189 protein-coding genes and 2 pseudogenes (2 of these 191 running past the window's edge) are annotated in these 230,686 nt (G+C 73.5%); 86 read left to right on the top strand and 105 right to left on the bottom strand.

Annotation, left to right across the window (positions count from 1 at the left end; translation table 11 throughout):
* From ABD126_RS09720 to ABD126_RS09695, 6 genes are all read right to left on the bottom strand, one after another.
* Positions 1 to 258, bottom strand: the 5' end (the start) of a protein-coding gene (locus ABD126_RS09720) for a hypothetical protein (RefSeq protein ID WP_343933383.1). Its footprint begins 282 nt before the window's first position; 258 of the gene's 540 nt are visible here — the first part of the coding sequence; the start codon lies at positions 256 to 258; the stop codon falls past the left edge of the window.
* Positions 259 to 273: 15 nt separating this feature from the next.
* A complete protein-coding gene (locus ABD126_RS09715; RefSeq protein ID WP_343933382.1) occupies positions 274 to 1,440 on the bottom strand; it encodes a sugar efflux transporter in 1,167 nt (388 codons plus the stop codon).
* Positions 1,441 to 1,511: 71 nt separating this feature from the next.
* Positions 1,512 to 3,092, bottom strand: a complete 1,581-nt coding sequence (locus tag ABD126_RS09710) for a methyltransferase (protein ID WP_343933380.1) — start codon at positions 3,090 to 3,092, stop codon at positions 1,512 to 1,514.
* 81 nt (positions 3,093 to 3,173) lie between these two features.
* Positions 3,174 to 4,553 (bottom strand): acyl-CoA reductase, encoded by a 1,380-nt coding sequence (locus ABD126_RS09705; RefSeq protein WP_343933379.1) that lies wholly within the window; start codon positions 4,551 to 4,553, stop codon positions 3,174 to 3,176.
* A gap of 1 nt (position 4,554) precedes the next feature.
* Positions 4,555 to 5,619 carry an acyl-CoA reductase gene (locus tag ABD126_RS09700; RefSeq protein WP_343933378.1) on the bottom strand — a complete coding sequence of 355 codons (1,065 nt, stop codon included), beginning with the start codon at positions 5,617 to 5,619 and terminating at the stop codon, positions 4,555 to 4,557.
* A gap of 199 nt (positions 5,620 to 5,818) precedes the next feature.
* Positions 5,819 to 6,580: a VOC family protein gene (locus tag ABD126_RS09695; RefSeq protein ID WP_343933377.1), complete on the bottom strand. Its 762-nt coding sequence runs from the start codon at positions 6,578 to 6,580 to the stop codon at positions 5,819 to 5,821.
* A gap of 529 nt (positions 6,581 to 7,109) precedes the next feature.
* Between ABD126_RS09695 and ABD126_RS09690 the strand changes: the two genes are divergently transcribed.
* Positions 7,110 to 9,386: a cyclic nucleotide-binding domain-containing protein gene (locus ABD126_RS09690; RefSeq protein ID WP_343933376.1), complete on the top strand. Its 2,277-nt coding sequence runs from the start codon at positions 7,110 to 7,112 to the stop codon at positions 9,384 to 9,386.
* A gap of 78 nt (positions 9,387 to 9,464) precedes the next feature.
* Positions 9,465 to 10,328, top strand: a complete 864-nt coding sequence (locus ABD126_RS09685) for a sigma-70 family RNA polymerase sigma factor (RefSeq protein WP_343933375.1) — start codon at positions 9,465 to 9,467, stop codon at positions 10,326 to 10,328.
* Here the strand turns inward: ABD126_RS09685 and ABD126_RS09680 are convergent.
* The 3 genes from ABD126_RS09680 to ABD126_RS09670 are packed head-to-tail and all read right to left on the bottom strand — an operon-like array spanning position 10,312 to position 12,163.
* Positions 10,312 to 11,577 (bottom strand): FAD-binding protein, encoded by a 1,266-nt coding sequence (locus ABD126_RS09680; protein WP_343933374.1) that lies wholly within the window; start codon positions 11,575 to 11,577, stop codon positions 10,312 to 10,314. The genes ABD126_RS09685 and ABD126_RS09680 overlap by 17 nt on opposite strands.
* Positions 11,574 to 12,020, bottom strand: a complete 447-nt coding sequence (locus ABD126_RS09675; RefSeq protein WP_343933373.1) for a DUF6098 family protein — start codon at positions 12,018 to 12,020, stop codon at positions 11,574 to 11,576. The genes ABD126_RS09680 and ABD126_RS09675 overlap by 4 nt, the downstream gene beginning before the upstream one ends.
* Positions 12,020 to 12,163, bottom strand: coding sequence for a hypothetical protein (locus tag ABD126_RS09670; RefSeq protein WP_343933372.1), 144 nt, complete (start codon positions 12,161 to 12,163; stop codon positions 12,020 to 12,022). Before ABD126_RS09670 ends, ABD126_RS09675 begins: the two co-directional genes overlap by 1 nt.
* Here ABD126_RS09670 and ABD126_RS09665 point away from each other — a divergent pair.
* Both ABD126_RS09665 and ABD126_RS09660 read left to right on the top strand, forming a co-directional pair.
* The gene (locus ABD126_RS09665; RefSeq protein ID WP_343933371.1) at positions 12,162 to 13,703 is read left to right on the top strand and encodes an FAD-dependent oxidoreductase; all 1,542 of its coding nucleotides are present in this window, start codon (positions 12,162 to 12,164) and stop codon (positions 13,701 to 13,703) included. The two genes, ABD126_RS09670 and ABD126_RS09665, sit on opposite strands and share 2 nt — an antisense overlap.
* Positions 13,704 to 13,774: 71 nt before the next feature.
* Positions 13,775 to 14,041, top strand: a complete 267-nt coding sequence (locus ABD126_RS09660) for a hypothetical protein (RefSeq protein ID WP_343933370.1) — start codon at positions 13,775 to 13,777, stop codon at positions 14,039 to 14,041.
* Here ABD126_RS09660 and ABD126_RS09655 read toward each other — a convergent pair whose 3' ends face one another.
* The 9 genes from ABD126_RS09655 to ABD126_RS09615 are packed head-to-tail and all read right to left on the bottom strand — an operon-like array spanning position 14,042 to position 24,185.
* Complete coding sequence (locus ABD126_RS09655) at positions 14,042 to 14,458, bottom strand: carboxymuconolactone decarboxylase family protein (protein ID WP_343933369.1); 417 nt, start codon at positions 14,456 to 14,458, stop codon at positions 14,042 to 14,044. It lies immediately after the preceding gene.
* Positions 14,455 to 15,951: a class I adenylate-forming enzyme family protein gene (locus ABD126_RS09650; protein WP_343933368.1), complete on the bottom strand. Its 1,497-nt coding sequence runs from the start codon at positions 15,949 to 15,951 to the stop codon at positions 14,455 to 14,457. Before ABD126_RS09650 ends, ABD126_RS09655 begins: the two co-directional genes overlap by 4 nt.
* The gene (locus ABD126_RS09645) at positions 15,948 to 17,399 is read right to left on the bottom strand and encodes a CoA transferase (protein WP_343933367.1); all 1,452 of its coding nucleotides are present in this window, start codon (positions 17,397 to 17,399) and stop codon (positions 15,948 to 15,950) included. The genes ABD126_RS09650 and ABD126_RS09645 overlap by 4 nt, the downstream gene beginning before the upstream one ends.
* Positions 17,396 to 18,181 carry a class I SAM-dependent methyltransferase gene (locus ABD126_RS09640; protein ID WP_343933366.1) on the bottom strand — a complete coding sequence of 262 codons (786 nt, stop codon included), beginning with the start codon at positions 18,179 to 18,181 and terminating at the stop codon, positions 17,396 to 17,398. The genes ABD126_RS09645 and ABD126_RS09640 overlap by 4 nt, the downstream gene beginning before the upstream one ends.
* Positions 18,172 to 19,710, bottom strand: a complete 1,539-nt coding sequence (locus ABD126_RS09635) for a class I adenylate-forming enzyme family protein (RefSeq protein WP_343933365.1) — start codon at positions 19,708 to 19,710, stop codon at positions 18,172 to 18,174. The genes ABD126_RS09640 and ABD126_RS09635 overlap by 10 nt, the downstream gene beginning before the upstream one ends.
* Positions 19,707 to 21,002: a protoporphyrinogen/coproporphyrinogen oxidase gene (locus ABD126_RS09630; RefSeq protein WP_343933364.1), complete on the bottom strand. Its 1,296-nt coding sequence runs from the start codon at positions 21,000 to 21,002 to the stop codon at positions 19,707 to 19,709. The genes ABD126_RS09635 and ABD126_RS09630 overlap by 4 nt, the downstream gene beginning before the upstream one ends.
* On the bottom strand, positions 20,999 to 21,916 hold the full coding sequence (locus tag ABD126_RS09625) for a UbiA family prenyltransferase (protein ID WP_343933363.1): 918 nt from the start codon (positions 21,914 to 21,916) through the stop codon (positions 20,999 to 21,001). The genes ABD126_RS09630 and ABD126_RS09625 overlap by 4 nt, the downstream gene beginning before the upstream one ends.
* Positions 21,913 to 23,028: a DegT/DnrJ/EryC1/StrS family aminotransferase gene (locus ABD126_RS09620; RefSeq protein ID WP_343933362.1), complete on the bottom strand. Its 1,116-nt coding sequence runs from the start codon at positions 23,026 to 23,028 to the stop codon at positions 21,913 to 21,915. The genes ABD126_RS09625 and ABD126_RS09620 overlap by 4 nt, the downstream gene beginning before the upstream one ends.
* Positions 23,025 to 24,185 carry a DegT/DnrJ/EryC1/StrS family aminotransferase gene (locus tag ABD126_RS09615; RefSeq protein ID WP_343933361.1) on the bottom strand — a complete coding sequence of 387 codons (1,161 nt, stop codon included), beginning with the start codon at positions 24,183 to 24,185 and terminating at the stop codon, positions 23,025 to 23,027. The genes ABD126_RS09620 and ABD126_RS09615 overlap by 4 nt, the downstream gene beginning before the upstream one ends.
* Before the next feature lie 181 nt (positions 24,186 to 24,366).
* Between ABD126_RS09615 and ABD126_RS09610 the strand changes: the two genes are divergently transcribed.
* The 6 genes from ABD126_RS09610 (at position 24,367) to ABD126_RS09585 (ending at position 30,017) form a co-directional block, all read left to right on the top strand.
* The gene (locus tag ABD126_RS09610; RefSeq protein ID WP_343933360.1) at positions 24,367 to 25,398 is read left to right on the top strand and encodes a Gfo/Idh/MocA family protein; all 1,032 of its coding nucleotides are present in this window, start codon (positions 24,367 to 24,369) and stop codon (positions 25,396 to 25,398) included.
* The gene (locus ABD126_RS09605; protein ID WP_343933359.1) at positions 25,388 to 26,263 is read left to right on the top strand and encodes a sugar phosphate isomerase/epimerase family protein; all 876 of its coding nucleotides are present in this window, start codon (positions 25,388 to 25,390) and stop codon (positions 26,261 to 26,263) included. The genes ABD126_RS09610 and ABD126_RS09605 overlap by 11 nt, the downstream gene beginning before the upstream one ends.
* The gene (locus ABD126_RS09600) at positions 26,260 to 27,492 is read left to right on the top strand and encodes a M20/M25/M40 family metallo-hydrolase (RefSeq protein ID WP_343933358.1); all 1,233 of its coding nucleotides are present in this window, start codon (positions 26,260 to 26,262) and stop codon (positions 27,490 to 27,492) included. The genes ABD126_RS09605 and ABD126_RS09600 overlap by 4 nt, the downstream gene beginning before the upstream one ends.
* Positions 27,489 to 28,640, top strand: a complete 1,152-nt coding sequence (locus ABD126_RS09595; RefSeq protein WP_343933357.1) for an Ldh family oxidoreductase — start codon at positions 27,489 to 27,491, stop codon at positions 28,638 to 28,640. Before ABD126_RS09600 ends, ABD126_RS09595 begins: the two co-directional genes overlap by 4 nt.
* Entirely contained in the window at positions 28,637 to 29,518 is an 882-nt protein-coding gene (locus tag ABD126_RS09590; RefSeq protein WP_343933356.1) for a Gfo/Idh/MocA family protein, read from the top strand. Before ABD126_RS09595 ends, ABD126_RS09590 begins: the two co-directional genes overlap by 4 nt.
* A 91-nt stretch (positions 29,519 to 29,609) precedes the next feature.
* Positions 29,610 to 30,017: a DUF6917 domain-containing protein gene (locus tag ABD126_RS09585; protein WP_343933626.1), complete on the top strand. Its 408-nt coding sequence runs from the start codon at positions 29,610 to 29,612 to the stop codon at positions 30,015 to 30,017.
* Between the two features lie 13 nt (positions 30,018 to 30,030).
* On the opposite strand, the gene ABD126_RS09580 is transcribed toward ABD126_RS09585, so the two are convergent.
* Positions 30,031 to 33,513: an ATP-binding protein gene (locus ABD126_RS09580; RefSeq protein WP_425542771.1), complete on the bottom strand. Its 3,483-nt coding sequence runs from the start codon at positions 33,511 to 33,513 to the stop codon at positions 30,031 to 30,033.
* A gap of 65 nt (positions 33,514 to 33,578) precedes the next feature.
* Here ABD126_RS09580 and ABD126_RS09575 point away from each other — a divergent pair, with 65 nt between their 5' ends.
* The gene (locus ABD126_RS09575; protein WP_343933355.1) at positions 33,579 to 34,442 is read left to right on the top strand and encodes an alpha/beta fold hydrolase; all 864 of its coding nucleotides are present in this window, start codon (positions 33,579 to 33,581) and stop codon (positions 34,440 to 34,442) included.
* A 58-nt stretch (positions 34,443 to 34,500) separates the two neighbouring features.
* Here ABD126_RS09575 and ABD126_RS09570 read toward each other — a convergent pair whose 3' ends face one another.
* The 5 genes from ABD126_RS09570 to ABD126_RS09550 all read right to left on the bottom strand — a co-directional run bounded on the left by ABD126_RS09570 (position 34,501) and on the right by ABD126_RS09550 (position 40,673).
* A complete protein-coding gene (locus tag ABD126_RS09570; RefSeq protein WP_343933354.1) occupies positions 34,501 to 35,034 on the bottom strand; it encodes an EF-hand domain-containing protein in 534 nt (177 codons plus the stop codon).
* Between the two features lie 78 nt (positions 35,035 to 35,112).
* Positions 35,113 to 36,360: a nucleotide sugar dehydrogenase gene (locus ABD126_RS09565; RefSeq protein ID WP_343933353.1), complete on the bottom strand. Its 1,248-nt coding sequence runs from the start codon at positions 36,358 to 36,360 to the stop codon at positions 35,113 to 35,115.
* A gap of 48 nt (positions 36,361 to 36,408) precedes the next feature.
* A complete protein-coding gene (locus tag ABD126_RS09560; protein ID WP_343933351.1) occupies positions 36,409 to 36,747 on the bottom strand; it encodes a hypothetical protein in 339 nt (112 codons plus the stop codon).
* 441 nt (positions 36,748 to 37,188) lie between these two features.
* A complete protein-coding gene (locus tag ABD126_RS09555; RefSeq protein ID WP_343933350.1) occupies positions 37,189 to 40,005 on the bottom strand; it encodes an AMP-binding protein in 2,817 nt (938 codons plus the stop codon).
* A complete protein-coding gene (locus ABD126_RS09550) occupies positions 40,002 to 40,673 on the bottom strand; it encodes a hypothetical protein (RefSeq protein ID WP_343933349.1) in 672 nt (223 codons plus the stop codon). Before ABD126_RS09550 ends, ABD126_RS09555 begins: the two co-directional genes overlap by 4 nt.
* A gap of 235 nt (positions 40,674 to 40,908) precedes the next feature.
* Between ABD126_RS09550 and ABD126_RS09545 the strand changes: the two genes are divergently transcribed.
* From ABD126_RS09545 to ABD126_RS09510, 8 genes are read left to right on the top strand one after another with little or no spacing between them, the layout of a single operon-like run.
* The gene (locus tag ABD126_RS09545; RefSeq protein WP_343933348.1) at positions 40,909 to 44,259 is read left to right on the top strand and encodes a non-ribosomal peptide synthetase; all 3,351 of its coding nucleotides are present in this window, start codon (positions 40,909 to 40,911) and stop codon (positions 44,257 to 44,259) included.
* A 9-nt stretch (positions 44,260 to 44,268) separates the two neighbouring features.
* A complete protein-coding gene (locus tag ABD126_RS09540) occupies positions 44,269 to 44,466 on the top strand; it encodes an MbtH family protein (RefSeq protein ID WP_343933347.1) in 198 nt (65 codons plus the stop codon).
* A 5-nt stretch (positions 44,467 to 44,471) separates the two neighbouring features.
* Positions 44,472 to 45,686, top strand: coding sequence for an MFS transporter (locus ABD126_RS09535; RefSeq protein WP_343933624.1), 1,215 nt, complete (start codon positions 44,472 to 44,474; stop codon positions 45,684 to 45,686).
* On the top strand, positions 45,683 to 48,481 hold the full coding sequence (locus tag ABD126_RS09530) for a type I polyketide synthase (protein WP_343933346.1): 2,799 nt from the start codon (positions 45,683 to 45,685) through the stop codon (positions 48,479 to 48,481). Before ABD126_RS09535 ends, ABD126_RS09530 begins: the two co-directional genes overlap by 4 nt.
* Positions 48,478 to 49,212 (top strand): thioesterase II family protein, encoded by a 735-nt coding sequence (locus ABD126_RS09525; protein ID WP_343933345.1) that lies wholly within the window; start codon positions 48,478 to 48,480, stop codon positions 49,210 to 49,212. The genes ABD126_RS09530 and ABD126_RS09525 overlap by 4 nt, the downstream gene beginning before the upstream one ends.
* On the top strand, positions 49,163 to 50,866 hold the full coding sequence (locus ABD126_RS09520) for an acyl-CoA dehydrogenase family protein (RefSeq protein ID WP_343933344.1): 1,704 nt from the start codon (positions 49,163 to 49,165) through the stop codon (positions 50,864 to 50,866). The genes ABD126_RS09525 and ABD126_RS09520 overlap by 50 nt, the downstream gene beginning before the upstream one ends.
* The gene (locus tag ABD126_RS09515; protein ID WP_343933343.1) at positions 50,863 to 52,536 is read left to right on the top strand and encodes an amino acid adenylation domain-containing protein; all 1,674 of its coding nucleotides are present in this window, start codon (positions 50,863 to 50,865) and stop codon (positions 52,534 to 52,536) included. The genes ABD126_RS09520 and ABD126_RS09515 overlap by 4 nt, the downstream gene beginning before the upstream one ends.
* A gap of 60 nt (positions 52,537 to 52,596) precedes the next feature.
* Complete coding sequence (locus ABD126_RS09510) at positions 52,597 to 53,457, top strand: NAD(P)-dependent oxidoreductase (protein WP_343933342.1); 861 nt, start codon at positions 52,597 to 52,599, stop codon at positions 53,455 to 53,457.
* Here ABD126_RS09510 and ABD126_RS09505 read toward each other — a convergent pair.
* Positions 53,350 to 54,363: an AraC family transcriptional regulator gene (locus ABD126_RS09505; protein ID WP_343933341.1), complete on the bottom strand. Its 1,014-nt coding sequence runs from the start codon at positions 54,361 to 54,363 to the stop codon at positions 53,350 to 53,352. The two genes, ABD126_RS09510 and ABD126_RS09505, sit on opposite strands and share 108 nt — an antisense overlap.
* Before the next feature lie 30 nt (positions 54,364 to 54,393).
* On the opposite strand from ABD126_RS09505, the gene ABD126_RS09500 reads away from it, so the two are divergent.
* Entirely contained in the window at positions 54,394 to 55,125 is a 732-nt protein-coding gene (locus ABD126_RS09500) for a class I SAM-dependent methyltransferase (RefSeq protein ID WP_343933340.1), read from the top strand.
* On the opposite strand, the gene ABD126_RS09495 is transcribed toward ABD126_RS09500, so the two are convergent.
* Together ABD126_RS09495 and ABD126_RS09490 are read right to left on the bottom strand one after the other, a co-directional pair.
* Positions 55,109 to 55,273, bottom strand: a complete 165-nt coding sequence (locus ABD126_RS09495) for a DUF397 domain-containing protein (protein WP_343933623.1) — start codon at positions 55,271 to 55,273, stop codon at positions 55,109 to 55,111. The genes ABD126_RS09500 and ABD126_RS09495 overlap by 17 nt on opposite strands.
* 205 nt (positions 55,274 to 55,478) lie before the next feature.
* Positions 55,479 to 56,333, bottom strand: coding sequence for a helix-turn-helix domain-containing protein (locus ABD126_RS09490; protein ID WP_343933339.1), 855 nt, complete (start codon positions 56,331 to 56,333; stop codon positions 55,479 to 55,481).
* A gap of 131 nt (positions 56,334 to 56,464) precedes the next feature.
* Here ABD126_RS09490 and ABD126_RS09485 point away from each other — a divergent pair, with 131 nt between their 5' ends.
* Positions 56,465 to 58,153, top strand: a complete 1,689-nt coding sequence (locus tag ABD126_RS09485) for a hypothetical protein (protein WP_343933338.1) — start codon at positions 56,465 to 56,467, stop codon at positions 58,151 to 58,153.
* Here ABD126_RS09485 and ABD126_RS09480 read toward each other — a convergent pair.
* Positions 58,090 to 60,243 carry an NB-ARC domain-containing protein gene (locus ABD126_RS09480; protein ID WP_343933337.1) on the bottom strand — a complete coding sequence of 718 codons (2,154 nt, stop codon included), beginning with the start codon at positions 60,241 to 60,243 and terminating at the stop codon, positions 58,090 to 58,092. The genes ABD126_RS09485 and ABD126_RS09480 overlap by 64 nt on opposite strands.
* 332 nt (positions 60,244 to 60,575) lie before the next feature.
* On the opposite strand from ABD126_RS09480, the gene ABD126_RS09475 reads away from it, so the two are divergent.
* Positions 60,576 to 61,334 carry an SGNH/GDSL hydrolase family protein gene (locus ABD126_RS09475; RefSeq protein WP_343933336.1) on the top strand — a complete coding sequence of 253 codons (759 nt, stop codon included), beginning with the start codon at positions 60,576 to 60,578 and terminating at the stop codon, positions 61,332 to 61,334.
* Here the strand turns inward: ABD126_RS09475 and ABD126_RS09470 are convergent.
* Entirely contained in the window at positions 61,312 to 62,931 is a 1,620-nt protein-coding gene (locus tag ABD126_RS09470; RefSeq protein WP_343933334.1) for an MFS transporter, read from the bottom strand. The two genes, ABD126_RS09475 and ABD126_RS09470, sit on opposite strands and share 23 nt — an antisense overlap.
* 67 nt (positions 62,932 to 62,998) lie before the next feature.
* Here ABD126_RS09470 and ABD126_RS09465 point away from each other — a divergent pair, with 67 nt between their 5' ends.
* Complete coding sequence (locus ABD126_RS09465) at positions 62,999 to 63,709, top strand: TetR/AcrR family transcriptional regulator (protein WP_343933333.1); 711 nt, start codon at positions 62,999 to 63,001, stop codon at positions 63,707 to 63,709.
* A gap of 176 nt (positions 63,710 to 63,885) precedes the next feature.
* A complete protein-coding gene (locus ABD126_RS09460; protein ID WP_343933332.1) occupies positions 63,886 to 74,379 on the top strand; it encodes a hypothetical protein in 10,494 nt (3,497 codons plus the stop codon).
* A 54-nt stretch (positions 74,380 to 74,433) separates the two neighbouring features.
* Here the strand turns inward: ABD126_RS09460 and ABD126_RS09455 are convergent, their stop codons facing one another.
* Positions 74,434 to 75,120, bottom strand: coding sequence for a hypothetical protein (locus ABD126_RS09455; RefSeq protein WP_343933331.1), 687 nt, complete (start codon positions 75,118 to 75,120; stop codon positions 74,434 to 74,436).
* A 260-nt stretch (positions 75,121 to 75,380) separates the two neighbouring features.
* On the opposite strand from ABD126_RS09455, the pseudogene ABD126_RS09450 reads away from it, so the two are divergent.
* The 3 genes and pseudogenes from ABD126_RS09450 to ABD126_RS09440 form a co-directional block, all read left to right on the top strand.
* Positions 75,381 to 75,497 (top strand): annotated as a pseudogene (locus tag ABD126_RS09450) (cellulose binding domain-containing protein); the annotation flags it as partial.
* Positions 75,498 to 75,538: 41 nt separating this feature from the next.
* Positions 75,539 to 76,732, top strand: a complete 1,194-nt coding sequence (locus tag ABD126_RS09445; protein WP_343933330.1) for a glycoside hydrolase family 3 N-terminal domain-containing protein — start codon at positions 75,539 to 75,541, stop codon at positions 76,730 to 76,732.
* 51 nt (positions 76,733 to 76,783) lie between these two features.
* On the top strand, positions 76,784 to 77,179 hold the full coding sequence (locus tag ABD126_RS09440; protein WP_343933329.1) for a sigma factor-like helix-turn-helix DNA-binding protein: 396 nt from the start codon (positions 76,784 to 76,786) through the stop codon (positions 77,177 to 77,179).
* Between the two features lie 97 nt (positions 77,180 to 77,276).
* On the opposite strand, the gene ABD126_RS09435 is transcribed toward ABD126_RS09440, so the two are convergent.
* Positions 77,277 to 78,983 (bottom strand): serine/threonine-protein kinase, encoded by a 1,707-nt coding sequence (locus tag ABD126_RS09435; RefSeq protein ID WP_343933328.1) that lies wholly within the window; start codon positions 78,981 to 78,983, stop codon positions 77,277 to 77,279.
* 104 nt (positions 78,984 to 79,087) lie between these two features.
* On the opposite strand from ABD126_RS09435, the gene ABD126_RS09430 reads away from it, so the two are divergent.
* Positions 79,088 to 79,828 carry a class I SAM-dependent methyltransferase gene (locus ABD126_RS09430; protein WP_343933327.1) on the top strand — a complete coding sequence of 247 codons (741 nt, stop codon included), beginning with the start codon at positions 79,088 to 79,090 and terminating at the stop codon, positions 79,826 to 79,828.
* Positions 79,829 to 79,834: 6 nt separating this feature from the next.
* Here ABD126_RS09430 and ABD126_RS09425 read toward each other — a convergent pair whose 3' ends face one another.
* From ABD126_RS09425 to ABD126_RS09415, 3 genes are all read right to left on the bottom strand, one after another.
* The gene (locus ABD126_RS09425; protein ID WP_343933326.1) at positions 79,835 to 81,646 is read right to left on the bottom strand and encodes a serine/threonine-protein kinase; all 1,812 of its coding nucleotides are present in this window, start codon (positions 81,644 to 81,646) and stop codon (positions 79,835 to 79,837) included.
* 34 nt (positions 81,647 to 81,680) lie between these two features.
* Complete coding sequence (locus ABD126_RS09420; RefSeq protein WP_343933325.1) at positions 81,681 to 82,037, bottom strand: STAS domain-containing protein; 357 nt, start codon at positions 82,035 to 82,037, stop codon at positions 81,681 to 81,683.
* 163 nt (positions 82,038 to 82,200) lie between these two features.
* Entirely contained in the window at positions 82,201 to 82,584 is a 384-nt protein-coding gene (locus tag ABD126_RS09415) for an STAS domain-containing protein (RefSeq protein ID WP_343933324.1), read from the bottom strand.
* A 175-nt stretch (positions 82,585 to 82,759) separates the two neighbouring features.
* Here ABD126_RS09415 and ABD126_RS09410 point away from each other — a divergent pair, with 175 nt between their 5' ends.
* Positions 82,760 to 82,957 carry a hypothetical protein gene (locus tag ABD126_RS09410; RefSeq protein ID WP_343933323.1) on the top strand — a complete coding sequence of 66 codons (198 nt, stop codon included), beginning with the start codon at positions 82,760 to 82,762 and terminating at the stop codon, positions 82,955 to 82,957.
* A 193-nt stretch (positions 82,958 to 83,150) separates the two neighbouring features.
* Positions 83,151 to 85,391, top strand: a complete 2,241-nt coding sequence (locus ABD126_RS09405) for a catalase (RefSeq protein WP_343933322.1) — start codon at positions 83,151 to 83,153, stop codon at positions 85,389 to 85,391.
* Here the strand turns inward: ABD126_RS09405 and ABD126_RS09400 are convergent.
* From ABD126_RS09400 to ABD126_RS09340, 13 genes are all read right to left on the bottom strand, one after another.
* The gene (locus tag ABD126_RS09400; protein ID WP_343933321.1) at positions 85,350 to 86,249 is read right to left on the bottom strand and encodes an isocitrate lyase/PEP mutase family protein; all 900 of its coding nucleotides are present in this window, start codon (positions 86,247 to 86,249) and stop codon (positions 85,350 to 85,352) included. The genes ABD126_RS09405 and ABD126_RS09400 overlap by 42 nt on opposite strands.
* A gap of 77 nt (positions 86,250 to 86,326) precedes the next feature.
* Complete coding sequence (locus ABD126_RS09395) at positions 86,327 to 87,574, bottom strand: RNA polymerase sigma factor (RefSeq protein ID WP_343933621.1); 1,248 nt, start codon at positions 87,572 to 87,574, stop codon at positions 86,327 to 86,329.
* A complete protein-coding gene (locus ABD126_RS09390; RefSeq protein ID WP_343933319.1) occupies positions 87,571 to 87,990 on the bottom strand; it encodes a YciI family protein in 420 nt (139 codons plus the stop codon). The genes ABD126_RS09395 and ABD126_RS09390 overlap by 4 nt, the downstream gene beginning before the upstream one ends.
* A gap of 216 nt (positions 87,991 to 88,206) precedes the next feature.
* On the bottom strand, positions 88,207 to 88,353 hold the full coding sequence (locus ABD126_RS09385; RefSeq protein WP_343933318.1) for a DUF1059 domain-containing protein: 147 nt from the start codon (positions 88,351 to 88,353) through the stop codon (positions 88,207 to 88,209).
* 193 nt (positions 88,354 to 88,546) lie between these two features.
* Positions 88,547 to 89,800, bottom strand: a complete 1,254-nt coding sequence (locus ABD126_RS09380; protein WP_343933317.1) for a hypothetical protein — start codon at positions 89,798 to 89,800, stop codon at positions 88,547 to 88,549.
* Positions 89,797 to 90,189 (bottom strand): alpha/beta hydrolase domain-containing protein, encoded by a 393-nt coding sequence (locus ABD126_RS09375; protein ID WP_343933316.1) that lies wholly within the window; start codon positions 90,187 to 90,189, stop codon positions 89,797 to 89,799. Before ABD126_RS09375 ends, ABD126_RS09380 begins: the two co-directional genes overlap by 4 nt.
* Before the next feature lie 110 nt (positions 90,190 to 90,299).
* Positions 90,300 to 90,821 (bottom strand): QsdR family transcriptional regulator, encoded by a 522-nt coding sequence (locus ABD126_RS09370; protein ID WP_343933315.1) that lies wholly within the window; start codon positions 90,819 to 90,821, stop codon positions 90,300 to 90,302.
* 32 nt (positions 90,822 to 90,853) lie between these two features.
* Positions 90,854 to 91,237, bottom strand: a complete 384-nt coding sequence (locus tag ABD126_RS09365; protein ID WP_343933314.1) for a DUF1330 domain-containing protein — start codon at positions 91,235 to 91,237, stop codon at positions 90,854 to 90,856.
* A gap of 94 nt (positions 91,238 to 91,331) precedes the next feature.
* Complete coding sequence (locus ABD126_RS09360) at positions 91,332 to 91,790, bottom strand: hypothetical protein (protein ID WP_343933313.1); 459 nt, start codon at positions 91,788 to 91,790, stop codon at positions 91,332 to 91,334.
* Between the two features lie 5 nt (positions 91,791 to 91,795).
* Complete coding sequence (locus tag ABD126_RS09355; RefSeq protein WP_343933312.1) at positions 91,796 to 94,180, bottom strand: molybdopterin oxidoreductase family protein; 2,385 nt, start codon at positions 94,178 to 94,180, stop codon at positions 91,796 to 91,798.
* A 55-nt stretch (positions 94,181 to 94,235) separates the two neighbouring features.
* The gene (locus ABD126_RS09350) at positions 94,236 to 94,991 is read right to left on the bottom strand and encodes an alpha/beta fold hydrolase (protein WP_343933311.1); all 756 of its coding nucleotides are present in this window, start codon (positions 94,989 to 94,991) and stop codon (positions 94,236 to 94,238) included.
* Positions 94,992 to 95,015: 24 nt separating this feature from the next.
* Positions 95,016 to 95,216, bottom strand: coding sequence for a DUF2795 domain-containing protein (locus ABD126_RS09345; RefSeq protein ID WP_343933310.1), 201 nt, complete (start codon positions 95,214 to 95,216; stop codon positions 95,016 to 95,018).
* A 161-nt stretch (positions 95,217 to 95,377) separates the two neighbouring features.
* Positions 95,378 to 95,761 carry a bacteriophage spanin2 family protein gene (locus tag ABD126_RS09340; RefSeq protein ID WP_343933309.1) on the bottom strand — a complete coding sequence of 128 codons (384 nt, stop codon included), beginning with the start codon at positions 95,759 to 95,761 and terminating at the stop codon, positions 95,378 to 95,380.
* A 209-nt stretch (positions 95,762 to 95,970) separates the two neighbouring features.
* Here ABD126_RS09340 and ABD126_RS09335 point away from each other — a divergent pair, with 209 nt between their 5' ends.
* Positions 95,971 to 97,275 carry a serine/threonine-protein kinase gene (locus tag ABD126_RS09335; RefSeq protein WP_343933308.1) on the top strand — a complete coding sequence of 435 codons (1,305 nt, stop codon included), beginning with the start codon at positions 95,971 to 95,973 and terminating at the stop codon, positions 97,273 to 97,275.
* Here ABD126_RS09335 and ABD126_RS09330 read toward each other — a convergent pair.
* The 6 genes and pseudogenes from ABD126_RS09330 to ABD126_RS09305 form a co-directional block, all read right to left on the bottom strand.
* Complete coding sequence (locus tag ABD126_RS09330; protein ID WP_343933307.1) at positions 97,272 to 101,603, bottom strand: cation-translocating P-type ATPase; 4,332 nt, start codon at positions 101,601 to 101,603, stop codon at positions 97,272 to 97,274. The genes ABD126_RS09335 and ABD126_RS09330 overlap by 4 nt on opposite strands.
* A 29-nt stretch (positions 101,604 to 101,632) precedes the next feature.
* A complete protein-coding gene (locus ABD126_RS09325; RefSeq protein WP_343933306.1) occupies positions 101,633 to 102,211 on the bottom strand; it encodes an acetoacetate decarboxylase family protein in 579 nt (192 codons plus the stop codon).
* 1 nt (position 102,212) lies between these two features.
* A complete protein-coding gene (locus tag ABD126_RS09320; RefSeq protein ID WP_343933305.1) occupies positions 102,213 to 102,563 on the bottom strand; it encodes a hypothetical protein in 351 nt (116 codons plus the stop codon).
* Positions 102,564 to 102,619: 56 nt separating this feature from the next.
* The gene (locus tag ABD126_RS09315; protein ID WP_343933303.1) at positions 102,620 to 103,270 is read right to left on the bottom strand and encodes a peptidylprolyl isomerase; all 651 of its coding nucleotides are present in this window, start codon (positions 103,268 to 103,270) and stop codon (positions 102,620 to 102,622) included.
* 239 nt (positions 103,271 to 103,509) lie between these two features.
* Positions 103,510 to 104,111: pseudogene (locus ABD126_RS09310) on the bottom strand (response regulator transcription factor).
* Entirely contained in the window at positions 104,108 to 105,232 is a 1,125-nt protein-coding gene (locus ABD126_RS09305) for a sensor histidine kinase (RefSeq protein WP_343933302.1), read from the bottom strand. Before ABD126_RS09305 ends, ABD126_RS09310 begins: the two are co-directional and overlap by 4 nt.
* Positions 105,233 to 105,340: 108 nt before the next feature.
* Between ABD126_RS09305 and ABD126_RS09300 the strand changes: the two genes are divergently transcribed.
* The 4 genes from ABD126_RS09300 (at position 105,341) to ABD126_RS09285 (ending at position 108,825) form a co-directional block, all read left to right on the top strand.
* Complete coding sequence (locus ABD126_RS09300) at positions 105,341 to 106,228, top strand: ABC transporter ATP-binding protein (RefSeq protein ID WP_343933301.1); 888 nt, start codon at positions 105,341 to 105,343, stop codon at positions 106,226 to 106,228.
* Positions 106,225 to 106,917, top strand: coding sequence for an ABC transporter permease (locus tag ABD126_RS09295; protein ID WP_343933300.1), 693 nt, complete (start codon positions 106,225 to 106,227; stop codon positions 106,915 to 106,917). The genes ABD126_RS09300 and ABD126_RS09295 overlap by 4 nt, the downstream gene beginning before the upstream one ends.
* Positions 106,918 to 107,019: 102 nt before the next feature.
* On the top strand, positions 107,020 to 108,171 hold the full coding sequence (locus tag ABD126_RS09290) for an alkaline phosphatase PhoX (RefSeq protein ID WP_343933299.1): 1,152 nt from the start codon (positions 107,020 to 107,022) through the stop codon (positions 108,169 to 108,171).
* 111 nt (positions 108,172 to 108,282) lie between these two features.
* Positions 108,283 to 108,825, top strand: coding sequence for a hypothetical protein (locus tag ABD126_RS09285; RefSeq protein ID WP_343933298.1), 543 nt, complete (start codon positions 108,283 to 108,285; stop codon positions 108,823 to 108,825).
* A 300-nt stretch (positions 108,826 to 109,125) separates the two neighbouring features.
* Here the strand turns inward: ABD126_RS09285 and ABD126_RS09280 are convergent, their stop codons facing one another.
* The 3 genes from ABD126_RS09280 to ABD126_RS09270 form a co-directional block, all read right to left on the bottom strand.
* Positions 109,126 to 110,523 (bottom strand): putative glycoside hydrolase, encoded by a 1,398-nt coding sequence (locus ABD126_RS09280; RefSeq protein ID WP_343933297.1) that lies wholly within the window; start codon positions 110,521 to 110,523, stop codon positions 109,126 to 109,128.
* Between the two features lie 263 nt (positions 110,524 to 110,786).
* A complete protein-coding gene (locus tag ABD126_RS09275; protein ID WP_343933296.1) occupies positions 110,787 to 111,497 on the bottom strand; it encodes a GNAT family N-acetyltransferase in 711 nt (236 codons plus the stop codon).
* The gene (locus tag ABD126_RS09270) at positions 111,494 to 111,658 is read right to left on the bottom strand and encodes a hypothetical protein (RefSeq protein ID WP_343933295.1); all 165 of its coding nucleotides are present in this window, start codon (positions 111,656 to 111,658) and stop codon (positions 111,494 to 111,496) included. The genes ABD126_RS09275 and ABD126_RS09270 overlap by 4 nt, the downstream gene beginning before the upstream one ends.
* A gap of 118 nt (positions 111,659 to 111,776) precedes the next feature.
* On the opposite strand from ABD126_RS09270, the gene ABD126_RS09265 reads away from it, so the two are divergent.
* The 3 genes from ABD126_RS09265 (at position 111,777) to ABD126_RS09255 (ending at position 114,657) form a co-directional block, all read left to right on the top strand.
* Positions 111,777 to 112,397: a phosphatase PAP2 family protein gene (locus tag ABD126_RS09265; RefSeq protein WP_343933620.1), complete on the top strand. Its 621-nt coding sequence runs from the start codon at positions 111,777 to 111,779 to the stop codon at positions 112,395 to 112,397.
* 8 nt (positions 112,398 to 112,405) lie between these two features.
* Positions 112,406 to 113,890, top strand: coding sequence for a sensor histidine kinase (locus ABD126_RS09260; RefSeq protein ID WP_343933294.1), 1,485 nt, complete (start codon positions 112,406 to 112,408; stop codon positions 113,888 to 113,890).
* A gap of 122 nt (positions 113,891 to 114,012) precedes the next feature.
* The gene (locus ABD126_RS09255; RefSeq protein ID WP_343933619.1) at positions 114,013 to 114,657 is read left to right on the top strand and encodes a response regulator; all 645 of its coding nucleotides are present in this window, start codon (positions 114,013 to 114,015) and stop codon (positions 114,655 to 114,657) included.
* Here ABD126_RS09255 and ABD126_RS09250 read toward each other — a convergent pair.
* Complete coding sequence (locus tag ABD126_RS09250; protein WP_343933293.1) at positions 114,647 to 115,603, bottom strand: glycosyltransferase; 957 nt, start codon at positions 115,601 to 115,603, stop codon at positions 114,647 to 114,649. The two genes, ABD126_RS09255 and ABD126_RS09250, sit on opposite strands and share 11 nt — an antisense overlap.
* Before the next feature lie 165 nt (positions 115,604 to 115,768).
* Between ABD126_RS09250 and ABD126_RS09245 the strand changes: the two genes are divergently transcribed.
* Positions 115,769 to 116,656 carry a DUF7916 family protein gene (locus ABD126_RS09245; RefSeq protein WP_343933292.1) on the top strand — a complete coding sequence of 296 codons (888 nt, stop codon included), beginning with the start codon at positions 115,769 to 115,771 and terminating at the stop codon, positions 116,654 to 116,656.
* Positions 116,657 to 116,659: 3 nt separating this feature from the next.
* Here the strand turns inward: ABD126_RS09245 and ABD126_RS09240 are convergent, their stop codons facing one another.
* A complete protein-coding gene (locus tag ABD126_RS09240; RefSeq protein WP_343933291.1) occupies positions 116,660 to 118,363 on the bottom strand; it encodes an AfsR/SARP family transcriptional regulator in 1,704 nt (567 codons plus the stop codon).
* A gap of 96 nt (positions 118,364 to 118,459) precedes the next feature.
* Between ABD126_RS09240 and ABD126_RS09235 the strand changes: the two genes are divergently transcribed.
* The 4 genes from ABD126_RS09235 to katG all read left to right on the top strand — a co-directional run bounded on the left by ABD126_RS09235 (position 118,460) and on the right by katG (position 122,005).
* Positions 118,460 to 118,708, top strand: a complete 249-nt coding sequence (locus tag ABD126_RS09235; RefSeq protein ID WP_343933290.1) for a DUF4242 domain-containing protein — start codon at positions 118,460 to 118,462, stop codon at positions 118,706 to 118,708.
* A gap of 5 nt (positions 118,709 to 118,713) precedes the next feature.
* The gene (locus ABD126_RS09230) at positions 118,714 to 119,070 is read left to right on the top strand and encodes a cupin domain-containing protein (protein WP_343933288.1); all 357 of its coding nucleotides are present in this window, start codon (positions 118,714 to 118,716) and stop codon (positions 119,068 to 119,070) included.
* Positions 119,071 to 119,321: 251 nt separating this feature from the next.
* On the top strand, positions 119,322 to 119,750 hold the full coding sequence (locus ABD126_RS09225; RefSeq protein WP_343933287.1) for a Fur family transcriptional regulator: 429 nt from the start codon (positions 119,322 to 119,324) through the stop codon (positions 119,748 to 119,750).
* A gap of 20 nt (positions 119,751 to 119,770) precedes the next feature.
* Positions 119,771 to 122,005, top strand: a complete 2,235-nt coding sequence (gene katG, locus ABD126_RS09220) for a catalase/peroxidase HPI (protein WP_343933286.1) — start codon at positions 119,771 to 119,773, stop codon at positions 122,003 to 122,005.
* Positions 122,006 to 122,053: 48 nt separating this feature from the next.
* On the opposite strand, the gene ABD126_RS09215 is transcribed toward katG, so the two are convergent.
* Positions 122,054 to 125,254 carry a GH92 family glycosyl hydrolase gene (locus ABD126_RS09215; RefSeq protein ID WP_343933285.1) on the bottom strand — a complete coding sequence of 1,067 codons (3,201 nt, stop codon included), beginning with the start codon at positions 125,252 to 125,254 and terminating at the stop codon, positions 122,054 to 122,056.
* Positions 125,255 to 125,466: 212 nt separating this feature from the next.
* Between ABD126_RS09215 and ABD126_RS09210 the strand changes: the two genes are divergently transcribed.
* The 4 genes from ABD126_RS09210 to ABD126_RS09195 are packed head-to-tail and all read left to right on the top strand — an operon-like array spanning position 125,467 to position 128,858.
* Positions 125,467 to 125,859: a GntR family transcriptional regulator gene (locus ABD126_RS09210; RefSeq protein WP_343933284.1), complete on the top strand. Its 393-nt coding sequence runs from the start codon at positions 125,467 to 125,469 to the stop codon at positions 125,857 to 125,859.
* Positions 125,856 to 126,737, top strand: a complete 882-nt coding sequence (locus ABD126_RS09205) for an ABC transporter ATP-binding protein (protein ID WP_343933283.1) — start codon at positions 125,856 to 125,858, stop codon at positions 126,735 to 126,737. The genes ABD126_RS09210 and ABD126_RS09205 overlap by 4 nt, the downstream gene beginning before the upstream one ends.
* Positions 126,734 to 127,717, top strand: coding sequence for an ABC-2 transporter permease (locus ABD126_RS09200; RefSeq protein WP_343933282.1), 984 nt, complete (start codon positions 126,734 to 126,736; stop codon positions 127,715 to 127,717). Before ABD126_RS09205 ends, ABD126_RS09200 begins: the two co-directional genes overlap by 4 nt.
* Before the next feature lie 22 nt (positions 127,718 to 127,739).
* Positions 127,740 to 128,858: an alpha/beta hydrolase family protein gene (locus tag ABD126_RS09195; protein ID WP_343933281.1), complete on the top strand. Its 1,119-nt coding sequence runs from the start codon at positions 127,740 to 127,742 to the stop codon at positions 128,856 to 128,858.
* A gap of 16 nt (positions 128,859 to 128,874) precedes the next feature.
* Here ABD126_RS09195 and ABD126_RS09190 read toward each other — a convergent pair whose 3' ends face one another.
* Both ABD126_RS09190 and ABD126_RS09185 read right to left on the bottom strand, forming a co-directional pair.
* The gene (locus tag ABD126_RS09190; RefSeq protein WP_343933280.1) at positions 128,875 to 129,654 is read right to left on the bottom strand and encodes an MOSC domain-containing protein; all 780 of its coding nucleotides are present in this window, start codon (positions 129,652 to 129,654) and stop codon (positions 128,875 to 128,877) included.
* Positions 129,655 to 129,764: 110 nt separating this feature from the next.
* Entirely contained in the window at positions 129,765 to 129,992 is a 228-nt protein-coding gene (locus ABD126_RS09185; protein WP_343933279.1) for a hypothetical protein, read from the bottom strand.
* A 103-nt stretch (positions 129,993 to 130,095) separates the two neighbouring features.
* On the opposite strand from ABD126_RS09185, the gene ABD126_RS09180 reads away from it, so the two are divergent.
* The 6 genes from ABD126_RS09180 (at position 130,096) to ABD126_RS09155 (ending at position 134,190) form a co-directional block, all read left to right on the top strand.
* Complete coding sequence (locus ABD126_RS09180) at positions 130,096 to 130,518, top strand: SAM-dependent methyltransferase (RefSeq protein ID WP_343933278.1); 423 nt, start codon at positions 130,096 to 130,098, stop codon at positions 130,516 to 130,518.
* A 33-nt stretch (positions 130,519 to 130,551) separates the two neighbouring features.
* Entirely contained in the window at positions 130,552 to 131,019 is a 468-nt protein-coding gene (locus ABD126_RS38785; protein WP_425542770.1) for a hypothetical protein, read from the top strand.
* A gap of 142 nt (positions 131,020 to 131,161) precedes the next feature.
* Positions 131,162 to 132,028, top strand: coding sequence for a hypothetical protein (locus tag ABD126_RS09170; RefSeq protein ID WP_343933276.1), 867 nt, complete (start codon positions 131,162 to 131,164; stop codon positions 132,026 to 132,028).
* On the top strand, positions 132,015 to 132,476 hold the full coding sequence (locus ABD126_RS09165) for a phage holin family protein (protein WP_343933275.1): 462 nt from the start codon (positions 132,015 to 132,017) through the stop codon (positions 132,474 to 132,476). The genes ABD126_RS09170 and ABD126_RS09165 overlap by 14 nt, the downstream gene beginning before the upstream one ends.
* The gene (locus ABD126_RS09160; RefSeq protein WP_343933274.1) at positions 132,452 to 133,063 is read left to right on the top strand and encodes a DUF3618 domain-containing protein; all 612 of its coding nucleotides are present in this window, start codon (positions 132,452 to 132,454) and stop codon (positions 133,061 to 133,063) included. Before ABD126_RS09165 ends, ABD126_RS09160 begins: the two co-directional genes overlap by 25 nt.
* 872 nt (positions 133,064 to 133,935) lie before the next feature.
* Complete coding sequence (locus ABD126_RS09155) at positions 133,936 to 134,190, top strand: hypothetical protein (RefSeq protein WP_343933273.1); 255 nt, start codon at positions 133,936 to 133,938, stop codon at positions 134,188 to 134,190.
* Positions 134,191 to 134,242: 52 nt separating this feature from the next.
* Here ABD126_RS09155 and ABD126_RS09150 read toward each other — a convergent pair whose 3' ends face one another.
* Together ABD126_RS09150 and ABD126_RS09145 are read right to left on the bottom strand one after the other, a co-directional pair.
* Complete coding sequence (locus tag ABD126_RS09150; protein ID WP_343933272.1) at positions 134,243 to 135,154, bottom strand: DNA glycosylase AlkZ-like family protein; 912 nt, start codon at positions 135,152 to 135,154, stop codon at positions 134,243 to 134,245.
* Positions 135,155 to 135,232: 78 nt separating this feature from the next.
* Positions 135,233 to 139,153: a CHAT domain-containing protein gene (locus ABD126_RS09145; protein WP_343933271.1), complete on the bottom strand. Its 3,921-nt coding sequence runs from the start codon at positions 139,151 to 139,153 to the stop codon at positions 135,233 to 135,235.
* A gap of 66 nt (positions 139,154 to 139,219) precedes the next feature.
* Here ABD126_RS09145 and ABD126_RS09140 point away from each other — a divergent pair, with 66 nt between their 5' ends.
* Entirely contained in the window at positions 139,220 to 139,561 is a 342-nt protein-coding gene (locus tag ABD126_RS09140) for a hypothetical protein (protein WP_343933270.1), read from the top strand.
* Positions 139,558 to 140,355: a hypothetical protein gene (locus tag ABD126_RS09135; RefSeq protein ID WP_343933269.1), complete on the top strand. Its 798-nt coding sequence runs from the start codon at positions 139,558 to 139,560 to the stop codon at positions 140,353 to 140,355. The genes ABD126_RS09140 and ABD126_RS09135 overlap by 4 nt, the downstream gene beginning before the upstream one ends.
* 1 nt (position 140,356) lies before the next feature.
* Here ABD126_RS09135 and ABD126_RS09130 read toward each other — a convergent pair whose 3' ends face one another.
* Positions 140,357 to 144,073 (bottom strand): nSTAND1 domain-containing NTPase, encoded by a 3,717-nt coding sequence (locus ABD126_RS09130; RefSeq protein ID WP_343933268.1) that lies wholly within the window; start codon positions 144,071 to 144,073, stop codon positions 140,357 to 140,359.
* A 338-nt stretch (positions 144,074 to 144,411) separates the two neighbouring features.
* Here ABD126_RS09130 and ABD126_RS09125 point away from each other — a divergent pair, with 338 nt between their 5' ends.
* On the top strand, positions 144,412 to 145,017 hold the full coding sequence (locus tag ABD126_RS09125) for a fascin domain-containing protein (RefSeq protein WP_343933267.1): 606 nt from the start codon (positions 144,412 to 144,414) through the stop codon (positions 145,015 to 145,017).
* A gap of 61 nt (positions 145,018 to 145,078) precedes the next feature.
* On the opposite strand, the gene ABD126_RS09120 is transcribed toward ABD126_RS09125, so the two are convergent.
* Positions 145,079 to 148,555 carry a S8 family serine peptidase gene (locus ABD126_RS09120; protein WP_343933266.1) on the bottom strand — a complete coding sequence of 1,159 codons (3,477 nt, stop codon included), beginning with the start codon at positions 148,553 to 148,555 and terminating at the stop codon, positions 145,079 to 145,081.
* A 133-nt stretch (positions 148,556 to 148,688) separates the two neighbouring features.
* On the opposite strand from ABD126_RS09120, the gene ABD126_RS09115 reads away from it, so the two are divergent.
* Together ABD126_RS09115 and ABD126_RS09110 are read left to right on the top strand one after the other, a co-directional pair.
* Positions 148,689 to 149,477: an endo alpha-1,4 polygalactosaminidase gene (locus ABD126_RS09115; protein ID WP_343933265.1), complete on the top strand. Its 789-nt coding sequence runs from the start codon at positions 148,689 to 148,691 to the stop codon at positions 149,475 to 149,477.
* 129 nt (positions 149,478 to 149,606) lie between these two features.
* Positions 149,607 to 152,567 carry a M36 family metallopeptidase gene (locus tag ABD126_RS09110; protein WP_343933264.1) on the top strand — a complete coding sequence of 987 codons (2,961 nt, stop codon included), beginning with the start codon at positions 149,607 to 149,609 and terminating at the stop codon, positions 152,565 to 152,567.
* Positions 152,568 to 152,682: 115 nt separating this feature from the next.
* Here ABD126_RS09110 and ABD126_RS09105 read toward each other — a convergent pair whose 3' ends face one another.
* Positions 152,683 to 153,156 carry a DinB family protein gene (locus ABD126_RS09105; protein ID WP_343933263.1) on the bottom strand — a complete coding sequence of 158 codons (474 nt, stop codon included), beginning with the start codon at positions 153,154 to 153,156 and terminating at the stop codon, positions 152,683 to 152,685.
* A 170-nt stretch (positions 153,157 to 153,326) separates the two neighbouring features.
* On the opposite strand from ABD126_RS09105, the gene ABD126_RS09100 reads away from it, so the two are divergent.
* Complete coding sequence (locus ABD126_RS09100) at positions 153,327 to 154,238, top strand: DUF3048 domain-containing protein (protein ID WP_343933261.1); 912 nt, start codon at positions 153,327 to 153,329, stop codon at positions 154,236 to 154,238.
* A 17-nt stretch (positions 154,239 to 154,255) separates the two neighbouring features.
* Here the strand turns inward: ABD126_RS09100 and ABD126_RS09095 are convergent, their stop codons facing one another.
* A complete protein-coding gene (locus tag ABD126_RS09095) occupies positions 154,256 to 154,483 on the bottom strand; it encodes a hypothetical protein (RefSeq protein WP_343933260.1) in 228 nt (75 codons plus the stop codon).
* A gap of 161 nt (positions 154,484 to 154,644) precedes the next feature.
* Positions 154,645 to 155,808 (bottom strand): lipase family protein, encoded by a 1,164-nt coding sequence (locus ABD126_RS09090; protein WP_343933259.1) that lies wholly within the window; start codon positions 155,806 to 155,808, stop codon positions 154,645 to 154,647.
* A gap of 100 nt (positions 155,809 to 155,908) precedes the next feature.
* On the opposite strand from ABD126_RS09090, the gene ABD126_RS09085 reads away from it, so the two are divergent.
* Both ABD126_RS09085 and ABD126_RS09080 read left to right on the top strand, forming a co-directional pair.
* Positions 155,909 to 156,439, top strand: a complete 531-nt coding sequence (locus ABD126_RS09085; RefSeq protein ID WP_343933258.1) for a TetR family transcriptional regulator — start codon at positions 155,909 to 155,911, stop codon at positions 156,437 to 156,439.
* Positions 156,440 to 156,467: 28 nt separating this feature from the next.
* Positions 156,468 to 156,935, top strand: a complete 468-nt coding sequence (locus tag ABD126_RS09080) for an MSMEG_6728 family protein (RefSeq protein WP_343933257.1) — start codon at positions 156,468 to 156,470, stop codon at positions 156,933 to 156,935.
* 4 nt (positions 156,936 to 156,939) lie between these two features.
* On the opposite strand, the gene ABD126_RS09075 is transcribed toward ABD126_RS09080, so the two are convergent.
* Positions 156,940 to 157,134 carry a CDGSH iron-sulfur domain-containing protein gene (locus ABD126_RS09075; RefSeq protein ID WP_343933256.1) on the bottom strand — a complete coding sequence of 65 codons (195 nt, stop codon included), beginning with the start codon at positions 157,132 to 157,134 and terminating at the stop codon, positions 156,940 to 156,942.
* A 95-nt stretch (positions 157,135 to 157,229) separates the two neighbouring features.
* Between ABD126_RS09075 and ABD126_RS09070 the strand changes: the two genes are divergently transcribed.
* The 5 genes from ABD126_RS09070 to ABD126_RS09050 all read left to right on the top strand — a co-directional run bounded on the left by ABD126_RS09070 (position 157,230) and on the right by ABD126_RS09050 (position 166,622).
* The gene (locus ABD126_RS09070) at positions 157,230 to 157,931 is read left to right on the top strand and encodes a substrate-binding periplasmic protein (RefSeq protein ID WP_343933255.1); all 702 of its coding nucleotides are present in this window, start codon (positions 157,230 to 157,232) and stop codon (positions 157,929 to 157,931) included.
* Positions 157,928 to 158,890 carry a cation diffusion facilitator family transporter gene (locus tag ABD126_RS09065; RefSeq protein WP_343933254.1) on the top strand — a complete coding sequence of 321 codons (963 nt, stop codon included), beginning with the start codon at positions 157,928 to 157,930 and terminating at the stop codon, positions 158,888 to 158,890. Before ABD126_RS09070 ends, ABD126_RS09065 begins: the two co-directional genes overlap by 4 nt.
* Positions 158,891 to 158,957: 67 nt before the next feature.
* Complete coding sequence (locus tag ABD126_RS09060; RefSeq protein ID WP_343933253.1) at positions 158,958 to 159,809, top strand: SDR family oxidoreductase; 852 nt, start codon at positions 158,958 to 158,960, stop codon at positions 159,807 to 159,809.
* A 161-nt stretch (positions 159,810 to 159,970) separates the two neighbouring features.
* On the top strand, positions 159,971 to 165,418 hold the full coding sequence (locus ABD126_RS09055) for an ATP-binding protein (protein ID WP_343933252.1): 5,448 nt from the start codon (positions 159,971 to 159,973) through the stop codon (positions 165,416 to 165,418).
* A 76-nt stretch (positions 165,419 to 165,494) separates the two neighbouring features.
* Positions 165,495 to 166,622 carry a hypothetical protein gene (locus ABD126_RS09050; RefSeq protein ID WP_343933251.1) on the top strand — a complete coding sequence of 376 codons (1,128 nt, stop codon included), beginning with the start codon at positions 165,495 to 165,497 and terminating at the stop codon, positions 166,620 to 166,622.
* Between the two features lie 19 nt (positions 166,623 to 166,641).
* On the opposite strand, the gene ABD126_RS09045 is transcribed toward ABD126_RS09050, so the two are convergent.
* Entirely contained in the window at positions 166,642 to 166,806 is a 165-nt protein-coding gene (locus ABD126_RS09045; RefSeq protein ID WP_343933250.1) for a hypothetical protein, read from the bottom strand.
* Positions 166,807 to 166,823: 17 nt separating this feature from the next.
* Between ABD126_RS09045 and ABD126_RS09040 the strand changes: the two genes are divergently transcribed.
* From ABD126_RS09040 to ABD126_RS09030, 3 genes are all read left to right on the top strand, one after another.
* Positions 166,824 to 167,447, top strand: a complete 624-nt coding sequence (locus tag ABD126_RS09040; protein ID WP_343933249.1) for a hypothetical protein — start codon at positions 166,824 to 166,826, stop codon at positions 167,445 to 167,447.
* A gap of 117 nt (positions 167,448 to 167,564) precedes the next feature.
* Positions 167,565 to 168,869 carry a YVTN family beta-propeller repeat protein gene (locus ABD126_RS09035; protein WP_343933248.1) on the top strand — a complete coding sequence of 435 codons (1,305 nt, stop codon included), beginning with the start codon at positions 167,565 to 167,567 and terminating at the stop codon, positions 168,867 to 168,869.
* Between the two features lie 36 nt (positions 168,870 to 168,905).
* Positions 168,906 to 169,727: a DUF4253 domain-containing protein gene (locus ABD126_RS09030; protein ID WP_343933247.1), complete on the top strand. Its 822-nt coding sequence runs from the start codon at positions 168,906 to 168,908 to the stop codon at positions 169,725 to 169,727.
* A 10-nt stretch (positions 169,728 to 169,737) separates the two neighbouring features.
* Here ABD126_RS09030 and ABD126_RS09025 read toward each other — a convergent pair whose 3' ends face one another.
* Together ABD126_RS09025 and ABD126_RS09020 are read right to left on the bottom strand one after the other, a co-directional pair.
* Complete coding sequence (locus ABD126_RS09025; RefSeq protein ID WP_343933246.1) at positions 169,738 to 170,205, bottom strand: hypothetical protein; 468 nt, start codon at positions 170,203 to 170,205, stop codon at positions 169,738 to 169,740.
* Between the two features lie 138 nt (positions 170,206 to 170,343).
* Positions 170,344 to 171,108: an NAD(P)-binding domain-containing protein gene (locus ABD126_RS09020; RefSeq protein WP_343933245.1), complete on the bottom strand. Its 765-nt coding sequence runs from the start codon at positions 171,106 to 171,108 to the stop codon at positions 170,344 to 170,346.
* A 119-nt stretch (positions 171,109 to 171,227) separates the two neighbouring features.
* Between ABD126_RS09020 and ABD126_RS09015 the strand changes: the two genes are divergently transcribed.
* Complete coding sequence (locus ABD126_RS09015; RefSeq protein WP_343933244.1) at positions 171,228 to 172,370, top strand: hypothetical protein; 1,143 nt, start codon at positions 171,228 to 171,230, stop codon at positions 172,368 to 172,370.
* Between the two features lies 1 nt (position 172,371).
* On the opposite strand, the gene ABD126_RS09010 is transcribed toward ABD126_RS09015, so the two are convergent.
* Positions 172,372 to 172,869, bottom strand: coding sequence for a CAP domain-containing protein (locus ABD126_RS09010; protein WP_343933243.1), 498 nt, complete (start codon positions 172,867 to 172,869; stop codon positions 172,372 to 172,374).
* 133 nt (positions 172,870 to 173,002) lie between these two features.
* Between ABD126_RS09010 and ABD126_RS09005 the strand changes: the two genes are divergently transcribed.
* Positions 173,003 to 173,446: a cupin domain-containing protein gene (locus tag ABD126_RS09005; protein WP_343933242.1), complete on the top strand. Its 444-nt coding sequence runs from the start codon at positions 173,003 to 173,005 to the stop codon at positions 173,444 to 173,446.
* Positions 173,447 to 173,475: 29 nt separating this feature from the next.
* On the top strand, positions 173,476 to 174,783 hold the full coding sequence (locus ABD126_RS09000) for an amidase family protein (RefSeq protein WP_343933241.1): 1,308 nt from the start codon (positions 173,476 to 173,478) through the stop codon (positions 174,781 to 174,783).
* A 60-nt stretch (positions 174,784 to 174,843) separates the two neighbouring features.
* On the opposite strand, the gene ABD126_RS08995 is transcribed toward ABD126_RS09000, so the two are convergent.
* From ABD126_RS08995 to ABD126_RS08915, 17 genes are all read right to left on the bottom strand, one after another.
* A complete protein-coding gene (locus ABD126_RS08995) occupies positions 174,844 to 175,590 on the bottom strand; it encodes a hypothetical protein (RefSeq protein ID WP_343933240.1) in 747 nt (248 codons plus the stop codon).
* Positions 175,587 to 176,192 carry an ATP-binding cassette domain-containing protein gene (locus ABD126_RS08990; protein ID WP_343933239.1) on the bottom strand — a complete coding sequence of 202 codons (606 nt, stop codon included), beginning with the start codon at positions 176,190 to 176,192 and terminating at the stop codon, positions 175,587 to 175,589. The genes ABD126_RS08995 and ABD126_RS08990 overlap by 4 nt, the downstream gene beginning before the upstream one ends.
* Before the next feature lie 136 nt (positions 176,193 to 176,328).
* Entirely contained in the window at positions 176,329 to 178,422 is a 2,094-nt protein-coding gene (locus tag ABD126_RS08985) for an Orn/Lys/Arg family decarboxylase (RefSeq protein ID WP_343933238.1), read from the bottom strand.
* Positions 178,377 to 178,601 (bottom strand): hypothetical protein, encoded by a 225-nt coding sequence (locus tag ABD126_RS08980; RefSeq protein ID WP_343933237.1) that lies wholly within the window; start codon positions 178,599 to 178,601, stop codon positions 178,377 to 178,379. Before ABD126_RS08980 ends, ABD126_RS08985 begins: the two co-directional genes overlap by 46 nt.
* Before the next feature lie 126 nt (positions 178,602 to 178,727).
* Complete coding sequence (locus ABD126_RS08975; protein ID WP_343933236.1) at positions 178,728 to 179,390, bottom strand: ABC transporter permease; 663 nt, start codon at positions 179,388 to 179,390, stop codon at positions 178,728 to 178,730.
* A complete protein-coding gene (locus tag ABD126_RS08970) occupies positions 179,384 to 180,076 on the bottom strand; it encodes an ABC transporter ATP-binding protein (protein WP_343933235.1) in 693 nt (230 codons plus the stop codon). The genes ABD126_RS08975 and ABD126_RS08970 overlap by 7 nt, the downstream gene beginning before the upstream one ends.
* Positions 180,077 to 180,127: 51 nt before the next feature.
* Positions 180,128 to 180,784: a response regulator gene (locus tag ABD126_RS08965; protein WP_343933234.1), complete on the bottom strand. Its 657-nt coding sequence runs from the start codon at positions 180,782 to 180,784 to the stop codon at positions 180,128 to 180,130.
* Positions 180,777 to 181,832, bottom strand: a complete 1,056-nt coding sequence (locus ABD126_RS08960) for a sensor histidine kinase (protein ID WP_343933233.1) — start codon at positions 181,830 to 181,832, stop codon at positions 180,777 to 180,779. The genes ABD126_RS08965 and ABD126_RS08960 overlap by 8 nt, the downstream gene beginning before the upstream one ends.
* A 9-nt stretch (positions 181,833 to 181,841) precedes the next feature.
* Positions 181,842 to 183,002, bottom strand: a complete 1,161-nt coding sequence (locus ABD126_RS08955; RefSeq protein WP_343933232.1) for a cytochrome P450 — start codon at positions 183,000 to 183,002, stop codon at positions 181,842 to 181,844.
* 88 nt (positions 183,003 to 183,090) lie between these two features.
* Complete coding sequence (locus tag ABD126_RS08950; RefSeq protein WP_343933231.1) at positions 183,091 to 185,673, bottom strand: amino acid adenylation domain-containing protein; 2,583 nt, start codon at positions 185,671 to 185,673, stop codon at positions 183,091 to 183,093.
* 29 nt (positions 185,674 to 185,702) lie between these two features.
* Positions 185,703 to 186,527, bottom strand: a complete 825-nt coding sequence (locus tag ABD126_RS08945; protein WP_343933230.1) for an SDR family oxidoreductase — start codon at positions 186,525 to 186,527, stop codon at positions 185,703 to 185,705.
* 12 nt (positions 186,528 to 186,539) lie between these two features.
* Positions 186,540 to 187,232, bottom strand: a complete 693-nt coding sequence (locus tag ABD126_RS08940) for a thioesterase II family protein (RefSeq protein WP_343933229.1) — start codon at positions 187,230 to 187,232, stop codon at positions 186,540 to 186,542.
* Between the two features lie 13 nt (positions 187,233 to 187,245).
* On the bottom strand, positions 187,246 to 187,947 hold the full coding sequence (locus tag ABD126_RS08935) for an SDR family oxidoreductase (protein ID WP_343933228.1): 702 nt from the start codon (positions 187,945 to 187,947) through the stop codon (positions 187,246 to 187,248).
* A 36-nt stretch (positions 187,948 to 187,983) separates the two neighbouring features.
* Positions 187,984 to 189,234: a cytochrome P450 family protein gene (locus ABD126_RS08930; RefSeq protein WP_343933227.1), complete on the bottom strand. Its 1,251-nt coding sequence runs from the start codon at positions 189,232 to 189,234 to the stop codon at positions 187,984 to 187,986.
* 20 nt (positions 189,235 to 189,254) lie between these two features.
* Complete coding sequence (locus ABD126_RS08925; RefSeq protein WP_343933226.1) at positions 189,255 to 190,574, bottom strand: MFS transporter; 1,320 nt, start codon at positions 190,572 to 190,574, stop codon at positions 189,255 to 189,257.
* Positions 190,564 to 194,205, bottom strand: a complete 3,642-nt coding sequence (locus ABD126_RS08920) for a type I polyketide synthase (RefSeq protein WP_343933225.1) — start codon at positions 194,203 to 194,205, stop codon at positions 190,564 to 190,566. Before ABD126_RS08920 ends, ABD126_RS08925 begins: the two co-directional genes overlap by 11 nt.
* A gap of 50 nt (positions 194,206 to 194,255) precedes the next feature.
* Positions 194,256 to 195,926 (bottom strand): condensation domain-containing protein, encoded by a 1,671-nt coding sequence (locus ABD126_RS08915; protein WP_343933224.1) that lies wholly within the window; start codon positions 195,924 to 195,926, stop codon positions 194,256 to 194,258.
* Between the two features lie 574 nt (positions 195,927 to 196,500).
* On the opposite strand from ABD126_RS08915, the gene ABD126_RS08910 reads away from it, so the two are divergent.
* Together ABD126_RS08910 and ABD126_RS08905 are read left to right on the top strand one after the other, a co-directional pair.
* Positions 196,501 to 197,742, top strand: coding sequence for a cytochrome P450 (locus ABD126_RS08910; protein WP_343933223.1), 1,242 nt, complete (start codon positions 196,501 to 196,503; stop codon positions 197,740 to 197,742).
* Positions 197,735 to 198,511, top strand: coding sequence for a thioesterase II family protein (locus ABD126_RS08905; protein ID WP_343933222.1), 777 nt, complete (start codon positions 197,735 to 197,737; stop codon positions 198,509 to 198,511). Before ABD126_RS08910 ends, ABD126_RS08905 begins: the two co-directional genes overlap by 8 nt.
* A 634-nt stretch (positions 198,512 to 199,145) precedes the next feature.
* On the opposite strand, the gene ABD126_RS08900 is transcribed toward ABD126_RS08905, so the two are convergent.
* The 3 genes from ABD126_RS08900 to ABD126_RS08890 form a co-directional block, all read right to left on the bottom strand.
* Entirely contained in the window at positions 199,146 to 199,670 is a 525-nt protein-coding gene (locus ABD126_RS08900; RefSeq protein WP_343933221.1) for a TolB-like translocation protein, read from the bottom strand.
* A 218-nt stretch (positions 199,671 to 199,888) separates the two neighbouring features.
* On the bottom strand, positions 199,889 to 201,088 hold the full coding sequence (locus tag ABD126_RS08895; protein WP_343933220.1) for an MFS transporter: 1,200 nt from the start codon (positions 201,086 to 201,088) through the stop codon (positions 199,889 to 199,891).
* Entirely contained in the window at positions 201,088 to 202,647 is a 1,560-nt protein-coding gene (locus tag ABD126_RS08890) for a discoidin domain-containing protein (RefSeq protein WP_343933219.1), read from the bottom strand. The genes ABD126_RS08895 and ABD126_RS08890 overlap by 1 nt, the downstream gene beginning before the upstream one ends.
* Positions 202,648 to 202,812: 165 nt before the next feature.
* Between ABD126_RS08890 and ABD126_RS08885 the strand changes: the two genes are divergently transcribed.
* Both ABD126_RS08885 and ABD126_RS08880 read left to right on the top strand, forming a co-directional pair.
* Complete coding sequence (locus tag ABD126_RS08885; RefSeq protein WP_343933218.1) at positions 202,813 to 204,186, top strand: neutral zinc metallopeptidase; 1,374 nt, start codon at positions 202,813 to 202,815, stop codon at positions 204,184 to 204,186.
* Between the two features lie 121 nt (positions 204,187 to 204,307).
* Entirely contained in the window at positions 204,308 to 205,747 is a 1,440-nt protein-coding gene (locus tag ABD126_RS08880) for a neutral zinc metallopeptidase (protein WP_343933217.1), read from the top strand.
* Positions 205,748 to 205,797: 50 nt separating this feature from the next.
* Here the strand turns inward: ABD126_RS08880 and ABD126_RS08875 are convergent, their stop codons facing one another.
* The 3 genes from ABD126_RS08875 to ABD126_RS08865 form a co-directional block, all read right to left on the bottom strand.
* Positions 205,798 to 206,760, bottom strand: a complete 963-nt coding sequence (locus ABD126_RS08875) for a tetratricopeptide repeat protein (protein WP_343933216.1) — start codon at positions 206,758 to 206,760, stop codon at positions 205,798 to 205,800.
* A 67-nt stretch (positions 206,761 to 206,827) separates the two neighbouring features.
* The gene (locus tag ABD126_RS08870; protein ID WP_343933215.1) at positions 206,828 to 207,688 is read right to left on the bottom strand and encodes an SCO6745 family protein; all 861 of its coding nucleotides are present in this window, start codon (positions 207,686 to 207,688) and stop codon (positions 206,828 to 206,830) included.
* A 25-nt stretch (positions 207,689 to 207,713) separates the two neighbouring features.
* Positions 207,714 to 208,016: an MTH1187 family thiamine-binding protein gene (locus tag ABD126_RS08865; RefSeq protein WP_343933214.1), complete on the bottom strand. Its 303-nt coding sequence runs from the start codon at positions 208,014 to 208,016 to the stop codon at positions 207,714 to 207,716.
* A 44-nt stretch (positions 208,017 to 208,060) separates the two neighbouring features.
* Here ABD126_RS08865 and ABD126_RS08860 point away from each other — a divergent pair, with 44 nt between their 5' ends.
* Both ABD126_RS08860 and ABD126_RS08855 read left to right on the top strand, forming a co-directional pair.
* A complete protein-coding gene (locus ABD126_RS08860; protein ID WP_343933213.1) occupies positions 208,061 to 208,564 on the top strand; it encodes a MarR family winged helix-turn-helix transcriptional regulator in 504 nt (167 codons plus the stop codon).
* A 70-nt stretch (positions 208,565 to 208,634) separates the two neighbouring features.
* Positions 208,635 to 209,663: a phosphotransferase gene (locus ABD126_RS08855; RefSeq protein WP_343933212.1), complete on the top strand. Its 1,029-nt coding sequence runs from the start codon at positions 208,635 to 208,637 to the stop codon at positions 209,661 to 209,663.
* Positions 209,664 to 209,688: 25 nt separating this feature from the next.
* Here the strand turns inward: ABD126_RS08855 and ABD126_RS08850 are convergent, their stop codons facing one another.
* The 4 genes from ABD126_RS08850 to ABD126_RS08835 form a co-directional block, all read right to left on the bottom strand.
* A complete protein-coding gene (locus ABD126_RS08850) occupies positions 209,689 to 210,006 on the bottom strand; it encodes a DUF3817 domain-containing protein (protein ID WP_343933211.1) in 318 nt (105 codons plus the stop codon).
* A 62-nt stretch (positions 210,007 to 210,068) separates the two neighbouring features.
* Positions 210,069 to 211,112 carry an ABC transporter permease gene (locus ABD126_RS08845; protein ID WP_343933210.1) on the bottom strand — a complete coding sequence of 348 codons (1,044 nt, stop codon included), beginning with the start codon at positions 211,110 to 211,112 and terminating at the stop codon, positions 210,069 to 210,071.
* Positions 211,109 to 212,020: an ABC transporter ATP-binding protein gene (locus ABD126_RS08840; protein WP_343933209.1), complete on the bottom strand. Its 912-nt coding sequence runs from the start codon at positions 212,018 to 212,020 to the stop codon at positions 211,109 to 211,111. The genes ABD126_RS08845 and ABD126_RS08840 overlap by 4 nt, the downstream gene beginning before the upstream one ends.
* Before the next feature lie 110 nt (positions 212,021 to 212,130).
* Positions 212,131 to 214,359, bottom strand: coding sequence for a GH92 family glycosyl hydrolase (locus ABD126_RS08835; RefSeq protein ID WP_425542768.1), 2,229 nt, complete (start codon positions 214,357 to 214,359; stop codon positions 212,131 to 212,133).
* A gap of 37 nt (positions 214,360 to 214,396) precedes the next feature.
* Here ABD126_RS08835 and pdxR point away from each other — a divergent pair, with 37 nt between their 5' ends.
* Positions 214,397 to 215,854, top strand: coding sequence for a MocR-like pyridoxine biosynthesis transcription factor PdxR (pdxR, locus tag ABD126_RS08830; protein WP_343933207.1), 1,458 nt, complete (start codon positions 214,397 to 214,399; stop codon positions 215,852 to 215,854).
* Here the strand turns inward: pdxR and ABD126_RS08825 are convergent.
* Both ABD126_RS08825 and ABD126_RS08820 read right to left on the bottom strand, forming a co-directional pair.
* Positions 215,837 to 216,877, bottom strand: a complete 1,041-nt coding sequence (locus tag ABD126_RS08825) for a monodechloroaminopyrrolnitrin synthase PrnB family protein (protein WP_343933206.1) — start codon at positions 216,875 to 216,877, stop codon at positions 215,837 to 215,839. The two genes, pdxR and ABD126_RS08825, sit on opposite strands and share 18 nt — an antisense overlap.
* Positions 216,878 to 216,945: 68 nt before the next feature.
* Positions 216,946 to 220,143, bottom strand: coding sequence for a GH92 family glycosyl hydrolase (locus ABD126_RS08820; protein ID WP_343933205.1), 3,198 nt, complete (start codon positions 220,141 to 220,143; stop codon positions 216,946 to 216,948).
* Positions 220,144 to 220,349: 206 nt separating this feature from the next.
* On the opposite strand from ABD126_RS08820, the gene ABD126_RS08815 reads away from it, so the two are divergent.
* From ABD126_RS08815 to ABD126_RS08795, 5 genes are all read left to right on the top strand, one after another.
* Positions 220,350 to 221,333 carry a LacI family DNA-binding transcriptional regulator gene (locus ABD126_RS08815; RefSeq protein ID WP_343933618.1) on the top strand — a complete coding sequence of 328 codons (984 nt, stop codon included), beginning with the start codon at positions 220,350 to 220,352 and terminating at the stop codon, positions 221,331 to 221,333.
* Complete coding sequence (locus ABD126_RS08810) at positions 221,330 to 222,325, top strand: class I mannose-6-phosphate isomerase (protein ID WP_343933204.1); 996 nt, start codon at positions 221,330 to 221,332, stop codon at positions 222,323 to 222,325. Before ABD126_RS08815 ends, ABD126_RS08810 begins: the two co-directional genes overlap by 4 nt.
* Before the next feature lie 533 nt (positions 222,326 to 222,858).
* Entirely contained in the window at positions 222,859 to 223,620 is a 762-nt protein-coding gene (locus ABD126_RS08805; RefSeq protein ID WP_343933203.1) for an ATP-binding cassette domain-containing protein, read from the top strand.
* Positions 223,617 to 224,612: an ABC transporter permease gene (locus ABD126_RS08800; protein WP_343933202.1), complete on the top strand. Its 996-nt coding sequence runs from the start codon at positions 223,617 to 223,619 to the stop codon at positions 224,610 to 224,612. Before ABD126_RS08805 ends, ABD126_RS08800 begins: the two co-directional genes overlap by 4 nt.
* 37 nt (positions 224,613 to 224,649) lie before the next feature.
* On the top strand, positions 224,650 to 225,618 hold the full coding sequence (locus ABD126_RS08795) for an ABC transporter substrate-binding protein (RefSeq protein WP_343933201.1): 969 nt from the start codon (positions 224,650 to 224,652) through the stop codon (positions 225,616 to 225,618).
* 42 nt (positions 225,619 to 225,660) lie between these two features.
* Here the strand turns inward: ABD126_RS08795 and ABD126_RS08790 are convergent, their stop codons facing one another.
* Complete coding sequence (locus ABD126_RS08790) at positions 225,661 to 226,665, bottom strand: hypothetical protein (protein ID WP_343933200.1); 1,005 nt, start codon at positions 226,663 to 226,665, stop codon at positions 225,661 to 225,663.
* A 131-nt stretch (positions 226,666 to 226,796) separates the two neighbouring features.
* On the opposite strand from ABD126_RS08790, the gene ABD126_RS08785 reads away from it, so the two are divergent.
* The gene (locus tag ABD126_RS08785; RefSeq protein ID WP_343933199.1) at positions 226,797 to 228,299 is read left to right on the top strand and encodes an alpha/beta hydrolase; all 1,503 of its coding nucleotides are present in this window, start codon (positions 226,797 to 226,799) and stop codon (positions 228,297 to 228,299) included.
* A gap of 50 nt (positions 228,300 to 228,349) precedes the next feature.
* Positions 228,350 to 228,991, top strand: coding sequence for a hypothetical protein (locus ABD126_RS08780; protein WP_343933198.1), 642 nt, complete (start codon positions 228,350 to 228,352; stop codon positions 228,989 to 228,991).
* Here the strand turns inward: ABD126_RS08780 and ABD126_RS08775 are convergent.
* Both ABD126_RS08775 and ABD126_RS08770 read right to left on the bottom strand, forming a co-directional pair.
* Positions 228,988 to 229,641 (bottom strand): response regulator, encoded by a 654-nt coding sequence (locus ABD126_RS08775; RefSeq protein ID WP_343933197.1) that lies wholly within the window; start codon positions 229,639 to 229,641, stop codon positions 228,988 to 228,990. The two genes, ABD126_RS08780 and ABD126_RS08775, sit on opposite strands and share 4 nt — an antisense overlap.
* Positions 229,642 to 229,650: 9 nt before the next feature.
* Positions 229,651 to 230,686 carry the 3' portion of a GAF domain-containing sensor histidine kinase gene (locus tag ABD126_RS08770; protein WP_343933196.1) on the bottom strand. The gene runs 530 nt beyond the window's last position, so only the last 1,036 of its 1,566 coding nucleotides appear in the window; its start codon lies beyond the right edge, outside the window; its stop codon occupies positions 229,651 to 229,653.

Genomic DNA, 230,686 nt, shown 5'->3' with positions numbered 1-230,686 from the left:
GCCCGTGTCGTCGCGGATCTGCACGGTCCGCACGTCCGGGTGGTTCGCCAGGGTCGCGCCCAACGACGCCACCGGGGCCATGTCCAGCTTCGGCACCACCACGGTGATGTCGATGTCCCGCCGCACCATCAGGCCGAGCGCCGAGCTGCCCACCCGCACGGGACGGCCCAGCGCGGACAGGGCCGGCACCAGCTCCAGCGCCGCGAGCACGTCCTCCGCCTCGGCCTGCAACTCGTCCTGCCTCGCCAACAGGTCCATCGAAATCCCCCGGATTCAGCGGTGGCGGGCCGCCACCAAGAAGGCCACGCCCAGCACGGACATCACCAACCCGATCGCGTAGGCGCTCCGGTAGCCGAACACCGCCGACAACGCCAACAGCGGACCGGACAGCATGCCGCTGACCTTCATCGTGTTGGTATACAGCGTCGTAGCGTAGCCGGGCCGGTCCGGTGCGATGTCCTGGAAGAAGGAGATGCCCACGCCCATCACCGCGGAGATCACCGCCGCGTGCAGCAGCTGCGCCGCCAGGACCTGCCACGTCGCCGTCGTCATCAGCATGACCGCGTAGTAGGCCAGCGCGACGGCGCCACCGGCCAGGACGATGCGTCGCAGGTCGACGCGCATGCCCAACGCGCCGAGACCGAGCATCAGCGGGATCTCCAACGCCGCGCACAGGCCGAGCACCAGCCCGGCGTCGGACGTCGAACCGCGCAGGACGTCGGCGATGAACAACGGCATCGCGACCACGCCCAGCTGCGACGCCCCCTGCAACAGGGTGAACGCCACGGCCGCGAACGCGATGTCCCGCCGCAACCCGCCCCCGCCGCCGGCCCCGCGGGTCGCCTCGTCCAGGCCCGGCTCGTCCAGCAGGAACGCCGTCACGCCCGCGCCCAGCAGGCAGATCACCGCCGCCACGCCGAACAGGCCGACGAACCCGCTGACGTCGATCAGCAACGCCGCCAGCGGCGGCCCGCCCACCCACGACACCGACATCATGGTGCGCAACGCGCTGATCGCCAACGGCGCACGGGTCGAGCCACTGCGTTCCAGCACCTGCCGGGCATACGCGAACAACTGCGGCATCAGCACCGACGCCACCGACAGCAGGGCGATCGACACCACCAGCAGCAGCCAGTAGTCGCGCACCACCGCGAACAACGCATATCCGGCAGCACCGGCCAGCGACGCGACGACCATGAGGTTGCGCCGCACCGCCCGCGCGTCCGACAGCCGCCCGATGAGCGTGCTGACCACCAGCGACGACATCGCCCCCGACAGCAGGAACGCCCCCGTCGCGAACGGGCTCGCACCCAGCTCCTTCACCAGGAACAACGACAGGAACGGGAACGCCAGCGCGTACCCGACGCCCGTCAGCAGGCTCACCGCCAGCAACGGGACGAACGGCCGACCAGGCTTGATGGGAGCGCTCACATGAGCCATGGCACCCATCATCGCCGCTCACCCGGACGCGGGCGAAACGGATTTCCGACCCGTGGGACGACTTGCGGAGATTACACGGCCGTGGCCGCCAGCACCGCCATGTCCAGCGGCAACGGCCGGATCTCGTCCAGCCGGAAACCGTTGGCCGCCAACAGGTTCCGGTACTCGATGGGCGTGCGCTCGCGGCCGTGGACGTTGTTGACCATCATGTGCACGTCCCACGCCAGCGGGAGTTCCTCCAGGTGGGTCTCGGGCACCGGCCGTTCGACCACCACCAGCCGCGCGCCGGGCGCGGCGGCGGCGCGGATGCCGCCCAGGATGGTCGCGCACCGCTCGTCGTCCCAGTCGTGCAGGATGCGCGACAGCAGGTACACCGCGCCGGCGGGCACCGGGTCCCGGAAGAAGTCGCCCGGCACCAGGGAAACCCGGTCCGCGCAGCCGAACCGGGACAGCACGGCCCGCGCCGGGTCCATGACGTGCGGCCGGTCGAACAGGACGCCGCGCAGGCCCGGCGCGCAGCCCAGCACGTACCCCAGCAGGTGGCCGTCACCGCCGGCGACGTCCACGACGACGCCCTCGGCGGGCAGGTCCAGCGCCGTGGGCACGATCTTGAGGAAGCTCGTCCCGGCCGCCATCGCGCTCTCGAACAGCCGCGCGTCGGCCGGGTGCGCGGCGAAGTGGTCGAACGGGTCGGCCCCGAACACGTGGGTGAACGCCGACTCGCCGGTGCGCACGGTGTGCTCCAGCGCCGAGAACGACCGGTAGAACAGCCCGCCGTACAGCCGCGCCAGGTCCCGCTGCGACCCCTCGACGTCACCGCGCAGCAACGCCCCGGTCTCGGTCAGCACCCACCCGTTCCGGTCCAGCGCGAACACGCCCAGCGCCGCCAGGTAGCGCAGCACGCGCCCGAGGTTGTCCTCCCGCGCGCCGCAGGCCGCCGCCAGGTCGGCGGTCGTGCGCGGCCCGTCGGCCAACAGGTCCGGCACGCCCAGTTCCGCCACCACGGCCAGCGACCGCGTCCGCCACGCGCCGCTCATCAGCCGCAGCAGGTCGCGCCGGGGCTGGTCGGGGCGGCCCAGGTGCCTGCGCAGCAACGATTCCCGGTGACCCGGCACGGTCAGCTCCATGCGCCGCGCGCCCCGCAGGTACAGCACGGTGACGTCCTCGTGCTTGTTGTACCCGCCCCCGTCGGGCGTGAGGCCGGCGTCGGCCAGGTGCTCGTAGACGCCGCGCAGCACCACGTCGTCGTCGGTGGCCGCGCGGAACGCCAGGTGCTCCTCGTCGCCGGGCACGTCCGGGAAGTCCCCGCGCAGCACGAAGACCTCGACCTCGCGCGGTCCCGCGCCGACGACGGCGTGCACGATCCGCACGTCGAGGTCCTCCCGGCCCAGCCGCTGCGCCAACCGGTCGCGCACCACCACGCTGGGCACCGGGTCGCGCGGGCGCACGCCCAGCCGCACCAGGTCCGCCGCGACGGCGTCCGCGTCCGGCGCGACGACCAGCAGCGCGCCGTGCGCGAAGTCCAGGTGGCGGACCAGGTCCAGGCCCGGTAAGACCGCGTCCAGCGCCTCCCGCGTGCCGGTGCGCCCGATGAAGGCGACGGTGTCGGCGACGCGGCGGGCGTCGCGTTCGCACAGACCCGAAAAGGACATGGCGGTACCCTTTCCCCCAGTCGTGAGCCGGTCCCCGTCGCCCAGCCGGGACGGGGACCCGCGGTCGAGCCTACGGCGGATTCAGCCCGCCGTGGCGACCGATTCCGGGTGCTTCTCCACGTCGCACCACCGCACCAGGCCGGCGATGCGCGGCTGCCCGTCGTGCCGCCATTCCAGCCCGGCGCGACTCATCTCGCCCGGCGCGGCGATCCGGCTGGCGCCGAGGCGGGCCAGGTCCTCGGCGGTGCGCCAGAACTCCTCCCCCACCGCGCCCAGACCGACGTTCTGCAGGTGTTTCGCGTACGGGCGCATCAGGTCCACGGCGGTGGCCACGTCCGGGACCGCGACGATCCGCGCGACCCGGTTGCCCGCGCCGCTGAGCGGCAGCAGGGTGTCGTCCAGCACGACCGTCCACTCCAGACCGTCCGCCGCCCACACCTCGCCGGTCGCCGAACTCGCCGCCCGCCACTCGGCGACGATCCGGCGGTGCTGCAACACGGTCGCGTCCTGGTCGCCGACCGTCCCGGGTGGACAGTCGGCGGCGGCGCGGCGCATTGCGTCGGCGACGTGCTCGGCCACCGCCCGCGCGTGCCGCCGATCCACCAGGTACACCTGGGGCGACAGGCAGGCGTGCTGGTCGAAGTCGCTGCAGTCGGCGGCGATCCGGCGCGCGACCTCGGCGGGGCCGTGCAGGCGGGAGTAGGCGTCGCTGACGATGCCGAAGGACAGCTTGTGGCCGTGCTCCTCGTAGACCTGGTGGGGCGCGACCCTGGCGCGGATGGCCGCGCACGCCTGGTCGCTGCCGTAGGCGACGACGGCGTCGGCCTGTGCCAGCGCGGCGGACAGCGTGGTGTCGTCGTCGCGGCTCCAGTAGGTGGCCAGGACGGCGTCGGCCAGCACGGGCTCGACCTCGTGCAGGGAGCGCAGGAACGCGGCGGTGAAGTTGGGCTCCTTGGCCGGGATCTTGGCGATCAGGGCGGACTTGACCAGCAGCGCCCGCACCAGCGACCGCGCGGGCAGGCCGGGGACGTTGCCGGAGAACACCGCGACCGTCACGCGCGGCCCGATCGCCCGCGTGCCGCCGCGGAAGCCGTCGAGGACCTCCGGGTCGCCGAGTTCGCGTTCCAGGGCGGCGAGCAGGGAGCCGGCGCGCAGGTTGCCCAGTTCGGCGTCCAGGGCGCGGTCGACGGTCTCCTCGGACATGCCGGTCACCCCGGCGGCGTCGGCGACCACCCGGCGGCGGTGCGGGAAGTCGCGTTCGGCCCACCGCTCGGCGACCGCGTCGACGGCCGCCACGATCCGCCGCACGGGCAGTTCGCGCAGCCGTTCGTGGGCGCGCCGCAGGCTCTCCCCGGCGACCGCCCAGTCCACCGGTCGCGAGCCGGGCCACTCGTCCTCGCCGGAGGACAGGGTGAAGGTCTCGGTTTCCCCCATGCCGTCGGGGATCCAGGACACCGCCACGTCAGCGCCCTCCGGTCAGCTCGTCCAGCGAGAGGGAGCAGCCCCGGCTGGTGCTGCCGGCGATGCGGCCGGCGATCGCGACGCCGTCGCGGTGGGCGATGCCCAGGTCGCCGGTGAGCAGGACGTGCGGCCGGTCGAGCAGGCAGAGGTCGGTGATCTCCAGCAGGCCCGGGCCTTCGGCGACGTGCTCGCGGGTGCGCGGGTCGCGGACGCGGGGGCCGCCGAAGTGCTGCCACGCCTTGGGCCGTTCCCCCAGCGGCCCCACCGGTTCGTCGGTGGCGTCGTAGTGCTGGTTGGCCAGCTCGGTCATGCCGAAGATGTTGCCGAACCGCTCGACGCCGAACACGCGGCGCACGGCGTCGCGCAGGTCGTCCACCCGCATCACGCGGGAGCGGCCCTTGAACCCGCCGCCGTCGAACATGCGCGAGCCGGGCGGTAACTCCCAGCGCCGGCCCTCGGCCTCCAGCCGGTCGCAGATGTTGACGTAGGCGAAGCTCGCGCCGACCATCACCACCGGCACATCGTCGGCGACGGCGCGGTCCAGCGCGCGGGCGAGCAGCTCGTAGTCCACACCGTCCGCGCCGATGACGGAGGCGCTGTAGTCCGGGTCGCCGCACTCCTCGCGGATGCGGGCCATGTCGAACGCGATCGCCATGTCCGGCGCGGCCCGCTCGCTGGGCGCGAACACCACCACGGCGGGCTTCACCGGGTCCGGGACGAGGCTGCGGCGGGCGTGGGCCCGCACGGCGATCCCCTTGAGCGCCAAGCCGAGTTCGGTGTAGCGGACGCGCCCGCGCACGGCGCCGGTGGTGCCGCTGGTGCGGAACTCGCGCACGGCGGGCTCGTCGGGGAACAGGTGCGGCCCGCCGTCCTTGTAGGCGTCGGCGGGGATGCCGACCCCGGTGCCGACCTGCTTCCAGTACCGCGCGACCTCCGGCGAGTTGGCCACCGCCAGCTCGACGAGCTGGTCGTGCAACGCCTCCGGGTCGCCCTGCCGGTCGGTCGCCAGCAGCGCCAGCCGTTCGAACAGCCGGTGGACGTGCGGGTCGTCGTGGGCAACGGTCATCGATGCGCCTCCAGGCTCGGTCATGGCACCCCGACGTGGAAAGTCGGGTGGAAGGTGTGACACATCCCCAGGTCGGGTGCTCCCTTGCACCCGCTGTGCCATCCCGGCCGGGCAGCGACTCGGGCACGCTAGCAACGTGAGCGGTCGTCCAACAAGGAACGTCGCCTGATCGCACTACCCCGGTTTCGGCGGGGATCGCTCACGCGGAACTGGTGATGACGGCGAACCGCGCGCCGAACGGGTCGGCCAGCCAGGCCGTCCGACCCACGCCCTCGTGATCCGTGGCGGGCATGACGACCGTGCCGCCTTCCGCCGCGGACTTCGCCACCGCGGCGTCGGTGTCGGCGACCTCGATGTAGGGCAGCCAGTGCGGGTGGTGTCCGGGTCGCAGCGGCGCGACGCCGCCGAAGGAGGCGTCCTCGTCGCCGCCGGCCGGGGTGAAGACGGTGTACCGGCCCTCGGCCACGGGCAGGTCGGTGGCGTCCCAGCCCAGGACCGCGCGGTAGAACGCGCGGGCGGTGTCCGGTTCGGGGCTGTGCAGCTCGGTCCAGGCCAGCGAGCCGGGTTCGGTGACCAGTTCCAGGCCGGGGTTCTCGCCGGGTTGGAACGCGGCGAACTCCGCGCCGGCGGGGTCGGTCAGCTGCACCAGCCGCCCGCCGCCGGGGACGTCGACCGGTTCCAGCCGGACCCGCCCGCCGGCTTCCCGGGCGGCGCGGGCGGTGCTGTCCACGTCGGGCGAGTGGAAGTAGATGGTCCAGGCCGAGGACGCGCCGTCGTCCAGCGTCCCGACCGCGCCGACGGTCTTGTTCCCGTGCAGGAACAGGGCGTACTCGCCACCGGGCGCGAAGCCGCGGGCCTCCCAGCCGAACACCGCGGTGTAGAAGGCGGCGGTGCGCTCGATGTCGGGGCTGCCGACGTCGAGCCAGTTGGGCGTGCCGGGCGTGGCGTTGGTGGTGAGCACGGTGCACCTGCCGGGGTGGTGTGGTGTCCGGGGCGGCACCACGCTAGCGCCGCCGGCGGGGACGGGCATCCGGAAGCACCCTTCCCGCGGCCGTCGCCGCCGGGGCACGCGGCGGCACCAGCGCCCGGATCGGAGTTGTGGTCACACGTCACCCACCACTACGCCAAGCGGGTGTTTTCACCGGTTGATCCCGCTCGGTGGGGTGAACACGCAGCGTTGTCGGAACATTCGACGCCGACCGGTTCCGCACGCGCGACCGGGAGCAATTGTGGGAGCGCTCCCAACGCATTCGGTGACAATTCCGCGCGAAGTGGAGTCGAGAATCGCCCACCTGGCAGAACCCGAGGTCTCCGCACTTTTGCGGCCCCTGTGGGTGGTCCGGCCATTCCTACCATAACGATGTCACCGGTCGGGCTAACGCGGCCCCGCACAACGCGATATTCGCGCTATGGGGAGTGATTCCACGCCGGCAGTACGAGTCGCACCCCATGCCCACTGGATGCAAACCACCAGCCACCTGGAGTGCCGGATGAACAGCCGAGTGGTCGAACTCGAATCCGTCCTGTCGCGCGCCACGCCCGACCGTCGCCAGGCCCAGCACCTGGCGGTCGAACTGGCCGACACCCTCGACGCCACCACCGCCAGGCGGCACCTCGACCGCCTGCTGCGCTGCGTGACCGCGTTGACCCGGATCGGTTCGGCCGAGGCGGGCGAGGAACTCCTGGACGCGATGCTCGACCTGGTCGAGCCGGGCAGCGACGAAGCCTCGAAGGTGCGCGACCAGCGCGCCTTGGTCGCGGTCGCGCGCCGGACCGACACCGCCGGACCCGCCGTCCCGATCCCCCACCCCGCTCACCCCCGAACCACCCCACCGACGCCGCACACGCCCAGCCCCCGCCGCCCCGACTCCCCCACCCACACCGCCACCGCGCCGCACACCACCACGCCGCACACCACCACGCCGCACACCACCACGCCGCACACCACCACGCCGCACGCCACCGCGCGCCCGACGGCACCGGCCCGGCTCAGCCACGAAACGACCGCCCGCCACCACGACCCGGCCGCCGGCGGCACCGCGCAGCCCTACCGCCGCGCCACGGACGGCCCGGCCCAGCCGCACGACCGCGCAGCCGCGCAGCCCTACCAGCGCACGCCCGCCACCGCCCAGCCGCACGACCGCGCAGCCGACGCCACCCCGCTGACGCGGGCCGCGCAGCCGCACGACCGCACGACAGGCGCCGCCTCGCCGGCGCGGGCCGCCCAGCCGCACCCCCGCACCACCAACGGCCGGCCGGTCGAGCGCGCCACGCACCCCTACGGCCACGCCGCCGCCCGCCAGCACCTCCCCCACGGCACCGCCGGCCTGGCGGCCATCGGCGTCGTGCCCTCCTCCGGCACCCCCGACCTCCTCGCCACCCCCGCCGGCGCGCTGCCCGTCCTGGAAGCGGAGCTGCGGCGGGCCACCGCCGCGTTCGGCGCGGACGACCAGCGCACGATCGCCGCGCTGGTGAACCTGATGTCCTCGCGCTTCCAGGACGCCCGCGACCGGGGCAGCGCGGACGAGGCCCAGACCGCCGTGGACGACCTGCGCGAAGCCTGCGACCGGGCGATCACCGCCCTGGGCCCGCACCACCCGAAGGCCCTGGTCGCCCGCTCCAACCTGGCCTCGGCCGAGTTCGAGCTGGCCCGCGTGCGCCGCGCCGCCGGGCAGACCCAGCTCGCCCTGCCCGCCCTGCGCGCCGCCGCGGACACCGCGTTCGCCCGGCTCGGCCCGGACGACCCGCACACCCTGGTCGCGCAGTCCAACCTGGCCGCCGCCGAGCTGGAGGTCGCCCGCGTCGAGGGCGCGCACACCCAGGCCCGCCGCGCGATGGACACGGTCCGCACCGCCGCCGCCCGGGTCGCGTCGGTGCACGGCGCGGACCACCCGGCGGCCCGGCTGATCGCCCACCAGCTGCGCGCCTGCGAGACCCACACGATGGACGTGGGCGCGAGCCTGGAGGACGTCCACGTCCCGGTGGACGAGGCCGCCCGCCTGCTCAGCCGCACCCGCCCCGCGATCCCGCTGACCCGCAGCCCCGTGCCGCACCGCGTGTCGGCCCCCTACGGGCCGGTCAACACCGACCCGCAGTGGCCCGCGGCCAGCCTGCTGGGCCGGCTGCGCGACCACACCCGCCAGGAGCTGCTCACCGTCGGCACGGTCGTGCGCTACGCGGGCGAGCGGGAGCTGATCGAGCAGGACGCCCGCGACAGCCACGCCTACCTGCTGCTGGACGGCATGGTGAAGGTGCAGGTCACCGACGAGGCCGGGGACACCGCCGTGCTCGCGGTCCGGGTCGCGGGCGACCTGGTCGGCGAGATGGCGGCGCTGGACCACAAGCCCCGCTCGGCGACCGTCGTGACCTGCGGGGACGTGGTGGCCAAGCTGATCACCAGCGCGGAGCTGACCGCGTTCATGCACCGCCACAACGACATGTTCGTGGAGCTGATCGGCGTCATCGACGACCAGCTGCGCTGGGCCAACCAGCGCCGCCGGGACTTCCTGTCGCACTCGGCCGCCGAACGGGTCGCGCGCGTGCTGGCCGAGCTGGTCGGCTCCTACGGCCGGGAGGAGCGCGGCGGCTGGACGCTGGGCATCCCGCTGACCAAGGTCGAACTGGCCTCGATCGCCGGGATGAAGCCGCGCACCGCGGAGAAGGCGTTCAGCGACCTGCGCAAGGCCGGGGTGGTGATCAGCCACTACCGCCGTGACGTGCTGGTTCCCGACCTGGACCACCTGCGCCGGTTCGCCCGGATGACGTGATCCGATCACCGCGGTCACATCCGGGCGGCGGCGTCCGTCAGGGTGGTGGCGGCACAACGTGATCGGAGGAAGTCGACCGTGGACGACACCACTTTCCTGGCGCAGCGCTTCGACGCCCATCGGGGGCGCCTGCGTGCGGTGGCCTACCGGGTGCTGGGTTCGGCGAGCGAGGCGGAGGACGCCGTCCAGGAGGCGTGGCTGCGGTTGCGGCGCTCGGACGCCGACGGGATCGCCAACCTCGGCGGCTGGCTGACCACGGTCGTGGGCCGGGTGTGCCTGGACATGCTGCGGTCGCGCTCGGCGCGGCGGGAGGACCCGCTGGACGAGTTCGTGCCCGAGGCGGTCACCGACGACGACCCCGAGCACGAGGCGGTGGTGGCCGACTCGGTCGGGATCGCGCTGCTGGTGGTGCTGGAGGCGCTGACGCCGGCCGAGCGGTTGGCGTTCGTGCTGCACGACCTGTTCGGGGTGGCGTTCGAGGAGATCGCGCCGATCGTCGGGCGCACCCCGGCCGCCGCGCGCCAGCTCGCGAGCCGGGCGCGGCGGCGGGTGCGGACGGGGTCGCCCGTGCCCGACGACCTGAGCCGGCAGCGGGAGGTGGTGGACGCGTTCATGGCCGCCGCGCGCGGCGGCGACTTCGACGCGCTGCTGGCCGTGCTGGACCCGGACGTGGTGCTGCGGGTCGACTTCGGCGCGCTCAAGCCGGAGCGGGCCGTGGTGCGCGGCGCGGCGGCGGTCGCGGGCCGGGCGCTGGCGTTCCGCTCGGCCTCGCGCGAGGGCCGGCAGGTGCTCATCGACGGCGGCCTGGGCGTGCTGTCGACGGAGCACGGCGTGCCGGTGTCGCTGCTGGGCATGACGGTGTCGGGCGGCCGGATCGTCGCGATCGACATCCTGGCCGACCCGGCTCGGGTGCGGGACCTGGACCTCAAAGAGCTGGACTGAGCCAGCCGTCCAGGGTCGCGTTGCGGAACTTGCCGGCCGGGTCGAGGGCGGCGCGCAGGCGGGCGAAGCGGGGCAGCCCGGGGTAGTCGCCGGGGCGGGTGGACAGCTTGCCCCAGTGCGCCCGGGGCCGCCAGGGCGCCAGCGCGTCCTCGATCCGGGCGAGTTCGGCGTGCACGGCGTCGTCCTGCCGCCAGGTGAAGTGGAACGCGGCACTGGCCCGGCCGGAGGTGGGGCTCAGCCACTGCTGGTCGGCGGCGATCGTGCGGATCTCGGAGGTGAGCAGGAGGTCGCCGAAGTCCAGCCGGGCCAGGGCGGCGAGCGCGGCGGCGGCGTGCTCGCGCGGCACGAAGTACTCCGACTGCAACTCGCGGCCGACGCTGGGGGTGAAGTCGGCGCGGAAGTGCGGCAGCCGCTCGTGCCACGGGCCGGGTTCGCCGAGCTGGGCGGTGCAGTGGTGGGCGGGCCGGCCCGGGACGGGGTGCAGCGGCGCGGTGGCGTCGTGGCCGCCGGTCCAGGCCAGGTCGGCGGGCGGGTCGCCGACGCGTCGCTTGACCCACACGCGGGCGGTGCCGTCCCAGGTGGTGAAGGCGCTGACGCTGTGGGCGGCGGCGAACACGTCGTCGAACCGCTCGACCAGCGCGGCCAGCGGCACGTCGGCCACGACCCGCTGCTCGACGTCGAACGTCGGCACCACGGCCAGTTCCAGCGCCACCACCACGCCGAGCGCGCCCAGCGACACCACCACGCCGTCGAAGTCCGTGTGGGATTGCCGCGACTCCGTCGCGGCGGGCGAGGCCGCCTGGAGGTCGGCTGCCTCGCCGCGCCGGTAGGTCACCAGGTCGCCGTCGGCGGTGACCAGGTCGAGCGACCGGACCAGGTCGGCGAGCGTGCCGACGGCGTCGCCGGAGCCGTGGGTGCCGGTGGCGACCGCGCCCGCGACGGTGACGTGCGGCAACGAGGGCAGGGCGGGCAGCGCGAACCCCTTGGCGTGCAGGCGTTCGGCGAGGCCGGCCAGCCGGGTCCCGGCGCTCACCCGGACCGTGTCCGGGCCCAGGTCGAACACCTCCGGCAGCGCGTCGAGCCGGATCAGGGTGCCGGTGGTGTCGGCGACCCGGCTGAACGAGTGGCCCGCGCCCAGCACGTGCGCCCGCTCGGCGGCGGCCACCGCCCGCCGGACGCCGTCGACGGAGGTCGGGGATTCGACGCGGTCCGCGGTGAAGGTGAAGCTGCCCGCCCAGTTCGTGGTCACCCGCGTGATTGTGCCGGGCCCTCCCGGTCCAGCGGACCCCACTCCCGGGCGTGGGCGGCGACCAGCTCCTCGCACTCGGCCAGTGCGTCGTCGCCGATCCACGCCAGCGGCTCGCGGCACTCCACCAGCGGCTCGTTGTCCGGGCCGCGCCCGGCCTCCTTGCCGATGAGCACCCACGGCCGCACGCCGGGGCCGCGCTTGTGCTGGAGGTGGCGGTAGTCGTGCAGGCGGCGGGCGACCCACAGCCGCAGCGACCGGTCGCCCCACCACGGTTCGACGGCCAGCGGGTTGGCCGACAGGCCGGGCAGGCGCACGCCGGTCAGCCCGTCGCGGCTGTGCCGGCCCTCGTCCGCGTCCGGGCCCTGCGACCAGCGCACGAAGAGGTGGTCGCCGTGTTCGGTGAGCAGGTCGACCACCTGGTCGAGGGTGGCCAGGGTGCGCATCACACGGGCTCCATGCCGCCGGCGTCGTCGCGCGGCACCGACTCGTCGGGCTCGGTGTTGGGTTGGTTGACCTGCTCGTCGGCGACGGTCGGCCGGGTGTGCTCCTCGGCGAAGTCGGGTTCCTCTGGCTCGGGTGTGGTCATGGCGGAGGGATATCCCGTCGCCGGCGGTTCGAACCCGTCGGGCGCGGGGTACGCGGTGACCATGGGCCATGACACGGTGACGGCGCGGCACTCCCTGTGGACGACGGACCAGGACGTTTTCCCTCGGGCGGGTGACGGCCACTTCGACGTGGTGGTGATCGGCGGCGGGATCACCGGGGTGACGACCGCGTTGCGGTTGAAAGAGGCGGGCGTGTCGGTGGCGGTGGTCGAGGCCGACCGCGTGGGCGGCGGGGTCAGCGGCAACAACACCGCCAAGGTGACCGCGCTTCAGTCCACCGTGTACTCGACGATCGCCGACAAGCACGGCCAGTCCGCCGCGGCCGACTACGCCGCCGCGAGCACCGCGGGGGTGGCGGAGGTGGCGCGCCTGGCGGTGGACTGCGACCTGCGGCGCGCCCCGGCCTACACGTTCGCGCTGAGCCCCGACGAGCTGTCCGCCGTGGACCACGAGGCGTTGACCGCGGCGCGCGCCGGGCTGCCGGTGGACCGGGACCGGGGCGAGGGCATGGGCGTGCCGTTCGAGGTGTTCGCGGCGGTGCGGCTGGACGACCAGCTCACGCTGCACCCGGTCAAGTACGTGACGGGGCTGGCGCGGCGGGTCCCGGGTGACGGGTCGGCCGTGTACGAGCACAGCCGGGTGACCCGGGTCAGTGAAGGTTCACCCTGCCGGGTGGTCACCGAGACGGGGACGCTGACCGCGGACCGGGTGGTGGTGGCGACGCACTACCCGTTCCTGGACCGGGGGCTGTACTTCTCGCGGTTGGAGCCGAACCGGTCCTACTGCGTGGCGGTGAAGCTGCGGTCGGGCGCGCCGCCGACCGGGTTGGCGATCAGCGCGGGCAGTCCTTCGTGGTCGTTGTCGGCGTACCAGGACCTGCTGATCGTGTGTGGACGTTCGCATGCGACCGGGGACTCGCCGGGTGACCCCTACGGCGAGTTGGAGGCGTTCGCGCGGCGGCACTGGGACGTCGGGTCGGTGACCCACCGGTGGTCGGCACAGGACCCGTCGGCGTTCGACAAGTTGCCGATGATCGGGTCGTACACGCCCGGGTCGTCGCGGCTCTACGTGGCCACGGGGTTCATGAAGTGGGGGCTGTCGACGGGGACGTTCGCGGCGATGATCCTGTCGGACCTGATGCTGGGGCGGGACAACCCGTGGGCGGAGCGGTTCTCGCCGCACCGGGTGTCGTTGAAGTCGCTGCCGTCGCTGGCGCGGATCAACGGGCGGGCGGCGGTGAGCTTCGTCGGCGACCGGCTGCGCACGTCGGACACCAGGTCGGCCCGGGACGTGCCGGTGGGGTCGGCGCGCGTCGTCGGTGACGCCGGGGTGTACCGGGACGAGTCGGGGGCGCTGCACGCGGTGTCGCTGACGTGCACGCACCTGGGGTGCCGGGTGCGGTTCAACGACGCCGAGCGGACGTGGGACTGCCCGTGCCACGGGTCGCGGTTCGGGGTGGACGGCGAGGTGCTGGAAGGGCCGGCGACCAAGCCGTTGTCCCGGCGTGAGGTGACCGACTGACGGCGTTCGGAACGCTTCGGGTGGGATCTTTGCGTCTCAGCCGCCGGGAGGTCCCGGACATGCTGAGGTGCGTGACGTTCGTCGGTGCCGTCGCCGCTGTGGTGGCGCCGTTCCTGTCGGGTGGGGCGGCCCGCTCCGACGTGGTCGACCCGACGGTGGTCGGGTTGGCGGTCGGGGTGGTCGCGATGGCCGTTCTGGCGCGGGTGCGGGCCGCTCGGGTGGTGGCGGTGTGCGGCGCGGTCGCGGTGGCCGGCGGGTGCGGGTGGTTGCTGGCGGTCGACCTGGGCGGCGCGTTCGGCGGCACGCCCGCGCCCGTGGTGGGTCTGACGGGGCGGTGATCAGGTCAGGCGGGTGCTGATCGCCAGGCGGTTGAAGGCGTTGGTCACCAGGCTGACCCAGATCAGGCTCTGGGCGCCGGGTTCGCCGTGGTCGCGGATGGCGGCGGTGAGGACCTCGTCGGGCACCCGGCCCTCGTGGACCAGGGTGACGGCCTCGGCCAGGGCGAGGGCGGAGCGTTCCGCCGGGGTGAACAGCGGGTGGGTGTGGTGGTCGGCGACCACGTCCGCGCGCCGCTCCCCCGCTTCCAGCGCCTGGCGGGTGTGCAGGCGGATGCAGTAGGTGCAGCCGTTGAGCTGGGAGCAGCGCAGCCGGACCAGTTCCAGCAGGCCCACCGGCAGGGGGCTGTCCGCGTCCACGGCCTTGGACAGGGCGACCAGGGCGTGGTAGCCGGGGCCGGCCAGGGGGTCGAGGGTCATGGGGTTCCTCCGTGGCGTTCGGCGGCCAGTCGGGTGAGGGTGCGCAGGCAGACCTTCCCGGTGTGCGCCACCGGGAACTCGGGCAGCACGAGCAGGTACTCGGGCAGTTTGTGCGGGGTGACGCCCTGGTGGCGCGCGAGGAACGACGTGAGCTGGGGCAGGTCGGGTGGCGGGTGGCCCGGGCGGGGGCGGACGCAGGCGCACAGGCGTTGCCCCAGGTCGGGGTCGGGGACGGGCACGCACGCCACCTCCGACAGCGCCGGGTGCGCGACCAGCGCCTGTTCGACCTCGGCGGGGCTGATGGTGTAGCCGCCGCGGATGACGACCCGGCGCAGCCGGCGCTCGACGTGCAGGGCGCCGGTCTCGTCGAACCGGCCCTGGTCGCCGGTGCGCACCCAGCCGCCGGGCAGGCGCGGGGACGGCGCGGCAACGTGGCACAGCGGGGTCATCGGGCCCAGGGCGCAGATCTCGCCGGCCACGACCCGGATGTCGGTCACGGCGGGGTCGGGGCGGCCCACGCCGCGCTCGGGTGTGGTGGTGTGGCAGTTGACGCCGTCGGAGGAGCCGTAGACGTTGACCACGTCCACGCCGAACGCCGAGCGGCACGCCTCCAGGGTCGGCAGCGGCAGGGCGTCTCCGCTGGACACCAACGCCTTCACCGACGAGGTGTCCACTGTGGACGCCCCGTCGGCCAGGCGGCGCAGCATCGCCGGGACGCCGAACACGTGGGTCGGGCGGTGGGCGGCGATCACGCGCAGCGCGGCGGCGGCGTCGAAGCGGCGTTGCAGCAGCAGGGTCCCGCCGAAGCGGCACAGCGTGATCGTGGCCCCGAACGACCCGAACGCGGAGGACAGCGGCACCAGCACGAGGTCCCGCCACACGCGGGTGTCGCCGTGCACGGCGCGCAGGTAGTTGCCGCGTCCGCCGGCGAAGGCGTTGTGCGAGTAGGCGACCATCTTCGGCTCGGCCTCGGAGCCGGAGGACACCAGGATGCGGGCCGGGGCCTCGGGGTCGACGGGTTCGGGGTCGCGTTCGGGGCCGCGCGCGGTGGGCGGGACGACGCGGCGCAGGTGGGTCAGGCCGGGCGGCACGGGGGCGTCGGTGATCAGCGCGGTGGCGCGGGCGCGGGCGAGCAGGCTCGTGGCGTCGGCCAGGCCGCCCGCGAACGGCAGCGCCACCGCGCCGATCGCGGCGACGGCGAGTTCGGCGATGACGGCGTCGCGGCCGTTGGGCACGCGGATGCCGATGACGTCGTGCGGCCCGAACGCGGGCAGCGCGCCGGCCAGGCCGCGGACCTCCGCGTCGAGGGTGGCGTAGTCCAGGCTGCCGCGTTCGTCCACGACGGCGGTGCGGCGCGGGTGGCGGCGGACGCGGTGGCGGAACAGGGTGTGCAGGTCGCGGTCGGGGCAGTGGCCGGCGGCGACCCACGCGCGGCGCAGGTCGGCGGGGACGAGGTCGGCCAGTTCCAGGCCGGTGGTGGAGCGCCAGGTCATCGGAGGAACTCCCACGGCGAGAGCGGCACCGGGCACGGGACGCGGTGCAGGGCGCGGGCGAAGCGGGGGTCGTGGGCGAGCGCGGCGAGGTCGGTGCACACCGGCACGGTCAGCGGCGCGGCGCACCGGCCGCGGGCGCGGGCGTTGAGCCGGGACGCGGCCGACAGCAGCGAGGACGCCACGGACCGGCCGCGCCCGGTGCGGTGGCGGCGCAGCAGCCCGGCGACGACGCCGTGCGCGGCGACCAGGCCGCCGAACACGTCGACCAGGGTCATCAGCGACGGTGGGACGCCGGCGTGGGCCTGGACGACGAAGTCGGTGCCCAGCGGCGGGTTCGGGCCCAGGGCGTCGCCCCAGCCGGAGGCGTGGGCGTAGACGATGCCGGGCCGGACGCGGGCGACGTCGGCGGGGCGCAGCGCCCACGCCGCGGCCTTGCCGGGGGCCCAGTTGTGCAGGAACACGTCGGCGCGGGCGAGCAGGTCGAGCAGGTCCAGGCGGCCGGCGACGGTGGCGAGGTCGATCTCGACGGTGGACTTGCCGTGGTTGAGCGCGAGGAACCGGGCGGAGGTGCCGCCGGCCAGCGGGGGCACGCCGCGCGCCGGGTCGCCGCCGGGCGGTTCGACGCGCACGACGGTCGCGCCGAGCAGCCGCAGGAGGTGCCCGGCCAGCGGGCCCTGCACCCGGCGGCAGGACTCGACCACCAGCACCCCGGACAGCGGCAGCTCACCGCCCGCCCGGTCGCCGCGCTGGGCGGGCAGCGCGAGGTCGGCCGGCGGCGTGCGGGGCGCGGCGGTGGGCAGCGCGAGGTCGGCCGCCGGGAGGGGTGCGGTGGGGCCGAGGGGGGTGAGGGTGAAGGGCGGGAGGTCGTCGATCGCGCGGCCCGAGACCCGGACCAGGGTCGTGCCGGTGGCGCGGGCGGTGTTCTCCAGCACGTCGATCGGGGTGCGGGCGGTCGCGGCGGTGAGGTCGGGCGGCAGCGGGCAGGTGGCGGTGGCGAAGCGCTCCTGGAACGGCCGCCACCCCTGCGCGACCGCCGGCGGGTGGGCGTCCAGGGCGGCCCAGAACCGCCGCCACACCTCCGCGTCCAGGGCTTCCAGCTCGAACGCGACGCCGTCGGCGGAGACGAACGGCGGCCCGCCGGGTTCGAACCGCCCGGTCCCGGCGGCGGCGAGGTACTGCGCCACCGCGAGCAGCGCCGCCTGGGCCACCGACGTGGTCGCCGCGCGCAGCGCCAGGCCGCGGGCGCGGGCCAGGGCCACCGCCGTCGCACCGGTGTCGGCGAGTTCGGCGGCGGTGATGGCGGCGTAGTCCAGGCCCAGCCGGGTGGGGCGGCCGAAGCGGCGGCCGTGGACGTGCATCAGGCCGCACGCCGCCTGCACGTCCAGTTCGCCGGCCAGGGGCAGGTCCACCGGCCCGGCCCAGGGGATGGTGTCCAGCGTGGTGGTCATGCCGGACGCCGTCCCCGCACGGAGTAGAACACGCTCGAACACGCCCGGAACCCGGGGTGGGCCAGCACGTCCCGCACGCGGCGCAGGTCGTCGTCGGTCAGGCCGGCGGCGACGAGCCGGTCCCGCAGCTGGTGGGTGAGCCCGACGAGCAGCCGCACGCCGGGCGAGTCCGGCCGCCACGGGTGGACCACCGGGACGGGATCGACCTCGACCAGCCCGGCGGCCACCATCGACGCCGCGACCCGCCGGCCCCACGCGCCGTCCGAGCCGGCCTCGGCGAACACGCGTTCCTTGGCGGCCAGGAACTTCTCGTACAGGCGGGCGGACTCGTCGTCGGGGGCGAGCAGGACGGGCCCGTAGGTCTTGTCGTACTCGTCGAGTTGCAGCCACCCGCCGGGCCGCAGGGCGCGGACCAGCTTGCGCAGCACCGCTTCCCGCTCGGGCAGGTGCTGGAGCACCAGCCGGGCGTGGACGAGGTCGAACTCGTCCTCGGGCAGCGGGTCGCGGACCACGTCGTGGCGGGTGACGGTGAGGCCGGGCGCGGGCGCGACGTGGTCGGGTTTGACGTCGGTGGCCAGCACGGACCCCGACCGCAGGGCGAGCCAGTGCGCGACGCTGCCGCCGCCCGCCCCGACCTCCAGGCACCGCCACCCCTTGCGCACGCCGGTCTGGGCGAGGCGGGCGAAGGTGGCCGGGTCGTGGGCGGCGGCCAGGCACCGGTGCTGCTCGGCCGCGTGCAGGCTGTGGTTGTCGAACACGTACCCGGTCGTGGTCACGTCCACCGTCCCGTCCCGTGGGTCTCGGCCGGCCCGAGCAGCCGGGTGAGCAGTTCCAGCCGCCGCACCTTGCCGGTGCCGGTGCGGGGCACGTCGTCCCACGCCAGGACGCGCGGGGCGGACAGCGGCGGCAGGTCGGCCACCGCGGACCACCAGCGGGCGGGGTCGAGCAGGCCGTCGGCGGTGACCAGGACGGGCAGCGGCGGCCGTCCGGTGCAGCCGAGGACGACGCATTCGAGCACCTCGGGCAGCCGGTCCTCCACGACGTCCTCGACCTCCAGGCAGCTCATGCCCGGCACGGTGTCCACCTCGCGGTCCAGCAGCAGGACCCGGCCCGAGCGGGTGCGCACGGCCAGGTCGCCGGTGTTCCACCAGCGGCCGGCGAGCTTGAGCTGCCACCGGTCCTGCTCGCCGACGTACCCGGCGCAGCGGGCGGCGGTGCGGGCCAGCACGAGCCCGGGGGCGCCGCGCGGCACGGGTTTGAGCGTCAGCGGGTCCACCACGCGCAGCCGGGTCTTCAGGGGCACCGGGCGGCCGAGGTCGCGGGCGGTGGGTTCGCGGCGGGCGGCGGCGCGGGTGAGGAAGCGGAAGGTCAGCGGCCCGGTCTCGGTCTGGCCCCAGCCCTGCATCCACAGCGGGCGTTTGTGGCGGGAGGCGTTGAGCATGGTGCGCATGACCGGCGGGTGCATGGCGTCGTAGGTGCTGATGAACAGCCGGACGCGGCGGAACGGGTTGTCGCGGGTGCGGGCCAGGGGCTGCCAGCGCACGTAGGCCGAGGGCAGCGCCTCGACCACGGTGGGCTGGTGGGCGCGGAGCAGGGCGGGGGCGGCGGCGGGGTCGCTGAGCAGGACGATCCCGCGCGGGCGCAGGCAGAACACGCTGCCGGTCCAGCAGAACGCGCGGCCGTGGGCGTAGGCGGATGCGTTGGCGACCACGTCGTCGCGGCGCAGGCCGACGACCGGGAACCGCAGCGACTCGAACCGCGCGAGCTTCTTGACCAGCGTGGTGGTGGTGTGGACGACGAGCTTGGGGACGCCGGTCGTGCCGGAGGTGTGGTTGACGATCAGCGGGTCGTCGTCGCGGCGGCGCCACGGCGGCGGGGCGGGCGCGCCGCGCACGTGGTCGAGGGTGAACGGCCCCTCCCCCAGCGACAGCACGCGCCGCGCGGCGTGCGGCGGCACCGCGCGGTCGGTCACCAGGACCGCCGGGTCCAGGCGTTTGAGCAGGATTTCCAGGGTGTCGTCGGGCAGGTGGCCGGAGAGCAGGGCGGGCAGCGCGCCGATGCGGATGGCCGCGCACGCCAGCAGGTCGTAGTCGTAGTGGTTGCGCTTGACCACCGCGACCCGGTCGCCGGGCCGCGCGCCGGCGGCGAACAGCCACCCGGCGGCTTCCCGGACCAGGGCGGCGAGTTGGCCGACGGTGAACGCGGTGCCCAGGTGCGGCGCGATGTCGAAGGGCCGGTCCAGGACGACGGAGGTGTGCGGGTGGCGGGCGGCGACCCGGTCGAACAGGGTGCCCATGTCGTGCGGCCTCATACGGGTTGCCTCCTGGGGGCGGCGGCCAGCACCCGGGCGGCGGCCCGCCGGCCGGACCGCACGGCGGCCTCGCTGCACGGCACCAGCCCGACCCAGTCGCCGGCGTAGTCCACGACCCCGCCCAGGCGCTCGGCGAACGCGGCGCGCAGCGCCAGCGCGGCGGGTGTGGCCTCGGGCAGGCCGTGGCGGAACCGGCTGACCACGGCGTCGCGCACCGCGCCGACCCCGGGCAGGAACCGCTCGGCGGCGGTGGTGAGCGCGGTGACGACCTCGTGGTCGGGGGCGTCGAGCAGGCTCCGGGTGGCGGCGGGGGCGGCCATGAGGCTGACCAGGCCGCGGCCGGCGGGCGCGCGGCCGGGGTGCTTGACGTGGTCGAGGATGATCGTGGACAGGGCGGCGCTCTCCACCGACGGCACCAGCAGCACGTAGTTGCCCGACCGGGGCCGGGTGTCGAGCATGAGGTGGGCTTTGAGCACCGGTGTGTAGGTGCAGGCGTCGAGGTAGGGCCGTTCGTGGTCGGGCGGGTTGGCGTGCAGGCGGCGCGCGACGGGCGCGGGCACGGCCAGCACGACGGCGCGGGCCCGGATCTCCTCCGCGCCGCGGACGACCCGCGCGCCGCCCGGTTCGGCGACGACCCCGTCCACGCGCACGCCGCACTCCACGTCGAGGTCGGCGGCCAGCGCGCGGGCGAAGGTGTCCATGCCGTCGCGGTAGGTGCGCCAGGAGCGGGTGGTGCCGCAGGAGGTGAGGATCGCGAGCAGGGGCGCGACGGCGGAGCGCTGGGGGTCCCAGCCGAAGAACCCGGACACCACCGGCTGGCACAGGTAGCGCAGCAGGTCGGGGTGGCGGGCGGCGGCGTAGGCGGCGACGGTGTCGTGCGGGCCGTGCTCGGGGTGGTCCAGGTCGTGCGGGTCGCCGAGCAGGCGGACCAGCGCGCGGCGGGCGGCGACGGGCAGGCCCGCGCCGGTGAGCAGGCCGCGCGGGTGGGCCAGGCCGGGGCGGGCGCGGCCGGCGCGCCACACGGCGAGGTGGCGGCGGATGCGGGGCGCGTCGCCGCGGCCCAGGCCGAGGCGGGCCAGCAGTTCCCAGGTGGCCGGGTAGCCGCGGGTGGGCAGCTGCTCGGCGCCGGTGTCGATGAGGAACCCGTCGCGGCGCAGGGTCGTCATGCGCCCGCCGACGTGGTCGGCGGCTTCCAGGACCCGCACGTCGCGGCCGGCGCGGCGCAGCTCGTGGGCGGCGGTGAGCCCGGCGATGCCGGCGCCCACCACGACGACGTCGGCGTCCGGCCTCACAGCAGGTTCACCACGATCAGCGCGACCACGGTGACGCGGTGGGTGCGGATGCCCAGGCGGCGGGCGCGCAGGATGTCGCCGTCGGCGAACCCGACGCGCAGTTGGTTGACCCGCATGAGGATCGTGGGCAGCAGCGCGAGCCCGAACCACCAGGGCGCGCCGAGCAACGGCGCGGCGAGGACGAGCGCGGTCTCCAGGGCGGACAGGGCGATGACGAACCGCATGTTGCCGCGCGGGGTGGTCAGGGCGGCGACGGTGGGCCGGCCGACGCGGCGGTCGCCCTCGACGTCGTTGGTGTTGGAGTAGACGCCGAACAGCAGCGGCCCCATGCCGAACAGCAGGGCCTGGACGACCACGTTGCCGTCGAGGGCGCCCGTGGCCAGGCCGTAGGGGGCGAGGACGACCGCGAAGCCGAGGCCGGCGAGGAAGAACTCCTGGAACCCGTGGTAGCTGAGCTTGACGCCCCACGAGTACTGCACGGAGAAGAAGTAGGTGACCGCGATGACGAGGACCGTCCACTGTGGCCGGTGGGGTGCGATGGCGACGGCGGCCAGCCAGAGCGCCGCGCCGACGACGCAGGTGATCCACGCGAACCGCACGACCTGGCGTTCGGTGAGGGTGCCGGCGACCAGCGGTTTGCGTTCGAGGCGGCGGCGCGGGTCGTCGGGGGCGTAGTTGGTGATGTCGCTGCCGTCGCGGAACCCGGTGAGGTCGTCGAGGGCGACCATCGCCGCCATGACGACGACCTCGCCGATCAGGAAGATCGCCATCGTGGCCAGCACGAGGCCGTCCAGGCGCAGGTCGGCGGGCAGCAGCGACCACACGACCAGGACGCCGAGGTAGTAGTCGAGGATGTCGAGCTTGGCCAGCCGGACGTACGCGCGGACGCGGCCGGGCGGGGCGAGCGTGGTCATCGGGCTCCTCGGGACAGTGCGAAGCGGCGCACCTCGTCGGCGATGTGCTCGACCTGGGCGTCGGTCAGGTGCGGGTACACGGGGATGGCCAGTTGCCGGCGGCAGGCGTGCCGCGCGCCCGGCCAGTCGCGGTCGGGCGCGTACGCCGCGAACGCGGGTTGCGCCGGCAGCGGGTCGCGGTAGTAGACGTGGGAGCCGATGCCGGCGGCGGCCAGGTGGTCGCGCAGGTCGTCGCGGTGCTCGGCGAGCAGCGAGTAGACGTAGAAGCACCGCCCGTCGCGGCCGGGTGGCGGGGGCAGGACGCCGGGCAGGCCGGTGAACCGCTCGGTGTAGTGGTCGCCGATGCGGGCGCGGCGCTCCAGGCGCCCCGGCAGGCCTTCCAGCCTGCGCAGCTGGAAGGCGGCCATCAGCTCGTCGAACCGGCTGTTGTGGCCGACGCGGTGGTGCAGGAACCGGGTCCGGCCGTCCTGGCCGTGGTTGCGCAGCATCCGCACCGCCCGGCCCAGCGCGGGGTCGCCGGTGACGACCATGCCGCCCTCGCCGGGCATGCCGAACGTCTTGACCTGCACGAACGAGAACACGCCCGCGTCGCCCCAGGTGCCCGCGGGCCGCCCGGCCAGCACCCCGCCCTGCGCGACGGCGCTGTCCTCCAGCAGCCGCACGCCGGCGTCGGTGGCGACGCGGCGCAGGGCGGGCATGTCGGCCATCACCGAGAACATGTGCGCGGGCATGATCACCTTGGTGCGGCCGGTGACCAGCTTCTCCACCTCGACGGGGTCCACGACCATCGTCCACGGGTCCACGTCGGCGAACACCGGGGTCGCGCCGCGCAGCACGGGCGTGGCGGCCAGCGGCGCGCACCCGTAGGCGGGGACGATGACCTCGTCGCCGGGGCCCACGTCCAGCGCGTGCAGCAGCAGGGTCAGCGCGGAGGTGCCGCTGCCGCAGGCGACGGCGTCGGCCACGCCGAGGGATTCGCGCATCGCGGATTCGAACTCGGCGGTGCGCGCGCCGAGGATGAACCGCTGTTCCGGCGCGGTCCCGACCTCGTGCACGAGGTCGAGCAACTCCTCGACGTCGAACAGGTCCGGCGGGAAGAACGGGATGCTCACGCGGTCCTCCCGCTCGGAAAATCGGCGATTTCCGCGCAAACGCGGTCCACGGCGGAGAACGGCAAATCCGGGTAGAGCGGCAATGCGAGGGTGTGCCGGCACGCGGCTTCGGCGTGCGGGAAATCGCCCGGCCGGTGGCCGAGTTCGGCGAAACACGGTTGCAGGTGCAAAGGCGTCGGGTAGTACACCTCGGTCGCCACCCCGCGCGAGGCCAGGTGCGCGGCCAGTTCGTCGCGCCGGTCGACCTCGATGACGTAGACGTAGAACACGCCCCGCACGCCGGGCCGGGCGACCGGCAGCTTGCGCACGCCCGGCACGCCGGCCAGCCGCTCGGCGTAGCGGTCGGCCAGCGCGGCGCGGCGGCGCACGTCGGTCTCCAGCCGGCCGAGCTTGGCCAGCAGCACGGCGGCCTGAAGGTCGTCCATCTTGGAGTTCTGGCCCGCCACGCCGGTGGTGGTGTTGATCGCGGGGAAGTCGCCGAGCGTGGGCCCGAAGCGGCCGTGGTGGCGCAGCGCGGCGACGGTGTCGGCGATGCCGGGGTCGTCGGTGAGCACCGCGCCGGCGTCGCCGATCGCGCCCAACGTCTTGGTGGGGAAGAAGGACAGCACTCCCCCGGCGCCCAGCAGTCCGGCGTGGACGCCGCCGTGGCGCATGCCGATCGCCTCGGCGCTGTCCTCCACGACGGTGAGGCCCAGCGACGCGAGCGCGGTCATGTCGGCGGGGTGGTGGAACAGGTGCACGGGCATGACGAACCGGGTGCGCGGCCCGGCGACGGCGGCCACCGAGGCGGCGCAGAGGCCGTAACCGTCGGGCTCGATGTCGGCGAACACCGGCCGCCCGCCGGCCAGCACGACCGAGGAGGCGGTGGCGATGAAGGAGAACGCGGGCACGACCACTTCGTCACCGGGGCGCAGGCCGCACGCGCGCAGCAGCAGGACCAGCGCGTCGGTGCCGCTGCCCACTCCCACGACGTGCTTCGCGCCGGTGTAGTCGGCCAGCGCGCGTTCCAGCTCGGCCACCTTGGCGCCGTGGGAATACTTGCCGTTGCGGGCGATGTCGACAATGTGCCGACGGGTTGTGGGCCACAGCCGGGAAAACGTGTCGGATTGGGTGAAGAAAGGGACGGTCAGCCCACTCACCTCCGCTGTCGCGAGCACGGTTCGGAGCGTATGGCAGGCGTGTGCGGGGACGTCCGCACACTGCCGAGTTCACTCTTCCTGGTCAACTCAGCTAACCCAGGTTGACAGCACGGCCGAGTTCGTACAACGTCGTTATGGATCAATTCGGACGCGGTTATTCGTGTGTCTTGTGTGGGGCTCTCGGAACACCAGGGGTGCAATGGTGCGGACACTCGTCGTGGGACTCGGCCGGGCGGGGGCCGAACTGCACCTGCCGGTGCTGGCGCGGGCGCGGGCGGGCGCCCGGCCGCTGTTCGGGGACGAGCCGGTGGTGGCGTGCGACCCGCGGCGGGCGCTGGGCGACCGGCCGGGCCTGGTGACCGCGGGCAGCGTCGGCGAGGCGGCGCGGCTGCTGGACCCGACCGACGCGGTGGCCCACGTCTGCACGCCGCCCAGCGTGCGCACCGGGGTGATCGGGCAGTTGGCCGAGCTGGGGTTCCGCAACCTGATCGTGGAGAAGCCGCTGGCCGCCGACACCGACGACCTGGCGCGCATCACGCGGCTGCGCCGCCGCCACGGGCTGCGGATCGCGGTGGTGGAGCCGTGGCTGACCAGTTCGCTGACCGTGCGGCTGCTGGAGCTGGTGCGCGGCGGCGGGCTGGGTGAGCTGCGGTCGGTGTCGATCGTGCAGAACAAGCCGCGGTTCCGGCGGTCGCTGACCCGGCCGAGCCACCAGACGGCGTTCGACGTGGAGCTGCCGCACGGGGTGGGGTTGGCGCTGCGGCTGGCGGGCAACGCGCGGGTCACCCACGCGGCCGGGTTCGACCTGGTCGTCGGCGACGTGGTGGTGGCCCGGATGGGCGGGGCGCGGGTCGGGCTGCGGCACAACAACGGCGCGCGCACGGAGGTCAGCTCCGACCTGACCTCGCCGGTGCGGGAGCGGCGGATCACCGTGGAGTTCGAGCGCGGCACGGCCGTGGGCCACTTCGCGGTCAGCGCCGACGACGACCACTCGCAGCTGACCGTCACCGTCAACGGGCACCGCAGGCACGAGGTGCTGCGCGACGACTCGCTCACCGAGTGGGTGGTCCGGGCCTACCAGCTCTTCCACGGCTCCGGCGACCAGCACGCGCGGGGCTTCGCGTTCGCCACCGACGTGGTGCAGCTGCTGTCGGTGGCCAAGAACATCTGCGCCGAGCCGGTCGTCCCGGCGGCCCGCGCCGAGCACCAGGTCCCCGCCCATGCGCGCTGAGCCCGTGCCCGCCGAGCCCGTGCCCGCCGAGCCCGTGCCCGCTGAGCCCGTGCCCCCAGGCCCGCCCGCCGAGGACGTCCTGGCCGGCATCACCGACGAAGCGGCGGCCGACCTCCCGGGCCAGCTCGCCGCGCTCGCCGAGCTGGGCTGGTCGGCGATCGAGCTGCGCACGATCGACCACCGGCCGGTCGCCGAGCTGTCGGACCGGGAGTTCGGCGAGGTCGCGAAGGCGCTGTCGGACAGCGGGGTGCGGGCGGTGTGCCTGGCGTCGCGGATCGGCGGGTTCACCCGGCCGATCACCGCGCCGTTCGAGGACGACCTGGCCGAGCTGGACACCCTGCTGGCCCGGTGCGACGCGCTGGGCACGCCGTTCATCCGGATCATGTCCTACCCCAACGACGGGCTGGGCGAGCGCCGGTGGCGCGACCGGGTGATCACGCGGGTCGCGACGCTGGTCGAGCTGGCCGAGGCGGCGGGCGTGGTGCTGGTGCACGAGAACTGCGCGGGGTGGGCGGGCGGCGGTGCCGACCGGGCGCTGGAGCTGCTGGCCGAGGCGCCGGGGCTGCGGCTGCTGTTCGACACCGGCAACGGCGTGCCGCACGGCTACGACGCGTACGCGCTGCTGGAGCGCATCGCGCCGCACGTGGTCCACGTGCACGTCAAAGACGCGGTCGGCGACCGGTTCGTGCCGCCGGGGCAGGGCGCCGCGCGGGTCGCCGACTGCGTCGCCCTCCTGCGCGCCCACGGCTACCGCGGAGCGTGGTCGCTGGAGCCGCACGTGTCGCTGCGGCCCGGGGTGTCCGGTGCGCCCGACGCGGCGGCGTTCGTGGCGGCGGGCCGGGCGGTGGAGGGCTTGCTGCGGTGATCGCGCCGGACCGGGACCTGCTGCTCGGGCTGCTGCGCACCCCCACGGCGGGTCCGCTGGAGACCACGGCCGAGGTGCGGCTGTGGGACGCGATGCGCGCCTTCGGGGCGGCGGCCGAGGAGATCGGCTTCGCCACCGTCCACTTCGGACCGGCGTCGCCCGCGGCGGTGGACCGGCCGGACGTGCCGGCGGTGGTGCGGGAGGCCGTCGCCGAGGACCCGGGGTTCCTGGAGCGCCAGCCCAGCCTGGTGCTGCGCTACGGCCGGGCCGAGCCGTCCGTCATGTTCAACGTGCATCTGGACACCGTGGCGCCGTTCGAGCCGGTGTCGTTCGACGGGACGCGGTTCCGGGGGCGGGGCGCGATCGACGCCAAGGGGCCGGCGGTCGCGCTGCTGGCGGGGCTGCGGGCGGCGGTGGCCGACCCGGCGGTGGGGCGCGACGTCAGCGTGCTGGTGCAGGCGGTGTCCGGCGAGGAGGGCGGCGCGATGGGGTCCTTCGGCACCCGACCGCTGGTGGAGGCGGGCTTCTACGGGCGGCTCAACGTGTTCTGCGAGCCGACCGGCCTGCGCTACCTGCCGCGCTGCACGGCGGCGATGACCGCGAGCGTGCGGGTGTCCGGCGAGGACGCGGTGGACGACCAGCCGCACGCCGGGCACAACGCGAGCGTGCTGCTGGGGTTCCTGGCCCAGCACCTGGCGGCGTCGCTGGTGCGGGTGCCAGACGGGCAGCTGTGCCTGGCGGGCCTGCACACCGGCCGCATGCACAACCGCGTCTACGGCAGCGGCGAACTGCTGCTCAACCTGTCCTACGGCAGCACGGAGTCGGCGCGGGTGATGACCACGGCGTTGGAGCGGTCGCTGGTGGAGGGGTTGGCGGAGTTCGGCCGCCGGTTCCGCACGGTGCCGCCGTTCCACCGCACCGCCGTGGACGCGGCGGCCATCACGCGGCTGGTGTGGCGCAAGCACGGCCTGCCCGCGCTGCCCGCCCGGGACGTGCCGCTGCTGGACGCGGTCGTGCCGCGCTGGCCCGCGCACGAGCCCGCGTTCACCTGTGACGCCATCTGGCTGGCCGACGTGCCGGACACCCGGACCGTGGTGCTCGGTCCGGGTTGTCTGCACGCCAACAACGCGCACGCGCGCGGCGAGTTCGCCGACGTGGAGGAGCTGGACCGGTTCTCCGCGGTGGTGCGGGAGGTCGTCGTGCGGTTCGCCCGGAACGGAGGAACATGACCGTCGTCGTGCCCTACCCGACCCTGCTCTCGACCGTGACCGGGGTGTTCGCCGACCGGGGGGTGCCGCCGGACCGGGCGCGGGTCGCCGCGCGGGCGCTGTGCCACGGCGACCTGACCGGGGTGAGTTCCCACGGCCTGGTCAACCTGACCCGGCTGTACCTGCCGCTGCTGTCCTCCGGCCGGGCGGACCCGGCCGCGGACATGGCGGTCACGGCGGACCTGGGCGCGTGCGTGCACGCCGACGCCCGGCGCGCGTTGGGCCTGTGGTCGGCGGCGCAGGCGGTGGACCTGGCGGCGGCGCGGGCGGCGCGGCACGGGGTCGGGCTGGTGTCGCTGCGCGGCGCCACGCACATCGGGTGCGCGGGCTTCCACGCGGCGCGGGCGGTGGAGCACGGGATGGTCGGGCTGGTGGCGTCCAACTGCGGCGGGCAGCGCATCGCTCCCCCGCCGGGCGGGCGGGAGCCGTTGCTGGGCACGAACCCGTTGGCGCTGGCGTGCCCGGCGGGCGAGCGTCACCCGTTCGTGCTGGACATGAGCACGACCGTGGTGCCGACCGGTCGGGTGCGGGCGGCGGCGCGGGAGGGTCGGGAGGTGCCGCCGGGGTGGCTGGCCGACGAGTCGGGCGGGGCGGTGACCGATCCGGCGGCGTTCGACCGGGGCGAGGCGAGGCTGCTGTGGCTGGGCGGGTCGCCGGAGACCGGTGCGTACAAGGGGTTCGGGCTGGGGCTGCTGGTGGAGGTGCTGTCGGCGCTGGTGCCGGGGGCCGCGCTGGGCCCGGTGGGCGGCGGTTCGGGCGGCGGCGGTTCGGGCGGCGGCGGCTCGGCGGCTTCGGCCGGCGGTGGTTCGGCGGCTTCGGGCGGCGGCGGGGCGGCGGCTTCGGCCGGTGGCGGGGCGGATGACGACATCGGGGTGCTGGCCCTGGTGATCGCGCCGGACCGGTTGCGCTCCGGGTTCGGCGTCGACGCCGACCGGCTGTTCTCCGCCGTGCTGGGCTGCGAGCCGGTCGACCCGCGCTCGCCGGTGGTCTACCCCGGTTGGTGGGAGGGCGAGCGGGCGCGGTGGCGGCGGGCGCACGGGGTGCCGTTGCCGGAGGAGCTGTACGACGAGTTGCGCGCGGTCGCACCGGCCCTGCGAGCGGCCGGGTGATCCGGGTCGGCGTCGTCGGGTTGGGGGTGATCTCCCGGTTCTACCTGGCGGCGATCGAGCGGTCGGCGGAGTTCGAGCTGGTGGCGGTGTGCGACGTGGACCGAGACGTGCTGGCCGGGCACGGCGTGCGCGACTACCTGCACCACCGGGCGATGCTCGCCGACGGCGACCTGGACGCCGTCGTGGTGACCGCGCCCAACGACACCCACGTCGCCATCGGCCGGGACGTGCTGGCCGCCGGCCTGCCGCTGTGCGTGGAGAAACCGCTGGCCACCCGCCTGTCCGACGGCGAGGACCTGGCGCGGCGGGGCGGTGTCCTGTTCACCGCCTTCCACCGCCGCTACAACCGCAACGTGCTGGCGTTGCGCGACGCCTTGGCGGGGGTGGCGGTGTCGTCGGTGGTGGTGCGGTACCTGGAGCGCATCGAGGACCACGTCGGCCGGGACCGCTGGTACCTGGACATGGCGCGCAGCGGCGGCGGGTGCGTCGCCGACAACGGTCCCAACGCGCTGGACCTGGCGCGGTTGTTCCTCGGGCCGTTGCGCCTGGTGGCGGCGAAGGTCGTGCGCGACGCGGACGGCGTGGACCGGCAGGCGCTGCTCCAGCTGGCCGGGAGCGGGCGGTGCTCGGCGACGGTCGAGCTGGACTGGTCCTACCCCGGCGAGGTGAAGGACGTCGAGGTGCGGTTGGCGGACGGGTCGGTGCGGCGGGCGGACATGCTCGCCGGCCACCCGGAGTTCAAGGGGTCGCTGTGGCACGAGTACGAGGGCGTGCTGGCCGACTTCGCCCGGGCGATCGCGCTGGGGCCGGCGTACCGGGACCCCGGCCTGGAAGTGCTGGCGCTGGTGGACGAGGTGTACCGGAGGGAAGGCGCGTGATGCTGGAGGACGGCGTGGTGGCGGAGGACGGCGTGGTGGCGGAGGTCGGCGTGGTGGCGGAGGACGGCGTGGTGGCGGAGGACGCGGCGTGATGCTGGAGGACGGGCCGAAGCGGGCGGTGGGCAGCCGGGTGGTGAAGGTGCTCGTGCACCGCCGGGACGACCGGGGCATGAGCCTGGAGCCGTTCGCGAGCCGGTGCGTGCGGCAGGGCGAGGTGCACGAGCTGGTGACCACCGACCAGACCGACACCACGCCCGGCGCGCGGATCGACCGGGTGGGGTTCCTGGGTTTCGTGGAGATCGGCAACGCGGGCGTGATCGACCGGGGCGACGAGGTGCGGGTGGACGGGCGGCTGGTGGGGACGGTCCTGGGCTTCGACGCCTGCCACCACCCGAACCACTACAACATCCTGATCAGCACCCCCGAGCCGCGCACCGGGCCGGAGGTGGGGATGGACCCGGAGCTGCCGGTGGTCTTCCACCCGACCGCCGTGCCGTGACGGTGGCTCGGGCTCACCCCGACGCGGTTCGGCCAGGACTCTCGCCGGTTCGGTCGGCGGGCTCCTCGGTTCGGTCGGCGGGCGCGGTTTGGTCGGCGGGCGCGGTCGGGTTGGCGGGCGCGGCGGCTTCGGCGGTTCGGACGGTGGTCTCGCTGGCTCGTCGTGCGGCAGCGTTGCTGGCCCGGGCGGCGGTCTTGGCGACTTGTTCAGCGGCTTCGGCGGCTCGTTCGGCGGCTTGTTCGGCGGTTTCGGCGGCGGCGGTCCAGTGTGGTGCTTCGGCCTTTCGGGCGAGGTCTCGGGCGCGGCGGTAGTGAGTGGCGGCTTCGTCCGGGTTGCCCACGGCCATCGCGAGGTCGCCCAGGTAGTGCGCCACCGGTCCGAGGGTGAGCATCCCGCTGCCCGCTCCCGCGAGTTCGTGCTCAGCCGGCCGGAGTTCGGCGTACAGGCGCGTCATGGTGTCGCGGTCAACCTCCCGGATCGCCTGCACCGCCCGCAGGCACGCCCGCGCCTCGTACAGCAGGTCGCGCGGCGGGTCCGTCACCTCCAGCTCCACCTCCTGTCCACTCTGGACCTTCCAGCACAGCTCGGCCAGCGGCAGGACGTCGACACCGGTCATACCGGTGCCGGCCAGGCGGCGGGCCAACGCCGGATACGGGTTCGGCCCACCCGCCACCGTGGCGCGCAGGGCCCGGTAGCCGTCGGTGAACACCCCGACCAGCGGCAGGCCGTGGTCCTCGGCCAGGCGGTCGGCTTCGGTGGCGTGGTGGTCGGCGGTCGCGAACTCGGCCAGGGCGCTGTTCGCCTGGACCAGGATGAGGTGGCCCAGCACGGCGAACGGCACCAGGTCGTGCCGGGTGGCGAGGTCGACAAGTTCGGCTCCGATCGCCGCCCGTTCCCGGGCCAGACCGGCGCGTTCGAAGCACTGGATGAACCGGGCGTTGAGGGCGAACGCCAGCGTGGCCGGGTCACCGGCCCGCCGCGCCAACCGTTCTGCCTCGCAAGCGGCTTGCCTCGCCCGCGCTCCCCCGGTGTTGCGCAGTTCGAGCGCGATCGTGGCGAGCAGCCGGCTGCGTTCGGCGTCGTCCCAGAAGTCGCCGACCTCCCGGGTGCCGCTGACCTCCCTGCTGTCCCCGACCTCCCGGCTGTCCCCGACCTCGCGGGCACCGCTGACCTCGCGGGCGCCGCTGACCTCTCGACTGTGGCCGTCCTCCCTGCTGTCTCCGCCCTCACGGGTGCCGGCGGCGAGTGTCGTCTCGGCGGCGTCGGCGATGCGGCGGGCCAGGGTCGGATCGTCGGGGGTCGTCCAGACGGTCGGGGTGTCGGAGGCGGTGATCACCCGCGCGGTGAGGCGAGGATTGTTCAACGATCCTACGATGTCCAGGGCGGCGGCGCGGTGGGCGCGGGACTCGACCAGGTTGCCGGTGACGGCCTCGGTGCGGGCCAGGCCCATCAGGACGTCCAGGCGGTCGTTGACGTCGGTGAGGCGGTCAAGGGCGGCGCGGAACAGGCGGGCGGCTTCGTGCGGGGTGAACCGGGCTTCGGCGGCGTGGGCCGCGGCGCGGGCGGCGTGACCCGCGCGAGCGCTGGTGTCGCCGGCGGCCAGCAGGTGGTGGGCCAGGGTCGCGGGGTCGTCGGGGTGCAGGTGGGCGACGGCGTCGGCGATCCGGGAGTGCAGGCGGGCGCGGCGGGCCCGGGACAGGTCCTGGTAGAGGGTGTCGCGGACGATCACGTGCGCGAACCGGTAGCGGCCCGGACCGTGCTCGACCAGGAAACCGCGCTCGGTGGCGGTTTCCACGGCGTCGAGCGCGTCGCCGAGCAGGTGGTCGAGGAGGTCGAGGTCGACGTCCGTGCCGATGACCGCCGCGTGCCGCAGGACCCGGCCCACCTGGTCGGGCAGTTGGGCGAGGCGGTGGCGGACGACGTCCCGGACGCCGGTGGGAACCGAGTCCGGGTCGGTGGCGAGCAGGCGGGCCAACTCTCGGACGAAGAACGGGTTGCCGCCGCTGCGCCGGTGGACGTCGTCGGCCCCGTCCTCGCGGCCGGTGGTGCGGCGGACCAGCTCGGCGACCGCGTCCCGGGGCAGTCCGCGCAGGTGGAGGCGGGTCGGGTCGAGGCGGGCGGCGCGGCCGAGGAAGGCGGTCAGCGTGGGGCCGGGGTCGGTGTCGCGGTAGGTGGCGACGACCAGGAGCCGCGCCGGGTGGGTGAGGACGGTCGTGAGCAGGTCGAGGGTCTCCTCGCCGGCCCAGTGGAGGTCGTCGAGGACCAGCAGGAGGGGCGCGGCGCGGGCGAGGTGGTCGAGGACCGCGCGGTGCCAGTGGAACCGGTCGGGGAACGCGGTCGGTCGGGGGCCGTCGAGGGTGTCGAGGAGGCGGGTCCAGGGCCAGGCGGCGGGGGTGTCGCGGGTGTCGGGGTTGGCGGCCTGGGCGGTGGTCCAGCCGGAACGCGCCAGGTGGTCGGCGAAGGACTCGACCAACGCGGTCTTCCCGACTCCCGCTTCCCCGGACACGAGCACGAGACGCGGACGATCGGCGACGGACTCGGCGGCGGCCTCCAGCGCGGCCGACTCACCGGCCCGCCCAACCAACTCGACCACGGCCGACGCAGGGGCGGACGCGGCGGGGGCGGCGGGTGTGGGTGGGGTGAGGGTGTGGTTCAGGATGTTCGACTCAAGGGTGCGCAGGGCGGGGCCGGGGTCGACGCCCAGTTCGGTCGCCAGCAGGTCGCGCGCTCGCCGCAGCACGTGCAGCGCGTCACCCTGCCGACCCGCGTGGTACTGCGCCAGCGCCAGCAGCCGCCACGACTCCTCCCGCCACGGGTGCCCCTCGACCTGCACCTCCAGGTCCGGCACGGCCTCCGCCGCCCGCCCCTCCCCCACCAGCGCCGCCGCCCGCCGCTCCACCGCGAGCAACCGCAACTCCGCCAACCGCCCCGCCTCGGCCCGCGCCCACGCGTGCTCGGCGAACTCCGCGTACGCCGGACCGCGCCACAACCCCAGTGCCGCGTCCCAATCCGCCACCGACACCGCGGGACCGACCGAACCCGCCGAACCCGAACCCGCCGACGACGACGAACCCGAACCGGCCGACGACGAACCAGAAACCAAGCCCGAACCCGAAACCGAAGGCAAGCCCGAACCCCGCGAAGACACGCCCGAACCAGAACCCACCAGCGCCTCGAAGCGCCAAGCGTCCACCTCGTCCGCCACCAGCGCATACCCCGGCGGCGCGGTCACCAGCACCCGCGCGGGCGCCCGGGGCGCGCGGTCCGGCTCCAGCACCCGCCGCAACGCCGACACGAACGTCTGCACCGCACCCACCGCCCCGGCCGGCGGCGACTCCCACAGGTCCGCCACCAACCGCTCCACCGGCACCACCCGCCCCCGGGCGACCAGCAACCGCGCCAACACCGCGCGGTGCCGCGGACCGGGCAACGCCAACGGCCCCCGCGGGCCGGACGCGACCAGCGGGCCCAGCACCCCGAACCGCACCGACCCCACCCCCGCCACCCTAGTGCTCAGTGGACGCTGACCCGTTGCTCAGCGCCCCCCGCCACCGTGGACCCATGCACATCAACGGCTTCACCCACCACCGCGTCCCCGTCGGCGACGGCGTCGAACTCAACGTCGCCACCGGCGGCACCGGCACCCCGGTCGTCCTCCTCCACGGCTTCCCGCAAACCCACCTCATGTGGCGCCACGTCGCCGCCGACCTGGCCGCCGACCACACCGTCATCGCCCCCGACCTGCGCGGCTACGGCGACAGCGACAAACCCGCCGACACCGGCCGCACCTACGCCAAGCGCACCATGGCCCAGGACGTCGTCAAGGTCGCCGCCGCCCTCGGCCACGACCGCTTCGCCCTCGTCGGCCACGACCGCGGCGCGCTGGTCGCCGTCCGCACCGGCCTCGACCACCCCGACCGGGTGACCCACCTCGCCGCCCTGGACGTCCTGCCCACCCTCGACATGTGGGACGTCCTGCACGGCACCACCGCCGCCATCGGGTTCCACCTGTTCCTCATGGCCCAGCCGCCCGGCCTGCCCGAACGGCTCATCGCCGCCGCCCCCGACGACTTCTTCGGCCACTTCCTCGACATCTGGACCCAGGACCCCACCGCCATCCCGCCCGACGTCCGCGCCGAATACCTGCGCAAGTCCCGCGACGCCGTGCCCTCGATCGTCGCCGACTACCGCGCCTCCGCCACGGTGGACGTCGAGGACGACACCGCCGACCGCGACACCCCGCTGCGCATGCCGGTCGCCGTCCGCCAACAGGACTGGGGCGCGCTGCTCGGCTTCGACGCCCGCGCCATCTGGGCCCGCCAGGCCACCCACCTCGACCACGACACCGTCCACTGCGGCCACTTCATGGCCGAAGAAGCCCCGGACCTCGTCGTCAAGACCATCCGCGACCTCCTCACCCGCTGAAGCGCACGCCGGAGCGGGGTCCCGCTCGCACCCGGGACCCCGCTCCGGCGACCCGACCTCAGCCGAGCAGCTCGGCCTCCAGCGTGCCGAAGTGGTAGGCCTTGACCGCCTGCACCAACTCCTCCACCGACAGGTGACCGCTGCCGTCGGCGTCGATCTGCTGGAAGGCCTCCCTGGCCCGCGACGGCTCCACCCCGACCGCCTTCAGCCACTTGCCGAACTCGGCCTCGCTGACCTCACCGTCGCCGTCGGTGTCGCACAGGTTCAGGATGGCCTGGATCATCGGCCGCACGACGCGCCCGAAGCCCGCGTCACCGCCCGCGAACACCTCGCGCTCGATCACCTGGAGGAACTGGTCCTGGTTCAGCGACCCGTTCGGCCCCACCCCGGCCTTCTCGGCCAGGTAGTCGAACGTGTACCGGAACGAGTCCACCACCGCGCGCCCGTTCGGCGACTGCGGGGACTCCCCGAACGCCGCGACGATGCGCTGCGCCTCGGACTCCAGGTCCGACCGCTCGATCATCCCGTTGCCGTCGACGTCCCACTTCTCGAACCGCTTCTCCAGCCGGGTGTTCCTGACAGCCGTGGTCATTCCCTGCACTCTCCTTCACTACACCAGTTGGCATGGCAGAGCCGCGTGACGGGTACGTCACCCCGGGCGCGGCGGGCATTACAGGCGCTGGACCTCCCCTCCGGGAACCCGTCCCGTGACGTCGAGGAGGAGCCGTGCGTTCCTGGCCAGCCGGCTCAGGTCGTAGCCGCCGTGCGGGACGAGCAGGACGGTCGCGTCGCTGTCGCGCAGAGCGGAGTCCAGGTCGGTCACCGGTGGCCCGAGCCGCGGCACGGGACCCGCGACCGGGTCGTGGTAGGAGATCCGGGCGCCCAACGCGGCCAACTCGTCCGCCACGCGGATCGACGCCGACTCCCGCGTGTCGGGCACGTCGGCCTTGTAGGCCACACCGAGCAGCAGGACCCGTGACCCCGCAACGGTCCTGCCGTCGTCGGCGAGCAGCCGCGCCACCCGCTGCGCCACGTAACCGGGCATCGCGGCGTCCACCCGCCGCGCCGCCTCGACCACACCCAACCGCGCCCCTTCGCGGCGGGCCTTGTCCAACAGGTACCGGGGATCGACGGGGATGCAGTGACCCCCGACACCGGACCCCGGCGTGAACGGGGCGAACCCGAACGGCTTCGTCGCCGCGCACCGCAGCACGTCCCACACGTCCACGCCCAACCGGTCGCAGAACACCGCGATCTCGTTGACCAGCGCGATGTTCACGTACCGGTAGGTGTTCTCCAACAACTTGGCCATCTCGGCCTCACGCGTGCCCTTGGCCACCACCACGGTGTCCACGAACCGCCCGTAGAACGCCGCGCAGTGCTTGGCGCACAACGGGGTGTGCCCGCTGACCACCTTCGGCGTGGTCCGCACGCCGTGCCGCCGGTTGCCCGGGTCGATCCGCTCCGGCGAGTACCCCAGCGGGAAGTCCTCCCCCGCCACCAGCCCGTGCCGCTCCAACACCGGCCGCACGACCTCGTCGGTGGTGCCCGGGAAACTGGTCGACTCCAGCACCACCAGCGTGCCGGGCCGCAGGTGGTCGGACACGGTGGCCGCGGCGGCCCGGACGGCCGACAGGTCGGGGCCGCCGTCCGGGCCGAGCCCGGTGGGCACGCAGATCACGACGGTGTCGGCGCGCGAGAGGACCGACGGATCGGCGGTCACGGTGAAACCGTTGGCGCGCATCGCCTTCAGCCGCGCGTGTGACACGTCCAGCACGTGCGACCGCCCGGCCCGGAGGGTGTCCACGACGGCCGGCGAGGTGTCGTAGCCGACGACCGACAGGCCGGCGGCGCTAGCGGCGGCGGCCAGCGGCAGCCCGACGTAGCCGACACCCACGACGACCAGATCCACGGACACGCGCACCCTTTCCACGACGAAGCGATGTGTTGTCACCACCCACCGGGCTCACGGCACCTTGAAGCTGGCCGCGGCCGGCGGCACGTGCCCTCCGTAGTTCTCCCGCAGGACCCAGATCGGCGGCGCCGGGAACGGTCCGCCGCAGTCGGGCACGCCGAAGACCTCCACCTGCTTGTTGGTGCGGTTGGTCATCACGTGCGCGCCCGGCGGGATCTCGTAACAGCCGCGCGGGTTCTCGAAGGCCACCAGCTCCTCGACCTCCGCGATGTAGACGACGACCTCCCCCACGGCGGCGTGCGCGGCGGGGCTGAGCGGGACGGTGAGCGCTGTCGCGGTGAGTGCGCCGAGCAGCGCGGCGGCGAAGCGTTTCATCAGCAGAACCTCCATCTCCCGGACCGTGTCCAAACGGGACGTTCATCGCTGCCCGCAAGCTAACAGTCACACTCAGCAAGATGGGGTGACGGAACGCAACACCACCCGCGCAGGTTGCGGGCTGGTGTGCATATTCATCCGGACGGCAACGGCGCGTGCCCGCGTCGGTGGGCCTGCGTGGTCGGACGTGCAGGGATTCATTAGGTCGAGCGATGCTCGCGAGCGGCGATCCCGCGTTGACGCGAGAAACGAACGCGCCGCGTGACCACGACGAGGAACCCGCAATTGGGCGGTTTAACGCGGTTGGGCGATGTCGCCTTGGCGGTGTTTGGGTGATGTCGCTCCCGGCGCGTTTCAAGCCCGTGACGCGAGAGGATGAAACTCAGTCATCACTGAAGTTATAGTGACTAAGAATCCCGGTTGTGCCGCACAGGAGGGGTGCGGCACAACCGGGCATCAGCCGGCGACCGCCCCCAGCACGGCCGCCGACACGGCGGACACCACGTCCATGCCCACCCGCTCCGGGTCGCGGCTCACCCGCACCCGCGCCCGTCCCCCCGCCGGCGCGACCAGCTCGACCTGCAACTCCGCCAACGGCGGCGACGGCTCGTCGTGCCACCGCACCGCGCACCCGGGCAGCTCCAGCACCGGCTCGGGCGAGTCCTGCACCGCCGCGATCACCTGGTAGCGCGGGTGCCGACCGGTCCGCACCGGCCCGTGCAGCCGGGCGACCTCGGCGAACGGCAGGTCGGCGTGCGCGAGCGCCCCGGCGACCGACTCCGCCGCCGACCGCTCCGGCCCCACGCGCACGCACACCGTGTCGATCAGGCACCCCACCGGCAGTTCCAACTCCTCCGTCGACCGCTGCGTCACCGGCACGCCGATCCCGAACTCCGCCTGCCCGGTGTGCGCGGCGACCGCCCGCGCCACGGCGTCCACGAGCACGGCGAGTCGGCTGGTCCCCCGCTCGCGCGCGAGCCGGTCCACCGCGGCGATGTCCACATCGTGCTCTACCGCGTACACCGAACCGCCGTCGCCGTCACGCAACCCGAGATCCGGCAGTCCGGCCAGCTCAGCGGTCCAAAAGGCACGTTGGGCCGCGAGATCCGCCGCCGCGCGCAACCCCGCCACGGCGGCGGACGTCCGCGCCGGCGTCGGGACGTCCACACCGAACTCCGGCACGACACCCCGCAGCCGCGCCGCGTAAGCCGTCGACAGGTCCTCCGCGAGCCGGTGCCGGGACCAGCCGTCGAACGCGATGTGGTGCGCCGTCACGCCGAACAGCCACGCCACGCCCGTCCACACCAGCACCGCCCGCCACGCCACGCCCGCCGCCAGGTCCAGCGGCGCGGCCAGGCGGGCGTCCAGCACCGCGCGGTCGCCGGTCGCGCGCTCCAGCCGCACCACCCGCTCCCCCGGCACGGCCAGCGGCTCGTCCTCGTCGGTGTACCGGGCGTGCAGGTAGCCGTGGCGCAGGTGGACGTCCCGCACCGCCGCCGCCAGCGCCGCCACGTCCAGGTCACCGGTCACCGTCCACACCAGCGGGCAGTGGTTGTGCGGGTCCGCGCCGCCGGAAACCTGGTGCCGCACCAGGAAGGAGTGCTGCATGGGCGTCAGGCGGGGACCGTGGTCGCGGGTCTGCTCGACCGCGGACGCCAGCCACGCGGCGAGGCCCGCCACGGTCGGGGTGGACCGCAGCCGGGAGACCGGCACGGACCGGCCGAACCGCGCGCCCAGCCTGGTGCACAGCCGCACCGCCGCCAGCGACGTGCCGCCCAGCTCGAAGAACGACCGGTCCCGGGCGTCCGACCCGACCAGCGCGGCGAACTCCGCCGCCACGGCGTCCTCCGCCGAACCACCGGCCGGCACGGACGCCGACGGTGTCCGGGGCAGCATGGCCACCAGCGCGCGCGTGTCCGCCTTCCCGTTGGGCGACAACGGGAAGGCCTCCACCCGCAGCACGTGGTCGGGCACCGAGTAGCCGGGCAGGTCGGCGCGCAGCCGCGCCACCACGTCCGCCTCCGCCGCCTCCCCCGCGTAGAACAGCGCCAGCGCCCGGCAGGCGCCGGTCTCCTCCCGCACCGGCACGGCCACGCACCGCCGCACCCCGGCCACCCCGCCGGCCACGTGCTCGACCCCGGCCGGCTCGATCCGGTGCCCGCGCACCTTCACCTGCCGGTCCTGGCGGCCGTGGAAGTGGAAGACGCCCGAGGCGTCCACGCTGCCCCGGTCCCCCGTCCGGTAGACGCGGACCGGCGTGCCGCCCAGCGTCAGCCACGTGAACTTCTCCGCCGTCGACGCGGGATCGCCCAGGTACTCCAGCGCCAACCCGTCGCCGGCGACGACCAGCTCCCCCACCTCGCCGGGCGCGCACTCGCGACCGCCTGCCACGACGTGCACCGACGTCCGGGTCACCGGCCGGCCCAGCGGGACCTCCCCCGCCACCGCCCCCACGTCGTGGGTCAGCACGAACACCGCGCTCTCCACCGGCCCGTACCCGTTGACCAGGCGCACCTCCGGCCGCGCCGCCCGGAACCGCCGCGCGTGCCACGCCGACAGCTTCTCCCCGCCGGTGATCACGGTCCGCAGCCCGGCGAAGGCGTCCACGTCCTCCTCGACCACCAGTTGGAACAGCGAGGTGGTCAGGAACAGGGTGTTGACGCCGTGCCGGGCGACCAGGTCCCGCAGCCCCGCCGGCAGCAGCGGCCGGTCCTCCACCAGGACGCACGTGCCGCCGGTCAGCAGGACGCCCCACAGCTCCAACGCGAAGGCGTCCCACGGCACCGCCGACACCTGCGGCATCACGGTGGTGTGGTCGAACGTCGCGAACGTGCAGTCCTGGAACAACCTGATCGTGGCTTCGTGCGGCGACACGACGGCCTTGGGCTCGCCCGTGCTGCCCGAGGTGAAGAACACCATCGCCGCGCTCTCGTCGACCAGCGGCGGCGGGTTGTCCCCGCGCCCCGGCACCCACAGCTGGCCGGGCAGCAGTTCCTCGATGCGCCGCAACCGCTCCCGCGGCCACGCCGGGTCCAGGGCCGCGTAGGCCGCGCCGCACTTGAGCACCGCCAGCAGGGTCGCCACCAGGCGGGGCGAGACCGGCAGCACGACCGGCACGACGTTGCCCTTGCCGACGCCGGCCGCGCTCAGCTCCAGCGCGATCTCGTCGGACCCGCGGTCCAGCTCGGCGTAGGTGACGCGGCCGGTGGCGTGCACCAGGGCGGTGGCGTCGGGCCGTTCGGCGGCGCGGGCCCGGAAGACCTCGTGGATCACGCCGTCCTCGCCCACTGCCCGGCGCCGGCCAGGCCGTGCGTGCGGACGTGCTCGATCAGCGCCATCCGCTTCCAGCCGGTGCGGCGGATCGCGGGTTCCGGGATCTCCAGCTTGCGCACCAGGTAGTCGATGTGGGCGTCCACCGCCCGCGCGCTCATCCGCAGCCGGGCCGCGATGTCGGCGGAGGTGGGCGCGACGGGTCCGCGCCGCTCGCACAGCGCGGCCAGCACGGCGGAGTAGCGGGCGTCCGGGTCCAGCTGCGGGACCTCCGGCCGGATCGCCGGACACCGCCGCACCACCGGCGGCGGCACCTCGGTGACGGCGGCGAACACGGTCACCGTCACGCGGCCGGGCCGGCGGGCGGGCGTCACGGTCGCCATGTCGAACCCGAACGGCACCCGCTCGCCGGGCCGCACGGCGCTCGCCTCGCCGGGGTCGTCCACGTCGGCGACGAACAGCGTCTCGGTGTCGGACAGGTTGGTGATCCACCAGACGCCGCCCTCCGCCTCGACCGCGCCCCGGAAGTCCGGCTCGCCGTCGATCGGCAGGTCCCACGCGCACTCGCCGCACGCACAGGTGCCGAACGTCCGCGTGCCGCCGCCGGGCACCTCGACCCGGCGCGGGCTGCGGCCCCGTTCGACCGGCCCCTGCACGGTTACTGCACTCACTGGTTCCCCCAGGGAAGTCACCCGATGAGCCGATGGACAACCACCGGCGGTTTCAGCCGGTCAACCATCGCGCCGCCGCGCGAATACCGGTATGGGCAGAACTACCCACGCTCCACCTCGCGCGATAGCCGATCCGGGCGCGCCGGGCAAGGCCGGCGCTCCGGGTCCGCCCGGGTTACCCGATCGGCCGCAGCGCCGCAGTCTTGGCCGCAGTCATCGCGGAAGGACCCATCGAGTGAGCGCGCAAACCCGGACCACGACGCCGCTGTCGGCCGCCCAGCGCGGCCTGTGGCTGCTGGACGCACTGCACCCCGGCAGCCCCCTCTACAACGTCTTCTGCTCGGTCCGCCTGACCGGGCCCCTGGACCTGCCCGCCCTGGAGCAGGCGGTCACCCGGGTCGTCGCCCGGCACGAGGCGCTGCGCACGACGTTCCCGTCCGACGGCGGCGAGCCGTTCGCGTCGGTTGCTCCCGCCGCGGACGTGCCGCTGCCGGTGGTGTCGCTGCCCGACCACGACGAGGCGTGCCGGTACGTGGACGAGTGGGCCGAGCGGCCGTTCGACCTGGCCCGGGGGCCGCTGTTCCGGGCGACCGTGGTGCGGATCGGGCCCGAGGACCACCTGCTGGGCGTGGCGACGCACCACATCGTGTCCGACGGGCAGTCGCTGCACGTGCTGTTCGACGAGCTGGCCGACCTGTACGCGGGCGTCGAGCCGCCGCCGGTGCCCGCCGGTTCGGGGCAGCGGTCCGAGGACCCCGAGCTGCTGGAGTGGTGGCGGACCTACCTCGCGGGCGCGCCGGACGTGCTCACCCTGCCGTCCGACCGGCCCCGGCCCGCTGTGCGCGGGACCGCCGGCGCGACCCACGTGTTCCCCGTGCCGGATGTGACGGCGTTCGCCGCGGCGCACCGCGCCAGCCCGTTCATGCTGCTCATGACCGCGTACGCGGCGCTGCTGGGCCGGTTGACCGGCGCGCCGGAGGTGCTGGTCGGCACGCCGGTCGCGGACCGGGCGCTGCCCGACGCGGACCGGTTGATCGGGATGTTCGTGGACACCGTGCCGGTGCGGGTGGACCTGTCCGGGGACCCGACGTTCGGGCAGCTGCTGGGCCGGGTGCGGGCGTCGGTGCTGGACGCGGTGACCCACCAGGGCGTCCCGTTCGACCGCCTGGTGGACCTGGTGCGCCCGGACCGCTCCCCCAGCCACACGCCGCTGGTGCAGACGATCTTCAGCGCCGACCCCGCGCCGCTCGCGCGGCCCCGGTTCCGCGGCCTGACCGCGGTCCTGCGCACGCCGCGGCCGTCGACGGCGAAGTTCGACCTGGACCTGACCGTGCAGGGCACGCCGGAGGGGTTGGTCGGCGTGCTGACCTACAGCACCGAGCTGTTCGACGCACCCACCGCGTCGCGGCTCGGCGAGCAGTTCACCCGACTGCTCACCGCGGGAGCCGCCGCACCCGACACCCCCGTGCGGCGGCTCCCCCTGCTCTCGGCGGACGAGCTGGGCCGTGTCCTGGGCGACTGGCACGAAACCGCCCCCGCGCGTGTTGGTGCGCCGGTGCACGAGCTGTTCCGGCGCTCGGCCGCGGCTTTCCCGTCCCGGCCGGCGCTGGAGGGCGAGGGCGTGGTCCTGACCTACGCCGACCTGGACGCCCGCTCGGACGCCCTCGCCGCGTCGTTGGACGTGCGGCCGGACGAGGTGGTCGGCCTCCTGATGCCGCGGGGGATCGACCTGATCACCTCGATGCTGGCGGTGCTGAAGTCCGGTGGCGCCTACCTGCCGCTGAGCCCGACCCACCCGAAGGGGTACGTGGAGCGGGTGCTGGCGGCGGCCGGTGTGTCCACTGTGGTCTGCGCGCCGGACCTGGCCCACCGCCTGCCCGCCGGGGTCGCGGCCGTGGTGCCCGAGGCGGCTGTCGTGGCGTCCGGGACGGCTGTCGTGGCGTCCGGGACGGCTGTCGTGGCGTCCGGGACGGCTGTGGTGCCGCCCGAGGCGGCTGCCGTAGCACCCGAAACGGCTGTCGTGGCACCCGAAACGGCTACCGCACCGCCCGAGGCGGCCACCATGCCGCCCGAAACGGCTGTCATGCCGCCCCAAACGGCTACCGCGCCGCCCGAAACGGCTGCCGCGCCGCCCGAAACGGCTGCCATGCCGCCCGCCGGCGGCCTCCGGCCCCCGTCTCCATCGTCCCACGGGGGTACGACAATCGGGTCCGAGCGCCCCCGGGGGTCATTCTCCCACGACGGCACGACACATCCGGACCACCTGGCCTACGTGCTCTACACCTCCGGCTCCACCGGCGAGCCCAAGGGCGTGGCGGTCACGCATCGGGCGTTGGCGAACATGGCGTTGACCATGGTCGACTACTACGGCCACACCGCCGACGAGCGCGTCCTCCAGTTCGCCAACGCCGGGTTCGACATCACCGCCGAAGAGCTCTACCCGACGTGGACGGTCGGCGGGTGCGTCGTCCTCGCGCCCGACCCCGCGCCCGGTCCGGAGCACCTCACCGACCTCATGCGGGACAACGGGATCACCTTCACGATCCTCACCTCCAGCAACTGGCGGCAGTGGGCGCACCGCGCCTGGGCCGACGGCCGCGACCCCGCGCCCACGCTGCGCAAGGTGTCCATCGGCGCGGAACCGGTCGACCCGGACACCCTCCGGCGCTGGCAGGACGAGGTCGGCGTGCCGCTGGTCAACTGCTACGGCCTCACCGAGACCACGGTCAACGCCACCGCCACCCCGCTGGACGACCGCACCGTCACCATCGGCCGCCCGCTCGACGGCGTCACCGCCCACGTGCTGGACGCGGACCTCGAACCGGTGCCGGTGGGCGTCCCCGGCCAGCTCTACCTGGGCGGCGACTGCCTCGCGCGCGGCTACCTCGGCCGCCCTGACCTGACCGCCGACCGGTTCGTGCCGCACCCGTTCGTGCCCGGAGCACGCCTGCACCGCAGCGGCGACCGGGCCCGGTGGCGGGCCGACGGGCGGCTGGAAGTGCTGGGCCGACTGGACAAGCAGCTCAAGGTGCGCGGCTACCGGATCGAACCCGGGCACGTCGAGGCCGCGCTGTCGGCGCACCCCGGCGTGTCCGACGCGGTCGTGGTCGCCCGCGACGAACGGCTGGTCGCGTACGTCGTGCCGCGCGTGCCCGACGACCTGCGCGAGCACCTGAACGCCCGGCTGCCGGTGCACCTGGTGCCCGGCGCGTTCGTCGCGCTGGACGCGATCCCCCTCAACGCCAACGGCAAGGTGGACGAGAAGGCCCTGCCCGCGCCGACGTTCACCGCTCCGACGAGCCAAGCCGCGAGCACCGACCTGGAGCGCGACCTGGCCGACGTGTGGCAGGACGCGCTGGAGCTGGACCGGGTCGGCGTCCACGACAACTTCTTCGAGCTGGGCGGCACCTCGCTCACGCTCGCCCGGGTCCACCGCCGCCTGCGCGACCTGCTGGGCCGCGCGCTGCCGATGGTGGCCCTCTACGAGTACCCGACGATCGCCTCGCTGGCGCGGCACCTGTCCGGCGGCGAGGACCCCACCCCCCTGCGTACCCGGCCCCGCACGCGCCGGCCGCGCCGACGCTGAAGGAAGACCATGTTCGAGGACAACGACGACCGCCACTACACGGTCGTGCACAACGACGAAGAGCAGTACTCGCTGTGGCCCGCCGACCGGGCCCTGCCGCCCGGCTGGACCTCCGTGGGCGTGGCAGGCACCAAGACCGCGTGCCTGGAGCACATCCGGACCGTGTGGACGGACATGCGCCCCAAGAGCCTGCGGGAGTTCCGGTGACCGTCATGCGCCTGCTCGGGTTCCGCAACCTGTTCTACGCGCAGACCCTGAGCCTGCTGGGCACGCAGATCACGCTGCTGGCCCTCCCGCTGGCCGCGCTGCTGCTGCTCGACGCGTCGCCCGCGCAGGTCGGCCTGCTGGCCGCCGCCGAGTACGCGCCCATCCTGCTGTTCGGCCTGCCCGCCGGGGCGTGGGTCGAGCGGGTGAAGAAGCGGCCGGTGCTGCTGGTCTCCGACGCGGCCCGCGCCGTCGCGCTCGGTGTCGTGCCCATCGCCTACGTGCTGGACGTGCTGACGTTGCCGCTGCTGTTCGCGGTGGCGTTCGTGGTCGGCCTGGGCACGCTGTTCTTCGACGTCGCCCAGATGTCCTACCTGCCGATGCTGCTGTCCGAGGACCAGTTGGCCGACGGCAACGCCAAGCTGGAGGGGTCGCGGTCGTTCGCGCAGCTCGCCGGGCCGAGCGCCGGCGGCGCGCTGGTGCAACTGGTCACCGCGCCGGTGGCGATCCTGGTGGACGCGCTGAGCTACGTCGGGTCGTTCGTCCTGCTGCTGTTCGTCAAGGGCCGCGACACCGCGACCCCGCCCGCCGAACGCCAGGGCCTGGGCAGGGAGATCGCCGAGGGCGTCCGGTTCGTCGTGCGGCACCCCGTGCTGCGGCCCCTGGCCCTGGCCGACGCCGCCGCCAACTTCGCCTTCGCCGCCGTCCTGGCGTTGCAGGTGGTGTTCGCGGCCGACGACCTGCACCTGGGCGCGACCGCCATCGGTCTCGTGCTGGCCGTGGGCAACGCGGGCGGGCTGGTCGGGGCGGTGCTCAGCGGCAGGCTCGGCGACCGCGTCCCCGCCGGGCCGCTGCTGATCGGGTCGATCGCGCTGTTCACGATCGGCGCGGCGCTGCTGCCGCTGGCCGGCGGCGCGTGGACGTTCGGGCTCGGGCTGTTCGTGGTCTACCTCGGGGTCGTCGTCTACAACGTCGTGTCGGTGACCATGCGCCAGCTCGCCACGCCGGAACGGTTGATGGGCCGCATGAACGCGACCCTGCGGTTCATCGAGTGGGGCACGCTCCCGCTCGGCGCGGTCGTCGGCGGCCTGCTCGTCGCGCCCCTCGGCATCCGCACCGTGCTGTGGCTGGCGGCGGGCGTGTGCGCCCTGTCGGTCCTGCCGCCGCTGCTGTCGCCGGTGCGCTCCCTCAAGAACACCGAACTCCAGGAGGTGCCCGCATGAACGAGGAAAGCCCCCACCTGGCCGTCATCGGCATGGCGGGCCGGTTCCCCGGCGCGCCCGACCTCGCCGGCTTCTGGACCAACCTGGCCGGCGGCGCCGAGTCGCGCGACCGCACGCCCGAGGGCGGTGACCGGTTCGACGCCGGGTTCTTCGGCTACGCGCCCAGCGAGGCCCGGCTGCTGGACCCGCAGCACCGCGTGTTCCTCGAAGTCGCCTGGGAGGCGCTGGAGCACGCCGGGTGCGACCCGACCCGGTTCGACGGCGCGATCGGCGTCTACGGCGGCAGCGGCGACACCGGGTACGCCGAAGTCCTGCGGCAGCACCGGCACCGGTTCCCCAACACCTCCGAGCTGCAGTTCCGGATGGCCGGCGGCGTCGACTTCCTGACCAGCCGGGTGTCCTACAAGTTCGGCCTGACCGGGCCGGCGGTGACCGTGCAGACCGCGTGCTCGACCTCCCTGGTCGCCATCCACACCGCCGCGCAGGCCCTGCTGGCCGGCGAGTGCGACCTGGCGCTGGCCGGCGGCATCACGCTGCACGTGCCGTTCCCGGTGGAGGAGCCCGAGTCCGGGATCATCGCGCCGGACGGGCACTGCCGGGCGTTCGACGCCTCCGCGCGGGGCACGGTGGCGTCGGACGGCGCGGGCGTGGTCGCGTTGAAACGTCTCGACGACGCCCTCGCCGACCGCGACCGCATCCACGCCGTGGTCCTCGCCTCGGCGGTGAACAACGACGGCGCGGGCAAGGTCGGCTTCACCGCGCCCAGCGTGGACGGGCAGGCCGCCGCCGTGCGCGCCGCGCTGGAGCTGGCCGACGTCGACCCCCGGACCATCGGGTACGTCGAGGCGCACGGCACCGGCACCCCGGTCGGCGACCCGATCGAGGTGCGGGCGCTGGCCAAGGCGTTCGCGGTGGACGAGACCGGGTTCTGCCTGCTCGGGTCGGTGAAGACCAACATCGGGCACACCGACGCGGCGGCCGGCGTGATCGGGTTCATCAAGGCCGTGCTGGCGCTGGACCACGAGCTGGTGCCGGGCACCGTGCACTTCCGCGCGCCGAACCCGTTGCTGGAACTGGGGTCCACGCCGTTCCGGGTGAGCGCGGACGCGGTGGCGTGGCCGCGGGGCGACCAGCCGCGCCGGGCCGGGGTGAACTCGCTCGGGATCGGCGGCACCAACGCGCACGTGGTCCTGGAGGAGGCGCCGGCGCGGGACCGCACCCCCGAGGCCGGGCACCAACTGCTGCCGGTGTCCGCGCGCGGCGCCGACGCGGTGGCCCAGGCCGGCGCCCGGCTGGCCGCCCACCTCGACCGCCCGACCCGTGCCGGCTCGACCGCCGGCGAGGCCTTGGCCGCCGGCGAGGCCTTGGCCGACGTGGCGTGGACGCTCCAGACCGGGCGGAAGGTGTTCTCCCACCGGGGTTTCGTGGTCGCCGCGGACGCCGCCGACGCCGCCGGGCAACTCACCGGCCTGGCCGCCAGACCCGCGCCGGCGACCGCGCCCGGGGTGGCGTTCCTGTTCCCCGGCCAGGGCGGGCAGCACGTCGGCATGGGTCGCGAGCTGTACCAGCGGGAACCGGTGTTCCGCGCCGAGTTCGACCGGTGCGCGGACCTGGTGCTGCCCGGCATCGACCTGCGGGACGTGGTGTTCCGCGGCGACGCCGACCGGCTGGCCACCATGAGCGTCGGCCAGCCGGCCGTGTTCGCCGTGGAGTACGCGCTGGCGAAGCTGTGGCTGTCGTGGGGCATCACACCGGCCGCGGTCGTCGGGCACAGCCTGGGCGCGTACGCGGCGGCGACCATCGCGGGCGTGCTGTCCGTGGCGGACGCGTTGAGCCTGGTGGTGGAGCGCGGACGCCTGATGGACGCCATCCCGGCGGGCGCGATGCTCGCCGTGCCGCTGCCCGAAGCCGACGTGCTCCCGGTGCTGGGCGGGCTGTCGCTGGCCGCGGTCAACGGTCCCGCGCAGTGCGTCGTCGCCGGACCGCTGTCCGAAGTGGACGCGCTGCGGGTGCGGCTGGCCCGCGACGGCGTGGACGGGCGGTTGCTGCGGATCAGCACCGCCGCGCACTCCACGCTGGTCGAACCGGTGCTGGCGGGCTTCGAGAAGCGGGTCGCCGGGGTCACCCCGCACCCGCCGGTCATCCCCTGGGTGTCCGACCGGACCGGCCTGCTGGTCACCGCCGACGAAGCCACCGACCCGGCGTTCTGGAGCGCCCACTTCCGGGAGACGGTCCGGTTCGCCGACGCCCTGGCCGCGCTGCCCGCGGACCTCGCGCTGGTCGAGGTCGGGCCGGGGCGGACGCTGTCCGGGCTCGCGCGGCAGCAGTCCGCGCCGGAGCGGGTCGTGGTGGCGAGCATGCCGCACCCCGCCGAGGACGTGCCCGGCCCGGCCGTGCTCCTGCACGCGCTGGGGACGTTGTGGCAGGCCGGGGTGGAGGTCGACTGGGCAGCGCTGCACGCCGTGCCGCCCCACAAGACCGCCCTGCCCACCTACCCGTTCCAGCGCGGGCTGTTCCGGCTCGACGCCGACGAGGAGCCCGAGGTCGAGCAGCCGGCGGCGCGGGCCGTGCTCAGCGAGACCGAACGGGTGCTGGCGGCGGCGTTCGGCGCCATCCTCGGGCTGCGCCACGTCGAGGCCGACGACAACTTCGTGGCGCTGGGCGGGGACTCGATGCTGGCCACCCGCGTGGTCGGGGTGGTGCGCGCGGACCTGGGCGTCGAACTGGGGGTGCGGGACCTGTTCCGCGCGCCGACCGTCGCCGGGCTGGCCAAGCTGATCGAGGCCAAGCGGTGAACCCCTGGCTGCTGTGCCGCCGCAAGCGCCCCGACGCCCGGCTGCGCCTGTACTGCTTCCCGCACAGCGGCGGGTCGGCGGGCGAGTTCCTGCGCTGGGCCGACGACCTGCCCGACGTCGAGGTGTGGGGCGTGCAGGTCCCGGGCCGGGGCACCCGCCTGGACGAGCCGTCGCACACGCGGATGGCCGACCTGGTGCGCGCGGTCGTGACCGAGGTCGACTTCGCCGGGCCGTGCGCGTTCTTCGGGCACAGCCTGGGCGCGCTGGTCGCCTACGAGGTCGCGGTGGCGCTGCGCGACCTCGGGCGGCCCGGCCCGGAGCGGCTGCTGGTGTCCGCGCACGAGGCGCCGCACCGGCACGTCCGCGACGACACCGCCCACCGCCTGGACCAGGCCGGCCTGATCGCCGCCGTCGAGGAGCAGTTCGGGCCGCTGCCCGCCGAGGTCCGCGACGACCCCGAGTGGCAGGACATGGTCCTCGGGCCGCTGCGCGCCGACCTCACCATCGTCGCCGACTACGAGTACCGCCCCACCCCGCCCCTGGCCTGCGCGATCACCGCGCTGGGCGGGACCGCCGACACCGTCGGCGAACCCGACCTCGCCGGCTGGGACCGGCACACCACCGGCCCGTTCGCGCTGCACCTGTTCGAGGGCGGCCACTTCTACTTCCGGGAGCACCACGATGACGTCCTCCGTCGCCTCGCCGCCGACCTTGCGGGGCTTCTTCGATGAGTTGTTCCTGGGTCGGGTGCGGTGGGACCTGCTGCGCCCCTTCCCGACCCAGGACCCGACCGACCGCGCGATCGGCGACCAGGCCGTAGCGGCGGTCACCGCGCTGGTCCGCGCGCACGTCGATCCCGAGCTGCTCGACCGCACCGGCACGCTGCCGGCCGGGCTGACCGACGCGTTGCAGGACGGCGGTTCCTACAAGCTGCTGATGGGCCCGGAGCTGGGCGGGTTGGCGCTGTCGCCGTTCAACGCGATGCGCGTGGTGCAGGCGGTGGCGAGTTGGTCGCCGGCGGTGGCGTGGTCGCTGGCCATCGGCAACGGGTTCGGCTCCGGCTCCTACCTGCCGATCGTCGAGGACGGCCCGCTGCGCGACCTGATCGAGCGGCACGTCCGTGCCGGGATCGTGTCCGGCAGCGCCGACACCGAGGCCAACGGGGCCGCCAACCACCGCCGGCACACCACCGCCGTGCCCGTCGAGGACGGGCGGGCCTACCTGGTCAACGGCGAGAAGGTGTTCATCGGCAACGGCCCGCTCGCGCGGCTGCTCGACGTGGCGTGCACGGTGGAGGTCGACGGCGTCCGGCAGATCCGGTACTTCTTCGTGGAGACCGACTCGCCGGGGTTCGAGGTCGTGACCACCCAGGAGTTCCTGGGGCTCAAGGGCGCGCCGATCGGGGTGCTGCGGTTCACCGACGTGCGGGTGCCGGCGGAGAACCTGCTGCCCGCCTCCACCGACGAAGCCCGCTACGCGCCGGAGATCGCCCGGCTCGCGACGCTGGCGCGGACGCTGGTCATCGCCTCGCCGGCGCTGGCCATCGCCAAGCTGTGCCTGGGGTGGCAGCGGGACTTCGTCACCCGGCGGGTCATGGACGACCGGCCCCTGGGCTCCTACGAGGAGATCCGGCGGCGCGTCGCCGAGACCGCCGCGGACGTGTTCCTGGTGGAGAGCGTGGTGCGGTGGGGTCTGCTCGGCCAGGACCGCGCCGACACCGGGCCGGACCTGACCGCGGCCAAGAACCTGACCTCGCTGGCGTGCTGGCGGGCGGTCGACCGGACCGTGGGCCTGCTGGGCGGCGAGGGCATCGAGACCGCGCGCAGCAAGGCGCGGCGCGGGGCCCCGGCGCTCCCGGTGGAGCGGTTCGTGCGGGACGCGCGGGGCCTGCGGGTGGCCGGCGGGGTGGACTTCCTGCTCGACTACTGGTCCGCCGAGGCCGGATTGGAGGCCTGCTACTCCTCACCCCCTCCCGCTCCCTCCACTGTGGACGACCCGACGCTGTCGCCGCGCTGCCGTGAGCACTTCCGGGTGCTGGTGGACGAAGCGGCTCGGCTGGGTTCGGCGTGCGCGCGGCTGACCGGCGCCCACTCGCGGTCCGAGCTGATGGCACGGCAGCGGACCGTGATCACGCTCGGCGCGCTGGCCCGTGAACTGCTCGGCATGGCCGTGGTGCTGGCCCGTGCCGACTCCCCCGAAACCGCCGCCCTGGCCGACATCGCGTGCTCGTCGGCGCGCGTGCGGCTGGCCGGGCTGTGGGCACGGCTCGACGCCACCGAGCCGGAGTACCCGGGTGTCGCCGACGAGCTGTTGCACGGCACCGGGTTCGACTTCCTGACCACCGACGTCGTCACCGACCTCCCTTCCGTCGAGGACCAGCCATGACCGTGCACTCCCTGGTCGCCGCAGCGGCGTCCGCCCACCCCTCCCGCGTCGCCGTCGTGTCCGCCGAGCGGTCGCTGACCTACGGCGAGCTGGACGCCCGCGCCAACGGGCTCGCGGCCCGGCTGATCGCCTCCGGGGTGCGGCCGGGCGACCCGGTCGGCGTGTTCCTGCACCGGTCGGCGGAGTTCGTGCTGGCGGCGCTCGCGGTGCTCAAGGCCGGCGGCTGCTACGTGCCGCTGGACCCGGAGTACCCGGCGGCGCGGCTGGAGTTCATGCAGGAGGCCGTGTCCTCCCCGGTCGTGGTCACGGTCGGGTCGTTGGCGGGGCGGCTGGGCGGTCCGGTGGTGCTGCTGGACCAGTTGCCCGATCCCGCCGGTCCCGTGGCCGTGCCGGTGCACCCGGACGACCTCGCGTACGTCATGTTCACGTCCGGGTCGACCGGGCGGCCCAAGGGTGTCGCCGTGACGCACCGCGGGATCGTGCGGCTGGTGGACGAGCCGGGGTGCGTGTCGTTGGCCGGCGAGACCATGCTGCACCTGTCGTCGCCTTCGTTCGACGCGGCCACGTTCGACGTGTGGGGTGCGCTGGCCAACGGCGGGCGGCTGGTCGTCGGGCCGGCCGGGAAGGTGACCGTGGCCGAGATCGGCGAGCTGGTGCGCACCCACGGCGTGACCACGGCGTTCCTGCCGACCGGGTTGTTCCACCTGGTCGTGGACGAGGGCGTGGCGGCGCTGGCCGGGCTGCGGCAGGTCGTGGTCGGCGGGGACGTGCTGTCCTCCGCCCACGCCCGCCGGTTCCTGGCGGCGGTTCCCGGGTGCCGGCTGGTCAACGGGTACGGGCCGACGGAGGTCACGACGTTCACCACGTTCCACGACGTGCGGCCGGTCGACGGGCCGGTGCCGATCGGCACGCCGCTGAACCGGACGTACGTGCGCGTGCTGGACGACGACCTGCGGCCCGCCGAGGTCGGGCAGCTGTTCGCCGGTGGCGACGGCGTGGCGCGCGGCTACCTCGGTGACCCGGCGCTGACCGCGCAGCGGTTCGTGCCCGACCCGTGGGCGCCCGGCGCACGCCTGTACGCGACCGGCGACCTGGTCCGCGCGACGCCCGACGGGCTGGAGTTCCTCGGGCGCGTCGACGGCCAGGTCAAGAAGCGCGGCTACCGCGTCGAGCCCGGCGAGGTCGAGGCGGCGTTGCGCGACGACCCGGACGTGCGCGACGCGGCCGTGGTCGCCACCGGCGACCGGGCAGACACGCGGCGGCTGGAGGCGTTCCTGGTGCTGTCGGGGCCGTTGGACGGGGTCCGGGCGCGGATCGGCCGGGTGCTGCCGGAGTACCTCGTGCCGGACGTGTGGGTGGAACTGCCCGGCCTGCCCCTGACGCCGAACGGCAAGGTGGACCGCGCCGCCCTGGTCGCGGCACCCCGGGGCAGCTCCGCGGGCGAGCCGCCGCTGACGGAGACCGAGTCGGCGATCGCGGAGATCTGGCGCGAAGTCCTGGAGGTCGAGTCGGTGGGCCGCCACGACGACTTCTTCGCCCTGGGCGGCCACTCCCTCATCGCGAACCGCATCGTGACCCGGATGCGGCGGGCGTTGGGCGTGGACATCCGCCTGGTCGCGGTGTTCGACCACCCGACGGTGGCAGGCCTGGCCGAGCACGTCTCCCGGTGACCGGGGGCGTCGCACAAGCGTTCAAGACCGCGAGGGTGCGCCGGCACTACAAACGCGGGCGTGATCGGTTTCATCGGACTCGGGCTCATGGGCCAACCCATGGCCGTCAACCTCGCCAAGGCCGGACCGCTCGTGGTCTGGAACCGCACCCGCGAGCGGTGCGCGCCGGTCGAAGCGGTCGGGGCGCAGGTCGCCGCCAGTGCCGCGGAAGTGTTCGAGCGCGCGGACGTGGTCGTTCTGATGTTGAGCGACGAACCCGCCGTGGACGAGGTGCTCGCGCGGGGCACCGGGGAGTTCGCCGGGCGGGTGCGGGGGCGGACGGTGGTGCAGATGGGCACCATGTCCGCCGCGTACTCGCGGGGCCTGGAAAGCGACATCGCGGCGGCGGGCGGGGTGTACGTGGAAGCGCCGGTGTCGGGGTCGCGCGGGCCGGCCGAGGCGGGCACGTTGGTCGCGATGGTGTCGGGTGACCGCGCGGCCGTGGAACGGGTCGGGCCGCTGCTCGCGCCGATGTGCGCGGAGGTGGTCGAGTGCGGGCCGGTGCCGGGTGCGCTGCTGATGAAGTTCTCGGTGAACCTGTTCCTGATCACCCTGGCCACCGGGCTGTCGGAGGCGTACGTGTTCGCCGAGGCGCAGGGGATCGACCTCGACACGTTGACCCGGGTGCTGGACGCCGGGCCGATGGCGTCGGCGGTGTCGCGGGCGAAGGCCGTGAAGCTGCGCGACGGGGACTACGCGCCGCAGGCCGCCGCGTTGGACGTGCTGAAGAACAACCGGCTCATCGCCGAGGCGGCCCGCGCGGCGGGGGTCGCCTCACCGCTGCTGGACCTCTGCCACGCCCTGTTCGGCGAGACCGTGGCCCTCGGGCACGGCGGGGAGGACATGGCCGCCGTGGCCCACGCCATCCGCGCCCGCTCCTGACCCACCCACTCCCGACCCACCCGGTCGCGACCCGTCGGCCAGGCCCGACCCGCCGGCTCGCGACCGGTCGGCCGGGTCCGACCCGCCCGCGTCCGACACCCCCGCGGCCCACACGGCGGGCGTCAACCCGAAGGCGCGCTTGAACATCCGGGTCAGGTGGCTCTGGTCGGCGAACCCCGCCGCCACCGCCACCTCGCCCAGCGGGACGCCCGCCCGGATCAGCCGCCGGGCGGTGTCCAGCTGGCGCATCGTGCGGAACCGGGTGGGGCTGGTGCCGAACGCCGCCCGGAACTGCCGCGCCACCGCCCACCGGTCCATCCCGGCCACCCGCTCGAACTCGGCCACCGGGTGCCGCCGCGCCGGGTCGTCGGCCAGCAGGGTCCGCACCCGGCGCACCGCGTCCAGGTCCAGCGCCGTCGGCCGCGCGGGGCCGGCGTGCTGGGTCAGCATGTCCACCACGGCCGTCGTCATCTCCGCCGCCTGCGCGTCGTCCAGCGGCTCCTCGATGTCGGCCAGCCACGACGCGACCGCGCGGGAGGCGGGTGTCGGCTCCAGCACCGGGTCGGCGACGAACGGCAGCGGCCGACCGCCCAGGGCGTCCTGCACCAGCGCGGGGTCCAGGTAGATGATCCGGTAGTCGAGGCCGTCCGCCGACCCCGCGCCGCCGTCGTGGGTCTCGTCGGGGTGCAGGACGTGCCACCGCCCCGGCGGGCAGTGCCACAGCGACCCCCGGTACCGGAAGGTCTGCACGCCCGCCAGCGTCAACCCCACCGCGTAGGTGTCGTGCCGATGCGGCGCGAACGCCACCCCGCGCAACGACGCCGCCATCCGCTCGATCCCGTCCGCCCCACCCCCGAACCGCAACCGGTAGGCGGTGCCGCGCGCGACCAGATTGTCCCCGGCCATGCGCCCACGCTAGCCGCTACGGTGGCGGGTGTGGCGGACTCCGATGACCAGTACGACGCCCTCGGCGAGGTCTACGAGCGGGCGAAGCACATCCCGACCGGTCTGGCCGAGCGGGCGACCCTGCTCGCGGCGCTGCCCGACCTGACCGGCCGGTCCGTGCTCGACGTCGCCTGCGGCACCGGCTTCTACCCGCGCCTGTTCCGCGCGGCCGGGGCGCGGCGGGTCGTCGGCGTCGACTCCTCGACGGAGATGGTCGCCTACGCGCGGCACGTCGAGCGGCGCGAGCCCGCCGGCATCGAGTACCACCGGCACGACGCGGCGGACCTGCCCGTGCTGGGGTCGTTCGACGTGGTGACCGCCGTGTGGCTGCTCGGGTACGCCGAGGACGAAGCCGCGCTGGACGCGATGGTCGCCAACCTGAAGGCCAACACCGCGCCCGGCGGCACGGTCGTCGTCCTGGTCCCCAACCCGGACGCGGACTGGGCGCTGCTCGCCGACTACGGCCGCTACGGCTACCAGGTCGAGCGCACCGGTCCCGCCGGCGTGCGGCAACCCGTCGTGGTGCGCGTGCTGGGCGACCCGCCGTTCGAGTTCGACTCGTTCTTCTGGCCCGGCGGCGCCTTCGAGGCGGCCCTGTCCCGCGCCGGTCTCGCCGACGTCACCCGGCACGAGACGGTCGTGCCGGATGACGGGCGCGGCGACCGGTTCTGGGGGGCGCTGCGCCGCAGCCCCAGTTTCGCCGTGTTCAGCGGTCGGCGATAAACCGCAGGAACCCTTCCCACACCGACTGCGGGAACGCCAGTTGGCCGCCCGCGGCATTGCGGGAGTTCCGCACGCGGGCGTTCGAACCGGCCCACGCGACTTCCACGCAGCTGTCGGTCCCGGAATGGGCGCTCTTCCGCCACAGCATCTCCGACGCCCCGCGCTCAGCGACCATCCGACACCCCTCCCTCAATGCCCCGACCTGGACGAGGTGTCCTCAGAATATCGGCGCGCGATCATCCTCCAGAACCGCCGAGTGCGCGAGCGACACTGCTCCGCTCTCAGCACCGGGGCCCGGGCGAGGTGGAATAGAGGGGCCGGCTTTCGCCGGCGTTATGGAGTTGGCGCAGGGCTCAGGTCGGCATCTCTCCCATCAGTCGGTGGAGCAGCGCGTCGAATTCGTCGGGTGTCGTGGCCAGCGCCTCCAACTCCAAGAACATCTCCACGTAAGTGCTGACCTGCCTGGGGTTGTTCTGGATCACGGTGACTTCGCCCGGCCACTCCAGGTAGACGACGTGGTCCAAGTCGCCGGTCTCGAACTCGAAAACCTCGAAGTTGCCGCGCATGGCGCGGTAGATGCCCTTGTCGAAGGAGAGCACCTGGATCGAGACGTTCGGCCGCTTCGCGATCTCGCTGAGCCTCAGGAGCTGCTCGCGCATCACGGCCGACCCACCGACCCAGCGCCGCAAAGCCGCTTCGTCCATCACGAAGAACGCCTTGACCGCCTCGTCGCCCTCCAGGATCCGCTGGCGTTCCATGCGCAGTTTGACCTTGTACTCCAACTGGTCCTCGGTGGAGTACAGCCGCAGCACTTCGCGCGCGTAGTCCTCGGTCTGGAGCAGGCCGGGGACGATCAGCTGCTGGTACTGCCTGATCAAGGACGTCGACGCCTCGAACTCCAGCAACGTGACCATGTCGGGGGACATGGTGGCCTTGTGCTTGTCCCACCACACGCGCTGGCGGCCGGCGCGGGCCGTCTGGACCAGGTCGTCGATGAAGTCCGGTGACTCGCCGTAGAACTGGAGCAGGGCTCGGAGATCCGTTGTCGAGATGTTGACCGCGCCCGTCTCGATACGGATGACCTTGGATGTCGACCAGTCAAGGGCCTCGGCGACCTCCCGTTGTGTGCGCCCAGCCCGATCGCGCGCCTTGCGCAACTCGGTGCGCAGACGACGCTGCTGGACCACAGGGTTGCTCACCTGCGCCACAGAGATCCACCTCTCAGACTGCTCTCATGCCATCTGCTACGTGGCATATAGCCATCCGCTCGACCGCTTGGTAACGTCATGCTAGCCGACAATGCGATCTGTCGCAGTTGGCCATGCCGAACGGAGTTCCGATGGGCAAAGAGACGTGGGTGACCGAAAGGCGAGTACTCCTCGTCATTCGGAACCTGACGTCCCTCTACCGGCTCCTCCAGTTGGTCGACGGCATGTTCGCCGGACAGCGCATCGCCTTGAAATTCACCATCGACAAGGGCTCGGAGTACGTCCGCGACCTGCGCAAACACCTGATCGAGACCGGCTGCGACGTGTTGAGTTGGCAGAACGCGACCAAGACCGAATTCCACGCGATCATGGCCGCGCACGCGGGCAGCGCGCTGCACGAACTGCGCGGGCCGATCCTGACCATCGCGCACGGCGCCGGTTACCCGCGGATAGTCCCGGAGACCACGGGAAGTCTGCTGTCACCCACCGGAGTGGCGCGCAGCCAATTGGTCTACAGCGATCGGGTGATACCCGCAAGAATAGGGCTTTCCCACGAAGAGCAATTCGGCTTGATCGACCGGACCTGTCCCGAGGCGCGCGACCGGTGCGTGGTGGTCGGCGACCCGGCCGCCGACCAGTTGCGCGCCAGCACGGTCCTGCGCGACCGCTACCGCGCGGCGCTCGGCGTCGGGCCGGACCAGCGGCTGGTCCTGGTGACCTCCACGTGGGGGCCGAACTCGGCGCTGGCCGCCGGCCCCGACCTGCCGCAACGACTCCTCGCCGAACTCCCGCTGGGCCGCTACCGGGTCGCGTTGACACAGCACTGGAACATCAGTCAGGGCCATTCGCGCTACGAGGTCGGCCAGCAGTTCCGCGACGGCACCCGGTGCGGGCTGATCACCGTCCCGCCGGACCGCAGTTGGCAGGCCGCCCTCATCGCCGCCGACGTGGTGATCGGCGACCACGGATCGGTGACCTTCTACGGGGTGGCGCTGGGCAAGCCGCTGTTGCTGGCCAGTGACGGCGGGTGCGAGGTCGATCCGGCCTCGGCCAACGCGGAGGTGTGGCGCAAGGCCCGACCGCTGGACCTCCAGGCGCCGCTGCGCCCGCAGGTCGAGTCCGCGCTGGACGACGGCGGCGACCCGGCGCTGCGCGAGATCACCGACCGCGTGCTGGGCCGGCCGGGCGAGGCGAAGGCCCTGGTGCACCGGGTGCTGTGCGAGATGATGGACCTGCCGCTCTCGGCGACCCCGCCCGTGGAGCCGGTCGAGGTGCACCGCGCGCCGCCGGGCCGCCCGGTCGGGGCGCAGGTCGTCACCGCCTCGCTGCACCGCAGGCACGTCGTCCTGGAGCGCTTCCCGCACCTGCTCAGCGGCCTGCGGCCGGAGGGCGACACCGCGCCGATGCTCGTCGTGGACGAGTCGGTCGTGGACGGCACGGTCCGCGACAACGCCGACATCGTGGTCCGCACCGAGGTCGCGGGCGACCCGCGGCGCTGGGTGGCCGACCAGCTCGCGGCCCACCCGGGCGCGGCGGTCGCGGCGGCGGCCACGGAGTCCGGGTCGGTGGTGGGCTTCCGCGACGAACCGGCGATCGACCTGGCCGAGGTCGGCCCGACCGCCGCCGCCTGCGCGCTGCACCACTGGGCGAGCCTGCGCCGCCGGAGGGTCCCGCCCCGCGGCCTGGTGCTGGTCGTCCACGACAACGATGTCACGCGGGTGGTCAGCCTGGCCGGCCGCCGACCGCACCGGGCGCCTCAGCCGCGCGACCCGAACCAGCGCAGGACCTCCGCGCTGCGCGGGTTGCCCGCGTCGCGGTAGAGCTCGAACAGCCGCTGCGCCGAGACGCGGAACAGGTCCTCGTCGCGCTGCTCGCGGGCGATCACGACCATGACCTCCAACGCCTGCGCCTCCTTCACCGGCTGGCGGCGGGACCGGGTCGTGGCGATCGCGGCGGTCAGCACGCGGCGGGCGTCGGCGACCCGCCGCAACGCTTCGTAGGCCCGGCCCAGGGCGATGTGGACGCGGGCGGTGGACATCTCGTCGCGCAGCCGCTCCAGCAGGCGACGCGCCTCCTCCAGCACCGGCAGCGCCAACGCCGCCTTCCCGGCCCGCACGAGGGCGTCGCCGAACTGGTAGGCCTGCACGCCGATCGCGCGCGGGTCGCCCAGCCGCCGGCTGATCAGCAGCGCGGACTCGAACTCGCGCGCCGCGTCGTCGTAGCGCTCCTGCTCGCGCAGCAGCAACCCGTAGGACTCGTGGACCATCGCGCGGCCCAGGCCGTTGTCGGCGATCACCCGTTCCGCGCGGGACAGCTCCGCCTTGGCCGCCTCGAAGTCGCGCAGCTCGACGTGCGCCCGCGCGAGCTGGTTGCGCAACCGGCACTCCGCGGCCCGCGCCCCGACCGCGGCGGCCGACTCGGCCCCGATGCGGTGCGCCTCGATCCAGTCCGCGTAGTGCTTGCGGCTGTGGTAGAAGGCCCACAGCGCCTCGCACAGCTGCCAGGCCGCCGTGTGCAGGCCGATGTCCGCCGCCAGCCGGACCGCCGCGAGCAGGTTGGTGCGTTCGGTCTCGAACCACTCCATGCCGGAGCCGGCGTCGAACTCGACCGGCCAGGGCCTCAGGTCGTGGTCGGCCAGCCGCCACCGCGCCGGGCCCAGCACCGCGCGGTCGGCCGCCGCCGCGCCGAGCAGGTACCACTCGACGGCCCGCCGCCGCACGTCGTCCCGCTCGTCCGCGCCCTCCCGCTCGGCGCGGTGCGCGGCGTGCAGCCGGACCAGGTCGTGGAAGCGGTAGCGGTCGGCGGCGTGCTCCTCGACCAGGTTGACCGCGCGCAACGCGGCCAACTGCTCCTCCGCCTCGGCCGCGGGCGTGTCCGCCATCGCGGCGGCCACGCCCGCGTCGAAGTCGCCGCCGGGGTGCAGGCCCAGCACCCGGTACATCCGCCGCGCCGGGGCGGACAGGTCGTCGTACGCCGCGTCGAAGACGTGTTCCACGAGGTGATCCCCCTCCACCGAGAGCCGGCTGAGGCGTTTGCGGTCGTCGGACAGGTGCTGGGCGTAGCGGGCGACCGTCCAGCGCTCCAGGCGGCCCAGTTCGGCGCCGACCACCTTCAGCGCGATGGGCAGGCCCGCGCACAGGTCGACCAGGCGGCGGGTGGCGGACGGGTCGTGGTGGACCCGGTCGTCGCGGACCATGTGCGCGACCAGCGTCGCGCCGTGCTCGTCGTCCAGCGGGCGCAGCTCCACGGTGTGCGCGCCGTCGATGGCCAGGCCGCTGAGCCGCCGCCTGCTGGTGGCCAGCACGACGCTGCCCGGCGAGGTCGGCACCAGGGACCGGATCTGGGCGGCGTGGTCGGCCCCGTCCAGCACCACGAGCACGCGCGAGCGGGCGGTGAGGCTGCGGAACAGCGCCACCCGCTCGGGCAGGTCGGGCGGGATGTAGTCCCACGGCACGCCCAGCGCCCGCAGGAACGCCCCGGCCACGTCGGTCACCGCGATGCCGCCGTGGTGGCGGTAGCCGTCGAGGTCGGCGAACAGGTGCCCGCCGTCGAACCGGTCGGCGTGCCGGTGCGCCCACTGCAACGCGCACGCGGTCTTGCCGACCCCGGCCATGCCGCTGAGCACGACGATCGCCGCGCCCCGCTCGCCGCCGCCGGTGGCCGCGGCCTCGATGCGCTCGATCTCGCGGCGCCGGTTGACGAACCCGTGCGGCGCGGGCGGCAGTTGGCGGGGGCGCTTCATCCGGGCCGGCGGCGCGGGGGTGACGACGGTGACCTCGTCGATGACGTTGGCCTGGACGACCCCTCCGAGCACCGGGGCGGAGACCTCGTTGCGGGCGAGCCGGGCGGACTGCCCGTTGCGCGCGGACAGGGCGTCGAGTGCCGCTCGCAGGCTGATGTCCGGTTTCATTCGCTGTCTCCCGGCCGGGTGCCGCCCAGTATCACACCTGCCGGGCCGCACCGGCAGGCAATCGGAGGCTGATTCGACTTCCGCCACCTGGCACATGGTGTTCGCGGGGCGTGGCGAAACCGTCACCCGAACGGCGGTTTACGCTGGTGAGAGCGTGGTTGCCGGCCAAAGGTGTTGCACTTCCGACCAGTTGTGCCCTTGTCGGACCCCACCGAAGGTATAGGTGCGTTCGGCAATTCCTTCACATTCTTCGCCGATGCTCCCGCGAACGGGCGGGTCGGAGCCGACTCATATGCTGGTGGGCGTTCACGGACAACGGGAGGGCGTCGGCGGTGCGGTACGCGGCGATCGGGGACAGTTTCACCGAGGGCGTCGGTGACGAGCGGGCGGACGGGTCGCCGCGGGGTTGGGCGGACCTGGTCGCGGAGGGGCTCGCGGGCGCGATGGGCGAACCGGTGTCCTACGCGAACCTCGCCGTGCGCGGCCGGCTGATGGAGCCGATCGTCACCGAGCAGCTGGAGGCGGCGCTGGCGCTGTCCCCCGCGCCGACGGTGATCACGTTGAACGGCGGCGGCAACGACATGATGCGGCCCGGCGTGGACGGCCGGCGGTTGGCGGAGCTGACCGAGCACGCGGTGCGCCGGTGCGCGGAGGCCGGCGTGCGGCTGGTGCTGCTCAGCGGCGCGGACCCGTCGCGGCGCCTCCCGTTCGGGCGGACCATCCACCAGCGGGGCGTCGAGCTGACCGCGGCGGTGCGGGGGTTGGCCGCGCGGCACGGGTTGACCATGGTGGACATGTTCAACGACCGGGAGATCCGCAAGGCGGCGTACTGGTCGCCCGACCGGCTGCACCTCAACGCGGCCGGGCACCACCGGGTGGCGGCCCACGTGCTGACCGCACTGGGGCACACCACGCCGGCGGAGCCGCTGGACCACGAACCCGAGGTGCGCCGCCTGCTCGCCGAGGCGCGGTACTACCGGCAGCACGTCCTGCCGTGGGTGCACCGCAGGCTGCGCCGCCGGTCGTCGGGCGACACGGTGACGGCGAAGCACCCGACGTGGACGACGATCACCGCGGCACCCGCGGTTTGAGGAGCTTGAACGCGGTCCAGGCGATGTCGGCGACGAGGATCAACGCCCAGATGCGGCCCGCGCCGTAGAGGAGCGCTTCGGCGCCTTCGCGCGGCACCCGACCGAGCAGGACGGTCCCGAGGTCGCGGGTGAGCAGATCCCGCACCCAGGACAGGTCGAACACCGCCAGACCCGCTTGCGCCGCCCCGAAGAGCGCCGCGTGGACGCCGAGGTCGGCCGCCTGCTTGCGCCGACTCGCCGGAGGAGCTTCGGGGGCGGGCTCGGACGGGGCGGGGTGGGCGGCCGGCGCGGGCTGAAGCGGGACCGGCGCGGGCTCGGCGGGCGCGGGCTCGGCGGGCGCGGGCTCGCCTGGCGCGGGCTCGGCGGGCGCGGGCGTGGGCCCGGCGGTCCCCGGCTCGGCTGGCGCGGGCGTGGGCTCGGCGGGCGCGGGGTCTTCCTTCACCGGTGAGGGTGGCGGGATGTCGGCCACGCCCAGGCGGCGGACCGCTCGCGGCACCACCGCGGCGCCAGCCAGGATCATCGCCGCCGCCACCAGGCAGGCCACCGCCCAGTTCGCCCCGTCGTACAGCGCCCCCGCCGCCAGGCTGCCGACCAACCCGCCGACCAGGCACGCCGACTCGTACACCCCCATCCCGCGCCCGACCCGCCCGCCGGACGCCTCCGCGATCACCGCCTGCTGCACCGGCAGCACCGCCGCCCACGCCAGCCCGCTCAACACCCACAACCCGGCCACCACGTACGGGTTCGGCGCCCACACCAACCCCACCGCGAACGCGCAACTGGCCAGCGACGCCGTCATCAGCACCCGCGACCGCCCGAACCGCACGACGTACCCGTGCAGGTGCTCGGCCGCCAGGCTCATCGCGATCGCACCCGGCAGGAACACGTACGCCACCTGCACCACCTCCAGCCCGAACCCGCGCTGAAGGTGCAACAGCAACAACAACCCGACCGCCGACTCCGCCGCCATGGTCATCACCACCGCGAACAGCATCGGCCGCAGCTTGCGCCCCACCGCGCCGAGCCCGCCGGACTCCGCCGCCACGCCCCGGCCGCGCGGCAGGCCCACCAGCAACCCCGCCGCCACCGCGCACGCCGCCGCGCACAGCCAGAACAGCCCGCCGAAGCCGATCACGCCCAGCAACGCCAACCCGGCCACGAACGCGACCCACGACCCGGTCTCCTGCGCGTTCAGCAAGCGCGGGAACACCGCGGAGTCCGCCGCCAGCCGTTCGCTGACGATCGCCCGCACGGCCACCCACAGCAACGCCCCGCCGGCGCCACCGACCGCCGCCGCCAGATAAGCGACCGACGCACTGCCCGCCACGGCGTACCCCGCACACGACACCGCGTACAGCAAGGCGCCCGAAGCGGCCACGTACCGCCGCTCGTACCGGTCCGCCAACACCCCCGCCACCGGCCGGACGACCATCGACAGCGCCATCTCGACGGCCATCAGCACGCCGACCTCGAACGGCCCCAACCCGATCGCCGCGCCCGCCCACAGCGGCAGCACGAAGTCGATCAGCTCGGTCGGTCCGTTGGCCAGCGTGGCCGCCCACAGCGTCCACCGCTCCCTTCGCAGCGCAACCCCCATCACAAACCCCCAAGACAAAACTCCGAACAGCGTTCGATCTACTCCGAACGGTATACTGGGTTTCGCCATGAACGCCAACCGCGCCCTCGAACTGCTGTGGCGGGACGGCCGCCGCCCGGCCCGGGGTCCGCAGCGGGGCCTCACGCTGGACCGGGTCGTGCGGGCCGCGATCGAGGTGGTCGAGGCGGACGGCCTGGCCGCGCTGTCCATGCGCCGAGTCGCGCAGCACCTGGGCGTCGGCACCGCGTCGCTCTACACCTACGTGCCGGGCAAGACCGAACTCGAAGCGCTGATGCTGGACGCGATCGGCGCGGACGACCCGCTGCCGCACGAACGCCCCGGCGACTGGCGGGCCAAGCTGGAGGGCTGGGCGCGCGCGGACTGGGTCGAGTTCCGCGCCCACCCCTGGGTGCTGCACCTGGCCAACCAGGCGCCCGCGCCCGGCCCGAACCTGTTGCGCTGGATCGACTCCGCGCTGCGCGTGTTCGACGGCACGGGCCTGTCCGAGGCGGAGAAGATGGCTGCGGTCGAGTCGGTCGACGCCTACGTGCGGGGTCTCGCCCGCCAGCACCTCGACCAGCCCGAACCCGACCCCGAGCAGGACCGGTTGCTGGTCGAGCTGGTCGACTTCACCCGCTACCCGCACCTGCTGCGCGCCCTGCGGGCCGGCGTGCGGCCGTGGTCGGGCGACCAGTTCGAGTTCGGGCTCCAGCGCCTGCTCGACGGGATCGAGGCGTTGATCGACACCCGCTCTGCGCCGTCCGAAGGGGACTCGTAGCCCGATCGGGTGAAAGCGGCGAGCGACATCTCGGCGACGTAACGCAGGTCACAGCACGGTCGACTCCCCGTTGTGCGGCGCGACCGCTCCTGCGCGGTGGTGCCGGGAAGTCCAGTCACACCCGTTCCGGCGCATGGCATCGGGGGCCGTCCGCCGTCGACAAAGGCGGTCTGGCCATGCGGTCCCACCCTGCTCGTCGCCGTGTCGCGCGCACGTCCCGGCGGATCACCGCCGCCCTCACGAGCTTCGCGCTCGCCGTGCTGGGACTGGTGGTCACCACGACCCCGGCCCGCGCCGCCCAGGACCCGGACGTCGCCGCGATCGCCGCCGGCCTCAAGGAGTTCGCCGACTTCAGCAGAGCCCTCGGCTCGGTCGGTGAACTCGGCGAGGCCGTGCCGCTGCTCGGGGTCAGCCCCGGCGGCGCGCTGGGCTTCCAGGACCTGGTCGCCAAGACCATCCACGAGCCGTTGAAGGACAAGGAGCACTTCGGCGACCTCGCCGGCAGCTACCCGCTGGGCGGCGACCGCCCCGGCACGCTGACCGTCGCGACCAGCCAGAACGGGTCCGTGCAACGGGTTGACGTCACCCTGCACGTGACGAAGGTCGCCGACCGGCAACCGGTCAGCGTCGCCAGTTCGAGCCCACCGCTGACGTTCACGACCTCCGGCGCGGTGGACGTGACGTTCACCCTCGACGCCACCCTGCGCTTCGCCTACGACTCGGCGCGCGACTGGTTCTACGTGGTCAAGGACGACGCCTCGCCGAAGCTGTCGGTGGGCGTCAAGGGCGAGCTGGACGCGTCCGCGAGCCCGACCGCCGGGTTCGGCATCCTCGGCGTGGACCTGGACAAGGCCAACTCGCACCTGACCGTCGAGGCGAACATCACCGCCACGGCCGACGACCCGGACGGTGACGGCCGGCTCGCCACCGACCCTCTCGGCGTGGGCGCCGGCACCGCCGAGCTGGCCGCGTCCGGCGCGGCGGCGGGCCTGTTCCACATCGGACTCGGGTCGCCCGCGGGCAAGGTGGACGCCGCGCTGCGGTTCACCGCCCAACCGCTGGCCGGCACGTCGGTCGCCGGCGTCACCGGCCAGGTCGAGGTGAAGTGGCCGGACATCGCCACCGGCTCCCCGGTCGTCAGCGTCGGCGCGTCCGACCTCGCCCAGCTCACCCGGTTCACCACGCTCAGCCCGCGCGACCTGCTGGAGGGCCTGAGCCACCTGGTCAGCTCGATCGAGGCGATCCAGCGCGCCCAGTGGGGCGAGCAGGCCAAGCCCACCGGCAACGTCAACCTGCCGTTCATGCGCGGCACGCTGGCCGACGCCGTGGCGGCGGGGTCGGTCCTCAAGGAGTTCGTCGACGCCAACGTCTTCAACCCCGACAAGGGCGACGACCCCGCCAAGGCCGGGCTGCCGAAGTTCAGCTCGATCCAGGAGATGTTCGCCAAGCTGAACACCGGCCCCATCGCGGTGTCCGGCGTGGACTTCAACGACACCACCAAGAAGCTGGCCTTCACGCTCACCATGACCCGCGACGCGCCCAACGACGGCGCGAAGCTGGACGTGGTCGCGGAACTGACCTCCGGCCAGGGCGCGAACGTCGCCTACGAGCCCACCAAGCTCTTCCACACCCAGAAGACCAAGCCGTGGCCCACGGACCACTTCAAGGGCCGCATCGTGTCCGCCGGCACCTCGCAGGGCGTGGTGAAGAACAACACCGGTGACATGATCGAACTGGAGGAGCCGTGGAGCGGCGGCACGCCCGCGCCCGGCGCCCCCTACAAGGTCAACTCACCCGACCCCATGACCGGCCAGGTCACCTTCGGCGACACGTTCTCGGCCAAGGGCCTGCGCGACGCCAACGCGCTCAACGCCACCGCGACCGTCAAGCCCGGATTCGTCGCCACCGCCACCCTCGTGCTGGACCTGCGCGACCCGATCACCGGTGACGCGTGCAAGCCGCTGGACCCGGACGCCGCCGCCACCGGCTGCCCGTTCGCGGACAAGAACCCCGACGGCACGACGACCCTGGTCACCAGCCTGCCGCGCACGCCGGACCGGTTCCTGCTGCGCACCGGCGGCGACCTGATCAAGGCCGACGCGCCCGTGGACACCAAGGTGGACGTCAACGGCAGCGTCGGCTACCTGAAGGTGCACCTGTCCGGTGACCTGTCGATGTCCAAGAAGGACGGTTCGGCGAACATGCTGACCGTCGGCCTGAAGAAGGTCGGCGACGCGGACGGCGACCTCCCGCTGTCCCAGGTGTTCCCGAAGCTCGTGGACGACGTGACCACCCCGGCCGAGGAACCGGAGAACCTGCTCACGGTCGCGGTGGGCGCGAAGGCCGCCGCGACGGCGAAGCTCGACGTCCCGGGCATCACCGACTTCTTCGGCGGCCCGGTCGAGGTCGGCGTGTCGATGCCCGACCTCACCAACCCGTCGGACGTGCAGTTCACCGGGCTGGACAAGCTGGACAAGGCCAAGGCGTTCGACTTCGACCCCGACAACCCGCGGGCGATGTTCGGCCGGCTCATCAAGGCGTTGCAGGTGCTCAACACCTCGTTGCAGAAGGTGGACGGCGACGGCTCGGTGAAGTCCGCGATGACCACCCCGCTGCCGGTGGTCGGCAAGTCGCTGAGCGACCTGCTCGGCACCGCCGACTCCGGTTCCGGCGCGGACGTCGAGTACGGCAACACCACGTTCGAGGGCAAGAACGTCGGCTACATCAAGGACCCCGGTCGCGCGTTCGGCGACGACCACGAGAAGCGGGCCGTGCTGGTGGGCACCCAGGTCGCGGTCGTGGCCGTGGCCGACCCGGTCGGCAAGCAGGTGTTCCTGACCGAGCCGTGGCCGCAGGTGCCGCCCAAGGGCACCTCCTACACCTTCCGCAGCCCGCTGGAGGACGCGGTCGACAAGCTGACCGCGGCCCCGCCGGACTACCTCCAGGACCTGGTGGCAGTGCTCAACGACGCGCTGCCCGACGGCAGCGGGGTGTCGTTCGCCTTCAAGGAGGTGGACGACAAGCCGTCGATCGTGCTCAACGTGGACCTCAAGCGCGCCGTCGCGACCGAGCAGCCGGTGCGGTTCGCCTTCGACGACGACAAGGGCGTGGCGCGCTCGCTGATCTCCGCCGAGGGCGAGGCGACGACGAACCTGGCGCTGACCGGGTCCACCAAGGTCGGGTTCGTGCTGCCGCTGGCCAAGGACGGCGCGCCGGACGACGCGACCGAACTGAAGGTGCTGCCGACGTCCACCGTGGACCTGACGGTGCACGGCGGGATCACCGGGGTGGTCAAGTCGTCCATCGGTCCGCTGTCGATCGCGCTGGGCAACCCCGGCGGTTCGGAGCGGGCCGTGGCGAACGCGCACTACAACGCGCACCTGGGCTACGGTCCCGGCGGCGCCGCGCCGGTCCCGCTGGCCGACTTCGTCAAGAACGTGTCGCTGAGCCTCAACGGCGACAACCAGCCGGTCACCTGCCCCGGCGACCCGGTCGCGGGCACCGACCTCGCGCTGTGCGCGGCCATGCCGGTGTTCGTCAGCTCGGACAACCAGAACTGGACGAAGCTGTCCGACCCGGGCGACTCCTTCATCCTCCGCCTCCCGCGCCAGGTGGACGACCTGGCGCAGGCGTTCTCGGCCGGACCCGACCTGCCCGGCGGCGTCAAGCGGGTCGTCGTGCCGGACAACCTGCACGAGAAGATCGCCGCCGCCCTGCTGGACTTCTCGCAGTTCGGCGACGGCATCGAGAAGTACCTCGCGATGATCGAACGCGCGCTGCGCACGGCCGCGTTCGACGGCAAGCTCCCGCTGGTCGGCGACGACCTCCAGCAGGGTGCGGACAGGTTCGGCCAGTTGCGGGCCAAGATCGAGCAGGCGATGGCCCAGCTGCCCGGCGGCGGGCGGGTGAACAACACCGGCGAGCTGACCGACTGGGTCAACAACCACCTCAAGCCCGCGGTGGGCAGCGCGGTCACGGTCGGCTTCACCTGTGAGGCCGTGCTGCAACCCGCGACGAACCCGACCGCGACGGCGGAGGGCGCCAAGGGCACGACCAAGTACGAGTACGGGATCGTCGCCTCGGCGCAGGGCAAGGACGCGCCGCCGGCGTCGGCCACGATCCTCGACGGCAACGCCACCCTCGGCGGTGACAACAAGAACCAGCTCGGCTGGACCAAGTCCGCCTACGCCACCAGCTACAAGATCGTCCGCAGGGACCCGCAGAACAGCCAGTGGAAGGTCGTCGCGGAAGGCCTGGCCGCGGACGCGGTGGCCTACACCGACTCCACCGGGACGCTCGGCGCGGCCTACCAGGCGTCGGACACCAACCCGAAGCTGGCGGACTGCCCGGACGCGGCGGCGTTGCCGGACATCACCGGCGCCACGTTCACCTTCGACCTGTGCGACGGCAAGGTGGACCCCAGCGACAACTGCGCCACGAACGAGCTGAGCCTGACCCGCCCGCTGGACCTGGGCATCCCGGGCCTGTCGCTGCGCGAGGCGGCGGACCCCGCCAAGCGCACCGGCGTCACCGCGGGCCTGTCCTACCGGCTGCACGTCAAGGTCGGCGTGGACAAGAACTCCGGGTTCTTCGTGGCCACGCAGGACATCGACCGCCCGGAGCTGGGCCTCAAGCTCGGCTTCACGCTGCCCGCCGACATGAAGGCGCAACTGGCCTTCCTGGAGGTCGGGCTCAAGCAGCGCCCGGGTGGGGCGACCGACCTGTTCTCCGGCAAGTTCTCCGTGGACCTGCACAAGAAGGGCCAGGACGCCTGCTTCGAGAACTGCGCGATCGACGCCGACGCCCGCATCACGCTGGCCGACCTGGCCGACGTGACGGAAGTGGCGGACGTGTCGCTGGCCGCCAAGGTCGGCATCGACTGGGACTTCGACGTCACCGCGGGACCGCTGCCGGGCATCTCCGGCTGGTTCCACCTGGCGTGGGAGTGGAAGCTGGGCCAGCGGCCCGGCGAGGGCGCGCCGCAGATCGAGTTCCGGGACGTCACGCTCAACGCCGGCGAGTTCCTCGGGTCGGTGCTCAAGCCGATCGTGGAGAAGGTGGCGCTGTTCACCAAACCGGTGCAGCCCGTCCTGGACCAGCTCTACGCGCCGATCCCGGTGCTGTCGGACCTCTCGCGCGCGGTCGGCGGCGGTGACGTCAACCTGGTCACCATCGCCAAGGCGTTCAGCACCATAGCGGGCGGCCCGGACCTTGAGTTCGTGGACAAGATCCTGCGCACGCTCCAGCTGGTCGGCCAGATCACCGACAACGGCGGCGCGATCGAGGTCGGCGACTTCACCGTCCTGGGCAAGGAGGCCCTGGAGACGGAGAACTCTCCCGACACCGCCGCGAAGCTCATCGGCACCTCCACCCCCCTCCACTCCGACCTGCGCGCCAAGGTGGACGAGGAGAACGGCGGCGGCCTGGTCGGCGCGAACGGCAAGGGCAACTCCGCCGGGTTCACCTTCCCGATCCTGGAGAAGCCGGCCGAGCTGTTCGGCCTGCTGATGGGCCAGGACGTGGACCTGATCAAGTTCGACTCCGGCGCGCTGCGGCTGGCGTTCTCCTACAGCCAGTCCTTCGGCCCGGTCTACGCGCCGCCGCCGGTGCTGGTCAGCATCTCCGGCAGCGCGTCGGTGGAGGCCCGGTTCCGCGCCGGCTTCGACACCTACGGCATCCGCAAGGCGATCGAGGACAAGCAGGTCGCCGACATCCTGGACTCGATATACCTGGAGACCACCGACGACGCGGGCAAGCCGCTGCCGGTGGTGACCTTCCGCGGCGAGCTGGCCGCGGGCGCGGCGGTGAGCGTCGTGCTGATCGAGGTCGGCATCAAGGGCGGCGTGGCGCTTACCATCAACCTGAGCTGGGCGGACCCGAACAACGACGGCAAGTTCCGGTTCTTCGAGTTCACCAAGGTCGCGCTGAACAACCCGATGTGCCTGTTCAACATGGACGGCAGGTTGAGCCTGTTCCTGAAGGTCTACATCACCATCGGGTTCTCGCCGTTCAGCGTGTCGTTCGACTTCACGCTGGCCGACATCACCCTGCTCGACTTCTCGGTCAAACCCAACTGCGAGCCACCACCACCGACGTTGGCGCACCCCGACGGCACCACGCTCGTGCTGCACGTCGGCGACACGCACACGGGCGCCCGCGGGCACCCGGCGTGGACCGCGCGGGACAACGAGGAGAAGTGGACCGTCACCCAGCTGGTGAACGCCGAGGGCGGGTTCGAGGGCTTCGCGGTCAGCGCGCTCGGGTTCCGCGAGGAGCACCGGGACAAGAACCTGACGAAGGTCCACGCCGACGCCACCAACGACAAGGGCAAGCGCGTGTTCGTCTTCCAGGGCGACGGTGACAAGAGCGGCGCGGGTGAGGACAAGGCGGCCGAGGCCAAGCCGTTCGACAAGGCCGTCGAGGTGACCGGCGGCCAGGCCGACGACTCGATCAAGACCGGCATCGGCCCGTCCACGGTCGACGGCGGTCCGGGCAACGACCAGATCACCACCGGCGACCTGCACGCCGCGTTCGGCGGCAGGGGCACGGCGACCGTGCACGGCGGCGAGGGCGACGACTCGATCACCGTCGGCGGCGCGGGCGACACCGTGACCGGCGGCGCGGGCAAGGACCGGATCGCGGCGGGCCTGGGCGCGAACACGCTCGACGGCGGCGACGGCGACGACACCATCGGCATCGCCTCCGACAGCCCGCTGGCCGACACCAACCCGGGCAAGGCCGAGTACGTGGCGCAGAAGAACACCATCGTCGGCGGCCACGGCAGCGACAAGATCTCCGGCGGCTCCGGTCCGGACTCCATCCACACCGGCTTCCGCATCGGCGACCCGGCCGACGAGACCGGGGTGGACGAGCCGGGCTGGCCGGACAAGACGACGGTCAACGGCGAGATCGTGGACGCCACCAACACCGTGGACACCGGCACGGGTTCGGACACCGTGTACGGCAGCCAGGGCGTGGACATGGTCACCGGGCGCTCCAAGCCCGACCAGGTGGACGACATCCGCGGCGGCGGCAACAACGACGTCCTGACCGGCGGGTTCGGCAAGGACGAGGTGTTCGGCGGTCCGGGTGACGACTACGTGGTCGCCGAACCGTCCGACGTGGGCGGCGTGACCGGCTCGGGCGACTTCGGCCCGCTGCGCACGGTCGGCCACCGGCCGTTGCCCGCCACCGTGTCCCCGTCCTCCAAGCTGCTGGTCGGCGGTTACGGCAACGACCACGTCATCGGCGGCGACGGCGGCGCGGAGATCTACGGCGACCGCTACGCCAACCCGTGCGCCCCGCCCGGCGACCCGGCGTCCAAGCCGCCGGCCGAACCGCTGGACGGCGCGGACGGGCGCGACCTGATCACCGGTGGCACCGGCGTCGAGGTGGTCGCGGCCGGCGGCGCGGCGGACAGCGCGGACCTGCGGTCCGGCGCCGACCTGGCGTGCGGGCAGCTCGGTGACGACGTGGTCGGCGGCGGCAACGACAACGACACCCTCTACGGCGGCGGCGGGCTGGATCTGGTGTACGGCGACGCCGGCAAGGACAACGTCTACGGCAACGACGACAACGACACCCTCTACGGCGGCACGCAGGACGACGTGGTCGAGGGCAACAACGGCTCCGACACCGCGTTCGGCGGCGCGGACACCGACGTCGTGGTCGGCGGCACCCGCAAGGCCGGCGAGGCCGACCAGGGCGACACCCTCTACGGCGACGCGGGCACGGACCTGGTCATCGGCGACAACGGCGACGGCCCGGCGGCGTCCGGCGGACCGTTCGACCTCGACGGCGCGAACGCGGCGGCCGGCGGTCCGGACTTCGTGTTCGGCGGCGACGCCGACGACCGGGCGTTCGGCGGCCTGGCGCACGACGAGGTCAACGGCGGCGCGCAGGACGACTACCTGGAGGGCAACAACGCCGACGACGTCGTGCACGGCGACGGCGGCGAGGACCGGGTGGTCGGCGGCTCGGCCGAAGTGGCGTCCACCGTGGACGGGCACCAGGTCGGCCGGCCGGACGCCAGGGACCAGCTGTTCGGCGACTCCGGTCCCGACGTGGTGGCCGGTGACAACGCGGTGCTGTCCCTGGGCGAGTCCTCTCCGATCACGCAGGGCCGCGGGTTCGCCAAGCAGCACAAGGTCACGCTGCTCGACCTCGGCTACTCCCCCACCGCGGGCACGTCCGGCGACGACGTGATCAGCGGAGGCGGCGAGCAGGACGTCCTGCTGGCCCAAGGCGGCGCGGACGTGGTCACCGGCGACGACGCCGACGACTACGCCGAGGGCGGTCCGGGCTCGGACACCCTCTCCGGCAACGAGGGCCAGGACGACCTGGTGGGCGGCTCGTCCACCGAGGAGGCCGCGGGCGTCGGACAACCCGACGTCGGCGACTCGATCCACGGCGACAACGGCCAGGACATCGCGATCGGCGACAACGGTTCGCTGCTGCGCACCGGCCCGCCGTCGAGGCTGACGCAGGAACGCGGCATGACCCCGCGCGGGATCGTGCTGCTCGACCTGGGCCTGACCCCGCACGCCGACTCGTCCGGCGCGGACGAGGTGTGGGGCGACGACGCCAACGACGTGCTGCTCGGCCAGGGCGGTCCCGACCGCCTGAAGGGCAACGCGGCCGACGACTACGTCGAGGGCGACCAGGGCGTTGACTTCGTCGAGGGCAACGACGGCGACGACGACCTCGTGGGCGGCAGCAGCACGCCGCTGACCGGGTCCTCGGGCCAGCCCGACGCCGCGGACGCCCTGTTCGGCGGCAACGGCGATGACGTCGCCATCGGCGACAACGGCGTGGTCAACCGGCCCGCCGCGGGCGAGACCCCGACCCGGGCGACGCGGCGGCTGGCCACCACCGGCGGCAACCCGATCACCGGGCGCGTCGTGGTCGAGTACGACCTCGCGCCGGCGCCCCCGGCCGACCGGTTCGGCGACGACCGGGTGTCCGGCGGGTCGGGCGTGGACGTGCTGTGGGGCCAGGACGGCGGCGACTTCGTCTCCGGCGGCGGCCAGGCCGACTACCTGGAGGGCAACGGCGGCGCGGACGTGCTGCGCGGCGACCTCGGGCTGGGCGAGCCGTCGTCGGAGACCACGGTCGTCCCCCTGGCCGACCCGGGTTGGCCGGGCACACCGTCGGCCGACCTGGACGGCTCCGACCCGTCGCACGGCCAGGACGACATGATCGGCGGCAGCGCGGCGGCCGGGTTCCGCGACGGCGGCGACGCCTTCGAGGGCAACGGCGCGGACGACGTGCAGCTGGGCGACAACGGTTCCCTGGTGCGCACGCTGGAGGGTCAGCCGGGGTCGATGAAGGAGAAGGTCTACACCGAGCGGTACGCGGCGGGCCTGGTGCCGGACAACGCGACCGTGTCCCGCACGCACGACCCCGACCTGCCCGGACCGGCCACCCGGTTCTGCACCACCGCGCAGGCCACGTGCGAGCCCGTGGGCGCTTTCGGCGACGACACCATGTTCGGTGACGACGGCAACGACGGGATGTGGGGCCAGGACGGCGACGACACCATGACCGGGTCGAACGGCGACGACGACATGTACGGCGAGCTGGGCGGCGACACCATGTCCGGCAACGACGGCGAGGACGCCATGCTCGGCGACCGCGGCGGCGTGGTGAACGAGCGGCTCAACGCCGACGACGTGGCCGCCCGCGGCTTCACGGCGTCGCTGAACTCGGTGCCGCAGGAGTCCTACACCGGGTTCCGGTTGGGCGCCTACGACCGGCGCGTGGACCTGCTGCACGACGTGGACGGCGACCAGTTCATCGGCGGTTCGACCTCCTCCGCCATGCCGCACGACGGCATCGCGGAGGGCGGCGACGACCGCATCCGGGGCGGTCTGGGCGCGGACAACATCCACGCCGGCTTCGGTGACGACCTGGCCAACGGCGACAGCGGCGGCGACCAGGTGTTCGGCGGTGACGGCGCGGACGCCCTGTGGGGCGGCAAGGGCTGCGACCCGACCGCGCCCACCCCGGACTGCCTGGTGAACGGCACGTTCAACGCGGACGCGCGGGGCGCCGACGACCGGTACGTCGACCACGTGTTCGGCGGCGTCGGCGGCACGTCGGCGGCGTCCCAGGCCGGTGCGATCGGCTCGGACGTGCTCGACTTCAACCCGCGCGGCACGTTCCCCGGCGGGTGCGCGGCCGGCCCGTGGCCGGAGTCGCTGGGCAGCGGTTTCGTCGACCCGTGCAGCTGGTTCGAGATGACGAACAAGACCGACGACACGGCCGACCCGGCGACCCTGGCGGACAACCAACACCACCAGGGCACGGACTGGCTCTACGGCGGCTGGGACCGCGACGTCCTGCAGGGCGACGTGGCCGGCAACGGCCCGAACCCGGGCGACCGCCTGATCGACTGGTCGGGCGCCTACAACCTCTACACCCACTGCAACGCGGCTTACGGCGGGTACAACGACATCCGCCAGCGCAGCCCGGGGATGGAGACCTTCCTGCAGGAACTGGCCTGGGGCACGGGTGCGGGCCAGTCGGCCTCGGACGCCACGACCGCTGGCACGTCCGCGTTCCGCGAACTGGCGCTGGTCTACCCGGCGGACAACAACGCCCACGGCACGGGCCAGGCCTACCCGACGACACCGGGCCACTTCGACGATCCGGTGTCCTGCACGGACTGATCCCTGCTGGAGGACTCGGCCGCCCCGCTCAGGCGGGGCGGCCGAGCCGCGTTCTCAACCCCCGACGCGTTCCGCCACCACGAACTCCGACCCGCACGCCGGGCAGGTCGCTTGGCCGTACAGGTGCAGCAACACGCGTGCCACTTGCTGCTTGCCGTGCGCGGTCGCGAGGTCGTGGGCCCGGCGTTCGGAGCCTTCCAAGCGCTCAGCGTTGGCGGGTCGCGTCATGGTCGACTCGCCGCCCTCCTCGGCACACGTCCCGTCCGCCACGGAGATCGCCAGGTCCACGCCGCACTCGCCGCACTCGACCTCGTACTCCTCCCCCGACACGCCCCACGCCAGGGTGTCCTGCCACGCCGCCGCGCCCTCGAACGCCAGCGTGGCCTCCAGCAGGTACGCGTAGGTGTCGTCGTCAGCCGCGGGCAGCAACTCGTCAGCCCTGCGCGACAACCGTTCCACGGCCTCGCCGAAGCGGACCCGGACCTCCTCGCCGCCGTCCGCGACGATCGCGCCCGCCAGCACGACCGCCTGCGCGGCGTACACCGGCTCGGGCCGCCCGGCCAGGTCCGCCAACCTCGGCAGTGCCGCGCGACTGGCCGGGTACGTGGTGCCCTGGTGGCACAGCGCCGACCACAGGTCGCTCCACCCCGCGTCGTCCGGCTCGGTGGCCAGGCGGTCCAGCAACGCGGGGATGTCCTCGGCCGTGCCGTAGGCGTGGGTCAGTGTCGACCAGTCCGTCATTCGGTGATCACACCAGAAACCAGGTGAGACACCCGAACGGGGCGTTGGCGACATGTTTCGTTGACGAACTCGAAACTTTAGGCGACGCCGCCGGTCGATCAACGAAAGGGGTGCCCTGGTGATCACCAGCTCGGGTCGGTCCAAGGCCCGGTCCACGCTCGCCCTGCCGGCGGCGGCCGTCCTCGCGCTCGCCGGCGCGCTCACCGCGGTCGCGACCACCGGAAACGCGACCAACGTCGCCGTCGAGGACGACGGCGCGGACTGCCCGGACCGACGTCTCGTTCAACGGGTCGCTGGGCGCGGGCCGGTCCACGGAGTTCGGCTTCCAGGGCACCGGCACCGGCACGGGGCTCGCGCCCACGTGCGCCGTGCGGTAGCGCGTGGGGCGGATGCCCGCGCGGTGACGTAGGTTGGACGGGTGCCGGACCAGTCGCCGAACGGGCGTCACGGCGGCCCCAAGGCCGTGACCAGGGCACTTCTGGTCTTCGTAGCCGTCGGGGCCGTCCTCGCCGCCCTCCTGACCCGCGGCGGCGCGGAGGACGTCGTGCCGGGCCGACCGCAAGCGGCGCCCGTGACCACCACCACAACGACCACCAGGACCACGACGACCACCACGCCGCCGCCCGACCCGTGCACGGTGAAAGCGGCCTCGCTCACCCCGCGCCTGCGGCTGGCCCAGCTGCTGATGGTGGGCGTGGACCCGCGCGGCAGCGAGGACGCGCTGAACGTGGTCCGGTCCGAGCAGGTCGGGGCGATCTTCATCGGCGGCGACGCCACCGGCCTGCTCACCGGCGGGCTGGACGTGGTCCGGTCCGCCGCCGCGCTGCCGCTGGTGGTCGCCGTGGACGACGAGGGCGGCCGGGTCCAGCGGGTGGAGATGCTGGACGGGGACATGCCCAGCGCGCGGCGCATGGCGCAGGCCATGTCCCCCGACCAGGTGCGGGCGCTGGCGCGGGACCGGTCGGCGGCGCTGCGCAACCGGGGCGTGACGATGGACCTCGCGCCCGTGCTCGACATCAGCGACCAGCCGGACAACACCGTCATCGGCGACCGGTCGTTCAGCCCCGACCCGGCCACCGCCGCGACCTACGCCCAGGCCTTTGCCGAGGGCTTGAGGGACGCGGGCACCACCCCGGTCCTCAAGCACTTCCCCGGCCACGGCAACACCAGCGGCGACTCCCACCAGGGCGCGGTCACCGCCCCGCCGCTGGACGCCCTGCGCCAGGCCGACCTGCTGCCCTACCGCGACATCGCGCGATACGGCCCGGTCGTGGTGATGCTCGGCCACATCGACGTGCCCGGCCTGACCGGCGGGCTCCCGGCGACGTTGAGCCCGGAGGCCTACGCGCTGCTGCGCGGCGAGTACCGGTTCAGCGGTCCGGCGATGACCGACGACCTGGGCGCGATGCGCGCCGTCACCGACCGCGTCGACCTGCCCGAGGCCGTGCGGCAGGCGTTGGCGGCGGGCGCGGACATCGCGCTGTGGTCCACCGGCGGTCGCACCGGCGAGGTCCTGGACCACCTGGAAGCGTCCGTGGCGGCGGGCACCCTGCCGGCCGCGCGCGTGGACGAGGCCGTGAAACGCGTGCTGGCGATGAAAGGCACGTGCTGACTTTTTCGGTGCCCGATGCAGCGAACGGGGTCCCTGGGGCGTTTCCGGGGTATGGAGTTCGCCCAGTACGTGGCCAGCCAGTCGACGCCGCTGATGCGGTTCGCCACGGCCCTGACCGGCCGGTCCCGGCTCGCCGAGGACCTGGTGCGCGACGCGCTGTGCCGGGCCTACGTCCGGTGGGACCGGATCGCCGCCGCGCCGCACGCCCGCGTCCGCGGCCTGGTCGTGGCGGAGTATCTGTCGTGGCGGCGGCTGTTCGCGACCCGGACCGGCCCGGACGTCGTGCACCGCCTGGCCGTGCTGCCGCGCAAGCAGCGGGCGGCGGTGGTGCTGCGGTACTACGCCGGCCTGCCCGACGACGAGATCGCCGCGCACCTGGGGTGGCGGGAGTCCAGTGTGAACAGCCGGATCGCACGGGCGCTGGCGGCGCTGCCCACCCAGCGCTAGCTCGGCCCGGCGACAGCCCCGGCGAGGGGTGGTTCGGCGGCGGCCCGACTCAGCGGCGGCCCGGGTCAGCAGCGGCCCGGGTCAGCAGCGGTCCGGCTCAGCGGTGGTTCTGCGGGCCGGCGCTGTCGAGGCCGGCTTCGGAGGCCGCCTTCAGCACCTCGACATCGCCGGGGTTGTTGTGGATGTCCACGTAGGTGGCGACCGTGTTGACGACGTACCGGTGGCTCGGCCCCGTCCACCCGTACAGCCTGCCCTCCTCGGAGGTGTCGCACGGCTCGGACCCGCGGCCCTCCTGCGGGCAGATGTACCCGAGGTCGCCCGCGTGGAAGTCGTCCATCGCCGTGTAGACGTTGTCGGCGGTCGCCTTGTCCTTGAACGCGAACACCTTGATGCTGACCAGCAGCAGGCCGTCGTCGCTGACGTACGCGCCGGTCGTCGCGCCCAGGCAGTCGTGCTCGTCCAGGACGCGGCGGGCCTGGTCGGTCTGCGCCGGGGCGTAGCAGGTGACGTTGTCCGAGCCCGCCTCGAAGGTGAACGTGCGGCCGTCGGCGGTGAAGCTGTTGGCCAGCAGGGCGTTCGTGGTCTGCGGGGTGTCGTCGGTGCCCTGCTCGTCCAGGCTGCGCGGGTCGAAGCCCTGGGTCGTGGTGGTCGTCGGCGGGTCGTAGGTCGTGGTCGGCCGGTCGTCGGTGGTCGTCGTGTCCGTGGTGGGGAGCGCGCGGACCGTGGGTGACGTGCCGCCGGCGAGGGAGCCGAGGATCTCGCTCGGGCCGATGACGACGACGGTCGCGACGGTGGCGAGGGCCAGCGCCGACCCGACCGCGGCGGCGATGATCGACCCCTTGTTGCCGCCCCGCGGCGGGGGCAGCACGGCGGTGGGCACGCGTGGCTGGACCGCCGTGGACCGGTAGGCGGACGGGTCGAACGCGACCAGGGCGGTGACCAGGTCGTCGGGCAGCCACGAGTCCGTCGTGAGCTGGACGGTCCGCCCGTGCGTCCGGGCGCGGGCGAACTCGATGACCTCGGCCAGTTCCGGCCGGTCGTCGGGGTCCTTGGCCAGGCAGCGCTCCACGACGGGCCGCAGGTCGGGCGGGCAGTCGGCGAGGTCCGGCGGCTCGTTGAGGATGCGGTAGAACAACGCGTCCGGGTTGCCCTCGCCGAACGCCGTGTGCCCGGTGGCGGCGAAGACGGCGAGCTGGCCGAGCGCGAACACGTCCGTGGCGCGGGTCGCGGGCCTGCCCCGGACCTGCTCCGGGGCCATCAGCGCCGGGGTGCCGATCTGGACGCCGGTGCGGGTCAGCGAGGTCGCGGCGGCGGCGTGGGCGATGCCGAAGTCGATCACCCGGGGGCCGTCGTCGGCGAGCAGCACGTTGGCCGGGGTGAGGTCGCGGTGCACCAGCCCGCACGCGTGGATCGCCGACAGCCCTTCGGCGGCCCCCGCGAGCAGCCGGAACACGGTGGGCAGCGGCAGGGGTCCGTGGTCGGCGACGGCCTGGCGCACCGAGGGACCGGACACGTAGGAGGTGGCCAGCCACGGCACCGGGGCTTCGGTGTCGGCGTCCACGACGGTCGCGGTGTAGAGCCCTTGGACGCGGCGCGCGATGTCCACCTCCTGCCGGAACCGGCGGCGGAACTCCTCGTCCTCGGCGTGCTCGGCCCGCACGACCTTGATCGCCAGCGCCCGTCCGCCGGGCGTGAACGCCAGGTACACGCGTCCCATGCCGCCCACCCCGATGCGGGCGCGCAGCTCGTACCCGCCGACCGAGGTGGGGTCGTCGCCCGTGAGCGGCGCGAATCCGGCGGCCATCGTCGTTCCCCCTAGTCCCGTTCCCGCCCGGGAGGTTAGTGATCACTCGTGCCCTGTCGACATATGGTGTCCTTTTGCGGCCACGGATGCAGCAAGATCGATCCATGCGCCAAGAGGACATCTGGAACGCCGACGCCGCCGCGAGCTACGACACGCCGGGCACCGGCATGTTCGCCCCCGAGGTGCTGGGGCCGGCCGTGGACCGGCTGGCCGGGTTGGCCGGTGGTGGCCGGGTGCTGGAGTTCGCCGTGGGGACCGGTCGGGTGGCGATCCCGTTGGCCGAGCGCGGCGTGCCGGTGACCGGGCTGGAGCTGTCACCCGACATGGTCGCCCGGTTGCGCGAGAAGGCCTCCGCCGAGACGCTCCCGGTCGTGCTCGGCGACATGGCCACCACCGTGGTCCCGGGCGAGTTCACGTTGGTGTACCTGGTCTACAACACGATCTCCAACCTCCAGACCCAGGACGAGCAGGTCGAGTGCTTCCGCAACGCCGCCCGCCACCTGGCGCCGGGCGGCCGGTTCGTGGTCGAGCTGTGGGTGCCGGAGCTGCGGGCCCTGCCGCCGGGCCGGGAGGCGACGGTGTGGCGCACCGAGCCGGGCTACATCGGCCTGGACACCTACGACGTGCTGAACCAACACGTGGTCTCGCACCACTTCCGGTTCGGTGACGACCGCAACGCCACCCTGGCCCGGAGCCCGCACCGCTACATCTGGCCGGCGGAACTGGACCTGATGGCCCGCCTGGCCGGTTTCACGCTGGAGAGCAGGCACGCGGACTGGACCGGTGCCCCGTTCACCGCCGACTCCCGCTCCCACGTCTCGACCTACCGGCTCGGCGGCGGGTGATCGTGATCAGGGCATCGCGGTGAGGATCATGCCGTTCCACCAGTAGCCGAGGCCGTCGAGCGCGTCCGGGGTGGTGGCGGTCGAGGAGCGCAGGACACCGGTGGTGGTCGTGCGCGTGTCCACCCACCAGACCTGGCCGACGCCGTCGGCCACGAAGCAGGTGGTGAACTCGCCGGGCAGCGGGCCGCTGGTGTCGCGGTAGTAGAGCGCGTAGTGCGCCGGGCGGGTCTCCGGACGGCACCCGCCGGACTCGTCCTCGCGCCCGACGCCGTGCGCGCCGACGAGGGCGAGGAAGTGCGCGTCCTGGGCGGCCCGGTCGGTGAAGAGGTGGAAGGTCGCCGAGTCCGGGGGCGGGAAGCGGAAGTGGCGGGAGTTCGCGCCGGAACAGGTGACCGTGGCGGTGATCCCCTGGCCGGACGGCGGCGCGGGCACGCAGGAGGGGTTGCCGCGGAACGTTTCGGGCAGGGAGGCCAGCAGCTTCGAGGTCTGCGCATCGGTGGTCGGGGTGGTGGTGCTCGTCGCAGACGCCGAACCGGAAGCCGCCGTGGTGGTGGCAGTGGTAGCGGCGGCGGTGGTAGTGGCCGCCGTGCTGGTGTTCGCCCCGGCAACCCGCTCGCCCTTCCCCCAATCCACCGCCCACGCCAGGACCACCGCGACCAACGCCAACGCCACGACACCCGCGACCACGGGCCCGACCAGCCCCGGCCGCGCCCCGGAATTGTCGGTACCCGGTGGGACAATGGAAGCGGGGGCCGGAGGCCGCGGCGAAGTCGGCGACGGCGAGAGCGGCGGACGCTGCGAAAGCGGCGAGGACGGCGAGAGCGGCGGTCGCGGCGGGAGCGGCGAGGACTGGCTGGGCGACGCGGACCGGCCGAGGGCAGCGGGCTGACCGGGCGCGAGCCCGCCCGACGCAGGCTGACTCGGGGCTGGCGCGGGCTGGCTGGATGTGAAAGGGCCCGGGGTGGCCGCAGACCCAGCTGGCGTGGCCGGAGACCCGGCTGGCGCGGCGGTCAGGGCGGCGGCTGCCGCGGTCGCGAAGGCGCCGGCCGAAGGGTGGCGGTCGGCCGGGTCCTTGGCCATGCTGCGCCGGATCACCTCGTCCAGCGCCCGCGGCACCGCCGGGTTCACCACCGACGCCCCCACCGGCACCTGCTGCATGTGCGCCCAGATCAACGCCGCCGCGCTGTCCGCCTCGAACGGCCGCACCCCGGTCACACACGCGTACAACACGCACGCCAACGCGTAGACGTCCACCCGCCCGTCCACCGGACCGTCGCCGAACCGCTCCGGCGCCATGTAGTCCAGCGTCCCCAGCACCGCGCCCGACGCGGTCAGGTCAGTCCCCGCCGGCAGGACGCTCCGCGCGATGCCGAAGTCCACCAGGTAGACGAAGTCCTCCGGCGTGACGAGCACGTTGGACGGCTTCACGTCCCGGTGCACCAGACCGTCCGCGTGCGCCGCATCGAGAGCGCCGGCCACCTGGCCCACCAGCCGCACCGCACGCGCCGGGTCCAGCGGCCCCTCGGCCGCCAGCACCTCCGCCAGGTCACGACCCTCGACCAGGCGCATGTCCAGGTACAGCCGGCCGTCGATCTCGCCGAACGCGTGGATCGGGATGACGTGCGGCTCGCGCAGCCTGGCCGCGATGCGCGCCTCCCGGCGGAACCGGGCGCGGAAGTCCGCGTCGTCGTTGTGCACGGGCGCGAGCCGCTTCAGCGCCACCACGCGGTCGTGCGCGGTGTCGTGCGCGCGGTGCACCTCGCCCATGCCGCCGCGGCCCAGCAGTTCCCCGACGCGGTAAGGCCCGAACTCCTCCACACCTGGACCGACGCGCGCCGGCCCCGCCGGGTTCCTACCCGAGGCCGGTCCGGCACTCCACCCGCCGCATCGACGCCACGGCGGTCTCCGGGGTGGCGAACACGCTCACCACGACGAGCATGTCCGTCACCTCCAACGGCCGCAGCACGGGCCGGTTGTCGGCCACGACGGCGAAGCCCACCCCGTGGGTCCGAGCCTCCTCGACCGCGCCGAGCAGCAACGAAATCCCGTGGGAGCCGAAGAAGGTCACCTGGCGCAAGTCGAGCACGACGCCCCGTGGTCGGGCGGTGATGCACGCGCGGACCTCGTCGTCGGCCCGGGAGCACATGTCCAGCTCACCGGCCAGGCGCACGACGACAACGCCGTCGACTTCCGAGGTCCCAATGCTCAAATACGAATTGTTGTCCTGCACCGCTACACGCCTCCTGGCGTCGATGAGCGCTGGTGCAGGCTGTCTGCTCAACCCTCGGCCGGCCACTGCCAGGGCCGGCTTGCCCCACTTACCCCACCCAAGCTACCCGCGGCCGACCGCGAACACCATGCCGTCGCGGTGATCAGGCCGTGGTCGGCGTCGCCAATGCGGCCTCGGCGGCTTCCTCGACGTCCGCGCGCAGCACGAGCAGGTCGATGACGCCGGTCTCGGTGAGCGGGCGCAGGACGGCCCGTCGCTCGGTCGCGACGGCGAACCCGATCTTGCGCGCCTCGGCGCGGTGCCGGACCTCGATGAGCAGGGACAGGCCGATGGACCCGAAGACGGTCACCCCGTCGAGGTCGAGGACCAGGGCCCGCGGGTCGGCGGCGAGCGCCTCCACGATCGCGGCCCGCAGGTCGTCGCAGGTCTCCATGTCGACTTCGCCGGTGACGTGGACGACGAGTGCGCCGCGACGCCATTCCGTCGTGGTGCCGACCTCGGCAGCGGTCTCGACCTGATCGCTCATAGTCACGCAATCATGCCACGGTGGTGCGCCGGTTCCGATGGGTGATCCACTGGCGATCGAGCTTGACCGGTGCCGAACCCGGATTGTGACCGACGTCACGATTTCGGCTCTCCGACCCGGGGTACCCCTGGCATTCACGTACAGCCTCGTCCCCATCACCACCGTAGGACCCTGCATGATCGACGACCCAGGCCACGACGACCCGGGCCCCGACCGCGCCACCGCGGCGGCGCTGTCGGACGCCGATGCCCTGGACCCGGACGAGCCGGCGACACCGTCGCGGTTCCGCCGCCTGACCGTCCGGATCGAGGACTTCCAACGCCGCCTGGCCGAACACCGCACGCGGCTCGAACCCGACGAGCGGAAGCGGTGACCGCGCCCGCTCCGGCGACCCGGCTGAGACCCTGACCCGGCTCGCGACCCGGCTGAGACCCTGACCAGCCGCCGGCCCGGCGCCCTGACCGGCGGTGACGGTGCGTGCTCCCGGTATCCCCCTGTTGGTGACCTCACAAGCCGTGTAGGACGCGTGCCACGGGGTAGCCGCCGAGCGGACCGAGGGAGGGCAAGTGGACTCGAAGAACCCCGCCGAGATCGTCAAGAACGCCGTGGAGAAGGCCGTGGAGAAGGTGACCGACCTGGTCACCCCGGACGTGCCGGGCGCGCCCGGGAGCGAACCGCCGAGCCTGGAGGAGCCCACCGAACCCCGGGGGCCGCTCCCGCCCAAGGCCGACCAGGACGCGCCCGAGACCGTCACCCCCACCGGGGCCGAGACCGGCGCGCCCAAGACGGCCAACAGCCAGCAGGGCGCGTTCCTGACCACCGCGCAGGGCCTGCGGCTGTACGACACCGACCACTCGCTCAAGGCCGGGCCGCGCGGCCCGACGCTGCTGCAGGACCACCACCTGCGCGAGAAGATCATGCACTTCGACCACGAACGCATCCCCGAGCGGGTGGTGCACGCGCGCGGCGCCGGGGCGCACGGCGTGTTCGTGGGGTACGGCTCCGCCGCGAGCGTCTGCAAGGCCGGGTTCCTGCGCGAGGGCGTGAGCACGCCGGTGTTCGTGCGGTTCTCCACCGTCGTCGGCTCGCGCGGCTCGGCGGACACCGTGCGCGACACCCGCGGGTTCGCCACCAAGTTCTACACCGACGAGGGCACGTTCGACCTGGTCGGCAACAACATCCCGGTGTTCTTCATCCAGGACGGCATCAAGTTCCCGGACATCATCCACGCCGCCAAGCCGCACCCGGACCGCGAGATCCCGCAGGCGCAGAGCGCGCACGACACGTTCTGGGACTTCGTCTCCCTGCACACCGAGGCCACCCACCACGTCATGTGGCACATGTCCGACCGGGCCGTGCCGCGGTCCTACCGGACCATGGAGGGCTTCGGAGTCCACACGTTCCGGCTGGTCAACGACGCCGGTGAGACGTCGCTGGTGAAGTTCCACTGGAAGCCCAAGCAGGGCGTGCACTCGCTGCTGTGGGAAGAGGCGCAGCTGATCAACGGCATCGACCCGGACTTCCACCGCCGCGACCTGTACGACGCGATCGAGTCCGGCGCGTTCCCGCAGTGGGAGCTGGGCATCCAGGTCTTCCCGGACACGCCGGACCAGACGTTCGAGGGCATCGACCTGCTCGACTCGACCAAGATCGTGCCCGAGGAACTCGCGCCGGTGCAGCCGATCGGCCTGCTGACCCTCAACCGCAACCCCACGAACTTCTTCGCCGAGTCCGAGCAGGTCGCCTTCCACGTGGGCCACCTGGTGCCGGGGATCGACGTGACCGACGACCCGCTGCTGCACGCCCGGCTGTTCTCCTACCTGGACACGCAGCTGACCCGGCTGGGCGGGCCGAACTTCCACCAGATCCCGATCAACCGGCCGCACGCGCCGGTCAACGACATGCTGCGCGACGGCTTCCACCAGGACGCGGTGCACGGCGGCGTCGCGCCCTACCGGCCCAACTCGCTCGACGGCGGGTGCCCGTTCCACGCCGGGGCGGCCGACGGCGCGTTCGTCGAGGTGCCGCAGCGGGTCGCGGAGTCGGTGAAGGTCCGCGAGTCGCCGGCGTCGTTCGACGACCACTTCACCCAGCCCAGGCTGTTCTTCCAGAGCCTGAGCCCGGTGGAGCAGGAGCACGTGATCCGGGCGTTCACGTTCGAGCTGGGCAAGTGCTACGAGCAGGCGATCAAGGAGCGCGAGCTGCGGGTGCTGGCGCAGGTGGACGCGCGGCTGTGCGCGGAGGTCGCCGCCGGCCTGGGCCTGCCGGTGCCGGAGGTGGCCGCCGAGCTGCCCGCGGTGACGCCGAGCCCGGCGTTGTCGCAGCTCACGGGCACCTGGCCGGTGGCGGGCCGGATCGTGGGCATCGTCGTGGACGCCGACGACCCGGACGGCCTGGACGGCGTCCGCACGGCCCGCCTGGCCCTGCAGGCCGCCGGCACGGTCCCGCTGATCATCGCCGCGCGGGGCGGGGACCTGGCCCACGGCCTGGTCGCCCAGCGCACGTTCCTCACGGCCCGCTCGGTCGAGTTCGACGCCCTCCTGCTGGCCGCCGCTCCCCCGCCCGCGCCCGACGCGCTGCCGGTGCGCGACGCGAAGGCCGGCGCGCCGGCGTCCACCCTGGACCCGCGGGTGGCGTTGCTGGTGGAGGAGACCTACCGGCACGCGAAGGCGATCGGCGCGTGGGGCGCCGGCACGTCGGTGGTCGACCCCGGGCCCGGCGTGGTGACCGGCGACCCGACCGACGTGGTCCGCGACGTCCTCGCGCTACTCGGCCGGCACCGGGTGTGGGACCGCCTGGCCGCCTGACCCGGCTCCCCCGCCACGCGGCCCCGGAACCGCGTGGCGGGGCGCCAGGTTGTCCGCCAGGAGCGCCTGCGAGTCGGCGACCCCGAGGGAGTCGGCCGGCAGCCGCCCGTCGTCGGCGCGCAGGCGGGCGAGGGCGTCCTCGATCGCGGTCTGGGCGGCGAACAGGCAGGGCGTGCTGTAGATCGCCACGGCCACGCCGAGCCCGCCCAGCTCGGTCAACGACAACGACGGCGACTTCCCGCCCGCGATCTGGTTGAACACCACCGGGACCGGCCGCGCCGCACCGACCACCCTCCCGAGCACGTCCACCGAGGGCACTCCGTCGACCAGCACGGCGTCCGCCCCGGTCCGCGCGAAAGCGCCCGCGCGCTCCAGCATCCCGTCCTCGTCGGTGGCGTCGGTGCGGGCGACCACGACCAGGTCGGACCGGGTGTCCAGCACGGCGTCGAGCTTGTCGAGGTAGTCGCGCAGCGGGAGCACCCGCTTGCCGGCCACGTGCCCGCACCGCCGGGGCCGGCTCTGGTCCTCCAGCACCACCCCGGACGCCCCGACGTGCTCCAGCGCCCGGACGACGTGCCGGGCCACCTCGACGTCGACGTACCCGTCGTCGATGTCGACCAGCAGGTGGTGCGCGGGGAAGGCCAGGCGCAGCCGGCGCACGAAGTCCACCACGTCGGGCCAGGCGATGAACCCGATGTCGGGCAACCCGTAGTGCGAGGCGGCGAACCCCAACCCGGAGACGAACAGCGCGTCGTGGTGCCGCGCGGCGACGGAGGCGGACAGCATGTCGAACACCCCGATGACCGGCGTGGCGCCGTCCCCGGCCACCACCTCGCGGAACGCTTGGCCGTAACGCACACGCCGAACCTGCCGGCCGTCGTCACCAGGGTCGAGATCCCGGAAGACTGATCTTCGCCCTCGAAGGAGGGACCTCGTCAGGCCAGGTCGGCCAGCTTGCGCGTGAGCAGGCCGCGTTCGCGCTCGTTGCCGCACAGCTCGACCGCGCGGGTCAGCTCCTCCCGCGCCTCGCCCCGGCGGCCCAGGCGGGTGAGCAGTTCGCCGCGCACGGTCGGCAGCAGGTGCGACCCGGAGAAGGCGCCACCGGCCGCCAACCCGTCCACGATCGGCAACGCCGCTGCGGGGCCCCGGGCCATCGACACCGCCACCGCGCGGTTGAGGTCCACCACCGGGGACGGGGCCAGGCGGCCCAGGGCCTCGTAGAGCAGGACGACCCGTTCCCAGTCCGTCTCCCCGACCGACGCCGCGACGGCGTGGCACTCCGCGATCGCCGCCTGCAACCCGTACGCGCCCAGGCCCCGCCCGACCTGCTCCGCCCGCGCCAACGCCGCCCGCCCCCGGACGATCGCCGACCGGTCCCACCGCCGCCGGTCCTGGTGTTCCAGCAGGACCGGCGTGCCGTCCGGGGCCGTCCGGGCCGGGAAGCGGGCCGCCGTCAGCTCCAGCAGCGCCAGCAGGCCGTGGACCTCCGGCTCGTCGGGCACCAGGTGGGCCAGGACGCGGGCCAGGCGGCGGGCCTCGCCGGCCAGGTCGAACCGGATCAGGTCGTCGCCCGAGGTCGCCGTCGAACCTTCGGTGAAGATGACGTAGACCGCGCTGAGCACCGACCCCAGCCGCGCCCGCCGGTCCCGCGGCGGGGGCACCTCGAACGGCACCCCCGCCGCGCCCAGCGCCTTCTTCGCGCGGGTGATGCGGGCCTGGACGGTCGCGGTCGGGACCAGGAACGCCCGCGCGATCTCGTCGCTGGTCAGACCGCCGACGACGCGCAGCGTCAGCGCCACCCGCGCCTCCCGGGACAGCACCGGGTGGCACGAGACGAACATCAGCGCCAGCACGTCGTCGTCGATCTGGTCGGGGTCCCACTGCCCCGCGTCCACCACGCCCTCGCCCAGGTCGCGGGCGAGGGCGGCGTACCGGTCGTCGGCGGTGGCCCGCCTGCGGAACGCGTCGATCGCGCGCCGCCTGCCCACCGTCAGCAGCCAGCCCGCCGGGTTGGTCGGCACGCCGTCGCGCGGCCAGGTGACCAGGGCCTCGGCGAACGCCTCCTGGGCCAGGTCCTCGGCCAGCGCGAAGTCGCCGGTGTAGCGCGCCAGCGCGCCGACGATCCGGGCCGACTCGATCCGCCAGACCGCGGCGACCGCCGCCCGCCCGGTCGGGTCGCTCAGAGCTGCCCGGTGGCCTCGCGCCACGCGCGCTCCTTCTTGATCCACTCGTTGTCCTGCGGGAACTCGTCGATCGTCGGCACCCGCCGGATCTCGGTCTTGAACCCGGGACCCTGGATCGGCAGCCGCTTCGCCCACTCGACGGCCTCCTGCTTGGACGCGACGTTGAGGATGTAGAACCCGCCGAACAGCTCCTTCGTCTCGCCGTACGGGCCGTCGGTGACCACGGGCGGCTCGGACGAGTAGTCCACCACGACCCCCTCGGCCGCGTCCTCCAACCCCTCGGCGGCGACCAGCACCCCGGCCCGGACCAGCTCGTCGTTGAACCGGCCGACGGTGTCCAGCACCTCGGCGAAGTCCCGCTCGGCCATCCCCGCGAAGGCCTCGTCGGTCGCCCGCATGATCAGCATGTACTTCATGGTCGTCACTCCCGCGTTCCGGATCCCGCTGCTCGGGACCCTCTCACCACCCGGTCGAACGGGCGAGGGCGGGGATCGACACGGCGGCCGAACTTTTTCAAGATCTTTTTCGCCGTGTGCGCGGACGGTGGCCAGCGGGGAAGTGGATCGACGCGCCGCGCCGGCGGCGGTGGCGCGCGCTAGGCAGGCCACGAACGCTCGGCAGGCCGTGAACGCTCAGTAGGCCATGAACAGGATCTGGTCGCGCGAGTACTCGTGACCCGGGTGGTTCTCGCGCAGGTGCTCCTGGGTCTTCTCGACCAGGTCGTCCTCGTTCTCGCCGACGATCCGCTCGCCGCACGGGCAGGAGATGTTCTTCTTCATCGTCAAACCCCCTAGGTGATCTCCTCGCCCGACTCTACCGCGACGGGCGGTCGGACCGGGTCTCCCGAAGTGCGGGGTTACCGGCCGGTGGGCGGGCGGTTGCGGCGCGACGGCGTGGTACCCGGGCCACCACCGGGTGAACCGGACCGCCATGACCGACACGCGCGGGCGTTCGAGCTGTCCCCGGCCGCGTCTACGTGTGCCGCAGGTCCAGGTAGTCCTTGAACTGCACGGTCACCGCGTGCGCGTCCGACGGCCAGTTCCGCACCACCACCGTGCGGGACCCGCCGGTGCCCCGCGCGTGCTGGGTGACCCGGATCGGAGCGGCCGGCGCGGTGGCCAGGTGGGTGTCGGTGGCGGTCAGGAACGGCAGGCTCGCGAACGGCGGCAGCGCCACGCCCGGCGCCGACACCCCGTCGCAGCCGTCGTCGAACGCGAACGCCGCGAGCACCTGCCGCAGCTTCGGCGCGGCGGCGGGCGCGAGGACGTCGGTCCCGTCGTACTCAAGCCGGTCCTCGCCCGACCACCACTCCCGGTTGCGCACCACCGTGACGGCCGTGTGCGTGGGGCACCGGTCCACCTGGTCGCCGATGCCGCCCGGCTTGGACACCTGGAGGCGCAGGAACCGGTCCGAGCGCTCGAACGGCTCGAAGTAGAAGTGGTGGGTCAGCTCGCCCTCGCGCACCAACTCGAACTCGTAGTGCTTGCGCGGATCGGCCAGGAGCGGGCCGAACGCGCCGTCGGCGGACGTGGTGGTCGTGCGGGGCGAGCCGACGCGAACGCCGTTCACCACCTCCCACACCTTCAGAACGCCCGGCACGCCTTCGTTCTGCGGGAAGAACGTGGCCCGGCCGGCGATCCGCACGACCGGTTCGGGCAGCACGAGGGTGGTGTAGGCGTCCCGGCCGCGCAGGAACCGGTGCATGTGGGCGAACCCGGCGGCGGACGTGGTGGTCTCGGTGTGGCCCAGGGAGGTCAGGTCGACGTTGGTCGCGCCGCCGATCGAGCCGTTCGGTTGCGCGCTCCCCCACAGCGCCAGGGTCGGCAACCCGCCGGGCGGGGCGGCGCTGGACCGGCCGTCGACGTTCACGTACCGCCGCACGCCGGCCGCGCGTTCGGGGGTCGCGAGGTAGGCGTGCATGACGGTCGTGCCGCGGGAGTGCGCGATGACGTCCACCGCGGACGAACGGGTGCGGGCGCGGACGCCGGCCAGGAACACGTCCAGCTCGGCGATCGCCCGGTCGTTGGTGGGCACGCTCGTGTCGTACTCGAAGACGTGCAGCAGGTGGTCCGGGTAGCCGTTGCCGGAGAACCGCTTCGCGTTGGACTGCCACTGTTGCGCGGAACCCTGGTGGCCGTGCACGAACACGACCGGCGTGAGCGCGTCGGCCCGCGCGGGGACCGTGAGGAGTGTCAGCAGCAGGCCGACGACCAGGGCGAGCTTCATCGCGTCACCTCTCGCAGGTTGGCCCGGGCGTCGGCGGGCAGCAGGTAGCCGGCGCGGACGTTCGCCGCGTCGGTCGTGACGACCCGGTGGACGTGGTGGCCGTGGGTCGGGTAGAGGCGCTTGAGGGTGTCGGCGTCGAAGGGGACGTGGGTGCCGAACAGGCGGCAGAACGCCTCACCGCTGTTGTCGCCGGTGTTCAGCGCGCGGGGCGCGGCGACCTGGGACAGCCGGACGCCGCCCAGCGCCAGGCGAGCCGGCGCGGCGGAGGCGGTGGCGGTCGGTGCAGCGGCGGCTGGCGCGGTGGCCTCGGGGGTGGCGGCGGCCGGGGTGGGTGCGGGGAAGAGCAGGGCCAGTGCCAGCGCGAGCGGGCCGACGTGGCGGAGCGGCATTCTCGACTCCCACGGCTTTCCGGCGACGGGGGGCGATCGCCGAAGCTAGCGAGGAGTCGTTGCGGCGCACCAGGACGCGTGGCGATCGTGAGACGGCCGTCGCACGTTTTTCACGCCAGCAGCGACCGGGCGGCGCGCTCGGCCAGGTGGAGGTCCAGGGGCCCGCCGCCGAGCAGTTCGGCGTACAGCACCGACTCCACCAGCCTGACGTAGAGGTAGGCCGCCTGGTCGAGTTCGCCCGGCGGCCACGGCTTGACGCTCTTGAGGATGTCGCGCTGCGCCGCCACGGCCCTGCGGTGGACCTCGTGCAGCAGGACGCGGGCGGCGGTGTCCGGTTCGCGGCACAGGAACCGGCGGAAGGGCGCGGCGGAGTTCACCCGCGCCACGAACTCGCGGGTGACCCGGAGGACGCCCTCCACCCCGCCGTCCGCGCACTGCCGCCGCGCCCCTTCCAGGACCCGGCCGCCGAGCGTCCACAGCGCGTCCGCCAGCAGCCCGTCGCGGCTGCGCGCGACCCGGTAGAGCGTGGCCCGACTGACCGCGAGGCCCGCGGCGAGCGCATCCATGTCCACCGACCCGTGCAGTACGAAGAACCGGCACGCGCCGCGGACCACCTGCTCGCGAGTGACCACCCGCCGAGCCCCCACCGACCCCACCCGGCCGGTCACCGCTGGGCGAACGACCCGGACAGAGGCGTGGTGGCCTGCAGGACGGCTTCGGTCAGCGCGTCCGTGCGCAACCGGGTGACCTCCTGGTACTCCGGGTCCGCGACCATCCGGCTGAACGCCGCCCGGTCCGGGTAGCGGACCAGCAGCACCGCGTCCCAGCTCTGGCCGTCCTCGGCCACCAGGGCGGTCGAGCCGGTTCCCGCGTAGAGGACCTCCGCGCCGTAACGCGGCAGGAAGGTCTCGCGGAGGTGGCGCGCGTACTCGTCGTAGGCCTCCCGGCCGCCCTCGGCGAACCTGAGCAGGTTCAGCATCACGACCGGCCCGCCGGGGTCCTCCTGGACCAGCCGCTTGAGGTCCGCGCCCCTGGGATCGACCGCCACCCGCCACCTCCCGTACCCGCCGCCTGAACCGTTCGGGCGGCCTCCGAGCATGCCACCTCCGCGGCGCGCCGCCATCGGTGTCATCGCCTGCGGGTCACTCGGCGGCGATCAGGGCCTGGGGTGCGGCCTGCTTGACGCGCGTGCGCAGCCAGGCCAGCTGGCGGGCGGTGTCCCGCTCGTGGGTGGTGACGATGTCGAGCAGGTCCCGGTCCCGCAGGCCTTGCGCGGCCTGGCCGACGACGGTCCAGGTGATGTCGGTGAGGCTCGCCAGCGTGTAGAGGTCCTGGAGGTCGCGCAGCAGGCCGACGGGCCCGCCGCGGGTGGCGTCGAGGCCGGCGGCGTGCAGGCGTTCGGGTTCCTCCTCGCGGTGCTCGCCGTAGCGCTCGACGGCCGGTGCCAGCGCTTCGGCCTGGGCATCGGTCCGCTGGGCGAGGACCCGGCAGGTGTGCTCGACGTCGGGCTCCTCGCCGTGGCCCCGGGCGACCTCGCGGAAGGCGTCGGCAAGGGTGGTCAGCGACGTGTGCAGCAGTCCCAGGTAGGTGGCCAGGTGCATCGGTGTCAGCCCTCCGCGTGGGGGGTGTGGTCCGGGGTGGGCGGTACCGGGGCCGGGCCGGTCGCGTCGGACACCTTCGTCACCCGCACCGCCGCGACCTTGAACAGCGGCTGCTTGGACACCGGGTCCCACTCGGTCAGGGTCAGCTCGTTGGCCGCCCGCTCGTGCCGGCCGTCATCGGTGTCCCAGTAGCCGTAGTGGAACGGCACGAACACCACGCCGTCCCGGCTCCGGCCGACGCGCGCGGGCGCTTCCACCCGGCCGCGTGGCGACTCCACCCGCACCACGTCCCCCTCGCCCACGCCGAGCGCGGCGGCGTCGCCGGCGGACAGTTCCACCCACGGATCGGGCGCGGCCTGGCGCAGGCGGCGCGAGCGGCCGGTCTTGGTGCGGGTGTGGAAGTGGTAGGCCGTGCGCCCGGTGGTGCACACGAACGGGTAGTCGGCGCTGGGCTGTTCGGGCGGCGGCGAGTACTCGGCGGCCTTGAGGAACGCGCGGCCGTCGGGGCGTTGCGCTTGGTACCGCGCGGGCTCGGTGGTGGCGCCGGTGAGCAGGTCGTGGCCGTAGTCCTCGCACACGTCCGGGTGGGTGGGGAAGACCCCGTCGGCGTAGAGCCGGTCGCAGCCGTCGGGGTGCTCGTCGTCGCACGGCCACGGGATGCCGCCGCTGCCGGCGAGCTTGGCGTAGGACAGGCCGGTGTAGTCGCACAGCCGGCCCCGGCTGCACTCCCGCCACGCCTCGAACGCGCCCTCCGGGTCCGACCACCGGATCAACGGGTTTCCGTCGAGGTCGCGCAAGTCCATGCGGCGGGCGTAGTCGAGGAAGATGTCCAGGTCCGACCGCGCCTCCCCGGGCGGTTCGACGGCCTTCTCCGACAGGTGCACGGTGCGGTCGGCGTTGGTGAAGGTGCCCTGCTTCTCCCCCCACAGGGCGGCGGGCAGCACCACGTCGGCGTACTCGGCGGTCTCGGTGCGGAACCCGTCCTGCACCACCACGAACAGGTCCTCGCGCGCCAGGACCTCGCGCACGCGCGGCAGTTCGGGCAGCGACACGGCCGGGTTGGTCGCCGAGATCCACAGGAACCGGATCGAGCCCTGCTCGGCGTAGCGCCAGATCTGCATGGCGTGCGTGGGCGGCGCCCAGTGCGGGATGGTCAGCGGGTCCACGTTCCACAGCCGCGCCAACTGCTCGACGTGCTCGGGGTTGTCCCAGTTGCGAAACCCCGGCAGGTCGCCGTCCGCCCCGGTCTCCCGGGTGTTCTGGGCGGTGGGCTGGCCGTTCATCTGCAGGACGCCGCAGCCGGGACGGCCGATCAGCCCGCGCAGCAGGTGCAGGTTGTTGACCTGGCAGGACGCCGCCGTGGCCTGGTGGGACTGGTAGAAACCCTGCAACACCGTGGACAGCACCCGCTCGGAGGTGCCGAAGATCCGCGCGGCGCGCCGCAGGTCGTCCGGGTCGATCCGGCAGATCTCCGCCACGTGCTCGGGCGTGTAGGGCCGCACGGTGGCGACCAGGTCGGCGTAGCCGAGCGTGTGCGCGGTGACGTAGTCGTGGTTCACCCACCCGTTGACGACGACCTCGCGGACCAGACCGTTCATCAGGGCCTGGTTGGTGCCGGGCAGCGGGGCCAGGTGCACTCCCCCGGACTCCACCGCCGCCTCGGCGACCTTCGTGCGGCGCGGGTCCACCGCGACCACCAGCGGCCGGTCCGGGCCGTGCAGCCGGTCCAGCACCCGGGACCACAGCACGGTCTGCGTCTCGGCCATGTTGTGCCCGAACAGGAACAGCGCGTCGCACGAGTCCACGTCGGTGTAGGTGCCGGGTTGCCCGTCGGAGCCGAAGCTCTCCTTCATCGCCGCGGCGGCGGTGGCCGTGCACAGGCGGGTGTTGCCGTCCATGTGCGGGGTGCCCAGGCCGGCTTTGCCGATCACCGCGAGGGTGTAGTACTCCTCCAGGAACAGCTGCCCGCTGGTGTAGAAGCCGTGCGAGAGCGGCCCGACCTCGTCCAGCAGTCGCCGGGACCGGCGGACCACCAGGTCCATCGCGGTGTCCCAGTCGGTCTCCACCAGCGCGCCGTCGCGCCGCACCAGCGGACGGGTCAACCGGTCGCCGCCGTTCCACTGCCAGGAGCCGTAGAGCCCCTTGGGACCCAGGCGGCCGTGGTTGACCACGTCCTCGGCCCGGCCCCGCACACCCACCACGCGCCCGTCCTTGACGGCGATGTCGCAGCCGCACCCGTTGCTGCACAGCACGCACGCCGACTGGACCCACCGGTCCACGTCGGTCTCGGCCACGCCCTCGGCCAGGTGCAGGTCGACCCGCACCGGCCAGGCGGTGTCCCTGGCGTGCGGTGTCCGCGTGCCCCAGATGTCCGAGATTCGATCGGCCACGCGGCTCCTCCGTCGCTCGACTGCCCGCCCCGTCGGCTACCCCGGCCGGCGGCGGTCAACCGCTCCCCTCGCGGGTCAGGAGCGACCGGGCGACGGCGGCGAGTTCGTCGGGCGCGGAGTAGTTGAGGGCGTGCGCGCCGGGCACCTCGGCGAACCGGCCGTTCGGCAGCAGCGCCGCGACTTCCCGCGCCCACGAGCGCGGCACGATCGGGTCACGGCTGCCCCGCACGACCACGGTCGGTGTCCGGACGTGGTGCAGCTTGCGTTCGACCGGGTCGGCGAGCAGGTGGCGCAGCGTCGCGGCCATGCGCGCCGGTCCGGCTCCCAGGTAGTCCCGGGTGGCCACGAGGCTCAGCGAAGGGCGCTCCCGCGGGGCGTCGGCGAGCAGCCGCAGCACCTGGCGCCACGCGGTGCGCGCGCGCCGGTCCATCGTGGGGCCGGCCAGCACGGCGGGGCCGAGCAGGTCGGGCGAGTGCACGGCGAGGTCCACCACGACCTGGCAGCCGGCGGAGTTCGCGATCAACAGCGCCCCGCCGCGGTTCGTCGCCCGCAACCAGCCCGCCAGCGCCAGCGACAGCCCCCGCACGTCCAACGCCTCCCGCGGCCCCGGCGTGCGGCCGAACCCCGGCAGGTCCACCACGGCCACCCGCGCCGCGGGCGCGAGCCGTCGCGCCAGCGGCAGGAAGTAGCGGTGCGAACAGCCCAACCCCGGCACGCACACGACCTCGGGCGCGCCCTCCGGACCGAGGACCGCCGCGTGCACCCGCGTCCCCGCGACGACCGTGTGCTCGGCGCGGGTCACCTCCGCCATCGGCAGGTCGGGAGCGCGCAGCCGTCAGGAGCCGCCCTCGCCCAGGGTGACCGCCCGGAACACCTCGTCCAGGTCGGCGTACTCGGCCCGCGCGATCTCCCGCAGCGCCTGCACGGCCGTCGGGTCGCCCTTGCGGATGGCGGCGTCGAGCAGGTCGTTCTTGGTGGCCGGGAACGCGACCTCCGCCAGCGTCGCCCGCAGCACGTCCCGCGTGGTCTCGGCCATCGCTCCTCCGGTCCGTCGTCGGCACGCCTGGTCCACGAGCCGTCGTACGGCGCGGTACCCGCACACCCCGGCCGGAAACCGACCGCCACCCGATGGGGTGAAGGCGGCGGGCGTTGCCGGGCGCACGAGAACCGACGCCGGCCGCTTGCCCGCCTCGCGACTCAGCCGGCGCAGGCGCTGGTCAACGCCGCCACCTGGTCGGCCTTGCGCGCCAACCACGCGGCCGGCTGCCCGATCAGGTCCTCGACCGTGACCTCGCGCAACGTGGCCGCCAAGCCGGTGATCGCCCCGTTGACGGTCGTGTCGGCGGCGGTCGCGGCGAGGTCGGTCAAGGACGCCGCGGCGGCGTGCGCCTGGTCCACGGCCTGCTGCGGCGAAGCCGGGTCGACGGCGGCGGTGGCCTGGGACAGCGCCTCCGCGCACACCTGCACGGTGGTGGCGGTGTCGGCGATCGCGGACGCGGTCTGGGCGGCCTCCTGCGCGGCGCCGCAGCCGCTCACGACGGCCACCAGGGCGACAGCGGACAGGGCGACGGGAACGCGCATCAGGACTCCTCCGGCTCGGCTGGAACCAGAGGTCTCCCCGACCAGCGCCCACCGGCGCCGGCGTCGTGACCGAGCCGCTGCCGAGCGGCCGTAGTGACGATCACGAACCGGGCGGGTACTCCCCTCCGCACCACCAGCATGCCGTGATCACCGCGCCCGCGTCAAACAGGGCTGGTCGCGGGCCCGCGCGGCGAAGTAATTTCTGCGCTGTGCCGGAGCACGACGAGGTGATCGCGGGGCGGTACCGCCTGCAGGCGCAGGTGGGCCGGGGCGCCGCCGGCGTGGTGTGGCGCGCCCGCGACGAGCGGCTGGACCGCGTGGTGGCGTTGAAGTTCCTGATGTCCGGCGACGTCGAGCGGGTGGTCCGGGAGGGCCGGGTCGCGGCCCGCCTGCGCCACCCCCACGCCATCAGCGTCCACGACGTGGTCGACCACGGCGGCAGGCCGTGCCTGGTGCTGGAGTACCTGCCGTCGAGGACCCTGGCCGACCTGACCGACGCGGGCCCGCTGCCGGAGTCCCTGGTGGCCGGCGTGGGCTGGCAGGTCGCCTCGGCCCTGGCCGCCGCCCACGCCGCCGGGATCGTGCACCGGGACGTGTCCCCGTTCAACATCCTGCTCACCGACGACGGCACGGCGAAGATCGCCGACTTCGGCATCGCCCGCGCGATCGGCGAGGGGACCGTGACCGACGGGAAGGCCGTCGTGGGCACCCCTGCGTTCTGGGCCCCGGAGGTCGCGGCCGGCGCGGGCGCTGTGTTCGCCTCGGACGTGTACTCCCTGGGTGCCGTCCTCCACGCCGCCCTGAACGGCCGTCCACCGACCGCGGAACCGGGCGGGGACGGCCTGTTGGCGGAGGTGCTGGCCCTGGCGCTGCGGCGCGACCCCGCGGAACGCCCCACGATGGCCGACTTCTGCGCCCTGCTGGACGCGGTCGTCGCCGAACGTCCGAAGACCCAGGTCCTGGACGAGCCCGCCGAGACCCCACCGCGTCGGGCGTGGCGCAGGACCACGGCCCTGGCGGCAGCCGCCGTGCTCGTGGCGGCCGGGATCACCATCGGCCTCTACCTGCAAGACGACCGAACCCCCGCCGCCACCCCGACCTCACAGGAAACCACGCAACGCCAACCGATCACGCAACCCCAACCAGCCACGACCACCACCACCACGACCACCACCACGGCCACGGCCACGGCCACGACCACGGCCGCACCCCCGCCCGACTGCACCGCCCGCTTCAAGGTGACCAACTCCTGGCCCGGCGGCTACCAGGCGGAGATCACCGTGCAGAACGCCCGCGACAGCGCCCTGCCCAACTGGACCGTCACCTGGCCCCGGGAAGCCGGGCACGTGATCAGCAACCTGTGGAACGGCACGGTCACCGCCGCCGCCGACTCGATCACGGTCACGAACCTCTCCCACAACGCCCGCCTGCCCGTGGCCGGCTCCACGACCTTCGGCTTCACCGCCAACGGCCCGTTCACCCGCGACCCGGCCGTCACCTGCGAATCCGATTAGGACTCCGACGCGCGGATCAGCGGCGACAGCGCCAGACCGAGGACGTTGGCCGCGGTCGCGCTCGACAGCGCGATGCCCCACCCGATCGGCCCCAACGGCGTGCAGCCGAAGAACTGGCTCACCCCGGGCGTCTGGATCACCGCGCCCAACGCCGCCGCCGACCCCAGGCCGGCCGCCAGCACCGACCGGTCCCACCCGCCGGTGATCAGCGTCTGCCCCAACTGCGTCCCCACCAGCGCCGCCAGCGCGACCGTGCTCGCCCGCCGCTGCCGCCCCGTGAGCCGGGCCACTGTCCACGCCGCCGTCGCGCCCAACGTCGTGGTCACCGCCCGTGCCGTGATGTCGCGCGTCAACGCCGACCCCAACGACGTCGAGGGCCCCTCCCGCAACAGCTCGGGCACCGACTCGCCGTCCGGGCGGCTCAAGGCGATCGCCATCGCCGGAGCGAGATCGGTCAGCAGGTTCACCAGCAGCAACTGCCGTGCGGTCAACGGCGAACGCCCGGTCACCGCCGAACCCAGCACGCTGAACGCGATCTCGCCCAGGTTGCCGCCCAACAGGATCGCCAGCGCCTCCCGCACCGACGCCCACATCGCCCGACCCTCGACCAGCGCCGAGATGATCGTCTCCAGGCGGTCGTCGGTCACCACCAGGTCGGCGGCGGCACGAGCGGCAGGCGTCCCCCGCCTGCCCAAGGCGATGCCCACGTCGGCCAGGCGGATCGCCGGAGCGTCGTTCGCCCCGTCGCCGGTCATCGCGACCACGCGCCCCAAGCGTTGGTACGCCTCGATGATCCGGACCTTCTGAGCCGGCGTGCAGCGGGCGATGACGTCCACAGTGGGCAGAAGGGCGTCCAGCTCCTCGTCGGACATGGCCTCCACGTCCGCGCCGCTGACCACCGTCACGTCCTCGGAGGAACCGTTGACCTCGGCCGCGATCGCCTCACCGGTCGCGGGGTGGTCGCCGGTGATCATCACGATCCGCACGCCCGCCTCGCGCAGCGTCGCCGCCGCCGGGGGCGCGCCGTCGCGGACCGGGTCGGACAGGGCGATGAACCCCATCGGGGTCAACCCGGTGACGTCCTCGTCGGTCACCGACGTCCCCCGGAACCCGGACCGCTCCGCCACGGCCAGCACCCGGTGACCCCGTCCCGCGAGCTTGAGCACGCGGTCCTCCAGGCGCTTGCGGGTCTTGTCGTCCAGGTCGCAGCGCGGCAGCACCACCTCCGGAGCGCCCTTGACGCTGAGCAGCCCGCCCCGCCCCAGGGTCGCGTGGTAGCCGCGCGACGGTTCGAACGACAGCACCTCCACCGCCGCCCAGCCGCGCCGCCCGGTCGTGGCGCGCACGCGGGCCGACCGCGCGCCCTCCAGGACCGCGCGGTCGGTCTGGTGGACCAGGTCGGACGGGTCGTCGGCCGCCGGGGTCGCCCGGACGGCCGCCGCCAGCACGGTGCGCAGGGTGTCGTCCAAGGCCCCGGGCGCGGCGCCGCGGCGGCCGTTGTCCACCCGGCTCACCTTCAGCCGACCCTCGGTCAGCGTTCCGGTCTTGTCGAAGCACAGCACGTCCACCCGGCCCAGCGCCTCGATCGTGCGCGGGTTGCGGACCAGCGCGCCGTGGTCGGCGAGCCGGCGCGCGGCGGCCAGCTGGGCGGCGTTGACCAGGAACGGCAGACCCTCGGGCACCGACGCCACCGCCAGGTTCACCGCCGCGCCCATGCTCTGCCGCAACGGGACCCCGCGCAGCAGCCCGGCCCCGACCACCGCGACCGCCGAACCGAGCGCGACCGGCAGCGTCTTGCGGGTCAGGTCCGCGAGCCTCGCCTCCACTCCGGTGTTCGGGGTGCTGCGGCGGGCGGCGGCCATCGCCCGGCCGACCTCGGTGGCGTCGCCGACCGCGACCACCACGGCCGTCGCCTCGCCCACCGCGATCGTGGTGCCCTCGTACAGCATCGACGCCCGGTCCGCCGGGTCCGCGGCCACGATCGGCGCGGGGTCCTTGGTCACCGGCAACGACTCCCCCGTCACCGACGACTCGTCGGCCTCCACGCCGTCGCCGCTGATCAACCGGCAGTCGGCGGGCACCACGTCCCCGGCGGCCAGCCGCACGACGTCACCGGGCACCAGGTCGTCGCCGTTCACCTCCTGCTCGACACCGCCCCGCACCACCACCGCGCGCACGGCGGAGCGGGCGAGCAGGTCGGCCAACGCCCGGTCGGTGAACACCTGCTGCACGCTGCCGATCAACGCCGACACGCCCACGACACCGCCGACCAGCGCCGCGTCGACCGGCGACCCCACAGCCGCGGACAGCGCCGCGCCACCGGCCAGCACGGGGGTCAGCGGGTTGGCGAGTTCGGCCAGGAACGCGCTGCCCAGGCTGGTCCCCACGGACCGCTGCCGCGCGCCGGACCGCCGCCTGCGCACCTCGCCCTCGTCCAGGCCGTCCGGCCCGGAACCCAGCCGCTCCAGCACGGTGTCCACGGGCATCAGGTGCCACGGTCGGGTGGCGCGCCGTTCGACCGCCGGCCCGGGCTGCCCGAGCCGCCGCGCCCGCCACACGCCGTCCAGGAACCCGATCGCCGACGCCGTGTTCACCGCGCGGGACGCGCCCTCGGCGGGCCAGGGTCCGCGCGTGGTCAACGCCCCCACCGCGCCGATGCCGCTCGCGGCCTGGGCCAGCATGATCCCGTCCCGGCTCACCCGCCGCGCCGCCGCGACCGCCTCCACGAGCAGCACGACCGCCGACAGGTCCTCCCCGACGACCAGGTGCGCGCCCCACGGCGGCGGCCCGCCCGCGCGGTGCACGCCCACGCCGCAGTCCGACGCGCCCAGCGCGGTGCGGTGGTCGGACACCACCATCACCACGTGCCCCTCGGCCTGGAACCCGCGCACCGCGCCGACCAGCCCGGTGCCGGACGGGACCGTGGTGTCGGCGGAGCGGGACGGGCCGCCGGCCACGACCAGCCGCAGCCCGGCCTCCCGCGCGGCCACGACGATCGCGTCCACGATCGGCGGCGTCTCCACGTCCACGGCGAGCACGGCCTCCAGCCGGTCGCCGCGGGCCAGGCCCAGGACGTCGCCGGTGAGCTTGCGCCGCTCCCTGGTTCCCTTGCGGCCCTTCAGGGTGAGCTGGTCGATCGGCCCCAGCACCCACTCGCCGTCGCGCTGGAGGGCGGTTGGCTCGTCCGGGTCGAACAACGCGAACGCGTGCCGGGCGGACTCGGCGGGGTCGGTGTCGGGCAGCGGCACCAGGTCGCTGAGCACCGACCGGCCCGACCCGAGCGCGGCCTCGTCCAGCACGAGCAGGTCCACCGCGTCCAGGCCGCGCAGCACGGACCGCTCCATGACCAGCGTGCCGTGGCGGGCCAGCACCCGGCCGAGCTGCGCGGCGAACGCGGCCCGCGCGACCGACGGCGCTTTGGGCAGGCTCGCGACACCCAGCGCCATCGCCCGGCGCGGGCCGGTGAACGGCGCGGCGGCCAAGCCCGCGAGCGCCCCGGCGGCCAGCGCGCGGCGGGCGTAGCGGTCGGCCGGGCCCTCGGGGACCGGCGCGGGCCGTTCGACCACGATCGGGTCGGCGGCGGCGTCCTCGGGGCCCTTGATCAGGCCGTCCTCGGCGGCGCACCAGGCCCGTTCGTGCGCCTTGACCTCGCGCCACTGCTGGACGCGTTGGGCGATGTCGAGCAGCGTTCCCTCGCTGCGCGAGGCCAGGCCGTGCACCAGGGCGGCGAGGACGGAGGTGGCGGTGTCGGCGCGTTCCCGGCCCTGGAGCCTGCCGGCGGCCAGCTCGCGCAGCTTGGGGTGCAGGTCGACGGCGGCGGTCAGGGCGGCGATCTCGCCGGGCAGCGGCGCCCACGGCGCGACCTTGGTGATGGCGGCCAGCACCAGGCCCGCGGCGTCGGCGGCGAGCGTCGGGATCAGGCGGGTGCCCTTGAGGCCGTCGGCCGGGTGGTGCAGCTCGTCCTCGACCAGCCGCTCGTCCTCGGTGGCGGGTTCGGCCTCGGCGCGGCGGACCAGCTCGACCAGCTCGGCGGTGCGCGGCGGCGGGTCGGCCACGGCGACGATCACCCGTGACGACGGGGCGTTGACGCGGGCCCAGCGCACGCCGGGGTGCTGTTCCAACGCGCGTTCGACGCGGGCGGCGACCTGCTTGCCGCGCGGCCTGTGGACGCCGTGCGCCTCGATGTGCAGGCGTCCCGGGCACGACCACACGTTGCGCCGGTCGCGGCGCAGCAGCGGGGTGCGCTCCAGCGGGGCGAGGGCGAGTCCCACCAGGCCCTTGGCCAGGCCGCCGGCCGTGCGCACCGGATCGATGCCGAGGAGTTCCACCGTGCGTGGTTTCCCCCACGCGTGGGAACTCAAGCCACTCGTTCGGGGCCGAACCTCAACCGCATCCGGGTGACGGCCAGCCCGAACAGCGGACGCGCCCCGTCCAGCCAGGCCAGCGGCCCGTCGAAGCTCCAGGACAGCCTCGCCGGCGCGACCCGGCCGCGCACGGCCAGCGGGGTCCGCTTCGGCTGGCGCACCGCCGCGCGGGCCGCGACCGGCAGCCACCAGCGGGACGCCTTGTCGAGGCGGGCGGTGGCGATCGTGTGGTGGTCGTCGTGGGCGAGCGCGGCGAACGGCGGGGCCGGCGTCAGGTCGAAGCGGGCGAGCCGCTTGGGGATGTCCCACAGCTCCCGGCCGCCGTCGCGCGAGGCCGGGCTGTCCACCCAGATCGACGTGATCGACACCCCGCGCCGGACCGGCACGACGGCCGCCAGCTCCCGGTAGGTCAGCACCCCGCCGGGCTGGTAGTCGACGAACACGGTCACCACGACCGTCCGGCCGCGCACGCTCAACGGCCGGACCGCGCCGGGCACCGCGTCGGCGTCGACCAGCCACGCCGTCGCCCAGCAGGCGCCGCGCAGGTGCCACGGTTCGGGCGGGTACCGCACGTCACAGCTCCCGGATCGGCTCGTCCCCCGCCTCGCGCAGCACCACCAGCGCCGGGTGGTCGTCGGCGTCGAACTCGATCACCCCGGACCTGCCCGCCGCCAGCGCCCGGTCGATCTCGACCAGCAGCTCCAGCAGCAGTTGCTCGGCGCGTTCGAGGGTGTCGGCGTGGGCGACGACGTACTCCCGGGCCCCGCCGCGCTGCCCGTTGGCGTCACCCTGCAACTGCACCACCACCCCGCACGGCTTGGGCGGGTTGGCGGTCAGCAACCGGGCGGCCCCGATCCGCAGCAACAGGTCGGCCCGCACCAGGCCGCGGTCGTAGGTGGGGAGCCAGACGTGCGGCGCGCTCATGATCGGCACTCTAGTGAGCACGCCCGGCTCCCGCTGACCACGAACGGTTGACCGGTTCAGTGCACCAGGGTGATCGCACAGCCGATGCGCACGGGGTGCTTGGGCGCGCCGTCCTGGACGTCCCCGGCGATGCCCGCCGCGACGATCCGGTCCAGGGTGTCCATGCCGTGCACGACGCGGCCGAAGACGCTGTAGACGGGCCGGATGTTGGCGTGCGAGTGGACGATGAAGAACTCGCTGCCGTTGGTGCCGGGTCCCTGGTTGCCCATCGCGACCGTGCCGCGCGGGTAGGTTTCGGCGCCGGTCACCTCGTCGGCGAACCGGTACCCCGGGCCGCCCTCCTCGGCGCGGTAGATGTCCCCGCACTGGAGGACGCCCAGGCGAGCGGAGTTCGTGAGCCGGAAGCACCGGGTGTCGTCGTAGAAAGCGTGGCGGACGAGGTGGACGAAGTTGTGCGCGGCGCAGGCGGCGACCGAGCGGTCCAGCTCGATGACGACCACCCCGTAGTTGGTCGCCAGGAACACCGTCCCGCCACCGCGGGTGGACGCGGCGGGCCGGGGCGGCTTGACGGGCTTGGCGGCAGGGTTCTCGGGGGTGGGGATGAAGTCGCAGTGCTTGACCGGCTTCGTGGGCGCGGGGTCAGCGGACGCGACGGGCGTGGCGAGGGCGGTGGCGATCAGGGCCAGAACCAGGACGAACCTTCGCATGACCCCCGAGGCTAGCGCCCCGCGCCACCCCCACACCCCGACCGCTACCGCCCGCCCCCGCGCCGCCCCCACCTCCACCTTCACCTCCGCCTCCGCCCCCGCGCCGCCCGGACCGCTACGGCCCGCCAGCCCACGCCGCCCCGACAACTTCGGCCCACCCCACCCGCACCGCCCGCGTCCCGACCTCCGCCAGCCGCACCGGGTCGACCGCCGCCTCCGCCACCCGGCCCTCCGCCGGATCAGATCCAGCCCTCGTCCCACGCCAACCGCGCGGCCTCGTACCGGGTGTGCGCGCCCAACTTGGTCATCGCCGAGGACAGGTAGTTCCGCACCGTCCCCGCCGCCAGGTGCGCCTCCTGCGCGATGGTCGTCACCGTCCCGCCGCGCAACGCGTACCGCAGCACGTCCAGTTCCCGGGCCGTCAACGGGCACGCGTCCTCGGTCAGCGCCGCCGCCGCGATCTCCGAGTCCACGTAGCGCCGCCCCGCGTGGACGTCCCGCAGGATGGAGGCCAGCTTCGCCGCCGGGGTCGTCTTCGGCACGAACCCCCGCACGCCCGCGCTCAACGCCCGTCGCAGCCCCCCGGCCGGGCGTGCCGGGTCACGATCACCACCGCCACGCCCTCCAGGTCGCGCACCGCCTCGGCCGCGAGCACCCCGTCGCGCTTGGGCATCTCCAGGTCGAACACGGCGATGTCGGGCCGGTGCGCCCGCACCGCCGCCACCGCCGCGTCCCCGTCGCTGGCCTGCACCACCACCGACAGGTCGTCCTCCAGCTCCAGCAGCGCCGCCAGCGCGCCCCGGATCAGGTCCTCGTCGTCGGCCAGCACGATCCGGATCACGTCCGCACCCGCCCCACCAGCTCGAACCCGTCCGCGCCCGCCGGGCACGCCTCCACCAGCCCGCCCACGGTCGCGAACCTCTCCCGCAACCCGGCCAGCCCCGCGCCCGCCTCGGACGGCTCGTCCGGCCGCACCCCGTCGTTGCGCACCCGCACCGACACCTGCCCGTCCGCCACGGCCACCGCCACCGAGCACCGCCGCGCCCGGCTGTGCCGCAGCACGTTCGTCGTCCCCTCCCGCACCAGCGCCCCGAACAGCGGCTGCAACGGCGGCGGCACGTCGGCCGCGTCGCCGGTCACCGCCGTCTCGATGCCCGCCGCCCGCAGCACGCCCACCGCGTTGGTGATCTCCGTGCCCAGGCTGGCCCGCCGGTAGCCGTGGACGACGTCCCGGGTCTCCTTCAACGCCGTCCGCGCCAACTCCGCCACCTCGTCCGCGTGCGTGCGCGCCGCGTCGTCGTCGCGGCCGATCAGCCGCGCGATCAGCTCACCCTTCAACGCGATCGCCTGCAAGTGGTGGCCCTGGATGTCGTGCAGGTCCGCGGCGAAGCGCAGCCGTTCCTCGGCCACCGCCAGCGCCTCGGAGGTCTGCCGGGCCGAGTCGAGCTTGAGCACCGCGTCCCAGAACCACAGCTGCACCGACTCGCCGACCACGAACCCCACCACCAGCACCACGGGCATCACCAACGAGCCCAGCAGGTCGTCCGACCACAGCACCCCGCCCGCCAGCACCACCACGACCGTGCCCGCCGCCACCAGCCGCCACCGCGACACCGCCCGCGTCGTCGCCACGACGTGCGCGATCACCGCCGCCGACAGCAGGTACCACGCCATCGGCACCTCGACCCGCGTGTCCGCGTACGCCAGCGCCGCCACCGCGACCGCGAACGTCGCCAGGTGCTCGACGGTCCGCTGCTCGCCCCGCCCGACACCGCCCATCGCCTGCCGCAGGTACCGGACGTGCTGGACGGACACCACGAGCACCGCCGCCGCCAGCAGCGGCGTGCCGACCACGCCGTACTTGCCGGTGGACAGCTCCAACGCGGTCACCAGCGCGACCATCACGCCCGCGCCGACCACCGACCACCACGTCCAGCGGCGCAAGGTGCCGATCAGAGTCACCGCACGAATCTACGAGCCGGATCACCCCGGTGTCCCCTGACATCTGTCATGTTCACGCGTGTCGGCCGACACTGCCGCCCGCCGCGCCCCCGCGTGAGCATGATCGCCATGAGGAAAGCGGTGATCGACGTGACGGGCCTGCGGTGCCGTTACGGGGACTTCGAGGCGGTGCGCGGCATCGACCTGGAGGTGCGGCAGGGGGAGCTGTTCGCGTTGCTGGGCACCAACGGCGCGGGCAAGACCACCGTCATGGAGGCCCTCGAAGGCCTGCGCCGGCCCAGCGACGGCCGGGTCCGGGTGCTGGGCGTGGACCCGCACCGGGACCGGTCGGCGATCCGCGCGCGGACCGGGATCGTGTTGCAGCACAGCGGTTTCCCGGCCGACCTGACGGTGCTGAAGATGGTCCGCCTGTGGCGGCGCGGCACGCCCGCCGACGCCCTGGAACGACTCGACCTCGCGCACCGCCGGGACGTGCGGATCAAGCAGCTCTCCGGCGGCGAGCGGCGGCGGCTGGACCTGCTGCTGGCCACGCTGGGCCGGCCCGAGCTGCTGTTCCTGGACGAACCGACCACCGGGCTGGACCCGGAGTCGCGGCAGCGCACGTGGGACGTCGTGCGCGGCCTGCTCGCGGAGGGCACGACCGTCGTGCTCACCACGCACTACCTGGAGGAGGCGGAGGCGTTGGCGCACCGGTTGGCGATCCTGCACGAGGGGGTGGTGCGGGTGTCCGGGGCGCTGGTGGACGTGCTGGCAGCGCAGCCCGCGCGGATCTCGTTCGACCTGCCCGACCGGCTCCAGGTCGACGCCCTGCCGATGCTGGCCGGCGACGTGGTGCACGAGCCGTCCGGCCGGGTCCACGTGCGGACCCGCGAACTCCAGGACGACCTCGACCTGCTCCTGTCCTGGGCGCGCCGCGACGGCCTGCGCCTGACCCGGCTGCGGGCCCACCACGCGTCCCTGGAGGACGTCTTCCACACCGCGCGAGGTGCCGCGTGATCGCCGCGTTGGGGGTCGCCGAGCTGAAGCTGTTGGCGCGCAACAAGATGGCCGCGACGATGGCGTTCGTCATGCCGGTGGGCGTGGGCGTGTGGTTCGCGCTGACCACGGGCGCCGACGCGTGGCCGCTGGTGATCAGCGTGCAACTGCTGTCCACCGCGGGGTTCACGGTGTACGTGACGGTGACGACGAGCCTGACCGCCCGCCGCCAGGACCAATACCTCAAGCGGCTGCGCACCGGGGCCGCGTCCGACGCCGTCGTGCTGACCGGGGTGCTGCTGCCGCCCGTGCTGCTGGGACTGGCGCAATCGCTGCTCCTGCTCACCGTGAGCCTCGCCCTGGGCGCGCCCGCGCCGACCCGTCCGGAGCTGCTCCTGCTCGCCGTGCTCGGCGGCCTGGCGGTGAGCTGCGCGGCGGGCGTGGCGACCAGCGGCGTCACGTCGACCGCGGAACTGGCCCAGATCACCACCGGCCCGTTCTTCTTCGGCTTGCTGGGCGGCGGGATCTGGGCGGTGGCGTCCACCGATTCCCGAGCACTGCTCGCACCCGGCGGCGGCGTGGCCGAACTGGTCACCGGCGCGTGGGGCGAGCAGGTGCCCGTGGGCCAGGCCGCCCTGGCCCTGCTCGCCTGGACCGTCCTGGCCGCCGCCCTCTCGGTCCGCCTGTTCCGCTGGGACGCCCGCGCCTGACGGTTCGACCCGTGTTGTGAAGTGGTTCACACCCCGCTCCACCCACGGCCACCTGGACGCGCTCTGCTGTCCGGACATCTCGTCCGACGAGAGGGAGCACCCGTGGAACGTCGCACCTTCCTGCGCGCCGCCGTCGCCGGTGGCGGTTCGATGGCCTTCGGCTTCACGCTCTGGAGCGAGGCGCTGGCCTACCCGGCGCAGACCGGCCCCAGCCCGTACGGGGCGTTGCAGGCCGCCGACGCCAACGGCATCCAGTTGCCGCAGGGCTTCACCAGCCGGGTGATCGCCCGGTCCACCCAGACGGTGCCGGGCACCGACTACGTGTGGCACAGCGCCCCCGACGGTGGCGCGTGCTACGCCGACGGGACCGGCTGGATCTACGTGTCCAACGCGGAGATGGCCGCGCCGGCCGGTGGCGCCGGCGCGGTGCGGTTCTCCTCGACCGGCCAGATCACCGGGGCGTACAGCATCCTCACCGGCACCAACCGCAACTGCGCGGGCGGCGACACACCGTGGGGCACGTGGTTGTCGTGCGAGGAGGTGGACCTCGGGTACGTCTACGAGACCGACCCGTTCGGCGTGACCCCGGCCGTGCGCCGCCCGGCGATGGGCCGGTTCAAGCACGAGGCCGCCGCGTGCGACCCGGACCGCAAGGTCGTCTACCTGACCGAGGACGAGAGCAACGGCTGCTTCTACCGGTTCGTCCCCACCACGTGGGGCGACCTGTCCGCAGGCACCCTCCAGGTGTTGCGGGAGGTCAACGGGGTGCTGTCGTGGGCCACCGTCCCCGACCCGGACGGCAGCCCGACCCGCACCCGGCGGCAGGTGTCGGGCGCGAAGGTCTTCAACGGCGGCGAAGGCGCGTACTACCGCAACGGCACGTGCTTCTTCACCACCAAGGGCGACAACAAGGTGTGGGCGTACAACGCGGTGAACAACACCATCGCCGTGGCCTACGACGACAACCTCACGTCCAACCCGCCGTTGACCGGCGTGGACAACATCACCGGCGCCGCGGTCGGTGACCTGTACGTCGCCGAGGACGGCGGCAACATGGAGATCTGCGTGATCACGCCGAACGACGTGGTGGCGCCGTTCCTGCGGATCACCGGGCAGTCGTCGTCGGAGATCTGCGGCGTGGCGTTCAACCCGGCCGGCGACCGCCTGTACTTCTCCTCCCAGCGCGGCACGACCGGTTCGAGCAGCGGCGGCATCACCTACGAGGTCACCGGCCCGTTCCGCACGAGCCTCTGACCTGCGGCACCCCGAAGCGGCCAGGTGAACAACCTCCCACTTGGCCGCTGCGCCGGTCAAAAGGCAACCACTACCCTCACTGGCGGCCGCCCACCGAAAGGACTCCCTGCCATGCGCCACCACCCCCTGCTCCGCGCCGCAACAGTCCTCTTCACCACCGCCCTGCTCACCCTGGCCGGCACCACGGTCGCCACCGCCACCCCGGCCGAACGCGACCCCGTGCACCAGCCCGCCGCCGACACCCCCGTCACCGCCCTGGTCACGAAGCTGAGCCACTCGGAAGCCGCCGCCCGCTTCCGCGCGGCCGGCATCACGTGGTCCTCCAGCGGCGGGTGCAGCGACCGCTACAACTCCACGTGCACGTCGTTCGAACAGATCAACCTGACCACCGTCCAGGGCGCGGAGACGCTGAAACGAGCCAGCGGCTGCGCCCTGAACATCACGGGTGGCACGGAAACCGGGCACGCGAGCGGCACGTACAGCCACTGGAACGGCTACAAGCTGGACTACAGCCTTTACACGTGCGTCGGCAACTACATCCGCAACAACTTCACGTACATCGGCAGCAACAAGTGGCGCTCAGGCTCCGGCAACATCTACTACCTGGAAAGCAACCACTGGGACGTGACGTACTACAATTGCGGCGGCTGCTAACCACCCCTCCGCGCCGAAGGCGCGCCCACGGGCTGCCAAGCCACAGGAAGGGCCTCGGTTCGTCCCCCGTACGGCCTGGGCGCAGCCCAACCACAGATCGCCGGGGTCGGCCTGAAAAAGTTTCGCGAGGAACGAGCGAAAGTTTTTTGGCCGACCCCGGCGATCTGTGGTTGCCTCCGGCAGGCCGTGCGGGGGACGAACCGACGCCCTTCCACCCCCGGGGGCCTGCCGCGCGGCGAGCGCCGCTTTTGATCTTTCAAGCTTTCGATCTTTCAAGCTTCTTCATACGCACAGCGCAACTCAGCAAGACTTCCGCAGAACCTCACCAGAAGTACCGGCCAAAGCCACAGACGACACCGGCGAAGACTTGGCGTTGGTGTAAGACCGGCCCAACTCCACCCCCACCGCCGGCGACCCGGTCCGGTTGGCGTTCACGATCACCACACCGCACGCGAAGTCCCGCCGGAACACGTTGCCGCCCAACGCCTTGTAAGGCCCACTGGGCGCACCCAAGTCCCAGTCGTACTCCGGGTGCCAAGGCGAGGCGTTGTCGTACCCGTCCGTCACGTCGATCTCCGCGATGGCCGACCGACCACCACTGGCCAACAGGTAACTCGCCAACGCGTACCGGAACGGCTGCTCCGCCCCACGGCTGAAGTGCGGCTGCACCCACGTGATCTTGCCGCGCGCCTCGTTCGACGCGATCTCCGCCACCTGCCGGCTCCAGCCCTCCGGGTACTCCGACAACAGATCGCTGTCCGAGAACGTCAGCCACCACTCGTCGAAGCCACCGTCGAGGTGCTCGGTGTAGGCGTCCCACGCGCCGGTGTGCAGGCGGGCGTTGGACAGGTTCGCCACCGTCTTCAGCCCGGCCGCACTGAACTTCGCCCGGGTGTTGGCGAGCATCGACTTGTAGGCGTCCTGGATGGACGCGTTGGTCGGGTACTTCGCCGGGCACGTGCCCGGGTGGTAGGCGTCGCACGGGAACAGGGCGTTGTCCATGAAGATGCCGTCGAACACGCCCTTGCTGCTCGCGACCACGTTGTCCGCCCAGGCGTTCTGGTACGCCGGGTTGCCGACGTCCATCTGCCAGTGCCCGGAGTAGCCGCTGTACTCGAAGCGCTGCCCGCCCGGCGCCAGCAAGAACCAGTCGGGGTGGTTCTTGTCGGCGTCGCAGTAGCCCACGCCCGTGGGCAACTGCGCGTCATCGACCCCGTTGCGGCAGGCGTAGCTGCGCGTCGAGGTCAGGTCCTTGTAGACGAACGTTTGCAGCTTCGGGTTGGCCGCCTTCAACTTCCGGGCCAGCTCGCCCTCCCACGCGTTGAGCACGACGTAGCTGCGCCGCTTCGCCTCGGTGGCGATCATCTCGTCCGTCGTGGGCGTGCTGTTCATGTGCAGCCAGAACGAGCGGACCCGCCCGTCCGCCGTCTGCGGAGCCGTGGTGGACGTCGTGGGGGCCGTCGTGGTCGTCGGTCGCGACGTCGTGGTCGTGCTGCTCGACGATGTCGTTGTGCTCGTCGTCGTGGTGCCCACCGTCGCGGTGGTGCTCGCCGTCGCGGTGGTGCTCGCGGTCGTCGGCGCGGTGGAACCGCTCGGGGAGCCGGCGGGCGAGTCGGGTCCCGTGACGGGCGTCGTGGACAGGCCCGCCAGGGCGAGCACGGCCGCGACCAGCGCGCGGGCAGCCTGGAACCAGGGCATGGTGGGGACTCCTTGCGGGCGGCGGGCAGCAGGCTCTGGCCGTGCCGCGACACGCCGCGGGGGTACGGGGGAGTTCGGGACTCCCGATCAGCGCGCGTTGGGGGAGGCGCGCCGCAGGGTTGTGTTGCGGTTCGGGGACTTTTTCGGTTACGCGGGAGTCAAACCGTTGTGTTACCGGCAAGTCAAGTAACGCGCGCCACAATTCGCGAAAAAATCTTATGATTTTCGCACGCTGCGTGGCGCTTCAGCTCCGCACCGCGATCTCACAGCTCGGGCACGTGCGCGGCGACCACATCGGACTCGACGCGCCACCCCAGCGACTCGTACAGCAACCGACCCTCGACCGTGCTCACCAACACCGCGACCCCAGCCCCGCGCCGCGCGGCGGCCACGCTCATCAGTCCCATCACGAGCTTCCCCAGACCACGCCGCCGGTGCTCGGGCTCGGTCACGACCTGGTCCACCACCGCGGCACCACCACGCACCGAAAACCGCCCCCGCGCAGCCGGCCCACCACCCAGCCCCACCACGACGACCTCGTGAAACCCGCGCTCCCCCGCCACCTCGACCCGGTACCCGTCCGGCACCACCCCGGGCGCACCGACGCCTCCCAGGGCGACGCTCATCAAGTACTCGGGCGCGCCCACCGACCACTCGGGCCCGAGCAGCGGCAGCACGTCCTCCCGCGGCGCGGCCACCTTCAACCACGTGCCGGGAGCGGTCAACGCCGCCCTCTCGCGCACCGACCCCGTGCCCCTGATCACGTACCGGACGCGGTGCCCCACCCGGCCGACGTCCACCCGGAACCCGTCGTGCTCCTCGACCGGCTCCGGCGCGTCCCGGCACAGCGCCCAACCCCGAACCCACTCCCCCCAAGTGCTCCACGGGAACCACACTACGTGCCGGGCGATCATGCGCCCGGTGCGCCCGCGCTGGTCGGCGAACCCACCACACGCGTCCCGGTCGGGGCTCAACCGCGCCAGGGCAGCATGTCCACCAGCGGCGCGAGCAGCTCGCCCACCGCCTCGCGCAACGGCGGCACGAAGATGATCAGCGCGATCAACAACGCCACGTACGGCGCGATCCCGCTCTTGCGCTTGGCCGCCACGATCCCACCCCCGAACGACTCGTCCACCGGCCAGGTGGCGCGACGCTAGCAGAAGGCAGGTCCGCGGCCCTGCCGAACGACAGGGTCCGATCGCGACCACGGGCCGACGCGCGATGATGTCGATCTTCATAGCGTCGGTGCCGTGATGAAAACCGTTGGGGCGGAGGGGATCTCCGTCGAGGACGTGCCGGATGTCAGCGCCGGGTGGTACCTGGACCTGGCCGGGCTGGGGGCGGCGGCTCCCGAACCGGTGCGGGTGGTGGCCGCGATCGCGACCGAGGCCGTGATCGGGGTGTTCGCGGTGTTGTTCGTGCTCGTCTGGTGGCGGGCTCGGAGGCGGGACGCGGCGGTGATGGCCCGGGCGTTGGTCGGGCCGGTGGTCACCGTGGTGGCGTACCTGGTCAGCGAAGGGGTGAAGGAGGTGTGGCGGCAGGACCGGCCGTGTCGCGTGCTGGGTGAGGTGGCGACGGTCGTGCCGTGCCCCGAGGTCGGCGACTGGTCGTTCCCGAGCAACCACGCCACGATCGCGGGTGCGGCGGCGGTCGCGCTCGCGTGGTCGGGGTGGCGGGTCGGGTTCGGGCTCGCGCTGGTGGCGGCGGCGTCGCGGGTGGTCGTCGGGGTGCACTACCCGCACGACGTGGTGGCGGGGCTGGCGTTGGGCGCGGGGGTGGCGTTGCTGGTGCCGGTCGTGGCGCGGGCGGTGACGCCGGTGGTGGTGCGGTTGCGGGCGCACGACGCGGGCGCGGTGGTGCTGGGTGGGAGATGATGCCCGGCGTGCGGGTGATCTTGTGGGTGGTGGTCGCGGCGCTGCCGGTGGCGTGGGGCGTGGTCACCGCGCGGCCCGGCCGGGTGCCGCCGTGGGAGGCCGTCGCGTGGGTGGCGGTGCTCGCGGTCGCGGTGCCGTTGGCGCGGCGGTGGCCGGTCACGGCTCTGGTGGTGACGGCGGTGGCGTGGCAGGTGGCGTTCCTGGCGCGGGCGGCGGTGGACAGCACGGTCGCGGCCGGGCTGCTGGCGACGGGCCTGGTCGTGGTGGCGTTCCTGGCCGGGCGGCACGCGGTCGACGGTGAGCGCGGCGCGGTGGCGCTGGTCCTGCTGGCGGCCGGCGCGGCGACGACGACGGTCGTGGTGACGGGCGCGGGCGACGCGTCGGTGGCCGCCGCGTCCGGCATCGCCGCGTTCGCCGCCGTGCCGTGGACCGTGGGCCGCTACCGCCGCCAGTACACCGCGATGGTCGAGGCCGGCTGGGCACGCGCCGAGCAGCTGGAACGCGAGGCCGACCACGTCCGCGACCGCGAGCGGGCGAGGTTGGCGGCGGACATGCACGACCTGGTCGGGCACGAACTGGCGCGGGCGGCCCTGCTGGTCGGGGCGCTGGAGGTCGCGCCGAGCCTGGCGGCCGACCAGCGGGAAGCGGCCCGGGTGGCACGGGGCGCGGTCACCTCCGCCGCCGAGCGGCTCGCGGACGTCGTCGGGCTGCTGCGGGCGGGCGAACCCGAGCCGGCCGAGTCGGTGGAGGACGTGGTGGCGCGGGCGCGGCGGTCCGGGCTGCGGGTGGAGGTCACCGGCGACGGGGTGGGCGAGGTGGACCCGGTGATCGCGCGGACGGCCCACCGGGTGCTCACCGAGGCCGTCACCAACGCGATCAAGCACGCCCCCGGCGAACCGGTCGCGGTAGATGTGCGCCGAACCGACGACGGCCTCGCCCTGCACATCACCACCGGCATCAAGAACCACGCATCGGCCGCACTCCCCAGCGGCGGGCGCGGGCTGCTCGGCCTCTCCGAGCGGGTCGCCCTCGTCGGCGGCACCTTTTCAGCCGGTGCCCGCGCCGGCGGGTTCGAGGTCGCCGCCCACCTGCCCGCCAAGCCGGTCACCACCGCCGTCCCCCACCGGCACCGGGTCGAGGTGGAGCGGCAGGTGCGGCGCAGTGCTCGGCGGACCGTGCTGGCCACCGCAGGGATCGCCGCCGCCATCGTGCTCGCGGTGCTCTCGTATATCATATATGACGCGGCGACCTCCGTGCTCGACCCCGAGTACTTCGCGCGCCTGCGAGTGGGGCAGCCGCAGTCCGAGGTGGTGTTGCCGCGCCGCGACCGGGTCGATTCGCCCGACAACGTGCCGCCGCCACCGCCGGGCGCGGCCTGCCGGCACTTCAGCACCCACGCCAACCCGTTCGACGAGCGGCGGCTGGACCTGTACCGGGTGTGCTTCCGCGACGGGCGGCTGGTGGACAAGGCCCTGCTCCGGCGCGACCCGTGACGACCGGCGATGACGCCGGCGTGACCAGGGCGGTGACCCGCGATGCCGGCGCGATGAGGGCGGTGACGACCGGCGATGACGCCGGCGTGACCAGGGCGGTGACGACCGGCGATGATGCCGGCGTGATCAGGGTGGTGGTGGCCGACGACGAGGCGGTCGTGCGGCTGGGCGTGCGGGCGGTGCTGGCGGCGGCGGACGATGTCGAGGTGGTCGCCGAGGCTGGCACCGGGCGCGACGCCGTGGACCTGGTCCGCGCCCACCGCCCGGACGTGGCCGTGCTGGACATCCGCATGCCCGGCCTGGACGGCCTCGACGCCGCCGCGCGGATCCGCGACCTGGGCACCGGCACCGCCTGCCTGGTCCTGACCACGTTCGCCGACGACGCCCACATCTCCCGCGCGCTGGGCGAGGGCGTGAGCGGGTTCGTGCTCAAGACGGGCGACCCGAACGAGATCATCGCCGGCGTGCGGGCCGCCGCGTCCGGTGGCGCGTACCTGTCACCGCTGGTCGCCAAGCGGGTCGTCGACCACCTGTCCGGGCGCGGCCCCCGGCTGCACGCGAGCGCCCGGGTGTCCGGGCTGACCGCCCGCGAACGGGAGGTGCTCGGCCTGGTCGGCGCGGGGCTGTCCAACGCGGAGATCGCCGCCCGGCTGAACCTGGTCGAGGGCACGGTGAAGGTCTACGTCGCGACCGTCCTCAAGCACCTCGACGTGCGCAACCGGGTGCAGGCGGCCATCGTCGCCCACGAAGCCGGGCTCATCCCGTGAGCTCCGGCAGCCGCTGGGCGACCTCGTCGGGCGAGGGCATGCGGGCGATCTCGTCGGCGACCGCGCGGGCCGCGTCGCGGTGATCGGTGCCCGCCAACAACTTCCAGGTCAGGTCGGCGATGGCGGCCGGGTCGTCCAGCACGAGCCCCGCGCCCGCCCCGGCGACCGCGTCGGCGTTGGCGAACTGGTCGGCGCCCTGCGGCAGCAGCAACTGCGGCACGCCGGCGGCCAGCGCGCCGAGCGTGGTGCCGCTGCCGCCGTGGTGCACGGCCACGTCCACGTGCGGCCACAGGTCGGCCTGCGCCACCCAGTCCCGCACGGTCACGTTGTGCGGCACGGCCCCGAGCTGGTCGGGGCGCACCCGGCCGGCCGCGACGACGATGTGGGCGTCCAGCGCCGCGAGCCCGCGCACGGCGGCGGCGAGCAGTTCCGGCGTGCCGAACGCGGTGCCCAGGGTCAGGTAGACCAGCGGGCGGCCGTCGCGCAGGACGGGCCGGGCGGGTTCGGAGAAGGCGACCGGGCGCAGCGCCACCCGCTCCTGGGCGAGGAAGTCCTTGTCCTGCAACGAAGGCGGGCAGATGTCCAGGTGCGCTCCCCCGGTCGGCCGCTCCAGCCCGATGCCCTCGGGGAACATCCGCCCGAACCCGTGCCACACGCCGGGCACGCCCGCCGCCCGCGCCGCCTCCGCCGCGCCCGGCACGCCCCACCCGTGCACGACCAGGTCGGGTTCGAGCCGGGCGAGGTCGGGGGCCAGGTCTTCGGCGTAGATCTCGTAGAACGCGTCCGCCGGGCGGAACGGGCGCAGGCCGTGCGCGTCGAGCGGGGCGTGCACCGACTCGCCGGCCGCGAAGTGGACCTCGTGGCCGGCGGCGCGGGCCGCGATGGCGAGGGGGACGAGCGGGTAGGTGTGGCCGACCGACGCCAGGCTGACGAAGAGCACGCGCATGGCCGCGCAATCTACGCCGTCCGGGCACGCGGCGGCACGGTTCCCGCATACCCGATCCCGGCACGGTTCACAGGAGGCCGGCGAGTCGGCGGCGGGTCGGCCCAGCCGCGGCGCCGTCCTTGACACCGGGCGGATACTCGCTTGGTCTAGACCAAAGGAGTCGTCGTGACCCGCATCCTGGACCTGGACCGCGAGGCCCTCGCCGCCCTGCGCGGCCGGCGCCTGACCGCCGCCGTGGCCGACAGCGAGGGCCGCACGATGGTCGCCGAGGTCTTCGCCGACCGGGCCGCCCTGGCCTTCGCCCCCACCGGCCCGGCCGTGCACAACCTGGAGCTGATGGCCGCCTTCGGCGCGGACGTGCTCATCCTCAACATGATCGACCGCGTCTGGGACGGCGAGCGCTTCCACTTCCCCGGCCTGGGCACCGTCCCCGACCTGGCCGCGCTGGCCGACCGCGTCGGCAGGCCCATCGGCGTCAACCTGGAACCCGGCGACGTGCCCCGCCTGCGCCGCGCGACGCAGGAGTCCGCGCGCCGCCTCGTCGACTCGGGCGCGGCCCTGATCACGCTGACCGCGAACCCGAGCACCGACGGCACGTTCGACGGCCTGACCCGCGCCACCAGCGCCCTGCGCGCCGCGCTGGACCCGGACACCGCCCTGTGGACGGGCAAGATGCACCACGCCGGCCACCGGGAACGCGTCACCACCGCCCGGCTCACCGCCCTGGTGGACGCGGGCGCGGACGGCGTGATCATCCCCCTGCCGGGCACGCTCCCCGGCGTGACCCGCGAGGCCGCCGCCGAGTCCGTGGCGGCGGTTCAGGAGGCGGGCGCGGTGGTGATGGGCGCGATCGGCACCAGCCAGGAGGGCGCGCACACCACGGTCGTGCCGCAACTGGCGTTGACCGCCAAGGAGATCGGCGTGGACGCCCACCACATCGGCGACTGCTTCCTGCCGGGCATGGGCGACCCGGAACTCCTCTACGCCTACTCGGTGGCCGTCCGGGGCCGCCGCCACACGTGGACGAGAATGGCGTTGAACGGCCGCCGCTGAACCTCACGCGTCCGCGGCGGCCCGGCACCGGTGGGCCTCCCACGGCCGCCCCAAGGTGGCGAACTGGTCGGCGGCCTCCAGGAACAACGCCGCCGCCTGGCTCGCCTGCCCGGCCGCCCGCCGCAGTTCCGCCCGCACCTCCCACAGCGCCGCCGTCCACGGCCCGCCCTGCCACAGCCCGCTGATCCGCTCCGCCTCCGCCAGGTGCCGCCGCGCCCGCCCCAGGTCGTTCGCCCGCGCGCAGGCCCGCGCCGCCTCCGTCCGGAACCCCATCGAGCACGGGTCGCACACGTGCTCCGACGCGAGCAGCCGCTCCCCGTCCCGCACGGCGCTCAACGCGTCCACCACGCCGCCCGCCGCCAGCACGCGCAACCCGTGCACCCGGATCACCAGGTGCGAGCGGATGCCCGACGCCCGCGCCAGCGGCATCGCCCGGTCCAGCAGCGCCACCGCCGCCGACCGGTCGCCCTGGCGGACCCGCGCTTCGGCCGCCCGTTCCAGCGCGATGCTCTGCGCCGACGCGCACCCCGTCGCCTCGGCCGCCACCCACGACCGGGACAGCTGCGTCGCCGCGCCGTCGAGGTCGCCCGAGAGGAGCGCGAACTCGCCCAGCAGCAGGTGCGCCAACGCCCGGCCGCCGGTCGAGCCGGCGGCGGTGGCGATGTCCAGCAGGTCCCGCCCGAACGCCTCCGCGCCCTCGTGCCCCTCCGGGCCGTAGAGGTAGAACTCCTGGAAGCACAGGTGGGCGTCGAACACGGCCGTCTCCAGCTCGGTCGAGCGGCGCACCGAGTCGACGAACTCGCGCCGGAACTGCTCGTGCCACGTCCCGCGCGCGTAGGCGACCAGGGCCAGCAGGGTGGACGCCTCCCCCAGCTCGTGCCCGAGGTTGGCGTCCAGCGCCAGGGCCCGCGCCCGCTTGGCCAGCCGTTCGGCCTCGGCCAGGTTGCGGCGTCCCCAGGCGACCAGCCCGTTGGCCAGCGTGACGGCGACGGTCTGCGCGACCGACGGCGGATCGGCGCCCTCGGCCAGGGCCGACTCGTACAGGGCGACGGTCTCCGCGTCCGGTCCCACGCCGATGCGTTCGCGCAGCGCCCGGCGCAGGAGTTCGAACTGCCGCAACGCCTCCCGCCGGCGGCCGGCCGCCAGGTGCCGCCGCATCAGCGCCCGGTGCGCCTCCTCGTCGGTCTCGTCCAGCTCCAGCAACCGCGCCCAGTCGCCCGCGGCGCGCAGCAACGCCACGTACCGGGTGCGGACCTTCGTGCGCCGCTCCTCCGCCCACCACTCGTAGCGGTCCTCGGGCAGCAGGTCGCCGCCGTAGAGGGCCGCCGCGGCGGCGCACGTCGAGGCGTCGCCGGAGGCCAGCGCGGTGTCGGCGGCGCGGTCGAAGCGCTCCAGGTCGCAGTCCAGGGCCGCACCCGGCCACAGGGTCAGCACGTGGCCGGTGACGTCGATCGCCTCCGGGCCGCCCAGCGCGCGGCGGGCGTAGTGGACGGCCTTGCGGAGGTTCGCGCCGGCGGCGTCGGCGGGCAGTTCCGGCCACAGCGAGGCCATCGCCTGTTCCCGGTGCATCCGGTGCCCGGCCTCGATCGCCAGGAGCTTCACCAGGTCGGCGGCTCGCCTGCTGCGCCAGGCGTCGGTGGGGACGGGCCTGCCGTCCACCGCGACGCCGAACCCGCCGAGCACGCGCACCCGGCAGGTGGCCTGCATGGCGACACGGTACGCCCGGACCGGCGGGAACGCTCGGGGAACGCCGCGCGGCCTAGCGTCGCCGGGCACGCGACCGACAACCCCGAGGAGGGCGCGATGCTGTTCATGGACGTGCACAACCACCTGCCCGAGGGCGCGACCGCCGGCGACGTCGCCGAAGCGCACGCCGCCGACGTGCGCACGCAGGACCAGTACGGCGTGAAGTACCTGAACTACTGGGTGGACGACCACGCCGGCAAGGTGTTCTGCCTGGTGGAGGCCCCCGACGCCGAAGCCGCGCACCGGGTGCACCGGGAGGCGCACGGCCTGGTGGCCGACGAGATCTACCCGGTCACGCAGGGGTGAGCGCGATGAGCACCCTGGCGGCCAAGAGCCTGGAATCCCCCGAAGAGACCCGTCGGTTCCCGCACGGCCACATCGACCTGGTCACCCTCGGCGGCACGACCGCCGGCCGGGCCGAGTTCGAACCGGGTTGGCGCTGGTCGACCGACGTCAAGCCGATCGCCGGCACCGAGTCCTGCCAGTCCCTGCACACCGGCTACGTGCTGTCGGGCCGGATGCGGGTGCGCATGGACGACGGCACCGAGGCCGAAGCCGGGCCGGGCGACGCGGTCCTGATCGAGCCGGGCCACGACGCGTGGATCGTCGGCGACGAGAAGTGCGTGATGCTGGACTTCACCGGCCTGACGAACTACGCCAGGCAGTAGCCCCTGAGAAGCCCCCGGCCCGTACGCCCCGAGAAGCCCCCGGCCCGCGCGCCGGGGGCTTCGTCGTCGCCGGGCACGGCTCCACGGGCGAGTTCCCGGCGGCACGAGTCAGCGCCCCATCACGAATGTTGATCACCGCAGGTCGCGACGGGTGCCCGGAGGCTGCCGACGGCCCCGGCGTCACCGCTGTTCAGACGGGGTTCACCGAGCCAAACTTGATTGATTCCAGAAAATCCGCCAGACTGCCGCCCGTGCCCACGGCCTCCGAGTTCGAGCAGATGCTGCGCCGCGCCTCGCTGCGCGTCACGAGCCCCCGGATGGCCGTGCTGTCCGCGGTGCACGAGCACCCCCACGCCGACACCGACTCGATCATCGGCGTCGTCCGGGACCGGCTCGGCACGGTGTCCCACCAAGCCGTCTACGACGTGCTCAAGGCCCTGACCACCGCCGGCCTGCTGCGGCGCATCGAGCCGCCGGGCTCCGTCGCCCGCTACGAGGCGCGCGTCGGCGACAACCACCACCACGTCGTGTGCCGGTCCTGCGGGGTGATCGCCGACGTCGACTGCGCCATCGGCCACGCGCCCTGCCTGACCGCGTCCGACGACCACGGCTTCTCGATCGACGAGGCCGAGGTCGTCTACTGGGGCACCTGTCCCGCCTGCAAGTCCGCAACCGCCTGAATTCCCCCGAAGGGATGCCCGTGTCCGACACCCCGAACGCCGTCATCGGAGAGTTGAACGAGGAGGGCGCCGCCGGCTGCCCCGTCTCCGCCGGCCGCTTCAACCACCCGACCGAGGGCGGCAGCAACCGCGACTGGTGGCCGAACCAGCTCAACCTGAAGATCCTGCGCAAGCACCCGGTGGTCGCGAACCCCATGGGCGGGGAGTTCGACTACGCCGCGGAGTTCCTCAGCCTCGACCTCGACGCCCTGGCCAAGGACGTCGACGAGGTGCTGACGACCTCGAAGGACTGGTGGCCCGCCGACTTCGGCCACTACGGGCCGTTCATGATCCGCATGGCGTGGCACAGCGCGGGCACCTACCGCGTGCACGACGGCCGCGGCGGCGCGGGCGCGGGCATGCAGCGCTTCGCCCCGCTCAACAGCTGGCCGGACAACGGCAACCTGGACAAGGCCCGCCGCCTGCTGTGGCCGGTCAAGAAGAAGTACGGCCGCAAGATCTCCTGGGCCGACCTGATGATCTTCGCGGGCAACCGCGCCCTGGAGACCATGGGCTTCACCACCTTCGGCTTCGCCGGTGGCCGCGCGGACGTGTGGGAGCCCGACGAGGACGTGTACTGGGGCCCGGAGCGCACCTGGCTGGGCGACGAGCGCTACTCCGGCGACCGCAACCTGGAGAACCCGCTCGCCGCGGTCCAGATGGGCCTGATCTACGTCAACCCCGAGGGCCCCAACGGCAACCCGGACCCGCTGGCCGCCGCCCGCGACATCCGCGAGACCTTCGGCCGCATGGCGATGAACGACGAGGAGACCGTCGCGCTGATCGCCGGCGGCCACACCTTCGGCAAGACCCACGGCGCGGCCGACCCGAACCAGCACGTCGGCCCCGAGCCCGAGGGCGCGCCGCTGGAGGAGCAGGGCCTGGGCTGGAAGAACACGTTCGGCTCGGGCAAGGGCCGCGACACCATCACCAGCGGTCTTGAGGTCACCTGGACGCCGACCCCGGCGCAGTGGAGCAACTGGTTCTTCCACAACCTGTTCGAGTACGACTGGGAGCTGACCAAGAGCCCGGCCGGCGCCCACCAGTGGACCCCGAAGGGCGGCAAGGCCCGCAACACCGTCCCCGACCCCGAGGACGGCAAGCTCAACCGCGCGCCGGGCATGCTCACCACCGACCTGGCGCTGCGCTTCGACCCGGTGTACGAGCAGATCTCCCGCCGGTTCTACGAGAACCCCGACCAGTTCGCGGACGCGTTCGCCCGCGCCTGGTTCAAGCTCACCCACCGCGACATGGGCCCGATCCAGCGCTACCTGGGCCCGCTGGTGCCGCAGGAGGAGCTGGTCTGGCAGGACCGCGTCCCGGCCGTGGACCACGAGCTGGTCGACGCCGCCGACGTGGCCGCGCTCAAGCAGCAGATCCTGGCCACCGGCCTGACCGCGGCGCAGCTGGTCACCACCGCGTGGGCGTCGGCCTCGACCTTCCGCGGCAGCGACAAGCGCGGCGGCGCGAACGGCGCCCGCATCCGCCTTGAGCCGCAGCGCAGCTGGGAGGTCAACGAGCCCGAGGCGCTGTCGATCGTGCTGCGCGCGCTGGAGGGCGTGCAGGAGAGCTTCAACAGCGCGCAGACCGGCGGCAAGAGGGTCTCGCTGGCCGACCTGATCGTGCTCGGCGGTGTCGCGGCGGTCGAGCAGGCCGCGAACGCCGCGGGTGTGCCGGTCACCGTGCCGTTCACCCCGGGCCGCACCGACGCCACCCAGGAGCAGACCGACGCGGACTCGTTCGCGGCGATGGAGCCGACCGCGGACGGCTTCCGCAACTACCTGGGCAAGGGCAACCGCCTGCCGGCGGAGTTCCTGCTGGTGGACAAGGCGAACCTGCTCACGCTGAGCGCGCCGGAGATGACCGTGCTGGTCGGCGGCCTGCGCGTGCTGGGCGCCAACCACAAGCGCTCGGAGGTGGGCGTCCTGACCGGCACGCCGGGGTCGCTGACCAACGACTTCTTCGTGAACCTGCTGGACATGGACACCGAGTGGAAGCCGACCTCCGGCGAGGCGGAGGTCTTCGAGGGCCGCGACCGCGCCACCGGCGAGGTCAAGTGGACCGGCAGCCGGGTGGACCTGGTGTTCGGCTCGAACTCCGAGCTGCGCGCGGTGGCCGAGGTCTACGCCTCCGACGACGCGAAGGAGAAGTTCGTCCACGACTTCGTGGCGGCGTGGGCGAAGGTCATGGACCTGGACCGCTTCGACGTGGCGTGACCACCCGCGGACCCCGGGTCGGCTCGACCGGCCCGGGGTCCGCCCCGCTCAGGCGAGGGTGATCGCGTAGACCTCCACGCGGGGGTCGGCGGGCAGCGTCAAGGAACGCACGGTCTTGGCCGGGTCGAGGGCCGCGGCCACGCCGAACAGCCGCACCGGCGGCCCGTCCACGCCCCGACCGGCCTTGATGCGGTGCGGCATGTCCAGGACCACCGTCGCGCCCGACCCGGCCCAGTCCCCCACGGTGATCGGCAGTTCGGCCGTCGTGCCGTCGGTGTAGCGGACGGCGACCGCGGTGGCGACCGGGCCGTTGTGCGACGCCGCCACCAGGTTCAGCGTCCGATGCCGCCCGGTGGGCAGCAGCACGGCCTGGCCGCGCGCCTCCACGAAGTTGGCCGCCGTCCCGGTCGGGTCCGGCGCCAGGTAGGTCACCCCGCCCCAGGTCACCGGCCCGGTGGGCAGCAGCGCGGCGTCGTAGCTCCAGCCCTGGCCGTCGAAGTCGCCCGACGCGGGGGCCTCGACGGTGGCCGTGCCGTCGTGGTTCAACTCGCGCGTCAGGTCGACCGCGCACGGGTCGCCGACGCAGTTCGCCGCCGGCCGCACCTCGACGGTCCCGGTCCTGGTCACGGTGTTCGGGCCGCGCACGACGACCTCGACCGGGTACGTGCCGACCGGGGTCCCGGCGGGCACGGTCACCGTCAGCGGCACCGTCCGCTGCACGGGCAGCCGGCCCGACACCAGCGCCATCGGTTGGATCCGCCCCACCTGCCAGCCCGCCGGAGCCGTCGCCTCGACCGACGCCACCACCGCGCCCGGCGACTGCGCCAGGACGTCCAAGGGGAACGTCACCGTCTGCGCGGCGTCCGAGGTCGGCAGGACCGCGGCGTTCTGGCGCAGCGACGCGTCGAGGTGCCGCCGGCTGTCCGGCCGCGCCCGGTTGACCGACGGCGGCTCGGCGCCCCGGCCGGTCCCCCACGACGACGGTTCGTCGCCCAGCCGGTGCGCCAGCGTGCCGCCGCGCGCCACGTCGTCCCAGTCCAGCCAGGTGCGGTGGACGTCCCGGCCGTTCAACGACACGCCCCGCACGTACCGGGTGGCGTCGGACGCGCCCGGCGCGGTGATCCGCAACGCCCGCCCGTGTCCGGTGTGGACGGTCGCGCCCGGGAACTGCGGGCTGGACAGCGCCAGGAAGTCGCCGCCGCTCATCGTCGGGTACAGGCCCAGCGAGGAGAACACGTACCAGGCCGACATCGTGCCCAGGTCGTCGTTGCCGGTCATGCCGTCCGGGCCGGTGGTGAACAACGTCATGGCCGCGCGCACGACCGTCGCGGTCTTCGCCGGCGCGCCCGCGGACAGGTAGAAGTACGGCGCGAGCAGGTCCGGTTCGTTGTTCGGGTTGTAGGTGGGCTTGCCGTAGTAGTCGTACGGGTGGGTGATCCAGTCCTCGCGGACCGTGCGCGCCGGGTCGGCCAGCAGCTTGTCGTAGGCGAAGAACGCGTCCAGCCGGCGCTCGGTCGCCGCCCGGCCGCCCATCAGCTCGACCAGGCCGCCGGGGTCCTGCGGGACCAGCCACTGGTACTGGAACGCGCCGCCCTCGTGGAACTGGTGCGCCGCGTCGACCGGGTTGTACGGCGACAGCCACGTGCCCTCGACGGTCCGGGGCCGGAAGTGCTCGCCGTCCCACAGGTTGCGGAACCACTGGCCGCGCTGTTCGAACAGGCGGGCGTCGGCGTCGTGGCCGAGCCCGCGCGCCATCACGGCCAGCGCGGCGTCCGCCGCCGCGTACTCCAGCGTCGCCGAGGCGGGGTGGACGCAGTCGTTGTCGCCGCCCTTGTGCCGGCAGTCGGTGCCGAGCTTGAGCCCCGACGGGATGTAGCCGCGCTGCGCGTAGTGCTCGACGCCGGACCGGCCGTTGTACGGGGAGTCGGCGGGCGGGACGGTCGTGGCGTTGCGCTTGAGCAGGTCGTAGGCCTCCTGTTCGTGGCCGTCGAGCAGGCCCCGGGACCAGGCCTCGACCAGGAACGGGGTCACCGGGTCGCCGGTCATGATGTTGGTCTCGCTGTTGGCCAGTGCCCAGCGCGGCAGCCAGCCGCCGTCGCGCCCGGCCGCCACGACCGACAGTGCGACGTCCCGCGCGACCTCGGGTTCGAGCAGTTCGAGCAGTTGGTTCTGCGGGCGGTAGGTGTCCCACAGCGACAGGTTCTGGTAGGGCGTGAAGCCTTGTGCCACATGGGTCTTGCCGTCGAAGCCCGCGTAACGGCCGTCCACGTCGCCGGCGAGGTTCGGGTGCAGCAGCGAGTGGTACAGCGCGGTGTGGAAGGCGGTGCGGCGCTCGGGTGTGCCGCCGTCGATCTCGACCTGGTTCAGGCGCTCCACCCAGGCGCGGTGGGCCTGCGCGCGGACGGCGTCGAAGTCGTGGGAGTCGCCGGTTTCCGCCGCGAGGTTGCGGCGCGCGCCCTCGACGCCGGTGTAGGACAGGCCGACCTTGAGCACCACGTCCCGGTCGGCGGAGGCGTCGAACGTGACCCACGCGCCGTTGCCGCCCGTCCCGGCCGCGTCCGGGACGCCGGGTGACTTCGTGGCGCCGCGCCACGTGCCGAAGCTCGTGAACGGCCGGTCGAAGCTCGCGGTGAAGTAGACGGTGTGCTCGTCGTGGCCCGCGCAGAACCGCCCGGCGCGGACGCGGCCCTCCAGCGTGCGGTCGCCGACGACGTGGATCTCCGAGTCCAGCACCTGCTGGTTGGCGCGGCCGGTGTTGACCAGGACGTTCGCCTGACCGGCGGGGAAGGTGTAGCGCTGCCAGCCGGTGCGCGGCGTGGCGGTCAGCTCGGCGTCCACGCCGTAGCGCTGGAGGCCCACGCGGTAGTAGCCCGGCGTCGCCTGCTCGTCGTCGTGGGAGTACCGGGAGCGGTAGCCGGCGATGTCAACGTTGTCCACCGGGCCGGTCGTGGGCATGACGGGCAGTTCGCCCGCGACGCCGCAGCCGACGCCCGACAGGTGCGTCTGGCTGAACCCGTGGATGGAGTCCTGCAGGTAGTCGTACCCGCCCTGGCCGCCGGTGTCGGGGCTGACCTGGACCATGCCGAACGGCGTGCTCGCGCCCGGGAAGGTGTTGCCGGAGTTCTGCGTGCCGATGAACGGGTTGACCAGGGTCGTCGGGTCGGTCGCGGGCTCGCCGCGCGCCGGGTGGACGGGGACGAGCAGGGCCAGGGCGAGCAGGGTGGTCGTGCCTCGGCGGAGGAGTCGCATCGGCAGGGGCCTCCTTGGCTGACAACGTTGTCACAGCACAGCGCTCCCTTGACCATGGCGCAAGCGCGCGCCGGCGTCCAGTGGCGGCGGTGGTTGGCGGCGGCGGTGGTTGACGTTCAGTCGCGGCGGCCGGCGACCTCGTGCCACCGACCGGTGGCGGGGCGCGCGTCATTTCCCTATAGTGCTAGGAAGCTAGATAAATGGAGGTTACCGTGATCCGGTTCCACCTGGACGCCAGGTCCGGCCTGTCGCCCTACCAGCAGCTGGTCCAGCAGGTGCGGCACGCGCTGCGGCTCGGGCTGGTCCGGGAGGGCGACCAGCTGCCCAAGGTCAAGGACGTCGTCGCGGACCTCGCGATCAACCCGAACACCGTGCTCAAGGCCTACCGGGAGCTGGAGCACGCCGGGCTGGTCGCCGCCCGGCCGGGCATCGGGACGTTCGTGACCGCGTCCGCGGCCGGCGTGCCGCTCGCGACGCTCGCCCCGCTGCGCCAGGACCTGCGCCGCTGGCTGGCCAAGGCGCGCCGCGCCGGGCTGGACGACGAGAGCATCGAGGCGCTGTTCGCCGCCACGTTTCGCACCGAAGCCGGAGAGGACATAGCGTGACCGCCTTGCGGGCCCAGGGCCTGGGCAAGAAGTACAAGCGCACGTGGGCGTTGACCCGCTGCTCGCTGGAGATCCCCGCCGGGCACGTGACCGGCCTGGTCGGCCCCAACGGCGCGGGCAAGTCGACGCTGCTCAACCTGGCGTCGGGGATGCTCGAACCCACCACCGGCGCGATCGAGGTGTGCGGGGGCGTGCCGGGCAGCGGGCCCGCGCAGCTGGCCAAGGTCGGCTACGTCGCCCAGAACACGCCGGTCTACGCCAACCTGACCGTCGAGGAGCACCTGCGGCTGGGCGCGCACCTCAACCCGTCGTGGGACGCGGGGCTGGCGCGGCGGCGGGTCGAGCGCATCGGGCTGGACCCCGGGAAGGCCGCGGGCAAGCTGTCCGGTGGCCAACGCGCCCAGTTGGCGCTCACCCTCGGCATCGCCAAGCGCCCCGAACTGCTCCTGCTGGACGAGCCGGTCGCCGCGCTGGACCCGCTGGCGCGCAGGGAGTTCCTCAAGGACCTGATGGAGTCCGTCGCCGAGCACGGGCTGTCGGTGGTGATGTCCTCCCACCTGGTCGCCGACCTGGAACGGGTGTGCGACCACCTGGTGGTCCTGGTCGAGGCCCGGGTCCGGCTGGTCGGTGACGTCGAGGACCTGCTCGCCACCCACCACCGCCTGACCGGTCCCCGCCGCGACGTGGCGACCATGCCGTCCGACCAGCACGTGGTGTCCGCCGAGCACACCGACCGCCAGACCACGGTCGTCGTGCGCACCGAGGGCCCGATCCTCGACCCGGCGTGGGCGGTGGGCGGGTTGAGCCTGGAAGACCTGGTCCTGGAGTACCTGAGCAACCCGGCCGAGGTCCGGCCCGCGCTGGAGGTCCTGCGATGACGTGGTTGGCGTGGCGGCAGTTGCGGGTGCCGGCGCTGTCGGTGTGGGCGGGGTTGGCGGCCGTCGGGGTGGTCCTGGCGATCACCGGGCCGAAACTGGTCGGCCGCACGGACTACACCGACGTGGACGTGCTGTTCACCGGCACGCTGATCGCGGTCTACGCGCTGCCGGTGGTGATCGGCGTGTTCTGGGGCGCGCCGATGGTGACCCGGGAGTTGGAGGCCGGCACGCACAGCCTGGTGTGGAACCAGAGCGTCACCCGGACGCGGTGGCTGGCGACCAAGTTCGGCGTCGGCGTGCCCGTGGCGGTGGTGTCGGCCGGGTTGCTCGGCTTCGCGGTCACCTGGTGGGCGGCGCCGATCGACGCGCACGCCGAGAAGGAGAACGACCAGTTCGCGCGGATCATGCCCGAGGTGTTCGCCGCGCGCGGGGTCGCGCCGGTCGGGTACGCGCTGTTCGCGCTCGTGCTCGGGGTGGCGGTCGGGATCGTGGTGCGCCGGACCGTGGCCGCGATGGCGTTGACGCTGGTGCTGTTCGCGGCGGTGCAGGTGGCGGTGCCGTTCCTGGTGCGCCCGCACCTGCTGCCCGCGACGGAGGAGTCGGTCGCGATCACGGCGTCGAACATCCGGCAGATCACGGGCAACGAGTCCGGTGTGCTGGAGTCGCTGACCGTGGCCGCGCCCAGCGGCGCGTGGGTGTTGACCAACGAGACGGTGGACGCGGGTGGCACGCCGGTGCACCCGTTGCCCGAGCCGGTCCACAAGTGCCTGCCCAAGCCGGGTTCGAGCGACGCCTTCCCGGAGCGCGGCGTGATCGGCCAGTGCATGTCCCGGTTGACCGAGCTGGGCTACCGGCAGCACCTGGTGTACCTGCCGGGCAGCAGGTTCTGGCCGCTCCAGTGGGTGGAGCTGGGCTTGTTCGTCGTGTTGTCGGCGCTGTTGGGCTGGTTCTGCTTCCGCCGGCTGCGCCACCTGTCCTGACGGTTCGAACGAGAGGAAACCCTTGCGCGCCACCATCGTCGCCGCCGCGGTCGTCCTGGCCGTGACCGCGCTGCCCGCCTTCGCCCAAGCCGACCCGGGCCCTCCCGCCGGCCCCATGGTGTTACCCGCGCCGACCGGCGCGCTGCCCGTGGGCAGCAAGACCTTGCACCTCAAGGACCCCTCGCGCGCCGACCCGTGGGTGCCGACGGAACGTCGCGAGTTGATGGTGAACCTGTTCTACCCGGCGCTGCCGGGCACCGGCGCGCGGACGCGGTACATGACGTCGGCGGAGTCCGAGGCGATGCTCGCCGAAGGCGGCCTGACCGAACTGCCCGCGGACTTCCTGGCCGCGACCGGCACCCACTCGACGGTTGACGCCCGCCCGCTGCCCCGGCCGCACGGCCGTCCCCTGGTGGTCCTGTCCCCCGGCTACACCAAGCCCAGGGCGACCCTCACCGCCCTGGCCGAGGACCTGGCCGGCCACGGTTACGCGGTGGCCGTGGTGGGTCACACCTACGAGAACTACGGCACCAGCTTCCCGGACGGCCGCTTCGCCGGTTGCGTCTCGTGCGAGATCGACCACGAGCCGGGGTTCTGGGTGAAGCTGGCCGAGGGCCGGGCCGCCGACGCTTCCTTCGTGATCGACGAACTGCTCAAGCGCCCGGGTTTCGTGGACCCGACCCGGATCGCCATGGGCGGCCACTCGGCGGGCGGCGGCAGCACCCTGACCGCCATGCTCGCCGACCCGCGCATCAAGGCGGGCTTCGACATCGACGGCCGCATCTACACGCCGTTGCGGGACACGACTTTCACGCGCCCGTTCTTGTTCCTGGGCGCCTATCCGCCGGACCTGCCGATCCCGCCGTGCACGAGTCACCCGTGGGAGGAGGACTTCCCCAAGCTGTCCGGCTGGAAGCGCTGGCTGTCGGTCACCGGCGCGAAGCACGCGTCGTTCACCGACGTGGGCCTGTTCGCCGACCACCTGGGCGTGGACATCGGCGCGACCGTCACGGGCGCACGCACCCAGTCCATCACCCGCGCGTACGTGACGGCTTTCCTCGACACGCACCTGCGAAACCGCCACCGCCCGATCCTGGACGCCCCTTCACCGCGCTACCCGGAGATCACCTTCTGCGGCTGATCGTCAGGCGACACCGTCACCGCCACTCGGTGACCGTGACGGTGTCGCCCACCGCGATCTCGCCCGGTGACAGCACCGCCGCCTTCAGGCCGAAGCTCACGCCGTCCGGTTCGCGCCGGTAGGTGGCCAGGGTGCGCAACGGTTCCGGGCCGGCGCGCATCCCGGTGGGCTGGTCGACCAGGGTCACCGCGCACCGGATCGCCAGCTCGCCGAACCCGACCTCGACGCCGCCGACCGCCATCCGCCCCACCCGGTCCTCGGTGTGCGGCTCGGGCCAGCCGCTGATCACGACGTTGGGCCGGAACCGTTCCATCGGCACGGGATTGCCCCCGCGCGCCGCGATCCGCGCGTTCAACCCCTCCAAGGAGGACACCGACAGCACGTGCAACGCGGTCGGGTCGCTCCCGTCCCGGGACCCCGCCGGTTCCCGCACCAGTCGAACGGGCCGTTCGAGCACGTCCGACAGCCACTCCGCCGCCCGGTCGCCCTGGTCGATCCCGACCCCGGGCCACTTGTCCACCTGCGCCGGCACCGTCGGCCCGTCCGCGACCACTTCCAGGACCGCCTCGCCGGCGCCGGGGGCGCTCAAGGTCAGCTTCGCGCCCTCGTCCAGCACGCGGCACCCCACCACGGCCAACCGCGGCGTCTCGCCCTGCCAGAGACCACCCCCGTCCGCCCCGACCACGGCGAACAACCGGTCGTGCGCCAACCCGGTCGAGCCGACCTCGACCCGCTCCACCTCAACCCCGGCACATCCCTTGACCGGGTACACCGTCAGCGCGGAAACCGTTGCCATGCGGCCAAAGTACTCGACGCCGCACGGCAACGGCCACCACTCAGCAGCACTCCCAGACGACCGGCCGCGCCTTGTAGAAGCAGCTGCCCTTCCTGGTCTTCGACGGCAGCTCACGCCCGTTGGCGTCGAACATCGACACCGTCGGCGTCTGGAAGTGGCGCGGGCACTCTCGCGCCGCCGGCCCAGAACTTCGTGATCCTGGGCGAGGCCTCCTTCAGGGAGTTCTCGCGGATGTCGTACTGCCGCAGCGATTCGTACCCGAGTGCCCACAGCCGCCCGTCGTTGTAGACCACGCCGTGCGCGCCGAGGAAGTCGATCTGCTGACCGTGACCGAGCACGAGGACAAGCGGATCATCGCGGCGGTCGAGTCGACCCACTACCCGTACCGTTGACCGGACACCTCCCCACTCGCTCGCTCGCTCGCGAAGGGTTGAACCGGACATGACCACGCTTTCGCCGCGGCTCGCCGCCATCGTCGACGCCCTGCCCCTGCGGCCGGGGATGCGGGTGTTGGAGATCGGCGGTGCGCCGGGAGCCGCGGCGAAGGCGGTGTGCGAGCGCATCGCGCCGGGTGGCCACATCCTCGTCATCGACCGCTCGGCCAAGGGCGTCGCCCTGGTCGAACGCAACGCCGCCGCCGAGATAGCCGCCGGGCTGCTCGGCGTCCGGCACGTCGCCGCCGAGGACTTCGCGCTGGAGCCCGGCGAGCCGCCGTTCGACCTGGCCTTCGCCGTCCGGGTCGGCGCGCTCGACGGCCGGCACCCGGAAGCCGGGGTCCTCGCCCGGGAACGCGTCCGCGCGGCACTCGTGCCCGGCGGTCGGCTCCTGATCGACGGCGGTGACCCGCTGCGCGAGATCGACTAGGGGCGCAGCGTGGCGGTTCGGCTGCGGAGGGTGGTGAGGGCCGAGTCGCGGGTGTGCCGGCCGAGCCTGTCCCTTCGGCGGCTCCTGGGCACGGCGGCGCTCGGCGCGAGCACGGCGGCAGCGGGCAAGCCGCGAGCGACGGGGCGCGGTGCGCCGACGTTCGTGCTGGTGCACGGGGCCAACGGCAACGCCGGGTCCTTCGCCCCGCTGGTGGCCGGGCTGGCGCCGGCCGGGGTCCGCCTGGCCGACGACGAGTCCTGGGCCGTGGCCACCGACGACGCGCGCGGCGACCCCGCGACCTGGGGCCGCGTCCCCCGCACGTACCTGCGCTGCACCCGCGACCGCGCCATCCCCCTCGCCCTCCAAGACCGGATGATCGCCGAGGCGGACGAGGCGACCCCGCACAACCGGTTCGACGTCCACACCCTCGACGCCCCGCACCTCGGCCCGCGGCACCCGGAACCCGTCGTCCGCGTGCTCGTCGACGCGGAATGTGGTTGAGCGCCGCCCACACCGTCCATACCCACCGAACGACCGGCGAAACACCATGTGTGCCAATGGTTTTCCTGCGGAGAAGTCGATTGGGACCACCGGTGCTCGGGTAGCTCTCGCACACGACAACCGCACTGCTGAGGAGCCACAAGTGACCGAGAACAGCAAGGGTGCGGTCCCCGGGACCGCTGAGCAGCAGGAGGTGGCCCGGCACGCGCAGCAGGCCGCCGGCGACCTGGTCACCACCGGCCGGGAGCAGGCCAAGATGGTCGTCGGGGAGACCGCCGACCAGGTCAAGAGCGCCGTGCAGGACATGCGCACGCGGGTCGCCGACCAGGCCGAGAACCAGGCTCGACGGGTCGCGCAGCAGCTCACGCGCATCGCCGACGAGCTGGGCGGCATGGCCGAGAACCAGTCGTCGGACTCCATGACGGCCCCGCTGATCCGCCAGGTCGCCGACACCAGCCGCCAGGCCGCCGACTTCCTGGACAACCGCGGCGCGCACGGCCTGCTCGACTCGGTGCAGGACTACGCCCGCCGCAAGCCGGGCACGTTCCTGCTCGGCGCGGCGGTGGCCGGGTTCCTGGTCGGGCGGGTCGCCAAGACCGCGTCCGGCGGGTCCGACGGCGCCGGCCGCCAGTCCTCGACGCCGGAGGTGACGGCGCCCGCGCCGCGCAGCGGAGACCAGCCGATGCGCCCGACGCCCACCCCGGTCGGCGCCGGGCGGGGTTTCGAGGCCGGTGGCACGGGTGAGGCCGGCACGGGCTACCCCGGCGGCCAGTCCGGCGCGGGACACCCCGGGCAGACAGGTCACGCCGGGTACTCCGGCCAGCAGGGATACACCGGCCAGCCCGGGTACTCCGGCCAGCCGGGTCACGCCGGGCCGGCCGGCATGGGCTACCCCGGGCAATCCGGTGTGGACGACCCCGTGAGCGGGCGTCCGGGACCGTCCGGGATGGGCTACCCGGGTCAGTCGGGCGTCGACCGGACCGGGGGTGGGCCGCATGTCGACCGCTGAGGGCCGCATGACCAGCCAGACCGGCGCGCCGATCGGGCAGACGCCGATACCCCGCGCGTCCACCGAGGACGACAACGCCACGATCGGGCAGCTCGTCGGCGACCTGACGCAGGACCTGTCGCGCCTCCTGCGCCAAGAGCTCGAACTGGCCAAGGCGGAGATCCGGCAGGAGGCGACGAAGGCGGGCAAGGCGACCGGGATGCTCGCCGCCGCCGGGTTCGCCGGGTACATGACCGCCGTGCTGCTCAGCCTCGCCGCCGTGTTCGGCCTGGCCTACCTCATCGGCCTGGGCTGGGCGGCGCTCGTCGTCGCCGTGCTGTGGGGCATCGCGGGCGCGGTCCTGTACTCCTCCGGCCGCACGCGGCTCCGGACGGTCTCGCCCAAGCCGGAACGCACCATCGAGACGCTCAAGGAGGACGCGGCATGGCTCCGACACCCGACCAGCTGAAGAACGACATCGAGCGGACGCGCGCCGAGCTGGTGGCCGACGCCAACCGGCTGGTCGACCACACCAGCCCCAAGCGCGTGGCGCAGCGGCGCGTGCGCGGCGTCCGCCACCGCCTGACCCGCATGAGGGAGACCGTCATGGGCACCGCCTCCGACACCACGTCCACCGCGCAGCACCAGGCCCGGGACGCCGCGCACGCCGTGGCCGACCGGGCGCAGCAGGCCGCCGAGGCCGTGCAGGACGCTCCGCGCCAGGCGATGCGGCAGACGCAGGGCAACCCGGTGGCGGCGGGCGTCATCGCCTTCGGCGCCGGCCTGCTCGCGGCCACCCTCATCCCCCGCACCCGCGCCGAGGAACAGGCCGTCCGACAACTCGGCGAGACCGCCGGCGGTCTCGCCCAACCGGTCAAGGAGAGCGCCGTCGAGTCCATGCAGGCGCTCAAGGACGAGGCGCGCGACATCGCGACCGGCGCCGCCGGGGAGATCAAGGAAACCGCCTCCCAGGCCGCCTCCACGACCGCGCAGCACGCCAAGCAGGAGGCGCAGGGCGTGGCCGACCACGCCCGCGAGACCCGAAGCGGCTCCTGAGCCCGCTTCGCCGACGGCCGGTCGTCGCCCGGGAATCTCCGGGCGACGACCGGCCGTCATGCCACCCGACGCTGCCCGGCCGCCGATCCCGGGCGGTGCTCGTGGTCCTGGTCGATCATCGATCAGCGGACCTGACCCGCGCCGTCGCCTGCAAAAGGTTGCAGGGGTGCCCTGCTCGCAAACTCTTGCGCAGAGGTGCGATGGGAGGTGGACATCAGGGTGAGTTCGAGGCGGCGGTGGGTCGCCGCGCTCCTGGCTTCCGGGCGGCGACATCGCTGGTGGCGGTTCCCGACGCCGAGCCGGTGGAGCGGACGGCGGCTGCGGGGACCGCCGTGTTCTACCGCCTGCCGGCCGGCTGGCCGCAGGCCAAACCACTCGAAGTTCTCCGGCATGAACATCATCGACATGCGCATGCACATGAACTTCGGGGACGCCACCAACGCGTTCTGGAACGCCAAGGACTCCAACGACGCCACGTACAACGTGACCTATGTGGACTCCCACGACTTCGGGCCGAACAAGTCCAGCGTGCGCTACGCGGGCGGCACGGACGCGTGGGCGGAGAACATGAGTCCCATGTGGACGTTCCGGGGCGTGCCGACGCTGCACTACGGCTCGGAGGTCGAGTTCCAGGCGGGCAAGCCGATCGACTGCGGCCCGACGTGCCCGCTGGCCACGACCGGTCGCGCCTACTTCGGCGACCACCTCGCCGGGTCGGTCACCGCGGCGGACTACGGCGTGGTGTCCTCGGCGTCCGGCGCGGTGGCCGCGACGCTGGAGAAGCCGCTGGTCAAGCACGTGCAGCGGCTCAACCAGATCCGGCGCCGGCGCTGCAGAAGGGCCAGTACTCCACCGAGGGCGTCAGCGGCGGCATGGCGTTCAAGCGCCGCTACACCGGCGGTTCGGTGGACAGCTTCGCGCTGGTCGCGATCTCCGGCTCGGCGACGGTCTCGGGCATCCCCAACGGCACCTACCGCGACGTGGTCACCGGTGACACGAAGGTCGTCACCGGCGGCTCGCTGACCGCGTCGGTGACCGGCAAGGGCAACCTGCGGGCGTACGTGCTCGACCTGCCCGACAACCCCGCGCCGGGCAGGGTCGGCGCGGACGGGCCGTTCCCGAGGTGAGCCGCCCCGGCGCCCGGGCGTGGCTCCGCGCCGCCCGCCCGCCGGGGTTCCATCAGACCCAGCCGACGACCGACGCGACCTCGGCGTCCAGCTCGGAGGCGGGGATGTGGCCGAACTGCTCCACCACGACCCGGCCGGCCCGCCTGCGCCACGTGCCGCGGACCCGGCCGTCGACCACGACGTGCGGCAGCGTGCGGCCGTCGGCGCGCAGCAGCGGTTCGTCGGCCGGGTCCAGCAGCGGGCCCGGGTCGCGGTAGCCCGCCAGGAAGCCGTCGGAGTGCCCCAGCAGGCGCACCACGCCCTCCTCGGCCGGCGGCGGGTCGTCCGGCTGCGTCTTCGGGAACGCCGCGCGCGCCTGGTCGTCGGGCAGTCCGCTCCACGTGGCGAAGTCCTCGGCCGTCGCCGGGCCGTGGGCGCGCAGGAAGCGGCGGGCCAGTTCGGTCACGTCGTGCTCGGGCCCGTCCCGCGGCACCGGGTGGTAGGTGGACTCGCCCAGGCACAGCGCGCCGTCGTGCGCCGCGCGGGTCAGCGCCTGCGCCGCTTCCCGCTCGTCCAACGGGACGCCGACCTCCGCCAACCGGTCGAGCAGTCCGGCGCGGGTCAGCGGCTCGGTCAGGACCTCGCGCACCGCGGCCGACACCGCTGCCCCGGCCTCGCCCGGGGACCGGGCGGCGTTCACCGGTCCGAGCAGCGCCACGACCCACCGCACGTCATGCCGGCGCAGCAGGTGCACGGCGCCGCGCATCGCCCACGTGCGCACGACCTCGCCACCGGCCAGCGCCGCGCGCAGGTCGCCCGGCGTGATGCCGGTGGTGCGGGCGCGGACCGCCATCCCGGCGCCGGTCAGGTCGGGCGCCGGCACCGCCAGCACGTCGTCCAGCAGGCTCGCGAGGTCGCGCGCGGGTGTGATCAGGCGTTGCGCCCGCATCCTCCGCACAGCCGTCACGCCCGTGTGGGCCACCATCCCGGTCCTCCGTCACACGATCGGCACCACGATGAAAGACCTTGCAAACACTTTCAGCAAGGGTTGACATCGCGGCGGTCACGAGCCGACGTGGACGTAGCCGGCCCACTGCGACGCGGCCAGCGGGAACTCGGCGCGCAGTGCGCGCAGCACTTCGTGCAGGGCGACGGCCGGGTGCGCGCCGGCGTGGACGCGGCGGTGGAAGGCGGCGGCGGCGCGGGCCGCCACGGCGTCCTGGATCGGCCACAGCGCGCCCACGACGTGGCGGAACCCGGCGAGCTGGAACGCCGACGCGAGCGTGATCACCTCGTCCGGCGCGGAGCGGCCGGTGCGGGCGGTCGAGCACGCCGACAGGTAGGCCAGCTCGGCGTCGGCCAGGCGCAGCCGGCCGATGTCGGCGACGGTCAGCGGGCCGTCGGCGAGCAGCAGGTGGCCGGCGGACGGGACGAGCGGGTCGCTGTGCGCGTGGCAGGCGAAGTGGGCCCAGGTCGCGTGCGGCAGCGCGGCCAGCACGGCGGCCCGGGTCGCGGCGGGGCCGCGCAGCGGTTCGGCGGCGGCCAGCAGCGCGGCGAGGTCGGTGGCCTCGGCGTCGGTGGCGGGCAGGTCGGCGTGGCCGGGGGTGGTGGGCATGGCGACGGCGAGCAGGTCGCGGCGCGTGGCCGGCGGGCGGGAGCGGGTGTGGCCGAGGGTCCGGGCGGTAGGCGTGTAGGACGAGACCACGCGGTCCAGCACGGACTCGCCGGGGACGTCGTGGCGGCCGGCGGCGTGCAGCGGGAGGTGGGTGAGCGCGCCGGTCGGGCACCACCACACGCGGGGCCACGCGGCGCGCGGCGCGCGGGTGTGGCCGAGCGCCTTCAGGACCGGTCCGGCGATCGCGTCCCACAGCCACACCAGGGTTTCGCGGACCACGGCCTGCGCGTCGAAGCGGGCCACCAGGTCGCCGCCGTCGAGCGCGTCGAGCGCCGCGAGGTACGCGCCGGCCCGTTGCTCGACCTCTTCGAGGGTGACGCGCCGCAGCCGCTTCGAGCTCACGCCGCGCCGCGTGATCAGCAGGGCGTCGCAGCGCCACTGGCTGACGTTGACCAGCACCACCGTGCCGTCGGCGACGCGCAGGTCCAGCGCGCTGGGCGGGCGCAGGAAGGCCTCCAGGCCGGGGACCGCGCGGATCCGGTCCAGCACGTCCCGCCACCGCCGCGACAACGCCTCCCGCTCGTCGGTGGACTGGGACTCGTCGGCCAGCTCCTCCAGCACCGCGTCCCACTCGGCCGCGAGGTGCGGCGCGCGGTCGCGCAGCGCGAGCGAACCCGCGCGGGCGTCCAGCTCGTCCACCAGGAGCACACCGCGGGCCTGTTCGAGCAGCTCGACGGCGCGGACCGGGTCACCGGTCGCGAGCGCGGCGGCGGCCGCGTCGGTGTGCACGCCGCGCAGGTCGGCCAGGCGGAACTCGCGGTCGGCGCGCCGCACGTGGCGGGGCGCGACCTGGGCGACCAGGTCCACGCCGCCGGCGAACGCGGCCAGCGCGGTCTGCCACTGCCCGAGGACCACGGCCCACCTGCCCCACACCCGGTGGGCGCGGATGCGGGTCGCGGGCGGCGCGTTGAGCACGCCCGCGCTCGCCTCGGCGACGCGGACGGCTTCCCGCACCGGTCCCAGGCCGCCGGTCGCCTCGCCCAGGACGCCCAGGGCGATCGCGAGGTTGAGCAGCCGGGAACCGCGGATGGCCAGGCCGGCGGGCGTCAGGGCGACGGCTTCGCGGGCGGCGGCGACCGCCTTCTCGGCGTCGGCCCGGTCCCCGTCGAGGAAGTAGCGTTCCAGCAACGACGACGACAGGTTGTTGAGCACCTGGGGGCGGATCGGGTCGTGCGGGCCGAACCGCTCGGCGCCGCGCTCGGCGATCCGGACCCGTTCGCGCAACAGGTCCTGCTCGCCCGTGCGCTGGTAGAGCAGGTTCATCACCAAGCCCACCTGGTCGGTCAGCCGGGCTTGCAGGTCGTCGGTCGGGGGCACCGCCCCGAGGTGGTCGCGGAGCACCTGGAGCGCGCGGTGCAGGTCGTCGACGTCGTGCCCGCGGCGGTAGCGCTCGGCCAGCGAGCCCGCGAGGTTGAGCGCCGTGGTCGCCCGCAGCCGTGAGAAGGGCTGCTCCTCGATCGCGCGCAGCCCGAAGTCGACCGCCTCGTCCAGGGTGTGCAGGTCGGGTGACAGGTCGGCGCGCCGCCGCAACGCCAGCGTGAGCAGGTTCAGCGCTTGGGCCTGGTCGCCCTCGGCGAGGACGGCGCGGCCCAGTGCGATCGCGGTGTCGAGGGACGTGCGCGCGCCGGTCGCGTCGTGGTGGCGGAAGTGGACCTCGGCGGCGCGGGCCAGCACCGCCGACCGGCGCGGGTGGTCCGGCGGGCAGGCGGCGACGGCTTCGGTGGCGAGCCGGACGCCGTCCTCGACCTGCCCAGAATCGGCGGTGAGCAGGGCCAGCAGCGCGAGCCGTTCGGCCTGCGCGCCCGTCGGCTCGGGGTGGGCGGTCGCGCCGCGGCGGGCCAGGGCGAGCGCGTCGGCGAGCACCTCGGGCGTGCGGTCGAGGTCGTGCAGCTTGCGCAGCAGCACGGCGGCGTTGTGCGCGACGCGGGCCTCGTCCTCGGGGTCCTCCGGGGCGGCGAGGTGGGCCCGGTTCAGGGCGATCGCCTCCAGGAGGGCGGCGCGGTCGCCGACCAGGTCGTAGCGGTGCCCGAGGAGGGTCGCCCGGTGCTCCCAGCCGGGGCCGGCGGCGAGGGCGGCGTCCACGTCCGCGACGTCGTGCCCGGCCGCGGCGAGTTCCACCAGGTAGTCCACGCGGGTCCCGCGCAGGCGCGGGTCGTCGCCCCCGTCCAGCACGGCGAGGGCGGCGTCGCGGCTGCCCCGGTCACCGGTGTGCCTCCAACGCCGCCACAGCGCCTCGGCGTACATGCCCGTGCGGACCGGGTGGTCGGGGTGCGTCGGTGGGATGCGCGCGACGGCCGCGCCCAGGACGGCCACCGTCTCGTCCAGGGCGGCGGGCTCGGTCGAGGCCACCCGGAACAGGGCGCTGCCGTGCAGGTACAGCAGTTCCTGCGAGCCGGAGCCGAGGAACGGGCGCAGCAGGTCGGTGATCTCGGTGAGCGCGGCGGGGTCGCCGGTCAGCTCGGCGGTGGTGTGCAGGGTGGTCGCCAGCGCGACGAGCTGGTCCGGCTCGTGGCGCAGCGCCACGGCGGCGCGCGCCGACGCGACGGCTTCCCGCGCCAGCGCGCGGTCCCCGGCGCGCTCGGCGGACAGGGCGAGCGCCACCGCCGCGACGCCCAGGGCTTCGGGGTCGTCGGGCGGCGCGAGCCGGGCGTGCTCGACCGCGCGGTCCAGCACGGCCTGGTCGCCGGTGCGGGAGTGCTCCAGCAGCAGCGCGCGGACCAGCTCGGCACGGGCCGCCGCGGTGGCGTCGGAGGGCTCGGCGGCGAGGACGCGCTGGGCGACGGCCTGCGCGGCGGTCAAGGCGTTGGCGTCGCCGGTGTGCCAGGAGGCCAGGCGTGCGGCGGCGGCGAGCACCACGCCGCACCCGGCGGCGAACGGGTCGGCCGGGTCGCCGGCCGTCGGGGCGAGGACGTCGACGGCGACGGCGAACGCGGCCGGGTCGGCGAGCAGCACGCCGACCCGCACCAGTGCGGACCCGAGGTCGCGCCGCCGCCGGCCCTCCGGGGCGTCGGGGTCGCCCTCCCAGATCGGCGGCGCGAGGTCGGGGCGCAGCAGGAAGACCGGCGCGAGCAGGGTTTCGGCGAGGGCGTGCGAGGCGGTCGCCGCCGGTTCCTCCTGCCACATCGACCGCGCCAGGTGCAGGGTGCCGACCACGTGCAGCACGTCGAAGTCGAACTTCCCGGACGGGGACACGAACTTGAGCAGCTCCTCCCCCGCCGCCTCCGCCTCCGGGGCCAGCACCGCGTCGGCGTCGCCGTTGTCGGCGCGCGTGATCCGACCGAAGAGGTCCTGGATCAGCTCGTCCCGCACCCGCACACCCCGATTCCCGTGTATCCCTGACAGGCTGGGAAGCCCCCGACGAAGAGGAGGACCGCCGTGCCGCACGCCGACGAACACCTCGCCGCTTTCTGCTCCACCTTGCCCGAACTGCGCGCCGCCGTGACGCGCCAGGGGTTGGGGAAGGTGCTGGACGACGTGCTGGCGAGGGTGCGCGCGGGTCACCGGTTGCAGGAGGAGTTACCGCGCCTGGGCATCCCGGCGGACGTGCTGCGCGGCAGCGACCTGGTGCTGCCCGGGATGCGCGGTCGGCCGTTCGGCGAGGTGTACGTGTGCCCGGCGGAGGCGTGCGCGCGGCAGGTGCCCCGGGAGCCGGGCGGTCCGGTGCCGGCCGAGCGGTGCTGGCTGCGCGACGAGCCGCTGAGGCGGCGACGGGCGTGAACGCGTTCTTCGGCGAGCTGGGCAAGCGGGTGGCCGAGCGGTGGGTGGCGCTGCTCGTGCTGCCCGGTGTGCTGTTCCTCGCCACGGCGGCGGTGGGCGTGCTGCTGGGGCACGCGCACGCGCTCGACGTGGCGAGGCTGGTCGCCCAGGTCGACCGGGTCACCCGTGACCTGGGCGCCCGGCCGCCGGCGGCCCAACTCCTCGCGCTGGCCGCCGTGCTGCTCGGGTCGGTGGCGGCGGGACTGGTCGTGCGGGCGCTGTGCCCGGTGACGTGGTGGTGCTTCCTCGGCACACGCCCGCGCTGGGCGGCACGACGCCGGCGTAAGCGATGGGCGCGGGCGCACGACCGCGGCGACGCGGCCAAGCGCAACCGCATCGCGCTCGCCGCGCCGACCCGGGCGACGTGGACCGGCGACCGCCTGGCGGCCGTGGAAGACCGGGTGCACCACCAGTACGCCGTGGACCTCAAGTCGTGGTGGGCGCGGCTGTGGCTGGTGCTGGACGACTCCGGGCGCGCCGAGGTGCGAACCGCGCGGGCGGAGCTGGAGACGGCGGTGGCCGGCGCCACCTGGTGCGTGCCTTACGCGGTGGTCGGGGTGTTCTGGTGGCCGGCTCTGGTGGTGGCGGCGTGCGTCGCGGTCGTCGGGTGGGTCCGGACGCGCGGCGCGGTCGAGGTGTACGCGGACCTGCTGGAAGCGGTGGTGGACGTGCACGCCGGCCGCCTGGCCCGCGAACTCGACCCACCGCTGACATCCGGCGAGGAGGTCACGGCGACGTTCCGCAAGGGCACCTGACTCACGGGCACAGGCGCTGGTTCGGCCAGGACGGCGCGTGCCGCTGCCACTCCTCGTCGGTGAGGTCGAGGCCGGTGGCGGCGCAGACGTGGGCCGCGGCCCGGGTCACGTCGGCGCTCCAGCGCAGGACGTTGCCCGTCACGCCGCCGGTCACCAGGCCGTCGGGGGTGAACGCCACGCCGGCCAGGCCGGAGGTCGCGGTGAACGTCGTCGCGGTCGAGCGGTTCGCCACGTCCCACAGGCGGGTCGTCTTGTCCAGGCCCGTGGTGGCGAGGTGGCGGCCGTCGGGGCTGAAGGCGGCCTTGAGGACTTCGCCGGTGTGTCCTAAGAGGACGGTAGCTTGGGAGCGGGTCGCGGTGTCCCAGAGGCGGACGGTCTTGTCGTCGCCCACGCTGGCGAACATGGTGCCGTCCGGGCTGAACACGACATCGCGCACCACGCTGGTGTGACCGGTCAACGGCTCGCCGAGCGGGGTTCGGGTTCGCACGTCCCACAGGCGCACGGTCTTGTCGTGGGAGGCGGTGGCCAGGAGGTGGCCGTCCGGGCTGAAGGCGATACCCGTGACCGAGTTGGTGTGGCCGGTGAGCGCGCCGACCTGGGTGCGGGTGGTCGTGTCCCACAGGCGGACCGTGGTGTCCATGCCGGCGGTGGCGATCAGTGTTTCGTCGGGGCTGAAGGTAACGCCGCGGACCCAGCCGGCCTGGCCGGTGAGCGGGGGGCCGACCTGGGTCCGCGTCGTCGGGTCCCACAGGCGCAGGGTGCCGTCCCAGCTGCCGGTCGCCAGGAGCGTGCCGGTGGGGCTGAACGCGAGCGCGCGGACCTCGGCGGTGTGGCCGGTGAGCGGGGTGCCGACCGGTTGGTGGCCCGGCAGTTCCCACAGGCGTGCGGACTTGTCGTCGGAGGCGGTGGCGAAGAGTGCGCCGTCGGGGCTGAGCGCCACGCCGTAGACGGCGTCGGTGTGCGCGGGCAGCACGGTGGTGCGCAGCGACCAGATCAGTGCATGGCCGTCCGAGTCGCCGCCGGCGAGCGCGGAACCGTCCGGGGTGAACGAGACGTTCAGGACGCTGCTGGTCGAGCCGGTGAGCGGGGTGCCCAGCGGTCGCCTGGTCGTCACGTCCCACAAGCGGACCGTCTTGTCCCAGCCGCTGCTGGCCAGGGTCCGCCCGTCGGGGCTGAAGGTCACCCCGTAGGTCACGTTGGTGTGCCCGCTGAGCGGGTCGCCCACGGGTTCCTGGGTCGTGACGTCCCACAGCCGCACCGTTTTGTCGCCGCTGGTCGAGGCCAGGAGGCGGCCGTCCGGGCCGAACGCGACGCCGTAGGTGACGCTGGTGTGCCCGGCCAGGGGGCGGCCGACCGGGGTGCGGGTGGCGACGTCCCACAGCCGCACCGTCTTGTCGTTCCCGGCGGTGGCGGCCAGGGTGCCGGCGGGGCTGGTGGTGACGGCGGTGATCGGGCCGTCGTGGCCGGTCAGCGGTGCCCCCAGCGGGAGCCTGGTGGTGGTGTCCCAGAACCGCAGGGTGCCGTCGGCACCGCCGCTGAGCGCCATCCGGCCGTCCGGGGTGAACGCCACCCCGGTGACGACGCCCGTGTGACCGGTGACCGGTCCGCCGAGCGGTCGGCGGCCGGCGACGTCCCAGAAGCGCAGCGTCCCGTCCGAGGACCCGGTCACCAGCGTGGTCCCGTCCGGGCTGAACGCCGCGCCGTTGACCATCCCGGTGTGGCCGGTGAGCGGTTCGCCCAGGGGCGCGCGGGTCGCGGTGTCCCACAGCCGCACGGTTCCGCCGTCGCCGGCGGCGGCCATGACCCGGCCGTCGGGGCTGAACTCCACGTCCCGGACCTCGCCGACGTGGCCGGTGAGCCGGGCGGGCAGGGCGATCGCCTGGGTGCTGACCAGGCCGTCGCGGGTGGCCGGGACGTCCGGCGCGATCCGCCACGCGGCCAGGCTGAGCTGGGCGGCGCGCAGCGGATCGACCTCGCGCAGGGCGGTCGCCTCGGCGACGAGTTGGCGCGCGACCGCCACCCGGTGCGCTTCGCGGGCGTCGTTGCGCTGGAGGACGGTGATCACCGTGGCCACGGTCAGCAGGGTGACCACCGCCGCGGTCACGACGCGAACCCGCGCGGCCTGCCGTCGCCGCGCCCGGATCTGTCTGTCCCGCAGGCGGATCGCCGCGTCGAGGAACTGGTGTTCGTCGGCGTTGAGGGTCGCGGCGCGGTGCGGCTGCCCGGCCCACGTCCGGGCCTGGTCGAGCTGGGCGGCGCGGTAGAGCAGGTCCGGGTCGCGGCCCGCGGCCTGCCAGACGCGGGTCGCCTCGGTGATCCTGCGGTGCACCAGGATGCCGTCGCGGTCGTCGGTCAGCCAGCGCCGCAACCGGGGCCAGGCGCGGATCAGCGCCTCGTGCGCGACCTCGACGCTCTCCTCGCCGATCACCACCAGCCGGTCGGCGGCCAGCCGGTCCAGCACGCGGGTGACCGTCGCGGGGTCCGCGATCGTGGCCAGCTCGGTGTGCGCGGCCCGCCGCCGGGTGTCCTCGGTGCCCTCGCCCAGGGCGGTCAACCGCAGGAACACCCGGCGGGCCGCCTCCTGCTCCTCGGGGTCGAACGCGGCGTAGGTGCGTTCGGCGGTCTGCGCCAGCGCGCCGTGCGCGCCGCCGGAGGCCAGGTAACCGGTCTGGGTGAGCGCGCCGCCCCGGCGCCGTCGCCAGGTCTCCACCAGCGCGTGGGACAGCAGCGGCAGACCGCCGGGCTCGTCGGCGATGTCGGCCAGCAGGGTCGCGACCAGCTCGCGTTCGACGGTCAGCCCGGCGAGCGCGGCGGGCCGGGTGATCGCGGACCGCAGCTCGTCCCGGGTCATCGGCCCGACGAGCACTTGAGCGCCGCCGTCCAGCGCCGCCACCAGGCCGGGGTGCGTCGCGCAGTGGCCGTAGAAGTCGGCCCGCACACCGAGCACGGCGGTCGCCACCCGGCCCTCGCCGAGCGCCGCGTCCAGCAACTCGTCGAGGAACGCGGTCCGTTCGGCGGGGTCGGGGCAGAGGGTGAACAACTCCTCGAACTGGTCCACCACCAGCAGGACCCGCCGATCGCCACCCGGGTCGGCGAGCCGGAGCGCCCGGTCGAGCCAGCCGGGTTCGGCGCGGTCGGGTTCCTCCCCGCACCACGCGGCGACCGCGTTGGCCAACTCGCGCAGCGGCGCCCGGGTCGGGGTCAGCGACAGCCACGACCACCGCCGGCCCGAGAACGCGGGGTGCGACCGCGTGGCGGGCAGGAGCCCGGCGCGCAGGAGCGAGGACTTGCCGCTGCCCGACGCGCCGAACACCGCGACGACCGGCCGATCCGCCACCTGGTGCACCACCCGCTCGACCAGCCGTTCGCGGCCGAAGTAGCGGTCGGCGTCCTCCGGCCCGAACGCGGCGAGCCCGAGGTAGGGCGCACCGGAGTCGCCCCCGACGGCACCGATCAGCTCGGCTTCGGCCGCACGCCAACGCCTCTCCCACTCCGCCCGATCACCACCGCACGCGGCGACGTAGGCGAGCGCGACCTCCAGGCTGGGCAGCCGTTCACCGCCCGCGGCCTCGGCCAGTGCCGTCACCGAGTAGTGCGCGACCTTGGCCATCATCCGATAACTGGGCCGCCCGGCCGCGTCGCGCAGACCGCGGAGTTCGTGCGCGAGCCGCTGCACCGGGCCGGCCGCCGGGTCGAGTTCCCGCTCGGGCCTGCCCACGTCCGTCCCTGCCTCGCCGAGGTTGTTTGTTCAGCGCTTGACCTGGGGCTTGACAACGAATCGCCAACCTAACATGGCCGCTGATCGCCCGAAGGCCGTTTCGCGACACGGCCACCTAGGTGCAAGCGGCTGTGGGGGACACGGACAGCGGCACCGAGCCGATTCCACAGGGGGAAGAATGAATTCCGCGATCCCGTCCTTCGCCGGACGCGTGGTCACCGTCGCCGCGGCGGCGATCGTCGAGCCCGACCGGGCTGGTGCTACGACCCCGAACGCCACGGCTCTTGCCCCGTGACGCTCCCCTGCTTCGCCCGTCGAACAACCAAAGGAGTGCAACAGTGAAAAGACCCATGGCCTTGTTCGCGGCATCAGCCGCAGTGCTGGGCTTGTTCGTGATGCCCACCGCCTCCGCTGAACCGTCGGCGACGCACGCCGTCGGCAGCGAGACCATCTCGTCCAGCGAGCCCATGCCGACGGTGGCGGCAGATGTGGTGTGCCGGTCCGGCGTCACCATCCGCTCCGAAGGCAACAACCTCCACGTGGCCACGGAAGAAGACTCTTCCTTCCCCGACTGGGGTCTGCTGCGCGCCCGCACGCCGGGCAACGCCATCGGCAACTGGGAGAAGTTCCAGGTGTGCAGGAACCCGACGAACTGGCGGACTGCCATCCGGTCCAACGACGGGTGCCCGGTGGTCGTGGACACCACAGCGTCAGGCACCGGTCGTGGCTTGTTGCGTCGCCTCCCCCGATCACAGTGCGACACCAGGGTCTGGATCTTCAACTTCAGCACCTACAACCCGCCGGGCAGCGGCCACTCGACGTGGATCTACTCCCTCGAAGTCGGCCTCTACGTGTCGGCGCAGCTCGACTACACCGGGACCTACCACGCCAGCCTGCGAGCACGCCTCACCGAGGTGGGCCCCTGGGAGTGGTTCACCTGGTGACCGACCGCGGGTGGGCCGGGCTGGGCTCCGTGGTCGCGGAGTCCAGCCCGGCTCGGTGTGGCTAGGGCCTGAGGCGGTAGGCGCGGAGGACGGTTTGGTCCACCGTGTTGCCGTCGGTGTCCGTCGCCACCACTCGTAGGGAGACGTGACCGCCCGCCTTGCCGCCCCTCGGCACGAAGGAGCGGACCGGGAGCCAGGTGGCGCCGTCGTCGAAGGAGGCGTAGGCCTTCAGGTCCCTCAGGGTGGTGGTTCCCGCGCCGGCTTGGCGGGTCGCCGTGAAGCGCACGGGGAGGGGCACGTTGGCCTTGGCGCTGTTGCGGAGGTCCAAGGGGATCGTGTAGTCGACCTCCAGGAGCGGTAGGGGGCCGCTGGTGGCGGCGGAGCTGGTGAACGTCCAGGTCGTGGTGACCGCTGAGGACAGCTGCACCTGCGGGGCGGTGCGGGTGGCTGTGACCGTCAGGGCGTAGGTGGCGGGATCGGCGGTCACGGGCCAGCGGGCTTGCCACGGGTTGGTCGCGGTTCCGACCGGGATGCCGTTCCGGGTCAGGGTCAGGGAGCCCGAGGCTGTTCTGCGCCAGGACTCGACGGCGGTCCGGGTCGCGAACGGGGAGATCCGGGCGTCGATCTCGTCGCCGGTTCGCCTCACCCCGCCGCCTACGGCCCACGGGACCACGGAGGTGCCCCGGAGGCGGGGTGAGGCGACCGCCGGGTTCCAGGTCGTGTGGTAGGAGTGGCCCGGCTGGTAGGTGACGGGCTCGTGGTCCGACCAGTTGCCGGCTTCCGGGTCGCGGGCGTCGGGACCGAACATGCGGCCGATCCCGTGTTCGCGGTACCAGCCGATGCCGTTGCCGGCGCTGTAGTACTCCGTGCGGGAGACCGGGGCGACCACCACCTCGTCCAGCAGCATGCCGGAGTTGTGGATCGCGCCGTTCCTGGTCGGGTAGACGCGTTGGCCGACCATGCCGTCCGCGCCCGAGGAGCGGTACTGGGCCTTGACCTCGGCCAGGTCCGCCTTGCGCACCCGGTAGGTCTTGCCGGCGGGGAGTGCGCCCTGTTCCGGGTAGAACAGGTGGTAGCTGGTCGGCGCGGTGTCCACCGCGGTCAGGGTGACCTCCTCGCCGATGCTCGCCAGGAGGTCCGCCGCCCCGTGGTCGGCGGCGTTGAGGACCGGGATCGCCGTTTGTTCGTCGGGTCTCGGGAAGCCGGACGGGCCGAGCACCAGGACGGCGGCGGCGCCGGCGTCCTTGAGGCGGTGGGCCAGGGAGAACTCGTCCTCGCCGGTCGCGTCGGCCACGACCAGCGCGCCGGTCACGTCGCCGTCCGGTCGGGCGGTGCGGAGGCGGTGGGCGCCGGGTGCGAGGTAGCCGCTGCCGGCGAAGTAGCGCAGTGGCAGGGAGTGCCCGGTGAGGGAGATGCGGGGTCGGGCGGCCTTGAGGAGGGTCAGGTAGTCGAAGTTCGGCAGGGGGTCGCCGAAGGTCAGGGCGTAGGTGGGGGTCGAGCCCTCCACCGGTCCGCTGATCGTGGTGACCTTGTCCGGCCGCGGCGCCAGGCGCAGTTCGGCTTGGCGGTGCAGGGGTTGGACCGTCGCGTCGTTCAGGGCGACGGTGACGGGTCGGGCCTGGCGGGCGTCGAGGGTGAGGGTGACGTCCCGGGTGGTGGTCGTGCGGCCGGCGACCTCGGTCATCGAGATCGGGGTGAACCAGCTCGCCAGGGGCGAGAACTCGTGGATGCGGCCCAGGACCGCGTAGTCGGCCACCGGGAGCCTCGCGCTGCCGTTGCCCTCGGCGTCGAAGGGGATGAAGGTGCTCTGGCCGGTGCCCAGGTCCACGGCCAGCACGTAACCGGTCAGTGGCGGCTTGCCGTCGCGGGCGGTGGCCTTGACGGTCAGGGTGTGGCGTTCCTCTTGCACGTACGCGCCGACCGCGGTGGTGACGCTGATGCCGTCCGCGGTCGCCCTGACGGTGCCGTAGAAGGTGCCGTTGCCCTTGCGCGGGTCCAGCTGGACCGTGACCGGGGCGGCGCCGCCGGCGGCGATGTCCACTGTGGACGGGAGGGCGAAGTTGCCGCCCAGGTCGTGGGTCAGGGTCAGCGTGACGGGCCGGGCGCTGTCGTTGCGGTAGGTGATCGTCCGTTCGACGGGCTCGGTGTGGGGCCAGTGCAGCAGGCCGAAGGACACGCTGCCCACGTCCGCGCGGACCTGCTGGGTGACGGCGCGGCCGGCGTCGAGCAGGCCGGTGCCCACGTTGGCGGAGGTGTCCTGGAGCGGGTCGGCCGTGGCCATGAGTTGCGCCTTCAGCTCGCGGGCGGTCCAGGTCGGGTTGCGCTGGGCCAGGATCGCGGCGGCGCCGGCGACGTGCGGTGACGCCATCGACGTGCCGGAGAGGCGGGCGTGCAGCTCGTCCACGGCCTCGTCGGGCAGGGTGCCCTTGGCGCGGGCGGCGACGATGTCCGTGCCCGGAGCGGCCAGGTCCGGCTTGACCGCGTGGTCGCCGACGCGGGGGCCGCGGGAGGACCACTCGGACAGGACGCCCCGCTTGGTCAGGTTGGCCACGGCCAGCGCCTCGTCGGCGGCGGCCGGGGCGGAGACCTTGCGGCGTTCGCCGGCGTTGCCGGCGGCCACGACGAACAGCGCGCCGGTCTCGGCCGTGAGGCGGTTGACCGCCAGCGACAGCGGATCGGTGCCGTCGCTCTGGTCGCCGCCCAGGCTCAGGTTGACCACCTTCGCGCCGGCCTCGCGGACCGCCCACTCCATGCCCGCGATGATGGCGCTCTCCGGGCATCCCACGTCACGACCGCACACCCGCCCCACGGCCAGCTTCGCGCCCTTGGCGACACCGCGGTAGCGGTCGCCGCGGCCGGCGATGGTGGCGGCGACGTGCGTGCCGTGGCCGTTGTCGTCCTGGACGCCCTCGCCGGTGAAGTCCCGCGCCACGGCGACGGCTTCGGCCAGCTCGGGGTGTTGTCGGTCGTATCCGGTGTCCAGGACGGCCACGGTGACGCCCGCGCCGTCGTACCCGGCCTCCCACGCGGCCGGGGCTCCCACCATCGGCACGCTCTCGTCCAGCGCGAGCCTGGCCTTGCCGTCGAGCCACAGCTTGTCGGCGGCGAGGGCGCCCGCGCCGCGGCCGGCCCACCACCGGGCGGCCTCGGCCTTGGGGACGGCGTTGGCCGCCCGCAAGGCGTTCCCGCCGGTCAGCAACGGGATGTGGGCGGTGCGGGCGTCGTCGTAGCCGAAGTCGAGCAGGGCCGTCACGTCGAAGAACCGCCGGTCCAGCCGGTCCTGCTCGACGTCGTCCAGGGCGTCGACCGGGACCACGTACCGGTGCTCGTCCCGGACGTACCGCACGAAGTGCGTCCCCGGCCGCCCCTCGACGCCGACCGGGTTCCCCGCCCCGTCCACCGACACCCGGTCGCCGGTGATCAGCGTGATGGTCCGGAGGTCACCGTCCGGCCGGGTCTCGGGTCCGGCCTGCGCGGCCACCGGGCTCGACAGCCCGGCGACCAGCACGGCCACCACCAGCAAGCGCGTTCTGCGCACAAGTCCTCCCCAGAAGATCACTGCACTGGTGACTACGCCGCTCGCGTCGTCGTGGTTGCCTTGGCCACGCCCGGGTCGACCCGGGCGATCTTGTTCGGGCAGGATGCGCCGTAGCGACCCTGGGGAGGACGTCATGCGTCTGTTGGCGTTGTCGGCCGTCGTGCTGGCACTGACCTCGTGCGCGGCGCCGCCGGCGACGGCCGGTCCGGCGGTGGTCCTGCCGCCGGCGCACGCCGGCTTCGACTACCAGATCGGCGGCCCCTACCCGCCGGCCGCCGACGTCGCGGTGGTGACCCGCGACCACGGGGTGGCGCCGGCACCCGGTCGCTACAACATCTGCTACGTCAACGCCTTCCAGGTCCAGCCGGGCGCGGAGGCCGAGTGGGACGCCGACCTGCTGTTGCGCGACGCGGACGGCGAGGTCGTCTACGACGGCGACTGGGGCGAGGCGCTGCTGGACCTCCGCACCGCCGACAAGCGCGCCCGCATCGCCGACCGGGTGGGCGGCTGGATCGACGGGTGCGCCGCGAAGGGCTACCAGGCGGTCGAGCCGGACAACTACGACAGCTACACCCGCGCGCCCGAGGGCCTGCTGACCCCGGAGCACGCGAAGGCGCTGCACACCCTGCTGTCCGCCCGCGCGCACGACAAGGGGCTGGCGATCGCGCAGAAGAACACCGTGGAGCTGGCCGGTGACCGCGAGGCCGTCGGGGTGGACTTCGCGGTCGCCGAGGAGTGCGGGCAGCACGAGGAGTGCGGCGACTACGTGGCGGCGTTCGGCGACCACGTGATCGTGATCGAGTACACCGAGGAGGGGTTGGCCACGGCCTGTGCGGGGTGGGGCGGCCGGCTCAGCGTGGTGCTGCGGGACCTGGACGTGCTGCCGGCCGACGACCCCGCGCACGTGCGGCGGACCTGCTGACCGGTGTCGGGCGGCTGCGGCGTTTGACCGTGCGGGTGCCCTGCGAACGGGCCTTACTCCGCCGTGCGCGTGGACGGCAGGCTCGGTGTGGGTTGATCCCCATCGGGCTCGCAGAGAGGCGTTCACGAGATGCGGAGACGGGCTTTTCGGCGGGCCGTGGCGCTCGCCGCCACGTGCGTGCTGGCGGTCGGGGCGGTCGCGCCGGGCGGGGCCTCGGCCGCGCCCGCCGAGGGCGACCCGGCCGGCGTCCCCGGAGGCAGCGCCGTCCCGGGAGGCAGCGCCGTCCCGGGAGGCAGCGCCCTGCACGACGGCAGCGCCCTGCACGACGGCAGCGCGGTGCAGGGCGACACGACGGGCGACCGCGACATCGACAACCGGCCCGGGGCCGCGCCGCCCAGTGAGCGGCAACGGGTGTTGGCGGCCGAGGCCGGCGGCACGGTGCGGTGGAACAGGTACGGCGCGCCGGCGACGCTGGTCCCCCGCCCCGAGGCCCGCCTGCGGGTGGCGGGTGACCCCGTCGCGGTCGCCCGCGGGTACCTCAGCGCCAACCTGGAGGTGTTCGGGCTCGCGCAGGACGCCGTGGACTCGATGGACGTCCTGGTGAACCGGCCGATGGGCCAGGGCTCCTACGTGCTGCTGCGGCAGCGGTTCGGGGAGGTCCCCTCGGTCCTGGACGGGCTCGCCGCGTTCGGCGTCCGGGATGGGGCCGTGGTCCACCTCAGCTCCACGCTCAGCCCCGCGCGGTCGGCGCCCGAACCCGCGACGCTGTCCGCCGAGCAGGCGGTGGCCGCGCTCGGGCTCGGGCCCGCGGCGCGGGTCCGGCCGGGTGCGGTGCCCATGCCCGACGGCCCGGCGCGGGCCGCCTACCAGGTCGTGCACGTGGGCGAGGAGAGCGGCTCCACCAGCTACGTGGACGCCCGGACCGGGCGGCTGCTGGTCCGGGAGGACCTGGTGGACCACCACGCCGACAACGCCGAGTGGGACGTCTTCCCCGCCAACCCGCCCGCCGACTACTCCTCCCGCGACACCCGCGCGCGGTGGTGCGTGGAACGGATCAGCGGGTGCGAGCGGTCCGTGCGCACGGCCGACCGCGGCCTGGCCTGGGACGTCGACCCGGTCGCCGGCACGGCCAGCGCCACCTCCTCCGGCAACTCCGGTCGGACCACGGAGAAGTGGGACGACCTCGCCGGCGGCACCGTCGGCACCCGGACCTCCGCGCCCAGCGCCGAGCGCCGCTACACCTACCCGTGGACCAACCAGTGGCACGAGGAGCGCTGCGACCCGGCCGTGTTCTCCTCCGCCCGGCAGAACGACGTCGACGCCGCGCTGGCCAACCTGTTCGCCATGCACAACCGGATGCACGACTGGTCCTACCACCTCGGGTTCACCGAGGAGACCTGGAACATGCAGGCCGACAACGGCGACCGGGGCGGCCTGGGCGGGGACGCCGAGCGCGGCAACGCCCAGGCGGGCGGCCGGGTGGGCGGCGCGCCGCCGGGCTTCCCCTCCCGCAACAACGCCAACCAGATCACCCCGCCCGACGGCGTCCCGCCGACCACCAACATGTACCTGTGGCAGCCCACGCCCGGCGGGTTCTACGCGCCCTGCGTGGACGGCGACTACGACATGTCGGTGATCGGCCACGAGTACGGCCACGCCATCAGCGGCCGGCTCATCGCCGGGCCGGACTCCGGGTGGTCGGGCGCGCAGGCGGGCGCGATGAACGAGTCGCACTCGGACCTGTTCGCGATGGAGTACCTGTTCGAGCACGGCTTCCGGCCGCGCGGCGACACCCCGTACGTGACCGGCGGGTACGTGACCGGTGACGCGGGCTCGGGCATCCGCAACTACGACATGAGCCGAAGCCCGCTCAACTACAGCAACATCGCCTACGACCTGGTCGGCCGCCAGGTGCACGCCGACGGCGAGATCTGGAGCGCCACCAGCTTCGACGTGCGCGAAGCGATGATCGCCAAGTACGGGCTGGGCACCCCGGCGACCCAGCGGGCGTGCGCGGACGGCGAGCTGCCCGTGGAGAAGTGCCCCGGCAACCGGCGGTGGGTGCAGCAGGCGTTCGACGCGTTGCTGCTCACCGCCTCCGGCGCGGTCAGCTACGTGGACCTGCGCGACGCCACCCTGGCCGCCAACGAGATCCGCTTCGGCGGCGCGGACGTGCCCGAGCTGTGGACCGAGTTCGCCCGCCACGGCCTCGGCCGCGACGCCGCCAGCAACGGCCCCGACGACCCCGACCCGACACCGAGCTTCGCCTCGCCGCAGGGCCGCAACGCCACCGTGCGGCTGGCCGCCGTGCCCGGCGCGCGGCTCTACGTCGGCCAGTACGAGGCGCGGACCGTTCCGGTCGCCGACACCGACCCGGCCACGCCGTTGCCCGACGCGGTCGAGGTGGTGCCCGGCGCCTACGACTTCGTCGTGGTGGCCGACGGGTACGGCGCCACGCGGCTGCGGCGGACCGTGCACGACGACACGACCCTCCACGCGCTGCCTTCGCGCAACCTCGCCTCCCGCGCCCTGGGCGCGACGGCGACCGGCGACGGCGTGAACGCCGACAAGCTCATCGACGACTCCGAGGCCACGAACTGGGCCTCGGTCGGCGCGCCCGTGGCGGGCAAGGGCGTGGTCGTCGACCTCGCCGGCAACCACCCGCAGCTGGTGCAACGGGTGCAGGTGAGCGCGCAGCTGCGCCCGGCGGTCGAGGGCGACCCGGACGCGGGCACGCAGAACCCGTTCACCGCCCTGCGCCGGTTCGAGGTGCTGGCCTGCAACACCTTCCGGGGTTCCGCGTGCACGGACCCGAAGGACTTCCGGGTCGCCTACACCAGCCCGGCCGACGCGTTCCCGGCGGGGGTGCCCCGCCCCACCGCGCCGGACCTGGCGCTGCGGTCGTTCCGGATCCCGCCGACGGTCGCGACGCACCTGATGGTCCGGGTGCTGACCAACCAGTGCACGGGCGGCCCGGCCTACGCCGGCTCCCAGCACGACGACCCGCGTTCCACCAGCGACTGCACCACCGGCAACCCGGCGGTCGCGCAGACCGTCCGGATCGCGGAGTTCCAAGCGTTCCACTTCTGACCCTCCTCCTCGGGCGGCTGCCCGGAGGAGGGCAGCCGTCAGCGCACCAGCGGTGGCCCGGCCGCCACGGCGGCGGCCGGCCCGTCGTTCCCACGCGCGTCGCGGGGCCGCGCTGTCATCGCGGCCCCAGACCTGTTGTGCCGTCGAGCAGTTCGCGCGCCACGTCGAGGTGGCCGGCGTGGCGCGCGGTCTCCTCGATCATGTGCAGCACGACGTCGCGGAACTCGCGGATCTGGTCGGCGAACGGCTCCGGGTGCCGCCCCGCCGGCACGGCCGACAGCGGTGTGGCGGCCAAGACCGCGTCGGACAGCGCGCACTGCTCGCGGTAGAACGCGAACACCTCCGCGACCGGGCGCGAGGTGGTCAACGGCGCGTCGTCACCGCCCGGCAACGGGTCCGCCCGCCCGGTGACGACCTCCTGGAACCAGTGCCGCTCGGCGTTCCCCAGGTGCTCGACCACGCCCAGCGGCGTCCAGCCCGACGGCAGCACGGACGTGCGCAACGCGGCCTCGTCCAACCCCTCCAGGATCGCCGGCACGCTCGCCCGCTGCGCCCCGAGGAACGCCGCGAGCGCCTCCTTCTCCCCCATCCCAGCCCCCCTTCGATCTTGGGCGACACGCTACCGAGGGGGTACGACAATTCCGGTCGCCCGGGACTTTCGGCCGTAGCGGCACCCCGACCGCGACGCGGATCGTCGAACACCGGAACAGCCGCGTTGTCGGTACCCCGTGCGACAAGGGAAGTGGGGGCCGGAGGCACATGCGAACCCGGGCAATCGCCGCCGCGGCGGTCCTCGTCCTCGCCGCCGGAATCGTCGCGGCCGTGCTGTTCCGGCCCGACCGCGACCAGCCCGCCGGCACCCCGCCCGCGCCCACCACGAGCCGCCCGAGCGTGCCGGGCAGGTACGCGGTCAAGATCGACAACGCCCCGGCCGCCCGCCCGCAGACCGGCCTCGCCGCCGCCGACGTGGTGTACGTGGAACCCGTCGAGGGCGGCCTGACCCGGTTCGCCGCCGTCTACGCGAATCCCCCCGAAGTCGTCGGACCCGTGCGCAGCGCCCGCGAGACCGACGTCGAACTGCTCGCCCAGCACGGCACCCCGGTCCTGGCCTACTCCGGCTCAGCGCCCGCCCTCGACCCGCTGCTCGAACGGTCCGGCTTCATCCGCGCCCGACCCGAGGACGCGGCCGACGCCTACTACCGCGACGAGACCCGCCCCGCCCCCCACAACCTCTACGTGCGCCCGCGCAACCTGCCCGAACCCGCCGCCGCCCCGCGCGACACGCCGCCGACCGGTCCCGCCCCGCCGGGTGGGCGACCGGTGACCACCCGGGACGTCACCTACCCGAGCGCGCGGTTCGGCCTGGCCTGGGACGGCGGTTGGACGATCACCGCCGACGGCGAGCCGTTGCGGGACGTCCGTGCCGCGAACGTGGTGGTGCAGCGGGTGTCCACGCGGGCCGGGGTCGCCGTCGAGGACGCGAGCGGCAGCCCGTCGCCGGTCGTGGTGACCGTCGGGTCCGGGCCGGCGGTCCTGCTGCGGGACGGGCTCGCGTTCGAGGACGTCACCTGGACCCGCCCCACCGCGACAGACCCGACGCGCTTCACCGCGGGCGGCGCGGAACTCCCGCTGGCACCGGGCCCGACGTGGGTGTTCCTGGTGACGTCCTGACGCTCGACCGTCGCGGGTCAGGGCTCCACCGCGAGCCGGGCCACCGCGCCGGGGTGCGACACCGGCTCGATGACCCGCGACCCGGTGCTCCACCCCAGGTCCTCCCGCCACCGCAGCACCCGCCCGGCGTCGGTCACCAACTGCGCGCGCACCGGCGAGGACACCGTGAGGTCGACGTCCACTTCGACCACGGACACCCCCGCCGAGCGCAACACCTCCACCACGGCGTCCAGGTACCGGGTCACGGAGACGGGGTTGTGCCTGCTGGGCGTTTGCATCCCGGTCGGTTCCTTCCGACGTCGGCGGCAGCGATGGTCCATCCTGGCCGGCCACCGCCGCCGCCGATGAGAGTCGAAGGTCCCGGATGGACCCGGGCCCACCGGCGGGTAACCGCACAACGGCGGCCTCAGCAGTTGGTGCGCGGCGGTTTCCCGGCGAACCGGTCGGCCAGGTAGGACACGACGTCGCCCGCGGCCGACACCATCGTGGTGACGTGCTCGCCGAGGAACACGCCCCACGTCACGTCCACGCCGGCCGCGCAGTACTCGCGCCGCAGGGTCTGCGCCTGGGACAGCGGGATGATCTCGTCCACCAGGCCGTGGTAGAGGTAGACCGGCGCGGCCGGCGGGTGCGCGCCCAGTCGGTTCTCGGCCAGCCGGGCCTGCCAGTCCGAGCGGGACAGCGGGTCGCTGGTGGTGTAGTCGGCGATGCGCCCGAAGGCGTAGCCGAACACGGCGTCCACGCACGCGTCCTGCTGGGTCGCGTAGACCGCGCGGCCCTTCTCGTTCAGGTAGGCGGGCAGGTCCAGCTCGTCGTAGGCCGAGTCCAGGCCGAACGCCGCGAGCAGCAGGAAGCCGAACCCGATGCCGCCTTCCAGGTGCCGGGCCACGGCGGTGAGGTCGGCGGGCGTGCCACCGGCGGCGATGCCCACCACGGCCAGCTCCGGCGCGTAGGACGGCGCCAGCTCGCCGGCCCACGCCGCCCCGCCGCCGCCCTGCGAGTACCCGGCGAACGCGACCGGCCCGCCCGCCGCCAGCCCCGTGGCGGGCAACCGGGTCGCGGCGCGCGCGGCGTCGATCACCGACCGGCCCTCGGAGCGGCCGACGACGTAGGTGTGGCCGCCGGGCGTGCCCAGGCCCTCGTAGTCGGTGATCGCCACCGCCCAACCCCGGCCCAGCATCGCGTCGATGAACAGCGGTTTCTCGTAGTCCGGCTGGAACTTCGAGGGCGCGCACCGGTCACCGACCCCGCGCGTGCCGCTGGCCACCGACACGATCGGCCGCACCCCGGAGGGCCACGGCGTCGTCGGCACCAGCACCCGCCCGGTCACCGCGATCGGCGCGCCGGTCGCGGACTCCGACCGGTAGAGCACCAGGTAGCCCTGCACCCCCGACCGCGCGGGCAGCGCCCGCCACCAGACGACGTCACCGGGGACACCGGCGGGCAACGGGCTGGGCGGTGTGTAGAACGCGTCGCCGGGCGGCCCCGGCACCGGTCCGGCCGCCGCGACCGGCGGCACCCCCACCAGCACCAGCAACGCCACCAGCAATGGCCGCACGAACCTGCGCATGGGCACTCCTCGTCGAGACCGATGCCCCGGACGGTAGGGAGCGCAACCGAGAGTTCACACCGATTGCCCGTCTCACTACTCGCGAGTAGCATCCGGCGCCATGCGCGCCCGGTCCGCACCCACGCGCGCCGACGCACGCCGCAACCGCGAGGCGATCCTGCGGGTGGCCGACGAGGCGTTCGGCGAGGTCGGGGACGTCGCGCTGGACGAGATCGCCCGCCGCGCGGGCCTGGGCCGGGCCACGGTCTACCGGCACTTCCCCGACCGCGCGGCGCTGGCGCTGGCGGTCGCGGCGCGCCACCTGGCGGCGGTGCGGCGGGCGCGGCGCCCGTTCCGCGAGCTGCTGCACGCGGTGCTGTCCCACCAAGTCCAGCGACGTTCACTCGTCCGGGTGTTCCGCAGGTTGCCGGAGAAGCGCCGGCGGCACCACACGCACGCCCTGATCGCGGCGTTGCGCCCGGCGTTCACGCAGGCCCAGCGGGAGGGCAGCCTGCGCGCCGACGTCGAGCCGGCCGACCTGGCGGTGCTGTTCCACATGGTCGAGGCCGCGCTGGACGCCCCCACCGCCGACGCCGCGCGCTCGGTGCAACGCCTGGTGCGGGTCTTCCTGGACGGCCTGTCCCGCGCATGAAGGCGGCGCGCAGGGGTAGCCGACCCCCGTGCAGACGTTCCTGCCCTACGCCGACTTCGCCGCCACCGCGCTCGTGCTGGACAAACGGCGGTTGGGCAAGCAGCGCGTCGAGGCGATCCAGGTGCTGCGCGGGCTGATCGTGCCCGGCTACGGCTGGCGGCACCACCCGGCGGTGAAGATGTGGACCGGGTACGAGGAGGCCCTGGTCCGCTACGGCCTGGAGATCTGCGCCGCGTGGTGCGCGATCGGCCACGCCGACACGTGCGCGGCGACCCTGCTCACCGGTTTGAAGGAGGTGCGGGGCGACGCCGAGGTCCGCACGCAGGCCGAACTCGCCGAGGCCGGGGACCTGCCGCCGTGGCTGGGGGACGAGGACGTGCACCACAGCCACCGCTCGGCCCTGGTCCGCAAGGACCCCAAGCACTACGGCCCGCTGTTCCCGGACGTGCCGCCGGACCTGCCCTACGTGTGGCCGGCCTCCGACCGGGCCGCCTGACCCGTCAGCGCCGCCGCTCGCGGTGGCTGGTGTCGCACCACGGGTAGCGCTTGCTGCGCCGACACGTGCACAGGGCGACCAGGAACCGGTCGGACCGCGCCACCACGCCGTCCTCGCCCACGACCTCGACCGGCCCTTCGACCAGCACCGGCCCGCCCTGCACGAGGGTCACCCGGCGGTTGTCCCGCGACGTTGCCATGCGTCAGAGGTGCCCGGCAGCGCCGCCGCCAAACCGGGTCGCCGGCCCTCGAACTCCCGGGAGTCGATCACCGTGAATACGGGTATGCACCGACCATGTGGCGTGTCGTGGTCTTGGTGGCGGTGCTGGTGGCGGGTTGCGGCATCCCGCGGGACACGGACGGGACCCTCGACCGGGTGCGCGGGGACGTGCTGCGCGTCGGGGTGGCGGAGAACCCGCCGTGGACGGTCCTGGGCGGTCCCGGCGAGGTGTCCGGGGCCGAGGCGGAACTGGTGGAACGGCTCGCGGACAAGGTGGACGCGCGCGTCGAGTGGCGCCCCGGCACGGAATCCGAGCTCATGGCCGCGCTGGAGGAACGCCAACTCGACCTCGTGGTGGGCGGACTGGCCGACGACGTGCCGTGGACCGAACGCGCGGCGCTGACCCGCCCTTATGCCACCACCCGGGTCGTGGTGGCGGCGGTCGACGGCGTGGAGGTGCCGCCGGAGCTGTCCGGCAAGCGGGTCGCGGCCCGGACCGGCACCGCCGAGGCCGCCGCGCTGGCCGACGAGGGCGCCGAGGTGGTGCCGGTCGGGGACGCCGCCGAGGCGCGGAACCTGCCGGTCGCCGTCGAGCACTGGCGGTTGGACGCGTTGGGGCTGCGCGCGGGCGGGCACGTGCTGCTGGAACGTCGGCACGTGTGGGCGTTGCCGCTGGGCGAGAACGGCTGGCTGGTCGAGGTGGAGCGGTTCCTGCTGGGGGTGCCCGACGGCGAGGTGGACCACCTGCTCGCCGACGTCGGGAGGTCGGGCTCGTGAGGGTCTACGACCGGTTCGAACTGCCGCCCGACAAGGCCGAGTTGCACCGCGGGGCCGTGCGGCTGGAGTGGTGGACGATCGCGTTCTTCATCGCGGCGGTGGCGTTGCTGGCGGTCACCCTGGGCCAGTCCCAGGCCATGAAGGCGGCCTGGATCGAGGACATGCTGGGCCTGGTGCCGCCGCTGGCCTTCCTGATCGCCGCCCGCTACCGCAACCGCTCTCCCAACCGCCGCTTCCCCTACGGCTACCACCGCTCGGTGAGCGTCGCGTTCCTGGCGGGTTCGGTGGCGCTGTTCGGGTTGGGCGCTTATGTCTGTTACGACTCGACCGTCCGGTTGGTGACCGGTGAACGCATCCCCATCGGTCTTGTGGAACTTCTCGGGGTGCAGATCTGGCTGGGCTGGCTCATGATCGCCGCCCTGGTGTCCACGATGGTCCCGGCGATCCTGTTGGGCAGGGCCAAGTTGCGCATCGCCCGCCAACTGCACGACAAGGTGCTCTTCGCCGACGCGGAGATGAACCGCGCCGACTGGCTGACCGCCGGGGCCGCCGCGCTGGGCGTGCTCGGGATCGGCGTCGGCTGGTGGTGGGCCGACCCGTTGGCGGCGGTGGTCATCGGCGCGGACATCGTGCGGGACGGCGTGCGCACCACGCGGGGCGCGGTGGCCAACCTGATGGACAACCGGCCGCGCCTGGTGGACGAGAGCGGCCCGCACCCGTTGCCCGACGAACTGCTGGCCGCCGTCCTGGACCACGACTGGGTGGCCGACGCGTGGCTGCGGCTGCGCGAGGAGGGCCATGTGTTCGTGGGCGAACTGCTCGTGGTGCCCACGGACGAGGAGGACCTGGTGGACCGCTGCGCCCGGTTGCAGCGCTGGGCCCGCGACTTCGACTGGCGCGTGCACGACATCGTGGTGGCCCCGGTGAGCCGGATCGACCCGGTGCCGACCGAACGCTGAGCGCCGGCGGCGGGCGGCCGATACGGTGGGTCGCGCCGACCGTCCACAGGGGAACCGGGAGCCGTCCGTGCCCGAGCAGACCAGCCGTGCCGTCATCGCCGTCACCGGGGCCACCGGGCGGTTGGGTGGACGGGTGGCGCGCCGGTTGGCGGACCGGGGTGTCGCGCAGCGGTTGGTGGTGCGGGACCCGTCGCGCGCGCCCGAGCTGTCCGGTGCGTCGGTCGCCGCGGCGAGCTTCGGGGACGGGGCCGCCGTGCGGGCGGCGCTGGAGGGCGTCGAGACCGTGCTGATGGTCTCCGCCGCCGAATCGCCCGACCGGGTGGAGCAGCACCGCACGTTCGTGGACGCGGCCGTCGACGCCGGCGTCCGCCACCTGGTCTACATCTCGTTCTACGGCGCGGCGGCCAACGCGACGTTCACGCTGGCCCGCGACCACTACGCCACCGAGGCCCACATCAGGGCCACCGGGCTCGGCCACACGTTCCTGCGGGACAACCTCTACGCCGACTTCGCGCCGTTCCTGGTCGGCGAGGACGGGGTGATCCGGGGTCCGGCGGGCGAGGGCAGGGTGGCGATGGTCGCCCAGGACGACATCGCCGACGCCGCCACGGCCGTCCTGCTCGACCCGCACGCCCACGACGGCCGCACCTACGAACTCACCGGCCCCGAAGCGCTCACCCTCGCCGAGGTCGCCGAGGTCGTCCAACGGGTCACCGGACGGCCCACCAGCTACCACGCCGAGACCGTCGAGGAGGCCTACCGGTCCCGCGCGGTCTACCAGGCGCCCGACTGGGAGGTGGACGCCTGGGTCACCACCTACACCGCGATCGCCGCCGGCGAGCTGGCGGTCGTCACCGACCACGTCCAGCGGCTCACCGGGCACGCCGCCGCGCCGTTGGCCGACGTCCTCGCGGGGTGACCATGCTCACGGCCCGGCTGCGTCCACCAGCCCCTTTGTAGGGTTCCTACAAGTTTGGGGCGGCAACACGCATAGCTGCCACCGTTGGAATCCCGCGCGTCTACATAAAGGCTGGTCCTCGACGGTCGCCACAGACCGCACGTCCGACGAGGAGCTCGTTCTTGTTCTCCCGAATCGCCATCGTCAACCGGGGCGAAGCCGCCATGCGGCTCATCCACGCCGTGCGCGACCTGGCCGCGCAGACCGGGTCGCGCATCGAAACCGTGGCCCTGCACACCGACGTCGACAGCACGGCCACCTTCGTCCGGGAGGCCGACCTCGCCCACGACCTGGGTCCCGCCGCGAACCGGCCGTACCTGGACCTGGCGGTGCTCGAACGCGCCCTGGTGGAGACCGGGGCCGACGCCGCCTGGGTCGGGTGGGGCTTCGTCGCCGAGGACCCGGCGTTCGCCGAGCTGTGCGCCCGCATCGGCGTGACCTTCATCGGCCCCGACCCCGAGGCCATGCGGCAGCTGGGCGACAAGATCGGCGCGAAGCTGATCGCCGAGGAGGTCGGCGTCCCCGTCGCGCCCTGGTCGCGCGGCGCGGTCGAGGACCTGGACGCCGCGCTCAAGGCGGCCCGCGAGGTCGGCTACCCGCTGATGCTCAAGGCCACCGCCGGCGGTGGCGGCCGGGGCATCCGGGTGATCGGCTCGGAGGACGAGCTGGTCGACGCGTTCGACCGGACCAGCCAGGAGGCGCTGCGCGCGTTCGGCAGCGGCGTGATGTTCCTGGAGCGCCTGGTCACCGGCGCGCGGCACGTCGAGGTGCAGGTCATCGCGGACGGCCAGGGCACGGCGTGGGCGCTGGGCGTGCGCGACTGCTCGGTGCAGCGGCGCAACCAGAAGATCATCGAGGAGTCCGCCTCCCCCGTGCTCTCGCCCGACCAGGTCGAGGACCTCAAGGCCTCCGCCGAGCGGCTCGCGCTGGCCGTGGGCTACCGGGGCGCGTGCACGGTCGAGTTCCTCTACCACCCCGGTGACCGGCAGTTCGCGTTCCTGGAGGTCAACACGCGCCTGCAGGTCGAGCACCCGATCACCGAGATCACCACCGGCTTCGACCTGGTCCGCGCGCAGCTCCACGTGGCCTCCGGCGGGAAGCTGGAGGGGGCCAAGCCGGTCGAGTGGGGCCACGCCGTCGAGGCGCGCCTGAACGCCGAGGACCCCGACCGCGACTTCGCGCCCGGACCGGGCCGCATCGAGCGGCTGGAGCTGCCCGCCGGCCCCGGCATCCGGGTGGACACCGGCGTCAGCGAGGGCGACTCGATCCCGCCGGACTTCGACTCGATGATCGCCAAGATCATCGCCCACGGCCGCGACCGCGCCGAGGCGCTGGCCCGGCTGCGCCGCGCGCTGGCCGAGACCACCGTGATCATCGAGGGCGGCGCGACCAACAAGAGCTTCGTACTCGACCTGCTCGACGAGCCCGCCGTCGTGGACGCGACCGCCGACACCGGCTGGATCGACCGGGTCCGCGCGCAGGGCGGGCTGGTCAGCCACCGGCACTCCGCGGTCGCGCTGGCCACCGCGGCGATCGAGGTCTACGAGGACGAGGAGCAGCTGGCCCGCCAGGAGCTGTTCACCTCCGCGCGCGGCGGGCGCCCGCACACCCGGCACGAGGCCGGCCGGGTGCTGGAGTTCACGCTGCGCGGCCAGAGCTACCGCGTGCACGTGGCCCGCGTCGGCGGGCACCGGTTCCGGGTGGGCGTGTCGGCCGCCTCGGGCCCGGCGCACACCGCGGACGTGGCCGTCGAGCGGTTCGACGACCACACCGGCCGCATCCGGGTCAACGGCGTGCGCTACCGGGTCGTCACCGGCGTGCACGGCGCGGTCCACCACGTCGAGGTCGACGGCGTCACCCACCGGGTCAGCCGCGACGAGGGCGGCGTGCTGCGCTCCCCCATGCCCGCGCTGGTGGTGGCCACGCCGCTGGAGGTGGGCGACGAGGTCGAGGCCGGCGCGCCGGTGCTGGTCCTGGAAGCGATGAAGATGGAGACGGTGCTGCGCGCGCCGTTCCGCGCCCGGCTGCGCGAGTCGGCGGTGTCGGTGGGCAGCCAGGTGCCCGCGGGCGCCCCGCTGCTGCGGCTGGAGCCCGTGGGCGACGGCGGGGACGCCGCGCCCGCCGCCGCCGGCCCGGCCGTCGAGCTGGACCTGCCCGCCGCGTCCGCCGACGCCACGGCCGACGACCTGCGCCGGGAGCTGCGCGACCTGCTGCTGGGCTACGACACCGAACCCGGTGGCCCGGACCGGCTGGCCGCCGCCTACCTGGACCGGCGCGCCGCGCTCGCCGAACGGCCGCTGACCGCCGAGGCCGGGCTGCTGCGCCTGTTCGCCGACCTGTCCGAGCTCAGCCGCAACAAGCCGGTCGGCGAGGAGCAGCCGGACAACCGCGTGCACAGCCCGCGCGAGTACTTCCACACCTACCTGCGCAGCCTCGAACCGGACCGGGCCGGCGTGTCGGCCACGTTCCGCCGCAGGCTGTCCACGGCGCTGGCCAACTACGGCGTCACCGAGCTGGAGCGCACGCCCGCGCTGGAGGAGGCGGTCTTCCGCATCTTCCTGGCCCAGCAGCGCGCCGCCGCCGACGCGAACGTCGTCGCGGCCCTGCTGCGGCAGTGGCTGACCGAGGCCCCGCCCGCCGAGGACGACCGGGTCACCGTCGGCCTGGCCCTGGAGCACCTGGTCGCCGCCACGCAGGTGCGGTTCCCGGCGCTGTCGGACCTCGCGCGCGGCGTGGTGTTCCGCTGGTTCGCCCAGCCGATGCTGCGCCGCTCCCGCGCCCGCGTGCACTCGGAGGTGCGCAAGCACCTGATCCACCTCGACCGGCACCCCGACGCCGCCGACCGCGCCGAGCGGATCGCGGTCATGGTCGCGAGCCCCGAGCCGCTGGTGCGGCTGCTGGGCCAGCGCATCGGCCGCCCCGGCGTCGACCACGCCCCGCTGCTGGAGGTGCTGGCCCGCCGGTACTACGGCAACGACGCGCTCACCGCGATCCGCCCCAAGCGGGTCGGGGACTGCGTGTTCGTCGCCGCCGAGAACCGCGGCACCCGCGTGGTGAGCACCGCCGTGGACTTCGCGGCGCTGCCCGGGGCCGTGCGCGCGCTCGCCGAGCTGGCCGCCGACCAGCCGCTGGTCGCCGACCTGTACGTGACCTGGCCGGACGGCCCGGCCGACCACGAGGAGATGGCGGCCCGGCTGCGCGAGGCGCTGACCGCCCAGCCGCTGCCGACCGCGTTGGACCGCATCACCACCACCGTGGCGGGCCGGCGCGACGAGGCGATGCACCACCACTTCACCTTCCGCCCGTCGCTGCACGGCCTGGCCGAGGAACGGCTGGTCCGGGGCCTGCACCCGCGCATCGCCGAGCGGATGCAGCTCGACCGGCTGCGCGACTTCGACCTCACCCGCCTGCCGTCGCTGGACGAGGAGGTCTACCTCTACCAGTGCGTGGCCAAGGACAACCCGTCCGACGAGCGGCTGGTGGCGCTGGCCCAGGTCCGCGACCTCACGCCGCTGCGCGACGACGACGGCCGGATCGCGGCCCTGCCCGCCGCCGAGGACGTCCTGGCCGCCTGCCTGGACGCCATCCGCCGCGCCCGCAGCCGCCACGGCGGCGGCCACCGGCTCGCGACCAACCGGATCGTGCTCTACGCGTGGCCGCCGACCGACCTGCACTCCGAGGACCTGCACGCGGTCGCGCAGCGCGTGCTGCCCACCACCACCGGGCTGGACCTGGAGGAAGTGCTGTTCCTGGCCCGCCGCCGGGACGAGACCGGGAAGCTGGTCGACATCGCCGTGCGCATCGGCGACGACGCGGGCGCGGGCGTGCGGCTGACGCTGGTCAAGCCGCCGACCGAGGCGGTCCGGCCGCTGGACGACTACCGGCAGAACGTGCTGCGGGCGCGCAGCCGGGGCACGGTCTACCCGTACGAGCTGATCGACGTGCTCACCGGCCCCGACGGGTCGTTCACCGAGTACGACCTGGTCGACGGGCGCCTGGTCGCCGTGGACCGGCCGCGCGGGCGCAACACGGCCGCGATCGTGCTGGGCACGGTCACCACGCCCACCGCCAAGCACCCCGAGGGCATGACCCGGGTGGTGCTGCTGGGCGACCCGACCAAGGCGCTGGGCGCGCTGTCCGAGCCGGAGTGCGCGCGGGTCATCGAGGCCCTGGACCTGGCCGAGCGGCTGGAGGTGCCGGTCGAGTGGTTCGCGCTGTCCGCCGGCGCGCGGATCTCCATGTCCTCGGGCACGGAGAACATGGACTGGGTCGCGGCGGCGCTCAAGCGGATCGTCGAGTTCACCCAGGCCGGCGGCGAGATCAACGTCGTGGTCGCGGGCATCAACGTCGGCGCCCAGCCGTACTGGAACGCCGAGGCCACGATGCTCATGCACACCAAGGGCATCCTGGTGATGACGCCGGACTCGGCGATGGTGCTGACCGGCAAGCAGTCGCTGGACTTCTCCGGCGGCGTGTCGGCCGAGGACAACTTCGGCATCGGCGGCCACGACCGCGTGATGGGGCCCAACGGCCAGGCGCAGTACTGGGCACCGGACCTGCGGGCCGCGCGGGACGTGCTCATGGCGCACTACGAGCACAGCTTCATCGCGCCGGGCGAGGACGGCCCGCGCCGCGCGCCGACCACCGACCCGGTGGAGCGCGACGTGTGCGCGTACCCGCACAGCTCGCCGGACAGCCCGTTCACCACGGTGGGCGAGATCTTCTCCGCCGAGGCCAACCCGGACCGCAAGAAGCCGTTCGACATCCGCACGGTGATGCGGGCGCTGTCCGACCAGGACCACCCGGTGCTGGAGCGGTGGCGCGGCATGGCCGACGCGGACACCGCCGTCGTGCAGGACGTCCACCTGGGCGGCATCCCGGTGTGCCTGCTGGGCATCGAGTCGCGGGCCGTGCCGCGGCACGGGTTCCCGCCCACCGACGGCCCCGACTCGTACACGGCGGGCACGCTGTTCCCGAAGTCGTCGAAGAAGGCGGCGCGGGCGATCAACGCGGCCAGCGGCAACCGGCCGCTGGTGGTGCTGGCGAACCTGTCGGGCTTCGACGGCTCGCCGGAGTCGATGCGCGAGCTGCAACTGGAGTACGGCGCGGAGATCGGCCGGGCGATCGTGAACTTCCGCGGCCCGATCGTGTTCTGCGTGATCTCCCGGTACCACGGCGGCGCGTTCGTGGTGTTCTCCAAGGCGCTCAACCCGAACATGACGGTCCTGGCCGTGGAGGGCTCGTTCGCCTCGGTCATCGGCGGCGCGCCGGCGGCGGCCGTGGTCTTCTCCCGGGACGTCGACGGCCGCACCGCCAACGACCCGCGGGTGCGCAAGCTGGAGGCCCGGGTCGCGGAGTCCACCGGCGCGGAACGCGCGGCGCTGACCGCCGAGCTGGCCGGCACCCGGACGTCGGTGCGCGCGGAGAAGCTGGCCGAGGTGGCGGCCGAGTTCGACCGCGTGCACAGCATCCGGCGGGCGGTGGAGGTCGGGTCGGTGGACGCCATCGTGCCCGCGAGCGAGCTGCGCCGGCGGATCGTCGAGGCCGTCGAACGGGGCCTCACGCGGTGACGCGTCCGACGCGGCCCGGCCCTGGTCCCGGGGCCGGGCCGCGTCACATTCCACCCCGTCGCGACGATGACGGGGTGTGGACGTCGAAGCACCCGGCACCAGCGAGGTCGAAGCCATCACGGCGGTCCCGGACCCCGTGCTGCGCAACCTGCGGATCACCCACTGCTACCACCGCCTGTCGCGGGCGCTGGCCGACCGCACGGGCGGTTCGGCGAACTGGTGCACCTTCGCGGTCTGGGCGTCCAAGCAGGTCGGCCGGACCATCCGCCGGGAAGACCTGGCGCGGGCCCTGGAACACCTGGCCGACCCGGACGTGGTCAAGACCCTGGTCGACGCCCTGCGCCGGGTCGCGCCGCTGCCCTTCGACGCGGTGGCGGACCTGGCGCGGCGAGCGGTCCTGACGACCGCCCGCCTGGACGAGGTGAGCGACGCCGCCGCACGCGGCAACCTCAAGGTGTTCGAGGAGATCGCCCACGAGTTCGCCCGCTACCTGGCCTTCACCGGCCCGGTGGCGGACTTCGTGGCCGCGCTGCGCCCCGGTGAGCCGCCGGAGGGTCAGCACCACCTGTCCCGCGCCTTCACCCGCTACCACCAGGCCACGACGACCACGGACCCCAAGCGGCGCGCGGAACTGCTCCTGCTGGCCAACCTGGAAGTCGGCCTGCACGAGCAGACCCGCCTGCAACCGGAGATCCGGGCGGCGCTGGAGGCCCCGATCATCGACCCGGCCGAGCTGCACCGCCGCCTGCTGGACCTGCTCCTGCCCGGCAACCGCTTCACGAAGTGGCTGCGCCGGGTGGCGCTGACCCTCCTGGGCCGCCGCTCGGCGCTGCGGGCCGCGACCGACCGCCTCGCCGACCAGGCCCGCACCCTGGCCCGCCGGACCGTCACGCGCCACCTGATGACGTTGGCGCTGCCCGACGAACTGCTGGACCTGAGCACCGACCTGGACGCGCCGTTCCCACCGCTGCTGGTGGAGCTGTCGGACCCGGACCTGCTGGACCTGCTCACGCGGGTGGACCCGACGCCGGACTCGCTGCGCGACACGGCGGCCGGGGACTGGTCGGACCTGCCGGACCGCATGCACTACATCGCGGACATGTTCCGCTGCCACGCCGAACGGGCCACCCTGCAGAACCCGCCGTTCACTGACGACCAGGTGGCGGCGATGTACGACGGCCGCCTGCCCACGGGTCGCCTGTGAGGCCTCCCACCCCGGCGCGTCAGGCCCCGGAACCCCGGTCGGCTTCGGCGAGCCGGGCGTGCAGCCGTTCCCGGATCTCCTCGGGCGTGTAGGCCCGCCGACGGCGTTCGGCCCGGGCCACGGCCACTCCGGTGGCCGCCACGCCCACGAACGCCGCCAACCCGAGGAGCTTCCACCAACGCATGCCCCTAGGCTACTGCCGTGGCGGGCATCTCCCTGGACGAAGCTCTCGACACGACGCGCACCGGCGACCTGTGGGTGTTCCGCGGCCGGAGCGCGGCCGACCGGGCCATCCAGGCGTTGACCAACAGCCCGGTCAACCACGTCGGCATGTCCGTGGTGATCGACGACCTCCCGCCGCTGATGTGGCACGCCGAACTGGGCCGGTCCCTGCCCGACCTGTGGTCCGGGAAGCAGCAGCGCGGCGCTCAGCTGCACGACCTGCGCGAAGCCGTGGTCACGTGGGCGCGCAAGTACGGGCAGCGGGCCTGGTTGCGCCAACTCGACCACGACGTCACCCGTGACATGGAAGACGCCGTCCTGCGCACCGTCGCCCGCCTCGACGGCACGCCCTTCCCCTCGACCGCCCGCCTGGCCACCCGCTGGCTGCGCGGCCGGCTCCCGCTGGGCCGCCACCACACCGCCGCGCTGGAGACCGCCTACTGCGCCGAGGTCGTCGCCGTCACCTACCAGGCGATGGGTCTCCTGGCCGCCGACCGCAAGCCGAACTGGTACGACCCGGGCCGCTTCTGGAGCGGTGACGACCTCGCCCTCGCCCGGGGCGCACGCCTCGGCGCGGAGATCGCCGTCGCCATCCCCGATTAGCGCCCGACCGGACGCACGGTGATCGCCCGATCGCAGCGCAGGTTCCCCTCCCCCACGGGCTAACGAACGCCGCGGCCCTCGCGATGGGGCGGGTAACCCACGGCTTTGGAGGTCGGCGTGACCGGACGGGTTCGCAAGATCGGCACCGCCTGTGCCGCCGTCGCCCTGGGCGCCTGCGCGCTCGCGGCGCCCCCGGCCGGGGCGCAGACCACCCGCGTCCTGGCCTACGTCGCCAACAACGGCGGCGGGGTGTCCGTCCTGGACACCGCGACCAACGCGCTCACCACCGCGCTCGTCGACGACCGGGGCGACTCCCCCTACGGCGTGGGCGTGGCGTTCGACGGCGGACGCGGTTACGTCACCAACGTCCGCGACGACACGCTCACCGTCATCGACACCCCCACCGGCGCCGTCGACGCCGCCGTGCCGGTCGGCGACGGCCCCGCCGGCGTGGTCGTCTCCCCCAGCGGCGGGCACGTGTACGTCTCCAACTACCGCGGCGGCACGGTCTCCGTCGTGGACGCCGCCACCCTCACCGCCGTGGCCACCATCCCCGTGGGCCCCAACGCCGACGGCGTCGCCCTCACCCCGGACGGCAGCCTGCTCTACGTCGCCCACGACGTCCCCGGCCCCGGCACGGTGTCCGTCGTGGACACCGCCACCCACACCGAGATCGGCGAGTTCCCCACCGGCAACACGCCCACCGCCCTCGCCGTCACCCCCGACGGCGCGACCCTGGTCGTGGTCAACAAGTTCTCCGACAACGTGGCGCTGGTGGACACGTCGAGCAACACCGTCACCGGCACCGTCCCGGTCGGCTTCACCCCGCACGGCGTCGCGATCTCCCCGGACGGGGCCCGCGCGTTCGTCACCAACAGCGAGGGCGACGACCTGTCCGTGCTCGACCTGACCACCCGGTCCCCCGTGGCCACCGTCCGGGTCGGCGACCGGCCGATCAGCGTCGCCCTCACCCCCGACGGCGGCAAGGCCTACGTCACCAACTTCCTGGGCGACACCCTGTCCGTCGTGGACACCGCCACCCTCGCCGTGGAGGCCACGATCGCCGTCGGCGTGAACCCGGTCGGCATCGCGATCCACGCCGTCCCGCCCGCCCGGACGCGGCTCACCGCCGGCACCGCGGTGATCGTCCCGCGCGGCGGCCTCACGGTCACCGGCGTCACCGCCACGCTCACCGAGGCCCACACCGGACGCCCCGTCACCGGCCGCAAGGTCGACTTCCGCACCGTCAAGGGCACCCCGCTGTGCACGGCGACCACCAACGCCGCCGGCACCGCGACCTGCGACGCCCGGGTTCCCTTCAACGTCGGCGTCAACACGCTCCTGGACGGCTACACGGCGGCCTACGGCGGCGACACGACCCACGGCCCGTCGACGACTCACGGCACGATCACCCGCAGATGAGCCGGATTGTCGTGCCCACCGCCTACCATCCCGATCATGACGTCTGAGCCGCTGCCCCCGGACCTGCGGGCGCTGTTCGCCGACCCCGCCGACGCCGCCGGGCGGTCCCTGTCGGTCCCGCTGCCGCCGGGCCGGGCGGTGTCCTCGGCGGAGGAGGACGGCGACCGCCCCGCGTTCTGGCTGAGCGACGCCCCCGCCCCCGAGGGCCTGTGGTCCCGGCTGCGCGCCGAGCACGCCAGGTCGGGCCTGTGGCCGCTGCTGCTGGACGCGCTGGACGACAACGACCCCGAGTACCGGCCGTGGGGCTCCGGCGAGGTCACGCCGGGCGGGATGTCCGACCCGGCCGCGCACGACCCGGCCGCCCTGCTCGCGGCCTGGTGGACCGACCACACCGACAACCCCGACCCGGAGACCGCGCCGTACGGTCGCGCCTGGCCCGGCCTCGCGCCCACCCCGGCCACCGGCGGCGACCCGGACCGCATCGCCGACGGCCTGGCCGCGCACCTGCTGGCCGACCACCGCTCGATGCGCCTGGGCCTGGTGGCCGCCGACCGCGGCGCCGACGCGCTCGCCGTCGCCGGCTGGTTCGGCCCGGCCAACTACACCGACGACACCGCCGAGATCGCCGCCGTCCTGCGCGGCTGGGAGGACCGGTTCGGCGCCCGGGTCGTCGGCGTCGGCTTCGCCACGCTCCTGCTCAGCGTCGCCGCCCCGCCCACGACGCACGACCAGGCGCTGGCCGTCGCCGCCGAGCACTTCGCGTTCTGCCCGGACAACGTCTGGCAGGGCGTCACACCGCTGTCGGCGTACGCCGAACGCCTGGTCGGCGACCACTCGTGGGCGTTCTGGTGGGACTGACGCGCGCGGCTCACTCCGGCAGCGTGACCGAGCCGCGGCCCATCTCGAACGTCGTGCCCTGGACGATCAGCACATAAGCCTCGGCCTTGCCCGGCTTCATCCCGCCGGTGTCCAGCGCCGAGTGCTGCTGCTCGCCCTTGACCAGCACCTTCCACCTGCCGTCCGCGGCGGCCCGGCCCTGCTGCCCCTCGCACTCGACCTTGTCGCCCTCGGCCTTGGCGACGGCGTTCTCCTGCCGCACGACCAGCACGACCTTGGTGAAGTCGACCGGCGACTCCTGCTCCGGGCAGGCCACCGTGCCGGTGAACGCGTACCCGTCCGCCTCCTTGGTGACCTTCTCGTCGATCACCGCCTTGAACACGCCGGGACCGTCCGGTGTCATCGGCCCGATCGCCCCCGCGACGGGTGTGACCGCCACGCAGCTCCCCACGACCAACCCGGCAGCGACCACCGCTCGCCCGAACACGCCGACACCCATCACTGTTCCTCCCGTCTCCCGCGGCCCCGGTGGCCACGCAGAGCCGGGATGCCCTCGCCCCGCACCGGAAAACGGCGGGAAAACAGCGACCACCTGAACGAGTGGCCGACGCCACGCGACCGCGTGACAGGCGTCCGCTCAGCCGCGCAGGCGGGCCAGCACCCGGTCGAGGGCCGCGCGGACGAGGTCCGGCACGCCGTCGCGGCGCAGGTCGCCGAGCACCTGTTCGTTGAGCCCGCCGGGGGTCATGTGCTCCTCGGTCAACGCGGTCAGCGACGTCGCCCGCCCCAGCGACTGCCCGAGCTGCCCGAAGATGTGCGTGATGTAGGCGGTGGCGTCCTCGTGCTTCACGCCCTGCGCCGAGAGCCAGTCGGCGACCGTCGCCAGGTAGTCCAGGTGCGCCGCGAACGTCGCGGTGGCCGCGCTGAACGCCTCCAGCGTGGCCTCCTCCGCCGGCACGACGACGCCGCCCACCCGTTCGAGCAGCTCCCGGGCCACCGGGTGGTCCGGGTACAGCGCGGTCAGGCTCTGCCGGCGGGCCGCCGCGGGCAGCGGGATGGTGCGCACGACCCCGGTGGCCGGCGCGATCCACTCCCGCAGCCGCGCCAGCGGCACCCCGGCCAGCGCGCTGACCACCACGTGCTCCGGCCGGAACGCCAACTCCCGCACGACCTCCGCGCCGACCTGGGGCCGCACGGCCAGCACGACCACCGCCGCCCGGTCCAGCACCTCCTGGTTGCTCGCGCAGACCCGCACGTTCGGGAACCGCCCGGCCAGGTCGAGCCCGACGGCGCGGTTGCGCGGCGACAGGAACACCGCGGGCGGCGCGGCGACCCCGTCGCTGAGCCCCTCCACGATCGCCGCCGTCAACGCTCCCGCACCCACGAACCCGTACACCGACATGCCTCCTCGCCGCCCCGGACCCCAGTGGTCGCACCGTACCCCGCGATCAGCCGCTTGAGCCTCCCCGAAGGTCATCGCTACGGTGACCTGGGAGCGCTCCCAATCCGGAAGGACGTGCGATGAGGCACACCACCTGGGCGGTCGCGGCACTACTCGGCGCCGGTCTGGTCCTCGCCCCACCGGCCACCGCCGACCCACCACGGGCGACGGCCGACTGCGGAGCCGGCACCTGGCACGCCGAGGCCTACGCCAACGGCGGCACGTGGACCGCCCGGCGCGGCGCCTCGGTCGTCTACACGGGGTCGGACATGCGTTCGGCCGTGCAGGCCGCGATCGGCAGCCTCACCGCCGGGCGGACGTGGAAGGAACGCGTCGTGGTCTGGCAGGGCGGCACGATCAGCGCCGGCGCGCGGATCTCCCTGCCCAGCCACACCGCGCTGGACGTGTGCGGCACCATCAACGTCACCGGCTCGGGTTCCGGCGACCAGGCCCCGGTCTACTCGCGCGGCACCACCGACGTCGAGGTGCAGCACCTGCGCCTCACCGGCACCCCGCTCTACGGCATCTTCCTGCGCAACGTCACCAACGTGGTGCTCGGCCAGATCGACCTGCGCCTGTCCTCGGGCCTGGGCATCCGCGTCGACAACCTGGGCAACACCAGCGTCCGCAGCCGCAACATCCGCATCGACAACGTCTACGTGTCCGGGACCGGCACCCACGGCGTCGAGACCTACGGCGTGGACGGCCTGACCATCGGCACCGTCACCGCCCGCAACACCCGGGACTCCGGCCTGCTGCTCAACAACACCATCAACGCCACCATCGGCACGGTCGACGCCGAGAACGCGGGCGCCGGCACCGGTTACGCGGCCTTCCGGGTCGCCAACCGCAACGGCCGCGTCGGCAACAGCTACCCCACCAACATCCGGGTGGGGCTGGTGAAGGCACGCGGCGGCGGACGTGGCGTGTTCTGCGTGTCGGAGAGCGGCGGCCTGGCCATCGACCGGATCGACCTGGCCAACACCGGCAACAACGCCATCCTGGTGGAGAACTGCCACAACGTCACCATCGCCACCCAGGGCGGGTCGGTCTACGGCGGCGGTGAGATCCGCCTGGCCGCGCGCTCGGAGTTCCCGAACAACTCCGACATCTTCATCCAGAACCTGACCGTCACGAACTCGTCGATCCGCGAGAGCCCGTGCGGCGCCAACACCGTGTTCCGCGACAACACCCTGGTCAACACGAGTCAGAGCGTCTGCTGACTCACGGGGTGGCGAACACCTGCACCCAGTACGGCCCGGTGCCGCCGGAGTTCACGCCGACACCCAGGTCCACCAGCTCGCAGTTGACGATGTTGGCGCGGTGGGCCGGGCTGTGCAGCCAGTCCCGCATGGCCTCCTCGGGCGACGCCGGTCCACGGTGGATGTTCTCGGCGACCCGCCGCCACGGGTAGCCGGCCGCGTCCAGCCGGTCGCCGACGTCGCGGCCGTCGGGGCTGACGTGGTCGTAGTAGCCGCGGGCGGCCATGTCGTCGGCGTGGGCCTGCGCGGCGGACTGCGCCCGCGCGTCCACCTTCACCGCGCCGCACCCGGCGGCGGCGCGCTCGGCGTTGACCAGTTCGACCACCCGGTCGGCGGCGGACACCCGGTTCGCCGGCTGCGCGTCGCTCTGCTGGGCCGTCACCGCGCCGAGCACCGCCGCGGCGGCGACGGCCACCATTGCCCGCTCCTTGCCGCGGGCGAAGAAACCGTTGCGCTTCATGATGTTCACTCCTCCGCTGTGCCGGTCGGTTACCCGCCGGATCGGCGGCGGAACGGCACGCGGGCACGTTCACCGGGTCGGGTGCTCAAGGTTTGCCGACCGAACACGACGGGGTGGACCGTAGGCTGGCGGCATGACACTGGGGGTCCGGCGTCCCGAGGACGTCGAGGAACTGCCCGCCATCGGCGGCGCGTACCGGATCACGCTGTCCGGGTCGGACACCGGCGGGCGGCTGGCGGTGGTGGAGATGCGGCTGGACGCGGGCGCGCTGGGCGCCGCGCCGCACGTGCACCACTCGCACGAGGAGGACTTCGTCGTGCTCGACGGCGAGATCACCTTCGACGTGGGCGGCTCGGACCTGGTCGTGGGCGCGGGCGGCGCGGTGGCGGTGCCGCGCGGGTCCGCGCACGGGTTCCGCAACGCGGGCAGCGAGCCCGCGCGGTGCCTGATGATCCTCACGCCGGCCGGGTACGAGGACTACTTCCGCGAGGTGTCGCGGATGGTCGCCGCGGGTCACGAGCCGACGGCCGAGGAGTTGACCGCGCTGCGCGCCGGGTTCGCCACGACGGCGGCCTGACCGGGTACGTTGCCGACAGGAGGTGGTCCGTGGTCTCGCTGGCCGACTGGCGGGCGTTCCCGCCGGCCGAACGCGCCCGCCGGCGCGCGGAGGCCCTCGACCGGGCCGAGGCGTCGGCGCACGGCGACTGGATCACGGTCACCCGCGACCGCCCGGCCGGCGACGGCCCGTTGAGCGGGATCCCGTTCTCCGTCAAGGACAACGTGGACGTGCGGGGCGTGCCGACGACGGCCGGCAGCCCGCTGCTCGGCGACTCGCCGGCCGCTGTGGACGCGTCGGTCGTCGGCGCGCTGGTGGACGCGGGCGCGGTCGTCGTCGGCAAGACCAACCTGCACGAGCTGGCGTTCGGGATCACCAGCGACAACCGCGCGTTCGGCCCGGTGCGCAACCCCGTGGACCCGACCCGGTCCGCCGGCGGGTCCAGCGGTGGCAGCGCGGTGGGCGTGGCGCTCGGGGTGGTGCCGTTCGCGCTGGGCACCGACACGGGCGGGTCGGTCACGATCCCGGCGGCGTTCTGCGGCGTGGTCGGCTTCCGGCCGTCGACCGGCCGGTACCCGGGTGACGGGGTGGTGAACCTGTCCACCACGCGCGACACGATCGGCGTGCTCGCCCGGACCGTGCGGGACGTGCGGGTGGTGGACGAGGTCGTCACCGGGTCGGCGGACCGTGCTCCGATGTCGGTCGAGGGCCTGCGCATCGGCTTGCCGCGCAGCCGTTTCGAGGACGTGGACCCCGAGGTGGACCGGGTCGTGCGGGCGGCGGTGGCCGTCCTCGAACGGTGCGGCGCGGTCGTCGTGGCCGTGGACCTCGCCGAGGACCTCGCCGTCGCCGGCGGTCCGGGCATGGAGATCGTGCGGTTCGAAGCGCCGCGCCTGCTGGCCCGCCGCGTGCCGCTGCCGCCCGAGCGGTGGCCGGAGCGGATCGCCTCACCGGGTGTCCGGGCGCTGATCGAGGGCATGATCGCCGACCCCCTGTCGGCGGAGACCTACGAACGCGCCCGCGCCGCCCGCTGGCGGCTGCGCCGGACCTACCTCGACGTGTTCGGGCGGGTGGACGTCGTGCTGGGCCCGACGACCCCGGTCCCGGCCCCGGTGCTGGGCGCGGACGAGTCGCTCACCCTCAACGGGCGGGCCGTGCCGACGTTCGCGACCGTCACCCGCGACACCGGTCCCGGCACGGTGGCCGGTGTGCCGATGGTGTCCGTGCCGGCGGGCGTCACCCGCGACGGCCTGCCGGTGGGCGTGTGCCTGGAGGGACGGCCGTTCGGCGACCTGCACCTGCTGCGCGTCGCCGAGGCCGTGCAGGACGCCCTCACGCGTGCCGAAGATCGGCCTTGACGATCACGCCGTCGCGCACGTCGAAGCCCACTGCCCGCTCCTCACGGTTCCAACGGACGCTCAGGCCGCGACCCGGGTCCGCTTGAAGAACGCCGCGAACGCGACAGCTCCGAGCAAGCCCGTCCACAGCAGGCTCGCCACGACCGCCGAGGTCGGGATCGACTGCGTGAAGCCCGCCCCGATCCCGACCTGCATCGCGCCGTACGCGGGCAGCGCCTCCACCAGCCCGCCGTCGGGCGACCGGTTGATCAGCGGGTTCTGCAGGAGCAGGTCGGTGATCGTGATGGTGATGATGGTGAACATGCCTTCCAGCCGGCCGGGCAGGAACAGCGCCAGGAACAGGCCCATCGCCCCGTAGACCAGGTTGGCCAGGAAGACCGCCACGAACATCGACAGCGGTTGTTCCATCGGCCAGAACCAGCGCATCCACGCGGCGGCGTACGCGGCGACCACGGCGGCGAAGACCGTGAGCGAGGTGAGCTTGGCCAGCAGCAGCGCCCCGCGCGGGTAGCCGGCGGCGGTGAGCCGCAGGTCGAAGTCCTCCGCGTGCTTGGCCGAGGAGAACATCGCGAACCCGACGAGCTGGCACGACGCGTTGAGCACGCAACTGATCATGGTGATCTTCTCGCCGCCGCCCAGCAGCACCGAACCCGTGCTGCCGTGGTGGAACGGCAGGACGTCGTGGCTGACGACGTTGTGCGCCAACGCGATGCCGACCGGGATCAGGGCGACCAGGAAGACCATCGCCAACCGGTTGCGGGCCAGCACGAGCAGGGTGAACCGGGCGGCCACGCCGTAGGAGGTCACGCGACCGCCACCGCGTGGGTCAGGACGCCGCCGCGCAGCCGGTGCGTCGTGTCCAGCCGCACGCTGTCGTAGGCGAGGTGCGAGATCACCAGCACCGCCCGCCCCGCCTCCCGCAACGCCGCCGCGATGTCCCAGAACCGCAGGTAGGTCTCCCAGTCGAACCCCTGGTAGGGCTCGTCCAGCAGCACCACGGCCGGGTCGTGCATCAACGCCAGCACCAGGTTGACCTTCTGCCGGGTCCCGCCGCTCAGGTCCTTGACCGCCGCGCCCCGGTAGTCGCCGAAGCCGAGCTGCTCGATCAGCTCGTCGGCCCGCCGCAGGTGCGGCAGCCGGTAGGCGATCTGGAAGTAGCGGAGGTGCTGGTCGACGGTGAGGTCCTCGTTGAGGACGGGGTTCTGCGGGCAGTACCCGAGCCGCCCGGACAGCTCGACGGACCCGGCGTCGGCCCGCAACTGTCCACACAGGATCCGCAGGAGGGTCGTCTTGCCGGCCCCGTTCTCCCCCACCACCCCGACGACCTCACCACGCCCGACAGCGAGGTCCACCCCACGCAACACCGACCGCTTCCCGTAGGACTTCCGGACCCCGGTCACGGTCAACATCGACTCTCCCCACCCGCACGCGCACTCTTTCGGCCACGCTAGCCCAAGCCACCCGTCACCCTTTTCAGCGATCCTCCCCTTGCGGGTGAGCCGCTTCTGTGGTGTGGGCGTGGTCGGAAGTGGCCGGTGTGGGGTGTCAGAGCAGGCAGGAGATCCAGTAGGAGCCCGAAGTGTCGCGGTGGACGCCGTGGGTCTCGCTCGGGAACCCGGGGAACTCCCGGTCGAACCCCTCCAGAGCCCGCAGGTACCGCAACACCGGCCCCTCCGCGTCCCCGGCGCTCTCCCCCGGCATCAGCACCGGGATGCCGGGCGGTGTCGTCACGACCATCGTCGCCACCGTGCGCCCGGCGATCTCGGCCAGCCGCACCGACTCCGTCCCGCCCCGGATCAACCGCTGGTAGGCCTGCGCCGGAGTGGCGACCGCCGGCGTCGGGTGGGTGAACGCCTCGTCCAGCAACGCCGTCAGCTCGCTCTTGCTCAACTGCGTGTGCATCTGCTCGCACAACGCGGGCAACGACAACCCGGCATACCGGTCCGGGTACTGCCGCACCAGCTCCGGCAGCACCTCCGCCACCGCCGCGCTCCGGTCGTGCAGCGCCTTGAAGTCCAGCAACGCGTCCAGCAGCGTGCCCCACTTGCCCTTGGTGATGCCCATCGAGAACAAGATCAGGCACGTGTACGCGTCGGTCTTCTCCACCACGATCCCGCGCGCCTCCAGGTACATCGTCAGCACCCGCGCGGGAATCCCCATACCGCCGACGTGGCCGAGCGCATCGACACCCGGGCACGTGATCGTCACCTTCACCGGGTCCAGCAGGCAGTACCCGTCCTCCATGCCCTCGAACCCGTGCCACTCCGCGCCGGGCGCGAGCGTCCAGCACTCCGCACGGGTCCGCAGCAGGTCCAGCGGCGCGTCCGCGAAGGCGTGCACCACCCCTGTCACCGGATCGGTGACCTCCCCGGGCTGCCACGTCCCGAAGAACCAGTCAGGACGGTCGCCGGCGTCACGGATGCGCCTGCCCAACCGCGCCACGGCCTGCCGGAACCGGATCGCCTCGGTGATCGCCTCGTCGGTCAACCACCGCCCACCGGGACCGTCCATCATCGCGGCGGCGACGTCCAGGCCGGCGATCATCGGGTACAGCGGCGACGTCGTCGCGTGCATCATGAACGTCTCGTTGAACTGCCGGTGCTCCACCGGCGACCGCGGCGAGTTCTTGACGTGCACCATGGAACTCTGCGACATCGCGGCGAGCAGCTTGTGCGTGGACTGGGTGGAGAACACCGTCGGGCGCACGTCGTCGGGCAGGGCCTCCGCGTCGACCGACATGCCGTACCGCCGGGCGTAGAGCGGGTTGAACCGCGCGTAGGCGAACCAGGCCTCGTCCAAGTGCAGGCGCGGCACGGTCGCACCCAACAGCTCCGCCACCCGCACCGCGTCGTAGCACAACCCGTCGTAGGTCGAGTTCGTGATCACGGCGTACACCGGCCGCGCGGCGGCGGCGCCCTCCGCGAACGGGCTGCGCCGCACCGCCTCCGCCACCGCCTCCGCGCGCATCGCCGCCGGCGGGATCGGCCCCATGAGCCCGTACCCGTTCCGCGTCGGCACCAGGTACACCGGCCGGCCGCCGGTCAGGGTCAGGCCGTGGTAGACCGCCTTGTGGCAGTTGCGGTCCACCAGCACCAGCTCGTCGGTGGCGATGCTGGAGTGGCAGGCGATCCGGTCGGCGGTCGAGTCGCCGTGCAGCACGAAGTAGGTCAGGTCCGCGCCGAACACGCGCGCGGCGTTGCGCTCGGCGTCGCCGATCGGGCCGGTGTGCTCGAACAGCGACCCCAGCTCCGCCACGGAGATCGACAGGTCGGTCCGGAACAGGCGTTCGCCGTAGTAGTCGAAGAACGCCCGCCCGGCCGGCGACTTCAGCAGCGCCACGCCGCCCGCGTGCGCCGGGGTGTGCCACGAGTACTCGTGCGTGTCCTCGAACCGCCGCAGTTCCCGGAAGAACGGCGGCAGGACGCCGTCGAGGTACCGGTCGGCGGCCACCCCGATCCGGCCCGCGATGAAGTCCGGCGTGTCCTCCAGCAGCCACACGTACCCGGACACCGCCTCCGACACCCACAGCGGCAGGTCGTCCACGGAGGTCGCGGTGGTCACCAGGAACACCGGCAGCTTGGTGAACCGGCCCATCAACGCCCGCAGCACCGACTCGGGCGCGTCGAGGTTCCAGGACACCAGCGCCGCCGCCAGGTGGGCCGGCTCTGCGTCAACGCCAACGCGTCCTCGGCGGTGTGCGCGCGGACGACGGCGTGGCCGTCCTCGCGCAGCTCGGCGCACAGCGCCTCCACCTGGTCCAGCGCGACCGCGCCGCCGGAACCGCCGTCCACCGCGACCAGCACCGTTGAGCGAGACATCGTCGACTCTTCTCCGTCGGGCGGATACCCCCTGCCGAGTCTCCGGACCACCGACCCGCGCTGTCGATTACTCGATGGCGTGACCGCTGCCGCCACCCGGGTGACCGGACCCAGATTTCTCGCGTTTCACGCGCCGACGTCCCGCCGGGCGAACACCACACCGGCCACCAGCACCAGCCCGACGGCCCACGCCACCATCGTGACGCCGCCGGCCACCGGGGACAGCATCCCCTCCGCCGGGTAGTCCCGCGCGAACATCTGCGCCCCGGCCACGTCCGGCAGGTACGCGGCCAACGGCGTCACCTTGGTCAGCAGGAACGTCACGGACACCAGGGCCGAGTTCACGATGAACAGGACCAGCGGCACGACCGCGTTGCGCGCCAGCACCCCCACCGCGAACGCGATCAACGCCGAGCACACCCAGTAGACGACCACGCCCGCCACCCGCCACCCCAGCCCGCCGAGCGCGGACAACGGCACCGCCGCGAGCACGGTCACCCCGGCCAGCACCGCCGACACGACCGCGAGCACCACGACCTTCGCGCCCAGCAGCACCCCGCGCCGGGGCACGCACAGCACGGCGGTCGGCCCGTCCCCGGTGGCGATCAGGACGCCCAGCACGATCACCCCGATCGTCCCGAACGGCAGGGCGGTGAACCCGGCGTCCGGCGAGACCCGCGCGTTCAGCGACGCGACGGCGGTGGTGCCGAGCACGCCGACCCCGGCGGCCAGGTGGGTGGACGGCAGGGTGACCAGCTTGAGCGCCTCGGCCCGGACCGCGTTCAGCACGGCTCGACCAGCGCGAAGAACGCGTCCTCCAGGGAGGCGTGGCCCGCGGTGACCTGCTCCACCGTGCCGCGCGCGACGACCCGTCCGGCGTGGATCACCACCAGGTCGTCGGCGGTGGCCGCGACCTCGGCCATCACGTGGCTGGACAGCAGCACGGTCCGCCCCTCGGCCGCCCGCGCGCGCAGGAACCGGCGCAGCCAGCGGATGCCCTCGGGGTCCAGGCCGTTCAACGGCTCGTCCAGCACGAGCACCGCCGGGTCGCCCAACAACGCGGTCGCGATGCCCAGCCGCTGCCCCATGCCCGTGGAGTAGGAGCGGACCCGGCCCGCGCCGGTCAGCCCGACCTGCTCCAGCACCTCCGCGACGCGCGGGCGCGGGATGCCGTTGCTGCGCGCCACCCACGCCAGGTGGGCGCGGCCGGTGCGGGACCGGTGCGCGCCGCTGCCGTCGAGGACGGCCCCGACGGTGTGCAGCGGCCGGCGCAGCCGCCGGTAGGGGGTGCCGCCGATCAGGGCGGTGCCGGCGTCGGCGCGGTCCAGGCCGAGCAGGACGCGCAGCGTGGAGGACTTGCCCGCGCCGTTGGGCCCGAGGAACCCGGTCACCCGGCCGGGGCGCGCGGTGAAGCCGACGTCGTGCAGGACGGTGCGGCGGCCGTGCCGCTTGGTGAGGTCGTCGATCTCGATCACGCCCCCACCCTCGCCCCGGCCTCCCGGCGGCGCATCGGCCAAAGGTTGACTTCAGCGCGGGCCGGCCACGAACCCCGACTCGTAGGCCAGCACGACCAGCTGCGTCCGGTCGCGCACCTCCAGCTTGTCGAACAGCCTGCTCAGGTAGGTCTTCACGGTCGCCCGGCTGAGGAACAGCTCGGCCGCGACCTCCTCGTTGGACAGCCCGCGCACGATCGCCGCGACCACCTCCCGCTCCCGCGCGGTCAGCGCGTCGAACCGCGCCCGCGCCCCGGTGCGGCGGGCGGCGAACTCGGCGACCACCCGCCGCGTCACCTCGGGCGCGAGCAGGGCGTCCCCGCGGTGCACGGTCCGCAGGGCGCGCAGGATCTCGGCGACGCCGGCGTTCTTGAGCAGGAACCCGGTCGCGCCCACCCGCAGCGCCTCGTACACGTACTCGTCGAGGTCGAAGGTCGTGAGCACCACGACCCTGGCGCCGGCCGCCGAGTCGAGGATGAGCCGCGTCGCCTCCAGACCGTCCACCACGGGCATCCGGATGTCCATCAGGACCACGTCCGGCCGCAACCGGAGCGCGCCGTCGACCGCCTCCCGCCCGTCCCGCGCCCGCCCCACCAGCACCATGTCCGGGGTGGCGGACACCAGCTCGCACAGCGAGTCCCGCAGCTCGTCCTGGTCCTCGGCGACGAGCACCCTGATCCGCTCACCCATGCGCCACCACGGCCCGCACGACGAACCCGCCCCCGTCCCGCGGCCCGGCCGCGAACACCCCGCCCAACGCCTCCACCCGCTCCCGCAACCCGATCAACCCCTGCCCCGCCACGCCGCCGACCGGGCCCGGCCCGTCATCGGCCACGACGACCTCCACACCGCCGGCCGACCGCGTCACCGCGACCTCGCACCGGGCCCCCGGCGCGTGCCGCACGACGTTGGTCAGCCCTTCCTGCACCACCCGGTACACCGCCAACCCGACCGTCGGCGGCAGGTCCCCCACCGAGACCTCGGCCCGCACGTCCACCCCGGCCGCCCGAGCCCGGTCCACCAGCGCCCCGAGGTCGGCCACGCCGGGCACGGGCTCGCGCGCCGCCCCGTCCCGCACCGCGCCCAGCACGGTCCGCAGCTCGTCCAACGCCTGCCGCCCGGTCGTCTCGACCCGCACGAGCCCGTCGCGCAGCCGTTCGACGTCGTCCCCGGCGACGTGCGCGGTCACCCCGGCGGTCACGGCGATGGTGCCCAGCGAGTGCGACACCACGTCGTGCACCTCGCGCACCACCCGCAACCGCTCGGCGAGCACGGCCTGCTCCCGCTCGGCACGCGCGCCCCGCAGGGCTTCCTCGCGCTCGCGCCGCACCGCCGTCCCCAGCCGCCACGCGCCCACGGTGACCAACACGCTCACCGCCACGTACCGCGCGACGCCCTCGCCGTCCGGCGTCCCGACCGCGACCAGCACGAACACCGCCGTGCCGAGCGCCGCGGACACGACCTTCACCGGCCCGCCGCGCGTCGCCGCCACCCGGTACAGCGTCCACGCCGCCGCGATGAACGGGTCCTGCGCCAGCCCCGACACCGCGCCCACGAGCGTGGCGACCGCCGTGACCCCGAACGCCGTCACGGGGAACCACGAGCGCAGCAACACCCCCAGCACCAGCACCCCCACCAGCGCCGGCTCCACCGGGCCACCCAGCGGCAGCCAGAACACCACCACGCACAACGCGGCCACGCCGGCGTCCACGGCCACCGACCGGTACAGGCGATCCACACCCGAACCCTACGGACCCAGGCGGATCGGCAGCGACGCGTAGGACGGGATGAGCACCCCGCGAGCCGCCCGCCGCGGCCCCACCACCACCGGCCGCCCCGACCGGAACACGCCCCGCACCAGGTGCGCGATCTCGGCCCGCGCGAGCGCCGCCCCGAGGCACAGGTGCCGCCCCCCGCCGAACCACAGCTGGCGGTTCCGCGGCGCGTAGGGCTGGTCAAGGCAGAACCGCCCGACGGCGTTGTTGGCCACGTAGGTCAGCAGCAGCACCCGTTCCCCGGCCCGCATCCGCTTGCCGCCCACGGTCACCGTGCGCGCGACGTGCCGCCCGATGACCGGTGCCGGCGTGGTGACCCGCAACCCTTCCCGCACCGCCGCCGTCAGCAGCTCGGGCGAGTTCAGCAGCCGGTGCTGCTCGCCCGTGTCGTGCAGCAACGCCACCGTCCGGGTCATGGCGGTGGCGGCCGTCTCGGTCCCGGCCACCATCAGCAGCGCCGCCAGCCCGGACGTCTCCTCCAGGCTCAACCCCAGCTCCCGGCACCGCCCCAGCAGCGTGCCGGGGTCGGCGGAGGCGAAGGCCGCGGGCACGTTGCGGGTCAGCTCGGCAACGATGGGCTTGGCCCGCGCCACCACCTCGGGCGGCAACCCGGTCGAGGTGGCGCTGCCCAGCGCCAGCGCCGCGAGCCGCTCGCCGGTCTCGAACAGCCCCAGCGGGTCGTCGTCGGGCAGCCCGAGCAGCTCGCCCATCATCCGCCCGACCAGCACCCGCGACAGCCGGGCCAGGTCCACCGCCCGCCCGGCCTCCAGCCGTTCCAGCGCCGGCTCCAGCGCGGGGTCGAACACGCGCCGCACGAGTTCCCGCGCGGACGCGTCGGTGAACAGGTCGCGCGCCCGGGACCGCAGGTCGGCGTGGCCGGGCCCGTCGAAGATCCGGTTGACGTAGTCGCCCAGCACCTGCGCCCACAGGTGCCCCACGCCGCCCTCGCCCAGCAACGTGAAGTGCTTCCCGTCGTTGAGCACCGCCCGAGCGAGCACGGGATCGGACACGACCCACCCCAGGCCCGGCACCCGCCGGACGGGCCCCAGCACCCCTCCCCCGCGCAGCAACGCGAACAACGCGGGCCGACTCGCCCACAACACCCGGTCTTCGTGCCACCGCGCCAACACCATGATCGGCATTGTGCGCCGGCCGGCCCCCGGATCTCGTGCGTGGAACTACGCAAGAACCCCGGGTTCAGGCGCGCGGGGAGTCCAGCGCTCAGTTCTTGTCCGCCATCGCCGACACGACGGACCGGATCGTCGGGTGCCGGTACAGCTCGCGCAGTTGCAGCGGCGGCAGGCCGCCCTCGCGCATCCGCGCCCCGATCCGGACCGCGAACAGCGAGTTGCCGCCCAGCTCGAAGAAGTCGTCGTCGAGCCCCACCGGCACGCCCAGCACCGAACCCCACACCTCGCGCAGCCGGGACGCCAGGTCGTCGCCCACCGGGGCCTCGACCTCGCGCACCGCCGCCGTCGGCGCGGGCAGCTTCGCCGCGTCCAGCTTGCCGTTCGTCGTCAGCGGCAGGGAGTCCAGCGCGGTGACGGTCGTGGGCACCATGTAGTCCGGGAGGATGTCCGCCGCGCGCTTGCGCACGCCGGCCGCCTCGCCCGACGCCAGCACCACGTACGCGTCGATGCGGGCGGTCGCGGCGTCGTCCGGGTCGTCGCGGCGCACCACCACCGCCGCCGTCCGGACGTCCGGGTCCTCCAGCAGCACCGCGCGGATCTCGTCCAGCTCGATGCGGAACCCGCGCACCTTCACCTGGCTGTCGATCCGGCCCAGGTGCTCCAGCGCGCCGTCGGGCCGCAGCCGCCCCAGGTCACCGGAGTGGTAGACGCGTCCGGGCAGCACCGGGTCGCCGGTGAAGCGTTGCGCGGTCAGGTCGTCGCGCTCCAGGTACCCCGACGCGACGCCGGCGCCGCCCACCCAGATCTCGCCCGGCACGCCCGGCGGCAGCAGCCGCCCGCGCGGGTCCACCACGTACAGGTGCCAGCCGGGCAGGGCCGGCCCGACCGAGCGGGAGCCGGCCAGCGCGTCCGCCCGGGTGACGGTCTGGTGGGTGACGTGCACGGTGGTCTCGGTGATGCCGAACATGTTCACCACCCGGCACCGCGACTCGGGGTGCACGTCGAACCACGGCAGCAGCGCCCGCTGGTCCAACGGCTCACCGCCGAACACCACCAGCCGCACCACCAGGTCGTCGTGCCGGACGTCGAGCAGCTGCGCGAACGCCGACGGCGTCTGGCTGAGCACGGTCACCCGCTGCGCCGCCAGCAGGTCCCGGAACCGCTCCGGCTCGCGCGAGACGAAGTAGGGCACCACGACCAGCCGGCCACCGGTGAGCAGGCAGCCCCAGATCTCCCACACCGAGAAGTCGAACGCGCTGGAGTGGAACAACGTCCACACGTCGTCCGACCCCAGCCCGTACTCGTCCCGCGTCGCGTCCACCAGCGCGATGACGTTGCGGTGCGGCACCACCACACCCTTGGGCCGACCCGTGGACCCGGACGTGTAGATCACGTAAGCCGGATCGTCGGCCGAACCCGACTCCACCACGGAGTCACCGACGACGACGTCCGGCGACACCGCCGTGGCACCGGGGAACTCCGCCAGCCGGGTGACCACCAGCTTCAACGCCGCGTCCTGCGCCGTGTAGGCCAACCGCTCGGCCGGGTAGGCGGGATCGGTGGGCACGTACGCCGCGCCCGCCTTGAGCACGCCCAACAACGTCACGACCAGCTCGGCGGTGCGCTCCAGGCACACCCCGACCCGATCGCCCGCCGCCACGCCCAACGCCCGCAACCCGCCGGCCACCGCGTCCGACCGCTCGTCCAGCTCCCGGTAGGTCAACGACACCTCGCCGTCCGTCACCGCCACCCGGTCCGGCGTGCGGGCGGCGATCGCGCGGAACGCCGCGTCGATGCGCGTCGGCGTGGTCCGCAACGCCTCGGCGGGACGCCCCAGAGCGGCGACCCGCTCCCGCTCCCCCGCGTCCAGCAGCTCGACGTCGTCGGCCGCCACCGAAGGATCGGCCACCACCTGGCTGTGCACGTGCGCCAGGTGCCGGGTGAACTGCGCGACCTGGTCCGGGGAGAGCCGCCCGGCCTGGTGGTCGCAGCGCAGCCGAACCGTGTCACCCCTGCGCCACAACGAGAACGTCAACGGCAACGGCGGCGCGAGGCACGGCCGGTACTCGGCGACACCGAAGTCTGCGAAGGACACGAGCAGACCGGCCTCGGCCGGCTCGTCGGTCGGCTCGACACCCACCCCGGGCGTCACCCGGAACCCGCCTGCGTCCGTGCCGATCACCGCGAAGCCGGGCGAGTCGACCGACGCGTACCGCACCAGCGTGATCGCCAGCGCGGTCCGCCAGGTCTCCTCGGTGCCGGCGTCGGCCGGCAGCACCGGCAGCTCGACCGACCCCGCCTCCACCGGCCGCGCGGCGGCGGCCCAGTCCGGGAGGTCCGCCGCCGCGACGGACACCACCGAGCCCCGGACCGGCTCCACGGGTGCGCCGCCGGTCAGCGCCGCCACCGTGGCCCGCAACCCGGCCGCGTCCAGGAAACCCCGGTCCGCCACCAGCACCAGGTCCGCGACCCCGTCCCGGTAGCGCAGCAGCGTGCACCGCAGGTCACCCGCCGGACGGGCCAACTCGACCGCGCGCCGCCGCGCCGCGAGCGGGTCGGCCGACCCGGCGGGCACGTCCTCCACCCACAGCCGGGTCGGCGCGGTCAGCACCTCCGGCCGCACCGGGCCGGCCAGCCGGACGCGCAGCGCGTGGCATCGGGCAGCAGAAAACACTTGTCCCCCTTTGTCAGTGCGTCAGTGCGTCAGTGCGCGGTGAAGCCGCCGTCGACGGTCAGCACCGAGCCGGTCACCTGGGCCGACTCGTCGGAGACCAGGAACACCACCGCCCCGGCCACGTCGTCGGGCTCGACCAGCCGGTTCATCGGCTGCGACTGGGTGAAGGCCGCCACGTGCTCGTCGGCCGGGACGTCCAGCGCGCGGGCGATCTCGCGCAGCATCCGCCCCTCGGCCTCGGCGGTGTCGCGGACGTTGCCCGGGCACACCGCGTTGACCCGCACCTTCATCGGCGCGTAGTCCAGCGCGGCGGCCTTGGTCAGGCCGACCAGGCCGTGCTTGGCGGCGACGTACCCGGCGAAGTGCCGGTAGCCGACCAGGCCCGCCGTGGAGGCGATGTTGACGATGCTGCCCGAGCGCTGGTCGCTCATGGTCTGCCCGACCTCGCGGATCAGCCGCCAGGCCCCCGTGAGGTCCACGTCGATCATGAGCGACCACTCGTCCTCGGTGATCTCGTGCACCCGCTTGCCCGAGGGCGCGGCGATGCCCGCGTTGTTGACCACGGCGTCGATGCGGCCGTAGCGCTCACCCGCGAGCGCCACCGCGTCGCGCACCGACGCCGTGTCGCGCACGTCCGCCTTGGCGGTGAGCACCGACGCGCCCCGGTCCCGGCACAGCCGGGCCGTGTGCTCCAACTGGCCGGCCGACCCCAGCGGGTACGGCACGCCCGGCAGGTCCGCGCACACGTCCAGCAGCACCAGGTCCGCGCCCTCGGCGGCGCAGGCGACGGCGCTCGCGCGCCCGATCCCCCGCGCCGCGCCCGTGATGACCACGACCTTCCCGGTCAAGCGCATCGGTTGCCCCCCTCAGACCGCGGTGTCGATCAGCTTGAGCAACTGCGGGGCCGACTCGGTCAGGTACATGTGGCCGCCGGGCAGCTCCACGTACTCGAACCCGGCCCCGGCGACCTCCGACCAGCGCGCCGCCTCGGCCGCCGTGACCAGCGTGTCCTCCGACCCCCGCAGGGCGGTGATCGGCGCGGACAGCCGGTCGTGCGACCGGGGCCGGTAGTTCTCGTGCATCTCCACGTCGGCGCGCAGGGTCGGCAGGATCAGCTCGCGCATCTCCGGGTCCCGCAACGCCTCGTGGGTGAAGCCCGCGAACTCCGAGACCCGCTCCAGGAACTCGTCGTCGGCCAGACCGGTGGCCCGCCGGGGCCGCTGGGTGTGCGGCTCGGGCGACCCGCTGACGACCAGGTGCCGCAGGGTCAGGCCCGGCTCGGCGACCACCCGGTGGGCCAGCTCGTAGGCCAGGACCGCGCCCAGGCTGTGCCCGAACAGGACGACGTCCGTGCGCCCGTCGAGCTGATCGACCAGGTCGGGCAGCAACTCGTCCGCGGCGACGTGCGCGTCCCGGTGGGGCTCGGCGTCGATGCGCCGCTCCCGGCCGGGCAGCTGGAGCGGCAGCACCGCCAGCCGGTCACCCGCGTGCGCCGCCCACGGGTGGAAGAACGAGGCTCCCGCCCCGGCGAACGGCAGGCACACCAGTCCGATGCTCACTTCACGCGTCCCCTCACACAGGTTGGCCGATGGGCCGGATGACGATGGTGTTGACGTCCACGCCGGAGGGCTGGCTCAGGGCGTAGACGATGGTGTCGGCGACCTGGTCGGCCGACAGGAGCAGGCCGTCGGGCAGCGCCCCGAACTCGTCCCAGAACGGGGTCTCGGTGCGGCCGGGCGAGATCAGCGTGACGCCGACGCCGTCGGAGGTGACCTGGCGGCGGGTGTTCTCCGCGAGGGCCGTGACGGCGAACTTCGTGATCCCGTAGATGTTGCCCGCCGCGTAGACGTGCCCGGCGACGCTGCCGACGAGCACGAGCCGCCCCTTGGTCTCCTTGAGCGCGGGCAGCGCGGCCCGCACCAGGAGGGCCGGTCCGAGCACGTTCGTGAGGACCATCTCCCGCCACTTGGCGGGGTCGCCCTCGGCGATGTCGTCGTGCGAGGCCCACCCGGCGTTGCCGACCGCGGCGTCCAGCCGGCCGAACCGCTCGACCGTGGTGGCGACGGCTTCCCGCACGAACTCCCAGTCGGCGGCGTCGCCCCGGATGGTCAGCAGCCCGTCGGGCTCGCCGACCTCCTTGGCGAACGAGTCGAGCCGCTCACGTCCACGCCCGACCACGGCCACCCGCTGGCCCTTGGCCAGCAGTTGGCGGGCGGTAGCCGCGCCGATCCCGCTGCCTCCGCCGGTGATCAGGGTGACGGGTGTGTTGGTCATGTGGTGCTCCAAGAGGTTGTGCTGATCAAGACCGGCCTAGCTTGGCAGCTTCTTCGTGAACGTCACCGGCAGGCTGGTCACCCCGCGCCCCACGGAGTTGTCGTACAGCCAGGCCACCTCCTCGTGCGGCACGCCCAGCGCGATGTCCGGCAGCCGCCGCAGCAACGTGTTGAACGCGATCTCCCCCTCCAACCGCGACAGCGGCGACCCCGGGCAGAAGTGCGCCCCGTGCCCGAAGGAGAAGTGCCGGATGTTCGCCCGACGGATGTCCAACCGGTCCGGGTCCTCGAAGACCTCCGGGTCGCGGTTGGCCGAGCTGATCATCAGGTGCACGAACGACTCCTTGCCGATCGGCACCCCGTGCAGCTCCATGTCCTCCGCCGCCACCCGCAGCGTCCCCCGGTACACCGGCGACTCGTAGCGCAGGAACTCCTCGATCGCGTTCGGCGCGAGGTCCGGGTTCGACCTCAACAGCTCCAGCTGGTCGGGGTGCGCGAACAGCGCCTCCATGCCGTTGCAGATCAGGTTCGCCGTCGTCTTGTGGCCGGCGTTGATCAGCAGGACCAGCGTGGACACCAGCTCGTCGTTGGTGAACCGGCCGTCCTCGTCCGCCGCGCGGATCAGCACGCTGACCAGGTCCTCGCCCAGGCCCTCGGCGCGGCGGCGGGCCAGCAGGTCGCTCAGGTACCGCTCCATGCTGTCGCTGGCCCACTTGAGCTTGGCGTTCTCCTCGTCGGTGTGGTACGGCGCGCCGCTGAGGTACAGGCCCCACTCGTGCAGCTTGTCGCGGTCCTCGAACGGCACCCCGAGGAACTCGCAGATCACCTTCAGCGGCAGCAGCAGCGCGAACTCGGTGAACAGGTCCGCCCCGCCCTCGCCGAACGCGTCGATCAGCTCATCGCAGGTCTGTTGGATCTTCGGCCGCAGCTCCCGCATCTTGCGCGGGGTGAACGCCTGCGCCACCAGCTTGCGCAGCCGGGTGTGCTCGGGGGCGTCGGCGGTGAGCATGTTCCTGATCAGGATCGGGCTGGAGTCCTTGAGCAGGTCCTGCCACCACGCCGGCGCCTTCGACACGCTCTTGGACAGCCGCGGGTCGGAGAACATCCTGCTCACGGTCTCGTAGTCCATGACCACGTACGCCTCGGCCCCGACCGGGTGGTTGACCTGGTGCACCGGGCACTTCGAGCGCAGCGCGGCGTTGTCGGCGTGCCGGTTGGGGTTGGGCTCGGTGAAGAACTCCGGCGGCAGCTTCTCGTAGTCGACGCCGGACGAAGCTTCGGTGCTCATTGCATCTCCTCCGATGACGGTCATACGGCCACTGCTTCCGGGCGGGGCAGGGTGCGGATGCGCTTGGACAGGGTCGGCAGCGCGGCCACCCCCGAGATCAGGCACATCGTCACGAACACCCACGTCGAGCCGGCCAGGTCGAACACGGCCCCCACGACGAACACGCCGAGCGGGGCCGCGCTCATGGACATGAAGAACACCGCGCCCAGCACCCGGCCCTGGACCTTGTCCGGTGCGACGGCGGCGAGGTAGGACAGGAACAGCGTGCTGACGATCGGGCCGCGGATGAACACCAGCGTCACGATGATCCCCAGCGGGATGACGCCGGGCGTGACGGCCAGCAGGACCGCCACCACCGGGCCGACCCACGCGCCGCACAGCACGATCACCGACGGCTTGACCTTCTTGAACACCCAGCCCGCGACCAGCGAGCCGACCAGCCCGCCGACCCCGGCCATCGCCAGCGTCGCGCCGATGAACGACTCCGACGCGCCGCGCGTCTGGGCGGTGGCGATCAGCGCCAGGAAGATGCCCGAGTGGGTGAACGCCATGTTCGACCCCATGATCCAGATGATCAGCGGGCGCAGGATCGGCTGCTTGAACAGGAACCGGAACCCCTCGGCGGTGCCCCGCTTCTCCTTGGCCTGCTCGCCCGAGTCGACCTGCATGGGCTTGCGCACGAACAGCAGCAGCACGGTCGAGATGAGGAACCCGATCGCCGACGCCAGGTACGGGAACGCCCGCGCCAGGCCGAACAGCGCGCCGCCGATCGGCGGGCCGGCCATGGTCGCGCCGAAGTACCGGATCTGGTTCTGCGCCGTGGCCTGGGTGAGCTGGGAGGCGGGCACCAGCGCCTTGATCGCGGCCAGGCCGGCGGGCTGCGAGATGCCGAAGCACACCGCGGAGGCCAGGGCGATGCCGAAGATCACCGGCATGGACGCGCTGTCGGTGAAGATCAGCAGGCCGAACAGCCCCAGCAGCACGACCCGCACCAGGTTGCAGCCGATCAGCAGCAGCCGGCGGTCCAGCCGGTCGGCGAGCGTGCCCCCGGGGATGGACATGACGCTGGCGGTGATCAGCTGCGCCGAGCCGACGATGCCCGCGTAGAGCGCCGAGCCGGTGGTGGCCAGGACCAGCAGCGGGTAGGCGATCTCGGCGGTCTCCTTCGCGACCGCGGCGAACGCCTCGCTGCTCCACAGCGCCTGGAAGTCCCGGTTCTTGATCAACGGCTTCTCGGGTTCCGCCTCGGCGGGGCGCTTCGCCCCGACGGGCTGCTCCGGCTCGACGGGGTGCTCCGCCTCGACGGGGTCCGCGGTCAGCTCGCGTGGTTCAGTGGACATCCACGACCTCATTCTCGACCGGCGCCTGGCCGGGCAACGTGGTGAGCAGTTCTTCGGCGAGCCGGTGCACGTGCGGCTCGGTCAACACCGACCAGTGGTTCCCCGGCACCGGCCGCACGCGCACGCCGCCGCGGTACAGCGGGGCCAGCCGGGAGGTGAGCTTGGCCGCGCCGCGCGCGTCGGTGTCCACCTTGAACACCACGGCCGGGCAGTCCACCGGGCGTGGCCGGTAGGTGGCCAGCACGCGCGCCTTGTCCAGGAACAGCCGGCGCAGCGCCGGGTTGCGGCGCACCTGCCGGCCGATCTCGCCGATGTTCAGCGCGCCGGCCGCCTGGATCCAGACGTGGCTGTAGAGGAACTCCGGGTCCAGCCCGATCGGCACCCCGACCCGGCCGGGCACGAAGGCGTCCAGGCACAGCAGCACGTCCACCTCGAACCCGCGCGCCACCACGAGGCGGGCCATCTCGTGCGCCACCACCGCGCCGAACGACCAGCCGCCCAGCGTGTACGGGCCCTCGGGCTGCACGGCGAGCAGCGCGTCCACGTGCTGGGCCGCCGACTTCTCCACCGACCGCTGCCCCCCGGCGTCCGGCTCCAGCCCGTACACCGGCCGGTCGGTGGCCAGCGCGTCGGCCAGCGCCTGGTAGCTCAGCGCGGTCCCAGCCGCGTCGGCGGCCAGGAACAGCGGCCGTCCGGCGCCTTCGCGCAACCGCACGGCCCGCACCGGCAGCGGCGCGGCGACGGCCTTGGGCCGGTCCCGCTCGGCCAGCTCGACCAGCCGCCCGAACGTGGGTTCGCGGGAGAACTCGGCCAGGGACAACGAGATCCCCGCCTCCTCGCGCAACCGGCTCATCATGTTCAACGCGATCAGCGACTCGCCGCCCAGCCCGTAGAAGTGGTCGGCGTCGGAGGCGGGCGGCTGGCCCAGGGCCGTGGTCCACAGCCGTTCCAGCACCGGCCGCACCGAGTCGCCGAGCACGGGCTTCGGGTGCGCCTTGGCCTTGAGCACCACCGGGGCGGGCTGGTCCGCGTTGGGATCGGCGCCCAGGAACGGGTGCGGCGGCAGCGAACGGCGCACGGGCCTGTCGCCCGCGAACACCGTCTCGCCCAGCACGTCCACGCCGCGCTCCCACAACACGCCCAGCGCGCGCAGCAGGCCGAGTTCGCCGTCCTCGGCGCGGCCGAGCAGGGACACGCCGGTCTTCGTGCCGTCCCAACGGGAGTTCCACCGGACCGTGCCGAGCATGGTCGCGCCGGGGCCGAGTTCGAGGAACGTGTCCACGCCCGCGTCCAGCAGGGTCTCCACGCCGGCGTCGAGCAGGACGGGTCGGGCGAGCTGGTGGGCCCAGTAGTCGGGGCCGGCGACCGCGTCCGGGTCGGCCCAGGTGCCCGTGGTGTTGGACACCAGCGGCAGCACGGCGGGCTTGGCCTCGGTGCCGGCGACCACCCGGTGCAGGATCTCCGCCGCGGGCCGCATCGCCGCGCAGTGTCCGGGCCGGTCGACCGCCAGCATCCGGAGATCCAGTCCCGCCAACGCTTCCCGGGCGATCAGGTCATCCACATCGGACATCGGACCGGACAGCACCACACCGCCGCGGCTGATCACCGACACCTCGACCGCGCTGCCCGGACCGATCCGGCGCAGCACCTCCTCGGCGGTGCCGTTGACCGCGACCATCCGGCCGGGCGGGGCCGCCCGCCACACCGCCCGCGCCCGTTCGTGCACCAGCGCGGCGGCGTCGCCGGGCGACCACACCCCGGCCAGCGCGGCCGGCGCGAACTCGCCGATGCTGTTGCCGAACATCCCGACCGGTGTGATCCCCCAGTCCATCAGCTGCCGGCCCAGCGCGTAGCCCAGGGCGAACAGGCCGAGTTGCTGGTTGGCGCCCTCCTCGAACCACTCCGGACCGCCGTCCGTCGCCGCCACGACCGGCGTCAGGTCCACCCCGCACCGCTCCCGCACCGCGTCGCGGATCTCGTCGAACCAGCGCCGGAACCCGGGCAGCAGCCGGTAGGCGGGCGCGCCGGCGTTGTAGCGCAGGGTGCCGTGGCCGGGGAACAGGAACGCGACCTTGCCCAGCGGCCTCGGTTCACCCGGATCACCGGCGGCGGCCAGGGCTTCGGAGGCCTGTGCGGGGCCGTAGACCGCGATCGCCTGGCGGTGTTTGTGCTGCCGGCGTTCGGCGAACGTCCGCGCCACCGCGTGCAGGTCCGGTTCGGTCCGCACGGCCTCGGCGAGGTCCGCGCGGAGCCTGGCCAGGGCCTCGGGGGTGGCCGCCGACAGGGGCAGCACCGTCCCGCCCGGCTTCGGCCGCGCCGGCTGCCGCTCCGGGGCCTGCCGGAGCACGACGTGCGCGTTGGTGCCGCCCACGCCGAACGAGCTGACCGCCGCGATCCGCGTGCCCCGGTCCGGCCACGGCCCGTGCTCGGTGCACACCCGGAACGGCGTGCCGGCCAGGTCCAGCAACGGGTTCGGGGACTCGAAGTGCAGGCTGGGCACCACTTCCCCGTGTTCGAGCATCAGCACGGTCTTGATGAACGACGCCACGCCGGCCGCCGCGCTGGTGTGCCCGAGGTTGCCCTTGACCCCGCCGAGCAGGCAGAACCCGGTCTCGTCGGTGGACAGCCGGAACGCCTCGGTCAGCGCCTGCACCTCGACGGGGTCGCCGATCGGGGTGGCGGTGCCGTGCGCCTCGACGTAGTCGATGTCGGCCGCGTCCACCCCGGCGAGCTTCTGCGCGTAGCGGATCACGTCGCGCTGCCCGGGGATGGACGGGGTGGTGTAGCCCATCTTCTCCGCGCCGTCGTTGTTCAGCGCCGAGCCGAGCACGACCGCGGCGATCCGGTCGCCGTCGGCCAGCGCGTCCTCCAGCCGCTTGAGCACGACCACGCCGACGCCCTCGCTGGGCACGGTGCCGGTGGCGCTCGCGTCGAACGGGCGGCAGTGCCCGTCGGCGGACAGCGGGCCGCCCGGCTCGTGCCAGTAACCCCACTCGCCCTTGGGCGACACGGCCACGCCACCGGCCAGCGCCGCGTCGCACTCGCGCGCGATCAGGCTCTGCACCGCCATGTGGATGGCGACCAGCGAGGTCGAGCACGACGTCTGCACGGTCACCGCCGGGCCGCGCAGCCCCAGCTTGTAGGCGACGCGGGTGGCGACGTGGTCCTTCTCCAGCCCGATCAGCCGGGCCAGCGGGCTCAGCTCCACGCCGGTGCCGGAGTGCGTGCGGTCCGCGCCCGCGTACACGCCGATCCAGCCGTCGAACCGGGTCGGGTCCAGGCCCGCGTCGTCCAGGGCGGACATCGCCGTTTGCAGGAACACCCGCTGCTGGGGGTCGATGCCCGCGGCCTCGGCGCGGCTGTAGCCGAAGAAAGACCAGTCGAAGTCGGCCGAGTCGGCCATGACGCCCTTGGCGGGCACGAAGTTCGGCTGTCTCACGTCCGCCGGGTCGGCGCCCTTGTCGCGCACCAGGTCCTCGACGTCGAACCGGGTGATGCCCTCGACGCCGTCGCGCAGCAACTGCCAGAACTGTCCGACGTCGTTCGCGCCGGGCAGCCGGCAGGCCATGCCGACGACCGCGACGGCGTTCTCGGTGTTGGTCACCTCGTCCCCCATCCTCAGTGGTGCCACCGGTTTCCCCGCACCGCCGCCCCGGTTCGCGCCGGGCGGCGGGCGGCGGGTCAGCTCCGGTCGGTGCGGCGGTCGCGGACCGCGCCGAGCAGGCGGTCGCGGCTGCTCCCGCGGCCCCCCGAGGTGGTCTCGGCGGGCGCGGCGAGCAGCTCGGCCTGGCCGCGCACGGTGCCGGCGCGGAACAGGTCCACGGTGCGCAGCGGGCGGCCGGAGGCCTGGCTGAGCCGCTCGACCAGGATCACCAGCCGCAGCGAGTCGCCGCCCGCGTCGAAGAAGCTCACGTCGTCGTCGACGTGCTCGGTGTCCAGGACCTCCTGCCAGATCGACCGCACGAGGCCCAACCGGGCGGCGGGGTCGTCCAGGTCGGTCTGGTCGGCAGCGGGCTGGTTCAGCACTTTGTCCTCCGGGTCGCGTGCGAGGTCGGCGGCGCTTCGGCGCAGGTCGGCCAGGACCCTGTCGGTCGTGGCCGCGGTGAACAGCTCCGCCGGGTGGTTCAGGGACAGTTCGAGCCGGTCGCGCCCGGTGGAGGTGTCCACGCGGACGAACAGCGCCAGGTCCCACTTGCTGTACTCGGGGTGCAGCGGCTGGAACCGGCCGACCACGCCGGGCGCCAGTTCCAGCGGTTGCGCCGGTTCGGCCAGGTTGACCAGGACCGGGGTCAGGGGCGGGCGGGCCAGGTCGCGGTCGGGGTCCAGCGCGGCGGCGATCGCGTCCAGCGGCACGTCCGAGTCGATGAAGGTCTCCATGCCCGCGGTGCGGGCGGTGCGCAGCAGTTCCCGCCAGGTGGTGTCGGCGTCGAGCCGCACGCGCAGCACCAGCGTGGTCATGAACATGCCGATCACGTCGGCGGCGGCCGGGTCGTCGCGGCCGGGCCAGACCACGGCGAACAGGAAGTCGGTCTGCCCGGTGGTGCGGGCGAACGTCGCCGCCAGCAGCGCCACACCGGTCATGAACGCGGTGCAACCCTCCTGTGTGGACACTCCCAGGACGGCTTCGGTGACGTCGGCGTCCAGCAGGGTCTCCGCCGTGGCGCCGATCAGCGACAGCTCGGGGTCCTCCGGGTCGCCGTCGTAGGGCAGCGCGACCGTCGTCGGCGCGCCGCGCAGCCGGTCCACCACGCCCGCGACCCGCTCGGCGAGCCCTTCGTCGTCGGCCGGGCCGTCCTGCACCAGCGCCGGGTGCGGCGGGGTGGTCAGCTCCGGTTGCGCGCCGCGGGCGAAGGCCCGGTAGGTGGCGCCGATCTCCTGCACGAGCAGCTGCCGGGACACGCCGTCGAACACGATGTGGTGCACCGTCAGGACGAGCAGCGTCCGCTCGGCGTCCAGGCGGATCACCTCGGCCCGCGCCGGGGCCTCCTCGGCCAGCTCGAACGGCGTGTAGCACAGGGCTTCCACCAGGCGCTCGACCTCGTCGGCGGTCCAGCCGTCGGCCTCGGCGTCGGTGAACCCGACCTCGGGCGGCGGTCCGTCGGTGCGGTACTCCACCCGCCGCGCGGCGGCGTCGAGCCGGAACCGCGAGCGCAACGCCGGGTGGCGGCCCATCGCGCGGGTCACGGCCGCGGTCAGCGTTTCGCAGTCGACCGGTCCGGTGAATTCCAGCACCGTCGGCAGCAGGTAGCTGGGCCGCAGTCGTTCGACCCGGTCCAGAATCCACAGGCCCTGCTGCGTGGGTGTCGCCGGGTGCCAGGCGCCGACCGCCGCCAGGGCGCGCGCATCCGGCATCGATCGCATGAGTTCCCCCAATGGATTCCACCTGGGCGAGAATGGCCCCGGTGCCCCCTCGCAAGCTCCTTCCCGGAGCCGCCGAATGGACCGTAGGCACGGCCGCCGAGTTCCGTCAAGCGCACTGCTTCGGCAATTCAAGTCCTATTTGGACGTCCACACTTCGGTACCGAACCCGGCGCGGTTGACGATTTCGCGAACGTGGTGCTTGACTGGCTTGCCGTGGGGCACGACCACGTGTCGAGCCCGCGGCGAGGGGACTGGGGAGTTAGTTCTGGGGAGTTCGTTCCGGGGTGTTCATTCGGGGGGTTCGCGCGGTGGTCCACGCGGTGGTCGAAGCGGCTGCGTCCGACACTTGTCCGTAGCAGTGCGGCCCGCACCGTTCACATTCACCGACCACCGCTCACCGACGAGCGGTGAATGACCTCGACAATCGCACGTCCGGGGCACCCGCCGATTCGGCGGGGCCATTAGCGGCGTGCGCGGCCCAAACCCCGCTCCGGCCCTGTCGCCGACCGCCCACCGACCAGGAGTCCGCCGGATGGCTGTCTCCCGAACGATGAGGACACCGGTCATGCCCGTCCACAACGCGACCGTTTCCGGCTGCCCGGTGCACGCCGCCGACACCGACCTGGTCGACCCCCACCTCTACAGCGACGGCGACGCGCACGCGGTGTGGCGGGAGCTGCGCGCGCAGGACGGGTTGAGCTGGCGCCAGGTCGACGACGAACGCGGTTTCTGGAACGTCGTGCACTTCAAGGAAACCGATTTCGTGCTGCGCAACACGCACCTGTTCACCTCCGAGCGCGGCACCATGCTGGAACTGCTCGGCATGGACGACCCGGCGGGCGGCCAGCAGCTCGCGGTCACCGACCCGCCCCGGCACACCATCATGCAGGCGCGGTTGAAGAAGGCCCTGGCGGTCAAGGCGGTGGACCGGCAGCGCGACACCATCCGCGAGCTGGTCGGCGACCTGATCGCCCCGATCGGCGACGGCGGCGTGTTCGACTGGGGCCAGGCGATGCTGGCCATGCCGATGTCGGTCACCGGCACGATGATGGGCCTGCCGCAGCAGGACTGGCCGTGGCTGAGCCGGCTGACCACGATCTGCATCGCGGCCGACGACCCGGAGTACCAGGACGAGGGCAGCCGCGACGCGACCCTGCACATGGCGCACCGCGAGCTGTTCGCCTACTTCCAGGACCTGGTCCGGTTCCGCCGCGAGAACGCCGGCGACGACCTGATCAGCGTGCTGATCAACACCCGGTTCGAGGGCCGGCACATGTCCTCGGCGGAGATCGTGTCGAACTGCTACAGCCTGTTGCTCGGCGCCAACGTCACCACCCCGCACGCCCCGAACTACGTGATGGCCGAGTTCATCGAGACCGACGTGCTGCCGCAGTGGGCGGCCGACCCCGAGGTCGGCGTCACCGCGGTGGAGGAGGCCCTGCGCTGGGCGTCCCCGGTCAACCACATGCTGCGCTACGCCACCCAGGACGTCGTCGTGCGCGACACCCCGATCGCCGAGGGTGAGGCGGTGGTGGTGTGGCTGGGCGCGGCGAACCGGGACGAGGCGGAGTTCCCGAACGCGGAGACGTTCGACATCCGGCGCAAGCCCAACAAGCACCTGGCCTTCGGCATCGGCCCGCACTACTGCGTCGGCCACAGCGTGGCGCGGGTGACCTTGCGCACGCTGTTCGAGGAACTGCTGGCCCAGTACGAGGACTTCGCGCCGGCGGGCAAGCCGGAACGCCTGGTCTCGAACTTCGTGTCCGGCTACAAGCACGTGCCGATCACGGCGAAGCGCCGTGCCTGACCTGCTGACCCGCCGCGAGCGGGCCTTGCGCTGGTTCGGCCCGACGACGGGTCGGGTCCGGTTGGTGTGCTTCCACTACGCGGGCGGCACGGCCTCGATGTTCCGCGACTGGCCCGAGCGACTGCCCGAGGACGTTTCCCTGGTGGCGGTGCAGCTACCGGGCCGGGACACGCGCCTGGACGAGCAACCCCACGACCGCATGGGTCCGCTGGTGGCCGAACTGGTGGACGTCCTTTCGCCCGTGTTGGACACGCCTTTCGCGTTCTACGGGCACAGCATGGGCGCGCGGGTGTCGCTGTTCCTGGCACACGCGCTGCGCGCGCTGGGCGGCCCCGACCCGTTGTCCCTGTTCGTCGCGTCGAGCGCGGCACCGGCGTTGATGACGCGGGTGCGGGGCTGGGACGAGTCGGACGACGGACTGGTGCAGTACCTGCGGGACCTGGGCGGGACGCCGCCGATCGTCTTCGAACGCCCGGACCTGCTGGAACTGTTCCTGCCCGCGCTGCGGGCGGACCTGACGGTGGTGGCGACCGCGGGTGCTCCGCCACGGCCGGCGCTGACCGTGCCGCTGCACGTGTTCTCGGGCGCGGACGACGTGGAAGCCTCGGCCGAGCGGATGGCGGCGTGGAGCGAGGAAACATCCGGACCGTTCACGCACGAGGTGGTGAAGGGCGGACACTTCTTCACACCGGAAGGCACAACCCACGTACTGAACCGAATAAGAGAGGGCCTGGCCACGCCAGGCCCTCCGCCGCGCAGCGGCGGCTGAGCTACCAGCCACAAGGGGCCTTCGTGTTCCCCACCGTATGACCTGCCCGAAGGGCTACCACAGTTTTCGGGGGTCGGGCCAAAAAGTTTGCGAGGAACGAGCAAAGTTTTTCGACCGACCCCCGAAAAGTGTGGTTGGCTCCGCCAGGTCATGCGGTGGGGAACGCGCAGGCCCTTCCCCCCACTGGAGGCCTCCCGGCCGCTTTTATCCTTAGAGCGCTTCGCGCGTGCGCGAAGCGCTCTCAAGCGCGAAGCGCGTTCATCCTCAGTCAGCGCGGAGCGCGTTGCGTTTACACCCGCGAAGCGTGGGCTTGAGAGCGACAGCGCAAGTTCAAAGCGTAAAAGAGCCTCGCCGGCGGGCGAGCCACCGAAGATGGACACAACTGCCAAAGCGGGGGCTTCTTGCTTGTGTCATCTCCGCATGACCCGGCAAAGCCGACCACATTTTCCCGGGGCTGGTCGAAAAACTTTTGCTCGTTCCTCGCAAAACTTTTTGGCCCAACCCCGGGAAAATGTGGTAGCCCTTCGGGCGGGCCATACGGAGATGACACAAGCAAGAAGCCCGGCTTGGGTTGTGTCCCCTCCGGTGGACTGCCCGGTCGGCGCTGCGCGCCGAAAGCGGCGTTTGTGGTTGCTTAGGGTTTTGTGGGGGTGCCTGTGCCGTTGGCGGGGAGTTGCCACGGCTGTTTGTCCAGGGTGTAGGCGACTGTGTCGTTGTTCGGCCAGGTTGCCTGGTCGTCTACGCTTCTGGTTTCCGCCAGTGGGGTTTCGGTCATTGTTGTCAGGTCCAGGACGTGCAGGCGCCAGGGGCCGGGTGAGACTCGTTTCTTGAAGGCCAGGCGGGTGTTGTCCGGGGATAGGGAGGGGCATTCCACGTTGGTTTTCAGGGCGGTTGCTTCCCAGGTTCCATAGTCCGCCTTGATCAGGTGGGTTTGGTTGTTGCTGGCCGCCGTGGCGTAGAAGGTGGTGTCGTCTTGGGCGAAGGTTATGCCCCAGAAGTTGAGATCGGGGGCGTAGTAGCGGGAGTTGTTGATCGTCAAGGGGATGTCTTCGATTGACTTCCGGATCTCGTCCGTGGCGGTGTCCAGGATGCCGGTTCGGGTGGAGAAGCCTGCCGTGTTGTAGGAGTCGCCGGAGACGAAGACCGTCCAGGACACCATTCTGCCCGATCTTGACACCTGGAGGCGGCTGGGGATTCCTGGGATCGCGTGGGTTTGTTGTATTCCGTTGGTGGTGACTTTTAGTTCTGCCATGGGGGGCACGCCTGGTAGGGAGGTCAGGCAGGCTGTGGTGTTCTTCGCTTGTGAGTGTCGGTCGCAGGATTTGGCTTCGGCTGTTCTTCCGCGTGCGTGCAGGACGTAGGTGACCGCGCACGCGATCAGGAGGGCTGCGACTGCGACAACGGCCGTAGCACGCAGGCGCCTACGAGTACGAGTCCCAGAGCGGCCAGTGACGTGAGCACTGCCGTCTGCATTCCCCAGATCGTCCACAACGCTCCAAACAGGACAGAAGACACCAGTTTCGCCAACGCCTGGCCCGTTTGCAGGACCGCCAAGCCGCTGGTGCGCAGTTCGGCGGGTAGCAAAGGGCTTGCGGCGGCCATCAGGACGCCGTCGGTGGCTGCGTAGAACAGGCCGTGCAGGGCCAGGACCGCGAACACGTTCGTGTGCGGGGTCAGGAGGAGGGTGAAGGCCGCCGCGAGGGCCACGTGGCCGGCTATGTAGACGGGCCATCTGCCCAGGCGGTCCGCCAGGCGGCCCAACGGGATGGAGAGGAGCAGGTAAACGGCTGCGGTGCCCAGGGGCAGGAGGGGAAAGACGACGGGGTCCAGTTTCAGTTGTTGTTGCAGGATCAGGTAGAGGAAGCCGTCGCCTACTACTACGGCAGCTAGCAAGGCCGCCCAGCCCACTGTGCGGCGGAAGGGGCCGTGCCAGAGGGTTTTCAAGGGTGGGCGAGGGGTTGGTTTCGATTGGTTGTCTTTGACCAGTACTGCCAGGAGGACCACGCCCAGGGTTGCTATGCAGAAGCTGGTCACGAAGACGGCGTTGTAGTCGCCCAGGCTTGCCCAGAGGACGAACATCGCTGCTAGGGGGCCCAGGAAGGCGCCGATGGTGTCCATTGAGCGGTGGACGCCGAATGCTCGTCCCAGGGTTTCCGGGGTGCTGCTCAGGGAGATCAGGGCGTCTCTTGGGGCCGTACGCAGGCCTTTGCCGGTGCGGTCTACTGCCAGGACGCCGCCCAGAGCCACGGGGGACGCGGCGGTCAGGAAGCCGAGTTTGGCCACCGCGGACAGGCCGTAGCCGGTCAGGGCCACCGCTTTGCGGCGCTGCCGGCGGTCGGCGACGTGGCCGCCCAGGAGTCTCACCACGGCCGTGACGCCCGAGTAGAGGCCGTCCAGGACGCCGAACTGGAACGGGCTCAGGCCCAGGGCCACCACGAAGTACAGGGGCAGCACCGCGGTCACCATCTCCGACGAGACGTCGGTGACCAGGCTGACGAGGCCGAGCGCGAGGACGTTCCCCGCGACCCGGCCCCGTCCGCCGGTGACCGCTCCCTGCCGTGCGGTCGCGATGTACATCAGTGGCAGGTGTAGGTCGGGGTGCTGTCGACCGGCTTGCCGTCCAGGCCCAGGAACTGCCAGGAGTAGGTGGTGTCGGTCAGGGTCAGCTTGAGCACGCCGTGCGTGGAGCGGGCGAACTCGGTGATGGCCGGGTTCGCCGACACCTTGTAGAGCGGCGCGCCGCCGCCTCCGCCGATGACCGAGCGGGTGCCGTTCGCGTCCTCCTTGCCGGACGCGTTCAGCGGCTTGAACCGCTCGTAGTGGTGGTCGTGGCCGCCCAGGACGAGGTCGGCCTTGTTGGCCACCAGCGTGTTCCACAGGTTGGTGACGCTGGTGTTGTTGCCGTGGCTGCCGGAACTCCACCGCGGGTGGTGGAAGTACGCGGCGACGCAGCCGCGGGTGTTGGCCGCCAGGTCGCGCTTGAGCCACTCCAGCTGCGCCGAGCCGGACGAACTGGACTGGTTGGAGTCCAGGGCGATGAAGTGCCAGTTGCCGTGGTCCCACGAGTAGTACGTGTTGCCCTGCGGGGTGGCGATGGAGCCGAAGTAGCCCTTGTAGCCGGCCAGCGGCGGGCTGGAGTAGGTCTCGTGGTTGCCGGGCGTGGGCTTGGTCTTGGCCTTGAACCGGCCCCACGTGGTGTCGTAGTAGTTCCGGAAGTCCGACAGGTGGGCGTCGTCGTACTGGTTGTCGCCCATGGTGATCACCGCGACCGGGTTCATCTGCTCGACGAGCCGGGCGGTCTTGGGGTGGACGCAGTTCGGGTCGCTCGCCGTGCACTGCTCGGCGATGTCGCCCGCGGCGGCGACGACGAACGAGCCGCTGCCGGCGCCGGTGGTGGCGCGGACCTGGTTGCTCGGCGCGGAGGCGTTGCCGGCGGCGTCGCGGGCCCGGACGGTGTAGTCGTAGCCGGTGGTGGGGGCCAGGCCGGTGTCGGTGTAGGAGGTGGTGGTGGTCGTGCCGACGACGACGCCACCCCGCAGGACGTCGTAGCCGGTGACGCCGACGTTGTCCGTGGCCGGCGCCCAGGCCAGGGACGCGCTGTTGGCGGTGGTGCCGGTGACCTGGAGGCCGGTGGGCGCGCTCGGCGGGGTGGTGTCGCTGCTGCCGCGGACGCCGAACACCTCCAACTCCCAGATCGAGTAGCCCCACTCGGTGGCCCGCTGGGTGCCGAGGACGCGCAGGTAGCGGCCGGTGGCGTTGAGCCCGCTGTGGGTGTCGGTGGCGCCGTCGCCGGTGGTCCGGCCGCTGATGTCGGTCCACGCCGAGCCGTCGGTGGAGAGCTGGACCTTGTACTGGCTCGCGTACGCGGTCTCCCAGTGCACGAGCACCTGGTGGACCTCGGCCGCGCCGCCGAGGTCGACGGTGAGCCACTGGGGGTCGAGGCCGGGCGCGCTGGCCCAGCGGGTGTCGGAGCGGCCGTCGACGGCGAACTGCCCGGCCAGGGTCGGGTCCTCGATCGAGGACGTGGTGGTGGGCCTGCCCTGCGAGAGCAGGACGTCGGCGGGGGCGCTGGCGGCCGTCAGCGGTATGGCCAGCAGCAGCGCCGCAGCCGCGGCGAAGGGTGCGACTCGGCGCACGGGGGTCTCCTCGCGGTCCGGGGCGGCGGTCCGAAAGGTTCCGGTTAATCGTAAAGGTTGTTTACGATTACGGAGGCTAGCCGCAGCCGAACGGGGGTGTCAACGGTGCGACCGGGAAGTGCCGTAACCGACCCCTTAGGGGTGGAGAGGCTGCACAATGGTCCGATGCGGCGCGCATCGGCTCGGCTGGTCCTGCTCGTGGCGGTGGCCCTGGTGGCCTCGGGGTGCACCCAACTGGTCGACGGGCGACCGGTCGCGGGCAAGGTCGTGACCGGGGGCGCGGTGGACACCGGGTTCATCCGCGGCACCGACGGCGGGCCCATCGACCAGCTCGCGGCCACCGCGATCACCGACGTGGACGAGTTCTGGCAGGAGACCTTCCCGGCCACCTTCGGCGAGAAGTGGCAGCCCATCGAGGGCGGCATCTACTCCGTGGACACCGCCGACCCGGCCGCCAAGCCGCCGCCGTGCACGGAGAAGGCCAGCGACGTGGAGGGCAACGCGTTCTACTGCCCGAGCGCGGACGCCATCGCGTGGGACCGGGCGGCGTTGCTGCCGGTGCTCAAGGACCGGTTCGGCGACGCGGCCGTGGTGATCGTGCTGGCCCACGAGATGGGCCACGCCGTGCAGCGGCGCATGGGCATCACCCCCGAGGCCGAGCGGCGCGACCCGGACAAGTACCCGACCATCCTCACCGAGGCGATGGCCGACTGCTTCGCCGGCGCGTTCATCAAGTGGGTCAACGACGGCAGGTCCGAGCACCTGGACATCGGCACGGACACGCTGGACTCGGCCCTGGGCGCGCTGATCACGTTCCGCGACCCGGTCGGCACGTCGGCGGAGGACAGCTCCGCCCACGGCAACGCGTTCGACCGGGTGTCGGCCTTCCAGGACGGCTACCTGAAGGACGCGAAGTTCTGCGCGGCGATGACCGTGCAGAACCGGCCGTTCACGCAGCAGGCGTTCACCAGCCTGGACGACCGCGAGCGGGGCGGGAACCTGCCGTTCGACGAGATGCTGGACGCCATCGCGCCGGACCTGAACAACTACTACAAGGCGCTGGTGGGCGCCAAGGGCAAGACCTGGACCGAGCCCCGGGCCACCACGGTCCGCGAGGAGCCGACGTGCTCGGGCGACCAGGGGCCGGTGGCGTTCTGCCCGGCGGACAAGTCGGTCGAGGTCGACGTGGCGGAGGACCTGCCGGAGCTGCACGCCCGGATCGGCGACTACGCCACGGGTGTGCTGCTGGCCAGCCGGTACGGGTTGGCGGCGCGGTCGGCGGCCGGTCTCAAGGTCGAGGGGACCGAGGCGGCGGAGGGCGCGCTGTGCCTGGCCGGGGCCTACACGCGCGAGGTGTTCACGCGGCAGCAGGGGTTCGGGTTGTCGCCCGGCGACCTGGACGAGGCCGTGCAGGTGTTGCTGGCCTACGACTTCGCGGCCCGGGACGCGTCCGGGAAGAACGCCGTCGATCCGGGGTTCAAGCGGGTCGACGTCTTCCGCAACGGCGTCTTCACCGGCGTGACGGCCTGCGGGTTCTGACCGTTCGGTCCGCTTCGGCGTTGAGGGTGGTCGGTGTGGTTCCGCCACGGCGGCTCGGGCTCGTTGAGTAGGGTTCGGGCGGATGGCTCGTGGTTCGGCTCGGCGGTGGATGGGGCGTGGGATGGGTCGGCGGCTGGTGGGGGTTTCGGCGCTCGTCCTGGTCTCGGCGTTGACCAGTGCGTGCGCGCAGGCGGTGGACGGGGTCCCCAAGGCGGTGAAGCCCGACGTCACCAAGGTGGCCGGGCTGGAGATCACCACCGGCGAGAGCGGGCCCAAGCCCGGGGTGCCCGACGCCGACCTGCGCGTGGAGAACGCCGACGGCGGCGAGATGGACCGGCTCGCCGTCAACACCCTCGCCGACGTCGAGGAGTACTGGGCCGAGAAGATGCCCGAGCACTTCGCCGGCAAGAAGTTCGAGCCGGTCAAGCGCCTGGTGTCCTACGACTCGACCGGCGCGGGCGTGGAGATCTGCCGGACCAACACCGCCGGGGTCGCCAACGCGTTCTACTGCTCGTTGGACGACAGCATCGCCTGGGACCGCGGCGACCTGCTCCCCATGCTGGACGACGCGTTCGGCCCGATGTCCGTGGTCACCGTGCTGGCGCACGAGATGGGCCACGCCGTGCAGTACAAGCTCGGCGCGCAGGGCGGCGTCAACCAGGGCACGCCGTCGATCATCAAGGAGCAGCAGGCCGACTGCTACGCGGGCAACTTCTTCCGCTGGGTGGCCGAGGGCAAGTCCAAGCACTTCCGCATCTCCACCGGTCCCGGCCTGAACCAGGTGCTCGCGACCATGTTCTTCATCCGCGACGCGGCCGGCACGTCCGCCGAGAAGCAGGGCGCGCACGGCAGCGCGTTCGACCGGGTGGCGGCCTTCCAGTTCGGGTTCGCGGGCGACCCGAAGCGGTGCGCGCAGATCGACGAGCAGGAGATCAAGGAGCGCATCACCCAGCAGAAGTTCGACTCGCAGGACGTGGACACCGGCCAGGGCAAGGGCAACCTGAAGGTCGACGACCGCAAGTACCTGCAACTGCTCGAAGAGAGCCTCCGCGACGCCTTCAACCAGAGCGGCGCCACCCCGCCCACGTTCAAGCAGGGCGACGTGGCCTGCACGGACGCCAAGGTGACCTCGCCGGCGACCTACTGCCCGGCCACCAACACGGTCGGCATCGACCTGCCGGACCTGGTGAAGATCGGCACCCCGCCCAAGCGCGGCCAGAAGGGCGGGATCGGCGACTTCGCGGCGTTCGCGGAGATCGCCTCGCGGTTCGCGCTGTCCATCCAGAAGGCCACCGGCTACCCGTTGGAGGGGCCCGCGGCCGGTCTCCGGACCGCCTGCCTGACCGGCGCGTGGGCGGGCACGACGACCGACGCGAAGGCCAAGCTGCGGCTGTCCTCGGGCGACCTGGACGAGGCGGTGGCGGAGCTGCTCGCCGACCGGAGCCTGATCGCGGCGGACGTCAACGGGACCGTCGTGCCGTCCGGGTTCGCCCGCGTGGAGGCGTTCCGGGACGGGTTCTTCGACGGCAGCGGGCTCTGCACCCGGAAGTACTCCGAGTAGGCCCTGGCGGCCGTGGGCGCCACGACGGCGGCGCCCACGGCGGGGAGGGGTCAGTAAAGGGCGCTGGCGAGGTTGCGGCGCGCCTTGGTGACGCGCTCGTCGTCCGGCGGGAACAGCTCGAACAGGCCCACCAGGTGCTCCCGGACCCGGTCGCGGTCGTCGCCGTAGACGCGCCGCACGGTGTCCACCAACCGCTTGAAGGCGCGTTCCACTTCCTGGGTGGCCAGCTCGACGTCGGCCGCCGCCAGCTGGGCGTCCAGGTCGTCCGGGTTGGCGTCGGCCTTGGCCACGACGTCCGGGCTCAGGCCCTCCGCGCGCGCGGTGAACCGGACCTGGGCGAGGGCGGCCTTGGCCTCGGCGTTGCCGGGCTCGGTGGCCAGGATCGCCGCGTAGGCGGCCTCGGCGGCGGCGAAGTCACCGCGTTCGAACGCGTCCTCGGCGGCGGTGAAGCGCTCGTCCTCCGGCTCGGCGACGGGCTCGCCGGTCCGGCCGGCCTCGGCGGCGCGGATGCCGGGCAGGCGGTCGCGCAGCGCGTCGAGCAGGCGGTTGATCCACTGGGTGAACTCGGCTTCGGGCAGGGGACCCGCGAAGGCGTCCACCGGCTGGCCGGCGGCCACGGCGACCACGGTCGGCACCGACTGCACGCCGAACACCTGGCCCACCCGCGGGCTCACGTCGAGGTCGACCCGGGCGAGCAGCCACGCGCCGCCGGCCGCGCGGGCGGCCTTCTCCAGCACCGGCGACAACTGGCCCGCCTCCGGGCTCCAGGACGCGGTCAGCTCGACCACGACCGGGACGTCCAGCGAGCGTTCGACGACCGACTGGAAGGTGGCCTCGGTGACGTCGAGCACCCACGGGCTGGGCCCCTCGGCGGCCGGAGCGCCGGCGGCGGAGGGCGGTGTGGCGGCGCGCTGGCGGGCGGCGTCGGCCCGGGCCTTCAGCGCGCCGAGGTCGACCGCCCCGGAGAGCGCGGCGGACAGTGCTGCGGACTTGCGAGGGTCTGGCCTTGTCACGCTCCCATCCTGGCACGGCGCCGGCCGGTCGCGACGGCAGCCCGGCCGGACGCGCCCGCGACCGTCGTCACCCCGCCAGCTGGGCCACCGGGTCGATCGCCATCGGGTTGCGCCGCATGGCGTCGTTCTGCCGCCCCAGCGCCAGCGCGAGCGGGGTCATGAGGTCGGCGAAGCGGGCGGTGTCCGCCGCGCCGAGCGCCTGCCACGGGCGGGCCGCGGCGGCGTCGGTCCGGCGTTCCACGTCCTCGCGCAGCGCCCGGCCGGCGGGGGTGAGGCCGGTCGGCGTCAGGTTGGCGTCGAACAGCCCCCGCTCGGCGAGCGAGCGTTCCGCCGCGGCCCATTCCTCCTCGGACCACCCGCGCGCTTCCCGCAGGTAGGACGCGTCCAGCCCCTTGTCCGCGCCGAAGAGCACCAGCGTCTCGCAGGGCGTCAGGTCCGCCGCGACGAGCGCGGCGACGTGCCCGTCCCCGCGTGACTCGCGCAGGGTCGTGCACGCCTGCCAGAGCGCGAGATGCGGTTCGTCGGGCACCGGCAGGGCGGCGTTGGCCGCTCCCATGACCCGTCCGGCCGTCGGCGCGGCAGCCGCCGCCCGCAGCGCCAGCTCGGCCGCCTCGCCGACGTCCAGGGTGGGCAGCATCCGGCGCAACGCCCCGTCCACGCCCTCCAGCCGGGCGGCGAGGAAGCGTTCCGGCGACGCCACCTCCCACGCGTCGGGCAGCGCGCGGCCCACCTTGCGGGGGTGGAAGCTGTAGAACGCGGCCGTCACGGTCTGCGGGGCCGCCGCGCCCAGCGGCGCCGCCCGCATGCCGAAGTAGCCCATCCAGCCGCCCTTGCAGCCCAGCGCGTCGGTCACCGCGCGGGACTCCGGCGTGAAGTACGTGACGTCGTGGTAGGTCTCGAAGCGCAGCCACAGGGCACGGGGGTCCATGCGGGCAAATTAGTAGGACGTCCGACTATTTGGAAGGGTTCAGGTGTTGCTCGACCCGGTCCACCTTGGCGGTGAGCTGCCCGGTGTGGCCGGGACGGATGTCGGCCTTGATGACCAGGCTCACGCGGGGCGCGGTGGCCTGCACCGCCTCGGTGGCCCTCTTGACCACCGCCATCACCTCGTCCCACTCGCCCTCGACCAGCGTGAACATCGCGTTGGTCTGGTTGGGCAGCCCGGACTCCCGGACCACCCGCACGGCCTCGGCGACGGCCGCGGCCACGCTGTCGGACTCCCCGCCGAGCGGGCTGACGCTGAACGCGACGAGCACAGTTCCCTCCTCTTGGTCGGGTACCCACTGGTAGCTTCGGCGGCATGACGTCCCAACCGCTGCCGTTCGACCCCATCGCGCGCGCCGCCGAGCTGTGGGAGAAGCGGATCGGACCGTCGACGGCGATGGCGGCGGTCACGAGCGTCATGCGAGTACAGCAGATCATCCAGTCCTCGGTGGACGCCGCCCTCAAGCCGCACGGCCTGACCTTCGCGCGGTTCGAGGCGCTGGTTCTGCTGACGTTCTCGCGCACCGGCAGCCTGCCGATGCGGGTGATGGGCGAGCGCCTCCAGCTGCACCCGACGAGCGTGACCAACATCGTGGACCGGCTGGAGGCGGACGGGCTGGTCCGGCGCAACCCCCACCCGACCGACCGGCGCACGACCCTGGTGGAGATCACCGAGGCCGGGCACGCGCGGCGGGAGGCGGCGACGGAGGCGGTGACCCGGGTCGGGTTCGGGCTGCGCGGGCTGACCGACCGGCAGACCGAGCAGTTGACCGACCTGCTCGCCAAGGTCCGGCGCGCGGTGGGCGACTTCGAGGACTGACCGGCGGGCGCGGAGCGGCAGCGGCCAATCCGCTCGACCGGACCCGGCACCGTCAGCCACCCTGTGCGCCGTGCGAACCGTGATCGCCCTGGTGACCGCAGGTGGCCGGCACGTGGGAACCGTGCCCGAGTTCACCGTGCCGACCCCCTGGTGGAACGACGTCGAACCGGTCACCGCGCACCTCACCGCCCTGCTGGGCGTCCCCGTGAGCGTGCTCCGGCTCGTCTCCGCGACAGGCGCCGGGATGCGCGGCGGAACGGTCACCTACCAGGTCGAGGCGCACGCCCCCATTTCACTGTCCACAGTGGACCCGATCGACTTCCCCGACGACCCGCTGCGCCTGCCGTGGGCCAGACCGGGTGGACCGGCCGCGTTGCTGGAGTGGGCGCACGGCCACGTGCGCAGCGTCGAACCCCCGACCCAGGTCAAGACCTGGAACCTGTCCTGCCTCTACCGGCTGCGCACCAAGGCCGGAACGGTCTGGGCCAAGCAAGTGCCGCCGTTCCTGTCACCCGAGGGGCCGGTCATCGAACTGGTGCGATCCGTCGATCCGGAGCTGGTGCCGAGCGTCCTGGCCGCCGAGGGCCGCCGCATCCTGCTGGAAGACGCGCCCGGCACCGACTGCTGGTCCCCCACGCCCGAGATGATCCGTCGAATGGTGCCCCGCTGGGTCGCGATGCAACACGCCCTCGCCGGCCCGCCGCGCCTGCGCGAGCACCCCATCGACGTGCCGTCGTTCGGCCTGCCCCAGACCCTGCTCCACGGCGACTTCCACCCGGGCAACTGGCGGTCCACCGGCGTCGTGCTCGACTGGGCCGAGGCGCACTGGGGTCACCCCGGGCTCGACGCGGCGAAACTGATCGACTTCGTCGGCCCGACCCTCGGCGAACTCGTCGTCCAGGTCTGGTGCGAGTCGTGGTCGGCGTTGCGGCCCGGCAGCGACCCCGCGAGCGCCCTCCGCCACGCCCGACCGGCGGCGCACCTGCTCAGCGCCCGCGTCTACCAGCACTTCCTCGACAACATCGAGGAGAGCGAGCGCGTCTACCACCGGGGCGACCCGGAGGAGCACCTGGCGCTGGCCGAGTCGTTCGCGGTCTGAGCCCTCGGGTGCGGACCCCTCGGGGTCACGCCCCTTCGGTCTGGACCTCTTCGTCGAGCTTGCCGTTCTTCGCGGCCCAGCGCTCGAACAGGACGGTGCCGAACGGCGGGATGCTCGCCACGAGCGCCCACACGGTGGTGCTCTTGTTCCACCGGTGCGCGAGCATCAGCGTGACGAGCACGTAGCCGACGAAGACCACCCCGTGGATCGGGCCGAAGACCTTCACGCCGATCTCGTTGCCGACGACCACGTACTTGAAGAACATGCCGATCAGCAGACCGGCCCACGACACGGCCTCGGCGAGCGCGAAGAGGCGGAAACGGCCAACGGGGCTGCTAAGCATGTCGCCCATTGTGGTCAGTGATGCCGGTCACCTGTCCGTTGGGTCCGTTTCCGCCCCTCCGCTCAGTCCTCCCAGCGGAACACGCGGGCCGCGATGAAGCCGACCACCAGCGTGAAGCCGACCAGCACCGCCGACGGCACCAGCAGCGCCTCGACGCCCTTCCCGCGCACCAGCACGTCCAACATGCCGTCGTTCATGTGCCGCAGCGGGAACACGTTCGACACGACCTGCAACCACGACGGCGCCTTCTCCAGCGGGAAGAACGTGCCCGACAGGAAGGCCATCGGCATGATCACGATGTTCGCCGCCCCGCTGGCCGCCTCCTCGGTCCGGCAGAACGCCCCGACCAGCATGCCGATCGCGAAGAACGCCGTCGTGCCCAGCACCAGCAGCGGCAGGGCCAGCCACCACGAGCCGGTCAGCTTCAGACCGAACAGCGGGGTCAGCGCGACCGCCACGAACACCACGCCCTGGGCCACGGCCGTCCCGACGCTGACCAGGATGCGCGACGACAGCACCACCGTCGGACCCACCGGCGCCAACCGGATGCGGCGCAGCACCTGCTTCTTGCGCCAGGACACCAGGGTCAGCGCCGCCCCGAAGACCCCGGAGATCGACACCGCCCAGGACAGGATGCCCGGGGTCAGGAACTGGATCGGCTGGAGCGTCGCGTCCTCGACCGGTTCGGCCTTGAACGTGAACGCCGGCGGGGCGCCCGTCGCCGCCAGGTTCACCTTGTCCACCGTGCCCGACACGATGCCCAGCACGGTCTGCGCCCGGGTCTGGTCGCTGGCCGCGAACACCAGCTCCACCGAGCCGCCGCGCGCGACGATGACCGCCGGCAGGTCGCCGTCGTCCACCTTGCGCCGGGCGGCTTCGAGGTCGTCGTGGCGCTCCAGCTCCAGCGCGCCCGACTCGGACAGCGCGCTGACCACCGGGCCGTCGCCGACGACCGCGACCTTCGTCCTCTCCGCCCCGGAGTCGCGGAACAGCAGGCCGAACACGACCAGGAACATCAGCGGGAACACGAAGACGAAGAACAGGGTCATCCGGTCGCGCAGGAAGCCCTTCACCATCGCGGCGGACAGGCTCTTGAACGCGGTCATGCCCGGTACTCCCGTCCGGTCAGGTCGAGGAACACGTCCTCCAACGTCGCCGTGCGGACCTGGAGCCCGTCGAGCGTGCCCCGCTCGGCCAGCGCGGACAGCACGGGCGCGGGGCGGCGGGTCGCGATGGTCAGCGACACCTCGTCCTCCTGCACCTGGTCGACGCCGGTGATGGCGCGGGCGTCGGCCGCGGTCAGCGCGCCGCGCTGGAGCACCACGTGGGTGGGCGCGTCGAGGCCGCGGACCAGGGTCGCGGGCGCGTCCATGGCGAGGATGCGGCCCTTGTCCATGATCGCCACCCGGTCGCAGAGGATCTCGGCCTCGTCCAGGTAGTGCGTGGTGTAGACGATGGTCTTGCCGCGTTGCTGGATGGCGCGCAGCACGTCCCACAGGTTGCGCCGGGCCTGCGGGTCCAGCGCGGCGGTCGGCTCGTCGAGGAACACGACGTCCGGGTCGTGCACGAGCGCGCACGCGATGGACAGCCGCTGCCGCTGCCCGCCGGACAGCTTGTTCTCCTGCACGTCGGCCTTGTCGGTGAGCCCGACCAGCTCCAGCATCTCGGCCGCGCGCTTGGCCGGCACGCCGTAGAGCGAGCCGAAGGTCTCCAGCTGCTCCTTGGCGGTCAGCTTCTCGAAGAAGCTGGACGCCTGGAGCTGCACGCCGATCCGGGGCAGCAACGCGGGGTTGCGCGGCCACGGGTCCTGGTCGAGCAGGCGCACCCGGCCGGAGTCGGGCTTGCGCAGCCCTTCCACGATCTCCAGCGTGGTGGTCTTGCCCGCCCCGTTCGGGCCGAGGATGCCGAAGAACTCGCCTTCGGCGACGGTGAACGAGACGCCGTCCACCGCCTTGAGGTCGTCGTAGCGCTTGCGGATGTCGCTGACCACGACCGCCGCTCTCTCCCCAGTCATGCAGCGCACCGTAAGCCCGGCGAACGGCTTCCCACGTGGTTTCCGGCGTGCCGACCACCAAAGTAGATCAGTCCGCGATGCTTTCGTATGACGCCGCTCGCGCTGCGCGGTCAGCCGCCCGCGCAGGGTGACGGTGGCGGGGCGCCCCGGTCGGCTTCGGCCGGGTCGTCGGTGAGCGCCACGTCCACGTCCGCCCCGGCCACCAGGTCTTCGTGGTCGATCCAGGTGTTGTCGTGGGGAGTCCCGTTGAGCGTGACCGCGCGGATGTACTGGAGCCTGGCGGGCGTGGCGTCGGGCGCGGTGATCGTGAGGGAGCCGCCGGCCAGGTGGATGGTGGTCCGGGGGTAGCGCGGGGCGTGCAGCAGGAACCGGCCGGTGCCGGGGACCGCCGGGTAGAGGCCGAGGGCGCTGAACACGTACCAGGCGGACATGGTGCCGAGGTCGTCGTTGCCGGTGACCCCGTTGGGCGCGTTGACGAACAGGGTCTGCGCGGCCCGGTTGACCGCCGAGGTCTTCCACGGCTGCCCGATCAGCACGTACATCCAGGGCGCGTGCAGGTCCGGCTCGTTGTTGGGGTTGTAGCGGAACTGGTTGTAGTAGTTGTACGGCCCGACCACCCACTTCTCGCGGACCGTGCGCGCCGGGTCGGCCACCAGGTCGGGGTAGGCGAAGAAGTCGTCCAGGCGGGCGGCGGCCCGCTCCGCGCCACCCAGCAGGTCCACCAGGCCGGGGACGTCCTGCTGCACCAGCCACTGGTACTGCCACGCCGTGCCCTCGTGGAACCCGTCCTGCCCCTGGGGCGTGAACCGCGCGAGCCACCGGCCGTCGGCGGTCTTCGGGCGCGGGAACCCGGTGAACCCGCGGTCGGTCACCGAGGCGTCCCACAACGTCCGGTAGTTCAGCCCGCGCCGGCGCAGTGCCGCGGCGTCCTCTTTGTGCCCCAACGCTTCCGCCATGAGCGACAGGGACGCGTCGGCCAGCGCGTACTCGAACGTGGCGGACGCGCCGTGGTGCGGGTCCACGTCCTGCCCCTTCTTGCGGTGGTGCGGGTCGAACTGCACGAACCCGTTGGCCAGGTAGGACTCCACCCCGGCCCGCCCCTCGAACGGCGAGCCGGCGGGCGGGAGCCGCGTGGCGTTCTGGAGCAACGCGCGGTAGGCCTGCTCCTCCAGCCCGTCCAGCGCGCCGAACCGCCACAGGTCCACCAGGAACGGGGTGACCGGGTCGCCGGTCATCGTGTTGGTCTCCTGGTTGGCGTAGGCCCACCGCGGCAGCCACCCGCCCTGCTCGTGGATCGCGAGCAGGGACCGGGCGATGTCCCGGGCCCGTTCCGGGCGCAGGAGGGCGAGGAGCTGGTTGTGGGCGCGGTAGGTGTCCCACAGCGAGAAGTACTCGTAGTACGTCCAACCGTCGGCCGTGTGGACCCGGTCGTCGAAACCCCGGTACCGGCCGTCGATGTCGTTGCCCGTCAACGGTTGCAGCAACACGTGGTAGAGGGCGGTGTAGAAGACCGCGGCGTCGTCGGCGGACTCGGCGGTGATCTCCACCGACGACAACTCCGTCCGCCAGGCCTCCTGGGCGGCCTCCCGCAAGGCGTCGAACGACTTCCCGCGCGCCTCGGCGAGGTTGCGGTCCGCGCCGTCCGCGTCGACGTGGGACAACGCGGTCGCGGCGGTGACCGGCCCGTCGGCGAAGGCCACCCACTGGCCGCGCAGCCCGGCACCGCCCGACGCGCCACCCCAGTTGCCGGTCCTGGCGAACGGGCGGTCGAACGTGGTGGTGAAGTACGTCGTGTACGGCTTGCCGCCGCAGAACGCCTGCGAGGTGACGGAACCGGCGAGGGTCCGGTCGTCCACGACCCGGATGGAGCTGGCGAACACGGGCTCCCTGTCGTTGGCCTGGCCGACGTTCACCAGGACGTGCGGGGTGACGCCGGCCGGGAACGTGAACCGCTCGACCCCGGTGCGCAGCGTCGCCGTGCTCTCGACCGTGATGCCGCCGTCCAGGCGGACGCGGTAGTAGCCGGCCTCCCCGACCTCGCCCTCGTGGCTGTACCGGGCCCCGTAGCGGCGGTGGTCGAACACCCGCGGCACCCGGTCGACCGGCAGCACCGACACCAGCCCGCCCTGCTCCCAGCACCCCGCGCCGGACAGGAAGAAGTGCCCGAACCCCCGGATCACGGGGTCGTCGTAGCGGTACCCGGCGTAGTGCGACCCGATCGGGCTGGAGTGGGCCATCCCGAACGGCATGGACGCGCCCGGGAACGTGTTGCCGTCGTCCTTGGTGCCGATGAACGTGTTCACCGCGCGCACGGGATCAGTCGTCACCCGTCCCACCATAGGACGCGGTGCCCCGCCCACGGCATAGTCTGGCCAGGTGGCGACCGGTTCGGACTTCCTGCTGCTGGACGCCGCCGACGCCCCGGCCCGGGGGTTGGCGGACTGGCTGGCGGCACGGCTGCGGACCGCGCTGGCCGACGGCCGGCTGGCCCCGGGCGAGCGGCTGCCCGCCACCCGGCTCCTCGCCGCCGAGCTGGGCGTGTCGCGCGGGGTGGTGACCGAGGCCTACCGGCGGCTGGCCGAGGAAGGGCACGTCACCGGCCGGGGCCGGGCGGGGACGGTGGTGGTCGCGGTGCCCGCGCGGCCGGGTGGCGCGGGTTCGGGTGGCGTGGGTCCGGGTGGCGTGGGTCCGGGTGGCGTGCGTTCGGGTGGCGCGGTGGTGTTCCCGGAGGTGCCGGGCGCGGACGTGTTCGACGTGCTGCGTGAAGCCCCGGCCCGGATCGACCTGTCGCCCGGTGTGCCCGACCTCTCCGCCTTCCCCCGGGCCGCCTGGCTGCGGGCGGAACGGGCCGTGCTGGCCGGCCTCGGGGCCGGTGACCTCGGGTACGGCGACCCGCGTGGCGTGCCGGCCCTCCGGGTCGCCATCACGCGGTGGCTGGCGCGCACCCGCGGGATCGTCGCCGAACCGGGTGACGTGGTCGTGGTGACCGGTGTCGCGCAGGCGTTGGCGTTGCTGGCCGAGGTGCTGCGGGGCGACGGGTTCCGGGAGATCGCGGTCGAGGACCCCGGGTCGTTGGGCGTCCGGCAGCACCTGGACCACCACGGCCTGGCCACCCCGCCGGTGCCGGTGGACGACCTCGGGCTGCGGGTGTCGGAGCTGCGCGCGGACGCGGTGCTCGTGACGCCCGCGCACCAGTTCCCGACCGGGGTGGTGCTGGACGCGGCCCGGCGGCGGGAGTTGGCGCGCTGGGGCGGGCTGGTCGTGGAGGACGACTACGACGCCGAGCACCGCTACGACCGGCCGCCGGTGTCGGCGGTGCGGGCCGCGCTGCCCGACCGGGTCTGCTACCTGGGCAGCGTGTCGAAGGTGCTGGCGCCCGCCCTGCGCACGGGGTGGATGCTGGTGCCCGAGCGGTACCGCGAGGCGGCGGTGGCGGCCAAGCGGTTCGCCGACCTCGGGAGCGCCGCCCTGCCGCAGTTGGTGCTGGCCGAGCTGATGGACTCCGGTGAGCTGGAACGGCACCTGCGGCTGCTGCGCCGCCGGCACGTCCGCCGCCGAGACGCCATGACCCGCGCGATCGCCGAACACCTCCCGGGCGCACGGGTGCACGGCGTCGCGGCCGGCCTCTACCTGACCGTCACGTTCGACGGGGACGTTCCGGACACGGCGTTGGCCGCCGCCGCGCTGGAGCTGGGGGTGAAGGCCCAACCCCTGTCCTGGCACGCCCAACGCCCCACCCGCCCCGGCCTGGTGCTCGGGTACGCGGCCAACCCGGCGACCGCCCTCGCCGAGGGCGTCGCGGCGATCGGCAAGGCGCTACGCGAGCTGGGCTAGCCGCCGCAGCTCCTCGTGCGCGCCGAACGCGCCCGCCCGCGGCCTCGCCGTGCGCAGGTCCACCAAGTGGGCCAGCTCCGCCACGACGACGCTCAACGGCGGGCCGCTGGCCGTCACGTCCTGCGCCGCACCCGCCTGCGCCTCCAGGAACGGCTTGACCAGCCGGCCGTGGTGCAGGGCGTAGGCGGCGCCGTGGGCCTTGCACACGTCCAGGAACAAGCGGGCGTGGACCGGTTCGCGCAGGAAGCGGTGCAGCAGCGGTTCGGCCAGGACGGCCGTGTGCAGGCGGGTCTGGTGGTCCGGCGGCACGTAAGGGAGTTTCTCGGCCACGATCCGCTGGTAGAAGGGGTCGTCGGCGCGGCACAGGCCCAACAGCAGGTCGATCTCGTTGACGGCCGCGAAGTCGCCGGCGTTGACACCCCGGTAGACGTGCGCGCCCACGCGGTGCGGCCGGAAGTACGGCCGGATGCCGAGGTAGAACCGTTGCGGGTCAACGGTTTCGGCCAGGCCACGGTTGAACTTCAGAACGTCGTCAAGGGCCTGTCGCGCGTCCTGCAACAGGTACTCCACCATCGGGTCGGCCACGCCCATGCCGGCGACCGTGCGCAGCGCGTGGGCCGCGCGTTCGTAGGCGACCACCGCCAGCCCGTTCTGCCGCACGAAGGCCTGCTCGTCGGGCAGCGAGGTGAACGTGCGGAACCCGGCCAGACTCTGGTGCGCGAACACGTACCGCGGCGCGACGCCCAGGGACGTGCCGAGCCGGGTCGCCAACGCCCACGCCGGGGCCAGCACCTCCGCGTCCTCCACCCGGTGCCGCGCGCACGCCGCCAGGTACATCCCGACCGACCCGAGAAGCCGGTACCGGTCACCCTCCGGGTCGGGCAGCCGCTTCGCCCCTTCGTGCAGGACCTCCTCCTGCCCCAGGCCGGACACGTGCTCCCGCCCGGCCGCGAAGTACGCCTCCTCGAACACCGTGTTGAGCCGGACGAACTCCTCGCCCAGCCACCGCTCGAACTCCGTCATGACCGCCATGCTGCTCGGCGGCCACGACGGGGTTCCAGGTCCATTCCACGCGTGCCGAACAGGTCCAATCAGGCGACGCCGATGGCGAACACGTGGAACGTGCCGCCGGTGACCGACGCGGGCAGCGTCACCGAGCGGATCGGCTTGTTCTCCACCGTGATCGGCGCGGTGGCGAACACGAACACCTTGAGTTGCTGCGCCTCGCCGCTGGTGTTGTTGCGGTACGGCGTGGTCGCCACGATGCGGTTGTCGAACGACGGCGGTGTGGACGGGTTGCCGCCCAACGCCCAGTCGGAGAAGCCGACGTCGGCGGTCTGCGTGGTGCCGTCGGCGTAGGTGACGGTCAGCCGCCCGGACGACCGGCCGCCCGCGCCGCTGCCGAGCAGGCCCAGCTTCGTGCCGGTGGCCTCGACCGTGACGGTCTGGCCGGTGGCGTTGACGTTGTCCGGCTCGCCGACCGGCGACGACGGCCAGGTGTAGGTGATGCCGTCCGAGGTCAGCGCGGCCCCGGGCGTCACCCCCTGCTCCGCCAGCGCCTTGCGCGAGTAGCTCCAGCCGCCGCCGTCGAAGTTGCCGATGGCCTGGTCGTCGTCGGGCGAGGTGCCGACGTTGTTGAACGCCGCCCGCAGGCTGCCCGGTTCGGCCACCAGGACCGAGATGGTGCTGCGCTGGCCGTTGCCGAACAGCACCGGCACGCGGTGGGTCTGCTCGGCGGCGTCCGCGGCGACCGCCACGGTCACCGCCTGCCCGGCCTTCTCCCCCGGCGGCACGGTGACCTCGCCCCGCGCGGGCGTCACGGTGATCCCCGGCGGCGGCTGGGCGGTCCAACCCACCCCGCCGCCCCGGCCGGAGAAGTCCTGCGCGCCGACGGTGACCGTGCCGCTGCCGCCGGCGGGCAGCACGAGCCGGCCGGGCTCGACGTAGGACTGCTGGGCGATCTCGCCGTCCCGGAACGACGGCGGCGCGTCGGCGGGTCCCGTGCCCCAGGCGGTCGGGGTGGTGGACAGGCCGAACTCCAGCGTGCCGCCACCGGCCACGAACGACTCCGGCAGCCACGTGCGGGTCTGCGCGCGGCCGTTCAGGGTCAGCCCCGACACGTACTTGCCCTCACCGGACGCCTTGATGACGATCGGCTTGCCGTTCGGGCGGGTGATGGTCACCTCGGGGAACAGCGGGCTGTTGACGACCAGTTCCGCCCGGCCGGGGATCACCGGGTACAGGCCCAGCGCCGCCCACACGTACCACGACGACATCTGGCCGAGGTCGTCGTTGCCCATCAACCCGTTCGGGCCGGGACCGAACAGCTCGTCCACGGCCTTGCGCACGACCGCTTGCGTCCTGTCGGGCGCGCCGGCCCAGTTGTAGAGCCACAGGGTGTGCATGATCGGCTCGTTGCCGAGGAACGCGTGCGGCTCGTGCGGTCCGGCGTTGAGCTTGGTGAAGAAGAAGTCCAGCCGCTCGCGGACCTCCGCGTCGCCGCCCATCGCGGTGAACAGGCCACGCGCGTTGTAGGGGACCATCCACGTGTACTGGGCAGCGTTGCCCTCGACCCACGTGTCCGGGTTGCCCGGCGTGAACGGCTCGACGAACGAGCCGTCCCGGTTGCGTGCCTGGAGGTAGCCGGTGGCCGGGTTGTAGAGGTTCTGCCAGTACTGGGCGCGTTTCATGAACGTCTGCCACGTCGCGCCGTCGCCGAGGCGGCGGGCCAGTTCGGCGATGGAGAAGTCGGCGGTGGTGTACTCCAGGGTCGTGGCGGGCGGTCCCCACACGTTGCGCGCGCCGATCGGGACGTAGCCCAGGGTCTGGTAGTCGGTCAGGCCGGGGCGTTCCTCGTAGCCCTGCGTGGGTTGCGTCGCGCCGCGCAGCATCAGCAGGAGCGCTTTGGACGCGTCGAAGTCCCTGGCCCCGAACGCGTACGCGCTGGACACCATCACGTGGTACGGGTCGCCGACCATGACGCCGGTGTAGCCGTTGGCCACGGTCCAGCGGTCCCAGCTGCCGCCCTGTTCGGCGAACAACATCATCGAGCGGACCATGTCCGACGATTCTTTCGGCGCGAGCAGGGACAGCAGCTGCATTTCCGAGCGGTAGACGTCCCAGCCGGAGAAGTTGGTGTAGACGGCGTGGCCCTTCTCGGCGGTGTGGACGCGGCCGTCGAAGCCCGGGTAGCGGCCGTCCACGTCGGAGAACACGTTGGGCTGCAACAGGGAGTGGTAGAGCGCGGTGTAGAACGTCGTGCGCTGCGCGTCCGTGCCGCCGGTCACCTTCACCTGGTTGAGCCGGTCGTTCCAGGCGTTGCGGGCGGCGGTGTGGACGGCGTCGAAGGACTTGCCGACGTTCTCGGCGCGCAGGTTCTTCTTGGCCCCGTCGATCGAGACGAACGACAGGCCGACGCGCATGGTCACGTCCGGGTCGTCGAAGGTCACGTACGCGCCCGAGCCGGGGCCGGAGACGGTGGTGTCCTGGGCGGCGAGCGTGCGCTTCTGCTCGACGGTCTTGGGCGCGTCGCCGGTGTCGCGGACGCCGGAGCCGCCGCGTTCCTGCGTCCGGCCCGGGGTGACCGCGCCGTTCTTCCACGTGCCGTGGGTGGCGAAGGGCTGGTCGAACTGGGCGTGGAAGTACACGCGGTAGCGGTGGTCCGCGCCGCAGAACCGGCCGCTGGTGGCCCAGCCGCTGATGGTGTCGGCGCCGATGGTGACCTCGGCGTCGTCCGTGCCGGAGATGGAGCCGGACGTGTTGACCAGCAGCGTCGAGGTCGCCCCGCCGGGGTAGGCCAGGCGACCGACGCCCGTGCGCTGGGTGACGGTCAGCTCGACCTTCGCGCCGTTGTCGAGGGTGACGCCGTAGTAGCCCGGGGACGCGGACTCGTTGGCGTGGGAGAACGTCGAGACGTACCGGGCCGGGTCCGTCGCCGGGGAGGTGGTGACCTCGCCGACGAACGGCATGATCGGGATGTCCTGGTAGGTCGAGCAGCCCGCGCCGGACAGGTGCGTGAGGCTGAACCCCTTGATCCGGTTGTCCTGGTAGGCGTAGCCGCCGTGCTGGCGGGTGACGGTGTCCGGGCTCCACTGGACCATCCCGAACGGCACGTCCGCGCCCGGGAAGTTGTTGCCCGCGCCGCCGCCGGTGCCGTGGTCGGGTCCACCCGGCTGGGTGCCGACGAACGGGTTGACCAACCGCGCCGGGTCGTCCGATCGAGCCTTGGCTTGGACCGGGTGGAGCACCGCGAGCGCTGTGGCCGCCGCCGCGACCAGTGCCGTCTTCACGAGACCTCCTCGGGTTGACAACGCTGTCCAAGGCATCCGGTAATCGAATCCTTGCGGAGCGTGGCAGGTCCGCGTCAAGGCTGCTGGGGAGGGTTGTCTCGTTCAAGACAGATCGGATCATTGACTTTGGCGGGTGGCGGGTGTGTGATTCGCGCACTATGACAACGTTGTCCGCAGCCGCCGGCCGCAAGGTGCGCCGCGCCACCATGAACGACGTGGCGCGGCTGGCCGGCGTCAGCATCAAGACGGTCTCGCGCGTGGTGAACGACGAGGCGGGCGTGCACCCGGCCACCGCCGAGCGGGTGCTCGCGGCCATCGACCAGCTCGGCTTCCGGCGCAACCTGAGCGCGCGCAACCTGCGCCGCGGCTCGTCGACCGGCACGGTCGGCCTGGTGCTGGAGGACGTGGGCAACCCGTTCTACTCGGGCGTGACGCGGGCGGTCGAGGAGGTCTCGCGGCTGCGCGGGCGGCAGGTCATCACCGGGTCGTCGGACGAGGACCCGGTGCGGGAGCGGGAACTGGCGCTGGAGTTCTGCTCGCGCCGGGTGGACGGCCTGCTGATCGTGCCCGCCGGGTTGCAGCACGGGTACCTGGTGCCGGAGATGCGGGCGGGCACGCCCGTGGTGTTCCTGGACCGGCCGGCGGGTGACGTCGTGGCGGACACCGTGCTGGTGGACAACGTCGGCGGCACCACCGAGGCTGTGCGGCACCTGGCGTCGTTCGGGCACCGGCGGATCGCGTTCCTGGGCGACGCGCCGGACATCTTCACCGCGAACGAGCGGCTGCGCGGGTTCCGCGAGGGGTGCGTGCGGGCGGGCATCGGGTTCCACGAGTCGCTGGTCGTGATGGGTCCGCACGACGAGCAGTCGGTGCGCAAGGCGTTGCACGGCTTGACTTCCGGTGCCGACCCGGCGACGGCCGTGGTCACCGGCAACAACCGGATCACCGTGCACGCGGTGCGGGCGCTGGCCGGAGCCGCGCGGCGACCGGCCCTGGTGGGCTTCGACGACTTCGAACTGGCGGACCTGCTGTCGCCGCCGGTGAGCGTGATCGCGCACGACGCGAGCGCGCTGGGCAAGGCGGCGGCGGACCTGCTGTACGCGCGCTTGGACGGCGACGGGTCACCACCCCGTCGCGTGGTGCTGCCGGTGCGGCTGGTGGCCCGAGGATCAGGGGAGGTTCGGGTGTGACCGAGCGACCTGTCGACCTGCCGGCCAACCAGCCCCGGCAGTTCTACCGGGGCGGTGCGGCCATCGCGGCGCTGCGCGGCGAGCCGGACGCGGCCCCCGGCCGCTTCGGGCCCGAGGACTGGGTGGCGTCCACGACGACCCTGTTCGGCCGGGACCCGGACGGCCTGACCCGCCTGCCCGACGGGCGGTGGCTGCGCGACGCCGTCCGGGCGGACCCGGTGGCGTGGCTGGGTCCCGCGCACGTGGCGGAGTTCGGGGCGGACCCGGCGTTGCTGGTGAAGCTGCTGGACGCCGGCCAGCGCCTGCCCGTGCACTGCCACCCGTCCAACGCGTTCGCGGCACGGCACCTGGATTGCCGGCACGGGAAGACCGAGGCGTGGATCGTGGTCGGGACGACCGGACCATCGCCGACGGTCTACATCGGCTTCCGCGAGGACGTGCCGGCGTCGGTCGTGTCCGAGTGGGTGTCCACACAGGACTCTACCGCGATGCTGTCGGCTCTGAACCCGGTTGCGGTGCGGCCGGGTGACACCGTGTTCGTGCCCGCCGGCGTGCCGCACGCGATCGGCGAGGGGGTGTTCATCGTCGAGTTGCAGCAACCGACGGACTTCTCGGTGACGCTGGAGTGGCGGGGTTTCCTGGACGACCCCGACGCCTGGCACCTGGGGCTGGGGCAGGAGACCGCGCTGGGTTGCGTGGAGCGGTCCGCTCAGCGGGTGGAGGACTTGGTGCTGCGGACGGGGACTGCCGATTCGGCGAACTTGTTGGGGGCGCAGGCGGATCCGTTCTTCCGGGCGGACCGGCTGCACGTGTCGGGGCGGGTGGTGTTGGAGGAGTCGTTCGCCGTGCTGGTGGTGCTGGAGGGCGAGGGCTCGTTGGGCTCGCTACCGGTGCGCCGCGGAAGCACCGTGGTGGTACCTCACGCAGCCGGCCCTTGCGAACTAACCGGCACCCTCACAACCATCCGCTGCCGCCCACCCCTGCCCTCATAACCCTCAGGCCCCCACCCGCCACTCATCACCCGCCACCCGCTCCACCACCCACCCCAACCCCCACCCCTCACCACCAACACCACCCGCCGCACGCACCGCCCGCCGCACCCACCAGCCGCAACCCGCCCCGATCGCCACCCAACCCGCCCGCCAAGCCCGCCCACCGAGCCCAACCGCCAAGCCCCGCCGCCGCCGAGCCCAAACCGCCGAGCCGCAACCGCCGGGCCCCACCCACCGAGCCGCAACCGCCGAGCCGCAACCCACCCCGACCCACCACCGCCAGCCGCCCGCCGCAACCCGCAGCACCCACCACCGTCAGCCGCCGGCCAGCCGCCGCACCGAACGCCCAACCGACCTGCCGCCGTTCACCCACCACACCACTGAAAATTTCAGTCAACTGAACTAAGAATTTCCGTCGTCTGGAACGTTCGGCCGGACCACCCACCGGACCACCCACGGGACCGGCCGGAACCGCGTGCAAGCAGCACCGCAAAACCCGTCTGGAACCTTCGGCTGGAACGTCGGGAGGCGCCATGGCACAACCCCTGCTGGATGCTCGTCACCTGGTCAAGCACTACGGCAGCGTGGAAGCGCTGCGCGGCGCGTCGTTCACCGCCTACGCGGGTGAGGTCGTCGCCCTCATCGGGGACAACGGGGCCGGCAAGTCCACGTTGGTCAAGTGCCTCTCCGGCGTGGAACAGCCGGATGCGGGCGAGATCGTGTTCGACGGGTCCGTGACGACCCTGCCCTCGCCCGTCGCGGCGCGGCGGCTCGGGATCGAGACCGTTTACCAAGACCTCGCCGTGGCGCCCGACCTCGACCCCGCCGCCAACCTCTACCTGGGGCGCGAACTCGTCAAACCCGGCCCGCTGGGGTGGTTCGGCGTCCTCGACAAGAAGGAGATGCGGCGGCGCGCCACCGAGTCGTTCCGGGACCTGGGCGTTTCGTTGCAGAGCGTGGACGTGCCGATCGGCGCGCTGTCCGGTGGGCAGCGGCAGAGCGTGGCCGTGGCGCGCAGTGTCGTGTGGGCCAGTCGGCTGGTGTTCATGGACGAACCCACCGCCGCGCTCGGCGTCGTGCAGCGGGAGCGGGTGCTGGATGTCGTCAGGCGCGTTCGGGACCAGGGCATGGCGGTGGTGCTGATCAGCCACAACATGCCCGAGGTGCTCGCGGTCGCGGATCGGGTCGAGGTGTTGCGGCTCGGGCGGCGGGTGGCGCGGTTCCGGGCGGCGGGCACGACCGTGGAGGAGTTGGTCGGCGCGATGACCGGGGCTCTCCCGCAGGAGGACGCATGAGCGACCGCACGGTGAAGCAGCGGCTGTTCGGCGCGAACACGTTGTGGATCGGGCTGGTTCTGATCAGCCTGATCGCGGTGTTCGGCGCGATCCGGCCGGACGCCGTCCTGACCACCTTCACCCTCCAGACCACGTTGGTCGAGACGTCCGTCCTGCTGGTCCTGAGCGTCGGCATGACCTACGTGATCATCACGTCCGGCATCGACCTGTCCGTGGGCTCGGTGCTGGTCTTCTCCGGCGTCACGTCCGCGATGACCATGAACGCCCTCAACGGCGGCAACGCCACCAACGCCGGCTGGGGCACGGTCTTCGTCGGCCTGCTGGTCGCCCTGGTCTCCGGCGCCGCCTGGGGGCTGCTCAACGGCGTCCTGGTCGCCAAGGCCGGCATCCCGCCGCTGATCGTCACCCTCGGCTCGTTCGGCGCGGCCCTCGGCGCGGGCCAGTTGCTCTCCAACGGCTCGAACGTCGCCGGCGTGCCGAACGTCCTCAGCAGCAGCCTCGGCACCGGCACCTGGTTCGGCGTCCCCAACCTGGTCCTGCTGGCGGCGGTGGTGACGGCGATCGGCGCGCTGGTCCTCGGGACGACCCGCTTCGGCCGCTACACCCACGCCATCGGCTCCAACGAGGAGGCCGCGCGGCGGGTCGGCATCGGCGTCACCGGGCACCTGGTCAAGGTGTACCTGCTCGCGGGCACGTTGGCCGGGCTGGCCGGGTTCATGGCGCTCGCGTACTTCCGGGTCGCGTCCATCACCGGGCACGACACGGACAACCTCAACGCCATCGCGGCCGTCGTGCTGGGCGGCACCAGCCTGTTCGGCGGCTCGGGCTCGGTCGTCGGCACGGTGCTGGGCGTGTTCATCCCGGCCGTGCTGCGCAAGGGGTTCGTGATCGTCGGCGTGAACGTGTACTGGCAGCCCGTCGCCGTGGCCATCGTGCTGGTGGCGGCGGTGTGGTTCGACCAGTCGCGGCGAAGGGCGCGCAAGCGGCGCTAGGCGAGGCAATCAACGCTAGGCGAAAGGTGCGGGAGACATGTCAACGAGGACAGCCGCCCTGGTCGGGGCGGCCCTGCTGCTGACCGCGTGCGGCGGTGGCGGCCAGATCGGCGATTCGGGCACCTCCGGGAACACCAAGAAGATGGTCCTGATCCCGGGCGTGGCCGCCGAACCGTTCTACATCTCCATGGAGTGCGGCTTCCGCGAGGCCGCGAAGGCCAAGGGCTACGAGGTCGACGTCCAGGCCCCGGCGAAGTTCGACTCGACGCTGCAGACCCCGATCGTCACCGGTGTGCTGGCGAACAAGCCGGGCGCGGTCCTCATCGCCCCGACCGACGACAAGGCGATGGCCGGGCCGATGAAGCAGTTGAAGGACGCCGGGATCAAGGTCGTGGAGGTGGACACCAAGCTGGAGGACACGTCCATCGCCGTCTCGACCGTGTCGTCCGACAACGAGCAGGGCGGTCAACTGGCCGCGCAGACGCTGGCCAAGCTGGTGGGCGGCAAGGCGGGTTCGGTGCTGGTCCTGAACACCAAGGCGGGGACGTCCACGACCGACGCCCGCGCCAAGGGGTTCGAGGACGAGATCAAGAAGTTCCCGAACCTGAAGTACGTGGGCCAGCAGTACACCGACAACGAGCCGGACCAGGCGGCTTCGAAGGTGACGGCGACGCTGGCGGCGAACCCGGACCTGGTGGGCGTGTTCGCCACGAACCTGAACACGGGCGAGGGCGCGGCGACGGGCCTGCGCAACGCGGGCCGGACGGGCGCGGTGAACCTGGTCGGGTTCGACGCGAGCCCGAAGCAGGTGGAGGACCTGCGCGCCGGCGCGGTCCAGGCCCTGATCGCCCAGGACCCGGCGACCATCGGCCGGACCGGGGTGGAGCAGGCGATCGCGGCCCTGGAGGGCGGCACGGTCGAGCGGGACATCGAGACGGACCTGGTCGCGCTGACCAAGGCCGACATGGACGCCAACGAGAAGTACTTCTACAAGCAGAAGTGCTGACCGGGGACGCCGCGCGCGCCGCGCACCGGCGCGCGCGGTCCCTCAGGCGTCGAGGTACTTGTTGGCCAGTTCCGAGTATTCCTTCTCCAGGTCGTCGGCCAGGTAGGCGACGTACGACCAGGGCACGTCGTGCACGTGGTCGCGCATGCCGAGCAGGTGCTTCTTCGCGCGCGGCGCGTCGTCGGCCAGGGCGAAGGCCGCCGCGAACAGGTTGTGGGCCTGCAACGAGCGCGGGTGGGCCTTGCCCGGTCGGGCCTCCCACTTGTCGGCGGCCTCGGCGATCTCGTCGCGCACCCGGCTGAAGTAGCGCATCTTCAGAGTGGCGATCTTGAACGCGCTGCGCGTCTGCACCGCGTCCTCGAACTGCTCCAGGAAGATCTCGAAGTGGGCCAGCGGCAGCATGGCCACCACGGGGTCACCGACGGGAGCCGCGTCGACGCTGCCGTGCGCGAAGGCCATCATCTCCTCCGCCGAGCCGCCCCACTTCCCGGCCAGGATCTGCAACCTGGTCCAGTGCGCCGGGTACAGCGACGGGCACCGCGCCACGATCTCGCGCCACACCTCGTCCTTCTGGTCCCGGTCGACCTGAAGGCCCAGGCCCGCCGTCTGCAACTGCGACCACGGGACGGCGTCGCCGGGCAGCAGCTTCGCGGCCTCGTGGAGGGGGCCGACGGCCTTGCGCAGGGTGCCGAAGAAGACCTTGAACCGGTCCTTGCCGACGGTGTCCGCGCGGCCCGAGCCGCGGATCGCCCACGCCTCCCGGATGAACGCCGTGCCGGCCAGCAGCCACAGGTCCGGGTCGGAGTTGGCCTTCGCCAGCTCCAGCAGCTCGTCGGCGTGGCCGATGGCGTGCTCGCCCAGCACCTCCGCGCGCAGGGCCCGGACCTCGGGCTCGTCGCGGCACTCCGCGAGCACGGTCGTGGCCGCCCTCAGGTGGCCCGCGTCCATCTCCTCGGCCGCGATGTCCAGGATCGCGTCGTCGTAGGTGTGGTCGCGCACCACCTCGCGAGCCACCGCGGCGGGCCGCTTCCTCCGGAAAATCCCCACCCTGCCGACCCTACTTCCCCTCGACTCCGACTGGCGTAGTTCTTTCGTAGACCCGAACGCAAGCCTTTCCGCCGTTGTTTCCCACCCCACCACACCGATGGGGTGTGGGCACGACATCCGAGGGGGAAACCATGCGAAGACTGGTAGTGACGGTGTCCGCTGCCCTGCTCGCCGCGGCCGGCCTGCCCGCCGTGGCGCAGGCCCAGGCCGATCCGTTGCGCGACCAGGCGCTCACCTGGGGAGCGTGCACCGACCTGGACGTGCCCGTGCTGGAGTGTGCCACCTTCACGGCGCCGCAGGACTGGCGCGCCCCGCGCAACGGCAAGACGATCACCATCGCGATCAGCCGGCTCAAGGCGCGCAGCGGCCAGGCCAAGGCCAGCGTCCTGACCAACCCGGGTGGTCCGGGCGGGCCGGGGCGGACGCTGCCCGCGCTGTACCAGGACCGGGCCAAGCTCGTCCAGGACCACGACATCATCGGCATCGACCCGCGCGGCACCGGTGCCAGCACCAACGTCACCTGCGGCGGGTTCGACTTCCTGACCCTGACCGACCCGCGCGACCGCAGCCGCGAGAACGTGGACCTGCTCTACGACGCGGCCGAGTTGCAGGCCACGGCGTGCCAGGTGAAGTCCGGCGAGTTCGGCGAGGTGGTCAACACCGAGCAGACCGTGAAGGACCTGGACCTGCTGCGGCACCTGCTGGGCCGGGACAAGATCAGCTGGATCGGGTACTCGGGCGGCACGTGGATGGGCGCGTACTACGCCACGTACTTCCCGAGCCGGGTGGACAAGTTCGTGCTCGACTCGAACACCGAGTTCACCACGACGTTCCAGGAGATCTTCGACGAGTTCGGGCGCGGCTTCCAGCGCCGGTTCGACGTGGACTTCCTGCCGTGGGTGGCGAAATACGACAGCCGGTACCACCTGGGCACGACGGCCGAGCAGGTCCGCGCCGCCTACGAGAAGACGCGGGCGCGGCTGGCCGCCGACCCGATCCCGCTGCCCGACGGGCGGATGCTCAACGGCGTGCTGCTGGACCTGGTGCTGGTGCAAGCCCAGTACAGCAAGTGGGCGTTCGCGGACGCCGCGTCACTGCTGTCGCAGCTCAACGCGGAGCAGAAGACGCTCACGGCGCTGGACGTCCGCTACCCGGACGCGCCCAACGCCACGCTGTACGCGATCACGTGCAACGACACCCGCTTCCGCGGCGGCCGGGAGTTCCTGGACCGGGAGGCGCGGGAGCTGGGCGCGAAGTACCCGCTGGTCGGCTACTACCAGATCCTCGCGCCGTGCGCGTTCTGGAACCGCCCGCCGTTGCAGTTGAAGACGCCCACCGGCAAGGGCGTGCCGCCGATCCTGATGGTGCAGTCGGTGCGCGACCCGGCGACGCCGTTGGAAGGCGCGCAGCGGGCGCACAACCGGTTCGCGGGTTCGCGGATGATCACCGTGGCCGACGAGGGTGACCACGGCATCTACGGCTTCGGCAACGCCTGCGTGAACGACCTGGTGGAGTCGTTCATCGTGGACGGCAAGGTCCCGCCGCGCGACACCACGTGCCCGGGCGAGCCGCTGCCGGACCCGACCGCGATGCTGGCGAGCAAGAAGCCGTCGTTGGCGCACGGCTGGCTGTGACCCGTTAATGGGGTCGGAGGTTCGCCTCCGATCCCATTAACGTTCGCGTCATGGACTTGCACCAGGTGTTCGCGGACGTGCCGCGCGTGGGAGAGGTCGACGGCTGCACGTACTGCTACCCGCGGCACGAGCTGGACCTGCTCGGCGGCGACCCGGCGCTGGTCCCGGACGACCTGGTCACGAGCTTCGCCCGCGAGGTCACCGACCACTGGTCGGAGGACCAGTACGGCCTGCTGTGGCGGGGGTTGGCCCCGCGCATCCTGGCGGCGCTGGAGGCGTTCCCGGACGAGATCCTGCTGCACGGCTTGACCTTCGCGCACTTCTCCGAGTGGCCCCGGGCCGAGCAGGACGCGGTGCGCGCCGAACTCCGCGCCATGATCGCCCGCGCGGTCGACCTCCAACCCGTGCGCCACACGCACACCCTGATCTGCGCCGCCGCCCACGCCGACCGCGACCTGACGCCGTGGCTGGACCACCTGCACACCCTGCCGGACCCGGGCGTCGTCCGCCTGGCCCGCCACTGGGTCGACGAGGTGGCCGCCGGCTACGAGCCGACCCTGTGGTGGTTCCCGGAGGACCCGGCCGCCCCGATCCGCGCCTGGCTGGGCTCCGACCCCCCGCAAGACCGCCTGGCCCGGCTCGGCGACGCCGACACCCTGATCGCGATCGCCGAGGCGCTCGCCGAGCACTAGTACCCCGACGCCCCCGACTGGCGGCGCTTCGCCGCGTACACCCCCGCCTCCGTGCGCCGGTCGAAGCCGAGCTTGTGCAGCAGGGACGACACGTAGTTCTTGACCGTCTTCTCCGCCAGGTACAGCCGCTGCGCGATCTGCCGGTTGGTCAGCCCCTCCGCGATCAGGTCCAGGATGCGCCGCTCCTGCGGGCTCAGCGACGCGTACCGCGGGTCCTCCACCGGGCCGCCGCGCAGGCGTTGCAGCACGGTCGCCGTCACGCCCGAGTGCAGCAGCGACCCGCCGGCGGCCAGCGTGCGGATCGCCGAGACCAGGTCGTTGCCGGACACCTGCTTGAGCATGTAACCGGCCGCGCCCGCCATGATCGCCCCGAACAGGGCCTCGTCGTCGGAGTAGGACGTCAGCATCAGGCACGCCGGCGGCGGCTGGACGGTCGACCGGATCTCGCGGCACACCGTCACCCCGTCGCCGTCGGGCAGCCGCACGTCGATGACCGCCACGTCGGGCCGGTGCTCGACCGCCGCCGCGATGGCCGCCGCCGCGCTCCCCGCCTCCCCCACCACCTCGATGTCGGACTCGACGTCGAGCAGTTGGTGCAGTCCGCGCCGCACGATCTCGTGGTCGTCCACGAGCAGGACCGAGATGGACATGAACCCTCCCTACCCCGTTACCAACGGCACCGACCACGTCACCGTTACACCCTGTCCCACTTCCGACTGAACGCGGCACTCCCCGCCCCACCGCGCCGCCCGCGCGGCCATGTTCACCAGGCCGCCGGTGTGCCGGGCGCGGCCGTCGGGCAGGCCGTCGCCGTCGTCGCGCACCACCAGCACCAGCGCCGTGCCGTCGCGGTCCAGCGTCACGTCCACCTCGACCTTGCGCGCGGACGCGTGGCGGGCCGCGTTGGCCAGCGCCTCGCGCAGGGTGGCCAGCAGGTCCGGGCGGACGTGGTCGGGCACCAGGGAGTCGACCGGGCCGTCGGTGGACAGCGCCGGTTCGAAGCCCAGCAGCCGGCTGGAGTCCTGCACCACCCGCATGAGCTGCATGCGCAGGCTGGCCTGCCCGGCGGGCGGTTCCTGCAGCGAGAAGATGGTCCGGCGGATCTCCCGGATGGTCTGGTCGACCTCGTTGACGAAGTCCGCGAGCCGCTGCGCCACCAGCGGCTGCTCGACCAGCCCGTTGAGGCCCTGCAACCCGAGGCCCAGGCCGAACAGCCGTTGCACGACCAGGTCGTGCAGGTCGCGGGCGATGCGGTCGCGGTCCTCCAGCACGGCCAGCCGCCGGCCCGCGCCGGTGGCCCGGGTGAACTCCAGGATCAGCGCCGCCTGCCGCGCGAACGACTCCACCAGCGCCACGTCGGAGGCGTCGAACGCCCGCCGGCCGCGGGCGCGGGCCACCATGAGCACGCCCAGCACCCGGTCGCCGGCGGCCAGCGGCACGACCACGACCGGTCCGATGCGGTCGAAGTGGCCGGGCAGGCCGTCGAGGACCTTGGTCTTGCCGGTGGCGAACACCTCGCGGCTCGCGCTGCCCTCCCGCGACACGGTGAAGCCGCGCAGCTCGCCGTCCACGACCCGCGCGGCCAGCTCACCGTGGGCGTCGGGCAGCGCCAGCGCGGCGCACACCGCGTCGGCCGCCAGCCGGGCCCGCACCGCGACCAGGCGCAGCGCGTCCCGGTCCGGGGTGCCGGTGAGC

This window comes from Saccharothrix mutabilis subsp. mutabilis (genome assembly GCF_039521145.1).
In the GTDB taxonomy this organism is placed as follows: Bacteria; Actinomycetota; Actinomycetes; order Mycobacteriales; family Pseudonocardiaceae; genus Actinosynnema; species Actinosynnema mutabilis.
This window is presented reverse-complemented; position numbering and strand designations above follow the sequence as displayed.

Bases quoted from the DNA above. Each gene is read 5' to 3' on its own strand.
- ABD126_RS08780 (WP_343933198.1), top strand. From the start codon at position 228,350: ATGGACTTGCACCAGGTGTTCGCGGACGTGCCGCGCGTGGGAGAGGTC.
- ABD126_RS09115 (WP_343933265.1), top strand. From the start codon at position 148,689: ATGCGTCTGTTGGCGTTGTCGGCCGTCGTGCTGGCACTGACCTCGTGC.
- ABD126_RS08805 (WP_343933203.1), top strand. From the start codon at position 222,859: ATGGCACAACCCCTGCTGGATGCTCGTCACCTGGTCAAGCACTACGGC.
- ABD126_RS09605 (WP_343933359.1), top strand. From the start codon at position 25,388: ATGCGCGCTGAGCCCGTGCCCGCCGAGCCCGTGCCCGCCGAGCCCGTG.
- ABD126_RS08965 (WP_343933234.1), bottom strand. From the start codon at position 180,784: ATGGGTGAGCGGATCAGGGTGCTCGTCGCCGAGGACCAGGACGAGCTG.
- ABD126_RS09410 (WP_343933323.1), top strand. From the start codon at position 82,760: ATGATCGACGACCCAGGCCACGACGACCCGGGCCCCGACCGCGCCACC.
- ABD126_RS09385 (WP_343933318.1), bottom strand. From the start codon at position 88,353: ATGAAGAAGAACATCTCCTGCCCGTGCGGCGAGCGGATCGTCGGCGAG.
- ABD126_RS09265 (WP_343933620.1), top strand. From the start codon at position 111,777: ATGAAAACCGTTGGGGCGGAGGGGATCTCCGTCGAGGACGTGCCGGAT.
- ABD126_RS09485 (WP_343933338.1), top strand. From the start codon at position 56,465: ATGGGCAAAGAGACGTGGGTGACCGAAAGGCGAGTACTCCTCGTCATT.
- ABD126_RS09665 (WP_343933371.1), top strand. From the start codon at position 12,162: ATGGCGGAGGGATATCCCGTCGCCGGCGGTTCGAACCCGTCGGGCGCG.
- ABD126_RS08840 (WP_343933209.1), bottom strand. From the start codon at position 212,020: ATGACTGGGGAGAGAGCGGCGGTCGTGGTCAGCGACATCCGCAAGCGC.
- ABD126_RS09465 (WP_343933333.1), top strand. From the start codon at position 62,999: ATGAACGCCAACCGCGCCCTCGAACTGCTGTGGCGGGACGGCCGCCGC.
- ABD126_RS09440 (WP_343933329.1), top strand. From the start codon at position 76,784: ATGGAGTTCGCCCAGTACGTGGCCAGCCAGTCGACGCCGCTGATGCGG.
- ABD126_RS09650 (WP_343933368.1), bottom strand. From the start codon at position 15,951: ATGACCTGGCGCTCCACCACCGGCCTGGAACTGGCCGACCTCGTCCCC.
- ABD126_RS09025 (WP_343933246.1), bottom strand. From the start codon at position 170,205: ATGGGTGTCGGCGTGTTCGGGCGAGCGGTGGTCGCTGCCGGGTTGGTC.
- ABD126_RS09155 (WP_343933273.1), top strand. From the start codon at position 133,936: ATGGCGTTCAAGCGCCGCTACACCGGCGGTTCGGTGGACAGCTTCGCG.
- ABD126_RS08850 (WP_343933211.1), bottom strand. From the start codon at position 210,006: ATGCTTAGCAGCCCCGTTGGCCGTTTCCGCCTCTTCGCGCTCGCCGAG.
- ABD126_RS08990 (WP_343933239.1), bottom strand. From the start codon at position 176,192: ATGTTGACCGTGACCGGGGTCCGGAAGTCCTACGGGAAGCGGTCGGTG.
- ABD126_RS09105 (WP_343933263.1), bottom strand. From the start codon at position 153,156: ATGGGGGAGAAGGAGGCGCTCGCGGCGTTCCTCGGGGCGCAGCGGGCG.
- ABD126_RS09520 (WP_343933344.1), top strand. From the start codon at position 49,163: ATGACGTCCTCCGTCGCCTCGCCGCCGACCTTGCGGGGCTTCTTCGAT.
- ABD126_RS09470 (WP_343933334.1), bottom strand. From the start codon at position 62,931: ATGGGGGTTGCGCTGCGAAGGGAGCGGTGGACGCTGTGGGCGGCCACG.
- ABD126_RS09415 (WP_343933324.1), bottom strand. From the start codon at position 82,584: ATGAGCGATCAGGTCGAGACCGCTGCCGAGGTCGGCACCACGACGGAA.
- ABD126_RS09435 (WP_343933328.1), bottom strand. From the start codon at position 78,983: ATGGCCGCCGGATTCGCGCCGCTCACGGGCGACGACCCCACCTCGGTC.
- ABD126_RS09200 (WP_343933282.1), top strand. From the start codon at position 126,734: ATGACGTGGTTGGCGTGGCGGCAGTTGCGGGTGCCGGCGCTGTCGGTG.
- ABD126_RS09460 (WP_343933332.1), top strand. From the start codon at position 63,886: ATGCGGTCCCACCCTGCTCGTCGCCGTGTCGCGCGCACGTCCCGGCGG.
- ABD126_RS09560 (WP_343933351.1), bottom strand. From the start codon at position 36,747: ATGGAGGTTCTGCTGATGAAACGCTTCGCCGCCGCGCTGCTCGGCGCA.
- ABD126_RS09240 (WP_343933291.1), bottom strand. From the start codon at position 118,363: ATGCAGGCCACCTGCCGGGTGCGCGTGCTCGGCGGGTTCGGCGTCGCG.
- ABD126_RS09020 (WP_343933245.1), bottom strand. From the start codon at position 171,108: ATGTCGGTGTACGGGTTCGTGGGTGCGGGAGCGTTGACGGCGGCGATC.
- ABD126_RS09595 (WP_343933357.1), top strand. From the start codon at position 27,489: ATGACCGTCGTCGTGCCCTACCCGACCCTGCTCTCGACCGTGACCGGG.
- ABD126_RS09165 (WP_343933275.1), top strand. From the start codon at position 132,015: ATGTCGACCGCTGAGGGCCGCATGACCAGCCAGACCGGCGCGCCGATC.
- ABD126_RS09480 (WP_343933337.1), bottom strand. From the start codon at position 60,243: ATGAAACCGGACATCAGCCTGCGAGCGGCACTCGACGCCCTGTCCGCG.
- ABD126_RS09340 (WP_343933309.1), bottom strand. From the start codon at position 95,761: ATGCGCGTTCCCGTCGCCCTGTCCGCTGTCGCCCTGGTGGCCGTCGTG.
- ABD126_RS09090 (WP_343933259.1), bottom strand. From the start codon at position 155,808: ATGCGCAGGTTCGTGCGGCCATTGCTGGTGGCGTTGCTGGTGCTGGTG.
- ABD126_RS08880 (WP_343933217.1), top strand. From the start codon at position 204,308: ATGGGTCGGCGGCTGGTGGGGGTTTCGGCGCTCGTCCTGGTCTCGGCG.
- ABD126_RS09345 (WP_343933310.1), bottom strand. From the start codon at position 95,216: ATGGCCGAGACCACGCGGGACGTGCTGCGGGCGACGCTGGCGGAGGTC.
- ABD126_RS08825 (WP_343933206.1), bottom strand. From the start codon at position 216,877: ATGACGGAGTTCGAGCGGTGGCTGGGCGAGGAGTTCGTCCGGCTCAAC.
- ABD126_RS08955 (WP_343933232.1), bottom strand. From the start codon at position 183,002: ATGGTGTTGGCGCGGTGGCACGAAGACCGGGTGTTGTGGGCGAGTCGG.
- ABD126_RS08845 (WP_343933210.1), bottom strand. From the start codon at position 211,112: ATGACCGCGTTCAAGAGCCTGTCCGCCGCGATGGTGAAGGGCTTCCTG.
- ABD126_RS09495 (WP_343933623.1), bottom strand. From the start codon at position 55,273: ATGCTGTGGCGGAAGAGCGCCCATTCCGGGACCGACAGCTGCGTGGAA.
- ABD126_RS09250 (WP_343933293.1), bottom strand. From the start codon at position 115,603: ATGCGCGTGCTCTTCGTCAGCCTGGCGTCGGTCGGCCACACCTACCCG.
- ABD126_RS09350 (WP_343933311.1), bottom strand. From the start codon at position 94,991: ATGGCGGAGGTGACCCGCGCCGAGCACACGGTCGTCGCGGGGACGCGG.
- ABD126_RS09005 (WP_343933242.1), top strand. From the start codon at position 173,003: ATGACACTGGGGGTCCGGCGTCCCGAGGACGTCGAGGAACTGCCCGCC.
- ABD126_RS09010 (WP_343933243.1), bottom strand. From the start codon at position 172,869: ATGAAGCGCAACGGTTTCTTCGCCCGCGGCAAGGAGCGGGCAATGGTG.
- ABD126_RS09100 (WP_343933261.1), top strand. From the start codon at position 153,327: ATGCGAACCCGGGCAATCGCCGCCGCGGCGGTCCTCGTCCTCGCCGCC.
- ABD126_RS09645 (WP_343933367.1), bottom strand. From the start codon at position 17,399: ATGACCACCACGCTGGACACCATCCCCTGGGCCGGGCCGGTGGACCTG.
- ABD126_RS09575 (WP_343933355.1), top strand. From the start codon at position 33,579: ATGCACATCAACGGCTTCACCCACCACCGCGTCCCCGTCGGCGACGGC.
- ABD126_RS09655 (WP_343933369.1), bottom strand. From the start codon at position 14,458: ATGACCCTCGACCCCCTGGCCGGCCCCGGCTACCACGCCCTGGTCGCC.
- ABD126_RS09610 (WP_343933360.1), top strand. From the start codon at position 24,367: ATGGTGCGGACACTCGTCGTGGGACTCGGCCGGGCGGGGGCCGAACTG.
- ABD126_RS09215 (WP_343933285.1), bottom strand. From the start codon at position 125,254: ATGCGACTCCTCCGCCGAGGCACGACCACCCTGCTCGCCCTGGCCCTG.
- ABD126_RS08945 (WP_343933230.1), bottom strand. From the start codon at position 186,527: ATGCGCTTGACCGGGAAGGTCGTGGTCATCACGGGCGCGGCGCGGGGG.
- ABD126_RS09710 (WP_343933380.1), bottom strand. From the start codon at position 3,092: ATGTCCTTTTCGGGTCTGTGCGAACGCGACGCCCGCCGCGTCGCCGAC.
- ABD126_RS08930 (WP_343933227.1), bottom strand. From the start codon at position 189,234: ATGAGCACCGAAGCTTCGTCCGGCGTCGACTACGAGAAGCTGCCGCCG.
- ABD126_RS09635 (WP_343933365.1), bottom strand. From the start codon at position 19,710: ATGAGGCCGCACGACATGGGCACCCTGTTCGACCGGGTCGCCGCCCGC.
- ABD126_RS09235 (WP_343933290.1), top strand. From the start codon at position 118,460: ATGCTGTTCATGGACGTGCACAACCACCTGCCCGAGGGCGCGACCGCC.
- ABD126_RS09690 (WP_343933376.1), top strand. From the start codon at position 7,110: ATGAACAGCCGAGTGGTCGAACTCGAATCCGTCCTGTCGCGCGCCACG.
- ABD126_RS09675 (WP_343933373.1), bottom strand. From the start codon at position 12,020: ATGCGCACCCTGGCCACCCTCGACCAGGTGGTCGACCTGCTCACCGAA.
- ABD126_RS08775 (WP_343933197.1), bottom strand. From the start codon at position 229,641: ATGTCCATCTCGGTCCTGCTCGTGGACGACCACGAGATCGTGCGGCGC.
- ABD126_RS09110 (WP_343933264.1), top strand. From the start codon at position 149,607: ATGCGGAGACGGGCTTTTCGGCGGGCCGTGGCGCTCGCCGCCACGTGC.
- ABD126_RS09380 (WP_343933317.1), bottom strand. From the start codon at position 89,800: ATGAAGCTCGCCCTGGTCGTCGGCCTGCTGCTGACACTCCTCACGGTC.
- ABD126_RS08935 (WP_343933228.1), bottom strand. From the start codon at position 187,947: ATGACCAACACACCCGTCACCCTGATCACCGGCGGAGGCAGCGGGATC.
- ABD126_RS08870 (WP_343933215.1), bottom strand. From the start codon at position 207,688: ATGGACCCCCGTGCCCTGTGGCTGCGCTTCGAGACCTACCACGACGTC.
- ABD126_RS09150 (WP_343933272.1), bottom strand. From the start codon at position 135,154: ATGGTGGCCCACACGGGCGTGACGGCTGTGCGGAGGATGCGGGCGCAA.
- ABD126_RS09085 (WP_343933258.1), top strand. From the start codon at position 155,909: ATGCGCGCCCGGTCCGCACCCACGCGCGCCGACGCACGCCGCAACCGC.
- ABD126_RS08800 (WP_343933202.1), top strand. From the start codon at position 223,617: ATGAGCGACCGCACGGTGAAGCAGCGGCTGTTCGGCGCGAACACGTTG.
- ABD126_RS08915 (WP_343933224.1), bottom strand. From the start codon at position 195,926: ATGCCGGATGCGCGCGCCCTGGCGGCGGTCGGCGCCTGGCACCCGGCG.
- ABD126_RS08795 (WP_343933201.1), top strand. From the start codon at position 224,650: ATGTCAACGAGGACAGCCGCCCTGGTCGGGGCGGCCCTGCTGCTGACC.
- ABD126_RS08785 (WP_343933199.1), top strand. From the start codon at position 226,797: ATGCGAAGACTGGTAGTGACGGTGTCCGCTGCCCTGCTCGCCGCGGCC.
- ABD126_RS09535 (WP_343933624.1), top strand. From the start codon at position 44,472: ATGCGCCTGCTCGGGTTCCGCAACCTGTTCTACGCGCAGACCCTGAGC.
- ABD126_RS08860 (WP_343933213.1), top strand. From the start codon at position 208,061: ATGACGTCCCAACCGCTGCCGTTCGACCCCATCGCGCGCGCCGCCGAG.
- ABD126_RS09700 (WP_343933378.1), bottom strand. From the start codon at position 5,619: ATGACCGTTGCCCACGACGACCCGCACGTCCACCGGCTGTTCGAACGG.
- ABD126_RS09160 (WP_343933274.1), top strand. From the start codon at position 132,452: ATGGCTCCGACACCCGACCAGCTGAAGAACGACATCGAGCGGACGCGC.
- ABD126_RS08835 (WP_425542768.1), bottom strand. From the start codon at position 214,359: ATGGTGGGACGGGTGACGACTGATCCCGTGCGCGCGGTGAACACGTTC.
- ABD126_RS09300 (WP_343933301.1), top strand. From the start codon at position 105,341: ATGAGGAAAGCGGTGATCGACGTGACGGGCCTGCGGTGCCGTTACGGG.
- ABD126_RS08900 (WP_343933221.1), bottom strand. From the start codon at position 199,670: ATGGTGTCCTGGACGGTCTTCGTCTCCGGCGACTCCTACAACACGGCA.
- ABD126_RS09320 (WP_343933305.1), bottom strand. From the start codon at position 102,563: ATGAGCGCGCCGCACGTCTGGCTCCCCACCTACGACCGCGGCCTGGTG.
- ABD126_RS09015 (WP_343933244.1), top strand. From the start codon at position 171,228: ATGAGGCACACCACCTGGGCGGTCGCGGCACTACTCGGCGCCGGTCTG.
- ABD126_RS09625 (WP_343933363.1), bottom strand. From the start codon at position 21,916: ATGACCACGCTCGCCCCGCCCGGCCGCGTCCGCGCGTACGTCCGGCTG.
- ABD126_RS09715 (WP_343933382.1), bottom strand. From the start codon at position 1,440: ATGGCTCATGTGAGCGCTCCCATCAAGCCTGGTCGGCCGTTCGTCCCG.
- ABD126_RS09430 (WP_343933327.1), top strand. From the start codon at position 79,088: ATGCGCCAAGAGGACATCTGGAACGCCGACGCCGCCGCGAGCTACGAC.
- ABD126_RS08910 (WP_343933223.1), top strand. From the start codon at position 196,501: ATGCCCGTCCACAACGCGACCGTTTCCGGCTGCCCGGTGCACGCCGCC.
- ABD126_RS09505 (WP_343933341.1), bottom strand. From the start codon at position 54,363: ATGGCCGGGGACAATCTGGTCGCGCGCGGCACCGCCTACCGGTTGCGG.
- ABD126_RS09570 (WP_343933354.1), bottom strand. From the start codon at position 35,034: ATGACCACGGCTGTCAGGAACACCCGGCTGGAGAAGCGGTTCGAGAAG.
- ABD126_RS09530 (WP_343933346.1), top strand. From the start codon at position 45,683: ATGAACGAGGAAAGCCCCCACCTGGCCGTCATCGGCATGGCGGGCCGG.
- ABD126_RS09375 (WP_343933316.1), bottom strand. From the start codon at position 90,189: ATGCCGCTCCGCCACGTCGGCCCGCTCGCGCTGGCACTGGCCCTGCTC.
- ABD126_RS08895 (WP_343933220.1), bottom strand. From the start codon at position 201,088: ATGTACATCGCGACCGCACGGCAGGGAGCGGTCACCGGCGGACGGGGC.
- ABD126_RS09585 (WP_343933626.1), top strand. From the start codon at position 29,610: ATGCTGGAGGACGGGCCGAAGCGGGCGGTGGGCAGCCGGGTGGTGAAG.
- ABD126_RS09280 (WP_343933297.1), bottom strand. From the start codon at position 110,523: ATGCCCTGGTTCCAGGCTGCCCGCGCGCTGGTCGCGGCCGTGCTCGCC.
- ABD126_RS09670 (WP_343933372.1), bottom strand. From the start codon at position 12,163: ATGACCACACCCGAGCCAGAGGAACCCGACTTCGCCGAGGAGCACACC.
- ABD126_RS09455 (WP_343933331.1), bottom strand. From the start codon at position 75,120: ATGACGGACTGGTCGACACTGACCCACGCCTACGGCACGGCCGAGGAC.
- ABD126_RS09360 (WP_343933313.1), bottom strand. From the start codon at position 91,790: ATGCACCTGGCCACCTACCTGGGACTGCTGCACACGTCGCTGACCACC.
- ABD126_RS08815 (WP_343933618.1), top strand. From the start codon at position 220,350: ATGAACGACGTGGCGCGGCTGGCCGGCGTCAGCATCAAGACGGTCTCG.
- ABD126_RS09045 (WP_343933250.1), bottom strand. From the start codon at position 166,806: ATGCGTTGGTGGAAGCTCCTCGGGTTGGCGGCGTTCGTGGGCGTGGCG.
- ABD126_RS08925 (WP_343933226.1), bottom strand. From the start codon at position 190,574: ATGTCCACTGAACCACGCGAGCTGACCGCGGACCCCGTCGAGGCGGAG.
- ABD126_RS09315 (WP_343933303.1), bottom strand. From the start codon at position 103,270: ATGCGAAGGTTCGTCCTGGTTCTGGCCCTGATCGCCACCGCCCTCGCC.
- ABD126_RS09230 (WP_343933288.1), top strand. From the start codon at position 118,714: ATGAGCACCCTGGCGGCCAAGAGCCTGGAATCCCCCGAAGAGACCCGT.
- ABD126_RS08980 (WP_343933237.1), bottom strand. From the start codon at position 178,601: ATGTCTCGCTCAACGGTGCTGGTCGCGGTGGACGGCGGTTCCGGCGGC.
- ABD126_RS09515 (WP_343933343.1), top strand. From the start codon at position 50,863: ATGACCGTGCACTCCCTGGTCGCCGCAGCGGCGTCCGCCCACCCCTCC.
- ABD126_RS09030 (WP_343933247.1), top strand. From the start codon at position 168,906: ATGACGTCTGAGCCGCTGCCCCCGGACCTGCGGGCGCTGTTCGCCGAC.
- ABD126_RS09190 (WP_343933280.1), bottom strand. From the start codon at position 129,654: ATGGCAACGGTTTCCGCGCTGACGGTGTACCCGGTCAAGGGATGTGCC.
- ABD126_RS09540 (WP_343933347.1), top strand. From the start codon at position 44,269: ATGTTCGAGGACAACGACGACCGCCACTACACGGTCGTGCACAACGAC.
- ABD126_RS09075 (WP_343933256.1), bottom strand. From the start codon at position 157,134: ATGGCAACGTCGCGGGACAACCGCCGGGTGACCCTCGTGCAGGGCGGG.
- ABD126_RS09285 (WP_343933298.1), top strand. From the start codon at position 108,283: ATGCGCCACCACCCCCTGCTCCGCGCCGCAACAGTCCTCTTCACCACC.
- ABD126_RS09390 (WP_343933319.1), bottom strand. From the start codon at position 87,990: ATGAAGTACATGCTGATCATGCGGGCGACCGACGAGGCCTTCGCGGGG.
- ABD126_RS09180 (WP_343933278.1), top strand. From the start codon at position 130,096: ATGACCACGCTTTCGCCGCGGCTCGCCGCCATCGTCGACGCCCTGCCC.
- ABD126_RS09070 (WP_343933255.1), top strand. From the start codon at position 157,230: ATGTGGCGTGTCGTGGTCTTGGTGGCGGTGCTGGTGGCGGGTTGCGGC.
- ABD126_RS08885 (WP_343933218.1), top strand. From the start codon at position 202,813: ATGCGGCGCGCATCGGCTCGGCTGGTCCTGCTCGTGGCGGTGGCCCTG.